The organism is Microbulbifer flavimaris (assembly GCF_001641755.2).
GTDB lineage: Bacteria > Pseudomonadota > Gammaproteobacteria > Pseudomonadales > Cellvibrionaceae > Microbulbifer > Microbulbifer flavimaris.
In genome coordinates this window covers 56,636-287,321 of the sequence record NZ_LRFG02000003.1, presented here as the reverse complement: position 1 = coordinate 287,321, position 230,686 = coordinate 56,636, and the positions used below count along the sequence as shown (strand labels likewise).

General features: G+C 61.3%; 197 protein-coding genes and 4 tRNA genes (1 of these 201 only partly in view). 131 read left to right on the top strand and 70 right to left on the bottom strand.

Annotated elements, in window-relative coordinates:
• Window positions 1–81: 81 nt before the first annotated feature.
• Together AWR36_RS10420 and mtgA are read right to left on the bottom strand one after the other, a co-directional pair.
• Window positions 82–3,027 carry a M16 family metallopeptidase gene (locus AWR36_RS10420; RefSeq protein ID WP_082679535.1) on the bottom strand — a complete coding sequence of 982 codons (2,946 nt, stop codon included), beginning with the start codon at window positions 3,025–3,027 and terminating at the stop codon, window positions 82–84.
• 155 nt (window positions 3,028–3,182) lie between these two features.
• Window positions 3,183–3,863 (bottom strand): monofunctional biosynthetic peptidoglycan transglycosylase, encoded by a 681-nt coding sequence (gene mtgA / locus AWR36_RS10415; RefSeq protein WP_067084491.1) that lies wholly within the window; start codon window positions 3,861–3,863, stop codon window positions 3,183–3,185.
• Between the two features lie 197 nt (window positions 3,864–4,060).
• Here mtgA and AWR36_RS10410 point away from each other — a divergent pair, with 197 nt between their 5' ends.
• On the top strand, window positions 4,061–5,755 hold the full coding sequence (locus AWR36_RS10410) for an alkaline phosphatase D family protein (protein WP_067084490.1): 1,695 nt from the start codon (window positions 4,061–4,063) through the stop codon (window positions 5,753–5,755).
• Between the two features lie 29 nt (window positions 5,756–5,784).
• Here the strand turns inward: AWR36_RS10410 and AWR36_RS10405 are convergent, their stop codons facing one another.
• Together AWR36_RS10405 and AWR36_RS10400 are read right to left on the bottom strand one after the other, a co-directional pair.
• Window positions 5,785–6,414, bottom strand: coding sequence for a CAP domain-containing protein (locus tag AWR36_RS10405; RefSeq protein WP_082679534.1), 630 nt, complete (start codon window positions 6,412–6,414; stop codon window positions 5,785–5,787).
• 567 nt (window positions 6,415–6,981) lie between these two features.
• Window positions 6,982–7,058 (bottom strand) — tRNA-Arg (locus tag AWR36_RS10400).
• A 198-nt stretch (window positions 7,059–7,256) separates the two neighbouring features.
• On the opposite strand from AWR36_RS10400, the gene AWR36_RS10395 reads away from it, so the two are divergent.
• Window positions 7,257–7,673 (top strand): c-type cytochrome, encoded by a 417-nt coding sequence (locus AWR36_RS10395; protein ID WP_067084487.1) that lies wholly within the window; start codon window positions 7,257–7,259, stop codon window positions 7,671–7,673.
• 272 nt (window positions 7,674–7,945) lie between these two features.
• Here AWR36_RS10395 and rep read toward each other — a convergent pair whose 3' ends face one another.
• The gene (gene rep / locus AWR36_RS10390) at window positions 7,946–9,979 is read right to left on the bottom strand and encodes a DNA helicase Rep (protein WP_067084485.1); all 2,034 of its coding nucleotides are present in this window, start codon (window positions 9,977–9,979) and stop codon (window positions 7,946–7,948) included.
• Between the two features lie 174 nt (window positions 9,980–10,153).
• On the opposite strand from rep, the gene AWR36_RS10385 reads away from it, so the two are divergent.
• The 6 genes from AWR36_RS10385 to AWR36_RS10360 are packed head-to-tail and all read left to right on the top strand — an operon-like array spanning window position 10,154 to window position 13,889.
• Entirely contained in the window at window positions 10,154–10,375 is a 222-nt protein-coding gene (locus AWR36_RS10385) for a DUF3565 domain-containing protein (RefSeq protein WP_067085003.1), read from the top strand.
• Window positions 10,375–10,827: a YaiI/YqxD family protein gene (locus AWR36_RS10380; protein WP_067084484.1), complete on the top strand. Its 453-nt coding sequence runs from the start codon at window positions 10,375–10,377 to the stop codon at window positions 10,825–10,827. The genes AWR36_RS10385 and AWR36_RS10380 overlap by 1 nt, the downstream gene beginning before the upstream one ends.
• A gap of 4 nt (window positions 10,828–10,831) precedes the next feature.
• Window positions 10,832–11,353, top strand: a complete 522-nt coding sequence (locus tag AWR36_RS10375; RefSeq protein ID WP_067084483.1) for a GNAT family N-acetyltransferase — start codon at window positions 10,832–10,834, stop codon at window positions 11,351–11,353.
• Between the two features lie 25 nt (window positions 11,354–11,378).
• Window positions 11,379–12,266: a subclass B3 metallo-beta-lactamase gene (gene bla, locus AWR36_RS10370; protein WP_082679533.1), complete on the top strand. Its 888-nt coding sequence runs from the start codon at window positions 11,379–11,381 to the stop codon at window positions 12,264–12,266.
• Window positions 12,259–12,825 (top strand): GNAT family N-acetyltransferase, encoded by a 567-nt coding sequence (locus AWR36_RS10365; RefSeq protein WP_067084481.1) that lies wholly within the window; start codon window positions 12,259–12,261, stop codon window positions 12,823–12,825. Before bla ends, AWR36_RS10365 begins: the two co-directional genes overlap by 8 nt.
• 56 nt (window positions 12,826–12,881) lie before the next feature.
• Window positions 12,882–13,889 carry a D-cysteine desulfhydrase family protein gene (locus tag AWR36_RS10360; RefSeq protein WP_067084479.1) on the top strand — a complete coding sequence of 336 codons (1,008 nt, stop codon included), beginning with the start codon at window positions 12,882–12,884 and terminating at the stop codon, window positions 13,887–13,889.
• 495 nt (window positions 13,890–14,384) lie between these two features.
• Here AWR36_RS10360 and AWR36_RS10355 read toward each other — a convergent pair whose 3' ends face one another.
• From AWR36_RS10355 to AWR36_RS10345, 3 genes are all read right to left on the bottom strand, one after another.
• Complete coding sequence (locus AWR36_RS10355) at window positions 14,385–15,068, bottom strand: hypothetical protein (protein WP_067084477.1); 684 nt, start codon at window positions 15,066–15,068, stop codon at window positions 14,385–14,387.
• 562 nt (window positions 15,069–15,630) lie between these two features.
• Window positions 15,631–17,124: a YifB family Mg chelatase-like AAA ATPase gene (locus AWR36_RS10350; RefSeq protein ID WP_067084475.1), complete on the bottom strand. Its 1,494-nt coding sequence runs from the start codon at window positions 17,122–17,124 to the stop codon at window positions 15,631–15,633.
• A gap of 80 nt (window positions 17,125–17,204) precedes the next feature.
• Window positions 17,205–17,453: an accessory factor UbiK family protein gene (locus AWR36_RS10345; protein ID WP_067084473.1), complete on the bottom strand. Its 249-nt coding sequence runs from the start codon at window positions 17,451–17,453 to the stop codon at window positions 17,205–17,207.
• A 524-nt stretch (window positions 17,454–17,977) separates the two neighbouring features.
• Here AWR36_RS10345 and AWR36_RS10340 point away from each other — a divergent pair.
• From AWR36_RS10340 to AWR36_RS10315, 6 genes are all read left to right on the top strand, one after another.
• Window positions 17,978–18,688, top strand: a complete 711-nt coding sequence (locus AWR36_RS10340) for a TorF family putative porin (RefSeq protein WP_231745301.1) — start codon at window positions 17,978–17,980, stop codon at window positions 18,686–18,688.
• A gap of 52 nt (window positions 18,689–18,740) precedes the next feature.
• On the top strand, window positions 18,741–19,079 hold the full coding sequence (locus AWR36_RS10335) for a P-II family nitrogen regulator (RefSeq protein ID WP_067084469.1): 339 nt from the start codon (window positions 18,741–18,743) through the stop codon (window positions 19,077–19,079).
• Window positions 19,080–19,157: 78 nt separating this feature from the next.
• A complete protein-coding gene (locus AWR36_RS10330) occupies window positions 19,158–20,417 on the top strand; it encodes an ammonium transporter (RefSeq protein WP_067084465.1) in 1,260 nt (419 codons plus the stop codon).
• A gap of 80 nt (window positions 20,418–20,497) precedes the next feature.
• Window positions 20,498–20,836 carry a P-II family nitrogen regulator gene (locus AWR36_RS10325; RefSeq protein ID WP_067084464.1) on the top strand — a complete coding sequence of 113 codons (339 nt, stop codon included), beginning with the start codon at window positions 20,498–20,500 and terminating at the stop codon, window positions 20,834–20,836.
• Between the two features lie 314 nt (window positions 20,837–21,150).
• A complete protein-coding gene (locus AWR36_RS10320) occupies window positions 21,151–21,375 on the top strand; it encodes a hypothetical protein (RefSeq protein WP_067084463.1) in 225 nt (74 codons plus the stop codon).
• A gap of 178 nt (window positions 21,376–21,553) precedes the next feature.
• Window positions 21,554–23,446 carry a DUF3604 domain-containing protein gene (locus AWR36_RS10315; RefSeq protein ID WP_067084461.1) on the top strand — a complete coding sequence of 631 codons (1,893 nt, stop codon included), beginning with the start codon at window positions 21,554–21,556 and terminating at the stop codon, window positions 23,444–23,446.
• Window positions 23,447–23,465: 19 nt separating this feature from the next.
• Here AWR36_RS10315 and xerC read toward each other — a convergent pair whose 3' ends face one another.
• From xerC to lptM, 5 genes are read right to left on the bottom strand one after another with little or no spacing between them, the layout of a single operon-like run.
• Window positions 23,466–24,362 (bottom strand): tyrosine recombinase XerC, encoded by an 897-nt coding sequence (xerC, locus tag AWR36_RS10310; RefSeq protein WP_096866640.1) that lies wholly within the window; start codon window positions 24,360–24,362, stop codon window positions 23,466–23,468.
• Between the two features lie 7 nt (window positions 24,363–24,369).
• The gene (locus AWR36_RS10305; protein WP_082679532.1) at window positions 24,370–25,107 is read right to left on the bottom strand and encodes a DUF484 family protein; all 738 of its coding nucleotides are present in this window, start codon (window positions 25,105–25,107) and stop codon (window positions 24,370–24,372) included.
• Window positions 25,108–25,128: 21 nt separating this feature from the next.
• A complete protein-coding gene (gene dapF / locus AWR36_RS10300) occupies window positions 25,129–25,959 on the bottom strand; it encodes a diaminopimelate epimerase (protein ID WP_067084459.1) in 831 nt (276 codons plus the stop codon).
• Window positions 25,960–26,003: 44 nt separating this feature from the next.
• Window positions 26,004–27,257, bottom strand: a complete 1,254-nt coding sequence (gene lysA, locus AWR36_RS10295) for a diaminopimelate decarboxylase (RefSeq protein ID WP_067084457.1) — start codon at window positions 27,255–27,257, stop codon at window positions 26,004–26,006.
• Complete coding sequence (gene lptM, locus AWR36_RS10290; protein WP_067084455.1) at window positions 27,254–27,514, bottom strand: LPS translocon maturation chaperone LptM; 261 nt, start codon at window positions 27,512–27,514, stop codon at window positions 27,254–27,256. Before lptM ends, lysA begins: the two co-directional genes overlap by 4 nt.
• Window positions 27,515–27,600: 86 nt before the next feature.
• On the opposite strand from lptM, the gene cyaY reads away from it, so the two are divergent.
• Window positions 27,601–27,933, top strand: coding sequence for an iron donor protein CyaY (gene cyaY, locus AWR36_RS10285; RefSeq protein WP_067104644.1), 333 nt, complete (start codon window positions 27,601–27,603; stop codon window positions 27,931–27,933).
• Between the two features lie 298 nt (window positions 27,934–28,231).
• Here the strand turns inward: cyaY and argH are convergent, their stop codons facing one another.
• Window positions 28,232–29,665 carry an argininosuccinate lyase gene (gene argH, locus AWR36_RS10280; RefSeq protein ID WP_067084451.1) on the bottom strand — a complete coding sequence of 478 codons (1,434 nt, stop codon included), beginning with the start codon at window positions 29,663–29,665 and terminating at the stop codon, window positions 28,232–28,234.
• 146 nt (window positions 29,666–29,811) lie between these two features.
• On the opposite strand from argH, the gene AWR36_RS10275 reads away from it, so the two are divergent.
• Both AWR36_RS10275 and AWR36_RS10270 read left to right on the top strand, forming a co-directional pair.
• Entirely contained in the window at window positions 29,812–30,996 is a 1,185-nt protein-coding gene (locus AWR36_RS10275; protein ID WP_067084449.1) for a sensor histidine kinase, read from the top strand.
• Complete coding sequence (locus AWR36_RS10270) at window positions 30,993–31,742, top strand: LytR/AlgR family response regulator transcription factor (protein WP_067084447.1); 750 nt, start codon at window positions 30,993–30,995, stop codon at window positions 31,740–31,742. Before AWR36_RS10275 ends, AWR36_RS10270 begins: the two co-directional genes overlap by 4 nt.
• A gap of 19 nt (window positions 31,743–31,761) precedes the next feature.
• On the opposite strand, the gene AWR36_RS10265 is transcribed toward AWR36_RS10270, so the two are convergent.
• Together AWR36_RS10265 and AWR36_RS10260 are read right to left on the bottom strand one after the other, a co-directional pair.
• Entirely contained in the window at window positions 31,762–32,910 is a 1,149-nt protein-coding gene (locus AWR36_RS10265) for a PilT/PilU family type 4a pilus ATPase (RefSeq protein WP_067084445.1), read from the bottom strand.
• Between the two features lie 110 nt (window positions 32,911–33,020).
• Complete coding sequence (locus AWR36_RS10260) at window positions 33,021–34,055, bottom strand: type IV pilus twitching motility protein PilT (protein ID WP_067084444.1); 1,035 nt, start codon at window positions 34,053–34,055, stop codon at window positions 33,021–33,023.
• A 101-nt stretch (window positions 34,056–34,156) separates the two neighbouring features.
• On the opposite strand from AWR36_RS10260, the gene AWR36_RS10255 reads away from it, so the two are divergent.
• Window positions 34,157–34,852 carry a YggS family pyridoxal phosphate-dependent enzyme gene (locus tag AWR36_RS10255; protein ID WP_067084443.1) on the top strand — a complete coding sequence of 232 codons (696 nt, stop codon included), beginning with the start codon at window positions 34,157–34,159 and terminating at the stop codon, window positions 34,850–34,852.
• A 57-nt stretch (window positions 34,853–34,909) separates the two neighbouring features.
• Here the strand turns inward: AWR36_RS10255 and AWR36_RS10250 are convergent, their stop codons facing one another.
• A complete protein-coding gene (locus AWR36_RS10250) occupies window positions 34,910–36,955 on the bottom strand; it encodes a S9 family peptidase (protein WP_067084441.1) in 2,046 nt (681 codons plus the stop codon).
• A gap of 177 nt (window positions 36,956–37,132) precedes the next feature.
• On the opposite strand from AWR36_RS10250, the gene proC reads away from it, so the two are divergent.
• The 20 genes from proC to AWR36_RS10160 all read left to right on the top strand — a co-directional run bounded on the left by proC (window position 37,133) and on the right by AWR36_RS10160 (window position 54,112).
• Window positions 37,133–37,969: a pyrroline-5-carboxylate reductase gene (gene proC / locus AWR36_RS10245; RefSeq protein ID WP_369814736.1), complete on the top strand. Its 837-nt coding sequence runs from the start codon at window positions 37,133–37,135 to the stop codon at window positions 37,967–37,969.
• A gap of 85 nt (window positions 37,970–38,054) precedes the next feature.
• Entirely contained in the window at window positions 38,055–38,663 is a 609-nt protein-coding gene (locus tag AWR36_RS10240; protein ID WP_067084437.1) for a YggT family protein, read from the top strand.
• 119 nt (window positions 38,664–38,782) lie between these two features.
• Entirely contained in the window at window positions 38,783–40,750 is a 1,968-nt protein-coding gene (locus tag AWR36_RS10235) for a dynamin family protein (RefSeq protein WP_067084435.1), read from the top strand.
• Between the two features lie 138 nt (window positions 40,751–40,888).
• Window positions 40,889–42,091: a homoserine O-succinyltransferase MetX gene (gene metX, locus AWR36_RS10230; protein ID WP_082679563.1), complete on the top strand. Its 1,203-nt coding sequence runs from the start codon at window positions 40,889–40,891 to the stop codon at window positions 42,089–42,091.
• Complete coding sequence (gene metW / locus AWR36_RS10225; RefSeq protein ID WP_067084991.1) at window positions 42,091–42,681, top strand: methionine biosynthesis protein MetW; 591 nt, start codon at window positions 42,091–42,093, stop codon at window positions 42,679–42,681. Before metX ends, metW begins: the two co-directional genes overlap by 1 nt.
• Window positions 42,682–42,786: 105 nt before the next feature.
• Window positions 42,787–43,239, top strand: coding sequence for a DUF4426 domain-containing protein (locus AWR36_RS10220; RefSeq protein ID WP_067084433.1), 453 nt, complete (start codon window positions 42,787–42,789; stop codon window positions 43,237–43,239).
• Between the two features lie 94 nt (window positions 43,240–43,333).
• On the top strand, window positions 43,334–43,951 hold the full coding sequence (gene rdgB / locus AWR36_RS10215) for an RdgB/HAM1 family non-canonical purine NTP pyrophosphatase (RefSeq protein WP_067084989.1): 618 nt from the start codon (window positions 43,334–43,336) through the stop codon (window positions 43,949–43,951).
• Window positions 43,944–45,122 (top strand): radical SAM family heme chaperone HemW, encoded by a 1,179-nt coding sequence (gene hemW, locus AWR36_RS10210; RefSeq protein ID WP_067084431.1) that lies wholly within the window; start codon window positions 43,944–43,946, stop codon window positions 45,120–45,122. The genes rdgB and hemW overlap by 8 nt, the downstream gene beginning before the upstream one ends.
• 150 nt (window positions 45,123–45,272) lie before the next feature.
• The gene (gene trxA, locus AWR36_RS10205; RefSeq protein ID WP_067084429.1) at window positions 45,273–45,602 is read left to right on the top strand and encodes a thioredoxin TrxA; all 330 of its coding nucleotides are present in this window, start codon (window positions 45,273–45,275) and stop codon (window positions 45,600–45,602) included.
• A gap of 379 nt (window positions 45,603–45,981) precedes the next feature.
• Complete coding sequence (gene rho, locus AWR36_RS10200; RefSeq protein ID WP_067084426.1) at window positions 45,982–47,241, top strand: transcription termination factor Rho; 1,260 nt, start codon at window positions 45,982–45,984, stop codon at window positions 47,239–47,241.
• 284 nt (window positions 47,242–47,525) lie between these two features.
• Window positions 47,526–47,795: an RNA recognition motif domain-containing protein gene (locus tag AWR36_RS10195; RefSeq protein ID WP_067084425.1), complete on the top strand. Its 270-nt coding sequence runs from the start codon at window positions 47,526–47,528 to the stop codon at window positions 47,793–47,795.
• A 156-nt stretch (window positions 47,796–47,951) separates the two neighbouring features.
• Window positions 47,952–49,415, top strand: coding sequence for a 4-hydroxy-3-polyprenylbenzoate decarboxylase (gene ubiD, locus AWR36_RS10190; protein ID WP_067084423.1), 1,464 nt, complete (start codon window positions 47,952–47,954; stop codon window positions 49,413–49,415).
• Window positions 49,416–49,455: 40 nt separating this feature from the next.
• Entirely contained in the window at window positions 49,456–49,857 is a 402-nt protein-coding gene (locus AWR36_RS10185; protein ID WP_067084420.1) for a hypothetical protein, read from the top strand.
• 113 nt (window positions 49,858–49,970) lie between these two features.
• Window positions 49,971–50,333 (top strand): hypothetical protein, encoded by a 363-nt coding sequence (locus tag AWR36_RS10180; RefSeq protein ID WP_067084418.1) that lies wholly within the window; start codon window positions 49,971–49,973, stop codon window positions 50,331–50,333.
• Between the two features lie 116 nt (window positions 50,334–50,449).
• Window positions 50,450–50,854, top strand: a complete 405-nt coding sequence (locus AWR36_RS16130; protein WP_141398515.1) for a hypothetical protein — start codon at window positions 50,450–50,452, stop codon at window positions 50,852–50,854.
• A 132-nt stretch (window positions 50,855–50,986) separates the two neighbouring features.
• Window positions 50,987–51,271, top strand: coding sequence for a cupin domain-containing protein (locus tag AWR36_RS16125; RefSeq protein WP_141398514.1), 285 nt, complete (start codon window positions 50,987–50,989; stop codon window positions 51,269–51,271).
• A gap of 123 nt (window positions 51,272–51,394) precedes the next feature.
• Window positions 51,395–51,739, top strand: coding sequence for a hypothetical protein (locus AWR36_RS10175; RefSeq protein ID WP_067084416.1), 345 nt, complete (start codon window positions 51,395–51,397; stop codon window positions 51,737–51,739).
• A gap of 125 nt (window positions 51,740–51,864) precedes the next feature.
• Entirely contained in the window at window positions 51,865–52,419 is a 555-nt protein-coding gene (locus AWR36_RS10170) for a hypothetical protein (RefSeq protein ID WP_082679530.1), read from the top strand.
• A 729-nt stretch (window positions 52,420–53,148) separates the two neighbouring features.
• Window positions 53,149–53,649: an arsinothricin resistance N-acetyltransferase ArsN1 family B gene (locus AWR36_RS10165; RefSeq protein ID WP_067084414.1), complete on the top strand. Its 501-nt coding sequence runs from the start codon at window positions 53,149–53,151 to the stop codon at window positions 53,647–53,649.
• A 133-nt stretch (window positions 53,650–53,782) separates the two neighbouring features.
• A complete protein-coding gene (locus AWR36_RS10160) occupies window positions 53,783–54,112 on the top strand; it encodes a hypothetical protein (protein ID WP_067084412.1) in 330 nt (109 codons plus the stop codon).
• Between the two features lie 51 nt (window positions 54,113–54,163).
• Here AWR36_RS10160 and AWR36_RS10155 read toward each other — a convergent pair whose 3' ends face one another.
• The 11 genes from AWR36_RS10155 to gshB all read right to left on the bottom strand — a co-directional run bounded on the left by AWR36_RS10155 (window position 54,164) and on the right by gshB (window position 67,084).
• Window positions 54,164–54,760: a DUF3833 domain-containing protein gene (locus tag AWR36_RS10155; RefSeq protein WP_067084410.1), complete on the bottom strand. Its 597-nt coding sequence runs from the start codon at window positions 54,758–54,760 to the stop codon at window positions 54,164–54,166.
• Between the two features lie 146 nt (window positions 54,761–54,906).
• Window positions 54,907–56,487 carry a tetratricopeptide repeat-containing sulfotransferase family protein gene (locus tag AWR36_RS10150; protein WP_067084407.1) on the bottom strand — a complete coding sequence of 527 codons (1,581 nt, stop codon included), beginning with the start codon at window positions 56,485–56,487 and terminating at the stop codon, window positions 54,907–54,909.
• Between the two features lie 130 nt (window positions 56,488–56,617).
• Window positions 56,618–58,879 carry a TonB-dependent receptor gene (locus AWR36_RS10145; protein ID WP_067084405.1) on the bottom strand — a complete coding sequence of 754 codons (2,262 nt, stop codon included), beginning with the start codon at window positions 58,877–58,879 and terminating at the stop codon, window positions 56,618–56,620.
• Window positions 58,880–59,477: 598 nt separating this feature from the next.
• The gene (locus tag AWR36_RS10140) at window positions 59,478–60,719 is read right to left on the bottom strand and encodes a heme biosynthesis HemY N-terminal domain-containing protein (protein ID WP_067084403.1); all 1,242 of its coding nucleotides are present in this window, start codon (window positions 60,717–60,719) and stop codon (window positions 59,478–59,480) included.
• Window positions 60,716–62,119 carry a uroporphyrinogen-III C-methyltransferase gene (locus tag AWR36_RS10135; RefSeq protein WP_067084401.1) on the bottom strand — a complete coding sequence of 468 codons (1,404 nt, stop codon included), beginning with the start codon at window positions 62,117–62,119 and terminating at the stop codon, window positions 60,716–60,718. The genes AWR36_RS10140 and AWR36_RS10135 overlap by 4 nt, the downstream gene beginning before the upstream one ends.
• Before the next feature lie 114 nt (window positions 62,120–62,233).
• Complete coding sequence (locus AWR36_RS10130; protein ID WP_067084399.1) at window positions 62,234–63,010, bottom strand: uroporphyrinogen-III synthase; 777 nt, start codon at window positions 63,008–63,010, stop codon at window positions 62,234–62,236.
• A gap of 5 nt (window positions 63,011–63,015) precedes the next feature.
• Window positions 63,016–63,933, bottom strand: coding sequence for a hydroxymethylbilane synthase (hemC, locus tag AWR36_RS10125; RefSeq protein WP_067084396.1), 918 nt, complete (start codon window positions 63,931–63,933; stop codon window positions 63,016–63,018).
• A 69-nt stretch (window positions 63,934–64,002) separates the two neighbouring features.
• The gene (gene ruvX, locus AWR36_RS10120; RefSeq protein ID WP_067084394.1) at window positions 64,003–64,425 is read right to left on the bottom strand and encodes a Holliday junction resolvase RuvX; all 423 of its coding nucleotides are present in this window, start codon (window positions 64,423–64,425) and stop codon (window positions 64,003–64,005) included.
• Between the two features lie 111 nt (window positions 64,426–64,536).
• Complete coding sequence (locus AWR36_RS10115; RefSeq protein ID WP_067084392.1) at window positions 64,537–65,121, bottom strand: YqgE/AlgH family protein; 585 nt, start codon at window positions 65,119–65,121, stop codon at window positions 64,537–64,539.
• A 34-nt stretch (window positions 65,122–65,155) separates the two neighbouring features.
• A complete protein-coding gene (locus AWR36_RS10110; protein WP_067084391.1) occupies window positions 65,156–66,064 on the bottom strand; it encodes an energy transducer TonB in 909 nt (302 codons plus the stop codon).
• Between the two features lie 63 nt (window positions 66,065–66,127).
• Window positions 66,128–67,084, bottom strand: a complete 957-nt coding sequence (gshB, locus tag AWR36_RS10105) for a glutathione synthase (RefSeq protein ID WP_067084987.1) — start codon at window positions 67,082–67,084, stop codon at window positions 66,128–66,130.
• A gap of 351 nt (window positions 67,085–67,435) precedes the next feature.
• Between gshB and pilG the strand changes: the two genes are divergently transcribed.
• The 6 genes from pilG to AWR36_RS10075 all read left to right on the top strand — a co-directional run bounded on the left by pilG (window position 67,436) and on the right by AWR36_RS10075 (window position 78,197).
• The gene (gene pilG, locus AWR36_RS10100; protein WP_067084389.1) at window positions 67,436–67,831 is read left to right on the top strand and encodes a twitching motility response regulator PilG; all 396 of its coding nucleotides are present in this window, start codon (window positions 67,436–67,438) and stop codon (window positions 67,829–67,831) included.
• A gap of 246 nt (window positions 67,832–68,077) precedes the next feature.
• Window positions 68,078–68,440, top strand: a complete 363-nt coding sequence (gene pilH, locus AWR36_RS10095; RefSeq protein ID WP_067084387.1) for a twitching motility response regulator PilH — start codon at window positions 68,078–68,080, stop codon at window positions 68,438–68,440.
• A 16-nt stretch (window positions 68,441–68,456) separates the two neighbouring features.
• Window positions 68,457–68,999 (top strand): chemotaxis protein CheW, encoded by a 543-nt coding sequence (locus AWR36_RS10090; protein WP_082679529.1) that lies wholly within the window; start codon window positions 68,457–68,459, stop codon window positions 68,997–68,999.
• Between the two features lie 168 nt (window positions 69,000–69,167).
• Complete coding sequence (locus AWR36_RS10085; protein ID WP_067084385.1) at window positions 69,168–71,312, top strand: methyl-accepting chemotaxis protein; 2,145 nt, start codon at window positions 69,168–69,170, stop codon at window positions 71,310–71,312.
• Window positions 71,313–71,437: 125 nt separating this feature from the next.
• A complete protein-coding gene (locus AWR36_RS10080; RefSeq protein WP_067084383.1) occupies window positions 71,438–77,689 on the top strand; it encodes an Hpt domain-containing protein in 6,252 nt (2,083 codons plus the stop codon).
• Between the two features lie 25 nt (window positions 77,690–77,714).
• Window positions 77,715–78,197, top strand: a complete 483-nt coding sequence (locus AWR36_RS10075) for a chemotaxis protein CheW (protein ID WP_067084381.1) — start codon at window positions 77,715–77,717, stop codon at window positions 78,195–78,197.
• A 91-nt stretch (window positions 78,198–78,288) separates the two neighbouring features.
• Here AWR36_RS10075 and AWR36_RS10070 read toward each other — a convergent pair whose 3' ends face one another.
• Window positions 78,289–80,949 carry a penicillin-binding protein 1A gene (locus AWR36_RS10070; protein ID WP_067084379.1) on the bottom strand — a complete coding sequence of 887 codons (2,661 nt, stop codon included), beginning with the start codon at window positions 80,947–80,949 and terminating at the stop codon, window positions 78,289–78,291.
• 149 nt (window positions 80,950–81,098) lie between these two features.
• Between AWR36_RS10070 and AWR36_RS10065 the strand changes: the two genes are divergently transcribed.
• From AWR36_RS10065 to AWR36_RS10015, 11 genes are all read left to right on the top strand, one after another.
• A complete protein-coding gene (locus AWR36_RS10065; protein ID WP_067084377.1) occupies window positions 81,099–82,175 on the top strand; it encodes a pilus assembly protein PilM in 1,077 nt (358 codons plus the stop codon).
• Between the two features lie 2 nt (window positions 82,176–82,177).
• Window positions 82,178–82,768 carry a PilN domain-containing protein gene (locus AWR36_RS10060; RefSeq protein WP_067084376.1) on the top strand — a complete coding sequence of 197 codons (591 nt, stop codon included), beginning with the start codon at window positions 82,178–82,180 and terminating at the stop codon, window positions 82,766–82,768.
• A 12-nt stretch (window positions 82,769–82,780) separates the two neighbouring features.
• Window positions 82,781–83,401 (top strand): type IV pilus inner membrane component PilO, encoded by a 621-nt coding sequence (locus tag AWR36_RS10055; RefSeq protein WP_067084375.1) that lies wholly within the window; start codon window positions 82,781–82,783, stop codon window positions 83,399–83,401.
• Window positions 83,398–83,928, top strand: a complete 531-nt coding sequence (locus tag AWR36_RS10050; RefSeq protein WP_067084373.1) for a pilus assembly protein PilP — start codon at window positions 83,398–83,400, stop codon at window positions 83,926–83,928. The genes AWR36_RS10055 and AWR36_RS10050 overlap by 4 nt, the downstream gene beginning before the upstream one ends.
• Window positions 83,928–86,144: a type IV pilus secretin PilQ gene (pilQ, locus tag AWR36_RS10045; RefSeq protein WP_067084371.1), complete on the top strand. Its 2,217-nt coding sequence runs from the start codon at window positions 83,928–83,930 to the stop codon at window positions 86,142–86,144. The genes AWR36_RS10050 and pilQ overlap by 1 nt, the downstream gene beginning before the upstream one ends.
• Window positions 86,144–86,668: a shikimate kinase AroK gene (aroK, locus tag AWR36_RS10040; RefSeq protein ID WP_197409264.1), complete on the top strand. Its 525-nt coding sequence runs from the start codon at window positions 86,144–86,146 to the stop codon at window positions 86,666–86,668. Before pilQ ends, aroK begins: the two co-directional genes overlap by 1 nt.
• A 79-nt stretch (window positions 86,669–86,747) precedes the next feature.
• The gene (gene aroB / locus AWR36_RS10035) at window positions 86,748–87,839 is read left to right on the top strand and encodes a 3-dehydroquinate synthase (protein ID WP_067084369.1); all 1,092 of its coding nucleotides are present in this window, start codon (window positions 86,748–86,750) and stop codon (window positions 87,837–87,839) included.
• A gap of 380 nt (window positions 87,840–88,219) precedes the next feature.
• Window positions 88,220–92,668 carry a glutamate synthase large subunit gene (gene gltB / locus AWR36_RS10030; protein ID WP_067084367.1) on the top strand — a complete coding sequence of 1,483 codons (4,449 nt, stop codon included), beginning with the start codon at window positions 88,220–88,222 and terminating at the stop codon, window positions 92,666–92,668.
• A gap of 12 nt (window positions 92,669–92,680) precedes the next feature.
• Window positions 92,681–94,099, top strand: a complete 1,419-nt coding sequence (locus AWR36_RS10025; protein ID WP_067084364.1) for an FAD-dependent oxidoreductase — start codon at window positions 92,681–92,683, stop codon at window positions 94,097–94,099.
• A gap of 272 nt (window positions 94,100–94,371) precedes the next feature.
• Complete coding sequence (hemE, locus tag AWR36_RS10020; RefSeq protein WP_067084362.1) at window positions 94,372–95,451, top strand: uroporphyrinogen decarboxylase; 1,080 nt, start codon at window positions 94,372–94,374, stop codon at window positions 95,449–95,451.
• Between the two features lie 191 nt (window positions 95,452–95,642).
• Window positions 95,643–97,013 carry an HD-GYP domain-containing protein gene (locus AWR36_RS10015; protein ID WP_067084359.1) on the top strand — a complete coding sequence of 457 codons (1,371 nt, stop codon included), beginning with the start codon at window positions 95,643–95,645 and terminating at the stop codon, window positions 97,011–97,013.
• 135 nt (window positions 97,014–97,148) lie between these two features.
• Here the strand turns inward: AWR36_RS10015 and asd are convergent, their stop codons facing one another.
• The 3 genes from asd to rsgA are packed head-to-tail and all read right to left on the bottom strand — an operon-like array spanning window position 97,149 to window position 99,891.
• Window positions 97,149–98,003 carry an archaetidylserine decarboxylase gene (gene asd / locus AWR36_RS10010; RefSeq protein ID WP_067084357.1) on the bottom strand — a complete coding sequence of 285 codons (855 nt, stop codon included), beginning with the start codon at window positions 98,001–98,003 and terminating at the stop codon, window positions 97,149–97,151.
• A gap of 16 nt (window positions 98,004–98,019) precedes the next feature.
• Entirely contained in the window at window positions 98,020–98,826 is an 807-nt protein-coding gene (locus tag AWR36_RS10005; RefSeq protein ID WP_067084355.1) for a sulfurtransferase, read from the bottom strand.
• A gap of 33 nt (window positions 98,827–98,859) precedes the next feature.
• Complete coding sequence (rsgA, locus tag AWR36_RS10000) at window positions 98,860–99,891, bottom strand: small ribosomal subunit biogenesis GTPase RsgA (RefSeq protein WP_067084353.1); 1,032 nt, start codon at window positions 99,889–99,891, stop codon at window positions 98,860–98,862.
• Window positions 99,892–100,068: 177 nt separating this feature from the next.
• Here rsgA and orn point away from each other — a divergent pair, with 177 nt between their 5' ends.
• Window positions 100,069–100,611 (top strand): oligoribonuclease, encoded by a 543-nt coding sequence (gene orn / locus AWR36_RS09995; protein WP_082679526.1) that lies wholly within the window; start codon window positions 100,069–100,071, stop codon window positions 100,609–100,611.
• 16 nt (window positions 100,612–100,627) lie between these two features.
• Here the strand turns inward: orn and queG are convergent, their stop codons facing one another.
• The gene (gene queG / locus AWR36_RS09990) at window positions 100,628–101,740 is read right to left on the bottom strand and encodes a tRNA epoxyqueuosine(34) reductase QueG (RefSeq protein ID WP_067084351.1); all 1,113 of its coding nucleotides are present in this window, start codon (window positions 101,738–101,740) and stop codon (window positions 100,628–100,630) included.
• Between the two features lie 129 nt (window positions 101,741–101,869).
• Between queG and AWR36_RS09985 the strand changes: the two genes are divergently transcribed.
• The 13 genes from AWR36_RS09985 (at window position 101,870) to AWR36_RS09925 (ending at window position 117,445) form a co-directional block, all read left to right on the top strand.
• A complete protein-coding gene (locus AWR36_RS09985) occupies window positions 101,870–103,351 on the top strand; it encodes a bifunctional ADP-dependent NAD(P)H-hydrate dehydratase/NAD(P)H-hydrate epimerase (RefSeq protein WP_067084348.1) in 1,482 nt (493 codons plus the stop codon).
• 53 nt (window positions 103,352–103,404) lie between these two features.
• On the top strand, window positions 103,405–103,911 hold the full coding sequence (gene tsaE, locus AWR36_RS09980) for a tRNA (adenosine(37)-N6)-threonylcarbamoyltransferase complex ATPase subunit type 1 TsaE (protein WP_231745300.1): 507 nt from the start codon (window positions 103,405–103,407) through the stop codon (window positions 103,909–103,911).
• A 73-nt stretch (window positions 103,912–103,984) separates the two neighbouring features.
• Window positions 103,985–105,295 carry an N-acetylmuramoyl-L-alanine amidase gene (locus AWR36_RS09975; protein WP_067084346.1) on the top strand — a complete coding sequence of 437 codons (1,311 nt, stop codon included), beginning with the start codon at window positions 103,985–103,987 and terminating at the stop codon, window positions 105,293–105,295.
• Between the two features lie 60 nt (window positions 105,296–105,355).
• Window positions 105,356–107,248, top strand: coding sequence for a DNA mismatch repair endonuclease MutL (gene mutL / locus AWR36_RS09970; RefSeq protein ID WP_067084344.1), 1,893 nt, complete (start codon window positions 105,356–105,358; stop codon window positions 107,246–107,248).
• 90 nt (window positions 107,249–107,338) lie between these two features.
• Window positions 107,339–108,262, top strand: a complete 924-nt coding sequence (gene miaA / locus AWR36_RS09965) for a tRNA (adenosine(37)-N6)-dimethylallyltransferase MiaA (protein ID WP_067084975.1) — start codon at window positions 107,339–107,341, stop codon at window positions 108,260–108,262.
• A 186-nt stretch (window positions 108,263–108,448) separates the two neighbouring features.
• On the top strand, window positions 108,449–108,733 hold the full coding sequence (gene hfq / locus AWR36_RS09960; RefSeq protein WP_067084342.1) for an RNA chaperone Hfq: 285 nt from the start codon (window positions 108,449–108,451) through the stop codon (window positions 108,731–108,733).
• A gap of 200 nt (window positions 108,734–108,933) precedes the next feature.
• The gene (gene hflX, locus AWR36_RS09955) at window positions 108,934–110,247 is read left to right on the top strand and encodes a ribosome rescue GTPase HflX (RefSeq protein ID WP_067084340.1); all 1,314 of its coding nucleotides are present in this window, start codon (window positions 108,934–108,936) and stop codon (window positions 110,245–110,247) included.
• Window positions 110,248–110,332: 85 nt separating this feature from the next.
• Window positions 110,333–111,484, top strand: coding sequence for an FtsH protease activity modulator HflK (hflK, locus tag AWR36_RS09950; protein ID WP_067084338.1), 1,152 nt, complete (start codon window positions 110,333–110,335; stop codon window positions 111,482–111,484).
• A gap of 10 nt (window positions 111,485–111,494) precedes the next feature.
• The gene (gene hflC, locus AWR36_RS09945) at window positions 111,495–112,370 is read left to right on the top strand and encodes a protease modulator HflC (protein ID WP_067084337.1); all 876 of its coding nucleotides are present in this window, start codon (window positions 111,495–111,497) and stop codon (window positions 112,368–112,370) included.
• A 205-nt stretch (window positions 112,371–112,575) separates the two neighbouring features.
• Complete coding sequence (locus AWR36_RS09940) at window positions 112,576–113,760, top strand: ATP phosphoribosyltransferase regulatory subunit (RefSeq protein WP_067084335.1); 1,185 nt, start codon at window positions 112,576–112,578, stop codon at window positions 113,758–113,760.
• Between the two features lie 204 nt (window positions 113,761–113,964).
• Window positions 113,965–115,287 (top strand): adenylosuccinate synthase, encoded by a 1,323-nt coding sequence (locus tag AWR36_RS09935; protein ID WP_067084334.1) that lies wholly within the window; start codon window positions 113,965–113,967, stop codon window positions 115,285–115,287.
• Window positions 115,288–115,453: 166 nt separating this feature from the next.
• Window positions 115,454–116,131, top strand: a complete 678-nt coding sequence (gene trhA / locus AWR36_RS09930; RefSeq protein WP_067084332.1) for a PAQR family membrane homeostasis protein TrhA — start codon at window positions 115,454–115,456, stop codon at window positions 116,129–116,131.
• 108 nt (window positions 116,132–116,239) lie between these two features.
• Window positions 116,240–117,445, top strand: a complete 1,206-nt coding sequence (locus AWR36_RS09925; protein WP_067084330.1) for a lytic murein transglycosylase — start codon at window positions 116,240–116,242, stop codon at window positions 117,443–117,445.
• Between the two features lie 62 nt (window positions 117,446–117,507).
• Here the strand turns inward: AWR36_RS09925 and AWR36_RS09920 are convergent, their stop codons facing one another.
• On the bottom strand, window positions 117,508–118,524 hold the full coding sequence (locus AWR36_RS09920; RefSeq protein ID WP_067084327.1) for a succinylglutamate desuccinylase/aspartoacylase family protein: 1,017 nt from the start codon (window positions 118,522–118,524) through the stop codon (window positions 117,508–117,510).
• 323 nt (window positions 118,525–118,847) lie between these two features.
• Between AWR36_RS09920 and AWR36_RS09915 the strand changes: the two genes are divergently transcribed.
• The 10 genes from AWR36_RS09915 to ppc all read left to right on the top strand — a co-directional run bounded on the left by AWR36_RS09915 (window position 118,848) and on the right by ppc (window position 131,285).
• Window positions 118,848–120,419 carry a BCCT family transporter gene (locus AWR36_RS09915; protein WP_082679525.1) on the top strand — a complete coding sequence of 524 codons (1,572 nt, stop codon included), beginning with the start codon at window positions 118,848–118,850 and terminating at the stop codon, window positions 120,417–120,419.
• Between the two features lie 195 nt (window positions 120,420–120,614).
• On the top strand, window positions 120,615–121,592 hold the full coding sequence (locus tag AWR36_RS09910; protein WP_067104642.1) for an amidoligase family protein: 978 nt from the start codon (window positions 120,615–120,617) through the stop codon (window positions 121,590–121,592).
• The gene (locus tag AWR36_RS09905) at window positions 121,565–122,230 is read left to right on the top strand and encodes a gamma-glutamyl-gamma-aminobutyrate hydrolase family protein (RefSeq protein WP_067084325.1); all 666 of its coding nucleotides are present in this window, start codon (window positions 121,565–121,567) and stop codon (window positions 122,228–122,230) included. The genes AWR36_RS09910 and AWR36_RS09905 overlap by 28 nt, the downstream gene beginning before the upstream one ends.
• Window positions 122,227–122,658, top strand: coding sequence for a YqaA family protein (locus AWR36_RS09900; protein ID WP_231745299.1), 432 nt, complete (start codon window positions 122,227–122,229; stop codon window positions 122,656–122,658). The genes AWR36_RS09905 and AWR36_RS09900 overlap by 4 nt, the downstream gene beginning before the upstream one ends.
• A gap of 412 nt (window positions 122,659–123,070) precedes the next feature.
• Window positions 123,071–123,535 carry a hypothetical protein gene (locus AWR36_RS09895; protein WP_067084323.1) on the top strand — a complete coding sequence of 155 codons (465 nt, stop codon included), beginning with the start codon at window positions 123,071–123,073 and terminating at the stop codon, window positions 123,533–123,535.
• Between the two features lie 86 nt (window positions 123,536–123,621).
• Window positions 123,622–124,308: a fimbria/pilus periplasmic chaperone gene (locus tag AWR36_RS09890; RefSeq protein WP_067084320.1), complete on the top strand. Its 687-nt coding sequence runs from the start codon at window positions 123,622–123,624 to the stop codon at window positions 124,306–124,308.
• Window positions 124,308–125,015, top strand: a complete 708-nt coding sequence (locus AWR36_RS09885; RefSeq protein ID WP_082679524.1) for a fimbrial biogenesis chaperone — start codon at window positions 124,308–124,310, stop codon at window positions 125,013–125,015. Before AWR36_RS09890 ends, AWR36_RS09885 begins: the two co-directional genes overlap by 1 nt.
• Before the next feature lie 5 nt (window positions 125,016–125,020).
• Complete coding sequence (locus AWR36_RS09880) at window positions 125,021–127,498, top strand: fimbria/pilus outer membrane usher protein (RefSeq protein WP_141398512.1); 2,478 nt, start codon at window positions 125,021–125,023, stop codon at window positions 127,496–127,498.
• Window positions 127,495–128,379 carry a hypothetical protein gene (locus AWR36_RS09875; protein ID WP_141398511.1) on the top strand — a complete coding sequence of 295 codons (885 nt, stop codon included), beginning with the start codon at window positions 127,495–127,497 and terminating at the stop codon, window positions 128,377–128,379. The genes AWR36_RS09880 and AWR36_RS09875 overlap by 4 nt, the downstream gene beginning before the upstream one ends.
• Before the next feature lie 242 nt (window positions 128,380–128,621).
• On the top strand, window positions 128,622–131,285 hold the full coding sequence (ppc, locus tag AWR36_RS09870) for a phosphoenolpyruvate carboxylase (RefSeq protein WP_096866639.1): 2,664 nt from the start codon (window positions 128,622–128,624) through the stop codon (window positions 131,283–131,285).
• A 53-nt stretch (window positions 131,286–131,338) separates the two neighbouring features.
• On the opposite strand, the gene AWR36_RS09865 is transcribed toward ppc, so the two are convergent.
• Together AWR36_RS09865 and AWR36_RS09860 are read right to left on the bottom strand one after the other, a co-directional pair.
• Window positions 131,339–131,425: transfer RNA gene (locus AWR36_RS09865), tRNA-Leu, on the bottom strand.
• A gap of 196 nt (window positions 131,426–131,621) precedes the next feature.
• Window positions 131,622–131,708 (bottom strand) — tRNA-Leu (locus AWR36_RS09860).
• 251 nt (window positions 131,709–131,959) lie between these two features.
• Here AWR36_RS09860 and rnr point away from each other — a divergent pair.
• Together rnr and rlmB are read left to right on the top strand one after the other, a co-directional pair.
• Window positions 131,960–134,740 (top strand): ribonuclease R, encoded by a 2,781-nt coding sequence (rnr, locus tag AWR36_RS09855; protein ID WP_067104640.1) that lies wholly within the window; start codon window positions 131,960–131,962, stop codon window positions 134,738–134,740.
• A gap of 3 nt (window positions 134,741–134,743) precedes the next feature.
• Window positions 134,744–135,505: a 23S rRNA (guanosine(2251)-2'-O)-methyltransferase RlmB gene (rlmB, locus tag AWR36_RS09850; RefSeq protein WP_067084310.1), complete on the top strand. Its 762-nt coding sequence runs from the start codon at window positions 134,744–134,746 to the stop codon at window positions 135,503–135,505.
• Between the two features lie 39 nt (window positions 135,506–135,544).
• On the opposite strand, the gene AWR36_RS09845 is transcribed toward rlmB, so the two are convergent.
• Entirely contained in the window at window positions 135,545–136,258 is a 714-nt protein-coding gene (locus AWR36_RS09845) for a 2OG-Fe(II) oxygenase (RefSeq protein WP_067084308.1), read from the bottom strand.
• Between the two features lie 290 nt (window positions 136,259–136,548).
• On the opposite strand from AWR36_RS09845, the gene rpsF reads away from it, so the two are divergent.
• The 5 genes from rpsF (at window position 136,549) to dnaB (ending at window position 140,188) form a co-directional block, all read left to right on the top strand.
• On the top strand, window positions 136,549–136,998 hold the full coding sequence (gene rpsF, locus AWR36_RS09840) for a 30S ribosomal protein S6 (protein ID WP_067084306.1): 450 nt from the start codon (window positions 136,549–136,551) through the stop codon (window positions 136,996–136,998).
• Between the two features lie 12 nt (window positions 136,999–137,010).
• Window positions 137,011–137,241, top strand: a complete 231-nt coding sequence (rpsR, locus tag AWR36_RS09835) for a 30S ribosomal protein S18 (protein WP_067084304.1) — start codon at window positions 137,011–137,013, stop codon at window positions 137,239–137,241.
• A gap of 69 nt (window positions 137,242–137,310) precedes the next feature.
• Window positions 137,311–138,120, top strand: coding sequence for a hypothetical protein (locus AWR36_RS09830; RefSeq protein WP_231745298.1), 810 nt, complete (start codon window positions 137,311–137,313; stop codon window positions 138,118–138,120).
• A 36-nt stretch (window positions 138,121–138,156) separates the two neighbouring features.
• Window positions 138,157–138,603 (top strand): 50S ribosomal protein L9, encoded by a 447-nt coding sequence (gene rplI / locus AWR36_RS09825; protein ID WP_067084301.1) that lies wholly within the window; start codon window positions 138,157–138,159, stop codon window positions 138,601–138,603.
• Window positions 138,604–138,745: 142 nt separating this feature from the next.
• On the top strand, window positions 138,746–140,188 hold the full coding sequence (gene dnaB, locus AWR36_RS09820) for a replicative DNA helicase (RefSeq protein WP_067084299.1): 1,443 nt from the start codon (window positions 138,746–138,748) through the stop codon (window positions 140,186–140,188).
• A gap of 78 nt (window positions 140,189–140,266) precedes the next feature.
• Here dnaB and AWR36_RS09815 read toward each other — a convergent pair whose 3' ends face one another.
• The 6 genes from AWR36_RS09815 to AWR36_RS09790 all read right to left on the bottom strand — a co-directional run bounded on the left by AWR36_RS09815 (window position 140,267) and on the right by AWR36_RS09790 (window position 147,480).
• Window positions 140,267–140,923 carry a DUF6515 family protein gene (locus AWR36_RS09815; protein ID WP_067084297.1) on the bottom strand — a complete coding sequence of 219 codons (657 nt, stop codon included), beginning with the start codon at window positions 140,921–140,923 and terminating at the stop codon, window positions 140,267–140,269.
• Between the two features lie 99 nt (window positions 140,924–141,022).
• The gene (gene speB / locus AWR36_RS09810) at window positions 141,023–141,922 is read right to left on the bottom strand and encodes an agmatinase (RefSeq protein WP_067084295.1); all 900 of its coding nucleotides are present in this window, start codon (window positions 141,920–141,922) and stop codon (window positions 141,023–141,025) included.
• A 36-nt stretch (window positions 141,923–141,958) separates the two neighbouring features.
• A complete protein-coding gene (nspC, locus tag AWR36_RS09805; protein ID WP_067084293.1) occupies window positions 141,959–143,152 on the bottom strand; it encodes a carboxynorspermidine decarboxylase in 1,194 nt (397 codons plus the stop codon).
• Window positions 143,153–143,229: 77 nt separating this feature from the next.
• Complete coding sequence (locus tag AWR36_RS09800) at window positions 143,230–144,423, bottom strand: saccharopine dehydrogenase family protein (protein WP_067084291.1); 1,194 nt, start codon at window positions 144,421–144,423, stop codon at window positions 143,230–143,232.
• Between the two features lie 76 nt (window positions 144,424–144,499).
• Entirely contained in the window at window positions 144,500–146,422 is a 1,923-nt protein-coding gene (gene speA, locus AWR36_RS09795) for a biosynthetic arginine decarboxylase (protein ID WP_067084289.1), read from the bottom strand.
• Between the two features lie 311 nt (window positions 146,423–146,733).
• Entirely contained in the window at window positions 146,734–147,480 is a 747-nt protein-coding gene (locus tag AWR36_RS09790; RefSeq protein WP_067084287.1) for a DUF6515 family protein, read from the bottom strand.
• A gap of 323 nt (window positions 147,481–147,803) precedes the next feature.
• Between AWR36_RS09790 and panC the strand changes: the two genes are divergently transcribed.
• Together panC and panD are read left to right on the top strand one after the other, a co-directional pair.
• On the top strand, window positions 147,804–148,652 hold the full coding sequence (gene panC / locus AWR36_RS09785) for a pantoate--beta-alanine ligase (protein ID WP_067084961.1): 849 nt from the start codon (window positions 147,804–147,806) through the stop codon (window positions 148,650–148,652).
• A 15-nt stretch (window positions 148,653–148,667) separates the two neighbouring features.
• Window positions 148,668–149,060, top strand: coding sequence for an aspartate 1-decarboxylase (panD, locus tag AWR36_RS09780; RefSeq protein WP_067084285.1), 393 nt, complete (start codon window positions 148,668–148,670; stop codon window positions 149,058–149,060).
• A gap of 39 nt (window positions 149,061–149,099) precedes the next feature.
• Here the strand turns inward: panD and AWR36_RS09775 are convergent, their stop codons facing one another.
• Window positions 149,100–149,453 carry a cupin domain-containing protein gene (locus AWR36_RS09775; RefSeq protein WP_067084283.1) on the bottom strand — a complete coding sequence of 118 codons (354 nt, stop codon included), beginning with the start codon at window positions 149,451–149,453 and terminating at the stop codon, window positions 149,100–149,102.
• A gap of 253 nt (window positions 149,454–149,706) precedes the next feature.
• Between AWR36_RS09775 and acs the strand changes: the two genes are divergently transcribed.
• Both acs and AWR36_RS09765 read left to right on the top strand, forming a co-directional pair.
• Window positions 149,707–151,644 (top strand): acetate--CoA ligase, encoded by a 1,938-nt coding sequence (acs, locus tag AWR36_RS09770; protein WP_067084281.1) that lies wholly within the window; start codon window positions 149,707–149,709, stop codon window positions 151,642–151,644.
• A 561-nt stretch (window positions 151,645–152,205) separates the two neighbouring features.
• Window positions 152,206–154,122, top strand: a complete 1,917-nt coding sequence (locus AWR36_RS09765; RefSeq protein ID WP_067084279.1) for a DUF3604 domain-containing protein — start codon at window positions 152,206–152,208, stop codon at window positions 154,120–154,122.
• A 19-nt stretch (window positions 154,123–154,141) separates the two neighbouring features.
• On the opposite strand, the gene AWR36_RS09760 is transcribed toward AWR36_RS09765, so the two are convergent.
• Window positions 154,142–154,678 (bottom strand): cytochrome b, encoded by a 537-nt coding sequence (locus tag AWR36_RS09760; protein WP_067084277.1) that lies wholly within the window; start codon window positions 154,676–154,678, stop codon window positions 154,142–154,144.
• Between the two features lie 251 nt (window positions 154,679–154,929).
• On the opposite strand from AWR36_RS09760, the gene AWR36_RS09755 reads away from it, so the two are divergent.
• From AWR36_RS09755 to AWR36_RS09725, 7 genes are all read left to right on the top strand, one after another.
• Complete coding sequence (locus AWR36_RS09755) at window positions 154,930–155,529, top strand: GNAT family N-acetyltransferase (protein ID WP_067084276.1); 600 nt, start codon at window positions 154,930–154,932, stop codon at window positions 155,527–155,529.
• Window positions 155,530–155,796: 267 nt separating this feature from the next.
• Entirely contained in the window at window positions 155,797–157,878 is a 2,082-nt protein-coding gene (locus AWR36_RS09750) for a TonB-dependent receptor (RefSeq protein WP_231745297.1), read from the top strand.
• A gap of 17 nt (window positions 157,879–157,895) precedes the next feature.
• The gene (locus AWR36_RS09745; protein ID WP_067084274.1) at window positions 157,896–158,267 is read left to right on the top strand and encodes a VOC family protein; all 372 of its coding nucleotides are present in this window, start codon (window positions 157,896–157,898) and stop codon (window positions 158,265–158,267) included.
• A gap of 57 nt (window positions 158,268–158,324) precedes the next feature.
• On the top strand, window positions 158,325–158,705 hold the full coding sequence (locus AWR36_RS09740) for a DUF6632 domain-containing protein (protein WP_067084272.1): 381 nt from the start codon (window positions 158,325–158,327) through the stop codon (window positions 158,703–158,705).
• A gap of 327 nt (window positions 158,706–159,032) precedes the next feature.
• Window positions 159,033–160,019, top strand: coding sequence for a serine/threonine protein kinase (locus tag AWR36_RS09735; protein WP_067084270.1), 987 nt, complete (start codon window positions 159,033–159,035; stop codon window positions 160,017–160,019).
• 20 nt (window positions 160,020–160,039) lie between these two features.
• Window positions 160,040–160,861: a serine O-acetyltransferase gene (gene cysE, locus AWR36_RS09730; RefSeq protein ID WP_067084268.1), complete on the top strand. Its 822-nt coding sequence runs from the start codon at window positions 160,040–160,042 to the stop codon at window positions 160,859–160,861.
• A 73-nt stretch (window positions 160,862–160,934) separates the two neighbouring features.
• Complete coding sequence (locus AWR36_RS09725) at window positions 160,935–161,735, top strand: GNAT family N-acetyltransferase (protein WP_067084266.1); 801 nt, start codon at window positions 160,935–160,937, stop codon at window positions 161,733–161,735.
• Window positions 161,736–161,756: 21 nt separating this feature from the next.
• On the opposite strand, the gene epmA is transcribed toward AWR36_RS09725, so the two are convergent.
• Window positions 161,757–162,716 (bottom strand): EF-P lysine aminoacylase EpmA, encoded by a 960-nt coding sequence (epmA, locus tag AWR36_RS09720; protein ID WP_067084264.1) that lies wholly within the window; start codon window positions 162,714–162,716, stop codon window positions 161,757–161,759.
• A 74-nt stretch (window positions 162,717–162,790) separates the two neighbouring features.
• A complete protein-coding gene (efp, locus tag AWR36_RS09715; RefSeq protein ID WP_067084262.1) occupies window positions 162,791–163,363 on the bottom strand; it encodes an elongation factor P in 573 nt (190 codons plus the stop codon).
• Between the two features lie 126 nt (window positions 163,364–163,489).
• Here efp and epmB point away from each other — a divergent pair, with 126 nt between their 5' ends.
• The 7 genes from epmB (at window position 163,490) to AWR36_RS16430 (ending at window position 175,387) form a co-directional block, all read left to right on the top strand.
• Window positions 163,490–164,527 (top strand): EF-P beta-lysylation protein EpmB, encoded by a 1,038-nt coding sequence (epmB, locus tag AWR36_RS09710; RefSeq protein WP_067084260.1) that lies wholly within the window; start codon window positions 163,490–163,492, stop codon window positions 164,525–164,527.
• Window positions 164,528–164,681: 154 nt separating this feature from the next.
• The gene (locus tag AWR36_RS09705; protein WP_067084258.1) at window positions 164,682–166,349 is read left to right on the top strand and encodes a hypothetical protein; all 1,668 of its coding nucleotides are present in this window, start codon (window positions 164,682–164,684) and stop codon (window positions 166,347–166,349) included.
• Window positions 166,350–166,488: 139 nt separating this feature from the next.
• On the top strand, window positions 166,489–168,576 hold the full coding sequence (locus AWR36_RS09700) for an EAL domain-containing protein (RefSeq protein WP_067084256.1): 2,088 nt from the start codon (window positions 166,489–166,491) through the stop codon (window positions 168,574–168,576).
• A gap of 175 nt (window positions 168,577–168,751) precedes the next feature.
• Window positions 168,752–170,719 (top strand): M1 family metallopeptidase, encoded by a 1,968-nt coding sequence (locus AWR36_RS09695; protein ID WP_067084254.1) that lies wholly within the window; start codon window positions 168,752–168,754, stop codon window positions 170,717–170,719.
• Between the two features lie 212 nt (window positions 170,720–170,931).
• Window positions 170,932–171,969: an efflux RND transporter periplasmic adaptor subunit gene (locus tag AWR36_RS09690; RefSeq protein WP_176491126.1), complete on the top strand. Its 1,038-nt coding sequence runs from the start codon at window positions 170,932–170,934 to the stop codon at window positions 171,967–171,969.
• A complete protein-coding gene (locus AWR36_RS09685; RefSeq protein ID WP_067084250.1) occupies window positions 171,966–175,079 on the top strand; it encodes an efflux RND transporter permease subunit in 3,114 nt (1,037 codons plus the stop codon). Before AWR36_RS09690 ends, AWR36_RS09685 begins: the two co-directional genes overlap by 4 nt.
• Before the next feature lie 176 nt (window positions 175,080–175,255).
• On the top strand, window positions 175,256–175,387 hold the full coding sequence (locus AWR36_RS16430; protein WP_255353980.1) for a hypothetical protein: 132 nt from the start codon (window positions 175,256–175,258) through the stop codon (window positions 175,385–175,387).
• A gap of 6 nt (window positions 175,388–175,393) precedes the next feature.
• On the opposite strand, the gene serB is transcribed toward AWR36_RS16430, so the two are convergent.
• Window positions 175,394–176,518 (bottom strand): phosphoserine phosphatase SerB, encoded by a 1,125-nt coding sequence (gene serB, locus AWR36_RS09680; RefSeq protein ID WP_082679561.1) that lies wholly within the window; start codon window positions 176,516–176,518, stop codon window positions 175,394–175,396.
• A 109-nt stretch (window positions 176,519–176,627) separates the two neighbouring features.
• On the opposite strand from serB, the gene AWR36_RS09675 reads away from it, so the two are divergent.
• The 8 genes from AWR36_RS09675 (at window position 176,628) to AWR36_RS09640 (ending at window position 186,439) form a co-directional block, all read left to right on the top strand.
• On the top strand, window positions 176,628–177,707 hold the full coding sequence (locus AWR36_RS09675; RefSeq protein WP_067084248.1) for a hypothetical protein: 1,080 nt from the start codon (window positions 176,628–176,630) through the stop codon (window positions 177,705–177,707).
• Window positions 177,708–177,863: 156 nt separating this feature from the next.
• Entirely contained in the window at window positions 177,864–178,271 is a 408-nt protein-coding gene (locus AWR36_RS09670) for a MerR family transcriptional regulator (protein WP_067084246.1), read from the top strand.
• Between the two features lie 26 nt (window positions 178,272–178,297).
• Window positions 178,298–179,467 (top strand): isovaleryl-CoA dehydrogenase, encoded by a 1,170-nt coding sequence (locus AWR36_RS09665; protein ID WP_067084244.1) that lies wholly within the window; start codon window positions 178,298–178,300, stop codon window positions 179,465–179,467.
• Window positions 179,468–179,699: 232 nt separating this feature from the next.
• On the top strand, window positions 179,700–181,307 hold the full coding sequence (locus AWR36_RS09660) for a carboxyl transferase domain-containing protein (RefSeq protein WP_067084242.1): 1,608 nt from the start codon (window positions 179,700–179,702) through the stop codon (window positions 181,305–181,307).
• Between the two features lie 48 nt (window positions 181,308–181,355).
• Entirely contained in the window at window positions 181,356–182,153 is a 798-nt protein-coding gene (locus AWR36_RS09655; protein ID WP_067084239.1) for an enoyl-CoA hydratase/isomerase family protein, read from the top strand.
• 15 nt (window positions 182,154–182,168) lie between these two features.
• Window positions 182,169–184,169, top strand: a complete 2,001-nt coding sequence (locus tag AWR36_RS09650; protein ID WP_067084237.1) for an acetyl/propionyl/methylcrotonyl-CoA carboxylase subunit alpha — start codon at window positions 182,169–182,171, stop codon at window positions 184,167–184,169.
• A complete protein-coding gene (locus AWR36_RS09645) occupies window positions 184,166–185,080 on the top strand; it encodes a hydroxymethylglutaryl-CoA lyase (protein ID WP_067084235.1) in 915 nt (304 codons plus the stop codon). The genes AWR36_RS09650 and AWR36_RS09645 overlap by 4 nt, the downstream gene beginning before the upstream one ends.
• A 111-nt stretch (window positions 185,081–185,191) precedes the next feature.
• Entirely contained in the window at window positions 185,192–186,439 is a 1,248-nt protein-coding gene (locus AWR36_RS09640; protein WP_176491125.1) for a DUF945 family protein, read from the top strand.
• 76 nt (window positions 186,440–186,515) lie between these two features.
• On the opposite strand, the gene AWR36_RS09635 is transcribed toward AWR36_RS09640, so the two are convergent.
• From AWR36_RS09635 to AWR36_RS09615, 5 genes are all read right to left on the bottom strand, one after another.
• Window positions 186,516–186,869 (bottom strand): DUF4870 family protein, encoded by a 354-nt coding sequence (locus AWR36_RS09635; protein ID WP_067084231.1) that lies wholly within the window; start codon window positions 186,867–186,869, stop codon window positions 186,516–186,518.
• Between the two features lie 73 nt (window positions 186,870–186,942).
• Window positions 186,943–187,932: a coiled-coil domain-containing protein gene (locus AWR36_RS09630; RefSeq protein WP_141398510.1), complete on the bottom strand. Its 990-nt coding sequence runs from the start codon at window positions 187,930–187,932 to the stop codon at window positions 186,943–186,945.
• Between the two features lie 337 nt (window positions 187,933–188,269).
• Entirely contained in the window at window positions 188,270–188,773 is a 504-nt protein-coding gene (gene alaE / locus AWR36_RS09625; RefSeq protein ID WP_067084227.1) for an L-alanine exporter AlaE, read from the bottom strand.
• A 373-nt stretch (window positions 188,774–189,146) separates the two neighbouring features.
• Window positions 189,147–190,292: a beta-ketoacyl-ACP synthase III gene (locus AWR36_RS09620; RefSeq protein ID WP_067084225.1), complete on the bottom strand. Its 1,146-nt coding sequence runs from the start codon at window positions 190,290–190,292 to the stop codon at window positions 189,147–189,149.
• Between the two features lie 207 nt (window positions 190,293–190,499).
• Window positions 190,500–191,195: a ComF family protein gene (locus AWR36_RS09615; protein WP_067084223.1), complete on the bottom strand. Its 696-nt coding sequence runs from the start codon at window positions 191,193–191,195 to the stop codon at window positions 190,500–190,502.
• A gap of 128 nt (window positions 191,196–191,323) precedes the next feature.
• On the opposite strand from AWR36_RS09615, the gene bioB reads away from it, so the two are divergent.
• The 3 genes from bioB to bioC are packed head-to-tail and all read left to right on the top strand — an operon-like array spanning window position 191,324 to window position 195,248.
• Window positions 191,324–192,388, top strand: coding sequence for a biotin synthase BioB (gene bioB / locus AWR36_RS09610; protein WP_067084956.1), 1,065 nt, complete (start codon window positions 191,324–191,326; stop codon window positions 192,386–192,388).
• Window positions 192,385–193,599 (top strand): 8-amino-7-oxononanoate synthase, encoded by a 1,215-nt coding sequence (bioF, locus tag AWR36_RS09605; RefSeq protein ID WP_067084222.1) that lies wholly within the window; start codon window positions 192,385–192,387, stop codon window positions 193,597–193,599. The genes bioB and bioF overlap by 4 nt, the downstream gene beginning before the upstream one ends.
• The gene (gene bioC / locus AWR36_RS09600) at window positions 193,596–195,248 is read left to right on the top strand and encodes a malonyl-ACP O-methyltransferase BioC (RefSeq protein ID WP_082679523.1); all 1,653 of its coding nucleotides are present in this window, start codon (window positions 193,596–193,598) and stop codon (window positions 195,246–195,248) included. Before bioF ends, bioC begins: the two co-directional genes overlap by 4 nt.
• A 26-nt stretch (window positions 195,249–195,274) precedes the next feature.
• On the opposite strand, the gene AWR36_RS09595 is transcribed toward bioC, so the two are convergent.
• Entirely contained in the window at window positions 195,275–195,760 is a 486-nt protein-coding gene (locus AWR36_RS09595; RefSeq protein WP_067084221.1) for a L,D-transpeptidase family protein, read from the bottom strand.
• Window positions 195,761–196,030: 270 nt separating this feature from the next.
• Here AWR36_RS09595 and bioD point away from each other — a divergent pair, with 270 nt between their 5' ends.
• The 4 genes from bioD (at window position 196,031) to AWR36_RS09575 (ending at window position 199,564) form a co-directional block, all read left to right on the top strand.
• Window positions 196,031–196,714, top strand: a complete 684-nt coding sequence (gene bioD / locus AWR36_RS09590) for a dethiobiotin synthase (protein WP_067084219.1) — start codon at window positions 196,031–196,033, stop codon at window positions 196,712–196,714.
• 81 nt (window positions 196,715–196,795) lie between these two features.
• A complete protein-coding gene (locus AWR36_RS09585) occupies window positions 196,796–198,577 on the top strand; it encodes an acyl-CoA dehydrogenase C-terminal domain-containing protein (protein ID WP_067084217.1) in 1,782 nt (593 codons plus the stop codon).
• Window positions 198,578–198,713: 136 nt separating this feature from the next.
• A complete protein-coding gene (locus AWR36_RS09580) occupies window positions 198,714–198,896 on the top strand; it encodes a DUF3094 family protein (protein ID WP_067084215.1) in 183 nt (60 codons plus the stop codon).
• Complete coding sequence (locus tag AWR36_RS09575) at window positions 198,896–199,564, top strand: nitroreductase family protein (protein ID WP_067084214.1); 669 nt, start codon at window positions 198,896–198,898, stop codon at window positions 199,562–199,564. Before AWR36_RS09580 ends, AWR36_RS09575 begins: the two co-directional genes overlap by 1 nt.
• 149 nt (window positions 199,565–199,713) lie before the next feature.
• Here AWR36_RS09575 and AWR36_RS09570 read toward each other — a convergent pair whose 3' ends face one another.
• On the bottom strand, window positions 199,714–200,178 hold the full coding sequence (locus tag AWR36_RS09570; RefSeq protein WP_067084211.1) for an EVE domain-containing protein: 465 nt from the start codon (window positions 200,176–200,178) through the stop codon (window positions 199,714–199,716).
• Window positions 200,179–200,326: 148 nt separating this feature from the next.
• Between AWR36_RS09570 and AWR36_RS09565 the strand changes: the two genes are divergently transcribed.
• The 5 genes from AWR36_RS09565 to AWR36_RS09545 all read left to right on the top strand — a co-directional run bounded on the left by AWR36_RS09565 (window position 200,327) and on the right by AWR36_RS09545 (window position 207,174).
• Window positions 200,327–201,415, top strand: a complete 1,089-nt coding sequence (locus AWR36_RS09565) for a sensor histidine kinase (protein WP_067084208.1) — start codon at window positions 200,327–200,329, stop codon at window positions 201,413–201,415.
• A gap of 69 nt (window positions 201,416–201,484) precedes the next feature.
• The gene (locus AWR36_RS09560; RefSeq protein ID WP_067084206.1) at window positions 201,485–202,303 is read left to right on the top strand and encodes a LytR/AlgR family response regulator transcription factor; all 819 of its coding nucleotides are present in this window, start codon (window positions 201,485–201,487) and stop codon (window positions 202,301–202,303) included.
• A 110-nt stretch (window positions 202,304–202,413) separates the two neighbouring features.
• Entirely contained in the window at window positions 202,414–203,100 is a 687-nt protein-coding gene (locus tag AWR36_RS09555; protein WP_332835515.1) for a DUF6515 family protein, read from the top strand.
• 360 nt (window positions 203,101–203,460) lie between these two features.
• Entirely contained in the window at window positions 203,461–205,635 is a 2,175-nt protein-coding gene (locus AWR36_RS09550; RefSeq protein WP_082679522.1) for a mechanosensitive ion channel domain-containing protein, read from the top strand.
• 135 nt (window positions 205,636–205,770) lie between these two features.
• On the top strand, window positions 205,771–207,174 hold the full coding sequence (locus AWR36_RS09545) for a rhomboid family intramembrane serine protease (RefSeq protein ID WP_067084201.1): 1,404 nt from the start codon (window positions 205,771–205,773) through the stop codon (window positions 207,172–207,174).
• Window positions 207,175–207,180: 6 nt separating this feature from the next.
• Here the strand turns inward: AWR36_RS09545 and AWR36_RS09540 are convergent, their stop codons facing one another.
• Window positions 207,181–208,599 carry a hypothetical protein gene (locus tag AWR36_RS09540; protein ID WP_067084199.1) on the bottom strand — a complete coding sequence of 473 codons (1,419 nt, stop codon included), beginning with the start codon at window positions 208,597–208,599 and terminating at the stop codon, window positions 207,181–207,183.
• Window positions 208,600–208,750: 151 nt separating this feature from the next.
• Between AWR36_RS09540 and pepB the strand changes: the two genes are divergently transcribed.
• Window positions 208,751–210,040, top strand: coding sequence for an aminopeptidase PepB (gene pepB / locus AWR36_RS09535; protein ID WP_067084197.1), 1,290 nt, complete (start codon window positions 208,751–208,753; stop codon window positions 210,038–210,040).
• A gap of 243 nt (window positions 210,041–210,283) precedes the next feature.
• Window positions 210,284–211,339, top strand: coding sequence for a DUF3667 domain-containing protein (locus AWR36_RS09530; protein WP_176491124.1), 1,056 nt, complete (start codon window positions 210,284–210,286; stop codon window positions 211,337–211,339).
• 11 nt (window positions 211,340–211,350) lie between these two features.
• Here the strand turns inward: AWR36_RS09530 and AWR36_RS09525 are convergent, their stop codons facing one another.
• The 8 genes from AWR36_RS09525 to rpsU form a co-directional block, all read right to left on the bottom strand.
• Window positions 211,351–211,728 (bottom strand): DUF805 domain-containing protein, encoded by a 378-nt coding sequence (locus tag AWR36_RS09525; protein WP_067084194.1) that lies wholly within the window; start codon window positions 211,726–211,728, stop codon window positions 211,351–211,353.
• 243 nt (window positions 211,729–211,971) lie between these two features.
• Window positions 211,972–212,048, bottom strand: a tRNA-Ile gene (locus AWR36_RS09520).
• Window positions 212,049–212,134: 86 nt separating this feature from the next.
• The gene (locus AWR36_RS09515; RefSeq protein WP_067084192.1) at window positions 212,135–213,142 is read right to left on the bottom strand and encodes an autotransporter outer membrane beta-barrel domain-containing protein; all 1,008 of its coding nucleotides are present in this window, start codon (window positions 213,140–213,142) and stop codon (window positions 212,135–212,137) included.
• 193 nt (window positions 213,143–213,335) lie between these two features.
• Window positions 213,336–213,725 carry a diacylglycerol kinase gene (locus AWR36_RS09510; protein WP_067084190.1) on the bottom strand — a complete coding sequence of 130 codons (390 nt, stop codon included), beginning with the start codon at window positions 213,723–213,725 and terminating at the stop codon, window positions 213,336–213,338.
• 100 nt (window positions 213,726–213,825) lie between these two features.
• Window positions 213,826–215,676, bottom strand: a complete 1,851-nt coding sequence (gene rpoD, locus AWR36_RS09505; protein ID WP_067084188.1) for an RNA polymerase sigma factor RpoD — start codon at window positions 215,674–215,676, stop codon at window positions 213,826–213,828.
• A gap of 187 nt (window positions 215,677–215,863) precedes the next feature.
• A complete protein-coding gene (gene dnaG / locus AWR36_RS09500) occupies window positions 215,864–217,867 on the bottom strand; it encodes a DNA primase (RefSeq protein WP_067084186.1) in 2,004 nt (667 codons plus the stop codon).
• Between the two features lie 46 nt (window positions 217,868–217,913).
• Window positions 217,914–218,360, bottom strand: coding sequence for a GatB/YqeY domain-containing protein (locus tag AWR36_RS09495; RefSeq protein WP_067084184.1), 447 nt, complete (start codon window positions 218,358–218,360; stop codon window positions 217,914–217,916).
• Between the two features lie 200 nt (window positions 218,361–218,560).
• Window positions 218,561–218,776: a 30S ribosomal protein S21 gene (rpsU, locus tag AWR36_RS09490; RefSeq protein WP_020411530.1), complete on the bottom strand. Its 216-nt coding sequence runs from the start codon at window positions 218,774–218,776 to the stop codon at window positions 218,561–218,563.
• A 174-nt stretch (window positions 218,777–218,950) separates the two neighbouring features.
• Between rpsU and tsaD the strand changes: the two genes are divergently transcribed.
• The 3 genes from tsaD to folK are packed head-to-tail and all read left to right on the top strand — an operon-like array spanning window position 218,951 to window position 220,868.
• Entirely contained in the window at window positions 218,951–219,994 is a 1,044-nt protein-coding gene (tsaD, locus tag AWR36_RS09485; RefSeq protein ID WP_067084183.1) for a tRNA (adenosine(37)-N6)-threonylcarbamoyltransferase complex transferase subunit TsaD, read from the top strand.
• Window positions 219,994–220,374, top strand: coding sequence for a dihydroneopterin aldolase (gene folB, locus AWR36_RS09480; RefSeq protein ID WP_067084181.1), 381 nt, complete (start codon window positions 219,994–219,996; stop codon window positions 220,372–220,374). Before tsaD ends, folB begins: the two co-directional genes overlap by 1 nt.
• 2 nt (window positions 220,375–220,376) lie before the next feature.
• The gene (gene folK / locus AWR36_RS09475) at window positions 220,377–220,868 is read left to right on the top strand and encodes a 2-amino-4-hydroxy-6-hydroxymethyldihydropteridine diphosphokinase (RefSeq protein ID WP_067084179.1); all 492 of its coding nucleotides are present in this window, start codon (window positions 220,377–220,379) and stop codon (window positions 220,866–220,868) included.
• Window positions 220,869–220,991: 123 nt separating this feature from the next.
• On the opposite strand, the gene AWR36_RS09470 is transcribed toward folK, so the two are convergent.
• Window positions 220,992–221,720, bottom strand: a complete 729-nt coding sequence (locus AWR36_RS09470) for a pteridine reductase (RefSeq protein WP_067084177.1) — start codon at window positions 221,718–221,720, stop codon at window positions 220,992–220,994.
• Entirely contained in the window at window positions 221,713–222,933 is a 1,221-nt protein-coding gene (locus AWR36_RS09465; protein WP_067084175.1) for a multifunctional CCA addition/repair protein, read from the bottom strand. Before AWR36_RS09465 ends, AWR36_RS09470 begins: the two co-directional genes overlap by 8 nt.
• A gap of 551 nt (window positions 222,934–223,484) precedes the next feature.
• Between AWR36_RS09465 and AWR36_RS09460 the strand changes: the two genes are divergently transcribed.
• On the top strand, window positions 223,485–224,051 hold the full coding sequence (locus AWR36_RS09460) for a response regulator (RefSeq protein ID WP_067084174.1): 567 nt from the start codon (window positions 223,485–223,487) through the stop codon (window positions 224,049–224,051).
• A 107-nt stretch (window positions 224,052–224,158) separates the two neighbouring features.
• On the opposite strand, the gene AWR36_RS09455 is transcribed toward AWR36_RS09460, so the two are convergent.
• From AWR36_RS09455 to AWR36_RS09445, 3 genes are all read right to left on the bottom strand, one after another.
• On the bottom strand, window positions 224,159–225,739 hold the full coding sequence (locus AWR36_RS09455) for a SpoVR family protein (RefSeq protein WP_067084173.1): 1,581 nt from the start codon (window positions 225,737–225,739) through the stop codon (window positions 224,159–224,161).
• Entirely contained in the window at window positions 225,739–227,016 is a 1,278-nt protein-coding gene (locus AWR36_RS09450) for a YeaH/YhbH family protein (protein WP_067084172.1), read from the bottom strand. The genes AWR36_RS09455 and AWR36_RS09450 overlap by 1 nt, the downstream gene beginning before the upstream one ends.
• 151 nt (window positions 227,017–227,167) lie before the next feature.
• Window positions 227,168–229,090, bottom strand: a complete 1,923-nt coding sequence (locus tag AWR36_RS09445) for a PrkA family serine protein kinase (RefSeq protein ID WP_067084171.1) — start codon at window positions 229,088–229,090, stop codon at window positions 227,168–227,170.
• Window positions 229,091–229,458: 368 nt separating this feature from the next.
• Here AWR36_RS09445 and galE point away from each other — a divergent pair, with 368 nt between their 5' ends.
• The gene (gene galE / locus AWR36_RS09440; protein WP_067084950.1) at window positions 229,459–230,484 is read left to right on the top strand and encodes a UDP-glucose 4-epimerase GalE; all 1,026 of its coding nucleotides are present in this window, start codon (window positions 229,459–229,461) and stop codon (window positions 230,482–230,484) included.
• Between the two features lie 26 nt (window positions 230,485–230,510).
• Here the strand turns inward: galE and AWR36_RS09435 are convergent, their stop codons facing one another.
• Window positions 230,511–230,686: the 3' end of a CapA family protein gene (locus tag AWR36_RS09435; protein ID WP_067084170.1), read on the bottom strand. 931 nt of this gene lie beyond the right edge of the window; the window shows 176 of its 1,107 coding nt (coding positions 932–1,107); the start codon falls outside the window, past its right edge; it ends in the stop codon at window positions 230,511–230,513.

Sequence of the window (230,686 nt, the reverse complement as noted above, 5' to 3'; positions counted from 1 at the left end):
TCCGCTGGACTCAGCGAAGCCATGGCTGAAAAATAAAAAAAGCCCGCCAAATGGCGGGCTTTTTCGGTTCAGGCAGCGATGTTAGAGACTCGCGGACTCCGGCGCTGATGCCGGCTCCTCGGTTTCTTTTACGTAGCCGTCTTCGTCCAGCTCAACGATGGGCATGCCCAGTGCCTCCACCTCATCGCGGATAGAGGCTGCATCGCCAACCACGACAATGGCCATGTTTTCAGGCTCCAGCACATCGGTAATGACCTTGTTGAGAGTCTTGCGGTCGGTCTCCTGCAGGAGGGCGTTCTGCTGCGAACGGTAATCCAGCGGCAGGTCGTACTGCAGGATGCGATTCAGCAGGCCGAGCTTGGCGGCAGGTGTTTCATAGCTGCGCGCTTCCTGCTGGCCAATGGCCGAGCGCAGGTAGTTGAACTCGGTTTCGGTCATGCCTTCGCTGTCAAAGGTTTCCAGCTCGGTGAGCACCTCGTTCAGGGCGTCGGCAGTCGCATCCTTTTTCACCTCGGAGCTGAACATGTACATGCCCACGTTCGGCTCGCCCATCAGGTAGGTCCGGGCACCGTAGGTGTAACCCTTGTCTTCCCGCAGGTTCAGGTTGATGCGGCTGTTGAAGTTGCCACCCAGCGGGAAGTTGCCCAGGTAGGCGAGGAAGTAGTCACCCAGCGCGTCGTAGGGCAGGGCGTACTGACTGACCCGCAGGCTGGACTGGGCTGCACCTTCCTTGTTGACCAGATACACGGTACGGCCGTCGATTTCCGGCTTCTGGAAAGCCAGGGCGGCACGGGCCGGTTCGCTGACTTCCAGCTTGGCCAGACCTTCCAGTGACTCGACGATAGTGTCGTGAGGCAGGCTGGTGCTTACGGTGACACCGCTCAGGTGTGAGGGGAAGTGCGCCTGGTAATAACCTTTGACGTCTTCCAGGGTGATCTCGGCAACAGTGCCCGGCAGGCCACCGGTGGGGAAGCTCAGCGGGTGCTCGGGTCCGCGCATGACCGCACCCACAGCCCGTGTGGCCAGGCCCTGCGGAGTCTTGCGTGCCTGCTGCAGGCCTTCGATGGTCTGCTGCTTGATGCGGGCGAAATCCTCTTCGGTGAAGGCCGGCTTGAGGATGCGCTCCATCATCAGCGGCATGGCCTTGTCCAGGTGCTTGGCCAGTACATTGAGGGTGACGGTGGTGTCGTACCGTCCGGCACCCACATTGATGGATGCACCAAGGCGGTTCAGGGCTTCGGCGAACTCGGCGGCACTGCGCTCGGTGGTGGCTTCGCTCATCAGGGATGCCGTCAGCGCAGTCAGGCCGGCCTTGCCGCGGGGCTCGTCCCGCTGGCCCACATCGAACACGGCCCGTACGGTGACGGTGGGTGTCTCATCGTTTTGCACGGTGAGCAGGCGCACGCCGTTTTCCAGCTCGCCGTCTTTGATCGCCGGCAGCTCCACCTGCGGGTTCACACCGGCCTTGGGCTGCACGCTGCGATCGAAGTTGTCCTGCACCGGACGCAGGGCCAGGGCTTCGTCCTCGTCGCTGTAGCTTTCCGGAATGGTGCGCTTCCACTCGTAGTTCTGCTCGGCCGCCGCCAGTTCCGGCTTGCCATTGGGTACGATGCTCAGCAGCACCGCCGGCTTGTCGGCGATGTACTGGTCGAATACGCGGGTGACATCACCGGTTTCCACGGACAGGTAAGCGTCAATCTCTGCGTCGATGCCCTTGGGGCTGCCGGTGAAGGTCTCGAAGGCGGCCAGGGTGGACACCTTGCCGGCAACGGACTGCAGGCCGAACACACGGCTGGATTCATAGCCGGCCTTGAACTTGACCAGGTCGTCCTTGGTCACGCCGCGCTCGGCGAACTCGGTCAGGGTATCGCGCACCGCCTGTTCCATTTCCGCCAGGGACTCGCCTGACGCGGGGTTCTGGATGACGATAAACCACATCTCGCAGGCGAGCTCCTTACAGGAGTGGCTCACGCTGGCCTGTACTGCGCGGCCGGTCTGTACCAGGCGCTGGTAGAGCATGGAGTCCTGGCCCTGGCCGAGGATTTCCGCGGCCGCATCCAGGGCCGGCTCGTCCGGGTGGTTGTAGTGCACGGTGGGGATCATCATCGCCAGCGCTGGCAGGTGGATGTTGTCCTCCAGGGTGACGTAGCGATCGGACTCGAGAGTGGCCGGTTGCTTGGGCAGATCCTCTACCTCGGGGCCGGCGGGAATGGGGCCGAAATACTTCACCACCCACTCCAGTGTCTTGGTCTTGTCGATATCGCCACCGATGGTCAATGTGGCGTTGTTGGGGCCGTACCAGCGCAGGAAGAAGCGCTTCAGGTCGTTGAGGTCGGCGCGGTCCAGATCCTCAAGCCAGCCGATTACCGGCCAGGAGTAGGGGTGACCGTCCGGGTAGGTGGCGGCCATCATGGTCTCCAGGGCCCGGCCGTAGGGGCGATTGTCCACCCGCTGGCCGCGCTCGTTCTTCACGGTCTCGCGCTGGACTTCAAACTTCTCCTCGGTGACCGCATCCAGGAATACACCCATGCGGTCGGATTCCAGCCACAGCACGGTTTCCAGCTGGTTGGCCGGGACCGTCTCGTAGTAGTTGGTGCGGTCGGTGTTGGTGGTGCCGTTCAGGGTGCCGCCGGCCTCCTGAATGATGCGGAAGTGCTCCTCGTCGGCCACGTTCACGGAGCCCTGGAACATCATGTGTTCAAAGAAGTGGGCAAAGCCGGAGCGGCCCGGGTCTTCCCGGTTGGAGCCCACGTGGTAGGTCACGTCCACGTGTACCAGCGGGTCCGAGTCATCCTCGTGCAGGACCACGGTCAGGCCGTTGTCGAGCTTGTACTTGCTGTAGGGGATGGCGATCTCTGCTCCGTCCCCGTCAAAAGTCTCGACGAGGCTGACGCCCGCCGGCAGTGCGCTGGCAGCTTCGGCTGCAACGTCTTTGGAGGATGCTTGCGAGGCCGGATCATCGGCCCCCTTGCCGCAGGCTGTGAGCAGCGCAGCGGCAAGAAGCAGTGCAATTCTGGTGCGATACATGTGGTTTTAGACTCCCTTCGTGTGCGTAATAACCCGATCGATGCTACCACAAGCGATTTTTCGGGGTGGGCATGGGCTCCCGCCTCCCCGCCTGGATACGTCTGCTCGTCGAATTTCGACCAGTCAGTGCGCGGGGATGGCAACGGGAAAGCGCTTCAGAGCGCCCGCAGGTAGCTGCTCCCGCCCAGCTGGCGCACCTGCCGGTTAATGGCCGCTGCGCGACTGCGCACATAGTGTGACGGGTACTGGGCGGACATGCGCTTGGGGTTCGGCAGTACGGCCGCCAGCCGCCCGGCCTGCCAGCTGCGGAGGTGGCGGGCAGGGCTGCCAAAGAACTGATGTGCGGCTGCCTGGGCGCCGTATACCCCCTCACCGAACTCGGCGATATTCAGGTACACCTCCAGGATACGTTCCTTGGGCCAGAGCACTTCCATCAGGATGGTGAACCAGGCCTCCAGGCCCTTGCGCAGGTAACTGCGGCCATGCCACAGGAACAGGTTCTTGGCGGTCTGCTGGGTAATGGTGCTGGCCCCGCGAGGACGTTTCCGGTCCTCGCTGAGGGCTTTCTGCAGCGAGGCGAAGTCAAAGCCGAAATGGTGGGCAAACTTCTGGTCCTCCGCCGCAATCACGGCCATCTGTAGCTGCGGGGAGATATTCTCCAGCGGTTGCCACTGTTGCCGTGCCTGCCGGCCATTGCGCAACTCCCAGGCGAGGATCACCGCCGACGACGGCGGGTCAATCCAGCGCAGGGCCAGTACCAGCACGGCTGATGCCGTCGCGAAGGCGGCCCCGAGCAACAGTCCGGCTCTGGTGATGCGTTTCAGGTGGCGGTTCATGGCAGGGTCAGTTGATTGCGAATCGTTGTGTCCCGATCAGATCCCGATCGGCGGCAGAGGTTCCTGTCCGTGGCGCTAGAAGCCGAAACAATGCCGGCAAACTTTGGCCGGCCAGTTCCCGTTTAGTACAGTTGTCATGTGGAGCCCCCCAGGCTCCTGGTCACCTCCCATAAACAGAACAAGACAGGCGTGACACCGTGAATCGATTCTCCCGGCGCAATTTCCTCAAGTCAGCACTCGCCGCCACCGGCGGTGTACTGGTATCCACTCCGCTACAGGCCATGACTCGGCCCGACCTCCCCTCCGAGGTCAGCTTCCCCCATGGAGTCGCCAGTGGTGATCCCCTGCAGGACGCGGTGATACTGTGGACGCGGGCGTTGCCGGCCGCGTCCACGCAGAGCGGAGTTCCGATCAAAATCACCTGGGAGCTGGCCCGGGATGAAGAGTTTGCGGAGGTATTGCGCCGTGGCACCGCCGAGACCAGTGCCGGCCGCGACTACACCATCAAGATCGATGTGCAGGGGCTGGAGCCGGATACCACCTACTATTACCGCTTTGTCGGCGCTGCCGAACAGAGCCAAGTGGGTCGCACCAAGACTCTGCCCACCGGTGGCGTGGAGCAGGTGAAACTGGCGGTGTTCTCCTGCTCCAATTATCCGGCCGGCTACTTCAATGCCTACGCACTGGCTGCCCGGCGCGGCGACTGGGATGCGGTGCTGCATCTGGGGGATTACATTTATGAATACTCTGCGGACGGTTACGCCACCGAGCGCGCAGCAGAGATCGGCCGCGCGTTGCCTGCAGACAATGCCGGTGAAATCCTGTCGCTAGGGGATTACCGCAAGCGTTACGCCCTCTACCGAACCGATGCGGGCCTGCAGGCGCTGCATGCCGCGGCACCGTTTATTGCCGTTTGGGATGACCACGAGATCAGCAACGACACCTGGAAGGGCGGGGCGGAAAATCACAGTGCGGAGGAGGGCGATTTCTTCGCTCGCCGCGCGGCGGCCATCCAGGCCTATTACGAATGGCTGCCCATCCGTCCCCCCATGGGCGAGACCAAACCGCAGATCTACCGCAGCTTCCAGTTCGGCGATCTGGTGGACCTGCATATGCTGGACACCCGCGTCATCGGCCGTGACGAACAGCTGCAGTTCTCTACCTACCTGGGCGAGGACGGCAGTTTCGATGGCCGGGGTTTTGGCACCGCGCTGGCCAACCCCAACCGCACATTGCTGGGGCCGACCCAGCGCAACTGGCTGGCACAGACCCTGGAGCAGTCCGATGGCCACTGGCAGCTGCTGGGTCAGCAGGTGCTGATGGGCAAGATGCACCTGCCGGCGGAAATCATGATGAGTTTCTACAGCCGCGGCGAGAAGCCCGATCCCACGCCCGAGTTGGTGCAGCTGAAGATGACCAGCCTGAAAGGGGAACCGCTGAGCGAAACCCAGCGCGCGCGGCTACAGCAGCTGGTGCCCTACAACCTGGATGCCTGGGACGGCTATGCAGTGGAGCGCGAGGCGTTGTACCGGCACATCGCAGAGCAGGGCAAGAACCTGGTGGTGGTGGCAGGGGACACCCACAACGCCTGGTGCAATCAGCTGAAGGACGATAGCGGTCGCCAGATTGGGCTGGAGTTTGCCACACCCAGCGTTACCTCACCGGGTATGGAGAGTTACCTGCAGCTGGACGAGCCATCAGCCCGGGAGCTGGCGCAGGGCATGTCCGTACTGATCGATGACCTGCAGTACTGCAATCTGCATCAGCGCGGCTTTATGGCGCTGACGTTCAATCGCGAAGAAGTGCAGGCGGAATGGATCTTTGTCGATAACGTCGACAGTACCGAGTTTGGCGAGGCGGGCAGTCACCGTATGGTGCATCGCCCGGCGTAATTGCCTCATTGTCGATACGTGTCCGCTAGTCAGTCGACGCGGTAGGGTAGCTCTCGGTAGATATTGCCGGCCGGTGCGTAGTTGCAGGTGACGATCGTCCTGAACTTGCCTGACGGGCAATGGTAAACCCCGCAGCCCACCGCGCGGGGTAGTTTTCTGCCCTGCGCGTCAAAGGCATTCTTCGTATTCCAGATCAGCTGCGTGTAGTGGCCGACTTTGAGATTCTTGAACGGTCCAAACTGAAAATCCCTCGCCTCAGCCGCCCAGCTATTGACCGCCAGCTTCAGCGCCTCTGACTCTGGTAACCGTGCGGAGTGATAAAAAATATTCTCCCCGATCGCCGGATAGGCCGGATTGCCGCCATTGGCGAGGTAGTCTCCCCTGCGATTTTTGTTGTGCCCGCGCCGGCTGTTGCACTGAGCCCCGGACCAGTTGTGAGCGGTGCGCGCGAGCGCGGTGTCATGTTTCAACATTGTCACGGGCGGACTGGGTTTGGGACTGTTGGGGAGGCGGCCTGCGTTGAGACTTTCCCGCACCTGGTTGTGGAGCTGCACAAGAAGGCAGTCAGACGGGGTGCCGCAGGCTGGACTGGTACCTGTGGGGCCGCTATTGGCGCTCAGTGGTGCTAACAACACTAGCAAAATGAAAATGCGCAGCATTTGACTGTCCCCGGCCGGATTGGACCAGAAGCGAATGATAGTGTCCTGCTGTGGGGACGGACAGTACAGAGGTAGCGACACCTGTCTCGCCCTCTCTGGTTCGGATCTGGGAATTTCTCATCAGGAGCTGGGGTAATCTATATCCGAGAGGGGCGACTGTTGGGTGGGGGGAGAGGGAGGATGAGCTTCGCTCTTTGGGCTCGCTGGTCTCCGGCGGCTGCGCTGCGTGGACTCACGCTTTCTGCTCTGAGGTCCGCCTTCGCGGGTTCGGCAATGAGCTGGAGGGCGGTAGGGGCTGCGGGGAGAGGATTAGCTCCCTTCGGTCGCTGCTCTACAGCGGCGTTGCCGCTTTCGAGTCGAACGGAGGTTCTCATCGGGCCCTCGGACGATCCATATACAAGAAAGGCCACCCGTTGGGTGGGGGAGAGGGAGGATGAGCTTCGCCCTTTGGGCTCGCTGGTCTCCGGCGGCTTTGCCGCCTCCGGCTCGAACCTGGGAGGTTCTCATCGGGCCCTCCGACGATCCATATACAAGAAAGGCCACCCGTTGGGTGGCCTTTCTTGTATATGGCCCGCCCGAGAGGATTCGAACCTCTGACCTCTGCCTCCGGAGGGCAGCGCTCTATCCAGCTGAGCTACGGGCGGATCTCGGTAGGCCGTGGGGCCGGCGAGGACGCGGATTATACAGAAGGGGTGGGGGTGGGCAAAGTGGTTATGGGGCAATTCCTTTGGCGTCGCCCTTCGCAGCGGGCGGCACAATGCTTATAATGCGCGGCTGGTAGAAGTGTGCGGCAGAAAGCCGGAAGTCTACGGGCTGCGACGGTGGCCTCTAGGGGGAGAGAAATGAAGAGTATTGTAGGTATCATGGCGGCCCTGGCTCTGGGTGCTGCTGCAGCAGTGGCGCAGTCCGTGGATGAGCAGATCGCGGAGCGCCTGGCCGCGCCGGACAGCATCTGTATGCAAGGTGACGAGTGCGCCGCCGCAGCTCCGGCAGCGACTGCCGCTGCTGGTGGTGGCCCGCGCTCTGGCGAGGAGGTCTACAACGGCGCCTGTGGCACGTGTCACGCAGCGGGCGTGGCGGGTGCACCCAAGTTCGCCGATGCGGCGGCCTGGTCACCGCGCATCGCCAAGGGCATGGAGACCCTGTACTCCAACGCCATCAACGGTATCAATGCCATGCCGGCCAAGGGCCTGTGTGCGGACTGCTCCGACGAGGAGATCCAGGCTGCCGTTGATTACATGGTGGAAAGTGCCCAGTAAGCGACTGCTTACTTCGGTTGCTGAAGAGGCCGCTTATAAAGCGGCCTTTTTTGTGCCCGACTGTAAGGGGGGATCGTTGCGCTGGGGTACGACGGAGCCCCAGGTGCTGGATGCCGGCCTGCGCCGGCATGACGAAAGGGCCGTCTGACTTTTTGATGGGGCCGCCAATCGGGATCAAATCGGGCCGACCTTTCTTTCTGTCGTCACCCCGGCGCAGGCCGGGGTCCAGTGGAGGGAGGGGGCCGGTTTTGGCTAACGCGAGGGCAAGGTAGTCAGTCAAACATGCTGAGCAGTGAGCCCAGGGTCTCTTCGCCCCTAGCCTGGTTCTGTTCCGGGGTGGCCTGGCCGAAGCCTTCCAGGACGATGTCCTCTTCCGGCAGCTCGTCGATAAAGCGGCTGGGGGTGGTGTCCTGGTTCTCGCCGAACTGCTTGCGCTTGCCCGCCAGGGTCATGGTCAGGGTGCGCTGGGCGCGAGTGATGCCCACGTAGGTTAGGCGGCGCTCTTCCTCGATATTGTCGTCTTCGATGCTGTTGCGATGCGGCAGCAGGTTTTCCTCCATGCCGATCATGAACACATGGGGGAACTCGAGGCCCTTGGCCGCGTGCAGGGTCATGAGGCTGACCTTGTCGGTGGCCTCTTCCTCTTCCTGGCGGTCGAGCATGTCACGCAGGATCAGTTTGGAGATGGCCTGTTCCAGGCGCACATCCTGCTCCAGCTCGTCATCGGTGCCCTCCATGGTCTTGTTGAGGCTTTCCAGCAGCCAGTAGACATTCTCCATACGCTTTTCCGCCACCTTTTCGCTGCTGGCGTTCTGCGAGAGCCAGCCGGGGTAGTCGATGTCGTCGAGCATTTCCCGCAATGCGGCGTCGGGGCTGTTGTCGCGACAGTTCCGCTGCACGCCTTCCATCCACAGCACGAAACGGTTCAGGCGCTCGTAGCCCTGTTCGTTGATATGCTCGCGGAAGCCCATTTCGGAGCAGGCGTTGAACATGGAGATCTCGCGGCCCTTGGCGTAGTTGCCCAGTGCTTCCAGGGTGCTGGTGCCGATCTGCCGCCGCGGCGTGTTGATGATGCGCAGGAAGGCGTTGTCGTCGTCCGGGTTCACCAGCAGGCGCAGGTAGGCCATCACGTCCTTGATCTCCGCGCGGGCGAAAAATGAGGTACCGCCGGACATCTGGTAGGGGATCTGGTGCTCCTGCAGCTTCATTTCGATCAGCCGCGCCTGGTGATTGCCCCGATACAGCACCGCGAAGTCCATAAACTTGGCGCCGCGACGGCTCTTCTGCAGGAAGATTTCATTGGCGACCCGTTCCGCCTCTTCGGTTTCGTTGCCGACCTTGATCACGCGGATCTCCTCACCCAGTCCGCGATCGGACCACAGTGCCTTGTCGAACTCGTGCGGGTTGTGGGCGATCAGGTGATTGGCCACCTTGAGGATGCGGCTGGTGGAGCGGTAGTTCTGTTCCAGCTTGATCAGCCGCAGGCTGGGGAAGTCCGTCTTCAGCGCACTCATGTTTTCCGGCCGCGCGCCGCGCCAGGCGTAGATGGACTGGTCGTCGTCGCCCACCACGGTGAGGCCACCGCGGCCGCCCACCAGCAGTTTTACCAGCAGGTACTGGGAATTGTTGGTGTCCTGGTATTCGTCCACCAGCAGGTAGCGAATCTTTTTCCTCCACCGCGCCAGCAATTCCGGGTCCGATTCGAACAGCTGTACCGGCAGTAGGATCAGGTCATCGAAGTCCACCGCGTTGTAGGCCTTGAGAGCGTCGCAGTAGCGCGAATAGGCGATGGCGATGGCCTGCTCACCGGCGCTCTGGGCCTGCTCCAGGGCCTGGCGCGGGGTGCGCATGTCGTTCTTCCAGTTGGAGATCTGGTGCTGCACCCGGTCCAGCAGGTCGGTGTCCAGATCGCCGTCGCGGAGCATCAGCTCCTTGATCAGCGCGCGGGCATCCTCGGCGTCGAAAATGGAGAAGCCGGGCTTGAAGCCCGCCGCCCGGTACTCCTTGCGCAGGATGTTCAGGCCCAGGTTGTGGAAGGTGGACACGGTCAGGCCGTGGGCGGCCTTGGAGCGCTTGCCGTCGGCGCCGGACAACAGCTTGCCAACCCGCTCCTTCATCTCGCGGGCGGCCTTGTTGGTGAACGTCAGGGCGGCAATATTGCGTGCCGCGTAGCCGCACTCCTCGATCAGGTAGGCGATCTTGCGCGTGATCACGCTGGTCTTGCCGGAACCGGCACCCGCCAGCACCAGGCAGGGGCCGTCGATATATTTCACCGCCTCCGCCTGGCGGGGGTTGAGCTTGGTCATGGGTAATACATCTGGTCCGCGTCGAGGTCGGGCATTCTACCAGCCGAGCCGGGGTCCTTGCGCAACTGAATGGACGGTCCGGGCGATTGAAGCTGACCGGTGGCGCGGGCCCTGTTCATATACTTTGCGACAGCGATTGGCTATAACGACGGACCAGAGCGCGGAGCCCGCACCATGCAGCAACCGATCACCGGTTACCATCGGGATGAGGAAGGCCACTGGGTAGCGGAGCTTGCCTGTGGCCACTTCCAGCATGTGCGTCACGACCCGCCCTGGCAGAACCGCCCCTGGGTGATTACCGACAGCGGCCGGGCCGGCATGCGGGGTGAATGCCTCGAGTGCAAGAAGTGCGACGAGGGCGCACCGCCGGATCAAATTGAAGAGAGCAAAGACTGATGGCGAAAATCTGGGTGGATGCGGATGCGTGCCCTGTTGTAATCAAGGAAATCCTGTTCCGCGCCGCCGAGCGCACCGGAACCGAAATGCTGTTGGTAGCCAATCAGCCGGTGAGGGTGCCGCCGTCCCGCTATATCAAGTCGATGCAGGTAACCGCCGGCTTCGACGTGGCCGACAACGAGATCGTGCGCCTGAGCGGCGCCGGTGACCTGATCATCACCAGCGACATCCCGCTGGCCGCCGAGGTGATCGAGAAAGGCGCTGAGGCCCTGAGTCCGCGTGGCGAGCGCCACACCAAGGCCAATATCCGCGCGCGCCTCAATATGCGTGATTTTATGGACGCCATGCGCGCCAGTGGCATGCACACCGGCGGGCCGCCGCCGCTGAGCCAGACCGACCGCAAGGCGTTTGCCGATCAGCTGGACCGCTGGCTGGCCAAGCAGAAGAAGTAGGGCAGTGGATAACACCCCCCGGCTGATCGAGCCAGCGCCGCAGCACCTGGGCACCCTGATGTCCTGGATTACTGACAGGCAGCAGTGCCAGCAGTGGGGCGGGCCCGTGCTCCGCTACCCGTTTAGCGAAGAGAGCTTCCGTGAGGACTGCCGTTGGGGGGAGCTCGCCGCCGGATCTCTCATCGATGACAATGGCGAATTACTCGCTTTTGGCCAGTACTACCGGCGCCGCGAGCGCTGCCACCTGGGCCGGTTGATCGTTGCACCGGCGCGCCGCGGTGAGGGGCTAGGAGAAATACTGGTGCGCGAGCTGGCCCGGCGCGGCTGCGCCGAGCTGTCGGCATCCGAGTGCTCGCTGTTTGTACTCAAGGACAATGCGGCTGCCGTTGCACTCTACCGGCGGCTGGGATTTACGGTGGCGGAGTATCCGGAGCCGTTCGACTGGATCGATCAGTGCCACTACATGATCGCGCCGGCCAGCACCGTGTGTGCGCCGGATGGGCTGGCTGCAAGCAATCATTCCTGACCGGGCATTGGAGAAGGAATCCGCAATGAAAATAACAACCGCAAGAACCCTGCTAGCGGCCACAGCACTCACGCTGTTCTCAGCAACCGGTGCAGCGGCCGCGGCGGAGCCCCTGCGGCAATTACAGGCCTACGAGGTGCCTGCCACCTGGCGCCAGCCGATCGAGCCGCTGCAGATTGCGGAGAACACCTGGCAGATCGGCACCGCCGGTCTCAGCGCGCTGTTACTGAAGACCAGTGAGGGTGCCGTGTTGATCGACGGCGGTATGCCACAGATGGCCGAACTGCTGCTGACCAATATGGGCAAGCTGGGGGTGGCACCCGGGGACCTGAAGTTGATCCTGCACAGCCATGCCCACGCGGATCACTCGGGCCCGCTGGCGGCGGTCAAGCGAGCCACCGGCGCGCAGCTGCTGAGTAACGCCCAGTCAGCGGTCCTGCTCGCCCGGGGCGGAGCAGACGACCTTCATTTTGGTGATCTGTTGTACCCGCCGGTGAGCGTCGATCGCATCCTGCAGGACGGCGAAGTGGTGACACTGGGCGAGCTGGAGCTGCAGGCGCACTTCACCCCCGGGCACACGCCCGGTAGTCTGAGCTGGACCTGGACTGATACCCGCGCCGGCAAATCCGTGCACATCGCCTACGTAGACAGCCTGAGCGCACCCGGCTATCAGCTGGTGGATAACCCCCGCTACCCGATGATCATCGACGATTACCGGGAAACTTTCGCCCGGGTAGCGCAGCTGCCCTGCGACCTGTTGCTGACGCCGCATCCGGGCGGCAGCGGCTGGCAGTATGGTGCCCGGGCGGAGCAGGCAGAGACGATCAGCTGCGCCACCTACGCAGACAATGCCCGCAGAAAACTGGACAAGCAGATTGCAAAAGAGCGCGGCGAGCAAGGCAGCCGTGGTTGACCTGATCGAACCCAGAACCGAGCGACTGCAATTGCGCCAGTGGCGCGACAGCGACAGAGCGCCCTTCGCCAAAATAAATGCGGACCCGCGGGTGATGGAGCACTTTCCCTCTGCGCTGACCCGCACCGAGAGCGATGCCGGTGTCGATCGACAGATTGCCCATATCCAGCAGCACGGATGGGGGTTCTGGGCTGTGGAGCGCCTGGACGATGGAGCGTTTATTGGCTTTGTCGGTATCAAGATGGTCAGCGACGAATTGCCGTTTGCGCCCGCAGTTGAGATTGGCTGGCGGCTTGCTGCGGAATACTGGGGCCAGGGTTATGCCACCGAGGCTGCACAGGCATCACTGGGGGTGGCTTTTGACCGGCTGGCGCTCGAGGAAGTGATGTCTTTTACCGCGTTGCCGAATCAGCGCTCCCAGGCCGTGATGGAGCGCCTGGGGATGCAGCGCGATCCAGAGACTTTCGATCATCCCCTGGTGCCGGCCACCAGCCCGTTACGGTGCCATTGCCTTTACCGTCTTTCGCGCGAGCGGTGGCGCGCGCAGTCTGTTCGCTAGCGGCTGCGCCATCAATGTGAACAATTCAGGGACGTCAAAAATACACGGACACCAGTATGCTGACCCACAAACTTCCCCGGCAATCCCTCGGTTTTTTCCCCACGCCATTGCATCCGCTCGAGCGACTGACCGAGGCGCTGGGCGGCCCGCAACTGTTTATCAAACGCGATGACCAGACAGGCCTTGCTCTTGGTGGCAACAAGACCCGCAAGCTGGAATTTATTCTCGCCGATGCCCTGGCCCGGGGTGCCGATACCATCGTCACCGCCGGTGCGGCGCAATCCAATCACTGCCGGCAGACTGCAGCGGCAGCGGCGAAACTGGGACTGGAATGCCATTTGCTGCTGGGGGGCAGGGCGCCCGAGCAGGCCCATGGCAACCTGCTGCTGGACCAGTTATTCGGCTGTCATATTCACTGGACGCCTGGACACCGCAAGGGGGAAGACCTGAACGAGGTGGTGCGCTACCTCGAACGGGCGGGCCGCAAACTCTATGTGGCGCCCTATGGCGGCTCCAGCGATCTGGGTGCACTGGCTTTCGTTGCAGCCCTCGAAGAGCTTGAATCCCAGTGGCCAGATCAGGGCGGGCCTTTCACGCATATCGTGTTTGCCTCCAGCTCCGGCGGTACCCATGCCGGCCTGATGGTCGGCGCGCGCTTGCTGGAGCTGCCCACCAGGATTGTGGGTATCAATATCGACAAGGGCGCCGGCGGGGAGCGGCCATTCGCAGACCACATTGTTGACCTGGCCGGACAGGCGGCTGCGCGGCTGGGCCATTCGCAACCATTTACCAGCGACGACCTGATTCTGGACGACGATTACCTGGGGGAGGGTTACGGCGTGGTCGGTGATGCCGAGCGGGAAGCCATCGGCCTGCTGGCGCGCACCGAGGGTATTCTGCTGGATCCGGTGTACACCGGCCGCGCCATGGCGGGATTGCTGGGCCTGGTGCGCGCCGGTGCCTTCAAGGCCTCTGACCGTGTGCTGTTCTGGCATACCGGCGGTGCACCGGCGTTGTTTGCCTACGGCGACCAGCTTGGGGTCGGAGAGACACCGGTTCTCTGATGGACGCGAATGGGCGGCTTAACTGAGGCCCGCCTCTCAGAGATAGCGCCGCACTTGTCGCAGGTAAAGGCGATATCGCCCACTGAGTTCGCGTTCCATTTAGTAAGTAGCGCTCTGTCCGATGCTTCTGGGCAATTTATTGTCAAGAGGTTCCGGGAAGTTAGACTTAGGCTCCGCCTGCCCGCCTATCTAGGTTGCAGTACGCCACTGCTTCAGTCACTTGGTCGGTACCGATGGTGTTTAGGCTAGCCAGTACCTCCCGCAAGATTACAGACGGCTCACAGGCATTAGCTTCGGCATGCGCTCCACTCCGGGTACCTTAGAGCACTTCCCTGTCTCGACGGAAAAGCCCCTGTAAGCATGCAGCCTTCATCTTCATTGGCGTGATAATTGACTCACACGTTATACCTGGCGCCCGCTACAAGAGGCGAATCGATTACATAAGATTGCATCATAAACATACGATGGCCAGCAGTGCTGGCGCTAATTTGGATGTTAGAAGTTTTTAGTGATAAATACCGCGCTCATGTTGGCTTCGGTATTCTCCAGGCCTTGAATAGTGTGTTCTAGGCCCATGTGCCAGCTGTGAACCTTAAGGCCAAAAATTGCACCATAGTGCACGCCGAAACCTGATTTTTGTCTCTGGTAACTATCGAGCTCTGTTGCAATATCTTTTGTAGGGTATCGATCTCCACTGTTCGGGTCGATATCAAAATAATATCCAGCGCGTGTCTGGGTTTCTTGCCATTTTGTCTGGAATTGCTGAAGTCCAATTTTTACCCCGGCAAAGAATTGATTTTCTATATTGGTAGAGAATATGGTACTTAAGCCCGTAGATCTGCTGGTAATTTTTAGGGTGTCATTGTGGGTGATGTTGTAGGATCTATAAGGGTCATAGCCATACCATCCTTTGTAAGATTCATTAAAGTCAAAGTTAGATAGGCTCGCATGGCTAATTTCCGCCGCTAAATAGGGGCTAAATTGATAACCTGCAGCAATTGCATAAGCTGCTGATCCTTCGATATCTTCGGAATTGTTGATGATTAGGTCATCACTTAATTCCTGATCGAGGGCGCTCGATTCTCCGTAGCTTGCTTTAATGTACAAATCACTGGCATTGCCCTGATCACAGAGCGAAACTGCTAGAAATAAAATTAGAAGACTCGTATGAAGTTTCATCTCCTATGCTCCCTTTAAGTTATTATTCCTTTTCCTGCAGATCCAGAGCCGGATTGAAAATCAGTAATCAAGGCATATCAAATCTGCTGGGGGCGGTTGGTTAGTGTTTGACTTGAGCCATAATTATACATGTTGCTAACTGGTTGGCTATCTGCAATTTAGTGTCGTTTAATATAAAAATATTACAGGAAGAATTGTCTTTGCCGATAGCGATAAAATTTCGTTTGTTAATTTAATTTGTTGACGCAAATGGCATTAATTGCTTCTGAATAGAGCTGGTTGTGAAACTCTCAATCTTGCATGATTGCTTATGTCTGAGGGTCGGGTGTATATGGCTGCTAAGAATTTAAGTTATCAGACTTATACCTCTTAGGCCGGAATTTAGCAGGAATAGACATGTTTAGGTGAAAATCCGCAGCAGAGAATCGCTGATGTTGCTCGGTCGAGGGTACCGATAATATATGCAATGTTGAATTTCCCTCGGTCTTGTCTCCTTAGGGAGCCGGCTTGGGGCTGCCTATATGCCATCCTTTCGATTGTCTATGGTAGCGGATATTGGTAATCAGGCGTTGACCGAAGTTGGGCGGCGATCCAGGTTGCGATAGGCCAGTGCCTCGGCCACCTGTGTCGCGCCGATGGTATCGAGGCCGGCCAGGTCGGCGAGGGTGCGGGCCACCCGCAACACCCGGTGATAGGAGCGGGCAGAGAGGCCCAGCTGTTCCACCGAGGCCCGCAGCATGGCGCGTTCACTTTGACCGAGCGCGCAGTGCTGCTCCAGGGCACTGCCGGATAACTGGGCATTGACCGCGCCCTGCCGCGCTAATTGCCGCTCGCGCGCAGTCAGCACTCGTTTCCGCACTGTCTCGGAAGACTCACCGGCGGGTGCCTCCTGCAGCTCGGCGGCATTCATGCTGGCCACTTCCACCTGCATATCGATCCGGTCCAGCAGCGGACCGGACAATTTGTTGCGGTAGCGATCGATCTGGTCCGGCGTGCAACGGCAGCGGGACTCGCCCAGGTAGCCGCAGGGGCAGGGGTTCATGGCACCCACCAGCTGGAACTGGGCCGGATAGGTGACCTGGGCGCGGGCGCGGGAGATGCGCACCTCACCGTTCTCCAGCGGTTCCCGCAATAACTCCAGGGCATGGCGGGGAAACTCCGGCATCTCGTCAAGAAACAGCACCCCGCGGTGGGCCAGTGAGATCTCCCCCGGGCGCGGATTGCTGCCACCGCCCACCAGCGCGGTGGGCGATGCGCTGTGGTGGGGCGCTCGAAATGGTCGCGCCGGCTGCCGCGGCAACCCTGCACTGGAATAGACGGCCGCTACATCGACCATCTCGTCACGGGACAGCGGCGGCAGTATGCCCGGCAGCCGGCTGGCCAGCATGGTTTTGCCGGTGCCCGGGGGGCCGTAGAAAAGCAGGTTGTGTCCGCCGGCGGCGGCCACTTCGAGGGCGCGGCGGGGCCGCAGCTGACCGCGCACATCGGCGAGATCGGGGTAGTGCCACAAGTCACTGTCGGGTGCGGTTTCGGCAACTGGCAGGGACTCCCGGCCGTGAAGCTGGGCGCAGACCTCCAGCAGTGAGCCCGCCACCCGGGCACCACCGTCGGCCAGCGCCACATCATCGGCGCAGTCCTCCGGGGCGATCAGGGTGCGCCGGGCGTCGCGGCTGGCGATGGCCGCCGGCAGGGCGCCGCTGGCTGGTCGCAGCGCACCGGTCAGTGCCAGCTCACCCACAAACTCAAATTCCTGCAGCGGCTCCACGGGCACCTGGCCCGAGGCCGCCAGGATACCGATAGCGATGGCCAGGTCGTAACGCCCGCCCTCCTTGGGCAGGTCGGCGGGAGCCAGGTTGACGGTGATGCGGCGCTGGGGGAATTCGAAGTGGCTATTGATGAGGGCGCTGCGCACCCGGTCGCGACTCTCGCGCACCGCCGCCTCCGGCAGGCCGACGATATTAAACGCGGGCAGGCCATTGGCCAGATGAGTCTCGACGGTAACGAGCGGGGCGGAGACGCCCACCTGGGCGCGGGCATAGGTGACGGAGAGGCTCACAATTTCTTCCCTGAAATTTGTTGTTCAGCGATCCGCTACTCCCCAATGCGGTCGCAGTCTTTGCAGGCCCGATGCTGTCCTTAATCGGTACCGGGTGACTCCTCGCCACCCTGACTCAGTGCTTGTTCCAGTTGGGCTACCTGGGCTTCCAGTGCGGCCACTTTTTCCCGGGTGCGCTCGAGAATGGCCACCTGGGTGTCGAATTCCCGCTGCGAAACCAGCGGCAATTTGCCCATGGCTACGGTGAGCGCATCGCGCAGGTCGTCGGTGATCACCGCGCCCTGTGCCCTGAGTTCATCGAGGAGTTGCTGCAGCTTGTCTGACGACAATTTTCTACCCTCACCTTTCACACGCTGATCGGTACCGGTCCCGCTGCCGGCAAACTCCGACGGATTGTACCCCAGCCGCCGAGCTGGCCGAAACGGCCCGGGGCCGGATGCCTCTCCCGATGCCTCTCACTGACGCAGCCGCACAACCCACTGCGCCCAAATGGTTCGCCGCACCACCGGCGAGCCCTTTTCCTGTGCGCGACGCTTCCGGTGGGACCATTTTGGTGCGTGCCGCTTGCCGCTCGCATCAGAAAGTTCCCTGTCATTGACCCTTGGCAAGCTCTAACTCGTTGATTTATCAATAAAAAAACAACTTGGCATCAAGTGTGCAATTTATCACCCAGCAGCCTCCCCTCCGGAACGCGATTCCGTCGGGTGTATCAGCCCCGGGCAAGGACAGCTCACAAGGCGAAACAGCAGAGCCGCCATCCATCCAATGGTCGGCACCCGTTGCTGACAGGCTGTAGTCACAACAAAAAAATCACAGATCACAGAGACCAAGGAGATTTAAGGTGGGAAATAACATGAAAAAAATTGCAGCCGTAATGACTGTCGGGGCCCTGACCCTGGCCGCATCCTCTGCCGTTAACGCCGAAGGGGGCTTGTCCGCGAGCGCCAACCTGGGTGTTGTCACCGACTACAAGTTCCGCGGCATATCGCAGACCGATGGTGGCGCAGCCGTGCAGGGCGGTGTTGACCTGGATTTCGGCAATGGCTTTTACCTCGGTACCTGGGCCTCCCAGGTGGACTTTGCCTACGGCGCAGACGAGACAGACTACGAGCAGGATTTCTACGGTGGCTACGCCGGTGAGATCAGCGAGACCGTCAGTTATGACGTCGGCTACATCTATTACGCCTACCACGGTGGCGATAACGATGAGGATTACCAGGAGATCTACGGCAGCGTCAGCATCTCTGACCTGACTCTGGGCATGGCCTATTCCGATGACTACTGGGCCGCTACCGGCGCTTTCTACTATCCGTACGCTGAGTACAGCTTTGCCCTGCCGGCTGACATGAGCCTGGGCCTGCATGTCGGCGCCAACATGTTCGACGAAGAAGGTTTCCTGTTCGAGGCAGATTCCTACATCGATTACTCAGTCACCCTGGGTAAGGAATTCGGCAGCCTGAGTCTGAGCGCGTCCCTGGTGGGTACTGACATCAGTGACAGTGAGTGCTTCGGCTTGGACTGGTGTGAGCCGTCCGTTCTCGCCGGCGCGTCCTACAGCTGGTAATCGTTGGGCCCTGCTCGGCGGAGTGGGGCCCCAATACTTTGGGGGATCACAGATGAAACTGATCACAGCAATTATTAAACCTTTCAAGCTCGACACCGTGCGCGATGCGCTCGCCGAGGCCGGTGTCACCGGTATCACGGTCAGCGAGGTAAAGGGATTCGGTCGCCAGAAGGGCCACACGGAGCTTTACCGTGGTGCGGAATATGTGGTGGATTTCCTGCCCAAAACCATGCTGCAGATTGCCGTGGATGACAGCAGCGTGGATGCAGTGCTGGAAGCCATCGGCACCGCCGCCCACAGCGGCAAGATTGGCGACGGCAAGATTTTTGTTTCCGAGCTGGAAGAAGTAGTGCGAATCCGTACCGGCGAAACCGGCGCAGAGGCGATCTGAAGAAAAAATGGTGTGGCGCAGCGGCGTTAAACCAACAACCTAGTCAAACAAAACTTTTGGGATTGAACGGAGCGAACGATGGAAAACCAAATTTTTCAGTTGCAGTATGCAATTGATACATTTTATTTCCTGGTGTGTGGTGCACTGGTCATGTGGATGGCAGCGGGCTTTTCCATGCTGGAAGCGGGCCTGGTGCGATCCAAGAACACCACGGAAATTCTCACCAAAAACGTGGCGCTATTCGCTATTGCCTGCATCATGTACCTGCTGACCGGCTACGCCATCATGTACGACGGCGGCTGGATGCTGTCCGGCATTGAGGCATTCGATGCAGAAGGCGTGCTCGCCAGCTCTGCCGAGAACGGCTTCGAGGGTGACTCGGTCTACTCCGGTGCATCCGACTTCTTCTTCCAGGTGGTGTTCGTGGCGACTGCCATGTCCATCGTCTCTGGTGCCGTGGCCGAGCGCATGAAGCTGTGGAGCTTCCTCGCTTTCGCCGTGGTGCTGACTGGCTTTATCTATCCGCTGGAAGGTTCCTGGACCTGGGGCGGTGCTGATGTGTTCGGCCTGTACAACCTGGGCGACCTGGGCTTCTCTGACTTTGCCGGTTCCGGCATCGTCCACATGGCCGGTGCGGCCGCGGCTCTCGCCGGCGTACTGCTGCTTGGCGCCCGTAAGGGTAAGTACGGCCCCAATGGTGAGGTCTACGCCATCCCCGGTGCCAACCTGCCGCTGGCAACCCTGGGTACCTTCATCCTGTGGATGGGCTGGTTCGGCTTCAACGGTGGTTCTGTCCTGAAGCTGGGCGACGCCGCCAGTGCTCACTCCGTGGCCATGGTGTTCCTGAATACCAATACCGCCGCTGCCGGTGGTGCTATTGCGGCACTGATCACCGCTCGCGTGCTGTTCGGCAAGGCTGACCTGACCATGCTGCTGAACGGCGCACTGGCTGGCCTGGTAGCCATCACCGCTGAACCGTCCACCCCGACTGCCCTGCAGGCAACCCTGTTCGGTGCCATTGGTGGTGTGCTGGTGGTCTTCTCCATCGTCACCCTGGACAAGCTGAAGATCGACGATCCGGTGGGTGCCATTTCCGTACACGGCGTAGTTGGTCTGCTGGGCCTGCTGCTGGTGCCGGTTACCAACGACGGTGCCTCCTTCAGCGGCCAGCTGATCGGTGCTGCCACGATCTTTGTCTGGGTATTCGCCGCCTCCTTCGCCGTATGGTTCCTGCTCAAGGCCATCACCGGTATCCGCGTCAGCGAGGACGAGGAGCAAGAAGGTGTTGACTTGGTAGAGTGCGGAATGGAAGCTTATCCGGAATTCATGGGCAAATAACTGTCCGCACCTGTCGCCGGCTCTCCGGAGCCGGCGGCTGAACTTCCCGCAGAAACAAACGACCAGGGGAATAAGACGCAATGAAATTAATCACGGCTGTGGTGAAGCCCTTCAAACTGGATGACGTGCGCACCGCGCTTTCCGAAGTGGGCGTGCAGGGCATGACAGTTACCGAGGTCAAGGGTTTCGGTCGCCAGAAGGGTCACACTGAACTGTATCGTGGCGCAGAATATGTGGTGGACTTCCTGCCCAAGGTAAAACTGGAACTGGCAGTGGATGACAGCATGGTGGACGGCGCCGTGGAGGCCATCACCAAGGCCGCCCAGACCGGCAAGATCGGCGACGGCAAAATCTTTATTACTGCTCTGGAAGAAGTCATTCGTATCCGTACCGGTGAAACCGGTTCTGAGGCGGTTTAAGCGCCGCTGACGGATTTCTTTCTGCAGTCCGAAAAGCCCCCGCGGGGGCTTTTTTATTTTGTGGCTTCTGCTGCCACGCTGGCCGCTTGCTTTTCTTCCCCTCCCCGCAAAAATTCCTGTCGCGTTTTTGTCCATAACCAACAGCGATAACCCGTAACCGGACGGCAACAAAAAACTCTACGTTTGTTGATGCCGGGCGCTGGCGCGTTATGGCAAAGCTGCCTATATATTAATCGCCGCGATTTGAAGCATGGTGCAGTGCGGCACAGGGGTACTTCCTCTGTAACAGAAGTAGCAGTTACAGGGTCTCAATCATGAAAGACGGTTATCAGGATCAGGGCAGTTCTTCACGCGCAAAAGACAATGAGGATTTTGCCGAAGAACGCAGTATCACTTCCCGCGAGCGGGCCCGCAGTCAACTCAATGAGGATATCGAGGAATATCTCGCCAGTGGCGGTGCCATCGCCGAAATCGATCCGGAGGTAACCGCCGATCCTCCGCGCAAGCCACAGCCGAAATACGGTAGTCGACCTATCTGACCGGAAGCCTCTTCCGCGCTGGTTTGGCGCGCATTCGGTTCCTCCGAGCACAGCTCGCGCCCGGCAGAGCAGGGCGCGAGCTATCTCTTTCGTGGCTGGTTTGATAGCACTGCTATGTGGCACCGGGCCAGGGGTCGCTGCAGCCTGCCGTTGAACCAATGATTGGAGATGTTCAGGGATGAAGCTGTCGAGCCGGCTGCTTATTGCCATTTGTATGCCATTAGCGGGCGTGATGACGATGGCGCAGGATGCGCCGCCGCAAGGGTCGAAACCCGATGTGGAATATGCGCCCTACCCGGAACTCAATTTCCCCAACCGGGTCTTCTTTGGCGACACCCATCTGCATACCAGCTACTCCACTGATGCCGGCATGTTCGGCAATACACTGGGACCGGATGCCGCCTATCGCTTTGCAAAAGGGGAAACGGTCACCTCGAGCACCGGGGTGCCCGCCCGCCTGCACCGCCCACTGGATTTCCTCGTTGTCGCCGACCATGCGGAGAATCTGGGCCTGGCCCCGTTAATCGAGGAGTCCGACAAAAGGTTGCTGGCCAGTGAATGGGGCAAGCAAGTACACGACCTCACCAAGGCGGGCAAGCCGGATGAGGCGTACACGATGTGGGGAGCGGCGGTCGGTGAACGGGAAAACCCCCTGGACAATAGTGAAGGCTTGATGGCATCGATGTGGCAGCGCATCACCAAGGCCGCAGATGCACATAACAACCCGGGACTGTTTACCGCACTGATCGGTTTTGAGTGGACCTCCAGCCCGGATGGCAACAACCTGCATCGTGTCGTCGTGTTTCGTGACGACAAACCCAGGGCCGACCAGATCATCCCCCTATCGGCCTACGATTCCGAGGACCCCGAAGACCTGTGGCGCTGGATGGCCAACTACGAGGAAAAGGTGGGCGGCCGGGTGCTCGCCATTCCGCATAATGGCAACCTTTCCAATGGTTTGATGTTTGACAGTGTCACCTTCACCGACGAGAAACCCTTCGATCGGGATTACGCCGAGCGCCGCGCCAGATGGGAACCGGTCTACGAGGTGACCCAGATCAAAGGCGACGGCGAGACACATCCGTTGCTGTCCCCGAACGACGAGTTCGCCGATTTCGAAACCTGGGACAGGGGCAGTTTCGGGGCGGCCAAGGAAAAGGACATGTTGCCGCGGGAGTATGCCCGTGAGGCCTTGAAACAAGGCCTGGCCCACCAGAAGAAACTTGGAGCCAACCCCTACCAGTTTGGCATGATCGGCAGTACCGACTCCCACACCTCGCTGGCCACGACCGGGGAAGACAACTTTTTTGGCAAGGCCACTGTAGCCGAGCCCAGCGCCGACCCGGTCCGATTCGAGGAGAAGATCACCGGCTACCTGCCGGATCCCGAGGGACGGGACTATGCCATCCGCCACTATGAGGGCAGTGCCTCCGGGCTGGCCGCCGTGTGGGCGCGTGAAAACACCCGCGAGGCCCTGTGGGATGCCTTGGCCCGCAGGGAGGTATATGCAACCACCGGCACACGCCCGATCGTGCGGGTCTTTGCCGGCTTCAACTTTAATGAGAAGGATCTCGGCCGCTCCGATTTCGCCAGGCATGGCTATGAGAATGGCGTGCCGATGGGAGGTGAGCTCAGGGGATCCGACAGGGCGCCCACCTTCCTGGTGCGGGCCCTGCGCGACCCGGACGGGGCCAATCTCGATCGCATCCAGATCATCAAGGGCTGGCTGGACTCTGAAGGTAAAACCCACGAACGGATCTACGATGTCGCAGTGTCCGATGACCGCAAGATCGGGGCCGACGCACGCGCAGAAAAGAAAGTGGGTAATACTGTGGACCCCAATGCCGCCACTTACACCAATACCATCGGGGATCCTTTCCTGCAGGCTTACTGGAAAGATCCGGAGTTCGATGGGCGGCAGAATGCCTTCTACTATGTGCGGGTGCTGGAGATCCCCACACCGCGCTGGACGACTTACGACGCGAAATACTTTGGCCTGAAGCGACCTAAGGACGTACCGGCAAGTATTCAGGAGCGCGCCTACACCTCACCCATCTGGTACAACCCGTAGGAGGGCGTAGCGGGAGCAGCTAGGACTTTTTGTCTTTCGCCCGCGGGTGCGCCTGATCGTAAACCCGGGCCAGGTGCTGGAAGTCAAGGTGCGTGTAAATCTGCGTGGTGCTGATATCGGCGTGCCCCAGCAGCTCCTGCACTGCGCGCAGGTCGCTGCTGGATTCCAGCATATGGCTGGCAAACGAGTGCCGCAGCATATGCGGATGGACCCGTTGCTCGGCGCCGCTGGCGCGTGCCCAGTGAGCCAGCCGCGTCTGCACGGCCCGATTGCCAAGGCGGCGGCCTTTCAGGCTGGTGAAGACGGCGCCGTCGGTGGAAATCGGTGCTACATGCTGCCAGCTCTTCAGGGCGGCAATGGCTTCCGTACCTACCGGCAACAGCCGTGTCTTACCGCCCTTGCCGGTTACCCGTACTTCCGCCGCATTCAGGTCCAGGTCACTCCAGTTGAGCGCGGTCAGCTCGCTGAGCCGCAGTCCACTGCTGTAGAAGAGTTCCAGCATCGCCCGGTCGCGCAGCGCCAGCGGGTCGTCACCGGCATCCGGCGCCTGGACAAAATCTGCTGCCGCATCCACATCCAGCACTTTGGGCAGTTTTTTTTCGCCCCTGGGCGGGCGCAGGCCGGCGGCGGGATTGGCGCCGAGCCAGTGTTCCCGCAGGGCGTGATTGCAGAGACTGCGCACGGCGGAGAGCCAGCGCTGCAGGCTCTTTGCGCCTAGCCCCTGTCGGTGCAGCTCGGCCAGCCAGCTGCGCAATGTCATTTCGCGCAGTTCACTGATACGACCGATGCCTTCCGCTTCCGCAAAGGATTGCAGTCGGGCGAGATCGCGGCGGTAGGCGGAAATGGTGTGAGGGGAGAGCTGCTTGCCGCTCTGCAGGTGGTGCAGGAAATGCTCGATGGCGGCCGTCAGCTGCACGGCGTCATTACCGAGCGTCCAGCAGGCGCGGCAGCAGCCGCTCCAGCACTTCGCCGATATAGGACAGGAACAATGTGCCGAGGCTGGAGCGATAGTGTTGCGGGTCGCTTGAGCCGACCGCGAGCACACCCAGCTGGTTGGCCAGGGGCACCACGGCGGCGGAGGCTACCGCATCCGCGTCCTTGCCAAACAGGAAGGTCTTCTCCGCCGGGCGCAGAATGCCGCATACGGTGCGACCGTTGCGCAGGATGCTGCCGATGGCGTTCTCGGCCGCCGGCCGCGGCGTGCAGCGCACGTCGCCGAGCGCGCTGTGCCCGCCGGGCAGGGGGCCAAACAGGATCAGCGACGTGAACTCGACACCAAAGTCGTCAGAGAAGCTGGGGTAAAGCGCCGCGCCGGCCTCGGCCACCGAATCGGCCTCCAGCAGGGCGAGGATCAGCTGGCGGCTGTGCAGGAACAGTTGATCGTTCTCCCGCGCGTTATGCAGCAGCTGGTCGAGCCGCTGTCGCATCTCGATGTTGCGCTCCCGCAGCAGGTGCGTCTGGTGTGTCATCAGCGACACGGTCTTGCCATTTTCCCGGGGCAGCTTGATGGTTTCCAGCAGCTCCATGTGCTCGGCAAAGAAATCCGGATTCTGGATCAGGTAGCGGGCCACCTGGCGCGCCAGCAGTTTGCGGTCGCGCTCATTGCCGGTGCCGCGGTCACTGTCGATGTAGTCCAGGGTAACGTCGCTTTGTTCCGTCATCGTTGGAATGGTTGCCTGCTGCTAGAGAACGATCTGCCCATGGTACACGGTGGTGGCGGGCCCGGTCATGGTAACCGGCTGTCCCGGTCCGCTCCAGTGGATTGTCAGCGCGCCGCCGGGCAGATGGATTTTGACAGAGTCATCGACCAGGTCCCGCAGGCGCGCCGCCACGGCGGCCGCACAGGCGCCGGTGCCGCAGGCACGGGTCTCGCCCACGCCGCGCTCGAACACCCGCAGGCGAGCTTCCTCGGGCGAATCCAGCTGCAAAAAACCCACATTGACCCGGTTCGGGAAGCGGGCGTGCCGCTCGATCAGCGGGCCCAGCTTGTGTACCGGCGCGGTGGCAACGTCCTCTACCAGCAGTACGGCGTGGGGGTTGCCCATGGAGACGGCGCTGACGGTATAGACCTCACCGTCTACTTCCAATGGGTAGGTGGGCGCCCGACGGTCTGCATCAAACGGCACGTCCGCGGGCTCGAGCACCGGTACACCCATGTCGACGCTGACCTGGTCCCGTTCCAGCAGGCTGAGTCTCAGCAGTCCGGCGGCGGTCTCCACGGTCAGCTGATTTTTACCGGTGAGGCGGCGTTCGCGCACGAAGCGGGCAAAGCAGCGGGCACCGTTGCCACAGTTCTCTACCTCACTGCCGTCAGCGTTATAGATGCGGTAGCGGAAATCCGCATCGGGATTGCGCGGCGCCTCCACCAGCAGCACCTGATCGCAGCCGACACCGAGGTTCCGGTCCGCCAGGCGGCGAATCTTGTCCGGCGACAGTTTGACCCGCTGACTGATGGCGTCGAGCATGACGAAGTCATTGCCCAGGCCGTGCATTTTGGTGAACTTCAACCGCATCTGATTCCTCTGTACTTCGCCCGTCGCGCCTTGCGCACAAGCTGTCAGTGCTTCTCCGGCGCCTTGCTCTCACCGCGCACCAGGTCCGCCATGCTTTCACGGGCGCGGATCAGGTAGGGGCGGTCACCATCCACCAGCACCTCGGCGGCGCGGGGGCGCGAATTGTAGTTGGAGCTCATGGTAAAACCGTAGGCGCCGGCGGACAGCATGGCGAGCAGCTGCCCCGGTTCCAGGGAGAGCTCGCGGCGCTTGCCGAGGAAATCGCCGGTCTCGCAAACGGGGCCGACAATATCCCAGAGCTCGGTTTCCTTGCCGTTGGGGTGTACCGGCACGATGTCCTGCCACGCCTGGTAAAGGGCGGGGCGCAGGTTGTCGTTCATGGCGGCATCGACGATGGCGAAATTGTGCTCCTCAGTACGCTTGAGGAATTCCACCTGGGTCAGCAGCAGGCCACCGTTGGCGGCAATGGAGCGACCCGGCTCCAGTACCAGCTCGAGCTTGCGGTCGCCGAGGCGCTCTTTCACCGCGCCGATATAGTCGCTGACCGGCGGTGGTTCCTCGCCACGGTAGCGAACGCCGAGACCGCCGCCCAGGTCCAGGTGCTTCAGGTGAATACCTTCCGCCGCCAGCTCGTCGATGAGCAGCAGCAGTCTTTCCAGTGCGTCGAGGAACGGCGATACCTCGGTAAGCTGGGAACCGATGTGGCAATCGACACCGACGACGTTCAGGTGGTCGGACTTGGCTGCCCAGCGGTAGGTGTCGATGGCGGTATCGATGGCGATACCGAACTTGTTTTCCTTGAGGCCGGTGGAAATATAGGGGTGGGTCTTGGCATCCACGTCCGGGTTAACCCGCAGGGAAACCGGTGCAGATACGCCCATGTCCGCGGCGACGGCTTCCAGTCGCTCCAGCTCAGCGTCGGACTCCACATTAAAGCAGTGTACCCCCACTTCCAGCGCACGGCGCATTTCCTCTGCGGTCTTGCCCACGCCGGAAAACACCACCCTGGACGGATCGCCGCCGGCCAGCAGCACCCGCTCCAGTTCACCACCGGAAACGATATCGAAACCGGCGCCCAGCTGCGCCAGCAGTGACAGGATGCCGAGATTGCTGTTGGCCTTGACCGCATAGCAGACCAGCCCCGGATGGTCGCCCAGCGCATCCGCATAATCGCGGTACTGGCGCTCGAAGTGGGCGCGGCTGTATACGTACGTCGGGGTACCGAACTGCTCGGCGATTTCCGTCAGGGAGACGTCTTCGGCCCAGAGGGCGCCGTCGCGGTAATGGAAGTCAGTCATTTTTCTATTGCGGGCTCCAGCTCATCGGCGGTTGCGCTATCGCGCTCGCGCCGTGTTTCTTCTTCTTCATTCTGTGCTTCGGTCTCCGCGGGCGGCACTGCTGTCCCCGCCGGCGCAACCGGAGGCTGCGCGACTGCACCTGCGGGCGCCGGGCTGGCGGCTCCCTGCGGCAGGTACAGCGGCCCTTTCTGGCCACAGGCGCCGAGCAGGCCCACAATGAGAAGGACAGCAGCCAACGGTAAGTTTTCTCGGGACATCGACGGTTTCCTGCGCATTGTTCTGCGGAAAAGCCTGCTAGTATAGCCAGCTACTCCACCTGATGAACACAGTAACAGAAGTAACTATGACGGCGACCCAGGCAGACTTTAATGCAGCGATCGAACGCACCCTGATCGAGATCGAGGATGCGCTCGATGCCTGTGAATGGGATATCGATTACGAGCGCGCGGATGCGGTGCTGACCCTCACCCTGGAGGTCAATGGCAGCCAGGTGATCCTGTCCCGCCAGACTGCCAACCACGAGCTGTGGGTGGCGGCACGCTCCGGTGGCTATCACCTGTCGTTCGAGAACCCCGGCTGGAAATGCACCACCACCGGCGAAGACCTGCCGACGCTGCTGGACCGGGTGCTGACCGAGCAACAGGGGGAGACGGTGTCCCTGAATCTCAGCGCATAGCGCATGATGAGGGGGGGGTCGCTCCGCTATCAGGGCCTTCGGATCGGCTACACGGCCTTTTTCAGGCTCTCAGCCATCGCTCGATAGAAGCCCGTAAGCGATGCCAAGGTGCTTGCTGTTAGCGGTGGGTGTTTGCCAGACCTTACGCCGCCATGGAGGGCGGCGTAGAGCGTACAGGGACGTATGTACAGCGTGTCTGGCAAACACCCACCGCTAACAGTGCCGCCAACTGAGCTGGCCACAAAATAAAAGCAGTAAGCACTGCAAGCAGCCCGAATACGGGCTCCGCCGCTAAAAGTCAGCGCGCAGTAATCAGTTCCTTCGCCCGCGCACAGGCCGCCCGCACCTGCGCCGGTGCTGTACCGCCGACATGGTCGCGTGCGGCCACAGAGCCTTCCAGTGTCAGCACCTCAAACACGTCGTCCCCGATGACGTCGGAGAATTTCTGCAGTTCTTCCAGGCTCAGGTCGGCGAGATCGCAGTCCTTCTCGATGGCGAAAGCCACGGAGTTGCCGACGATCTCGTGGGCATCGCGGAAGGCCACACCCTTGCGCACCAGGTAGTCCGCCAGGTCGGTGGCGGTGGAGAAACCCCTGGCCGCCGCCGCCAGCATGTTTTCTTTTTTTGCCTTCAGTGCCGGCACCATATCGGCGAACGCCCGCAGGCAGTCGAGGGCGGTATCCGCGGCGTCGAACAGCGGCTCCTTGTCTTCCTGATTGTCCTTGTTGTAGGCCAGCGGCTGGCTCTTCATCAGGGTCAGCAGGGCGATCAGGTGCCCGTTGACGCGGCCGGTCTTGCCGCGCACCAGTTCCGGTACATCCGGGTTTTTCTTTTGCGGCATGATCGAGGAGCCGGTGCAGAAGCGGTCGGGCAGATCGATAAAGTCGAACTGGCTGGAGGTCCACAGCACCAGCTCCTCGCTGGCGCGGGACAGGTGGGTGAGCAGCAGCGCTGCGAAGGCGCAGAACTCGATGGCAAAGTCCCGGTCGCTGACAGAATCGAGTGAATTCTCCGTGGGGGCATCGAAGCCCAGCAGCTCCGCAGTGCGCGCGCGATCAATGGGGTAACTGGTCCCCGCCAGTGCCGCTGCCCCCAGGGGCGAGCGGTTGACCCGCTTGCGGCAGTCCATCAGCCGCTCGTAGTCCCGGGTCAGCATCTCGTTCCAGGCCAGCAGATGGTGGCCGAAGGTGACCGGCTGGGCGGATTGCAGGTGGGTGAAGCCGGGCATGATGGTTTCGGCCTCGCGCTCGGCCAGGTCCACCAGTCCGGTCTGCAGGCGGGTCAGCTCCGAGCCGATGGCATCGATCCGGTTGCGCAGCCACAAGCGTATGTCGGTCGCTACCTGGTCGTTGCGGGAACGGCCGGTATGCAGCTTCTTGCCGGTGGCGCCGATGCGGTCCGTCAGCCGCGCCTCGATATTCATGTGCACATCTTCGAGTGCCACTGACCAGGGAAATTCGCCGGCCTGGATCTCCCCGGCGATGTCTTTCAGGCCACCCTCGATCTGCCGGAACTCGTCGGCAGTCAATACGCCGACTTCAGACAGCATCTGGGCGTGGGCCAGGGAGCCCTGGATGTCCTCCAGTGCCATGCGCTGATCGAACATCACCGAGGCAGTGAAGCGCTCCACGAAGGTGTCAGTCGCTTCACTGAAGCGCCCGCCCCAGAGTTTGGCTGCGGGGTTGGCGTCGGTCTTCAGTGTCTCGGAGGCCGGGTCTTTCTTGTTGCTCATGTCGTGTTGCTATCTCTTGCAATCTCACCCCGCGAATCCGGCGGAGGTAGTGGAAGTAGTCTGGCGATGGCGGTATCTTCGGGGGCGCGCCGGGCTCAGCGGAGCCGCAGCGAACCCAATAACAACGCACGAAGAATAACAGTGGTATGACCTCCCCACAGTCCGCGCAGCCGGCGGGCAGTATAACGCAGCAAATTCGTAAATTTGCACCAGAAGGCGAAGATTCTGCGCAACTGCAGTTTCTGCCAGACCTGTGCCACGTCTCGGCGGTGGCGGCACTGGTGTTGATGGGCGAGCTGCTGGCCCTCGTGCTGGTGCTGGCGGTCGACGGCCTGCGGGAGTTCAGCTGGCAACGCCTGGGGCTGGTCTCGCTGGTGGTGCAGTGGGTCATCCTTCCCTCTGCCGCGATCCTCTGTCGCCTGAGGCCGTGGCTGGCGAAGTTGCCGCACCGGGTAGCAGGAGGTACCAGTTTCGCGGTGGTGATGGCCGTGCTGATGACGGTGCTGGTCGCCCAGGAATGGCTGCGCGCCTCGCTCACGCGCCAGGGCTTTGATTTCTGGCACCTGCTGGACAATACGCTTCTCGGTGCCATCTGTGTGGGGGTGGTGTTGCGCTATGCCTATGTGCAGCAGCAGCTGCACAACCAGCAACGGGCCGAACTGGGTGCCCGCATCGATGCCCTGCAGTCGCGGATTCGCCCGCACTTCCTTTTCAACAGCATGAACAGCCTGGCCAGCCTGATCGCCGTCGATCCGCAGCGGGCGGAAAAACTGGTGGAGGATCTCTCCGCGCTGTTCCGTGCCAGTCTTGCCGATTCCAAGCTGGTGCCGCTGGCCCAGGAGGTGGCCCTGGCACGGCGCTACCTGCAGATCGAGGCGCTGCGATTGGGCGCTCGCCTGCGCCAGCACTGGGAGATTGACGAAGGCCTCGATGACGCACTGATTCCCTCCATGCTGTTGCAACCACTGCTGGAGAACGCGGTGCTGCACGGGGTGGCCCGCTTGCCGGGAGGTGGCGAAATCCGAGTCGGCCTTCGACGCCACGACAGCCAGTTGCGATTGCTGATCGAAAATCCCGCTCCGGGGTACGATGCGGACCGGGAGCGCCACGGCAACGGCATGGCGCAGGAGAATGTTCGCCAGCGCCTGGCTGCGCACTACGGCCATCGCTACCGCTTTCATTCTGAACTGATCGACGGGTTATATCGGCTCGAAGTGGAGTTGCCCATTGAGGTGGCTTCAACGAAGCCCGCACAGCATGAAACAGTGCTGCATATCCGCCGTGAGGAAAAGCCAAAGACGGAAGCCGAGAGTACGGAGCCCGCACTATGACCGAACTCGGTGTGTTAATCGTAGATGACGAACCGCTGGCCAGGGCCCGGCTGGCGCGGCAGCTTGAAGCCCTGGATCACTGCACGCTGCTGGGCGAGGCGGTGGACGCGCAGACCGCGTTGGCCCAGGTGGAGGCGCTGGACCCGGACCTGGTGTTGCTGGACATTGAAATGCCCGGCGAAAGCGGCCTGGCGCTGGCCGAGACACTCTCGGCCCGTGAACACCCCCCGGCGATGATCTTCTGCACCGCGCACGACGAATTTGCCCTGCCGGCCTTTGCCACGGCCGCGGCCGGTTATCTGCTCAAGCCGGTGTCGCGGGAACAGCTGTCGGCGGCCATTGAAAAGCTGCAGCGCCTGAGCAAGCCACAGCGACGGCTGGCCACTGTCGATTCCGGGCAGGGGAGCCCGAGCAGACGGCAGATCAAAGCGGTCAGTCGACGCGGTGTGGAATTGCTGGAGGTGGGCACCATTCGCTGCCTGATCGCCGACAGCAAATATGTGGTCGCCCATCACGAGGGTGGTGAAACGATTCTGGACGAGTCCCTCAAGGACCTGGAGCAGGAATTCGCGGACACCTTTGTGCGCGTGCACCGCAACGCACTGGTTTCCCGGCGTTATATCGCCGGGCTCAGCCGCGACGGCGGCAGCTACCGGGTGCTATTGAAAGACTCTGGCGAGCGACCCCAGGTGAGCCGCCGGTTACTGCCTGAGATTCGCCAGCTGGTGGAGGAACTGGGCCGGTAGGAGATGCCGGCCCGGCCTGTCAGTAAAGTTTCGGTCCGCCGTACTCTTCGCTGTCGCCCTCCAGGCTCAGCTCGTCTGCCGCATTGTTGAGGTACTCGGCATCGGATTCGGACTTGAGCTTGATCATCAGGCGCAGGTCGTTGGCGGAGTCCGCGTGGGAGAGGGCATCCTCGTAGGTGATCTCGCCGCGGTCGTAGAGCTCGTACAGCGCCTGGTCGAAGGTCTGCATACCCTGCTCGTTGGAGCGCTTCATCAACTCCTTCATTTTGTGCACCTCACCCTTGCGGATCAGGTCGGCCATCAGCGGGGTGTTGATCATGATCTCGAGACAGGCCCGGCGGCCGTCGCCATCCGGCGTCGGTACCAGCTGCTGGGCCACCATGGCCTTCAGGTTCAGGGACAGGTCCATCCACAGCTGCTGGTGGCGGTCAGCCGGGAAGAAGTGAATGATCCGGTCCAGGGCCTGGTTGGCGTTGTTGGCGTGCAGGGTGCAGAGACACAGGTGGCCGGTCTCGGCGAAGGCAATGGCGTGGTCCATGGTTTCGCGGGAGCGCACCTCACCAATCAGGATCACATCCGGGGCCTGACGCAGGGTGTTCTTCAGGGCGACCTCGAAGGACTCCGTATCCAGGCCCACTTCCCGCTGGGTGACAATACAGCCGCGGTGCTGGTGGACGAATTCGATCGGGTCCTCGATGGAGATGATGTGGCCCTTCGAGTTCTCGTTGCGGTGGCCGATCATGGACGCCAGCGAGGTGGACTTACCGGTACCGGTGGCGCCCACAAAGATGATCAGGCCGCGCCTGGTCATGGCCAGGTCCTTGAGGATCTCCGGCAGGCCCAGGCCGTCGACGGTGGGGATGCGGGTCTCGATGCGACGCAGCACCATGCCCACCAGGTTGCGCTGGAAGAAGGCGGAAACCCGGAAGCGGCCGACATTGCGCACGGCAATGGCGAAGTTCAGCTCTTTCTTATCGGCGAACTCACGGCGCTGCTTCTCGTTCATGATGCCCACCACCATCTCGCGGGCCTTCTCCGGAGTCAGGGCCGAGCTGCTGGCCGGGATCACCTTGCCGTGGACTTTGATCGATGGCGGGACCCCGGCGGTGATGAACAGGTCGGATGCGCCTTTTTCCACCACCAGCTGTAAGAGTCGTTCGATTTCCATAGATTTCACCGCTATTTATTTTTGTCGATTGTCGCATGCGAGCGGGCCGTAACCCACTTTCGCCACGGCGACGCGCGCCCTGTTCATGGCAGAGCAGGGCGAGGTGTAAATTAAAAGTTCTCCGGCATCTTGGCCTTCTCCCGGGCCACGTCGCGGGTAATTATCCGGCGCTCCACCAGGTCCTGCAGGCACTGGTCCATGGTCTGCATGCCAACACTGGCACCGGTCTGGATGGCGGAATACATCTGCGCGACCTTGTCCTCGCGGATCAGGTTGCGGATCGCCGGGGTGCCGCGCATGATCTCGTGGGCGGCCACGCGGCCGCCACCGTTGCGCTTCAGCAGGGTCTGGGAGACAACCGCCTGCAGGGATTCCGACAGCATCGAGCGCACCATGGCTTTCTCTTCCGCCGGGAAGACGTCCACTACCCGGTCGATGGTCTTGGCGGCGGAGGTGGTGTGCAGGGTGCCGAATACCAGGTGACCGGTTTCCGCCGCGGTCAGGGCCAGGCGGATGGTTTCCAGGTCCCGCATCTCACCCACGAGGATGATGTCCGGGTCTTCACGCAGGGCGGAGCGCAGGGCCTCGGCGAAGCCGTGGGTGTCCCGGTGGACTTCCCGCTGGTTGAGCAGGCACTTCTTCGACTCGTGCACGAATTCGATCGGGTCCTCGACGGTGAGGATGTGCTCGTACTTGTTGTCGTTGATGTAGTCGATCATCGCCGCCAGGCTGGTGGACTTACCGGAGCCGGTGGGCCCGGTCACCAGCACCAGGCCGCGGGGTGTATCGCAGATCTGGCGGAACACCTGGCCCATGCCCAGGTCGTCCATGGTCAGTACTTTGGACGGAATGGTCCGGAACACGGCGCCGGCACCGCGGTTCTGGTTGAAGGCGTTAACCCGGAAACGGGCTACCCCGGGCACCTCGAAGGAGAAGTCGGTCTCCAGGAACTCCTCGTAATCCTTGCGCTGCTTGTCATTCATGATCTCGTAGATCAGTGAGTGGACCTGCTTGTGCTCCATGGCCGGCAGGTTGATGCGGCGGACATCGCCGTCCACCCGGATCATTGGTGGTAGCCCCGCGGACAGGTGGAGGTCCGAGGCGTTCTGCTTGGCACTGAAGGCGAGGAGTTCTGTGATGTCCATACTGCTACCTTATTGTTCTGATTACCCTTCGGCGGCGGGCCGTTTCTAGAGTCGCGGCGGGATTTGCGTACAATCGGCCCTCTTTGTTATTGGGCTAGTATATGCGCAAAGAAGACATCACCGAAAACCTGAATCGCGTGGGCGAGCGCATTGTCACAAGTTGCGCCGCCTGTGGGCGCGATCCCGAAAGCGTCACCTTGCTGGCGGTGTCCAAGACCCGTCCCGCGGCAGACCTGCGCTGTGCCTTCGAGGCCGGCCAGCGCCATTTTGGCGAGAACTACCTGCAGGAGGCGCTGGAAAAGCAGGCGGAGCTCACCGACCTGGACATCATCTGGCACTTCATCGGCCCGCTGCAATCCAACAAGACCCGCGCGGTGGCCGAGCACTTCCACTGGATGCACAGTGTCGACCGGTTGAAAATTGCCCAGCGGCTTTCCGCCCAGCGGCCGGAAGGCATGGAGCCCCTGAACCTGTGCCTGCAGGTCAATATCGACAGGGAAGAGAGCAAGTCCGGGGTGGCACCGGATGAGGTGGGAGCGTTGGCGGAGGCGGTGGCGCAGCTGCCAAACCTGCGCCTGCGCGGGTTGATGGCCATCCCCGCACCGCGGGAGGCCGCGGACGCGCAGGCGCAGCCTTTTCGGGCGCTGGCGGACCTTCTGCGGCAGCTGCGCGAGCAGCTACCCGGCCAGCCCCTGGACACGCTGTCCATGGGGATGTCCAGTGATATGGAGACGGCCATCGCCTGCGGCGCCACGACGGTGCGCATCGGCACCGACATCTTCGGGCGCCGCGACTAGCCATACCGCTGGCTGGGCCGTCAGCCCGAAGAGGCTGCGGCCTGAATCCAGTGCCGGTTAGAGGGCCTGTCCGGCAGACTGCATTTCCTCGCTCTGGTCCGGCTTCCAGCTGGGCACCGGTTTTTCCAGCAGGTGCTCGGAGAAGAACAGGGCGGTGACCTGGGCGTAAACATCCCGGTTTTCCTTTTTGCGGTAACCGTGCCCTTCGTTCAGGGCGTTCATGTACCACACCGGTTTGCCTCCCTCCCGCAGGGCGGCGACGATCTGCTCCGCCTCGGTAACGGGCACCCGCGGGTCATTCTCCCCCTGCACCACCAGCATCGGTACGCGAATCTTCTCCACGTTGTTGCTGGGGCTGATGCGCTCGAGGAAGGCACGCATATCGGGGTCGCGCTCATCCCCGTACTCCACCCGGCGCAGATCGCGGCGGTAGTCGCGGGTATTGGTCAGGAAAGTGACGAAATTGGAGATGCCGACGATATCCACCGCCGCGCGCAGCCGGTCGCTGTAGTGCATGGCGCTGGCCAGCACCATATAGCCACCGTAGCTGCCACCGAATACCGCCACCCGGTCTGCGTCCAGGTCCGGCTGGGTCTCGATCCAGTCCAGCAGTGCACCGATATCACGCACCGAATCCTCGCGCTTGAAGCCGTTATCCAGGGCGACGTAGGTTTTCCCGTAGCCGGCGGAGCCGCGCACATTGGGGGCGATGACAGCGGCGCCCAGCTTCTCCAGCCACAGCTGGTAGGTGCTGCTGAAGTAGGGGCGGTACTGGGCTTCCGGCCCACCGTGGATGGAGATGATCACCGGCACCGGGCCCTCGGCGTTGCGCGGCCGGTAGACAAAGGCGGGGATCTTGCGGGGTTGGCCGTTGACCTCATCGAAGGTGGGGTACTGCACCAGTTCCGGTTCGACAAAGTTTTCCGTATCCAGGCCGCCCACTTCACTGCGGGTCCAGCGCTCGAGTTCTGCGTGGCGCAGTGGGTTGCGGCGCAGATTCAGGACGAAGGTATCCGTGGGGGTCTTGGGGGTGTTGATGGACAGCGCCAGTTTGTCCCCGGCACTGTTGAACTGCAGTCCGCCCACCACACCAATGGGCATATCCGCGACTTTGCGGAAACGCATGCTGCGGGGGTCGATCAGGTACAGCTGGTCCATGCCGTTTTCGTTGACGGTGAAGGCGCCACGGCGGCGATCCTCGCTGAGCACTACAGTGGACACGTCCCAGGGGATGTCAGCGGTGATGACACGCTCCTCGCCAGTGGCAAGATCCCGGTGCACCAGCTGCGCGAATTCGCCACGGCGGTCGGAAACGTAAAAAATACCGTTACCGTCAGTGTCGAAGTCAGCGGCGTAGTTGCGAGACTGGTTCTCGCTGTCGCCGGCGACCCGCTGCAGCTCACCACTCTCAATATCCAGTACATGCACCAGTGAGTTGGTGGAGGAGATGTACTGTTGCACCAGCAGGCGACGGTTGTCGGCACTGAACGAAACCGGCCCCCACCAGCTGCCATCCGGGGATTCCAGCGCCAGGGTGCTGGTGTGGCCATCGCTGGACAGGCGGGTGATCCAGAGATCGTTGGAGCGGCCGTTGCGCCGCGTGCTCTGGTAGGCCAGCAGCGAGCCATCGGGGCTCCAGGTAATGGCGCTGTTGCGGGACTCGCCATCGCTGAGCATGCGGCTTTCGCCGCTGGCGGTATCAAACAGGAAGATCTGTGCATCCTCACTGCCGCCGGCGTCCATGGTGAACGCCAGCTGGCTGGCCTGCGGCCGCGGTTCCACCTGGCCCACCGGCTCCTGGAAGAAAGTCAGCTGCTGGCGGGCACCACCGGGGCGATCTACCCGGTGAATCTGATTGACCTCTCCGAAACGGGTGGAGACGTAGAGTGAATCTCCCTCCTCGGTCCAACCCAGCACTGCGGCGGAGCGCACATTCTGGTAGCGGTTGAGGTCATCGGCCACCTGATCGGGAACCGGGGGGATGTCCTCCAGCACCAGGTTGCCGTTATTGAGGGTGCGGGTCTCCACTGCGGCAGGGGAGACCGCTGACCAGGTCAGGCCGACGGCCACCAGGGCAGTGGCGAGCAATCTCTGCTTGTTCATGGGTATTCCTTGTTATCGTCATTGTCGCCTCCATGTTAAAAGCCTCGCGGCGGGATTCCAGTCGGCTTCGACGAGCGGACAGGAACTGGATGAAAATGCCGCCAGATTTTCAATTAACAGGGCCGGCAGCCATAATCTGCCGCAACAGGCTACACAGCAGTCAGCGAGGGGAAGTCAGTGACAGCGACGGAACAACCGAAGATGGTGTTTATCGGCGGTGCCGGCAATATGGCGGGTGCAGTGATCGGCGGCCTGGTGGCCAGCGGCTACCCGGCGGAGCGTATTGTCGCCACCGGTCGCAATGAGCAGAAACTGGCGGACTTCGCCACGCGTCACGGTGTGCAGGTAACCACGGACAACGAAGCCGCCGTGGCCGAGGCCGACGTGCTGGTGCTGTCCGTCAAGCCGCAGATGATGAAGGAACTCTGCGAACAGCTTGCCGGGTTGGTGAGCGATCGCAAACCGCTGGTGATTACCCTGGCCGCGGGCATCCCCCTGGCGGCCTATCAGCGCTGGCTGGGTGCCGGTGTGCCGATCGTGCGGGCCATGCCCAATACACCGGCACTGGTGGGCACTGGCGTGACCGGTCTTTTTGCCGGTGACGGTGTCTCCGCCGCGCAAAAGCAGATCGCAGAGCAGATGGCCGAGGCGGTGGGTATCGCCATCTGGGTCGAGCAGGAGTCCGGCATCGACCAGGTTATCGCTGTATCCGGGTCCGGCCCGGCCTATTACTTTCAGTTTATGGAATCCATGATCGATGCCGCGGAAAAAGCGGGTATGCCCCGTGCGGACGCGGAGCGCCTCACCTTGCAAACCGCACTGGGCGCGGCGAAACTGGCGGTGGCCAGCGATGTGGATGTTGCCCAGTTGAAACGCAACGTCATGTCGCCCAACGGCACCACCGAGCGCGCTGTTCAGCGCTTCCAGAGTGGCGGGCTGCCAGAGCTGGTGGAGCAGGCCATGCGCGACTGTGCCGCGCGCGCCGCAGAGATGGCGCGGGAACTCGACAACTGACCGTCCGCGCTTGATCCAGAACAATAACTGGCGCCGGCAGGGGCGGGCGTCGATAGCAAATTGCAAAACCTCGCAGGGAATCTAGATGGCCAACACCTTCACCAATATCGGTGTGTTTCTCGTCGCCACGATTGGCATCCTCTTTCTGTTTGCAGTGCTGATGCGCTTCCTGCTGCAGCTGGCGCGGGCAGACTTCTACAACCCGATCTCCCAAGGCATCGTGAAAGTGACCAATCCGCTGCTGCTGCCGCTGCGCAAGGTGGTGCCGGGCCTGTTCGGCCTCGATATGGCCTCGGTAGTGCTGGCGATCCTGGTGGGCTGGGTGATGATTCTGGCCTGCGGTCTGCTGGCCGGTGGTGGCCTGCTGAATCCGCTGAGTGCGCTGCTGTGGTCCCTGCTGGGATGTATCAGCACCATTATTGCGATTGTCTTCGTGGGTATGCTGATTTCGATTATTTTCAGCTGGATTGCCCCCCAGAGCGGCCATCCGGCGCTGATGCTGCTGCGCCAGCTGCTGGAGCCATTCTGTGCGCCGGTGCGCCGCCTGATCCCGCCGCTGGGGGTGATCGACATCAGCCCGATTTTCGTCTTTATCCTGCTGACCGTGGCCGACAAGCTGCTGGTGGGTTTTGCCCAGATGGCAAACATGCCCGCGTTCGTTTACGGACTGTTCTGGCAGATACCCGGGTTCTGATTGGCGCCCGTTCCGCAAACCGGGTCGCATTTCCGCCGACCCGGCGCTTCTATTCTCCAGCTTGTTGGTCGACAATAGCTGGTTCCGTCGAGTAAGCAGTACAACAAGAACAGAATTACATGGAAGACGCCCTCTTGCGCCAGCACATCGCCGATTACGACCGCTGGAAAAAAGGCCTGGATACCCAGTTTGCCGCCTTCAACCAGTGGCTGACACAGCATTTCCCCAACTCTGCCGGTGCGCGGCAGGTCGTGCAGCAGGCCCGCGCGCTGCTGGCGGAAGACCAGTTCACCCTGGCCCTGGTGGGCGAGTTCTCCCGCGGCAAGACCGAGCTGATCAACGCGCTGCTCTCCCATACCTATGGCAAGCGCTTGCTGCCGTCCCGCCCGGGCCGCACCACCATGTGCCCGACGGAGATTTTCAGCGATGGCGGTGAGCAGGCCAGCCTGCGGCTGCTGCCGATTGAGACCCTTGCCACCAATACCAGCCTGGAGAGCTTCCGCCGTATCCCGCAGAAGTGGGTCGCCCACGAGTTCGACGCCAACGACGCCGATGCCACCCGCGAGGCGCTGCTGAAAGTGGCCGCGAGCAAGTCGGTCACGCCGGAAGAGGCCGCTCGCCTCGGCTTCGACCGTCGTCACCTGGACAGCAATGGCGCACTGGTGGAAATCCCGGCCTGGCGCTACGCCCTGATCTGCCTGCCACACCCGCTGCTGGCACAGGGGCTGCGTATCATCGATACGCCGGGGCTCAATGCCCTCGGCAACGAGCCGGAATTGACCCTCAGCACACTCCCCGGTGCGCAGGCGGTGGCCTTCCTGCTGGCGGCGGACGCGGGCGTCAGCGGCACCGACCTGAATATGTGGGAGACCCATCTGGTGCCCCTGCGCCAGCACCGCGGCACCGCGGTCATGGCGCTGCTGAACAAGATCGATGCCATGTGGGATGACCCGGATGAAGATCCGGAATTGCTGCTGCGCCGCATGCGCGCGCAGGTGAGCAAGCTGCTGGAAATTCCCCAGGAGAGCGTGGTCGGCGTCTCGGCGAAGAAAGCACTGCTGGCCCGCCAGCGGCAGGACGCGGCGCTGCTGGAACAGAGTCATTTTGCGGAATTCGAAAAGCTGCTGGTGCAGCGGCTACTGGAGCACCGGCAGAAAGTGGCGGAACACCGCTCCCTGCACCAGTCATTGACCCTGATGGCGGATACCCGCGATCTGCTGAAGCGGCGTCTCAACAGTGGGCGCGCGGCACTCGAGCACCTGCAGCGTCACGGCGGTACCAGCACCGAGCAGCTGGACGAGCTGGCCCAGCTGCAGCAGACGGTGCGCGAGCAGCACAAAGTCTGTCACCACGAACTGCTGACCCTGAAATCCAGCCACCGCATGCTGGCGCGTCAGCGCGCCTCACTGCTGGCGCCGGTGTCCAGTCAGCAGTTACAGAGCCTGATCGACGATACCAGCCGCGCCCTGAACGAACGCTGGACGCCGCTGGGCCTGGCCCGCGCCATCGACGCTTTCATGGAGGGCGTGGATCACCAGCTGACGAATATGGAGCGGGAAGTGGACTCTGCCAACCGACTGGTGGATGCCATTTTCGAGCGCTCGTCCCTGAAAAATCTCGACTCCAGCGACCAGCATTTCGATATTGCCGGTTTCCGCATCAGTTTGCGCGGCCTGCACCGCCAGGCGGCACAGCTGCGCCGTTCACCGCAGCTCCTGTTGGCGCGGCGCAATCGACTCACGGAGCGCTTTATGGCGACGCTCGCCAGCGAGGTGGGGCGCCTGTACAGCCAGCTGATCTCGGCCGCTGACGGTTGGCTCGATCAGGCGCTGGAACCGCTCAAGCAGCATGTGCAGTACCAGAAGCATCTCCTCAACCGGCATCTGATCAAGCTCACGGAACTGAAGCAGAAAACCCAGAGCAAGCGCACCGACCTGCGCGCCCTGGAAGAGGAAATCCTGCGCAACGACAGTGCGCTCGCGTCGCTGGAGGAGCTGCTAAAGCAGAATGCCCCGGCACCGCAGCCGATGGCGCCGGCACCCCGGCGCGATAACGTGACGCCGCTCAAGGCGCCTGCGGCCAGCTGAGGCCGCATACCCGGAGCGGTCTGCCAAAACGGTTCGGGTTGACCCGCGCTGGAGAAATTTGTCTTCCGCTGCGGCGCTCCCGTAAACTTGCCGGTCTTCCACCGATTAACCCCGTTTGGCCCGGAAACCGGTATCACCTTGTCCACGGAAAAAATCTCAGCTTCTGCGGAGCAGCAAAAGACCAGCCGCGAGCCCGGCTCAGTCGGTATTGTCGTGCCCCGGGAACATACCTTCCGGGAACCGCTGGCGCTGGCCTGCGGGCGCGTACTCAATGAATACACCCTGGTCTATGAGACCTACGGCACCCTGAATGCGGACAAGAGCAATGCGGTGCTGATCTGCCATGCCCTGTCCGGGCATCACCACGCCGCTGGTTACCACAACGAGAGCGACAAGCGCCCGGGCTGGTGGGATAACTACATCGGCCCCGGCAAGCCCATCGATACCGATCACTTTTTTGTGGTTTCGTTAAACAATCTTGGCGGCTGCCACGGATCGACCGGCCCCGCTTCAACAAACCCGGAAACCGGCCGCCCCTGGGGACCGGATTTTCCCCGGCTGCGGGTGCGCGACTGGGTGCACAGCCAGGCACGGCTTGCGGACCTGCTCGGTATCGGGCAGTGGGCAGCAGTGATCGGTGGCAGCCTCGGTGGTATGCAGGCCATGCGCTGGTCCCTGGAGTACCCGGAGCGTCTGCGACACTGCGTGGTGATCGCCTCGGCGATGAAGCTCTCGGCCCAGAACATTGCCTTTAACGAGACCGCACGCCAGGCGATTACCTCTGACCCGGATTTCTGCCACGGCCGCTACCTGGAACAGGACAAGCTGCCCCGCCGTGGGCTCGCCGTGGCGCGCATGATCGGTCATATCACCTATTTATCCGATGATGGTCTCGGCAAAAAATTTGGTCGCGAGCTGCGCTCGGGCACCTTCAACCTTGGGGCGGAAGAAGAGGTAGAGTTCCAGGTGCAAAGTTACCTGCGCTACCAGGGTGACAGTTTCTCCGGCAGTTTCGACCCCAACACCTATATCCTGATGACACGTGCGCTGGATTACTTCGATCTGGCGCGGGAATACGGCGACGATCCGGTGGCGGCTTTCTCCCATGCCCGCTGCCGTTTCATGCTGCTCTCGTTTACCTCCGACTGGCGCTTTGCACCCGAGCGCTCGAGGGAAATTGCCGATGCGCTGATGCACGCCAATGTGCCGGTCAGTTACGCGGAAATTGAGTCCTCTATGGGCCACGATGCTTTCCTGCTGCCGAATAATCGCTATCGACGTGCGTTTGATGCCTACATGAAGCGGGTCGCCGCCGAGTGTGCGGAGGGTGTGGCGCCATGATGCGGATCGATCTCGATGTCATCCAGAACTGGATCGCGCCACAGAGCCGGGTTCTCGACCTGGGCTGTGGTGACGGCACCCTGCTCGAACAGTTGGGCCGCAATAAACAGGTAAGCGGCTACGGGCTGGAAATCGACCATGAGCAGATCGAGCGCTGTATTGCCCGCGGCGTCAATGTGGTGGAGCAGAACCTGGACCGCGGGCTGGGCAATTTTGCCGACGACAGCTTTGATACCGTGGTCATGACCCAGGCCCTGCAGACCTTGCATCAACCCCACCTGGTGGTGCAGGAAATGCTGCGGGTGGGGCGTGAGTGCATTATCACGTTTCCCAATTTCGGCCAGTGGAAGGCGCGCTGGCACCTGGCGTTTTCCGGCCGGATGCCGGTATCGGATTTATTACCCCATGAATGGTACGACACGCCCAATATTCACTTTTGTACTTTCAGGGACTTCGATCTCCTCTGTCGCGAGCGCCGCTGGACTATTCTCCATCGGCAGGTAGTATCCGAGACCAGGTTGGGGAAGGGTTTGAAGGATTTTTTGCCCAATCTGTTCGGCGAGACGGCGATCTACCATCTCACTCGCTAAACTGAAGGGAGATGGCGCCAGCGGCCACAAGGCCGGGCATAGCCATGGTGCCTTGCCGCCAAACGACCGCAGGCGAGGATATCCACAACAACAGGAGGTGACCCCGTGAAACGCATTCTGGCAGTAGTGGCCGCAGCCGCTTTGCTCCTCTGGGCGGTCAGTGCCGCGGCGCAGGAAGCCAAGATCATCAAGAGCCATGAGGATTTTGGCGATTACCGGGTGATTTACTCGGTGTTCAACAGCAGCTTTATCAAGCCCGATATCGCCCAGCAGTATAAGCTGGTGCGCGCCGATGACCGCGCCTACGTCAACGTCTCGGTGGTGGAGAAGGATTCTGGCAAGCACGGTCTTTCCAGTGAGGTGGGCGGAACGGCCACCAACCTGATCCAGCAGTCGCGCACGCTCGATTTTATGGAGATTCGTGAAGGGGAGGCGGTCTATTACCTGGCGCCACTGCGATTCGAGGACGAGGAAGTGCTCACCTTCAAGGTGGACGTCAAGCTGCCGAATGGCCGCAGTGAGCAACTGACTTTCCGCCGCCAGCTGGACAAGCTGTAACGCAGGACAGCGGAATCGTCAGGGCAAAAGCGAGCGCTCCGCGCTCGTTTTTTTATTTGTGGGTCCGAAGGCCGCCCAGAATCGGGAGAAAAGTTTGGAAAAGATTGTGCTCGCCAGCGGTAATGCCGGCAAATTGCGCGAGTTCTCCCAGCTGTTTGCCAGCTGGCAGATTGAAGTGGTGCCGCAGTCGGATTTTGATATCCCGGACGCGGATGAAACCGGCCTGAGTTTTATCGAGAACGCCCTGATCAAGGCGCGCCATGCCAGTCGGCTGAGTGGCCTGCCGGCACTGGCGGATGACTCGGGACTGGCCGTGGATGCATTACACGGCGCGCCCGGCATTTACTCCGCGCGTTACGCCGGCACCGGTGCCACCGATACGGAAAACAATCGCAAGCTGCTGGAAGCGCTGGCGGAGATCCCGGAGGAACGCCGGGGGGCCAGTTTTCACTGCGCGCTGGCGTTTGTGCGCCGCCAGGATGACCCGGTGCCGCTCGTGTGCACCGCCCAGTGGCGCGGCCGCATCCTGCAGCAGCCCGCCGGTGAGGCCGGCTTTGGTTACGATCCGTTGTTCTATGTCGAGTCCGAGGGCATGACATCGGCCCAGCTCCCCCGGGAGGTCAAAAACCGCATCAGCCATCGCGGCCAGGCCGTGGAGCGTTTCAAGGCGCTGTGGCAGGAGTGCATGGGTAGCGGGGCCTCCCTTGGCTGAGTCTCAGGCTACATCCCTGGTGCTGCCACCGCTCAGCTTGTATGTGCATATCCCCTGGTGCGTGCGCAAATGTCCCTATTGTGACTTCAACTCCCATGCCGCCGGTGAAACTCTTCCGGAGGCGGAGTACGTGGCCCAGTTGCGGCGTGATTTGCACAGCCAGCAGGCCTGGGCCCAAGGGCGAAAACTGACCTCCATCTTCTTTGGCGGCGGTACCCCCAGCCTGTTCTCCGCCGGTGCCATTGCCGAAATCCTGCAGGCGGCCGAGGAACTGGTGGGCTTCGAGCCGGAAATCGAGATTACCCTCGAGGCCAACCCGGGTACCTTCGAGCAGCAGAAGTTCGCCGGCTATCGCGCCGCCGGGGTCAACCGACTGTCTATCGGTGTGCAGAGCTTCGATGGGCACCAGCTGGAAAACCTGGGGCGCATTCATTCGGGCCCGGAAGCTGCCGGCGCCCTGGAGATGGCCAGGCGGGCAGGGTTCGACAATATCAACCTGGACCTGATGCACGGCTTGCCGCAGCAGACGGAAGAGGAGGCGTTGGCAGACCTGCAGCGGGCGGTGGACCTGGGGCCGGAGCACATCTCCTGGTACCAGCTCACCATTGAGCCCAATACTGCTTTTTACAGTGCCCCGCCGGTGGTGCCCGGGCCCGCCCACATCGTCTCCATGCAGGGAACCGGGCGGGATTACCTGGCCCGCCACGGCTACGGGCGGTACGAGGTCTCCGCCTATGCACAGAGCGGGCGGGAGGCGCGCCACAATCTCAACTACTGGTCATTTGGTGACTACTTGGGAGTCGGGGCCGGGGCCCACGGCAAGGTAACCCTGCCCGATGGGGGGCAGATCCTCCGTACCCGGCGCACCCGCACACCGCGCCACTACCTGGCGTCGGGGGAGGGCGGACCGTTGTCGGCACCGCCGGCAGAGCCCATCGCCCGCGACGAATTGCCTCTCGAGTTCCTGATGAATGCCCTGCGACTGGTCCAGGGTGTCCCGACAGACGTATTTACGCGTCACACGGGGCTGCCGCTGGCGGCGCTCGCAAGGCAGTGGCCGGCGTTACAGCAACTGGAGCTTGTGGAGCCACTGGATCAGCGGATAGCCGCCTCGGTTTTCGGCTTCGACTATCTTGACGAAATACTGCAGCGGTTCCTCGAGCAGCCCTAGCCGGCGGAGTCCGTAACCTTGAAAGCCCGGCCGCTGCCCCCATAAAGAGGGCAGCCGGCGCCTTGCGAGAGGCAGGGGGCAGTCCTTATCATGTGGCGATCTGCCCACCGGGCCGAGCGCACCAAGTAACCTAGAGAACAGGAAAACAATATGAGCGAGCACGCAATCGTCAACGTGACTGACGCCGAGTTCGAGGCCGAAGTCCTCAAGGCTGACGGCCCGGTACTGGTGGACTTCTGGGCGCAGTGGTGCGGCCCCTGCAAGATGATCGCTCCGGTCCTGGAAGACCTGGCCGGTCACTACGGCGACAAGCTGAAGATCGTCAAGGTCGACGTGGATTCCAACAAGGAATCCCCGGCCAAGTACAACGTGCGCGGTATCCCCACGTTGCTGCTGTTCAAGGGCGGCAATGTGGAAGGCACCAAGGTCGGCGCCCTGTCCCGCGCCCAGCTGACTGAATTCATCGACAGCCAGCTCTAAAATCCCCCGCCATCCTGTGGGACAATTTCGCTTGCAGGATGGCGATCTGCCGTTATACTGGCTAATAATCTGAAACCATTCAGACGAGTCGAGTACGATTCCTGGCCGAGCTGAACGAAGTCGCCCCTCCGCACGGTCGTAGACCATCCCCGGCGCGTTAACTCCTCGAGTTGAACTTATCCAGAGCCAAACTGCGCGGCCGACCGGCCAGTTGAGGCAGTTTTATGAGTTCCCCCTGAGCTATCGCGAATCCGGACAAGCATGAAAGGGCGCTCTGTCCATGGGCAAAATTGAGCAATTTCGAACTTCAAACCCCTCCTCGAAAAATTCCGGCGCGTCCGCGCCAAATGCAAACATAAACCGCAATAAAGCAATTGGTATGAATCTCTCCGAATTAAAAACCAAACCGATCGAAGAACTGATTGAAATCGCCAAGGGCATGGGCCTTGAGAACCTGGCCCGCTCGCGCAAGCAGGACATCATCTTCAATATCCTCAAGCGCCACGCGAAAAGCGGCGAGGACATCTACGGCGAAGGTGTACTGGAGATCCTGCAGGACGGCTTTGGTTTTTTGCGCTCCGCGGACTCCTCCTACCTGGCGGGCCCGGATGATATCTACGTTTCCCCGAGTCAGATCCGCCGCTTCAACCTGCGTACGGGCGACTCCATTGCCGGCAAGATCCGCCCGCCGAAAGAGGGCGAACGCTACTTCGCACTGCTGAAGGTCAGCGAGATCAACTTCGACAAGCCTGAAAATGCCCGCAACAAGATTCTCTTCGAAAACCTCACCCCGCTTTTCCCCAACAACCGCCTGACGCTGGAATGTGGCAACGGTTCCTCCGAAGACCTGATCGGCCGCATCATCGACCTGGTCGCGCCCATCGGTAAGGGCCAGCGGGGGCTGATCGTCGCGCCGCCGAAGGCCGGTAAGACCATCATGTTGCAGAACATGGCCCAGGCCATTACCCGCAACAACCCGGAATGCCACCTGATCGTGCTGCTGATCGATGAGCGCCCGGAAGAGGTTACCGAGATGCAGCGCTCCGTGCGCGGCGAAGTGGTCGCCTCCACCTTCGACGAGCCGCCGGCCCGTCACGTACAGGTGGCCGAGATGGTGATCGAGAAGGCCAAGCGCCTGGTGGAGCACAAGAAGGACGTGGTGATCCTGCTGGACTCCATCACCCGCCTGGCCCGCGCCTACAACACCACCGTGCCGTCTTCCGGCAAGGTGCTGACCGGTGGTGTGGATGCCCACGCGCTGGAGCGCCCGAAGCGCTTCTTCGGTGCGGCCCGTAACATTGAGGAGGGCGGCAGCCTCTCGATCATCGCCACCGCGCTGGTGGACACCGGTTCGAAGATGGACGAAGTGATCTTCGAGGAGTTCAAGGGCACCGGCAACATGGAGCTGCAGCTGGACCGCAAGATCGCCGAGAAGCGGGTCTACCCGGCCATCAACGTGCGTCGCTCCGGCACCCGCCGCGAGGAGCTGCTGATGCCGGAAGGCGAACTGCAGCGGGTATGGATCCTGCGCAAGCTGCTCCACGACATGGATGACCTGGCGGCCACCGAATTCCTGATCGACCGCCTGAAGGACTTCAAGACCAACGACGAGTTCTTCCTGTCCATGAAACGGAAATAATTCCCAATCAGAATAAGGCACCCAAACCGGTGCCCTGTTTCTGAAAGGGGTGGAAAGCGGCGATTATTTGCCCAGAAACTGATTGAAAAGGCGAGCCGTTAGGCATATAAAGTCCCACATTGTGGCGCTGGATGTGTACTGTACGAACGACGCCCGACCGAATTGGCCAGTGCCAGTCGCAAACTGACTGACACACCTCAGGCCAATCTCAGATGGATGATCTGGTGGAGCTGGTTATCCATTTGTGACTGCACGACAGCCCACATATCTAGTGAGAACTTTTTGTGAATATCTATATTGGAAATCTGGCCTACGCGGTAACCTCTGACGACCTGCAGGAAGCATTTGCTGCCTTCGGAGAAATCTCTCGCGCGACTGTTATCACCGACCGGGAGACTGGCCGCTCTAAAGGTTTCGGTTTCGTTGAAATGCCGAACGACGATGAAGCTCGCAAGGCGATCGAAGAAATGAATGATCAGCCGCTGTCTGGCCGTAACATTCGTGTTAACGAAGCCAAGCCGCGCGAAGACCGTCCGCGTCGTCCGCGCTTCTAAGCTGAGCCCAGCTTAAGCGTTCGGTGACCCGCAGCAGCCGCTGCGGGTCTCCTCAAACCCCCTTCTTTTCGCAACCCGCATTGCCGGGCTGCCATTCCCCATTTTGTCCTGACTCCTTTACACTGCGCAGAACGCTTTTCTGCGGTCAGGAGCAAAATGAAATACAAAGACCTGCGCGATTTTATCAAGCTGCTGGAAAAACGCGGCCTGCTGAAGCGCATCCAGCACCCCGTCGACCCAAACCTCGAGATGACCGAGATCGCCGACCGCGTACTGCGTGCCGGCGGGCCAGCACTGCTGTTCGAAAACCCCGTGGGCTTCGACACCCCGGTTCTGGCTAACCTCTTTGGCACCCCGGAGCGCGTCGCACTGGGCATGGGCCGGGAATCCGTGTCGGAACTGCGCGCAGTCGGTGAGCTGCTGGCCTTCCTCAAGGAACCCCAGCCCCCCGAGAACCTGAAGGACGCCTGGGAGAAGCTGCCGGTGTTCAAGCAGGTGCTGAACATGGGGCCGAAAGTCGTCAAGAAGGCGCCGTGCCAGCAAGTCGAGCTGACCGGTGACGAGGTGGATCTCCACAAACTGCCGATCCAGACCTGCTGGCCCGGAGACGCCGCGCCGCTGGTGACCTGGCCGCTGGTGATTACCCGCGGGCCGGAGAAAAAGCGCCAGAACCTGGGTATCTACCGCATGCAGCTGATTGGCAAAAACCGCCTGATTATGCGCTGGCTGTCCCACCGCGGCGGGGCGCTGGATTTCCGCGAATGGTGCCAGCGCAACCCCGGCAAACCCTACCCGGTAGCCGTGGCCCTTGGCGCCGACCCGGCCACCATCCTCGGTGCGGTGACGCCGGTGCCCGATACCCTGTCCGAATACGCCTTTGCCGGGCTATTGCGCGGTGACAAGACTGAAGTGGCAGAGGCTACCCTCAGCGATTTGCAGGTGCCGGCCAGCGCCGAGTATGTGCTCGAAGGCTTTATTCACCCGGACGATATGGCGGACGAGGGTCCCTACGGTGATCACACCGGTTATTACAACGAGGTGGACCGCTTCCCGGTGTTCACCGTGGAAAAGATCACCCACCGCAAAGACCCCATCTACCACAGCACCTATACCGGGCGGCCGCCGGATGAGCCCGCCGTGCTCGGCGAGGCGTTGAACGAAGTGTTTGTGCCGATCCTGAAAAAGCAGTTCCCCGAGATCGTCGATTTTTACCTGCCGCCGGAGGGCTGCTCCTACCGCCTGGCCGTGGTCAGCATGAGGAAGCAGTATCCGGGTCACGCCAAGCGGGTGATGATGGGCGTCTGGTCCTTCCTGCGCCAGTTCATGTACACCAAGTTCGTCATCGTCACCGATGACGATGTGAATACCCGCGACTGGAACGACGTGATCTGGGCGATGACCACCCGCATGGACCCGGCCCGGGACACGACCATGGTGGAAAACACTCCCATCGACTACCTGGACTTCGCCTCGCCGGTTTCCGGGCTCGGCTCCAAGATCGGCTTTGACGCTACCAACAAATGGCCGGGAGAAACCGACCGAGAATGGGGCCGCCCCATTGAGCGGGACCCGGATGTAGTGAAGAAGGTCGATGAGATCTGGGGTGAGCTGGGGCTCTAACTACCTGACATCATTCACTCACTGACCCAGGGAGGGGACCATGCAAGTGATCAAAACCATCCGGCCCGGCCAGAAGGGCGCTCGCCGCTTCGAGCGACGCTTTGGCAAGCGGCTATGCGCTGTTCGGTACCGCAACTCACCGTGCGGCAGCAAAGTGCTCACGACGGTCGAACTGATCGTGGACGAGCGGGATAAACCGGCGCCCGGCGTTTCCCATTCAGCATTACAGGCCTACCAGCGTGCAGAGCCTGTTGCGCTTTCCGTTGGCGCAGAAGAAAACGCCATGCAGCGCCTGCTGAAACAGGCCGGAGCGCGCTGGAGCCAGAAAGCCCGTGCCTGGGTGGCAACCCGCGAAACCGCTGCGACACTCGGTCTCAATCACCGGATTGTTGAAGGGCTGATTGACGCCTGTATCGATGTAGACACCAGCATTGAGCTGTGAGTGGCCAGATAGGACCACTTGTGGTCATATATGGGTGCTCTTGGCTGGATATGGGGACGTGGTCAGATATGACCACGCATAAGAATAAACTGTTATGCTCAAGTAGGAATAAAATGAATCGCATATTTCTCGCAATATTTTTAATCTTTATTAGTGGCTGTGCGTCGCAAGAAGTGAGAGATATAGAACTTCCTGAAATCATGACTATTGAAGGGAAAAATTTCATTTCTGCCGCCGCATTCAAAGAGCATGAGCTAAGTATCACCAGGCCAGAAAGTGGCGAGTTAATGGTAACCATCCCTGAAAAAGAGGCTCCAGTTTACTGGACTTGTGGCGGGGTGTACTGGGATGGTCTCGTCCAAGGCCAAAGCATCTTGGAGGAAGCCGATCTGGTCTTGGACTTTAAAGGCATCAAAGAGGTTTGGGTCCCAATTGAAGGCAAACCCAAGAAACTATACATTTTCGAGGTCCGCTAGCATAACAATCAGCGGCAGAGCGACAGCCAACGCTACGCACCTTTTGTGTTACTCGCTGCGCTCAAACATTAACACAAAAAGCGCTCCGCGCTGGCTGCGCCTGCGCTGGGCGTTAGTTGCCCAAGGAGAATTTAGCCATCAACTTGTCAGACAATGAGAAATGGCTATTAGTTGAGTTGACCGATTTTAGTAAAACTCTACCCGAGTTAATATCTGAGATTCATTCTGATGCCCCTGAGAAAAGGCTCATGGAGAAATATGAGGTGGCAATTGGCATCGTAAATTCACTGGTGTCTAAGGGGCTGGTTTCACTATGCGAAATTGCTTGCAGCTCAAATGAGCCATACTCGGTTGAATCTGTAAAGGTGTTAACCAATGATGATTTGGAATTTTTCATTAATGATCCATGGAGTTGGAGAAGCTCATTTTCAAGAGACAATAAATGGCAATATGAGCTAACTCCAACAAAGAAAGGAGAGGCCGTGCTAGATGAAATATTTGCACTCCGAAAAAGCAACTAACAAAGTGCTGCAGCCGACGTCTTACTTTATGCGCCTTTTGCGCAGTCGCTGCGCTCCTATTTTCGCGCAAAACGCGCATAAAGTAAGCCGCCGCTGAGCACGGCGTTAAATAGCATACAAGGAGCGTTCGATATGACATTTAATCTTGGTGACCACATCAATATGTCTGGAAACTGGAATTTCCCGAATAGTGCAACTGGTGTCGTAGCAAAATATCCTCAATACGTAACAGATGCTTGTGGTGAAGAGGGAAGTAAAGATGGATTTACTCGCCAAGTAAGAGGAAAAAATGGGCCGGTAACATTTGTATGGATAAAATTTGATGAGCCTCAAATGGACTCCGATGGCGATGGACCTTATAGAGAAGGAGAGGTTGAGTTAGAGTTCGTTTCACACATTGAGTGTGGAGCTATTTAACAAGGCAATGCAGCCGACATTTAAAGCTATGCACCTTTTGTGTATGTTCGCTGTGCTCACATTTTATACACAAAAGCCGCTCCGCTTTAAATGCGGCTGATTGCGGCGTTATGTGCAAATACGATGATTGAGCTCTTCGTTGGGATAGTGGTAGGCGGGCCAGCACTATTTTTGAATTACTTAAGCCCAGTCGTAACCGTAGCTGTTGAATTTTTCGCTGTGGCGATTCTGGCCTATAGAAAAAAAGGTCTATTGCCATTGTATTGGTGCGGGCTGGTCGTAGGATTCGTGCTAATTGCAGTTCCTATTGGCGCAGCTATAGATAGTTCCTCAGAAGCAATTATCATGGCCCCAATTTTATTTGTAATGCAGATGTTGGTCCCAGCATCAATAGGCTTGGTTGTGGGTAAAGTGGCTCAATTTGCAGTTTATCGCTTAAGGAAAGCACATAACAATCACGGGCAGTGAAGCTCCGGCCCTTCGGGCCTCCGCGGGACGGCTTACCTTATGCACGTTTTGCGCGGTCGCTTCGCTCCCATTTTTGCGCAAAACGCGCATAAGGTAATCCGCCCCTGCCGTGGGCGTTAAGCATTATGAACATTACAGATCAGCAACTAACTAGAGCCATCTATTCGCAATGGGATTTTCAGCAAGCTCTATCTGCTCTGACATTTCTCTTAGAAGATTGTGATTTCGAAGAAAAATATAATAAGGTCGAGTTGCGGCGATTTCGATGCTATGAATCTACAGCTATTATTTCATTTGCACGTCCGTTTGAAATTGCCAGGAGGGGAACAACACTTGGCCTGCGCGCTCTTGGTATAAAGCTGTCTAAAAGTGATTGCGCATTAAGAGATAAGATTTTAGATCTTAGGCGAAAAATTATTGCGCACTCCGCCGAGGAAGAGATGCATTACAGGGTTACAACCTATCCTGTAATTGATGGAGAATTCTTTATCCCTCATTTTCAATTTAATGAAGGGCTACACCTGAGTTACAGCGAGTTGCGAGAGCTTGAAACCTTTTTAAGATGGATTACGGGAAAAATGGGAGAGTTCTTCATTGAATTAGCTCAATCCCAGCCAGAACTGCTCCAAAGATATAAAGAACCAGAATCTCTTCAGCATGCCGAGAGCGAAAATGCTTAACAATGCGCAGCAACGGGACGGCTTACTTTGTGCACTTTATGTGCGGTCGCTTCGCTCCACTGTCGCACATAAATTACACAAAGCAAACCGCCCCTGTGCGCGGCGTTATGTGTAAGGCACGATGAAAAACTTTCAATATCCGTGGTGGGCGAAGGTATACACTTTATGGGCTTCGGTTATTCTGTTTTCAGTTTTAGCCGTAATGGATGTGACTTGGGTCAAATCGGAACACCCTGAAGGGTATGCGCTAATTCTTGCATTGGTAGTAGTTCAGTACTTCTTCACAGAATTCCGAGCACCCTATTGGCCCATATCATCTTCAGACTCAGGCTTATATTTTCATACACGCCAAGAGCGTGTATTTGTTCCGTGGGGTTCGATCGAGTCAATCAAAGAATTTCCCACACAAGACCTTCAGCCCTACGAGTGGCATCAGACGTTTTTTTCTTCAGGCAGCGTAATTTCTACCCAAGACAAAAAAGAATACGTAATTTACAAAAAGATCGATGGATACAGCGACCTAATTGCAGCATGCAAAGAACACACATAACAAATGCAAGCAGAATGTTCCGGCCTTCGGGCCTCCGCGGGACGCCCAACGCTATGCACATCTTGTGCGGGTCGCTGCGCTCCCAGTATCGCACAAAATGTGCATAGCATTGGTCGCCCCTGTTGCGGGCGCTATGCGTAAGACTTACCCTCGTTAGGTAGGCTCGCAGTAATGGTCAAATGATTCGATCAGCACGGAGAAGCGATGCCGCCAGCGTTGTGAAAATCTACAATCATTATGTAGAAAAAACTGCGGCAACATTCGAGACTCAGCCATTAGCCGTGGAGGATATGGCGTCCCGAATCGTAGGCTGCCAAAGGGATAACCTGCCCTGGTTGGTGGCTGAGGATGCTGGTGAGGTAATTGGTTATTGTTATGCGACTAAATGGAAGGGGCGAGCGGCCTATCGCTATTCGGTGGAGGCTTCGATTTATCTGGATGCATCCCTGCTCTCTAGAGGCTGGGGAACAAGGCTCTATGGGCAGCTTCTAAAAGAACTTGAGAGTCTCGGCATCCATGCGGTCATTTGTGGTATTACCCTGCCCAATGCAGCCAGTGTGGCATTACATGAAAAGCTGGGCATGGAGAAGGTGGCGCACTTCAAGGAGGTTGGCCATAAGTTTGGTGCCTGGATCGATGTGGGCTACTGGCAGCGCCTTCTGAATACGGAGGACCGCTAACCTAACCCCTTGGAATCTTTGATCTCAAACTAACCGGTTGGGAAGGATTCGCTCCAGATAGCGGCTATTAGCGGGGCGGCGCGACCAGTTTGGCTTGCCAGAAATAAAGAGACATCAACATAAGGACGGCTGTATGGAATTCATCATCCTGCTGATTATCGTGGTTGCGGTGCTGGTGCTTCCGCTAAAGATGGCCGCGGCCATGATGGGGGCACGCAACACGGGGGCATTCTACTGCCTGTTTGCCTTACTGCTGGCAGTGATCATCCAGCGGGTTGTTGGCAGCATGATTCCAGGTGTATCGGAAGAGCTGGGTTTTTTACTCAGCATTCCTTTGGCCGCGGTGGCTTACATGCTGGTGCTGGGCACCGGCTTCCTGAAGGGCATTTTGATTGCCCTGGTGCAGGGGCTGATCACGGTTGGTGCATTCCTGCTACTGGGTTCGGCATTGGCTGCTATTTAGCTGCATCGGTGCGGGTCACCGGGTCCCGGGCGCCCGCAAAGCAAGAAGGTTTCACTTGGCCTCTGAGACGCTGGCGCCCAGTGGGCCTGGTCCGCGGATGATGGTCAGCACGATTTCACCGACCGGGATGCCAAACTTTGTCAGCCTGGACTCATTGATCAGTACCCGGTCGGATACCAGGTACATGCGGTCATCCACATTCACCTCGATCGTGTCCCCCTTGTAGGGGACTTCCAGCACATAGCGGATAAACATGGCATTACCGCTGACCTGCACCTCAGCATCCCCCACCACATCCTCGGCACGGCCGATGTAGGTACGCACGCCGGGTGTATCGCTTGTGGTGGGGATCAGTTGCCAGTTGCGGAACTGGATTTCTCCATCATCAAATACAAAGCGCTCGGCGAGCAGGCCGACGCCATCATCCCAGCTGCCCTGCAGGTCTGCATTGAAGCGCCGTGTGACCGTACCTGTGCGATCTTTCAGCACGCCGTGGGCAGTCAATGGGCCGAGGAAGAATTCTTCCGGCACCATCTGCGGCTGCTTGTCCTGATAATGCTCGATGCCGGCGGAGCTGCAGGCGACAAGAGTAAGCGCGCACAACAGGGTAAGGATGGGTTTGCTGGCGATCAGGTGAGAAGGCTGCATGACAATTGGGTCCCGGGCACAGTGGCAGTTGAGCATACGCAACCCCGCCAGATGTGGATCAGATGGGAGCGGGGCACGCTGTGTACACCGCTAGCCTAACTCATCAACCCGCCATCAGCCGGCCATGGCCGGGAAATGGCGCAGGTTCACTCGACCGGGAAGCCCGCCGCCTCAAGCCGCTGCCGCAACGGTTGCAGGTGGGAGGCGAACTGCCGCCAGCGGCCCACAGAGCGCCGGTGCATGGGTTGGCGTACCTGCGTTGCACTGGCGGTAGCCGCAGCGCCTGAACTGCGATGGAATTCGAGGCAGGCGGCCTCGAACGGCAGTTCCAGCCTGTCCAGTAATGCCCGGGTCTGCGCTTCCTGGCCCTGAACCAGCTGGTCGTAATTGACCTCGATTAGCCGCTTACCGAGCAAGTTGCGCCAGTGCGCCATTAAGCCGTGATAACCGATGTAGTAGTCCGCCAGTTCTTCCAGTGTGTAGGAAAAAGGGTAGGCATCGGCAAACAGCTGCTTGTACATGGCAAAACAGCTGTCCATCGGATTGCGATAGACATGAACCAGTCGTGCCTGTGGAAAGGCTTTGGCCAGTAGCGGCAGGTAGAGGAAATTGCTCGGCAGTTTATCGGTGAAGAGTGGCGTGGCGCCCCTCAGGTAGACAGTATCCTGTAGATAGAGGTCCGCTGCCCGCTGTAAATCCATCGTCGCCGCCTGGGCGGCGATGTCGGCCCGGAACAGGCCCGGCTGACGGATATTGCTCAGGCGTTTTACCGCCAGAGGCCACTGCGCCAGTTCCCCGAGTGACTCGACGCGGCTGTGGCTTGCAACAATACGTTCCACCAGGGTGCTACCCGACCTGGGCAGACCGAGTATGAAAACGGGCTGAGCGCCTGTTGTATTTTCGGCTTCGGCCGTGTCGCTGAACCAGCGCTGGTCGAACCGCTGGCGGAGCGTATCGAACAGGGCGCGGTCATCACGGAAGTCATATTGAATGCGCTGTCGCTGCAGGGTTGCGCCCTCAGCATAGTGAGCCCACGCATCCTCCCAGCATTCGAGATCTTCGTATTCTTTGGCCAGGGCGTAGTGCAGGTAGATTGCGCGTCCGACATCGTCGTTCCCTGCTTCGAGCAGTGATTCCATCACGGCGCAGTGTTCGCGGCCCTCAGCCCGGCGCGCCTTGGCCAGCTGCCAGTGACTGCGTCCGTGATCCGGCCGGTGCTCGAGCACTCTCTGCAGGTTGCCGATCGCCTCCTGTTTTTGGTCGACAAAAAGTTGAATGGCTGCAGCGTTCGAAAGGATGGCGATGTCATCCGGCGCCAGGGTGGTGGCACGGCTGATTAGCGGTGCGGCTTTTTCCTGCTTGCCGATATGGCTATAAACCGTCGCCAGCAAATCCAGGAGTTTGGCGTTTTCTTGCGCAGGCTGAATACAGCGATCCGCTTCCCGCTCGGCCTCCGCGTGGCGCCCGGCCTGGACCAGGCAGCGGGCTTTCTGTACCCGGGCATCGAAGCGCGCGGGGTCGATTTTCAGCACGGTATCAAAGGCGCGCAGTGCCATGTCGATCTTGCCCGCTTCTGCGGACGCGAGCCCGAGGACCAGATGGGCATCGGCCTGTCGCGGGTCACGCTTGAGAATGTCGATACAGAGCGCGGTGGCGGTTCGCCAGTCCTTACCACTCACAGCCTCGCGCACTTGTCGTAGTGTATCGTCGATATCTGGCTGGACCATGGACTACCTCTGCAAAGGCACCGTTCGTTCGGGTGCGGCACCGGTAATGGACGGAGAACGCATTATATGGGGGATAAAATAAAAAAGGCGGGGTCGAGCCCCGCCTAACGATCCTGTGAGAGGAGTCGGATCAGAACTCGTAAGAAACGCTCAGGCCCAGCGTACGGGGCTGACCCACGTAGTAGAACTGGCCGCGTTCACCGTAACGCTTCTCGCTGCGCACACCCGCGAAGTAGTACTCGTTGGTGACGTTATCCGCGAAGAGGGAGGCGCGCCACTGGTCGAGGCGGTAGTCCGCTGACAGGTTGGCCACGGTATAGGAGTCCAGCGTCTCGTTGTCGAAGTTGTCGCCAATGCTGTTCAGGCGGGTCTGTACTTCGTCCTTGTAGTAAGCGTTGCCGCGCAGGGTCAGCTCACCGGTAGGTACATCGATCGCATAGTCGAAGGCGATGTTGGCCTGCAGGTTGGGCACACCCGGGAAGCTGTCGCCGTCGAAGCCGTCGATTTCCGGCGCATCACCTTTCAGGGCGTGGTCATAGTAGGTAACCCAGCCGCTCAGGGTCAGGTTGTCACTGACCGCTGCCTGGGTGGAAAGCTCCAGGCCACTGATCTCGCCCTGGTTGGCGTTGCCGGTGATATTGATGGCCGCTTCCTGGGACTTGGTCGGTACCTGCAGGTCCTTCCAGTCGATCATGAACACGGCGCCGTTAAAGATCACGGCACCCTGTGCCAGAGTGGTGTGCCAGCCCAGTTCATAGTTAACGGCGGTGTCCGATTTGTAGGCTGTTTCGCTGTCCAGAAGCTGGGGGCCGATGTTGGTTCCGCCGCGACGGAAGCCCTCGGCCATGGTCGCATACAACATGACGTCGTCAGTGAAATCGTAGGCGGCATTCAGCTTGAACACGGTATCGTCGATCTCGCCAGAACCGGCGTCACAATCGGCGTCAGGGCCGGTGTAGAACGGCAGCAGGTAGCAGTCGTAGGCGTAGCTCTCTTCCTGCTGGAAATAGCGCGCGCCGACAGTGAGCTGCAGCTGGTCATTGGCATGGAACGTTGTCTCGCCGTATACCGCACGCTCTTCAAAGGTGCTGTCACTGTAGTGCCAGTATTCCAGGTCACCGGTACCGGTAGGTCCGCTGATCCAGGACAGGTTGTCGATGGCGTATTGCTCAAAGCCCGGCGTGTATTCACGGGCATCCAGCAGGGTGTCGGTCTCCTCGTAGTAGACCCCGGCAATCCAGTCGAGCCAGTCCGGGGAGTTGCCGTCAGTGGACAAGACGCGGGTTTCGTGTACCAGAGACTCGGATTGGTTGTCATCGACGGTGAAGGCAGAGAACTCCGGGAAGTCACAGTAGCCAGACCAGATATCGACACACAGCAGGTCGGTCTGGTCGCGGTTACCAATGCCCTCGTATTCGGCCAGAGAGGTGGTGGAGAAGATTTCGATGGCATCGCTGTTGTAGCCAAACTCCACATTGAGCAGGGAGTCCTTGTTCTCGCGCACTTCCTCATAGCGCAGCGCCGAGGCGAAATCATCACCGGTAAACGCCGGATTTACGGCCTGGCGACCGCCGGCCTTGGAGTCCTGAACGTAGTAGTTGCCCTGGGCGAAGAATTCTTCGGTGGGCTCCCAGCGCAGGGAAACTCGGGCGGAATTGGTTTCTTCCGTGTTGGCATCGTCGATAGTGCGCTCGTCGTTGCTAACGCCGGGCTCGACCAGCACATTTTTGTAGTCCACGAAGCCCGCATCATCGACACGGGTGCCGGAGAAGCGCAGGGCCAGGGTGTCGGACAGCGGCAGGTTGAATACGCCGCTGACTTCGCTGGAGATACCGTCACTCTCACTGTTCTGGTAAATCTCGGTGCTGACAGAACCTTCAGTGAGTTCGGTCGTCGGCTTGTTGAGGATGTAGCGCAGGGTGCCGGCCATGGCGCCGCGGCCATATAGGGTGCCCTGGGGGCCGCGCAGTACTTCGACGCGCTCGATGTCCACCAGCTTGAAGTCGATCAGCAGGGGGGTGTCATTGACGTAGCGGGAAATAATGTCCTTGCCGCCCTGGTTCTCGGAAGCCTCGAGTCCGCCAACATTCATGCCACGCAGGGTCACCAGACCGGTGCTGCGGGGGCCGGCGTCGATCATCTGCATACCGGGGATAAACTGCACCATTTTGGTCAGGTCATCGGCACCGATATTTTCCAGTGCTTCGCCAGTCACGGCGGTAATGTTGTAGGGAATTTCCTGGATCGATTCGGAACGACGGCTGGCCGTTACTACGACTTCTTCGAGCGCTTGGGATTGCTGCTGAGTGCTGTCCTGGGCCTGGACTACCACCGGAACGGCGGTAGTCGCCGCAATCGCCAGAGCGATTAGTTTCTTGTTGTACTTGGTCATAAGGGTACCTTTGACTTCTCGTTGCTTTAATCGTTGTTGTGGTTATTTGGTCTTTTTGAACATCCGAGGGGCGCAGCGTCGCGACAGACCGGATTGGGCCAGTGCAAGCCACGATGTTATGCGAGGGTTGCTTCGCAAAACGGGAGTGCCCACCGCGGGGTAGAGCGGCGGTACGATGGAATTACCGGTGTTTGGGGAAAAATACAGCTGCAACACAGAAACCTGCCTCTGGAGCGAAAATCCTAGGGGGAGTTGGGCAGGCTGGAGAGAAAATCACTGACAGCCCGCTACCTGGCTCGGTAGCGGGAACTCAATTATTGAACCATTCGCTGAGGTGGTAATCGCTGGAGCGCCGGCAGAGCGGATCGCCCATCGCGATAGTGATCTGGTACATGCCGTTATTCTGAGATTGGCTTTAGCAAACTTTTTACTGGAATCCGGCAGGGCACGCAATGCGTCCGGAAAGTTTCTCGGGCGGACAGGCCAAGATAGGCAACTTTTACCGGCGAATGGCAGTTAAGACAGGTTGCGGCCCGCTCCGGGATACTTGACCAGGCGAGCCGCCGGCGGTTCGGCGGCAGTGCTTGGCTGTTCTGGTTCAGCCGTAGGCTTCCAGTGCAGGCTTGCCATCGCCCGGCAGCGGCAGGTCGGGGAGGTCAGCAACCGCGTGCATCAGACCTTCTTTATAAAGCTCCGCGGCCTGCTCTTTTTCGCCCAAGGCGTGCAGTAGCCGAGCCAGTTCCGCCGAGGTGGCGGGGTCGGAGCGCAACAGCAGGCTTTTCTCGAAGGTCTGCCGCGCCTTGCCCCAGAGTTCGTTGCGCAGGCACAGGCGCCCGATGCAGGTGAGCAGATCCCCGTTTTCGCCATACTCCTTCATCCAGCCCTCGGCGACGGTGAGCTGCTCTGTCGCGTCGGCGCCGGTCAGGCAGCCATACAGGCGGGCCAGTTCGGGGCGCCACTCCCGGTTCAGCACCCAGCGCAGGTGCTTTTCTGCCTCCGGGTCATTGCCGCTGTCGTGCAGCAGCTCCGCATAGAGGCTGCGCAGGGTCATGTGGCGCTGCCAGCGTCCGCTGAGTCCCTGCCAGGTTTCGCTGAGCTTTTCCGGGTCCCGACGGCTGGCGGCATCGCGCAGTTGGTGCTGGTAGATCTCGAGCTCCAGCTGCTCCATCTCCTCATCGGGCATGTTGGCGTGCTTCTCGAGCTCGGGCAGCAGGGCCCGGAGGCGATTCCAGTCCCCCAGCCGGTAATAGGCCTCTTTGAGTAGCTGGAGGACGGCCGGATGCTTGGGTTCCACCTGCTTGGCGCGCTCGAGGGAGGCAATGCACTGCTCATAGTGCTTGTCGAGCAGCTGCATGCGCGCCTGGCTGAGGGCTACCGCCAGGCGGGTATCCTCGCCACTGGCCTCGGCCTTGGCCAGCAGCTCATTGGCCTCGTCCCGGTACCCGAGCTCATAGGCACTGCGTGCGGCGGCCAGATAGTTGATGAGCGGCGCGTCGGAGCGCGGTGCGCTTTTCAGTAGCTGGCGGCGGGCGCGGGCCCAGTTGCCCTCCATGAATTCCACCAGGCCGTTGGTAAGCCGGCGGCGGGCGACCCGGGTGCGGCCGAAGCGGATGCGGCTAACGCCACCTTCGACACCGCGCAGCAGGCTGCGCAGAAGCCAGAACACCAGGAACAGCAGCAGTAGCCCGAGGGCCAGGGCACCCACGGCAATCCACAGGTTCATCTCGATCCGCTTGCCCCCCACTGCCAGCAACAGGTAGCCGGGGTAGCTGCGGATCATTTCGGCGAGAAAGGCACCGAAGAGCAGGAAGGCGAGTCCGGAGAAGAGAAAGCGCTTCATGGAGTGTCACCTCCGCGCTCGGCCGGCTCAACGTCTTCGGTCTTGTGCAGTCGCTCGATGTAATTGTGCAGGGCGCTCTGGGAGGCGGCGAGGCTCGGTAGATCCACCTCGATATCCAGTCCGGCTAATTCCTGCAGCTCCTCCGCCAGTACTTCCCGCTGGTGGCTGGGGATACCGTAGTCGACCAGCAGCTTGCGGGCGCGCTGCAGCGAATCCGTGAAGACGGTGCCGCTCTCGCGCAGCAGCGCCAGTTCGGCTTGTTCCATGTTGAGCCGCAGGCTCTGACGGAAGCGGGCCTCACTCTGCGGGGAGAGCAGCACCGGATCGATGTCACCGTCGCGGATGCGGACAGATTCGCGCATGAACTGCAGGAAGTTGTCCCAGCTGCGGGCCATGGGGGCCTGTTCACTGCCTTGCTCATCGGCAATCAACTCCGAGGTATCGCGGGTGGCCAGGTCGAATTCGGGCTGGATGTCCGTGCGCAGCAGCTGTTCTTCCAGTGCCCGCAGGCGCAGGAAGATGCCCTCGCGATCAATATTGTCCACCAGCTTGAGCGCGGTGATGTCCCGGGCCAGTTGCTGGCGCACGGCGTAGAGGTCCGGTAAGTCCACCCGGCGCAGGATGTTATCCACCTCCTCGAGCAGGCCCAGCGCAGCGCGGGAGTCCCGCTCCAGCAGCAGCCGCTGGTTGGCGAGGCGGAGCAGGTAGTCCGCTTCCGCGAGCTGCCAGTCCTGGCGGCTGACATTGCCGAGTTCCCCCAGGCGGCTGGCCTGGGCATTCAGTGCCCGCTGCATGCGGGACATCTGCTGCTGCAGCTCGGCAATCACCCGGTCCTGGCGCTCAACTTCCTGCGCCAGCGCGGCGGCAGCCTGCTCGAGTCGCAATTGCTGGGGTGATGGGCCGGTGCTGGGCTGTTGCGCCGCCAGTGGCTGTTCGCTCTCCGGTCTGGCGGTGGCCGGTATTTCCGCGCTGGGCGGCGGGGGAGAGGCCTCGACGGACTGGGGCTCCGACGGTTCCTCCGGGGCGGCGGCTGTGGGTGCTGTTTGCTCGGGCGCCACCCGGGTGGTTGCGGGCTGCTCACTGCCTGGCAGGCGTGATCGCAGTTCGGCGAAACCCTGTTGCACCTGCGGCACGTTGAACCACGCCCAGGTGCCACCACCTCCCAGGATCAGCACAACTATCAGCAACCACAGCCAGCCGCGGCCGCCTTTTGCCGACCCGGCTTTCTGCTCGGCTTGTTTGGATCCGGAGCCCTTCCCGGCTCCCTTTCCTGCACCCTTGTCGGCGGCTTGCTCGGCTTTGGCGAAGTTGCTCTTGGGCTCAGCTTTTTTCGTGACAGTGGGGACTTTTGTGCTGGACGCGTCGCTCGACTTGGAATTGGCAGATTTTTTATCAGTCATGGCGGCCGGAAAGAGGTGGAAAATGTCGTCAAATTATAGCGAGTTGAGACACGCGATAGTCAAAGTGTGGCGCGCATTTAAAAAAATTTACCGAAAAGGGGCGGCGTAAGCGGCTCATTGACCGCCAAGGCCACGCTCCAGGGCGGCCAGCATGGCATCGTCGCCGGCATTGGTTGCGGCGATCACCCGGGAAAAACCGAGCGCTTTGCCGAGTTCTGCAACCCTGGCGCTGGGACAGACCAGCAGGGCGTCGCGAAGAGCGGTGCTGCCGGTTGCGTCGATGCAGTGCGCCAGGTTCTGCAATGTCTCGCCGCTGTGTACGGCGATGGCGTCGGGTTCCTGGTGGTAAGCAGCCAGTTCATTGGCGGCAGCAGCGGGCAGGGCGCGGTGGTAAAGCTCGCAGTAGCGCACGTCGGCTCCCCGCTGTTGAAGGGTTTCGCCGATCAGCGGCCTGCCGCCGCGGCCGCGAAAGATAAGGACTTTTGCGTGGTGCGGTTGCTGTAGCGCCGGCAGTTCCAGCAGGGCCTCCGAGTCCATGGCTTCGCCACCGCTCTGGCAATGGACTCCGCACGCCTCCAGCGCCCGCGCCGTCGCCGCGCCAATGGCGTAGTAGCTGGGGCCGATGGGGAGCTGCGGCCAGTAGTTATCCAGCCACTCAAAGCCAAACTGCACAGCGTTGCGGGAAACAAAAATGGCGTGCTCGATTTGGTCGAAGTCGAGGATCTGCTGTTTGATCGCCTGCAGGCCGCTCTCGTCGGTGACCGGTTCGATAGCCAGCATCGGGATGCAGTCGGTGTCGGCGCCGGCTGCCTGCAGTCGCTGGCACCAGGCGGCCGCCTGGGCCGCCGGCCGGGTAACGAGAATGCGCCGCTGCTGGAGGTTTTTCTCCACGGTACTCAGACTGCTGCCAGAATCCGGTCGGCGCCATTGGCCAGCAGCTCTTCGGCGACGGCGATACCCATAGCCTCGCCTTCGGCGGCGGGGCCGCGGCGCTCGGCGCGCACCATGTGCTTGCCGTCGGGGCTGCCGACCAGGCCGCGGAGCCACAGTTCGTCGCCGTCCAGCAGCGCATAGCCGCCGATGGGGACCTGGCAGCTGCCATTGAGGCGGCGCACCAGTGCCCTTTCCGCCACCAGCCGGGCGCTCGTCGCGCCGTGGTGCAGCGGTTGCAGCAGGGCTTCCAGTTCGGGATCGCGGCGACACTCAATACCGACGGCCCCCTGGCCACCGGCGGGCAGCAGGATCTCGGGGGCCAGAAAATCGCGGATGCGGTCACGCATTTCCAGTCGCAGCAGGCCGGCTGCGGCGAGGATGATGGCGTCAAATTCACCGCCATCCAGCTTGGCCAGGCGAGTGTTCACATTGCCGCGCAGGAACTTGATCTGCAGGTCCGGGCGCCGCGCCAGCACCTGGCACTGGCGCCGGAGGCTGGACGTGCCGACCACGGCGCCCTCGGGCAGGGCGTCGATGTCGGCGTAGTGATTACTCACAAAGGCATCGCGCGGGTCTTCGCGCTCACAGATCACCGGCAGGTGCAGTCCCTCCGGGAATTCCATCGGCACATCTTTCATCGAGTGCACGGCAATGTCGGCACGGCCATCCAGCATGGCCTTTTCCAGCTCTTTCACGAACAGGCCCTTGCCGCCCACCTTCGCCAGCGGGATGTCCAGCAACTGGTCGCCGCGGCTGGTGAGGGGCAGGAGCTCGACGGTCAGGTGCGGATGGTGCTTCTCGAGCTCGGCGCGGACAAATTCGGCCTGCCAGAGGGCCAGGGCGCTCTCTCGGGTGGCGATGCGGATACGGGAAATGGACATGCTGGAAACTTGGTCGCTTGGGAAATGAGCGGCAATTCTACCAGAGAGACCCCACACCTGTGGCGGGCTTCAGGCGCTCCGGGAGCGGAGCCAGTCCTCGAGGATGATGCGTGCGGCGATGGAGTCCACGGGATCCCGGGCGAAGTTGCCCCGGTGACCGCGCTCGAAGGCTTCCTCCTTGGCGGCGCGGGTACTGAGCCGCTCGTCCACAAACTCCACCGGCAGGCCGGTGCGACCGTGCAGGCGGTTGCCGAACTTGCGTGCCCGCTGGCTCAGCTCGCTCTCGGTGCCGTCCATGTTGAGCGGCAGGCCGACCAGCAGCAGCTTGGGTTGCCACTCTTCGACCAGGCGCTGCAGCTGGTTCCAGTCGGGCTGCCCGTCGCGGGCGGGCAGGGGTGGCAGCTCGCGGGCGCTGTCGGTCACTGTCTGCCCATAGGCGGTGCCTATGGAGCGGGTACCGAAGTCGAAGGCGAGGGCAGTCAGGGGTTTCATACGGCTGGGGGAATTGTGAAAAGCGCAGTGTACACGCGCTCAAGCGGCTTTTCAGTCCGGTGACTCAGTCCAGTGGCTCGGTTCAGTGGCCTTGCGACGAGCCCGCCGGGGCTATGCGTGCCCCGCCTGGGAGCCGATACCGCTGAGGTCGATGCCGTGGCGGGCGGCTGCGGACTGCCAGCGCTTCTCGGTGGGTGTGGCAAACAGGATTTCGGGTTCCGCGGGCAGGGTCAGCCAGGCGTTTTCCAGCAGTTCCTGCTCCAGCTGTCCGCCCTCCCAGCCGGCGTACCCGAGGGCTACCAGCACATCATCCGGGCCGCGGCCAGCGGCCAGGGACTCGAGGATGTCCTTGGAGGCGGTAAGGCTGATGTCTTCGCTGACTGCCACTGTCGAGTCGAACTTCATCCCGGTGCCGTGCAGTACGAAGCCCTGCTCCGGTGACAGGGGGCCGCCCAGTAGCACCATTTCCTCGCCGCGCTGGCTGTGATCATTGAGGGAGAGCTGCTGGAAGACCTCGCGCCAGTGCACCTTGCTGGGCACATTGACCACGATCGCCATGGCCCCCTCCGGACTGTGTTCACAGACAAAGGCGATGGTGTGCGTGAAACGGGGGTCTTCCATGCCGGGCATGGCCAGCAGGAACTGGCCGCGCAGGCTGTTGTGGGTGAGGTCGCTGTCGATGTTTTGTTTGTGCATAGACCCAGTTTAGTGCGGACCGGAGGGGCATCGCTTAACCGCGCGGTTTAGTTGCCCCGGTAGCGGTGGAAAAGCCGGTCATTTCAAAGCGCCAGGTGCGAATGATCTCCAGCCGGTCTGCCTCCTTGCGAATATCCGTGGGGAAAGGCGCGAATGGAGCCGCCAGGCGCACGATCTGTTGTGCGGCATCATCCAGCACCGCTTCGCCGGAGGATTCCAGGATGCGCACTTCCTCCACCGCGCCGGTGGGGAGCAGCCGCACCATCATGCGCAGGCTGCCGGTGATCTTCTGCTGCAGGGCCTCTTCGGGGAAGTTATCGTTGCCGATGGCTTCCACTTTCTGGCGCCATGCGTGCAGGTACTCGGCATCGGCGGAGGCGCGGGTGGCCACTGAGGTCAGCCGCCGCACGCGGGGGCGCTGGGCGATGGTCTGGCGAATCTTGTCCAGGCGGGCCTGCAGGCTGGCAATTTCCGGGTTGGACAGCGGCAGGTCGTTGGGAGCATTGCCCTCGCGTTCCTCGGAGGGCTTGTCCTCGGCGGGCAGCTCGGGTGCTTGCTGGGGGCTCTCGCCGATAGTGGTGATCAGCTGACGGCGCTGTTCCGCCGGGCGCGCTGCCTGCTGCTGGGGCATGGGGTTCACCTCCCGCACGGCGGTATCGGCAATCTCGGCGCGGCGGTTGGTGGAGAGCTCCCGCGGGTCCTCCGCCGTGCCGCTGGCCTCCTGGTTGTGCTGTGCCAGGTAATCCGCATCCTCAGGGGCCGAGGCGGTGTGGTGCTGGGCCAGGGTGACTTCCAGTGTCGGCGGTGCCTGGCGTCCCTCCGGTGCAGTGAAAGCCACACCAAAGATCACCAGGGCGTGGAAAGCGCCGGCGAGAAAGAGCGCAAACACGAAGCGATCGTGCTGGGCGGCCTGCAGGTGGTTCGGTTTGGCGGTGGAAGTCATTATTGGTTTTTGGTTACTGCTCAATTTACCGCGATAAGCCCGCTTGGCGGGTCAGGGGGGAGTTTACCCCTTTTGCGCGAGCCGGTCTGTGATGGCGCTCATCAGCAGGCCACCGATATCCGTCCCGAATGCCGCATCGATTTCCCGCACGCAGGTCGGGCTGGTGACATTGATCTCCGTCAGGTAGTCGCCGATCACGTCGAGGCCCACAAACAACAGGCCCTTCTCCTTCAGGGTCGGCGCCACCTGCTCTACGATCCAGCGGTCGCGGTCACTGAGGGAGCGCGCTTCCCCTCGGCCACCGGCCGCCAGGTTGCCGCGGGTCTCACCGGCTTCGGGAATGCGGGCAAGACAGTAGGGCACCGCTTCACCATCGACCACCAGGATGCGTTTATCGCCCTGCTTGATCTCGGGGATGTAGCGCTGTCCCATGATCTGCTTTTGCCCGTGCTCGGTGAGCATCTCCAGGATTGCGCCAAGATTGGCACCATCGGGCTTGCAGTGAAAGACCCCGCTGCCGCCCATGCCGTCGAGGGGCTTGAAGATCACGTCCCCGTGGCTGGCGTGGAAGCTCCGCAGGCGTGACATGTCACGGCTGACGATCAGTGGCGGGCAACACTGGGGGAAGCGGGTGGCAAAAATCTTCTCGTTGCAGTCCCGCAGGGACTGGGGCTTGTTGACCACCAGTGTGCCCTCAAGCTCGGCAGCCTCGAGGATGTAGGTGCTATAGACATATTCGTTATCGAAAGGCGGGTCGACACGCATGAGCATGGTATCCAGCTGCCCGAGTGGCATCGGGGTAGCGTCACCAAGGGCAAACCAGCGCTCCGGATCGTCGAACACCTGTAGTGGGCGGCCGACGCCCATGGCCCGCCCGCCATCGAGATACAGGTCAGACTGCTCAAAATAATAGAGCGTAAAATTGCTGCGCTGGGCCGCCTGTAAAAGGGCGAGTGTGGTGTCTTTCTTGAAACTGATATTGGCGATGGGATCCATCACCACGCCGAGTGTTTGGCTCATAGCGTGTTCCGTGCTGGCTAAAAAAACGACAGGCGGCAGTGCCGGGGTCGGGATAAGGTAAGAGCTGGCCGCCGGCGGTGCAACCATTTGCCTGGCCTGGTGCTTCCGATCGTGAAGGTCGCGATTGTGCAGCTCCCGCCCGCGTGTCAGGTAGATTCAGTGTGGCTTCTGTGATAAAAGTTGCCACTGTTGTGCGACCTTGGCGAAGGTGCCTGCCGTGAACAGGGCAGGCAGTCACTGGCGGGGCCAGTCGGCGAGGCGCCCAGACCCCGAACGCGGTAAACAATAAGGGTCCGCGAGACGAGCGGACGCGGGGCCCGAAAATAAGTAAACAGGGGATTCAAGAACACTATGGAGTTGAACTGGGAAAGCCTGACGGTAATGGTGATCGACGATAGCAAGACGATTCGCCGCACCGCTGAAACCCTGCTGCAAAAAGCCGGGTGTACCGTTGTCACTGCGACGGATGGTTTCGATGCACTGGCGAAGATCGCCGACTCGCGCCCCGATATCATCTTTGTGGACATCATGATGCCGCGTCTTGACGGCTATCAGACCTGCGCCCTGATAAAAAACAACAGCGAGTTCCGGTCCACGCCAGTTGTCATGCTGTCGAGCAAGGACGGTCTGTTTGACAAGGCCAAAGGTCGCGTCGTTGGTTGTGATCAATATCTAACCAAGCCGTTCAGCAAGAGCGAACTGCTGGGAGCAATCTCAGCCCACGCCAAGCCGCATCACGCGGCCTGAACGATTGAAGACAAGTTGTACCCGTTCTCCGCTTCCGGCGTAGAATGGGTCGGTTGTGTTGCTGCGCTGGGGTGCAGTGACTTGCCGGTGGTGTCTTCGCGGATGTCGCCGGCTGGATAATAAATAAGAAAAGAAGGACGGGCGGGCAGTGTGTCTCGGATTTCCGAAGGGCGCTCCCGCAGATAACGACAACACATAACTGCCACACCCTGGTGTATGGCGGGCCATCAATGTTGCGGGGAACCAATGGCACGAGTACTCATTGTTGACGACTCTCCTACCGAGACTCACAAGCTCACCACCATTCTGGAAAAAAACGGTCACGCGGTGATCGCAGCCACCAATGGGGAAAACGGTGTGGACGTGGCGCGACAGCAGCGCCCTGACGTCATCCTGATGGATATCGTCATGCCGGGGCTGAACGGCTTCCAGGCCACCCGTCAGTTGAGCAAGGACGGGAATACCAACGGCATCCCGATCATTATCGTGACCACCAAGGACCAGGACACCGACCGTGTGTGGGGCATGCGTCAGGGTGCCCGGGCCTATCTGACCAAGCCGGTGGACGAAGGGAAGCTGCTCGGCACCATCGAGGAGGTGTTGGCTTAGGCCGGCCATATTTGCTGTGCAGTCAAAAAAGACTCCTTATCTCGCGCTGGTCGAAATGGCCAGTCGCGCCAAGACGCAGGCTGCTGGCCTGCCCGGCCGCCAGGAGGTCAAGCCTTACTGGAGCGGTGTTGGCTTTTCTCTTCTCGGGCACAGGTTCGTCGCGCCCATGGACGACGTGGCGGAATTGCTTGAGGTGCCTCAGCACACTTTTATTCCGGGCGTGCAGCCGTGGGTGCGCGGCGTTGCCAACGTTCGTGGCCGCCTGCTGCCGCTGTTCGATTTGGCGGCGTTCTTCGGCGGTCATTTGCGGGGTACGCGGCAGCAGCGCCGTGTTCTCGTGATCGAGCGCGGGAAGGTGTACGCGGGGCTGATTGTGGACGAGTTGCACGGCATGCAGCATCTCGCGCTGGAGTATGCCGATCACGCCCCCGGAGACCTGATGGAGCCGTTCGCCCCGATGGTGAACGGGCAGTTCAAGTTGCAGCAGGATCGCTGGCTCGTTTTCGATATGCACGCGCTTCTCAATGATTTTCAGTTTATGGACGTCGCTGTTCACTGACAGCGCGCCTTCCCGGTTGCTCCCGCCGGGTTTTTCAATGGGGGTGGCAGACGCTGTCAGGTGATCACTGAGGCGGTGGTTCCTGAGGTGCTCTGCGGGTAAAGCGTTAAACACACAGTGGTGACAAAAAAGAATTGGCCTGAGAAACAGGTCCGCCAGGAGTAAACTATGAAAACAGGCTCCCAGAGTTCCTTTTCCGCGCTGCGCAGTAACCCTGCCGCGTTGTTTATGGGTCTGCTGGTGCTCGCCACGCTGGCGGGACTGATCGTCAGTATCTACCTGGTGCAGACCCGGGGTGACCGAGACAAAGACTACCTGCAGCAGGTCGCGGAGCTTCGCGCACTGTCCTACCAGGTGGTTTCCTACGCCCCCGCAGCCACCGCTGGTGACGAGCAGGCCTTCGCCGAGCTCGAGCAGGTGGTACGCCAGATGAATGCCACCTGGGGCGAGCTGCAGAATGCCGACGAAGGCACCCGCGACGCACTGAGGGCTGAACTGGCGAACTACAGCGAGATCTGGCGTCAGGTGCGTGAGCAGGCCGACACCATTATTGGCAACAAGGACTCGATCATCTTCCTGAACGATGTGGCGAGCACCCTGAACGACTCGCTGCCGGAGCTGCAGGCGGAGCACAACAACATTGTGGAGATCCTGCTGGCGAATAACGCCCCGGCCAACCAGGTCGAGCAGGCCCAGCTTCAGGTCTGGCGTGCAGAGCGTATCGGCCGGAATATCGACAAGATGCTGCAGGGTGGTGACGACGCGGAGGACGCGGCCGACCAGTTCAACACCGATGCGAGCCTGTTCGGTAAAGTGGTTGAGGGCATGAAGAGCGGTGACGTGGTGATGGGTATCTCCCGCGTGACCGACGACGAGGCCCGCCAGTCCCTCGAGGAAATTACCGAGCTGTTTGAATTCGTAAGTTCTTCCGTCCGGGAGATCTTTGAAGCGACTCCGGCCCTCTTTGCCACCCGCCAGGCGGCGGACGGCATCATCGCCTCCTCGCCGGAATTGCTGGAAGCGCTCAACACGCTCAACGACCGCATCGTTAACCTCTCCACCGAACGCCAGCCGAATAACCAGACCATCGCCATTATCGCGGTGGTGTTCGTGGTGCTGATCTTCGGCATGATGATCGCGGCCTTCTCCGGTACCCGCCGCAGCCTGCGTGAAGAATCAGAAACCAACGAGCGTAACCAGCAGGCGATTATGCAGCTGCTGGACGAACTGGCCGACCTGGCCGATGGTGACTTGACCACCACCGCGACGGTAACCGAGGCGTTTACCGGTGCCATCGCCGACTCCATCAACTACACCATCGACCAGCTGCGGGTACTGGTAAGCCGAATCAACAATGCGGCCCAGGAAGTATCCACCCTGTCCCAGGATACCCAGCAGACCGCACTGCACCTGGCCGAGGCCTCGGAGCATCAGGCCCAGGAAATTGCCGGCGCTTCCGCGGCGGTGAATGAAATGGCCGTGACCATTGACCAGGTATCTGCGAACGCCGCCGAGTCCGCCCAGGTAGCCGAGCGCTCGGTACAGATCGCGAGCAACGGTGCCAAGGTGGTACAGAACACCATCAAGGGCATGGACACGATTCGCGAGCAGATCCAGGACACCTCCAAGCGGATCAAGCGCCTGGGTGAATCCTCCCAGGAAATTGGCGATATCGTTAGCCTGATTAACGACATTGCCGACCAGACCAACATTCTCGCATTGAACGCCGCCATTCAGGCGAGCATGGCCGGTGACGCCGGCCGGGGCTTTGCGGTGGTAGCGGACGAAGTACAGCGCCTCGCGGAACGCTCCGCTGCTGCGACCAAGCAGATCGAAGGCCTGGTAAAAGCGATTCAGTCCGATACCAATGAAGCGGTAGTGTCGATGGAGCAGACCACCACTGAAGTAGTGCGTGGTGCTCGCCTGGCCCAGGACGCCGGTGTGGCGCTGGAGGAAATTGAAGGCGTATCCACCAACCTGGCCGCCTTGATCCAGAACATCTCCAACGCGGCACGCCAGCAGGCCTCCTCCGCGGGTCACATCTCCAACACGATGAACGTGATTCAGGAAATTACCTCGCAGACATCTGCCGGTACTCAGGCTACCGCCCAGTCCATTGGTAACCTGGCAGAGACCGCGAACGCGCTGCGTGAATCCGTTGCCGGCTTCAAGCTCCCGAGCGACGAGGCAGGTGTGGAAAGTGGCGATTTGTACGATGTGGAACTGCCGGAAATGGCCGAGGACGAGTTCCCCATGCTCGATGGCGAAGCCGTCGAAGAGGAGCACGGCCGCGAGGAGCGGGCCCTGGCCTGATCGGTGCGCCCGGAGCGCGGTGTGGTTCACCGCTGCACATCCGGGCAAGCGCATGACGCTGGCCTGCGCCTCTCGCCGGGCCGTGTCGGAAACCCGCGTACAGACAGATTTACTGAGGACTTGGCGTGAGTCACGACAATCCCAATTTTCAGGCCCTGGATTGGCTGGCCGGTGAAATCAATGAGTCGTTGACGCAGGCGCGCCAGCATCTCGAGCATTTCGCTGCAGAAGCGGATGGCGACGCCAGTTTGCTTCAGAGTTGTCTGGCGCTGATCCACCAGGTCCACGGCAGCCTCCACATGGCCGAGCTCACCGGCGCGGCCATGTTGGCCGAGGAGATGGAGCAGCTGGTTCAGGCGCTCGCTTCCGGTGTGGTGGAAAATAGTGAGGAGACCCGCGAATTCCTGATGCGGGCGCTGCTCGAACTGCCGCTGTACCTGGAAAAGGTCGCTTTCCAGCGCCGCGATAATCCGGTGCTCCTGCTGCCGCTGCTGAATGACCTGAGGGCCGTGCGCCGCGAGCGCCTGATTACCGAGGGTGCAATCTTCGCGCCCGACCTGTCCCCTCTCGATCGCGCCACGGGCAAGCGCCAGCCCATCACAACGGATAATGCGCGCCTACAGGAGCTGGTTTCCAAGCTGCGCAAAATGTATCACGTGGCCGCAGCTGGATTGATTCGCGATGTAAACAGTGGCGAAAACATCGCCTACCTGAAAAAAGTCTGCGAGAAGATGTCGCTGCTGTACAGCGGTAGTGTTCGCCAGCCGCTCTGGCAGATTCTCCAGGGTATCTTTGCCGCCGTTGACGCCCACCAGCTGAGCGTGATGCCGGCTTTGCGTCAGTTACTGCGTCGAATCGATGTGGAGTTCCGCCTCCTCCAGGGGCGCGGTGCCGCGGTACTGGATGCCCAGCTCGATCGCGACCTGGTGCGCAACCTGCTCTTCTATGTCTATCTCAGCGGCCCGAATGGAACGCAGCGCGAATCCCTTTACCGCACTTTCGCGCTCGATCGCGCGGTGCCCGGAACACCGCGGCCGGATACCGGTGATGCACTGGCGATGGGGCCCGAGGCCCTGGGGACTGCGGTAGCAGCCCTGCGGGAGGAGTTGCGGACACTACGCGAGGCCCTCGAACCCGAACTCGCGGGTGGTGAGCGTGCGCCCCTCTCTGAGACCGCCGCGGTAGCGAAAAGGATTGCTGACACCCTGGGTGTGCTGGGGCTGGAAGATCACCGCACCCGTGCGCGCAGTGTCTACGAGGCCCTGCGTGATGCCTCCCGCAGTGAGGCGCCCGATGACCTGCTTATGCTGGCGGCCGGTGAGCTGGTCCAGCTGGACTCGGCCCTGCAGTCTGCGATGAGCCGGAATAACCGGACCGACAACAGCCAGCCCCTGATGGGTGATGCGACCGAGTCGGTTTTGCGAGAGGCCCGCGCCGGCCTGGAGCATGTCAAGGAATCCGTCGTCGAATATATTGCCAGTCACTGGGATTCGGGTTACCTGAGTCAGGTACCGGAGCGTCTGCAGGAAGTGTGCGGTGGCCTGGAAATGGTCGGTTACCGCCGCGCTGCAGAAATCGTCAATGCCTGCCGTCGCTATATCAGCGAGCAGCTGATCAGCGCCAGTGCCCAGCCGGATTGGAAACTGCTCGATACCCTCGCCGATGCCATCACCAGCGTTGAGTATTATCTCGAGCGCCGCGCTGAGGGCGTCGAAGATGCAGACATGCTGCTCGCCCTGGCCGAGGACAGTGTGGCGGCATTGGGCTTTGCAGTGTCCGGTGTGGAGGACCCGGTGCTGACGAGCACCGAAGGGGCCTTCGAGTCGTCACCGGAGCAGTCAGAGGAAGATGATGCGCTTGCCGGTTTTGACATGGAACTGGAAAGCGCCGATACGGAAGGCGCGAACACTGGAGAGGAATCCAGCTGGTTTGCTGCCTCCGATGAGTCGGGGTCGTCCGATATTGCACAATCAGCCGCTGCCGCAACGGATTCCAGTGCCGATGGAGAGCCAGCGAGTCCCGAAGCTCCCGCGGAGGCGCAATCCAGCGGGGCGGAAGAAGACGATGACGAAAGCCTGATCGATGACGAGATCATCGAGATTTTCCTCGAGGAAGCCGGGGAGGTGCTCGACACCATCGCCGAGTACTTCCCGCGCTGGGCGGCCAATTTCGGTGATGAAGAAGCCCTGGTGGAATTCCGTCGCGGTTTCCATACGCTGAAAGGCTCCGGCCGCATGGTCGAGGCAGCGGATATAGGCGAGCTGGCCTGGGCAGTTGAAAACATGCTCAACCGGGTCATTGACGAGAGTGTCAAACCGCAGCGCGCCCACGCTGAGCTTGTAGAACAGGTGCGGCAGAAGCTGCCCTCCATGGTCGACGCGTTTCGTCAGCGTCAAGCGGATCCGGATCCGGCGCGCACCGCGCAGCTGGAGTCCTGGGCACAACAGCTCTCCCGCGGGGAAATACCATCCGAGCTCGAAGCCTCCAGTGCTGACGTGCCGGAGCCCCAGGCTGCAGATCAGGACGCGGCGGAAGAGATCGACCAGCTCTGGGAAATCTTCGCCCAGGAGGCAGAGACACACCTCGCGGTCGTGGCCGAGTTCCTCGATGAAATGCGCGAGTGTGCCCCCGTCTATGGGGTGCCCTCCGATCCGCTGCACCGGGCGCTGCACACGCTCAAGGGTTCCGCCCATATGGCGGAGGTGACGCCGGTCGCCCAGCTGATAGCGCCTCTGGAACGTTTTGCCAAAGAATTGCGTACCTATCAGGTGCCCATCGATGAGGATATCTTCGAGCTGATCAGCGACGGTGCAGAGTATGTGCGCACCGCGCTGGGTCAGATTCGCGCGGGCGAGGCACTGGAAATCGAGAAGTGCGAGCAGTTCCTGGCCCGGGTGGCTGAATTGCAGGAGCGCGCGGTCGGACACCTGATCCGGGAGCGGGAGGCCAACGAGCCCCGGGCCGTGGATCCGCAGCTGCTGGCAGTGATCATGGCTGACGGTATGAAAGTACTGTTGGATGCGGATCAGATGCTGAATCAGTGGCGTTCCAACCCCGATGACACCGCGCTGCTGGAGCCGATGGCCGAAGAGCTGCAGGTGTTGCAGGAGGCGGCCAGTCGCGCACAGCTGCCGACGCTTGCCGACCTGTCACAATTACTGCTTGCCGTGTACCGCAAGGTGATTGAAGGGCGGCTGGAAGCGGAGCCCGCGCTCTGGGCTTCACTTGAACAGGGTCACAACGAGCTGCTGGATCTGGTGGACGCGGTCGCCGCCGCACAGGATCTGCCGGAGGTCAGCGAGGCGGTCGAAGAGGCGCTGCGCTACCTGGTTCAGGATGAGAGCACCGCTGTCAGCGATGACGATTACGACTGGGCGGAGCTGGGGATCGACAGTGCCGATCTGCCCACTACCGATGACGCTGGGCGCTGGGCGGTGGAGGCCGAGACGACCACTCCGGTTTCCGACACCCGCGACCGGGAGCTGCTGGAAGGCCTGACCCTTGATGGTGAGGCGGGTACGGATAGTGCCGATCACCAGCGTGCGGACGCAGTCCTGCTGGATGCCGACGGGGAATCGCTCACGGCAGAACCAGAGGCTGGTGACAGGGACAGCCAGTTTGATGATCTGAACTTCGATGATCTCCTGTTGGCCGAAGAGGTCGTGGAGCAGACAGATAACGGCTCGCCCCTCACGCCGGACGCGGAATCGATTGCTGCCGATGGTGATGAAAACCAGTTTGGTGAGCCGGTAAGAGCGCCGCAACCAACGGCGGCCAGCGCCGGTGACTCAGCAGCTGCAGAGACATCAGAGGGCTCGGGGGAAGACCCGGTAATGGTCGGGCCTGACATTGAGGCGCTGCTGTCTGACATCGACCCGGACGTGGTCGAGGTGTTCATGGAGGAGGCAGGTGACCTCATCGATGAACTTGAGGAATTGATTCAGGCCTGGGAACAGGACCCCTCCGATACCAGTCAGGCGGAAGCACTGAAGCGTGTCCTGCATACCTTCAAGGGTGGCGCCCGTATGGCGGGCCTGATGGGGCTGGGCGAGGTTGCGCATCGCTTTGAGACGGTGATCGAGGGCATGCAGGGCACGGCCGAGCCCTCCGCGGAATTTTTTGCCGATGCCCATGCGATTTACGATCGCCTCGCCGGGGGTGTAGAGACGGTTCGTGCCTGGATGGCAGGAAACGAGCAGGAGGCCTTTGGGCTGCTGCTCTCCACTCACTGGGCCGATGACAAGCTGGCCGAGGACGCCAACCCTGTCGACTACGGCATTGAAGCCCGTGATCCAGAGCCAGAGCTGCCTGAAGCAGACTCGCAGAAACCAGTGCGGGAAACCGCTGAGCCGCCGCGTGGCAGTGATGATACTGCTGCGCCGGAGACGCCCGTTGACCGCGCGGATGATGGTGCTATCCAGGAATTGATCCTGGCGAAGCGCAGCGGCAACGTGCTGCCGTTCGTCCGTAAGGATGGTGGCATCAAGCCCCAGGAGAGCAGCAGCCCGAGTCGGGGCCAGCCGCAGGAGATGGTGCGGGTGGCCGCGGAGCTGCTTGAAGAGCTGGTCAACCTGGCGGGTGAGACCTCGATTTCACGGGGCCGCCTCGAAGAACAGGTGAGCGATTTTGGCCTGGCGCTGGACGAGATGGACATGACGCTGCAGCGACTGAACGAACAGTTGCGCCGTCTGGACCTGGAAACCGAAGCCCAGATTCTCTTCCGCCAGGAACAGTTGGCGGAAAAGGATGATGACTTTGACCCGCTGGAAATGGACCGCTATTCGTCCATCCAGCAGTTGTCCCGCTCGTTGATGGAGTCCACCTCGGACTTGCTGGAACTGCGTTCGACCCTGGGCAATAAGACCCGCGACACGGAAACCCTGTTGCTGCAGCAATCCCGGGTCAACACCGAGCTGCAGGAAGGTCTCATGCGCAGCCGCATGGTGCCCTTCTCGCGGCTGGTGCCGCGCCTGCGCCGTATCGTCCGCCAGGTGAGCGCCGAGGTCGGCAAGCAGGTCGAGCTGGTCTTCTCCAATGTCGAGGGTGAACTCGACCGCTCGATGCTCGAGCGGATGGTGGCACCGCTGGAGCACATGCTCCGCAACGCAGTGGACCACGGTATCGAAACCCCGGCCGAGCGGGTTGCCGCGGGCAAGCCTGAAAAGGGCCGTATCACCGTCGCGCTCGAGCGCGAGGGTAGTGAGGTGGTGTTGACCATCAGCGATGATGGTGCCGGTATCAACCTGATGAAGGTGCGTCAGCGGGCCGTGGAGAGCGGCCTGATGCGGCCGGACGCCGAGCTGTCGAACAATGAAATTCTGCAGTTCATCCTGCAGGCCGGTTTCAGTACCGCGGAAAAGGTGACCCAAATTTCCGGCCGCGGCGTGGGTCTCGATGTGGTCAGCGCCGAGATCAAGCAGATCGGCGGTGCCGTGCATATCAATTCCCAGTCGGGGACCGGTACCGAGTTCGTGGTGCGCCTGCCGTTCACCGTATCGGTCAACCGGGCCCTGATGGTGCGCATCGGTGAGGATCTGTTCGCGCTGCCGCTCAATACCATCGAGGGTATCGTCCGGCTCAGTCCGTTTGAGCTCGAGCATTACTACCGCTCCGCTGAAGCGAGATTCGAGTATGCGGGAGAGCCTTACCAGGTGAACTACTTCGGCACACTGCTGCAGTCTGAAGCGCAACCGAAGCTCAGTGTCGAGGACATGCAGCTGCCAGTGCTGCTGGTGCGTTCCGAGGGCCATGCCATGGCCCTGCAGGTGGACGCCATCATGGGCAGCCGCGAGATTGTGGTGAAGAGCCTGGGTCCGCAGTTTGCCGCGGTTCAGGGTGTTTCCGGTGCGACAGTGACTGGTGACGGTACCGTGGTGGTCATTCTCGACGCCCACGCACTGCTGCGTCGCCAGGCTGCGCAGCTAGCGCGGCCGGAAACGGCGGCGCTGACACTGGAGCCGCAGCAACCGGCTCCCCAGGCGCAGCCGGCGGAAGAGCGCCAGCAGACCGTAATGGTTGTGGATGACTCGGTGACGGTGCGCAAGGTAACCACACGCTTCCTTGAGCGTGAGGGTTATATCGCCGTCACGGCGAAGGACGGTCAGGATGCGGTGATCCAGCTGCAGGACATGAAGCCAGACCTGATCCTGCTGGATATCGAGATGCCGCGCATGGATGGTTTCGAGGTGGCGCGGCATATCCGCTCCAGCAGTACCCTGCGGGATATCCCGATCGTGATGATTACCTCGAGGACGGGTAAAAAACACCGGGATCACGCCCTGTCACTGGGGGTTAACCAGTATCTCGGCAAGCCCTATCAGGAGGAGGTGCTCCTCGCAGCGATTCGCGAGCACCTGCCGGAGCTGGCGGAGCACTAACCGTGAAAAAAGAGAGTGTGTGGCAATGAGTGGAGTACAAGCGCTGCCGGTGGATGTGCCGAGAGAGGTGAGCAGCCTGTTCCTGCCCCTGGCGGACGGGCAGCTGCTGGTCCCCGTGGATACATTGTCGGAAGTCATTGCGGTGCAGACGCCGGTTTCTGCCTATGATGCCCCGGATTGGTATCTGGGTGAGTTGAACTGGCGTGAACAGCGATTACCGCTGGTGTCATTCGAGGTCCTGCGTGGCGGCTCTCTGGCGATGGCCAGTAGCACTGGGCGCATCGCCGTACTGAATACCGGCAACCCGGACGGGGACCTGCCTTTTCTGGCCCTGATGCTTCAGGGTACGCCGCGGCTTGTCCGTGTGACCCAGGAAGATTTGGCGGGGAGGGATAAAGACTGCAGCAGTGGTGAGCTGATGCATGTGGCACTTTCCGGAGAAGAGGCCGTGATCCCCGACCTCGAGGCCCTCGAGGCCGCCTGTCTCAAGTACCGCAGCGCTCGCTAGACGCTACGCCGATCGCCTGAGATTGTCAGGGGAAAGCAAAACGGGGCCATCAGGCCCCGTTTTTTGTTGCGGTGTTGTTGCGCTGCGGCCCTCAGAAGAGCTCTTCCGGCAGGGACTCGCGCTCCCGCTCAGGTTGTGCGTTGTCCGGATCACGGTCATTGGAGTAGACAGGGGCAATGGAGCGGTAGCTCTCCCTGCCGGGAACCCGGTCGGCACGGAAGACCTCAAACATGCCGCCGCCGGAGGTGCGCCGGCCGGTGTTGGGGTTGATACGCACGGTGACGATATCGTCAGGCTGTGGCAGGTGGCGCTCGGGCTGACCCTCCAGGGCTGTCGTCATGAAGTCGATCCAGATTGGCAGGGCTGCGGAGCCACCGTACTCGTTTTTGCCCAGCTCGTCATTGGAATCGAAGCCGACCCAGGTGCTGGTGGCGAGGTGAGGGCTGTAACCGGAGAACCAGGCATCGCGCGGTCCGTTGGTGGTACCGGTCTTGCCGGCGATGTCACCGCGCTTCATGGCCAGCGCCTTGCGGCCGGTGCCCTTCTTGATCACGTCCTTCAGCATCGAGTCCATGATGAACGCCGTCTCCGGGGACATGATTCGCGGGGCGCGCGGGCGGGCCTGCTCACCGGACTCGCTGTAGACCGGGCTCACATGCAGGGTGCGGAGATCGACGGGCTCGTCGGTCGGTTCGATGGCGGCCGCCTCCATCTGCACTTCCTCAAGATCCAGCGGCTCCCGCTGTAGCTCTTCGGCGCCCGGTTCCGGGCAGTCGCGGCAGACCGTCAGCGGCAGGGCCTGGTAGACCGCATCGCCGTTCACGTCCAGCACCCGATCCACCAGGTAGGGCTCGACCCGGTAGCCACCGTTGGCAAACGCAGCGTATCCGCGAGCGACTTCTACCGGTGTCAGCGCAGAGCTACCCAGGGCAATGGTCAGGTTGCGGGCGAGCTTGCTGCGCTCGAACCCGAAGCGCTCGGTAAAGTCGAGCGCATAATCGATACCCAGAGCCTGCAGCAGGCGAATGGAAACCAGGTTGCGCGACATATACAGGGCTTTGCGCAGTCGGGTCGGGCCGAGGAAGGTGCCGGAGGAGTTTTCCGGGCGCCACACATCCTGGAGGTTGGTTTCCTCAAAGATGATTGGCGCGTCATTCATCATACTGGCGGCAGTGTAGCCGCGTTCTATTGCTGCGGCGTAGATAAACGGCTTGAAGTTGGAGCCGGGCTGCCGCGCCGCCTGCGTGGCACGGTTGAAGTGACTCTGACGGAAGTCGTAGCCACCCACCAGGGCGCGGATAGCGCCGTCCTCCGGGGCCAGTGACACCAGCGTGCCCTGTGCCGCCGGCACCTGTGCCAGGTGCCATTCCTCGCGCACCTGTGGCTCATCCAGCGGCGCAGCGGGTTCGCCGGGGTCGGCAAACGGGTCGGCGCCCCGGGGAGGCTCGGCCTCCTCGCTGGAGGCTTCAGCGACCAGATTCTCGTCCTGGGGGTCTACTTCTACGCGGCGCAGGCGGATGACGTCACCCGGTGCAAACATCTCATCAGCGGATTTGAGGCGCGGGCCGCGGGAGTTCTCCGACAAAAACGGCCGGATGGTGTCGAGGCCGTTTTCCCAGGGGACCTCGACTACGCGGCGATCTCCCAGCTGCACCTGCAACTTCTTGGGTTCCACTGCGGTAACGACGGCGGGCTCGAGACCGCCGAGGACCGGGATCTCGTTCAGCAGGTCGACCAGCTGGTCGCTGTCCTGCAGCAGTTCCGGGTCCAGCCGCTGTTCCGGTCCGCGGTAACCGTGGCGACCGTCATAAGTCTCCAGGCCCCGCTGCAGAGCTTCCTGCGCAGCCTGCTGCAGGCGGCTGTCGACAGTGGTGATGACCTGGTAGCCATCGGTATAGGCGCTGTCACCGAAAAGCTCGACGGCCTCCTTGCGGGCCATCTCGGCGATATAGGGCGCGTCCATGTCCAGGTCCCGCGGGTGCGGGCGGGCGGTGACCGGTGCGGTGATGGAGTTCTTGTAGTCCGCCTGGTCGATATAGCCGAGATCCAGCATGCGGCGGAGAATCCAGTTGCGCCGCACCAGGGCCCGGGACGGGTTAGCCAGGGGGTTGTAGGTGGAGGGCGCTTTTGGCAGGCCCGCCATCATCGCCCACTGGGCCAGGTTGAGCTCGGCGATATCCCGGCCGTAATACACCTGGGCTGCGGCCTGGAAGCCGTAGGCGCGGTTGCCGAGAAAGATTTTATTGATGTAGAGCTCGAGAATCTCGTCTTTGCTGAGTTCCCGCTCGATTTCCAGGGACAGCAGGATCTCGTTGAACTTGCGCACGAAGCGCTGTTCGCGGCTCAGGAAGAAGTTCCGTGCCACCTGCATCGTCAGGGTGCTGCCACCGGACTGGATCGAGCCGGTCTGCACCAGTTGGGATGCCGCCCGCATCAGGCCCTTAATCGAGACGCCCTTGTGGGAGTAAAATCCGTCATCTTCCGCGGCGAGAATCGCCTTGACGAACATTTCCGGCGTCTGCTCGATGCCAATGGGGTTGCGGCGCTTCTCGCCGAACTCGCCGATTAGCTTGAGATCCTGGGAGTAGACCCGCAGTGGCGTCTGCAGGCGAATATCTCGCAGAGTCTCCACGGAGGGCAGGCCTGGCTTGAGGTACAGGTAGATGCTGGCAAAGGCCATGGCTGCGCCGGCGGCCCCCGCCAGGGCGAGCCAAACCAACGAAAACAGGCGGTTGCGGGCTTTTTCGGACATTTAAGGGTGCTTCTGGTTTACGTCTGAATCAGATCGGGTGAATAATTATACGAATATTGTGCGCTGATACCTATGCAATTGCCGGTTGCAGCTGTAATTTAAAGTGCTATAACATCAAATCTTCATAACCCACGGAAAAGATAAGAAAAATGGGGATGCTCCCTTTTCTCAACAAGGGCCCGAAGGCCATGCTGGGGCTAGATATTAGCTCTACAGCGGTCAAGTTACTGGAGCTAAGTCGCAACGGTGACAAATACCGGGTCGAATGTTATGCCGTAGAGCCTTTGCCCCCCAATGCGGTGGTCGACAAGAACATCAATGACGTGGGTGCGACCGCGGAAGCCATTCGCAAGGTGGTGCGTCGGTCCAAGACCCGCCTGCGCCAGGCTGCAGTGGCGGTTTCCGGTTCGGCGGTGATTACCAAGACCCTGGAAATGGCGTCGGACCTGAACGAGGATGCCCTCGAGGCGCAAATCGCCCTGGAAGCCGACCAGTACATTCCCTACCCCCTGGACGAGGTCAACCTGGATTTCGAGGTGCAGGGCCCGTCCGACAAGGGCGAGGGGCAGGTCGAAGTGCTGCTGGCTGCCTGTCGCAGCGAGAACATCGAGCAGCGGGTCTCGGCGCTGGCTGAGGCCGAGCTGCAGGCTGCGGTGGTGGACGTCGAGGCCTATGCCATCGAGCGGTCCTACACCCTGATGGAGCGCCAGTTTCCGCCCCAGGAGCAGCTGGTCGTGGCCGTGATTGATATCGGCGCCACCATGACAGCGCTCTCAGTGCTGGTGGACGGCAAGACGGTCTACACCCGCGAGCAGCTGTTCGGCGGTCGCCAGCTGACCGATGAAATCCAGCGCCGTTACGGTCTCTCTGCCGAGGAGGCCGGGCTGGCCAAGCGCCAGGGCGGCAGCGGCCTGCCCGACGACTACTACCCCGAGGTGCTGGAACCGTTCCGCGATGCGGTGGTGCAGCAAGTAACCCGCTCCCTGCAGTTCTTCTACTCCTCAACTTCCTACAGCGACGTGGACTACATCCTGCTGGGTGGTGGTGTTGCGGCGATGGACGGGCTTGCGGATTTGGTGGGCGAGAAGCTGGGTAAGCCGACCCTGGTGGCCAACCCCTTCCAGGACATGACCGTGGCTTCCCGGGTCAATCGCCAGGCGCTGGCCAATGAGGCGCCCTCGCTGATGATTGCCGCGGGCCTTGCCATGCGCGAGAAGGAGTACTGAGTATGGCCAAGATTAACCTATTGCCTTGGCGCCAGGAATTTCGCGCTCAGAAGCAGAAAGAGTTCCAGCAGGTCGCAGCGCTGGTGGTGATCGCCGCAGGCGTCGCCGTTTTCCTGTGGATGAAAATGGTCGACGGCCAGATCGGCAACCAGAACGAGCGCAACCGATTACTGCAGACCGAGATTACCGCCCTGGAAAAGCAGGTCCGCGAGATCAAGGATCTGAAAAAGCGCCGTCAGGAGCTCATCGATCGGATGCGGGTGATTCAGGAGCTGCAGGGTAACCGGCCACTGTCAGTGCGCTATTTCGATGAAATGGTCCGTGCAGCCCCGGAGGGCCTCTGGCTCACCGGCCTGAAGCGTGGCGGCAAAACGGTAGAGATTACCGGCGTGGCCGAGTCCAATAACCGCGTTTCGTCATTTATGCGCAATCTGGATCAGAGCGAGTGGTACGAGTCTCCCAACCTGACCGGTGTTACCGCCAAGCCAGAGTTCGGCGAGCAGGCCAGCGCCTTCCAGATGACCGTGACGGTAAGCGGGCGCAAGAAACAAGAAGACGAAGAACAACAAGAACTAGCGACAACCGCTAATTAAAGGGTCCAAGCCATGGCGTTGGAGGATACGCTCAAACAGCTGAATCAGCTCGATATCAACGATATCGACTTTTCACGCGTGGGTGTCTGGCCACTGGCCGGGCGTATTGCATTGCTGATAATCATTGCGCTGGCACTGGTTGGCGGCGGTTATTACTTTCTGATCGGCGACCGCTACCAGCAACTGGAGTTTGCGGCGAACAAGGAGAGGGAGCTTTTCACAAAGTTCGAGAAGAAATCCTTTGAGGCGGCCAACCTCGACGCCTATCGCCAGCAGCTGGCCGAGATGGAGGAGACTTTCGGGACGCTGCTGAAGCAGTTGCCGAAAGACACCGAGGTGCCGGGCCTGCTGGAGGATATCGACGAATATGGTCGCGGCAGCGGCCTGACGATTCAGAAGATCGCCCTGGAAGAGGAGCAGGTCGGTGAGTTCTATGTGGAGCTTCCGATCCGTATCGAGGTTCAGGGCGGCTACCACGAATTCGGGGCTTTCGTCAGCGGTATTGCCGGCATGCCCCGTATCGTGACCTTGCACGATTTTAATATCGATACCAGCAAAGACGGCGGTGCGCTGCTCAATATGGTCATCAATGCCAAGACCTACCGCTATAAAGAGCAGGGGGAAGAGGGATGATCAGACTGTTTGCTCTCGCGCTAACCGCTGTAGCCGTGGCCGGTTGCAGCCTGGATTCGAGCCACAGTGATTTGCGCCAGAAAATGGCTGCGGTCAAAGCCAAGCCGAAAGGCCAGATCGAGCCGATCCCGACCTTTACGCCCTACAGTCCCTATGTCTACAGCGCGGCTGCAGAGCGCAGTCCGTTCACGCGTCCGGTACTGGACTCAGAGCAGCGAATCGTGGGTCGGCGGCTGGACGTGGCACCGGATAGCGATCGCCGCAAGGAGCTGCTGGAGCGATTTAATTTTGATGCGCTGTCCATGGTGGGCACGCTGTCACGGAGCGGCCAGATTTGGGCGCTGGTTGACGACGGTGAGGGGGGGATTCACCGGATTACCGTCGGCAACTATCTGGGCAAGAACCACGGTCGCGTGGTGAGTGCCTCTGCTGCACAGGTTGATGTACTGGAAATTGTACCGGATGGCACCGGTGGCTGGATCGAGCGGCCACGGGCGCTGACTTTGGAAGAGAAGGACAACCAATAATGATGAACAAGCAACTCGCCAAAGTAATGGCCGCCGCAAAGGCGTTGTTGCTGGCTCTGGCATTGATGCCCGCGGTATCCCTGGCACAGGCCAATCAGCTCAACGATATACAGTTCTCCGAACTGCCGGGAAACCGCGTCCAGTTGCGGCTGAGCTTCAGCGATGTGCCTCCGGAGCCCACCGGTTACACCATTGAACAGCCCGCACGCATCGTCATGGACTTCGCCGGCGTCGAGAGTGTGCTGCCGCAGAAAAAATATTCCCTGGGCATTGGCGGTGCCCGCAGTGCCGTGGTGGTTTCCTCCGAGGACCGCACCCGCCTGATCGTCAATCTGGACCAGCTGCCGGTGTACACCAGTGAGCGCCAGGGCAACCAGGTGGTGATGGAGATAGGTGCCGATTCTGCTACGACCGCTTCCGTTGCCGCGGCACCCGCACCAGTGCAGCAGCCCAGCGAGAATCTGAGCCTGGGTGGTCAGAGCCGCTTCCAGGCTGCCGATAACGTGGCCATCAGCAACATCGACTTCCGTCGCGGTGAAGCCGGCGAGGGTAAGGTCATCGTGAGCCTGAGTGACCCCGCAGTGAATATCGATGTGGAGCGCACCAAGGGCCGCATTCTTCTCACCTTCCTCGGCGCCGACCTGCCGGAGTCCCTGCGTCAGCGTCTGGATGTCACCGACTTCGCCACCCCGGTGAAGTCCATCACCGTGGACTACGATGGCCGCAACACCGTGATTTCGGTGGATCCGGCCACCGGCGACTACGACTACCTGGCTTACCAGGCGGATAATCAGTATGTACTGAGTGTAAAGCCGCTGACCGTGGCCGAGGTGCGGGAGAAGCGCCAGGAGTTCCAGTTCTCCGGCGAGAAGCTGTCCCTGAACTTCCAGGACATCGAAGTGCGCTCCGTACTGCAGCTGATCGCAGACTTCACCGACCTCAACCTGGTCGCCAGTGACACTGTCACCGGCCGCATCACCCTGCGTCTCGACGGTGTACCTTGGGACCAGGCGCTGGAACTGATCCTCAAGGCCAAGGGCCTGGACAAGCGCCAGGACGGTAACGTGATTATGGTGGCGCCGGCGGCCGAGATCGCCGAGCGCGAGCGGCAGGAGCTGGAGGCCCGCAGGCAGCTGGAAGAGCTGGCACCGCTGCGCACCGAGTATATCCAGGTACGTTATGCAGATGCCCGCGAGCTGTTCAGCCTCTTCTCCGGCCAGCAGGGTGGCGGCGGTGGCGGCTTCAACCAGGGCAATTTTGCCGGCGGCCGTGAAGATGACAGCGAACAGCGCAGCATCCTGTCCCGCCGTGGCAGTGCGATCGTTGACGAGCGCACCAACACCATCATCCTCACCGACACTGAAGAGAAGATCGCCCAGTTCCGTGACCTGATCGCCGCCATTGATATCCCGGTACGCCAGGTGATGATCGAGGCCCGTATCGTCAATGCGAATACCGACTTCCTGCGTGAGCTGGGTGTGCGCTGGGACTACAGCGAAGACCACAACATTGATGATGATGCCATCGGCATTGGTGGTGGTCGACAGGCGGCAGATTTCCGCGAGGGTGACGGCGCCATTCCAAGTGTGGATGCCCCGCAGGCCATCTTTGACCCGATGCTGGTGGACCTGGGAGTCGCCAACCCGGCGGGTAACATTGCCTACGCAATCCTGAAGGAAGATTTCTTCCTCGGCCTCGAGCTCTCCGCGCTGGAAGATGTGGGCAAGGCGGAGATCGTGTCGCAGCCGAAAGTTGTGACCGGTGACAAGCAGGAAGCCAACATCGAATCCGGTGTGGAAATCCCCTACCTTGAGGCGACTTCCTCCGGTGCTGCGTCGGTGACCTTCCGCGAGGCGGTATTGCAGCTGAACGTAACGCCGCAGATCACCCCGGATAACAACATCATCATGGACCTGGATATCAACCAGGACAGCGTGGGCGAGCTGTTCACCGACCTGGTGACCGGCTCTCAGATTCCCTCGATCAATATCAACTCTCTGCAGACCAAAGTGCTGGTGAGCAATGGTGAAACCATCGTGCTCGGCGGTATCTTCGAGAGTCAGGCCATCGAGGGGGAGACCAAGGTGCCGCTGCTGGGTGATATCCCCTACCTGGGTAACCTCTTCAAGCAGACGGTGCGCAGTGACGATCGCCGTGAACTGCTGATCTTCATCACCCCGCGGATCATGGAAGACGATTACATCTACAGCAAGTGATCAGTCGTTCTATCTTTCTGGTCGGCCCCATGGGGGCCGGCAAGTCCACTATCGGCAAGTTACTGGCAGCCCAATTGCGGCTGCCTTTTGCCGATTCCGACAAGGTGCTCGAAGAGAAGACCGGTGCCGATATCCCCTGGATTTTCGATGTCGAGGGGGAGGCCGGCTTCAGGCGCCGTGAAAGCGACACGTTACGCCAGCTGTGCGAGGGGCCAGTGCAGGTCATAGCCACCGGCGGCGGTATTGTGCTGCGGGAGGAAAACCGTCGTCTTCTGCGCAAGCATGGCCTGGTCGTATACCTGCAGGCCAGTATCGACCAGTTGATGGAACGGACATCCAAGAACAGCAACCGCCCCCTGCTGCAGGTCGCGGACCCCCGGGCCCGGATTATCGAGCTGGTGGAGGAGCGCGACCCCCTCTACCGCGAGGTGGCTGATCTCGTCTGCGAAACCGACTATTGCACGCCCAAACAGGCGGCGATACGGGTGGCAGAGAGGCTTTCGGAAGCCAGTTCTACGGATTGATCCCACCCGGCAGGGCTCCAGCCTGCCTCGCGATACCTCCAGGGTCGCACCTATCCAAAGCTATTAGATGGAGAGTCTCATGAATCGCCTCACGGTCGAACTGGGAGAGCGCAGCTATCCAATCCTGATCGGTCAGCACCTTCTCGCTGATGCCAGCAATCTGGCGCCCTATATCCGTGGCCGACAGGTGATGGTGGTCAGTAATGAGACGGTCGCACCGCTGTATCTGCAGAAGCTGCTGGCCGGGCTGGCGGGTTGTGAGCTGGAACGGGTGGACCACCTGGAGTTGCCGGATGGCGAGGCCTTCAAGAACCTGGATACGCTCAATCGGATTTTCGATGCCCTGCTGGAGCGGCGCCATAATCGCAGCACGACACTGATTGCGCTCGGCGGCGGGGTTGTGGGGGACATGACAGGTTTTGCCGCTGCCAGTTACCAACGGGGTGTCGATTTTATTCAGGTGCCGACCACCCTGCTGTCTCAGGTGGACTCCTCTGTCGGCGGCAAAACCGGGGTGAACCACCCCCTGGGCAAGAACATGATCGGGGCCTTCTATCAGCCGCGACTGGTGCTCGCCGATATGGACAGCCTGTCAACACTGCCACCTCGGGAGTTCAGTGCCGGTGTTGCCGAGGTGATCAAGTACGGCCTGATCTGCGACAGCGAATTCTTCGGCTGGCTCGAAGCCAACATGGGACGTTTGATGGCGCGGGATCCTGAAGCGCTGGCCTTTGCGGTGGAGCGCTCCTGTCGGGACAAGGCCGAGGTGGTTGCCGCGGATGAGCGTGAGTCGGGGCGCAGGGCGATTCTTAACTTCGGCCATACCTTCGGCCATGCCATTGAGGCTGTGCAGGGTTACGGTCAGTGGTTACACGGGGAGGCGGTGGCCGCCGGCATGGTCATGGCAGCGGAGCTTTCGCGGCTGCGCGGGGATATTCCCGTGGCACTGGTGGATCGCATCCGCCAGCTGCTGGCTGCCGCTGAACTGCCTGTCAGCGCTCCGGAGGCGATGACCGTGGATGAATTCCTGGATGCCATGGCGGTGGACAAGAAGGTCATCGACGGCAGATTGCGGTTGATTCTGCTGCGGGAGCTGGGTGAGGCAGCAATTGTCTCGGACTGCAGTCGGGACCTGATCTCGGAGGCCCTGCTCCGCTGCGGCGCGGTATGACCGCATGCTTGCTTTTATCCAGTCGCTGAGGACTATTTGACAAAAGCGGTCGCAAAAAGAAGATAAATCGGTTTTTTGCATGCCATCCAGAAGAATAGACTGTCTATTCTTGCAATTCCAGATCGACGCCAGTAATATTGCGCGCCCCTCGGAGAAAACCGGGGAATAGAAGCCAGAATAAAAAAGCCCCTTTGCGGGCTTTTTTTGTCAGTGAGGCAGGGTCGTGGCAAACGCGACCGGCCCCGCGAATCAGAAATTGGGGATTGTTGCGGATCTTGCGGTAGGCGGCATCGCATAACCTTGTCAGCCCCGGGCTGGCTCTCGCACCTCTCCTTTCTCTCTCTTCGCCGGGGCCCGGCATTACAACGATGAGGAATTTTATGGGTAGCGGTCTGTATCGGTTGGATGAGTTCAAGGACAACTGTGGTTTTGGCCTGATCGCACACCTGAAAGGTCAGGTGAGCCACAAGCTGGTGGAGACGGCGATCGAGTCGCTCACCTGTATGACCCACCGCGGCGGTATCGCCGCCGATGGTAAAACCGGCGATGGCTGTGGCCTGTTGCTGCAGAAGCCGGATGCATTCCTGCGCGCCGAGGCCCGCGAGCAGTGCGGCGCTGAACTGACCGACCAATACGCCGTCGGCGTCATCATGCTGCCCCTCGACGACCAAGAGGCCCAGGCCGGGCGAGATATCCTTGCCCGCGAGCTTGAGGCCCAGGGACTGCGTGTTGCCGGTTGGCGCACCGTGCCGACCAACCCGGAATGCCTCGGTCCGATCGCCCGGGAATCCCTGCCGCGCTTTGAGCATCTGCTGATCAATGATGCCGAGCAGCCCCTCGGCGAAGCCAAGTTCAATGCGCGCCTGTACGTCGCGCGACGCAAAGCGGAGCAGCAGCTGGCGGCGGGTGTGTACATTGCCAGCCTTTCCGCCCAGGTCGTTTCCTACAAAGGCCTGATGATGCCCGCCGACCTGGCGAAATTCTTTCCGGAGCTGGCGGACCCGCGCCTGGAAACTGCGATCTGCGTTTTCCACCAGCGATTCTCCACCAATACCATGCCGCGCTGGCCGCTGGCGCAACCATTCCGCCTGCTCGCCCACAACGGCGAGATCAACACCATTACCGGTAACCGCAACTGGTCCGTGGCTCGCACACCGAAGTTTTCCAGCCCCCTGCTGCCGGAACTGGCGGAGCTGGCGCCACTGGTCAACCGTGAGGGCTCGGATTCCTCCAGCCTCGACAACATGCTGGAGATGCTGATTGCCGGAGGTATGGAGCTGCACCGTGCGGTGCGCATGCTGGTGCCGCCGGCCTGGCAAAACGTAGAGAGCATGGATCCCGACCTGCGCGGTTTCTACGAATACATCTCCATGCATATGGAGCCGTGGGACGGCCCGGCAGGCCTGGTGATGACGGACGGCCGCTACGCCGTCTGCACCCTGGATCGCAACGGCCTGCGCCCGTCCCGCTGGGTGATCACCAAGGACGACATCATCACCGTCGCGTCCGAAATCGGTGTCTACGACTACAAACCCGAAGACGTGGTGGCAAAGGGCCGCCTCGGCCCGGGCCAGATGCTGTCGGTGGATACCCAAGAGGGCAAGCTGTACCACACCGCCGATATCGACAACATGTTGAAGGCCCGCCAGCCCTACAAGCGCTGGCTGAAGGACAAGGCCCGCCGCATCCGCTCCACCCTGGTGACGGCTCCGGTGGACAATAATTTCTCCTATGAGCAGTTCAAGGTTTACCAGAAACTGTTCAGTTCCTCGCTGGAGGAGCGGGATTCCGTGGTGCGACCGATGGCCGAGGCTGGCCAGGAAGCGGTCGGTTCCATGGGGGACGATACGCCGATGGCGGTGCTGTCCCGTCACAACCGCACGATTTACGACTATTTCCGCCAGCAGTTCGCCCAGGTGACCAATCCCCCCATCGACCCGCTGCGGGAAACGGTGGTCATGTCCCTGGAAACCTGCGTGGGCCGGGAAAAATCCGTTTTCGAGGAAACGCCGGAGCACGCGGATCGGGTGATCCTGTCCTCGCCGGTACTGTCCCACATGAAGTACACGGCCTTGCTGGAGCTGGATCGCCCCGGCTTCGAAGCGAAGATTTTCGACCTCAATTTCGATCCCGCCCAGCACGACCTGGAGGCGGCCATTCGCCAGCTTTGCGCCGATGTGGAAGCATCGGTGCGTGCCGGCACGGTACTGGTGGTGTTGTCGGACCGCGACATCCAGCCGGACAGGCTGCCGATCGATGCGCTGCTGGCTACCGGCGCGGTACATCATCACCTGGTGCACGCCGGCCTGCGCTGTGACTCCAATGTGATCGTCGATACTGCGAGTGCCCGGGATGCGCACCAGCTTGCCTGCCTGGTTGGCGTGGGCGCGACGGCGGTACACCCCTACTTCTCTTACAGCATCATCAACCACCTGATCGAGACCGGTGAGCTGTTGCTGGATGCGGCGGAAGCACAGAAGAATTATCGCAACGGCATCATCAAGGGCCTGCTGAAAATCCTCTCCAAGATGGGGATTTCCACGGTGGCGTCCTACCGCGGCGCACTGCTGTTCGAACTGGTGGGCCTGTCCCGTGACGTCGTGGACTTGTGCTTCCCGGGAGCGCCGACGCGAATCGAGGGCGCTGGATTTGCTGACCTGCAGGTGGATACGGCCAAGCGTGCAGAGAGCGCCTGGAAAGCGCGCAAGCCGGTATCGCCGGGCGGCCTGCACAAATACGTCCACGGTCAGGAATACCATGCGTTCAACCCGGACGTAGTCATGACCCTGCAGCAGGCGGTTCGCACCGGTGATTACGCTATCTGGCGGGATTACGCCGAGCTGGTCAACCAGCGCCCGGTGGCGACCCTGCGTGACCTGCTCGGATTCCGGGACAACCTGGAATCCATTGCCATTGACCAGGTGGAGCCGGCAGAGAATATCCTGCGCCGTTTCGATTCGGCGGCGATGTCTCTCGGTGCCCTGTCTCCGGAGGCCCACGAGTCCCTGGCCCAGGCCATGAACCGCCTGGGCGGCCGCTCTAACAGCGGTGAGGGTGGCGAGGACCCGGCGCGCTTCGGTACCGACAAGGTTTCCAAGATCAAGCAGGTGGCCTCCGGTCGCTTCGGAGTTACCCCGCACTACCTGGTGAATGCCGAGGTATTGCAGATCAAGGTCGCCCAGGGGGCGAAGCCGGGTGAGGGCGGCCAGTTGCCCGGTGGCAAGGTCAACGAGCTGATCGCGCGGCTGCGCTACTCGGTACCGGGGGTGACCCTCATTTCGCCACCGCCGCACCACGATATCTACTCCATCGAAGACCTGGCCCAGCTGATCTTCGACCTGAAGCAGGTCAATCCGGATGCGCTGGTTTCCGTGAAACTGGTTTCGCGGCCGGGCGTGGGCACTATCGCCGCCGGTGTCGCCAAGGCCTATGCCGACCTGATCACTATCTCCGGTTATGACGGCGGTACCGCTGCGAGCCCGATCACCTCGATCCGCTATGCCGGCTCTCCCTGGGAGTTGGGTCTGGCGGAAACCCACCAGACCCTGCGCGCCAACGACCTGCGCGACAAGGTCCGCGTGCAGACTGACGGTGGACTCAAGTCCGGCCTCGACGTCGTCAAGGCAGCCATCCTCGGCGCCGAGAGCTTCGGCTTTGGCACGGCGCCCATGGTGGCGCTGGGGTGTAAGTACTTGCGTATCTGCCACCTCAACAACTGCGCCACCGGTGTCGCCACCCAGAACCAAGATCTGCGCGACGATCACTACATCGGCACCGCGGAAATGGCGATGAACTTCTTCCGCTTCGTGGCTGAGGAAACCCGCGAGTGGATGGCGCGCCTGGGCGTGCGCTCGCTGGAGGAACTGGTGGGGCGCGTGGACCTGTTGCAGGTGCTCGAGGGCCAGACCGACAAGCAGAACAAGCTCGATCTGTCGCCGCTGCTGCATACCGACGCACTGCTGTCTGAAAAGCCGCAGACCTGTCAGCAGCCGCAAAACACGCCCTGGGACAAGGGTGAGCTGGCGGAGCGGATGGTGGCGGATATGCTGCCGGCCATCGAGAGCCTGTCCGGCGGCGAGTATGAGTACACCGTTACCAACTGTGATCGCTCCATCGGCGCCCGCCTGTCCGGTGAAATCGCCCGGCGTCACGGTAACCAGGGGATGGTGGACGCTCCGCTGAAAATACGTCTGACCGGTGTTGCCGGGCAGTCATTCGGCGTGTGGAATGCCGGTGGCCTGGAGATGTATCTGGACGGCGATGCCAACGACTACGTCGGCAAGGGCATGGCCGGCGGCAAGCTGGTGATTCGTCCCCCTGCGGGAAGCAGCTTTGCCTCCCAGGACACCAGTATCGTCGGCAATACCTGCCTGTACGGTGCCACCGGCGGCAAGCTATTCGCCGCCGGGCGCGCCGGCGAGCGTTTCGCCGTGCGCAACTCCGGTGCCTTCGCTGTGGTTGAGGGCGCAGGCGACCACTGCTGTGAATACATGACCGGCGGTATGGTGGCGGTGCTCGGAAAGACCGGCTTCAACTTCGGTGCCGGTATGACCGGCGGTTTTGCCTATGTGCTGGACCTGGAGCGGGATTTCTTCGACAAGTGCAATCACGAGTTGATTGAATTGCGGCGCATCAGCAGCGAGACCCTCGAACCTAACCAGAGCCACCTGCGCGAGGTGATCGAGGAGTACGTCGCCGAAACCGGCAGCGAATGGGGCGCGGAGCTGCTGGACAACTTCGACGATTACCTGAGCCGCTTCTGGCTGGTAAAACCCAAGGCGGCGAGTCTCGCCGGCCTGCTATCCGATGTGCGCAAGCGTGGTGAGTAAGGGGTAACGACAATGACTCAGCGACTGAACAATGACTTCCAGTTTGTCGATGTGGGCCGGATCGATCCCGCCAAAAAGGACATCATCACACGCACCAACGAGTTCGTAGAGATCTACAACCCGTTCGGGAAGCGCCAGGTTGCCAGCCAGGCGCACCGCTGCCTGGACTGTGGCAATCCCTACTGCGAGTGGAAATGCCCGGTACACAACTACATTCCCAACTGGCTGCGCCTGATCGCCGACGGCAACATCATGGAAGCGGCCGAGCTCTGCCATGAGACCAATACGCTGCCCGAGGTGTGTGGCCGCGTCTGTCCGCAGGACCGCCTGTGCGAGGGTGCCTGCACCCTGAACGATGGCTTCGGTGCGGTGACCATCGGCAGTGCCGAGAAATACATCACCGATACCGCATTCGCGCTGGGCTGGCGCCCGGACCTGAGCCATGTGAAGAAGACGGACAAGCGCGTCGCCGTGATTGGTGCCGGTCCGGCGGGCCTCGGCTGTGCCGATGTACTGGTGCGCAACGGTGTGCAGCCGGTGGTTTTCGACAAGAACCCCGAGATCGGTGGCCTGCTGACTTTCGGCATTCCCGAGTTCAAGCTGGAAAAGCGCGTGATGCAGCAGCGTCGCGAGATCTTTACTGACATGGGTATCGAGTTCTGCCTCAACACCGAGGTGGGCCGGGACATCAGTATCGATGAGTTGCTGCGGGATTACGATGCCGTGTTCATGGGCATGGGTACCTACAGCTACATGAAAGGCGGCTTCCCCGGGGAGGATCTGCCCGGAGTCCATGACGCACTGCCGTTCCTGATCGCCAATGTGAACCGCAACATGGGCTGGGAGAAACACCCGGAAGAGTTCATCTCCGTCGAGGGCCAGCGCGTGGTGGTTCTCGGTGGTGGTGATACCGCCATGGACTGCAACCGCACCTCCATCCGCCAGGGCGCCCGCAGCGTGACCTGCGCCTACCGCCGCGATGAAGAAAATATGCCCGGTTCCCGCCGCGAGGTGGCCAATGCCAAGGAAGAGGGAGTCCGCTTCCTCTTCAATCGTCAGCCGGTAGAGATTGTTGGCGAGGGGCAGGTGACCGGCGTCAAAGTGGTCACCACCGAGCTGGGTGAGCCGGACGAAAACGGCCGTCGTCGCCCGCAGGTAGTGGCAGGCTCCGAAGAGATTATTCCCGCCGATGTGGTATTGGTGGCTTTTGGCTTCCGTCCGAACCCGGCCGACTGGTTCGGTGAGCAGAATATCGAAGTCGCCGACTGGGGTGGCGTGGTCGCGCCGGAAGAGCAACGCTACAAGTTCCAGACCAGCAACGAGAAGGTCTTTGCCGGTGGCGATATGGTGCGCGGTTCCGACCTGGTGGTAACCGCCATCTGGGAAGGTCGCCAGGCTGCGGAGGGTATCCTCGACTACCTGGATGTCTGACCTGCCGGTGAGCCAATAGTCGAAGGGGGGGGCAGTGCCCCCTTTTTTTGGTGCGCGAGACCCGCAGACGGCTCACCATAAATCCGGGTCGTCAAAGCCCTGCGGGGAGAGAGGGGCGGGCTGATCGCTCGCGATTCTGTCGACTCCGGACGGTCGACTGACGAGGGGAGGGCAGGCCAAACCTGATCGTTTGTGCCATCTCGCGTCCAGTCCTGTTTTCCCCCGCAGCACCCCGCTACAATAGCCGCCTTTTTAGCCAGCCCGTGGTAACCATGTCCGACGCCAAGCCCTCTGAACTGAAGAACGACCGTTTCCTGCGCGCCCTGCTGCGCCAGCCCGTTGACCGCACCCCTGTGTGGATGATGCGCCAGGCGGGGCGCTACCTGCCGGAATACCGGGCCACCCGTGCTCAGGCGGGAAGCTTTATGGATCTGTGCCGGAATACCGAGCTGGCCTGCGAGGTAACCCTGCAGCCGCTCGAGCGCTACGACCTGGACGCCGCCATCCTGTTCTCGGATATTCTGACCATCCCCGATGCCATGGGACTGGGGCTCTATTTCGAGGAAGGCGAAGGACCCAAATTCCGCAAGCCGGTGCGTACCGAGGCGGATATTTGCGGGCTCGAGGTGGTAAAGAGCGAGTCCGATCTGGATTACGTGATGAATGCGGTGAGCACGATCCGCCGTGCCTTGAATGGGCGGGTACCGCTTATTGGCTTTTCAGGTAGCCCCTGGACGCTCGCTACCTACATGGTCGAAGGCGGTTCGAGCCGGGATTTCGCCCGTTGCAAGGAGATGCTCTACAGTCGACCGGAACTGATGCACCAGCTGCTGTCCGTGCTGGCTGATTCGGTGACGGACTACCTGAATGCCCAGATCCGTGCCGGCGCCCAGGCGGTTCAGATTTTTGATACCTGGGGTGGCGCGCTCAGCCACGGGGCCTACCGGGAATTTTCCCTCCAGTATATGGAGCGTATCGTCGGTGGCCTGATCAAGGAGGCCGACGGCCGGCCGGTACCGGCCATTCTCTTCACCAAGGGCGGCGGTCAGTGGCTGGAGGCGATGGCGGAGACTGGTGCCTCTGCGCTGGGTCTCGACTGGACCACCGATATCGGCACCGCCCGCGCCCGTGTGGGCGACCGGGTGGCGCTGCAGGGCAATCTGGATCCGGCTGTACTCTATGCCAGTCCAGAGCGTATCCGCGAGGAGGTGGCTTCTGTCCTGGCCAGCTTTGGTCGCGGGGACGGTCACGTGTTCAACCTGGGGCATGGCATCACGCCGAAGGTGGATCCCGAACATGCACGGGCCATGATCGACGCGGTGCACGAGCTGTCTCCGAAATACCACGTCTGACGGCTTGTCTGCTTGAAGGGGAGTGAAAATAACACCAAAAGTGTGATGGGTGTCACACTTACGGTGTGCGCTGGGCGTTAGACTCTGATTCCATACTGACGCAGTCGTGGTATAAATGCGTGTTGCGCCTCGTGTCCCAGCCCGTGGCGGATATCGACGAATAAATAACCAACAAAAAAGCATTTCCCTCCGTGGCGATTGAACAAGCGAAAGTTTATGTAGAAGATCTGCAGCGCGGCATGTTTGTGTCGCGCCTCGATCGCCCGTGGACGCGTACCCCGTTTGCCCTGCAGGGCTTCTACATCCGCGACCTCGAAGAGATCCGCCAGCTGCAGAAATACTGTCGCTATGTCTACGTGGACGTGGTCAAGACCGTGGGCGATGTGGGCGTCAAACTGCGACGCATCAGTCAATCTGCCGCCGCGACCGCGGAGAAGCCCAGGGGAGTGCGATCCTCCCGCGGTCCGGCCACACCGGCACTGATTCCCTGCCGCCCGGTCCAGGTGCAGCGCGACGCCTACCCGCAACCGGTGCCCGCCCGCAAAGAAGCTGCCAAGGCCGAAAAACTGTACCGGGAGATCGCACAGGGCCTGGACGCGGTCGGGTCCCTGATCGGTGAGCAGCGCGCGCTGCCGCTGCGCAAAATACAGGGCGCGATGGAGCAGTTGGTAGACAGCATGCTGCGCAGCCCTGACGCGTCTGCCTGGCTCGCCCGGATTCAGGAAAAGGACGAGCACACCTACCGTCATTCTATTCGCGCTGGCATCTGGGCCGTGCTCTTCGGTCGCCATATTGGCCTGCGCCGTCAGGACCTGATCCGGCTGGGGCTCGCCGCGTTGCTCAAAGACGTGGGCAAACTGCTCCTTGACGACGAGGTGCTGCAGGCCGTCGAGCGCAACCCCCGTCAGGAGCTGGAATACCGCAAGTTTGTCGGCCACAGCGTGGAGCTGTTGTCCCGAGATCCGCAGTTGGATCCCGAGGTGGTCAAGATCGTCCAGTGTCACCGCGAGCGTCACGATGGCAGCGGCTATCCGGCTGGATTGCGCGGCGACAAGATCCCTGTGCTGGCCCGCATGTGCGGTATCGTCACTTTTTACGACGAGGCTACCAATCCCCGCGGAGCCCGTTTCCCGGTGGCGCCCTCCCGCGCTGTGGCAGAGCTCTATGACCTGCGGGGTATCTGCTACCAGGAGCAGCTGGTGGTGGAATTTATCCAGGCCATTGGCCTCTATCCGACCGGGACACAGGTGGAGCTCTCCACCGGAGAGGTGGCGGTCGTGCTGGAGCAGACATACCGCCGCCGGTTGAAGCCAAAGGTCATGGTGGTACTGGACCGGGACAAGCAACAACTGCCTGAACCGCGCCTGCTGGACCTGGCCGCTGACGACGACCGCAAGGAGCGTCTTGTGGAGCGCGGCAAGTTGACCCCCGGTGACAAGATTTCCATCGTCAAGGACCTGGAGCCAAGCCGCTTCCCGGAAGTGGATGTGGCGGCCGTTCGCGATGCTTACCTGTTCAGCCGCAGCGGGCTACCGAGTTTCTTTTCCCGCTTATTCGGCTAGTCAGCGGGCAGGCCTGATCCGCGCGCCTTACCAGCTGTCAGCTTCCTCTCCGCTTCCTCTCAACTTTCTTTCAGTTTCCTTGCGGGCCGCGCCATCAAGCTGCCGCGGCCCGGGGTTGAATTCCAGCTGACGGCGCTATTGCGCCAGTTGCCCGATTTCCTCCCCCATCTTCACCGGGCTCTCGGCGCCAAGTGATTCCAGCCAGTCCACACGGTCTGCACCACAGAGCAGGATCACCGTGGACCCGAGTTTGAAGCGACCCATTTCTTCCCCTTTCTTCAGGGCGATCGGCTTGCTGTCGCCATAGTGGGTAGTGCGGATGCGCCGTTTGTGCGGGGTTACCAGCCCCGACCAGACCGTCTCGATGCTGGCCACAATCATCGCGCCCACCAATACCATGGCCATGGGGCCGGCCGGGGTATCAAAGACGCAGACGACCCGCTCATTGCGGGCGAACAGGCGTGGAACCTCTTCGGTGGTGACCTGGTTGACCGAGAACAGCTGCCCGGGCACATGCACCATGCTGCGCAATACACCATCCACCGGCATATGGACCCGATGGTAGTCCCGCGGCGACAGGTAGACGGTGGCGAAATTTCCGCCGGTAAACTGTGCGGCCAACTGCGGGTCGCCACCGACCAGTTCCAGCAGGCTGTAGTCGTGGCCCTTGGCCTGGAAAATGCGACCGTTGTGGATCTCGCCCAGCTGGCTGACATGGCCGTCGGCGGGGCAGGCGACTGCTTTCTCCCCCTCGGCGATCGGGCGCGCGCCTTCCTTGAGTGCGCGGGTGAAGAAATCATTGAAATTGGCGTAAGCGGTATAGTCGGGTTCCTGCGCTTCGCTCATGTCGACGCCGTACTTATCCACAAACCAACCGGTAAAGCGCTCTTTGACCCAGGCATTGCGGGTCTCAGCCAGCCAGCCGGCTGCACGGGAGAGGGTGTGCTGTGGAGTCAGGTACTGCAATGTGGCAAACAATTTGGGATTCATAGCAAGCTCAAAAAAATTACTGTTCGGTGGGGGTGTCGGGCAGGTTGCCCCATTCGCTCCAGGAGCCCGGGTAGGCGCGGATATCGAGGCCAAGGCTCTGGCCCACCAGCCAGGTAAATCCCGACCGGTGATGGCTCTGGCAGTGGGTGACGATGCGCTGGCTATCGTCGATCCCCACGCTGGCGAGAAATTCGCGGGCGTCCTCGCGGATACGCAGATCGCGCTTGGGATCCATCATTTGGGTCCATTCGCAATTCACGGCGCCGGGAATATGGCCGCCCTTCATGGCGAGCACTTTCTCGCCGCGGTATTCCTGCGGCGAGCGGGCATCCCATACGCGGAAGCTGGAGTCGCCGAGCTGTTGCTGAATTTCCTCCGCCTCCATCATGGGGTCCGTATGGATCTCTAGCTCGATATCGCTGGGCTGGACCACCGGGAGCTCGGTAGTCAGTGGCAGGCCGGCCGCGCGCCAGGCGTGCATGCCGCCGTTCAGGTAGCTGTACTGGCGGTGACCGATCACCTCCAGTGTCCACAGAAAACGCCCGGCCCAGCCGCCGCCCTCGTCATCAAAAGCGATCACGTGGTGTTGCGGCCGCAAACCGATGCTGCGAAACAGTTCGGTCAGACGCTCGGCGGTGGGCAGCTTGCCCGGTGCTGGCGGAGTGCCCGCCATCAGGGCCTGGAAGGGCACGTGGACAGCCCCGGGAATATGGCCACTCTGGTAATTGGCCGGGGTGCTGAGGTCCACCAGCAGCAGGTCTTCGCGCTCCAGTTGCGCAGCCAGTGCTTCCGGCTCGACGATCAAGGGCAATGATTGTGACAAAAGGCTCTCCCTGTTCCTGTTGGTCGCTGGGACTCACTCTTCCTGCAGGCTGTTGCGCAGGTGGAGGAAACTGTTCATACGCCGTTCGGTGATATCCCCGCGCGCCAGTGCCTCGTTGATGGCGCAGCCCGGTTCACCCTGGTGGCGGCAGTCGCGGAATCGGCAGTGGCCGATAAAGGGCCGAAATTCCACAAAACCCTCGAGCAGGGCCTGCTCGCTCATGTGCCACAGGCCGAACTCGCGGATGCCGGGCGAGTCTATCAGATCGCCACCGCTCGGCAGGTGAAAGAGTTCCGCTGCGGTAGTGGTGTGCGTGCCCTTCTGGGTCGCCTCGGACAGGGCGCCGGTACGGGCCCCTGCCTCCGGCAGCAGCGCATTGACCAGCGAGGACTTGCCCACACCGGACTGGCCGACGAACACACTGGTGCCTTCCGCCAGTGTCGCCAGCAGCTGCTTGAGCCCTTCACCGGTTTTGGTGGAAAGTTCCAGCACCGGGTAGCCAAGTGCGGGGTAGGGGGCCAGCAGGTCTTGCAGGTGACGCCGGTTGCTGTCGTCAATCAGGTCGATCTTGTTCAGCAGCAGCAGCGGCGGTATGCCGGTACTTTCTGCCGCGACCAGATAGCGGTCGATGGCGTTGGCGAAAGGCTCTGGCCTGGGGGCGATCACGATCACGATACGGTCGATATTCGCGGCGACTGTCTTCAGGTCACCGTAGCGGTCCGGTCGCTGCAGTTCAGAGTGGCGGGCCAACCGTGCACCCACAACGCCGAGCCCACCGGTGCGCTCGCTGACGGCAGGGCGCCAGGCGACGCGGTCGCCGGTGACCAGTGTTTCGATATTGGCGCGCACATGGCAGCGCTGACGCAGTTCGGAGTCCTCAGAGCTCTCCACCAGTACCTGGGTTCCGTAGTTGGCAATCACCAGCCCGGTCTGTTCCGGGCCGAGATCTCCTTCTTCCACCGCCTGTTCAGCGCTCTCAGCACGCTTGCGCGCGCGGGCCTCCCGCTCTTCCTGGATTTTGGCGATACGCCACTGCTGGCGTCGATTGAGTCTGCGCTTGCTCATCGGCGGGTAGGTTGCACCGTGCGGGCTCCCGGTAAGGTTTGCGCGGATTATAGCTTGAGGCATGCCCGGGGGCGTCGTTTTTCACCTGAGGAGGCTCAGTTTGCGCGCTCCGGAGCCCTGTGCTTTGCATGCGCGGACCTTTGCGCTACCGTTCGCGCAAGCAAAAGGAGGCCGCGCGTGGATCAAAACAACCTTATCTGGATCGATCTGGAGATGACCGGGCTGGACCCGGAAAAGGAGCGCATCATCGAGATCGCCACCATCATCACGGATTCCAAGCTCAACCTTCTCGCCGAAGGGCCGTCGATGGCGGTGCACCAGAGCGATGCCCTGCTGGCGGCAATGGATGACTGGAATACCGAGCAGCACGGCGGTTCCGGGCTGGTCCAGCGGGTGCGCGATTCCCACATCACCGAGCGCGAAGCAGAGCGTGAGACCCTCGACTTCCTGCGCCAGTGGGTGCCGGAGGGGGCCTCGCCCATGTGCGGTAACTCCATCGGTCAGGACCGTCGCTTCCTGGTCAAATACATGCCGCAGCTGGAGAGCTATTTTCACTACCGCAACCTGGACGTCAGTTCCGTCAAGGAGCTGGCCCGCCGCTGGCGGCCGGATGTGCTCGAGGGCGTTAAGAAACACAGCAGTCACCTGGCGATGGATGACATCCGCGACAGTATCGACGAGCTCAAGCACTACCGGGAGCATTTCTTCCGGCTTTCCTGACCTCTGGCTCTGACCCTCAGTCCTGGTTCAATTGGCGCCGGATCTTGCGCCGGCGACGACGCCCGCTGCGCAGTCGCTGGAGCGCCCAGTGGATATGTTCCGCCACCAGCGGTGTCGCGTTGCCCCGGGCGGATTCCAGTGCAGCGATGGCTTCGGCAGCAGGCTCGCCATTGCCGATGGCAACGGCCAGGTTACGCTGCCAGCGCTCATAGCCGATGCGGCGGATGGCAGAGCCGGCTGTGCGCTGCAGAAACTCGTCTTCAGACCACCGGAACAGCGCCAGCAGGTCGCCGTCGGCGAGACCGTGGCGTGGGTGGAAGTCCCGCTCTGCCGTGGGCTGCGCGAAGCGGTTCCAGGGGCAGATGATCTGGCAGTCGTCGCAGCCAAACACCCGGTTGCCCATGGGCTCGCGGAATTCTTCAGGAATGGGCCCCTTGTTCTCGATCGTCAGGTAGGAAATGCAGCGGCGGGCATCCAGTTGGTTGGGGCCCAGAAACGCGTCCGTGGGGCAGACCTTCAGACAGGCGCTGCACTCCCCGCACTGGTTGGGTTCATCGCTCTCGTCCACGGGCAGCGGCAGGGAGGTGAACAGCTCGCCGAGGAAAAACCAGGAACCCGCGCCACTGTTGATCAGCATGCAGTTCTTGCCGATCCAGCCCAGCCCTGCTTTCTGCGCCAGGGCGCGCTCCATCACCGGTGCGCTGTCAGTGAATGCCCGGCCTTTTACCTCAATACCCCGCTCATCGCAGAAGTGTTCGATACGCTCGCCCAGCTGGGCGAGGCGCTTGCGGATCAGCTTGTGGTAGTCGCGCCCCGTGGCATAGCGGGAGACATAGGCCTTGGAGGAATCCTTGAGGACCCGCACCGGTTCCGTATCCGGCGGTAGGTAGTCGAGGCGCGCGCTGATGACCCGAAGCGTCCCGGGTTCCAGCTTTTCAGGGCGCCAGCGCTTGTCGCCGTGGGCCGCCATCCAGTCCATATCGCCATGGTGGCCGGCATCGATCCAGGCGCGCAGGTGCTCGGCATCCTCCGTCAGGTGACAGTCGGTAATGCCGATCTGCTGGAAGCCGAGTTCGCGGCCCCAGTCTTTGATCAGGGCTGCCAGCTCGGCGAGTGCGGCCTGGTTCATGGTCTCTCTCGCAGCGGGGAACAATTCGCGCGCCCGTAACGGTATACTTTGCGGCGCATAAGGGCGCCGAACCGGGCCCGGTCGGCTATTTTGCCACAGATTAAAATTTGACCACACCGCGGGAGCCGCATGGATACGCCTCAACCCCTGTACAGCGCTGAATCGGTTCGGGAACTGGATCGGCGCGTGATCGCCGCACTCGACATTCCCTCCCTTGTCCTGATGAAGCGGGCCGGTCGTCGAGCTTTTGCCCAGCTGATGGTGCACTGGCCCGACCTGCGGCGCTTGCAGGTGTTCTGCGGCGGCGGCAACAACGGCGGGGATGGCTATGTAGTAGCCGGGCTGGCCGCGCAGAAGCAGATCCCGGTCACGGCCTATGCCTGCGTACCGCCGGAAAAGCTCAGTGGCGACGCACTCTCCGCCTATGAATTTGCGCTGCAGGAGGGTGTCCATGTGGTCCAGTCGCTGACCGAGCTGGATACGGAAGACGGCGATACCGTGATCGTCGATGCGCTCCTGGGTACCGGGTTCAGTGGTGAACTGCGCGAGCCGGTGGGCCACGCGGTGGAGCGCATCAACCGCAGTGTTGCGCCGGTGCTGGCGGTGGATGTGCCCTCGGGCCTGAACGCCGATACCGGCCACGGCGACAAGGCCGTGCAGGCGGACGTGACCGTCACTTTTATCGGTCGCAAGCTCGGGCTCTACTGTGTTCGGGGTCCGGCAACGTGCGGAGAGGTCATATTTGAGGACCTCGGTGCGCCTGCAGAGGCATACCGGGGGCTGGATCCGCTGGTGTGGCGCTATACCGGAGCCAGTGTCCCACGCCTCACTCCGCGTCCCCTCGATGCCTACAAGAACCAGTTCGGGCACGTGCTGGTAGTGGGTGGGGACAAGGGTTTTGGCGGCGCGGCGCTGATGGCGGCGGAGTCTACCGCCCGCTGCGGCGCTGGCTTGATTTCCCTGGCGACACGCCCCGAGCATCTCTCTGCCGCGTTAACCCGCTGCCCCGAAGTCATGGCTCACCCGGTGATATCCGGCCAGGAGCTGGAGCCCCTGCTGGAAATCCCCGATGTGATTGCGGTGGGGCCCGGCCTCGGCCGCGCTCCCTGGGGGGAGCAGTTGCTGGCCCGTGCCGGTCGCGCCGAAGTGCCGCTGGTGGTGGATGCCGATGCACTGAATATTCTCGCCGGCGGCAGGGTGCTGGCGGGTGTCCGGCGCGACGACTGGGTGCTGACGCCGCACGTCGGTGAGGCGGCGCGCCTGCTTGACTGGGATACGGATGCGGTACTGGCAGATCCCCTCGCCGCGGCACAGGCAATTCAGGAGAAGTTCAGCGGCGTAGTGGTACTCAAAGGGGCGGGAACACTGATTGCCCACGATGGCGGTGTCGACCTGATCAATGGCGGCAACCCGGGTATGGCCTCCGGCGGCATGGGCGACCTGCTGACGGGCATCATTGCGGCGCTGATCGGCCAGCGTTTGCCTCTCGTCGACGCAGTGCGCCTTGCGGTGTGGCTTCACGGTGCCGCCGGTGATCGCGCGGCGGCCGATGGCCAGCGCGGTTTGCTGGCAACGGACCTGCTGCCCTGGGTGCGGAAACTGGTGGATTGAACCGGCGGCGCTGAGCGCGGTCGGTTGGATAGGCCGGGACGGGAGTGTTAACGATGCAGGGTAAGGGGCGCACCATGGAGCCAACGCTGGAACGGGATCTGCCCGATGAGGAGGCGACAGTTGCCGCCGGCGCGGCCATCGGCAAGGCCTGCCTCGCCAGCGGCTTGTCCGCGGGGCTGACTCTTTATCTGTTCGGTGAACTGGGTGCGGGCAAAACCACCTTTTCCCGCGGTGTGTTGCGAGCGTTCGGCCACGATGGCGCAGTGAAAAGCCCCACCTATACCCTGGTGGAGCCCTACGAGATGGGCGACTGGCGTGTGTATCACTTCGATCTCTACCGTCTGGGCGATCCGGAGGAGCTCGAGTTTATGGGGGTGCGTGATTACTTTGCCCCCGGCAGTCTGAGCCTGGTGGAGTGGCCCCAGCGCGGTACCGGCATCCTGCCGGAGCCGGATCTGGAAGTCGCGCTGACGGTTGCGGACAATGGTCGGCAGCTCAGTGTCAGCGCCCATTCGCCCAGCGGGCAGAGGGTACTCGCGGTCGCGGGAAAATTGCTGTAAATACAACAGTAGATAGGCAGTCTTGCTGGAAGGGATTGACCCGATAAAGGCAATAACCAACGGGACAGAAAGGATGAAGCGAGCCTCAATCCGATTGTTCGCCCTTGTGGTGGCCCTGGTGCTCACGCCCCCGGCCCTGGCGACGGAAATTGAAGGTGTGCGTCTCTGGCGCGCGCCGGATCACACCCGCCTGGTGTTCGACCTCAGTGGGCCGGCAGAGCACAAGCTTTTCACACTTTCTTCGCCGCACCGGGTGGTGGTGGACATCAGCAATGCACAGCTTGCGGCGGCGCTCGAGGGGCTGGAGCTCGGTAATACCCCCATCGAGGGACTGCGCCATGCGCGGCAGAACCAGCGCGACTTGAGGGTGGTACTCGACCTCAAGCAGCAGATCAGCCCGCGCAGTTTTGCGCTGCGTCGCCATGGCAATCTGCCGGACCGCCTGGTGATCGACCTTTACGACAAGGTGGCTCAGGAGGAGAAAACCGTTCTTCAGGTGAGCCGCGAGCGGGATGTGGTGATCGCCATCGACGCAGGCCACGGCGGTGAAGATCCGGGCGCCCTGGGGCCTGGCGGGTTGCGGGAGAAGGACGTGGTGCTGGCCATCAGTCGCCAGCTGCAGAAGGCGATCAATGGGCGGCCGGGCTTCAAGGCCAAGCTGGTGCGCACCGGTGACTACTACATTCCTCTGCGTGAACGTGTGAACAAGGGCCGCAAGATGCGCGCGGACCTGTTCGTCTCCATTCACGCGGATGCCTTCACCCGCAAAGATGCCCGCGGTGCAGGCGTCTACGCGGTGTCCTCCCGCGGGGCCACCAGTGAGACGGCGCGATTCCTGGCCCAGCGGGAAAACGAGTCGGACCTGATCGGCGGTGCCGGCAGCCTGAACCTGGGCGACAAGGACGACACCCTGGCAGGTGTGTTGCTGGATCTCTCCATGACGGCCACCATGAATGCCAGCCTGGATATCGGTGCCAGCGTTCTTCAGCAGCTGGGTGTGGTCACACACCTGCACAAGAAGCGTGTGGAGCAGGCCAATTTTGCCGTACTGCGCTCACCGGATGTGCCCTCCATCCTGGTGGAAACGGGTTTCATCACCAATCCGCAGGAGGCGCGCCGCCTGCGCGACCCGTCATTTCAGCGGCGACTGGCACAAAAGCTGAGCGACGGTATAGTGGCGCACTTCACGACGCGCCCGCCGGCAGGCAGCTGGCTTGCTGTGAACCGTGACCGGCTGGATCGCCGCCACACCATCGCCCGCGGCGATACCCTGTCGGGTATTGCCGCGAGATACAATGTTTCGGTTGCTTCGCTGAAACGGCTGAACGGGATCAACACCTCGGTGATCCAGGTGGGTCAGACCCTCAATATCCCGTCGAGCTGAGCGCGAAGCGAGCCGATAAATTCCCTGCAAGAGCCCGCAAGGCGGGCCGATGTTCTTTTTATGCACGACAAGATTGCGCAGCTCACCCCGCGCCTCGCCAACCAGATCGCCGCTGGTGAGGTGGTCGAGCGCCCCGCCTCGGTAATCAAGGAGCTGCTGGAAAACAGCCTCGATGCGGGTGCCTCCCGACTCGATGTCGAAATAGAAAATGGCGGCATCAAGCGGATCAAGGTGCGCGACAACGGCCGCGGTATCGACCGCGAGGATCTGCCCATGGCCCTGGCCCGCCACGCCACCTCCAAGATCCACGCGCTGGAGGATCTGGAAGCGGTGGCAACCCTGGGCTTCCGCGGCGAGGCTTTGGCCAGTATTTCCTCGGTCGCCCGGCTCACCATGACCAGCAGCCGCGATGATTCGGGTAAGGGCTGGCAGGTGAGCGCCGAGGGGCGCGATATGCAGGCCCAGCTGGCACCCGCAGCACATCCCCGCGGCACCACCGTCGATGTGCGCGACCTCTTTTTCAATACCCCGGCACGGCGGAAATTCCTGCGTACCGAGAAGACCGAATTCAACCGGGTCGACGACACCATCAAGCGCCTGGCGCTGTCGCGCTTCGACGTCTCCATTACCCTGCGCCATAACGGCAAGGGCGTGCACAACCTGCGCGCTGGCAGCGGCCGGGTGGAGATGGAGCGCCGCGTATCCCAGGTGTGCGGTCCCGCTTTCATGCAGAATGCACTGCATATCGATGTGGAACGCAGCGGCCTGCGTCTGTGGGGGTGGGTGGCGGAACCCGCCTTCTCCCGTTCCCAGGCCGACCTGCAGTTTTTCTATGTGAACGGTCGCGCTATCCGCGACAAAGTGGTCAGCCATGCGGTGCGTCGCGCCTTTGCCGACGTGCTGTACCACGGCCGCCATCCGGCGTTTGTGCTCTACCTGGAACTGGATCCGGCCTCGGTGGATGTCAACGTCCACCCCACCAAGCATGAGGTTCGTTTCCGCGATAGCCGCCTGGTGCACGACTTCCTGTTCGGCAGCCTGCATCGTGCGCTGGCGTCGGTGCGCCCGGGAGACCGGGATGGGGAAGGGGATGATAACGAACTGGCGCAGGTGCGCCCGCAACCGGTGACCGGCGTGGCCGTGGGGGAATTTGCCGCCCAGGAGCGGATGCCGCTGTCCTCGGCGCCATCGACGGGGGATCTGCAGCAGCAGATGCAGGGTTACGCCACCCTGCACCAGCCCTACCAGGGTGTACCCGGTGTGGCGGAAGCCGGACCGGGGGCAGCAGCGCCTCAAGCCAGTGCGCAGCTGGCCCAGCCCTGGCCCACCGGGGAGGCTGCAGCGCCGGTCGCCTCTGAGAATGGCGAGGCGCCGCCGCTGGGTTACGCCCTGGCCCAGTTGCACGGTATCTATATCCTGGCCCAGAACCAGCACGGCCTGATCGTGGTGGACATGCATGCGGCCCACGAACGCATTGTTTACGAGCGCATGAAGACTGCGCATGCCGCCGGCGGCATCCAGGCGCAGCCGCTGCTGGTGCCTGTGAGCCTGGCGGTGAGCCAGCGCGAGGCCGACTGCTTCGAGGAGCGCAGTGAAGTGTTCTCGTCCCTGGGTTTCGTGCTGCAGCGGGCTGGCCCGGAAACCCTGCTGGTGCGCCAGGTGCCCACCATGCTTCACGGTGCGGAAGTGGAGCAGTTGGTCCGTGATGTGCTGTCAGATTTGCTGGCCGAGGGGGGGAGCGACCGCATCGGCGAGCGGATCAACGAGATCCTCTCCACCATGGCCTGCCACGGCTCCGTGCGGGCCAACCGCAAGTTGACAGTGCCGGAAATGAACGCCCTGCTCAGGGACATGGAGCGAACCGAGCGCAGTGGCCAGTGCAACCACGGCCGCCCTACCTGGACGCAGGTTAAACTGGCAGACATGGACAAGTGGTTTTTGCGCGGCCAGTGAGCGGCCGCCCCGGAGCACTCCATTTTGACCGCCAGACTGGAGAGTGAGTTGGAGGGTGAGTTGGCAAACAAGCCGCGCGCGATATTTCTCATGGGGCCTACCGCCTCCGGCAAGACGGATCTGGCCATGGCGCTCGCGGACCGGCTGCCGGTTGAGCTGGTCAGCGTGGATTCCGCCCTGGTATACCGGGGCCTGGATATCGGTTCCGCCAAGCCGAGCCCGGAAGAGCTGGCCCGTTATCCCCACCGCTTGATCGATATCTGCGATCCCTCCCAATCCTATTCCGCCGGACAGTTTCGCCGCGATGCCTTGCAGGCGATGGCCGAGATTGTGGCTGGCGGCCGTACGCCACTGCTGGTGGGCGGCACCATGCTCTACTTTCGCGCGCTGCTCGAGGGCATGGCGGAGCTCCCCGAGGCCGACCCTGCTGTCCGTGCAGAAATTGAGGCGCAGGCGGAGCGGGAGGGCTGGCCTGCACTGCACCGCGAGCTGGCGGCTGTGGACCCGGAGCTGGCGGCGGAATTGCACCCCAATCATTCCGTGCGCATCGAGCGTGGGCTGGAGGTCTATCGGCTGACGGGCAAACCGCTCTCAGAGCTCCGGCGGGAACAAGCACAGGATTCTGTGGCCGAACATTACGACCTGCGCCAGCTGGCACTGGTGCCGCGAGACAGGGCGCTGCTGCATGAGCGCATCGCGCTGCGTTTTCAGCGCATGCTGGAGGCCGGTTTTGTGGATGAGGTGCGCACCCTGCGGGGCCGCGGTGACCTGCATGAGGACCTGCCGGCGATCCGTGCAGTGGGATATCGCCAGGTGTGGCAGTACCTGGAGGGACGGCTCGATTATGAGGAAATGGTGGCGGCCGGCGTTGCCGCCACCCGCCAGCTGGCCAAGCGTCAGCTGACCTGGTTGCGACGCTGGCAGGATTTGGCGCGAATCTATACTCAAGACGCGGCGGGGCGGGTGCGCAAAAATGACGAAATGTTGGCAGAAGCCTTGAAATTTCTCACATGAGCAGCCATAACGTGGATGGGTCATCCTATTGGCGGCCCATTCAGTCAGTTTGTTTCACAGAGCCCCCCGACTTTGGGCTCTATTATCGATACGCGTATTCAACCGTAACCGTTCTTTAGCTCGCGGCTTTCGCGAGTGCGATTATGGGATGCATACTGCTTCCAGCTTTTGACAAGGAGAAAAAAGATGTCAAAAGGGCACAGCTTACAAGACCCTTACCTCAATGTTCTGCGCAAAGAGCGCATCCCAGTTTCCATCTACCTGGTGAACGGTATCAAGCTTCAGGGGCAAATCGAATCCTTCGACCAGTTTGTTGTATTGTTGAAAAACACCGTAAGCCAGATGGTTTACAAGCACGCGATTTCCACTGTGGTCCCATCCCGTGCGGTGCGGGTTCCGCTGCTGAACCCGGCGGCCCAGCAGGGCGCTGAGGGTCACGGCGAGGGCGGTGAGCGGGAAACTTTCGGCTGAGCCGACTCCGAACCCCGTCCTTGAGCGGCGCTGTCGTCGCCGCTCTATTATTTGCAGCGCCCCGGCATGCCGGGGCGCCTGCCATTTGGCTGGTACGAAAGGCGATTCAAAAGCCAAGTGCCGAGGCCGAGCGCCCGCCGCGGCAGCGTGTCTCCCGAAAGATACTCGCCCCGTTATGAGCCCCTTAAAGAGAGTTACCCTTGTTTTTTGAACGACCGAAATCCGGAGAGCTGGCTGTGCTGGTGCACCTGGATCTGTCCGCTATCGACAGCCCGGAGGACCCCCGGGAGTTCGAGGAGCTGGCCCTTTCTGCCGGTGCCGATCCGGTGACCTTTATCTTTGGCCAGCGGGCAACCCCCGACCCCAAGACCTTTGTGGGGCGCGGCAAACTGGAGGAAATCCAGGCCGCAGTTCGGGAGCACGACGCGCAGCTGGTAATTTTCGATCACATTCTCTCGCCCAGTCAGGAGCGCAATATCGAGCGGGAGTTGAAGTGTCGGGTGCTGGATCGGACCGGCCTGATCCTCGACATTTTCGCTCAGCGGGCCCGAACCCATGAGGGCAAGCTGCAGGTCGAGCTGGCCCAGCTGCGCCATATGTCCACGCGCCTGGTGCGGGGCTGGACGCACCTGGAGCGGCAGAAGGGCGGTATTGGCCTGCGCGGTCCCGGTGAAACCCAGCTCGAGACCGACCGGCGACTGCTGCGCGCGCGTATCGACTCGATTGAGAAGCGCCTGGAGAAGGTGCGGCGCCAGCGCGAGCAGGGCCGGCGGGCCCGCTCGCGGGCGGAAGTCGCCACGGTATCCCTGGTGGGATATACCAACGCGGGCAAGTCCACCTTGTTCAATCGCCTGACGGATGCCGGTGTCTACGTGAAGGACCAGCTGTTCGCCACGCTGGATCCGACCATGCGCCGCGTGGAGCTGCCCAATGTCGGGGCCATGATTCTGGCCGACACGGTAGGATTCGTCTCCCACCTGCCGCACCGGCTGGTTGAGGCGTTTCGTGCCACCCTAGAGGAGGCCAGCAATGCCTCGCTGCTTTTGCATGTGGTCGATGCAGCGGCCGAGGACCGCCTGACCCTGATGGAAGAGGTACAGGAAGTCCTCACGGAAATCGGCGCGGGGGAGCTTCCCCAGCTGCTGGTCTACAACAAGATCGACCTGTTGCAGGATCGTGAGCCCGGGATCGACCGCGATGAGCACGGCATGCCGCGTGCGGTCTGGCTTTCGGCAGTGACAGGAGAGGGCTGTGACCTTCTGGTGGAGGCCATTGCCGAGCGACTCGGGGAGGAGATGGTCAGCGGTCATCTCGTAGTGGCGCCCGAGCAGGGCCGGTTGCGTGCCCAGTTGCATGAGATCAATGCGGTCCGCGACGAGCGCTACCTGGATGACGGCGCTTGCGAGCTGGCGCTGACATTGCCCCGTGGCGATCTGGAGCGTCTGCTGGCGCCGTACAAAGAGAGCGCGACGTCGCCGCTCTGGCAGCCTGACTCTGCGGCGGATGCCGGCTGAGCAGGTTGCACGGCGGCAATTCGGTGCCGAAGGGTGCTAGAATCTCGCCGTATATAAGGTTAATGAACTGAGTTGGAGTATTTCGATGGCCTGGAACGAGCCGGGTGGTAATAACAAAGATCCCTGGGGTGGAGGTGGCGGTAACCGCAACGACGGCCCGCCGGATCTCGACGAGCTGCTGCGCAAACTGCAGCAGAAGCTGAATGGACTGTTCGGAGGGGGCTCCTCATCCTCCGGTCCTGAATCCGGCGGCAAGTTTCCCTGGGTGCCGGCGCTGATCGTTGTCGCGGTGCTCTATGGTCTCTGGGGCTTCTACCAAGTGGATGCCAACGAGTCCGCCGTCGTGTTGCGTCTGGGTGAATACCATTCCACCGAGGGTGCGGGCCTGCACTGGAATCCGCCCATCATCGACCACGTAACCAAGGTCAACGTGACCGAGGTGCGGACCGAGCGCACCACCGGCCAGATGCTGACCGAGGATGCCAATATCGTTGAGGTAGTACTGACGGTGCAGTGGCATATCGATGATGCCGAGTCCTTCGTGCTGCGTGTGCGCGATCCGCTCAAGAGCCTGCAGGAGGCAACTGACAGCGCACTGCGCCACGTGGTGGGTTCCGCCTCCCTGAATGGCGTGATCTCCCAGAGCCGTACCCAGGTTTCCGCGGATACCCAGGAACGCCTGCAGGAGTACCTGAATCTCTACCAGACCGGTATCCAAATTGATGTGGTCAACCTGACCGACGCCAAGGCGCCCCGCGAAGTACAGGATGCCTTCGATGACGTCACCAAGGCCCGCGAGGACGAAGTGCGCTTCAAGAACGAGGCCCAGGCCTACGCCAACCAGGTGATCCCGGTGGCTCGCGGTCGCGCCCAGCGGATTCTTGAGGAGGCCGAGGCCTACAAGACCCAGGTAGTAGAGCTGGCCCGAGGTGAAACCGTCCGCTTCGAGAAGCTGCTGCAGGAATACCAGCAGGCACCGGAAGTGACTCGCGAGCGTCTGTACCTGGACACGGTACAGGAAGTGATGAGCAACACCTCCAAGGTGATGGTGGATGTCGAGGGCGGCAACAACATGATGTACCTGCCCCTGGACAAGATCGCCGAGCGCAGCGGGGATAGCACCAGCAAACGCGGTGACAAAACCTCCTCCGCCATGATCGAGGAAGTCTCCCAGCGCGTGATCGAACGTCTGCGCAGCGAGGCCAACAATAATCGCCGCGGCGGCAACATTCGCTAGGAGGTAGGACGTGAACAACAGAACGCTAGTCATTATTGCCGCTCTGCTGGTCGCCTTACTGGCGGTTTCAAGCAGCGCGTTTGTGATCAAGGAAACCGAGAAGGCGGTTCTGCTCCGCTTCGGTGAAGTGGTCCGCGCGGATTACACCCCCGGCCTCTACTTCAAGATTCCGCTGGTGCATCAGCTGCGTCGTTTCGACGCGCGTATCCAGACTGTGGACTCCAGCCCGGTGCGGATGCTGAACGCGGAAAACAAGTTCATGATGGTGGACTCCTACGCGAAGTACCGCATCCTTGACGTGAAGCGCCATTACGTCGCGACCCGCGGTGATGAACGCAATGCGGTGCGCCTGCTGTCGGAGCAGATCAACGACCGGCTGCGGAACCAGTTCGGTGTGCGCGACCTGCACGAGGTTGTCAGTGGTGAGCGCGATGAGCTGATGGCGGAGATCACCAAGAACCTGAACGAGGTGGCCAAGACCAACCTGGGTGTGGAAGTGATCGATGTCCGCGTCAAGCGCATCGACCTGCCGCCGGAGGTATCCGAGTCGGTATTCCAGCGCATGCGCGCCGGACGGGAGCTGGAGGCGCGGGATCACCGGGCCAAGGGTGAGGAAGCCGCCGAGCGTATCCGCGCCAATGCCGACCGCCAGGTGGTGGAGATCGAATCCGAGGCCTATCGCGAGGCCGAGGAGTTGCGCGGTGCCGGTGATGCCGAGGCGACCTCCATCTACGCTGCAGCTTTCAGCAAGGACCCGGAGTTCTATCGCTTTACCCGCAGCCTCAAGGCTTACAAGGAGTCTTTCAACGACCGCGCCGATATGCTGTTGATCGAGCCGGACAGTGAGTTCTTCCGCTACCTGAAAGACGCAGAGGGCAATCAGTAACAAATGCCCCAGTGGGGGCGGCAGCACGCCCCCCTACCGTCCCGCCGGGACTTGGTGGTAAACTCACGCAAACCGGGCGTCGCCCGGTTTTTTCGTGTGTGGGACCCGGCTTTAAGCGGCATTGCCGGTTCCGGTCCCTCCTGGGTGGAGGGGGTTTCGAGGCCCCTCCCTGTACCGTCGCGAATGTCCTGAGCCATCATTAGCCATGACCCAAGCCGATCGCTGGATGTTGCCGGAAGGCATCGCCGAGATTCTCCCCGCGGATGCCAAGAGCATCGAAACCCTGCGCAGACGACTGCTGGACCTGTACCACAGCTGGGGCTACGAACTGGTCATTCCCCCGATGGTGGAATTCACCGATTCCCTGTTGATCGGCATGGGGCGTGATATCGACCTCAGCACTTTCAAGGTGACCGATCAGCTTTCCGGCCGCACTCTGGGTATTCGCGCCGATATCACGCCGCAGGCGGCGCGTATCGATGCGCACAGTTTCCCCCGCGCCGGCGCCAACCGGCTCTGTTACGCCGGCCAGGTGCTGCATACCCGCCCGCGCAGTGTGCATGGCTCCCGCGCGCCGATACAGATTGGCGCCGAGCTGTATGGTGTCGATAGCCTGGCTGCGGATATCGAAGTGATCTCCCTGATGCTGGAGACCCTGCAAGCCGCCGGCATCGACCGCATTCACCTGGATCTCGGCCATGTGGCCATCTACCGCAGTCTCGCCGAGGCCGCAGGTCTGGATGCCGAGCGTCGCGAAGCGTTGTTCGCGCTGCTGCAGAGCAAGGCCGCTGCAGATATCCACCGCTGGGTTGCCGACAATGTCGATGATTCCCGTTGCGCACAGTGGTTGCGGGCTCTGCCGGATCTGGCGGGGGGCAGCGATTGCCTGGCAAGGGCGCAAGAGGTCTTTGCCAATGCGCCGCCGGCGCTGGAGGCGGCGTTGGCCGACCTGCAGCACTGTGCCGATGCGCTGGCCCGCCGCTATCCGGAGGTCGAGCTGTTTTTCGACCTGAGTGAAGTGCGCGGCTACGACTATGAGACCGGACTGGTGTTTGCAGCCTATACGCCGGGTCATGGCCAGGCGCTGGCCAACGGTGGTCGCTATAACGGTATTGGCTCGGTGTTCGGTCGCGAGCGTCCGGCCACGGGATTCAGTACCGACTTGGTGGCACTGAACCAGCTCGGCAAGGGCTTCTGGCAGGAGGGCGCTGCTATCCTCGCTCCAGAGAGCGATGACCATACCCTCTGGCAGGCGGTGGAAAAGCTGCGCCGCGAGGGTGAGGTGGTGATCACCGCGTTACCTGACGGCGCCGAGGGTGAGGTGCGTGCCCGTTGTGATCGGGAGCTGGTGCAGCGGGGCGATGACTGGCTGGTGCAACCCCGCAATTGACGCTTCGGTCTATGATTTTGGGATTCGCGGGGCGAGCACTGTTTGTCCCGGGCCGCTCGATGGGCGTGGCCGTCGCGATTTCCCCCGCCCATCTTGAGAGACGCGAGCGCGGTCGCACCGCATTCGCAACCTGGGCCTGCTGCCATCCGGTCCGGAATGGCACGGGACAGTCCTTCGGGAATTTACGATTCAGAGATTTACGCAATGGGCAAGAATGTAGTGGTGCTCGGAACCCAGTGGGGTGACGAGGGCAAGGGCAAGATCGTCGACCTGCTGACCGAGAAAGTTTCGCTGGTGGTGCGCTTCCAGGGCGGACACAACGCGGGTCATACCCTGGTAATCGACGGGGAAAAGACCGTCCTGCACCTGATTCCCTCCGGTATCCTGCGCCCGAGCGTCACCTGCCTGATCGGCAACGGCGTGGTGCTTTCTCCGGAAGCACTACTGAAAGAGATGGGCGAGTTGGAAGCGAAAAGTGTACCGGTGCGCAAGCGCCTGCGCCTGTCCCCCGCCTGCCCGCTGATCCTGCCGGTCCACGTGGCCCTGGACCAGGCGCGGGAAAAAGCCCGTGGTGAAAAGGCCATCGGCACCACTGGCCGCGGCATCGGTCCGGCGTACGAGGACAAGGTGGCCCGTCGCGGCCTGCGCCTCGGCGACCTGTGCAACTGGGACAGCTTCTGTGCCCAGTTAAAAGAGCTGCTGGAATACCACAACTTTGCCCTGACCCAGTACTACAAGGTGGACCCGGTCAGCTACGAGGACATGGTGGCCCAGGCCAGAGAGTGGCGCGATGAGCTGGTGCCGATGATCACCGATGTGGCCGACGCATTGCACCAGGCCCGTGAGCGCGGTGAGCATATCCTGTTCGAGGGTGCCCAGGGCTCCCTGCTGGATATCGACCACGGCACCTATCCGTTCGTGACCTCCTCCAACACCACCGCGGGCGGTACCGCCACCGGTTCCGGTTTCGGGCCGCTGTACCTGGATTACGTGCTGGGCATCACCAAGGCCTATACCACCCGGGTCGGTGGTGGTCCTTTCCCCACTGAGCTGGGCTGTGACGTAGGCCGGCACCTGGGTGAAAAAGGCCATGAGTTCGGCGCCACCACCGGTCGCCAGCGCCGCACCGGCTGGTTCGACGCCGTGGCCGTGCGCCACGCCATTCGCATCAACAGCATCTCCGGCCTGTGCCTGACCAAGCTGGACGTGCTGGATGGCCTCGAAGAGGTGAAGATCTGTGTGGGCTACCGCAACCGCGATGGCGAGGAAGTGCCTGTGCCTTTCGATGCTGCCGGCTGGGAGGGCGTGGAGCCGGTCTACGAGTCCATGCCCGGCTGGAGCGACACTACCTTCGGCGTGCGTCGCGAGGCAGACCTGCCGCAGGCGGCACGGGACTATATCGCCCGGATCGAGGAGCTGGTGGGTGCCCCTATCGATATCATCTCCACCGGCCCGGACCGCAACGAGACCATCGTGCGTGAGTCCTCCGCCCTGTGCGAAATGGGCATCCACAACCCCAGTCTCTGATTCAAACCGCCAGACCCCGGCCGGGCGCCCGCCCGGCCGGCTCCGTGAACCGCAAGTCGGTTATGCACCTTGCGCCGGCAGCCCCGGCAGACGATGATTGAACTCAAATTAAGCAGTTGGTCACATTTATGTGGCAGTCTGCCAGTCATCGCCGGACGGGGGACTTATGTCGACCAGTACTGATGCTACCCATCACTCTCGCTACAGTGTTGCCGAGGAGATCGCCAACAGCGTCACCCATGGAATCGGCGCGGTGCTCGCCATTGCCGGGCTCGGGGTGCTGTGCGCCTTCGCCGCGCTGCGGGGCGACGCCTGGCATATTGTCAGCTGTGCCATCTACGCCGGCACCCTGATTCTGTGTTTCGGCGCCTCGGCGCTGTATCACAGCGCCATCGATCCCCGTGCCAAGCAGATCCTGCGCACGGTGGACCACTCCTCCATTTTCCTGCTGATCGCCGGCAGTTACACGCCTTTCACCCTGGTGACGCTGCGGGATTCGGCCTTCTCGCTGGGTTCCTGGGGCTGGTGGCTGTTTGGCATCATCTGGGCGCTGGCGGTAATGGGCCTGCTGATCCAGTTCACGCCGCTGAAAAAATACCGCGCGCTGTCGATCACCATGAGCGCCCTGATGGGCTGGGTCGTGGTGGCGGCCACCAAGCCGCTACTTGAGACCCTCGCGCCGGGCGGCCTGATCCTGCTGCTTCTGGGCGGGCTGTGTTATACGGGTGGTATCGTCTTTTATCTCTGGCGCAGCCTGCCTTACCACCATGCCATCTGGCACGTCTTCGTGCTCGCCGGTGCTATCCTGCACTACTTCGCGGTGCTGCTGTACGTCATTCCCTGACCGGTCCCGGGCGCTATTTGCGCCCTGTCACAGCATCGTCGATTGGACTTTCGGTTTTGCCATACTCGCTCTACCCTTGAGCGAGCGTGTCACCCCTAAGGAGTCCCCATGTACAGGCTGTCCGGCTTTCGCTTCCTGATTTTGTCCTTCCTGCTCATTTTTACTTTCCCTGTCAGCGCTGCCGACGAGGGATTCCAGCAGTGGGTAAAGGACTTCCGTAAAACGGCACTCGCCAATGGTATTTCGCCGGAGGTGTTTGACCGCGCATTTGCCGGTATCGAGTCCCCGGACCAGTGGGTACTGGACAAGGCCAGCTACCAGCCGGAATTCAAGGCTCCGGTATGGCAGTACTTTGACAACCGCGTGCAGCAGCGGGCGATTCGCATGGGGCGCGCCAAAAAGGAAGAGTTGCAACCCTGGCTGGACAAGATTGAACAGCGCTTTGGCGTTAACCCCAATATTCTCCTGGCCATCTGGTCCATCGAGTCGAGCTTCGGCGCCATCCTGGACAACCAGAAGGTGATCCGCAGCGTGGTGCGCTCGCTGGCCACCCTGGCCTATGCCGATCCAAAGCGCAGCAAGTTCGGGCGTCAGCAGCTGCTGGCAGCGTTGAAAATCCTCGAGAGCGGCGATGTCGATGAGAAGCACCTGGTAGGTTCCTGGGCCGGCGCCATGGGGCACACGCAATTTATCCCCACCAGCTACCAGGCTTATGCGGTGGATATCGATGGCGACGGCAAGCGTGATATCTGGAATTCCGTGCCGGATGCGCTGGCGACAGCGGCGAGTCTGTTATCCAAGAATGGCTGGCGTAGCGGCGAAACCTGGGGCTATGAGGTCACCATTCCCGAGCGGAAACTACCGGCCGGGAAACTCACTCTGCGGGAATGGGAAAAGCTCGGTGTGAAACGCGTGAATGGTAAAGCATTCCCGCGCCCGGACGACAAGGCCGAGCTCAAACTACCCGCAGGTCGCGGCGGACCGGCCTTCCTGATGCTGAAGAATTTCTTCGTGCTGAAGCGCTACAACAATTCCGACCGTTACGCGACCGCGGTGGGTCTGCTCGCCGACCAGATCGGCGGTGGCAAAGGACTGGTTCAGGACTGGCCGCGTCCCTTTACGCCAATCGATAGCACTGAGGTCGAGGAGCTGCAGAAGCTGCTGAAAGAGCGCGGCCTGTACGAGGGTGAAATCGACGGCAAGGCCGGATCCGGGACCCGTAAGGGCATCCAGCAGTTCGAGAAGAGTATCGGTGTGGAAGTTCAGGGCTTCCCCAGCAAGGAAGTCCTGGAGGAGCTGCGGAAAAACCGGTGATTTGCTTTCTCTCCCGGTCAGTCCTGCCCCGATGCTAACTGGTATCGGGGCAGGAGGGCACTTCAGAAGTTTTCATCCGGCAGCAGGCTGTCCTGCAGTAGCCCCAGGTTTTCCGCAACTTCATGGGGTTCGTGGAAGTAGGCGATGTGAAACATGGCATCGCCTTCCTGCACCAGGGGAAGATTCTGGCGCCCAATAACGATGCCATCTGCATTGCAGGGTACCCGGTCGATCTCCTCACCGAATAGATCGGAAATCGTGGCCAGCACCTCACCCTTCAGCACATGGTCTCCCAGATCTTTGCGGTAGTTGACGATGCCACTGCCAGTGGCGCGTAACCAACCACTGCGCCGGGCCACATAGGGCTCGATATTCTCCTTTTTCTTCACTCGCGGTAGCATTTCCAGGTGGCGCATGACATTCAGGATGCCCTTGTAACCCACGCGCACGCAGAACTCGTCAAACCGCAGCGCTTCGCCGGCCTCATAAAGCAGAATCTGCACGCCCAGGTCTGCGGCCGCCTGGCGCAGGGAGCCGTCGCGCAGGGTGCTGTTCAGCAGCACCGGCACGCCAAAAGCTCGGGCCATATCACGGGTGGGCTGATCGTCGAGGTTGGCCCGGATTTGCGGCAGGTTGCTGCGGTGAATGGCACCGGTATGCAGGTCAATGCCGTAGTCGCACTTGGAGACAATCTCTTCAAGGAATACGTGGGCCATGCGCGCGGCCAGTGAACCCTTGTCTGAGCCGGGGAAGGAGCGATTCAGGTCGCGGCGATCCGGCAGGTAGCGGGACTGCTCCAGTACGCCGTACACATTGACTACCGGTACGGCGATGAGTGTGCCCCGCAGGTTCTTGAGGCTGCGACTGCCGATAAGCCGGCTGATGATTTCGATTCCGTTCAATTCATCGCCGTGGATGGCGGCACAGACAAACATGGTCGGACCCGACTTTTTGCCACGCTTTACATAAACCGGGATCGCCATATCAGTGCCGGTATATAGCCGGACAATTGGCAGCTCAATGCGCCGGATTTCCCCGCGGGCGATCTCAACGCCGCCTATCGAAAACTTCTCTGTCATCTCTCGCTTCCTGGCTGCTTCAGGCACTCATTGTAGGTGCAAAGGGGGTCAATAATCAGCACGCAGTGGCAGGGCGGCAACTGCAGCCCTAGCGAGCATGTGCAGCATGGCTAGAGCTCTATACTGTGTTTTCATACCACTTGCGCACCTTTTTGCTGTCACTGCTCACGACTCGATCCGGCCGACGCGACTCCTCTGGTCAGCAGTGGCTGAACCGAGTATCGGAGCCACCGGGATGGTCGGGCAAACCCTGCCCACCGCTGATGCCTGCACGGTCCCGGCGGCGTGTAGCCCCGGGTCTCCACCACCAGAGGCTGATACTAATGGAAAACCCTCGGCAATCCTCATCTGATGCAGCGCGCCAGACTGAGCCGCCCGGTAAAACCAAACACCTGATGGATATCCCGGTGTTCGTTATCAGCGGCGGTTTGTTGTTGGCGTTTGCACTGCTTTCCGTTTATGACCTGGAGCTTGTCGCCAGCGTCGTTGACCGCGCATTTGCCGTCTCCACCCGATTGTTCGGCGCCTACTGGCAAGTCCTGTTATTGCTTACATTCTTTATCGGTCTGGTGCTGGCGCTGGGACGAACCGGCCGGGTGCGGTTGGGAGGGGTCAGTGAGCCGGAGATGTCCACGTTCCGCTGGACGGCCATCATCATGTGCACACTGCTTGCCGGCGGCGGTGTTTTCTGGGCGGCGGCGGAGCCCATTGCCCATTTTGTCTCGCCGCCTCCGATTTTTGCCGTAGACAGCACGGGCACGCTGGCGGCAGCGCACAATGCCCTGGCCCAGAGTTTCATGCACTGGGGTTTCCTGGCTTGGGCCATACTGGGTAGCCTGGCCGGTATCGTATTTATGTACCTGCACTATGAAGTCGGGTTGCCACTAAAGCCCAGAACACTGCTCTATCCAGTGTTTGGTCGCCGGGCGCTCAGTGGTCCCCTGGCGGTTTTGACAGATGCTGCCTGTGTCATCGCGGTGGTGGCGGGCACCGTGGGGCCGATCGGGTTTCTGGGCCTGCAAGTCAGTTTTGGGCTGGAGGAATTGTTCGGCATCCCCGACACCTACACAACCCAGCTTTTCATTCTGCTCGGCTTGATCACCATTTACACCATCTCATCGGTCACCGGCGTCACACGGGGTATCCAGATACTGAGCCGCTTCAATGTGGTGCTCGCAGTGCTGCTGATGTCGGTCATCTTCCTGTTTGGCCCCACTGCGTTTCTTGTCGACAGCTTTGTGCATTCGCTCGGAACCTATATTGACAAGTTCATTCCGATGGCGACTTTCCGTGAGGATACCGCCTGGCTCGATGGCTGGACGATTTTCTTCTGGGGCTGGTTTCTCGGTTATGCCCCTCTGATGGCCATGTTTGTGGCCCGTATTTCACGGGGCAGGACGATACGGCAAGTGGTGCTGCTGATTTCCCTGCTTGCCCCGGTCATCACCTGCGTCTGGTTTACGATCGTTGGCGGTACAGGCCTCTACTACGAATTGCAGACACCGGGGGTAATTTCAGTACCCTTTGAAGGGTTCGACCTGCCGGCTGCATTGCTGGCGATGACCGGAAGCCTGCCTGCGGGATTCCTGATGTCGCTGCTATTTCTTGTTCTGACAACGGTGTTTGTGGCGACAACCGGAGACTCCATGACCTATGCAGTCTCCATGGTGATGACCGGGCACGATCATCCACACACGGGTGTACGGATATTCTGGGGCGTGATGATGGGGGTGATGGCGGCGATACTGATCAGCATTGGAGAAGGCGGTGTCAGCGCCCTGCAATCCTTTATCGTGGTGACGGCAGTGCCGGTGTCCCTGATTATCTTGCCTACGTTATGGCATGCACCGCGTATTGCCAATCTGATGTTGAGAGAGCAGGGCCTGAACCAGTAACGGAGGACAGGACTTATCGAGCACCCGTCTTTGCCCAGAAAGAAGGCAGGGTGGGCTATTTGCTAAATAGAAAAAAATCATCCAATAGCAAGCAGAGCAGGCAGTAGCAGGGCCAGGCTGCGACAGCAGTCAGCCGTCCATGTTAGGGTGAGCACCGTGGCGCAATGATTCTGAAGCTGCGTAGGGGGGATATTGATGGCCGATAGCGATTCCGGTTTCGTGATGCCGCCGATCCGCGAAAACGAATCCGGTGCGTGTCGCAGGGTGGGTTTTGAGCTGGAGTTTTCCGGCGTCGACCTGGACAGCACAGCAAAAGCCCTGCAGGCGGCGATGGGTGGCGAAGTGGCGGAATTGTCCGCTGCCCAGCGGGCCGTAGAGGTCGAGGGTGCAGGAGAGTTCCGGATTGAGCTGGACTGGGACTTTCTGCTGCGCACTGCCGGTAAAAGCCAGGGCGAGGACTGGGTCGAGCTCCTCAGCAAGACGGCTGCGGTGCTGGTGCCAACGGAGGTGGTCTGCCCACCCCTGCCGCTTTCCAGGCTCGACGAGCTGATACCGCTGATGACGGAATTGAGGGATGCGGGCGCGATCGGCACTGAGGAGACCCTGTTAGCCGCCTATGGAGTGCACATCAATACGGAGTTGCCACGCCAGAATGCTACGACCATCGATGCATACCTGCGCGCTTTCTCCCTGTTGCAGTGGTGGCTGGTGGAGGCGCATAAGGTCAATCCGGCCCGTCGTGTCAGCCCCTATATTGATCTGTACCCCGAACTCTATGTGCGCCAGTTGATCTTGCGGGAAGGGGCTTCCATGGACGCCCTTTTCAGTGACTACCTGCAGCACAATGCCACGCGCAACCGCGCGCTGGATATGCTGCCGATCCTGGCTGAAATCGACCGGGAGCGGGTGCTGCGTGCCATCGACGACCCGAAAATAAAGCCGCGCCCCGCTTTCCACTATCGGCTGCCGAACTGCCAGATCGAAAAACCCGAGTGGTCGTTGAGCGGCGAGTGGAATCTCTGGTGCGTGGTGGAAGAACTCGCCTATCGTCCGGATGAGCTCGATGACCTGGGGCGGCGCTTTATGGACGCCAGTTCGGGCTTGTTGGGGCTGAATCGAGCTGAATGGCAAAAAACAGTAGATATATGGCTGAAAGACCGCGGATTGGTGTAACCGGTAATGGCCGCCGCTGGTCGCCCAGCTGGTGGTGCACCGCGATCGCGTTGCGTCTGGCAGGGGCGATACCGGAACGAATCAGTGTGCGCCATCCGCCGAGCGGGCGACCGCTGCAGGGAATTATTATCGGCGGTGGCGACGATATCGGCACCGAGCACTACGACAGTGACCTGCGCGCCAAAGTAAAGTCAGATCCCGCGCGGGATCAACTGGAGATCGCCTGGATCGAGCAAGCATTGCGTAACGGCCTGCCCCTGCTCGGTATCTGTCGCGGTGCCCAGCTGATTAATGTTGTAAGGGGTGGCAACCTGCATGTAGACATTCGCAAGATGCGCCGGCGGACCTACAATCGGCCGGGGCTGCTGCCTACCAAGCAGGTATTCCTGGTTGCGGGGTCAAACCTCGCCGGGATCTGCAAACGGCAAAAGCTGCGGGTAAACAGTCTGCACCATCAGGCGATCAACCGACTGGGCAGGGACCTGCAGCTGGTAGGGCGGGATCTGGATGACTTCACCCAGGCGGTGGAGGACGACAACGGCCAGCCTATTATCGGCGTCCAGTGGCATCCGGAATATCTGTTCTATTTGCCGGCGCATTTTGCCTTGTTTCGCTGGCTGGTGCGGGAGAGCCGGTGATCATCGAACTGTTGATTCTTTTTTCCTCGGCCTTTCTCGCCGCCACCATCCTGCCGTTTTATTCGGAAGTGATCCTGTTCGCCTTGTTGCGGGAAGGCGGCGACCCGGTGTTACTGGTTGTCGTGGCTACAATCGGCAATACACTGGGCGCTGTGGTTAATTGGTTTCTCGGCCGTTATCTGCTGCACTTCCAGGACCGGCGCTGGTTCTATTTCTCTAAAGAACAGATCGCTCGGGCGCAGGAATGGTTCCAGCGCTACGGCTTCTGGAGCCTGTTGCTGGCCTGGATGCCGGTGGGAGGTGATGCGCTGACCCTGATCGCGGGCATCATGCGAGTCAACATCTGGCTGTTCGTCATCCTGGTGGGGATCGGAAAGTGTCTGCGGTATATCTCCGTGGTATTTCTACAGGACTGGTCGGCCATCTAGAATCGCAGAACCCTGGCCGCCAATCGCCATTTCATCCCTTCAGGAATTGATAACAAAAACATATCGAAAAATTATCCTGCCAGTCGCTTTCTACGACCTGCGTCGTCATTTCCTCCACCCGAATCAAAACTGAACGCAGGCTGCGTCACTTTATCTGTAATTGCTCGCAAAATGATCAGCCGCTAATACACTCATCATTGCCCGGCTCCTCTCTAGCAGTTGGAGTCGGTCAAGTGCCTCAGTCAGATGATCGCAAATAGATGTGTATTAGTCAGAGGATTCTCTGTCTCGTTTATAGGATCAGCTTTTCTGGTACAGCGCTTCGGAAACGGCGCGAGAGTGAACGTGACCGACGCAGGAGGCCTGTCGCGCGATACTCCGAGAGGTTTGTTTGTAAAGGAGAAACTGACCCATGAAGAAATTTTTTGCCCTTGGCGCAGCTGCCGCAATGATTGCCGCGGGAAGCGCGCACGCTGGGAACAGCGTCGATATTCCCCTGCAAGGGGAGCTCTGCAAGACCTGCGACGTCACCGCATTCGTCAATGGTCCCTTCGATGACCTGGATATGACCACCACGAACACCCAGGGAGCCGAGTCGCTGAGTCCTATCTGTAACTATGGCGGCACGCTGACAGTGACATTCACGTCCGCTAACGGGGGCTTCCTGGTGAGCGGCCCCAACAAGGTGGGATATACGCTGGAGGTCAGCGGCGGACTGCTTGGGCCGACGCAGCTGACCGGACCAACGCCGGTCAACAACTGGCCCGCAGTGGCGAATGCGGTACAGACGCGCAGTCTCAGTGTAGCCTTGCAGAATCCGGCGACGGTTGCCGGCATCTACTCCGATACGATCACGGCGTCGGTGACACCCAACTAGACGATGGCTGAATAAAAAGCTCAATAGAAAGGAATGGGCGCCCGGCAAACACCGGGCGCCCAATGAAACGGATAAGGATAATTCCTATGCTGCGGAAAATGGGCGGCCTGCTCGCGGGGCTTCTCCTATCCACGCTGTTTGTACAAAGCGCTCAGGCCTTCACTCTTGACCCCACCGTGACTGTGCTGCGGTTACCGGCCGATATTACCGGCGAAACCCTGATCATGAGGAATCCCCGTAACGTCGACCTTCCCGTTGTATTCGAGATTTTTGAACGGCAGATTAATGAGGATGGCACTGAAGTCACAACGCCAGCAGACGATAATTTTGTCATTTTCCCGCCACAGGCTGTAGTGCCTGCTGGCAAAACCCAGGCATTGCGGATTCAGTGGGTGGGCGGCGCATTGGCAGAGTCGCGCTCTTTTACCCTCTATGCCAAAGAGCTCCCGCTGAGCCTGAGCGGGATACGGCAATCCGGAGTGCAGACCATCCTGCGCATTGGGGCTTCAATTCACGTCACTAACGAGGGTTTCGTATCAAAACCTGAGCTGGCCAGCTACAGGCCAGTTCGGGATGGCGTAATCGTATCGATCAAGAACTCAGGGAATGAGTTTATTTACATCGATATGCTGAGAATGAAATTTGGCCGCAATGAGATCGGCCAGCTGGACCTGGCGAATGCAGCAGGGCGAACCCTGATTACCCCCGGTGCCACCAGGACATTCAAAGTGGGTGGAGTACAGGGAGCCCCGCAACTTATTTCTGAAGACTGATGACAATATCAGCGCGCCTGCTGCCGGTTTCTCTTCTTATTCTCTTCGCGGGAATCTCCCACGCTGTTGCCCAGTCAGTGACACCAACGCGACTGGAGATCGACATAGAGCAGTCGCCCCGTGCAGTGCTGACGCTCTCCTCCACCAAGGCTGTTGACGTGGCGCTGGAGTTGAATGTCATGGAATATCGTCACATGCCTGAAAAGGCGCATGAACGAGCAGAGATTCCACTGACGGTGTCACCGCCGCAGATATTGTTGCAACCGGGAGAGACTCGGCAGGTGCTGGTAAGCTGGAAAGGCCGTCAAAAACCACCGGAAAGTGTCTCCTACTACCTGAGAGTCGATGAGCTGCCGCTGGCGGTGGGTCGGCGGGAAAACGAAGCCGAGATACGCCTGCTGATGTCTCTGCGCCTACCTGTGCACATCGACACAGGGGGTGACACGGCAATGGATTTCCACCCGCCACAGGTTGATGGCAGCGCATCTCTGGAGCTGGTCAATACCGGTCCCAAGTACGCATTGCTCTCCAACTATGCCATCACTGTCGGCAGCGCTGATGGGCCGGTGGTCTTTGACGGTCTTCAAATTGCGCGACTGCTGAACCGTGATGCTATTTTGCCGGGGCAAACAGTATCGATCCCCCTGCGCTTGATCGGCCTGGAGGACGCCAGCATCCAGGGCGCCCGCCTGGTGAAGAAGGAGTGACGGCGGTGTCTATATGTCGCTTACTGCTAGTGATCCTGCTTGCGGGTGGCTACATCCTGCCTGTGAATGCGGCCGCCACGCAGCAAAAGCAGGAGCCTGTCACAGCTCAGGGTACACAACCGAACGTTATTTATATCAATTTGCCGGCCTCAATCGATGGAACCATCGTTGGTAGCCTGAATGCCGGAGTCACGGGAACGGCGCTGTACAGCATCGACAAGCAAAGCTGGACCGACTTTGCCACGGGTCATTTCAATGCCGATGTGATAGAGAGAATCGCCGCATCTGCTGATGAGCAGGCGATTCCTGTCGATGCATTTATTGAAGAATTTATTGATATCTTTTTTGATCCGGCGACGCTTGAAATAAAGATTGAGCTGGCCGATTCACGCAGGCAGACCCAGGAGCTGTCACTGCGCCCAAATATTGTCGATTACGACAACCTGTCCGGCTATGACCTGCCGGAGCGCTCCGCCTATCTGAATGTCAATGTGCAGGAGGAGTATCGCTGGGATGACTCCCTGGAAGACGACCAGCGAAGAGCGACACTGCTTAACGTGGACGGCGCAGTGCAGTTATTTGGCAATCCCCGTGTGGTACTGGAGGGTGGCGCCTATCAGGACTCAGCATTCGGCAGCAGTGCTGATTGGCAGCGCACGGAGGTTCGTTTGCTCCACGATGATGTGGAGCGGGCGGTACGGTATTCCATGGGGGATATTTTCTATCGCGGGACGGAGTTTCAGGTAGCGCCACCGCTGCTGGGCTTCTCGATCGAAAGGGCATATTCCGACATTCAGCCACTGAAGAATATTACGCCCACAGGGTCGCGCAGCTTTACTGTCAACCAACGCTCCATTGTGGAGGTCTATATCAATGGTTTGTTTCAGAATGCGTTGCGCTTGCCTCCGGGACGCTATGACCTCAATGACTTTGCAGTGAATGCCGGCGTCAATGAGGTCGCCCTGCTGATCACCGACCCATCTGGCGACCAGAGAAGGATCGAATTTTCACTCTTTTCCGATCCAACCCTGTTGAAAAAGGGGGTTTCCGAGTTTTCCTTCAACGCCGGTTACCAGCGCGGCCTGGGTGATGGCATCGGTATCGAGTATGACTACGATGCGCCGGCTTTTTCCAGTTTTTATCGTTACGGGTTAACCGACTACCTGACTCTGGGGGCCAGTTACCAGGCCTCCGAAATCCAGCAGATCAGTGGCGCCGAGCTATCTGTCATTACGCCAGCGGGGATACTGGCGGGCAATGTCAGTAGCAGTCATCTGGAAGGTATTGGTCGTGGAAATGCGTCTTCGCTGCGCTGGTCTTACGACTTCTTGATCGGCAGTAGCCGTCCCCACGAGCTGGACCTGGTGGCCGTTGCACGGGATGAACAGTACACGTATCTCGGGCAGCTGACCCCAAGTACCCAGTACAAAACGGAACTACGTGCCCGCTACTCAGCCCCGGGACCTTTTGGCAGCTATCTGACTGCCAGTGCCCGTCACGCCGAGACGATCTTCGAAGAGGATCCTCGAGAAGAGGTATACAGCTTTGATATTACTCGACGCTTTGGCCCTTTCAATTTGTCGCTGCGGCTGGAGCAGGAAGTCACGGAGTCAGAGGAAGTACGCGGTTTGATTCGTATTTCCGCACCGCTGGGCCAGCGTCAGCTGGCAACCGCTCAGTGGGACAGCTTCGATGATATTGGCGAGCTGACGTTTGGACGTTTCTCTGATGGCACTGTGGGTGATTTGTCCGGCGGGTTAGCCCTGCGGTCTGATATCGATGGATACCAGGGAGACCTGGGTGCCCTGTACCTGGGTAACCGTTTCCAGCTGGGGCTGGATCACCGCTATACCGAATTCGCTGACGCGGACCAACCGGCGGCGCAGTTCAGCACGGTGCGGCTGGGGAGCAGTCTGGCCTATGCCGATGGCACCGTGGGTATGGGGCGCCCGATCAATGATTCCTTCATCATGGTCAGACGGCATGAGACGCTCGATGGTAGCCGTATTCTGGTGGACGAGCGACAGGATGGCCATGTCGCAATTGCCGATAATTTTGGCCCGGCCGTGGTACCCACCGTCAACAGTTATGTTTTGCGCCGGATTCGCTGGGAGCCGGAAAGTCCGCCCTACGGCTATGACATGGGCAATATCGAGGGCAATGCCTTTCCCTACTATCGCTCCGGTGTCGCCTATACCGCGGGTTCCGAAGCCTCCATCACTGTGATCGGCGAGGTTCTGGATAGTCGCGGTGATGCCGTCGGTATGAAGGTCGGCCGGATCACAGCCGCGGATGAGCGCGAATTTGAGCCGGTGACCACGTTCACCAACGGCCGTGGCCGATTTGTGGCGCAGGGACTGTCGCCCGGCAAGTACCGGATTGTATTCCCCGATCGGCAAGGTCTCAGCGTATTGTTCACCATCGAGGAGGGGGCGGCTGGCATTGTCGAGCTGGGTGTAATCAAGGAGCGGATTTCACTATGAGAAGGGGCTGGCTGCTATTGTGTTGCTTCCTCCTGTTGCCGGTGGGCGTCCGGGCACAAGCTGACGATCCAGAAAGTGAAAGCTGTTCTGTCACTTCACTTTCTCTGGAGGGTGCAGTGGGGCTGGTCTATTACCCCTTTGCAAACAGGGATGGAATCAATCCTCTGCGATTGACGATCGGCGCCCAGGGACGCTGTCGTTTCGGTGTTGCACTGCTGCCTGCATCAGGTGCGCAACTGCGCGGTCCGGGTCAGCCGCTGAACCTGAGCTTCCGGGACCGGGGCGACCGGGTGATACCCATGAATGGCAGTGAGCAGCGCTGGTTGCAATTCGAGCCGGTTGCGAGGGGCTACACCCTGGACCTCGCTGTGAAATTACCGGTTGGCCAGGCGCGCAGGATTGGCGACTACGGCAATACGTTTGTCCTGCGGGTATTTGCCAATGGCCAGTGGGTGCGGGATCTCGATTTCCGCCTTTCCGCACGGGTAGCACCACAGGCTGACCTGCAATTGGCCGGCAATGCACAGAGCCAGCTGGGCAGGTCTGCGGGCATGAACTTTGGTGAGCTGGAGGAGGGGGAGACTCTGTCTGCGATGTTGGCGGTGCGCGCAAATGGTGCCTACAACCTGGCGGTGGCGTCCGAAAACAATGGCCAGCTGCAGCATGTGTCTCTCAAGGGGGAGAACACGGCTGTGCCCTACCGGGCCTGGCTGGACGGCCAGCAGTTGTCCCTTCAGCGGGGCAAGGACAGTCGCAGTTTTTCTGCACCGGAAAATGGTCGGCGCTTGAGGAATATCAGCGTGCAAATTGGTGAAACAAAAGGGCGTATGGCGGGGCAGTATCGCGATACCTTGCGGGTGACAGTTACGCTATTGGAGTAATCAATTGAATGTGACTCTCTATCGGGTGTCATTACTTTTTTAAGAACCGGCCCTTTGTGGTCGGTTTTTTATTGCCCCTCGTTTTGTCGCACCGTGTTTAGCACGGTAGCAACATGCTCTGGTATTTCTCAGGCGGTACGATTGTGCAGTCCGATAAAAAAGTTTCAGCTGTAACGCTCGCTGGGTGTTTGCAGGAAAAAATGGGAAGATGTGCGCTCTCGAAATGGAAGGGAGAGAATAGCGTGAGTGCGGATCAGAATGCCCCGCTGAGAGAAGATGTCCGGTTGCTCGGCGAGGAGCTGGGCACGGTGCTCAAAGAACAGGCGGGTGAGCCCCTGTTCGATACCGTTGAAACCATTCGCCAGGCGGCAGTGGAAAGTCGCGGCAAGGGGGAAATGCAGGTTGGACGCCTGCGTGACATGCTGGACCCGCTCGACGACGATACCCTGCTGGAAGTGGCCCGCGCTTTCAGCCAGTTTCTCAACCTGGCCAACATAGCCGAGCAGCGCCACCGCGAGCGCCTGCATCGGCATCACCAGCGCTATCCTGGCGATCCCGATACCGACCGTGGTTTGCGCCAGGTGTTGGCAGAGCTGCAGAAGACCGGCGTTGATCGGCAAAAAATTCACTCTGTGCTGCAGGACCTTTCAGTTGAATTGGTCCTCACCGCCCATCCCACCGAAGTCACCCGTCGCACCCTGATCCGCAAGTACGACCGGATCGCCGACCTGCTTACGGAGCTGGATCGTCCCGATCTAAACGCGGAAGAGGTGGATGAGCTGCGCCGCCACCTGCGGGAACAGATCCTGTCGGCCTGGAGCACCGATGAAATTCGTCGCGAAAGACCCACCCCTGTAGACGAGGCCAAGTGGGGTTTTGCCACCATCGAGCAGTCACTGTGGCGGGCGGTCCCGGAAGGGATGCGGGAGATAGATAACGAGTTGGCGTTGGCGGGACTGGACCCGCTGCCGGCGGACTGGGTACCCACCCGGTTTGCTTCCTGGATGGGCGGCGATCGTGACGGCAACCCCAATGTTACCGCTGCCGTTACCCGCGAGGTTTTGACCCTGGCTCGGTGGATGGCCGCAGACCTGTATCTCCGCGATGTGGAAAACCTGCTGGCGGACCTTTCCATGCACCGCGCCAGCGACGAGCTGCTGGCGCATACCGGCCCCACACACGAGCCCTACCGACTGCTGCTGCGGCAGGTGCGGGATCGCCTTCGTATTACCCGCGCGCAGATGGAGGCGCGGGTGCACGGTCAGCCAGAGCCGCAGGGTGAGGCCTATATCTCCAGTAACCAGCTGGCTGAAGAGCTGCGCCTGATAGATCGTTCCCTGCGCGCTGTGGGGTTGGCAGCGATCGCCGAGGGCCAGCTCAAGGACACCCTGCGTCGCCTGAGTTGTTTCGGTATCACCTTGCTGCGCCTGGATATTCGCCAGGAGTCCACCCGTCACACCGCCGCACTGGATGCCGTCACCCGCTACCTGGAGTTGGGGAGTTATGGAGAGTGGGACGAATCCCGCAGGCAGCAGTTCCTGCTGGCGGAACTGGAAGGGCGTCGGCCGCTGGTGGATGAGGCATTTTACCGCAGTGAATTCTGTGACGAGGAAGTGCGAGAGGTGCTGGCTACCTGCCGGGTGATCGCTGAGCAGGGTTCAGAGGGACTGGGTGCCTACGTGATTTCCATGGCGAGAACATCATCCGATGTACTCGCGGTGATGTTGTTACAGAAGATCGCCGGCGTTCTCGAGCCGATGCGTGTGGTGCCACTGTTCGAGACCCTGGACGACCTCAACAATGCTACCGATACCATGGGCGCTCTGCTGGAGATTCCGCTGTACAAAGAGCGAGTATCCAGCGGGCAGGAAGTGATGATCGGTTATTCGGACTCCGCCAAGGATGCCGGCTTTCTCGGTGCCGCCTGGGCCCAGTTTCGCGCGCAGGAAACGTTGACCGCGATTTTCCGCGAGCATCGCATTCCCTTGACCCTGTTCCACGGTCGCGGCGGGTCTATCTCTCGCGGCGGCTCTCCGACCCGCATGGCACTGCTGTCACAGCCGCCGGGTTCGGTTGCCGGGCGCATCCGGGTGACGGAGCAGGGCGAGATGATTCGCTTCAAGTATGGGCGCCCCTCGGTGGCGGCGTACAACCTGGAGCAGTATGTGGCGGCAACGCTGGAGGCGACCCTGATGCCGCCGGCAGAGCCGCGCCCGGAGTGGCGCGAGGAGATGGACCGGCTGACCCGGGTATCGGTCGCCGGCTACCGCGAAGTGGTGCGCGAGGATCCGGCGTTGGTGGCCTACCTGCGGACGGTGACGCCGGAGACCGAGCTCAGCCGCCTCGCCCTGGGCAGTCGTCCGGCGCGGCGCAAGCCCGGTGGCGGCGTGGAAACCCTGCGTGCCATTCCCTGGGTGTTTGCCTGGACCCAGATCCGCCTGATGCTGCCGGCCTGGTTGGGGACCGGTGCGGCGCTGGAAAGCGCACTGGCCAGTTCTGCAGAAACCGACACCCTGCGGGCGATGAACGAGCAGTGGCCCTTTTTCCAGGGGGTGGTGGATATGCTGGAGATGGTGCTGGCCAAGGCAGATACCCGGGTCGCGTCCTGGTACGAGGAGCGGCTGACGGATGACCCGGAGCTGATGCGACTCGGCGCTGCGCTGCGCGATCGCCTGGGGCACACCGTCGGTGCGCTGCAGGGGCTTACCGGAAGGGAAAGTCTCCTCGACAACAACCCGGTCATGCGCTGGTCGATTCGCGTGCGCGATCCCTATACCGACCCTCTGCACCTGCTGCAGGCGGAGCTGATGGCGCGACTGCGGGAGCGGGACTCCGATGAGACCCTGGAGAGCGCACTGATGGTGACCATCGCCGGTATCGCCGCCGGTATGCGCAACACCGGCTGACGGGACACGCAAATAAAAAAGGCCGACTCTCGCGAGTCGGCCTTTTTTGGAATTGGTGCCCAGGAGAAGACTTGAACTTCCACGACCTTGCGGTCACTAGCACCTGAAGCTAGCGCGTCTACCAATTCCGCCACCTGGGCAAAACAACGGTGTGCTCCGTTGAGGACGCGCACTATAGAGGTTTTCCCGAGCGTGTCAATCAGTGTCTGTGACTGGTGGGGATCGTATTGTCGTTGCGGGCGAAAAGCGGGGCGGCGCCTGATGGCATTTGCAGTGCTGGAGCAAGCCCCCGAAACGAAAAAAGGCCGACTCTCACGAGTCGGCCTTTCTTGGAATTGGTGCCCAGGAGAAGACTTGAACTTCCACGACCTTGCGGTCACTAGCACCTGAAGCTAGCGCGTCTACCAATTCCGCCACCTGGGCAAATCAACGGCTTGCTCCGTTGAGGACGCGCACTATAGAGATTTGCCGGGGGGGTGTCAACGCTTTTGATGCGCCTGATTCAACATCGACAGCGATGGTCGGGATCCGGCCCCAAATCGCTTATAATCCCTGCAATTGCGCGAACTGTACGCCGGGCGTTCTGCACCGGCCATTGAGAACCTTCATCGCGCTATCCAAACTCCCCCGGGTCTCCCCGGGAGTCGCCAGAGAGGGGCGACTGCCCCCAGACAATGGAAGCTGTTTTGACTCAGAAGAAAATCCAGATCAACGACGATCCCCACGCCAAGCGCGAGGCGGAGAAGTACGACAAGCCCGTTCCCAGCCGGGAATTCCTGCTGCAGTTACTGGAACAGCAGGCCGGCCCGGTCCCGTGGGAGTCCGTCGCCGATGCACTCGGTCTCGAAGATGAAGACCGCCGCGAAGGCGTGCGCCGGCGCCTGATCGCCATGTCCCGCGACGGAGAGATTGCCAGCAATCGCGCCGGGGACTTCGGCGTGCTCGACAAGATGAGCCTGGTGCGCGGTCGCGTGATCGGTCACCGTGACGGCTTTGGTTTCGTTTCCCCCCGCAACGGCGGTGATGACCTGTTCCTGGCCCATCGCCAGATGCGCAAGGTTTTTGACGGCGACGAAGTGCTGGTGCGCGAAACCCCGGGCGGCTTCCGCGGCAAGCGCGAGGGCGCGGTGGTGCGGGTCATCAAGCACAACACCCAGCAGCTGGCCGGGCGGCTCTATCGCGAGAACGGCATCTGCTTTGTGCGCCCCGAGAACCCGCGCATCAATCTCGATGTCATGGTCGCCGAAGACAAAACCGGCGGTGCCGGCCACGGCCAGTATGTGGTGGTCAATATCACCCAGCAGCCGGGCAGGGATGTCCTGCCTCAGGGCGAGGTGTCGGAAGTGCTGGGGGATCACCTGGCCCCGGGGATGGAGATCGATGTCGCCATTCGCAATTACGGTATTCCGCACGAGTGGCCGGCGGCGGTGGCGGCGGAGACGGACGCGATTGCGGATGAGGTGATCGAGGAAGACAAGAAGGGCCGTGTCGACCTGCGCCAGTTGCCACTGGTCACCATCGACGGTGAGGACGCCCGTGACTTCGATGACGCGGTGTTCTGTGAGGCCCTCGGTGACGGCGGCTGGAAGTTGCTGGTGGCCATCGCCGATGTGTCCCACTACGTGCGCCCGGGCAGCGCCCTGGACGAGGAGGCCCACAGCCGCGGCAACTCGGTGTATTTCCCCGATTTCGTCGTGCCCATGCTGCCGGAGAAACTCTCCAACGGACTCTGCTCACTCAACCCTGAAGTGGACCGGCTGTGCATGGTGTGTGAAATGCACATCGATACCGCGGGCAACATCGGTGACTACCGTTTCTTCGAGGGCGTGATGCGCAGCCACGCGCGCCTAACGTACACCAAGGTTGGGCAGATCATTGCCGAGCGCGATGACCGCGGCAGCGGTATGCGCAAGCAATATGCGGCACTGGTGCCGCATCTGGACAACCTGCACGACCTCTACCGGGCCTTGCGCGGTGCCCGCGATCGCCGCGGGGCCATCGATTTCGAGACCACCGAAACCCGCATCATCTTCGATGCGCAGCGCAAGATCGAACGCATCGTGCCCGTGCAGCGCAACGATGCGCACAAGCTGATCGAGGAATGCATGCTGGCCGCCAACGTCTGTGCGGCCAAGCTGATGGAGCTTTCGGAAGTGCCGGCGCTCTACCGGGTGCACGATGTGCCCAAGGAAGAGAAACTCAGCAACCTGCGCGAGTACCTGGGCGAGCTGGGGCTGCGCCTGCCGGGTGGTGCCGAGCCGCAGCCGATGGATTTCCAGTTGCTGCTCGATCAGGTGGAGGGGCGCGTGGATGCGCACATCATCCAGATGATGCTGCTGCGCTCCATGAACCAGGCGGTATACCAGCCGGAGAACCGTGGCCACTTCGGGCTCGACTACGAGGCCTATGCGCACTTCACCTCGCCGATTCGTCGCTACCCGGATCTGTTGCTGCACCGCGCATTGCGCTGGTTGATCCGTAACGGCAGCGCCAATGACCGCCCCGTGGCGAAGAAGATTCACGTGGTGCCCGGCGCCGAGGCGATTCCCCGCGAGCGGATCCTGCCCTACGACATGGCAGCCATGGTGCAGCTGGGTGAACACTGTTCCATGACCGAGCGCCGCGCCGATGACGCCACCCGCGATGTGGTCAGCTGGCTCAAGTGTGAGTACCTGCAGGAGCACGTGGGCGAGACTTATCCGGGGGTGGTCAGTGCCGTTACCGGTTTTGGCCTGTTTGTGGAGCTCTCGGATTTTTACGTGGAAGGGCTGATTCATGTCAGCTCGCTGCCCAAGGACTACTACCGATTTGAACAGGCGCACCAGCGACTGATCGGTGAGCGCAGTGGCGCCCGCTACCATCTCGGTGACCCGGTGATGGTGCAGGTGGCGCGGGTGGATCTGGACGAGCGCAAGGTGGATTTCCTGCTGGACACGGTCATGCCGCGCCCGAAGCGCGACAACACCGAGGTGAGCCCCAGGGCCATGGAGATGGCGGTGGAGCACCAGCAGGAGCAGCGGCGCCGGAGCAAGGTCAAGAAGGGGCGTGATGCGGGCTCTGACACCGCCAGTGCTGGCAAAAGTGGTGCAGGCAAAGAGGGCGCTGGTAAAGGTGGTGCAAAGTCCCCCTGGAAGAAGCTTCCGCAAACCGCACCGGGTGAGACCCCGTTCCGCAAGCGCAAGGTGGGCTCCGACGAGGCAGTGCCGGTAGCCTCTGAGCCGCAGCGGCCGGCAGAGCCGGGCACCGTAGTGGAGGGGCACGAGGGTGACGGTGAGGCGCCCAAGAAGCGGCGCGGCCCCCGGCGTACGCCGCCGCGCAAGGGCGGTAAGCGCCCCTCCGTCGCGGCCCGCAAGGCAGCGCAGAAGGCTGAGAAGGCCGGCAAGGCCAGGAAAAAACCCACCAAGGGCAAGAAGAAGCCGGGTCGCAGTGGCTCGCCCAAGAGCAAGAAGAAATAAGTCGTGTCAGAAGAATTGGTTTATGGCCTGCATGCAGTGCAGGCCCTGTTGAAGGGATCGCCGCAGCAGGTGCAGCAGTTACTGCTGCTCCGCGGCCGCCGCGATCAGCGCCTGCAGAAGATCCTTGCGCAGGCGGAGAAGAACGGTATTGCCGTCCGCGTTGTCGATCGCCGCGCTTTAGATGAAAAGGTGGGCGACGAGGGTAATCACCAGGGCGTCGTGGCCATCTGTGCCGGCAAGACCCGGGTCCACGACGAGCGGTTTCTGCAGGAGTTGCTGGAAACGCTGGAGCAGCGTGGTGAAGCGCCCTTTTTGCTGGTCCTCGACGGGGTCACCGACCCGCACAACCTGGGTGCCTGTCTGCGCTCGGCGGAAGCCGCCGGTGTGCATGCGGTGATCGCACCCAAGGACAAGTCAGCCGGTCTCACGCCCACCGCCCGCAAGGTGGCCTGTGGGGCGGCGGAGGTACTGCCGTTTGTGACCGTCACCAACCTGGCCCGTACGCTGCAGAAACTGCAGCAGGCCGGAGTGTGGATATTCGGCGCGGCGGGTGAAGCGGAGCAGGATATCTACCAGAGTCAGCTGACCGGCCCCATGGCGCTGGTAATGGGGGCCGAGGGCGGCGGGCTGCGCCGTCTGACCCGGGAGCACTGCGACCACCTGATCAAGATTCCCATGGCTGGAGAGGTGAGCAGCCTCAATGTCTCCGTCGCCACCGGGGTGTGCCTGTTTGAGGCGGTGCGCCAGCGCGGGGGCGATAGCTGAAGGTTGGTGCCTGCTCTTCTGTGCGCGGAATCTTTGCCCTCAGGGGGCCGGCACCTGGCCATAGAGCTCCGCCGCGGGTCGGTACAGTACCCAGGAAGTGAGCACGTACTTATCGCCTGAACGCGGCACATTGCCGCGGTGGGTGTGGGTAAAACCGCAGGGGGCCAGCACCAGGCTGCCCTTTTTCGGCTTCAGCTTTGCGCCCTGGTAAAAGAACTCTGTCTCGCCCCCTTCTTCCACGTCGTTCAGGTACAGCAGCCACAGCAGCACCCGGTGCAGGGAGTGCTGCTGCGGGTCGGTGGGGTGGGGGAAGTGTTCGGAGTGCCAGTGGTGATAACCGCCCTCGGCCTGCCGATAGTGCTGCAGGTTGATGCCGTCCAGCCGGTAGATGCTGGCCAGCAGGTGCTGCAGCTGTTCATCCCCAAGCGCGCCGATATCGTCACTGTGCAATGTCCGGGGCTTGCCGGTGACGGGGTCGAGCAGGCTGGGTGAGAGCGCCCCGGTCACCATGTGCGGGTAGCGCCGACTGTAGGCGGCCAGCGCACGCCAGAGAACGCCGTTGATGGCCTGGCACTCGTCCTGCCAGTCCAGGAGGTCAGAAAGGTAGAGATCCGAGCTGTTTTTCTTGTTCAGGTCCACGCCGGAGCCCGTGCGACCGGCCCGTTTCTCCGGTGCCTCGTGAAAGCGCCGGATAAGGTGTTCGCAGTAGTCCCCCGGCAATGCGTCATCAAACTGAATGATTAGTTGGTCCACGGTCGACTCCTGGGATGGTAGCGGGAGAAATATCCGCCATGTCAGTCTGTGACGAGCAAGTCAGCCAGGGCCGCAATGCTACCGGCGGCGAGGGGGCTCAAGCGGGTGCTCGCTATAGTTTGGGGGTGGCCGCTCGATCAGCTGGGAGCGCCGGATCGATCAACTTGCAACCAGTTGGGCGTGCGCATAGAATACGCCGCCCGCAATGGGGTCCGCATGTCTGCGGAACCTGTTGTACTCCTTGCCTCACCGGATTAGCCGGGAGGCTGTTTAACCCGTAAGGAGCGAAAATGCGTCATTACGAAATTGTATTCCTGGTCCACCCGGATCAGAGCGAGCAGGTACCTGGCATGGTGGATCGCTACACTGCGTCCATCAAGGACAGCGGTGGCCAGGTTCACCGTCTGGAAGACTGGGGCCGTCGCCGTCTAGCCTACCCGATCAACAAGATCCACAAAGCCCACTACGTTCTGATGAACGTCGAGTGCACGGAAGAGGCTCTGGAAGAGCTGACCACCAACTTCCGCTACAACGACGCCGTGCTGCGCAACATGGTTATCCGTGAAGACGAGGCGATCACCGAAGAGAGCCCGATCATGAAAGCGGAAAAAGAAAGCCGTGAGCGCAAGGCTGCACGCGCAGAGCGTTCCGAGCGCTCCGAGCGTCGCGAGCGTTCCGAACAGGACAGCAAGTCCTCCGAGGAAGCCAAGTCTTCCGATAACGCCGAAAGCGAAGAGTAAGGGGATAATCAGATGGCACGTTTTTTCCGTCGTCGTAAGTTCTGCCGTTTCACCGCCGAAGGCGTCAAGCGTATCGACTACAAAGATCTCGATACCCTGAAGGCCTACGTTTCCGAAACTGGCAAGATCGTTCCGAGCCGTATCACTGGCACCAAAGCCAAGTATCAGCGTCAGCTGGCCACCGCGGTCAAGCGCGCCCGTTACCTGGCCCTGCTGCCGTACACGGACAGCCACGAAGCCTAAGCGGCTTCCGTTGCTTAAACGAGTTATTAGAGAAGCTATCTAGTCGTGCGCGCCCTGGCAGAATTCATCATGCGCGGGCGTGTACGCGCGGTGCTCATCACAATGGTGGGTATCCCGCTGATCAGCCCGGCTGCGCTGGCGCTGGTCAGTCTGCGCCGCGGCAGCAGCGAGGGCCTGATGGTACTGGCCTGGGCCCTGTTGCCGGTGATCGCCGCAGGCATGAGCGGCTATATGTCGCCGCTGATGACCGGGCTTGCGGTCAGTCACCTCGCTGCAGTTTTCTGCGGCGCTGTGGCACTGCGGAGCAGCCGCTCCTGGACGCAGGCACTGGTCATCACCACTGCGGTGGCTGCCATCGGCATTGTGCTGACGGCCCACTTCAGTGGTGGCCTGTTGCAGAGCCTGCTGGTCGCGGCGGAAGAGTCCGGCGGCGCCCAGGCGGAGCAACTGCAGCAGGTATTTGCCAGTGAGCCGATGGCCACGGGCTACCTGAGCTGGGTGTCGGCGATTACCGCGACCCTGGCACTGGTGGTGGGCCGCTGGTGGCAGGCAATGCTGTACAACCCCGGCGGTTTCCGTCAGGAGTTTCATCAGCTGCGCATGCCGTTGCCGCTGGCCGCGGTGGGAATGCTGGTCTGGGTATACTGTCTGTTGACCCAGGACTTCGCTTTCTGGGGTGCGGTGTTTGCCTTCCCGATGGTGGTGGCGGGTAGTGCCCTGATCCACTGGATGGTTGCCATCCGCGGCTGGGGCAGGGGTCCACTGGTGGCCCTGTACATCGCCCTGTTGATCGCGGCATTGCCGCTGGCAGGCTTCCTGTGTGGCCTGGCACTGATAGATAGCTGGATAGATATTCGCGCTCGCGCCACCAACAAGTAGCAGCGAGCGCACACAACTGAAATTGAGGACACCGAGATGGAAGTCATTCTGCTCGACAAAGTAGGTAAACTGGGCAACGTGGGTGACCGCGTTGAAGTGAAAGCCGGTTTTGGCCGCAACTTCCTGCTGCCCTCCGGCAAGGCCGTTGCAGCGACCGCAGCCAACATCGCCGAGTTCGAAGCCAAGCGCGCTGAACTGGAAGCTGCCGCTGCAGCCAAGGTGGCCGAGGCCGAGAGCCGTGCCGAGAAACTGTCCGACGTAGTTGTCACCATCGCCGCCAATGCCGGTGACGAGGGCAAACTGTTCGGTTCTATCGGCGCCCGCGATATCGCTGAAGCGATCACCGCAGCCGGCGTTGAAGTGGCCAAGGCTGAAGTCAACCTGCCGGAAGGCACTCTGCGTGAAGTGGGCGAGTACGACATCGACCTGCAGCTGCACGCCGACGTCGTCGCTACCGTGAAGGTAGTCGTCGAAGCCGAATAAGCGCCTCACTGCAGGATTGGGGCCGCGGCGAGCCGGATAAGTCTCGCCCGAATGGCCCCAATTCCCCGCTAGTCGCGCTACAATCGGGCGCTGGATTCCCCATGGGTCCAGCGCCCGATCTGTTTTGGTAGCCGGAACAACGATGAACGACGAGTACGCCGTAGCAGAAGAAGAGCTGCAAACCGACGACACCTCGCCACTGCCACACTCGGTAGAGGCGGAGCAGTCTGTCCTCGGTGGCTTGATGCTGGATTCCAGCCGCATCGACAGTGTGGCGGAGCAGCTCGGCGAGCAGGACTTTTTCGTCGCCAGCCACCGCAAGATCTTTGCGGTGATGACGCAGCTGGGGGATGGCGAGCAGCCGCTCGATATCGTGACCCTGGCCGAGGCGTTGGCCAGCCGCGACCTGCTGGCCGAGGTGGGCGGTCCCGCCTACCTGGCCGAACTGGCCGAGAATACCCCTTCCGCGGCGAATATCGTCGCCTACGCCAAGATCGTGCGCGAGCGCTCGATGTTGCGCCAGCTGATCGCCGCTGCCGGTGAGATCAGCCGCACCAGCTTCAATCCCGGTGGCCTGGCCTCGACGGACCTGCTGCAGATGGCGGAGCGCCGCGTCGCCGAGATCGCCGAGGGGCGGGCCAAAGATGGCGGTTTTGTCGGCGTCGATACCCTGCTCAAGCAGACCGTTGAGCGCATCGATGAGCTCTTCAAGACCGAGGGTGATATCACCGGCCTCGGTACCGGCCTCACGGAGCTCGATCAGCGCACTTCCGGCTGGCAGCCAGGCGAACTGATCGTCCTCGCCGCGCGCCCCTCCATGGGTAAGACCGCCCTGGCACTCAACTTTATCGAGCACGCCATGCTGTCCCAGGACAACCCGACCCTGGTGTTCAGTATGGAGATGCCCTCTGATGCGCTGGTGATGCGGATGCTGTCCTCAATTGGCCGTATCGACCAGGGCCGTATCCGCAACGGTAAGTTGCAGGAGGACGATTGGCCGAAGCTTTCCAGTGCCGTGCAGAAGATGAAGGGCCGGGCCCTGTACATCGACGACACGCCGGCCCTCTCCCCCAGCGAAGTGCGGGCGCGCACCAAGCGCACCGTGCGCGATCACACCAACAAGCTGATGCGGGAAAACCCGAAGATGACCCGGGAAGAGGCCGAGGCCAAGAGCATGCCGGCACTGATCATGCTCGATTACCTGCAGCTGATGCAGGTGAAGGGCGCCACCGAGGGACGGACCCAGGAGATCTCCGAGATTTCCCGCTCCCTGAAGGGCCTTGCCAAGGAATACAGCTGCCCGGTCATTGCCCTGTCGCAGTTGAACCGGGGGGTAGAGCAGCGCCCCAACAAGCGGCCGATGAACTCGGACCTGCGGGAATCCGGTGCCATCGAGCAGGACGCCGACGTGATCCTGTTTATCTATCGCGACGAGTATTACAACGAGGACAGCCCGGACAAGGGGATGGCCGAGCTGATCATCGGCAAGCAGCGTAACGGCGAAATCGGCACCTGCCGGGCGGCGTTTGTCGGCAAGTTCACCCGCTTCGATAACCTGGCGCCGGAGTACTACCAGGGCGATTGAGCAGCCCCGCAGTCTTTTCGTCGGGGATAAAAAAGGGGCGGACCAAGTGGTCCGCCCCTTTTTTTACCTGGCGCTGGGTCAGATCTGTACCACCACGTAGACCTCGCGCCCATCTCTCTGTGTGGGCATGAAGTAGTCGTTGCCATAGCGGTAATACTGCACCCCATTGATGACCTCTGCCGTGTAGCCGGCTGGCAGGCTGTCCAGCACCTGACCGGGACTGTAAGGCGAAGTGCCAGGGCTGGTGGGTGTGGCTGCGGCGGCGGGAACAGCAACGGCTCCGGCGGGGGGAGGCACCACTACGTAGGCCCGGCGAGCCGGGTGCCACTGATAGTAAGCATTCGCATACTGGTAGAAGACCGCACCGCCGATCTGTACCTGCACGGCACTGGCTGGCAGGGAGACGACGGAAGCACCCAGAGGGGCGGATACCACCACGTAGCCAGCAGGGCCGTGGCGATAGAAGTGGCCGCTGTGGAAGTAATAGGGCCGTCCACCGACGGCGAGGCTCAGGTAGCCGCGGGGTAAAACCGGGACGGTAAAGCCGACGGAAATACGCGGTCCCCGGAACCGCGGTCCATGATGGTGGCGCTTCCAGTGATGGTGCTTCCAGTGGTGATGGTGCCCGCCGTGCCGTTCCAGGGCCGCAGTGCGGGCGTCCGCCGGCGGGGCGAAAGCAAAGGCGCCCAAGGCCAGCAGCCCTGCGGCGCCGATGAGGAATCTCAAGATCTTCACAACTTCTCCAGCGGAGCGGTTACTCACATTGGTTAAATTTTAACCCGTTCGAGGGGGCCTGCGCCACGCCTGCCGGTTAAGAAGTGTGAACCGGCAGGTCTACCCGTGTTGAGCCATCTTTTGGACCTCGCTATTGCGCTGCACTATCCCCATGAGTTTGTAGAGCAGCTGAGCGGCGGCAAAATCATAGGCGTGGAAGCCCTCGATGGGCGCAAACTCCAGCAGGTCGAAGCCGATGACCTGCCGCTGCCGGGCCACCGACTCGAATAGGTTCAGGGTCTGATACCAGCCGAGGCCGCCGGGCACCGGCGTGCCGGTAGAGGGGAAGACCGAGGGGTCAATGCCGTCCACATCCAGTGTAAAGAACACCTTGCTGGGGAAATCCTCCGGCAGCTCCACGCTCTGCACGTTGGTGGGCACCAGTTCGTGGGCGTCCAGGTAATGAACGCCGTACTTGTCACGGGCGCCCATCTCCTCCTCGCAGTAGGCGCGAATCCCCAGCTGGAACAGTGGGATACCGGCTTCCACGACCAGGCGCATCACGCTGGCATGGCTGTGTTTCTGGCCTTCGTAGCGGTCGCGCAGGTCGGCGTGGGCATCAATCTGCACGACGCCGAAGTCCTCTATGCCGGCATCCAGGTACCCCTTGATCACGCCCCAGGTGACGGAGTGCTCGCCGCCAATGCCCACCGGCATCTTGCCGGCCTCGAGAATTTCCCGGGTGGCGCTGGCGATATTGTCCATCACCTGCTCCGGCCCACCGGAGACATTGACGGGGGAGCGGGTATAGATGCCCAGGTCGCAGGGGGAAGAAAAATTGTCGAAAGTCTCCAGCTGCCAGGAGGCCTCGAGGATCGCTGCCGGGCCCCGGCCTGTCCCGCCGCCATAAGACACCGTCTCCTCGTAGGGGATCGGCAGGATATGGAACAGGGCATCCTCGGGCTTGGGTTGCTCGATCTCGGAGCCGAGAAAAATCGGAAAATCGTTTTCAGAGAGCATCTGTGACCTTCTTGTGCTGAAACGCTGCAACCGCTGTCAGGACAGCCGGTTCTTGAAGTCTTCGTAGCCGAACTCCCGCACCAGGCGCAGTTCATCGGTATCGGAATTCCACAGGGCAATGGCCGGTAGCGGAATGCCATTAAAGGTGTTGGTCTTGACCATGGTGTAGTAGGCCATTTCCTCGAACACCAGCCGGTCGCCCACCTTTAACGGTTCGGGAAAACTGTATTCCCCGATACTGTCGCCGGCGAGGCAGCTTTGCCCGCCGAGGCGGTAATCGTGTGGCAGCTCACCGGGCCGGGCTGCGCCAGTAATTTCGGGGCGGTAGGGCATCTCCAGCACGTCCGGCATGTGGCAGGTGGCGGAAGCGTCAAGAATCGCCTGGCTCTGCCCGTTCCAGGCAATATCCACCACCTCGCTCACCAGGATGCCGGCGAACAGGGCCACGGCCTCACCCGGCTCCAGGTAGACCTGCACACCGTGGCGCTCGGAAAACGCGCGCACCGCATCCACCAGGCGGTCCACCTGGTAGTCACGGCGGGTAATGTGGTGGCCACCACCGAAGTTAATCCACTCCATCTGCGGAATCAGGTCGCCGAACTTTTCTTCCACTGCGGAGATGGTGCGAGCCAGTGGCTCGAAGTCCTGCTCGCACAGCGTGTGGAAGTGAAGGCCACTGATGCCGGTGAGGTCCTCGCCCTCGAACAGCGAGCGCACGATCCCCAGGCGGGAACAGGGCGCGCAGGGATCATAAAGTGCGGTGTGCCCCTCTGAATGCTCCGGGTTGATACGCAGGCCGAAACGTAATTCCGGTCGCTGCTGCTGAGCCTGCAGGCACAATGACTTATAACGGTGCCACTGGGAAAAAGAATTGAAGATCACATGGTGTGCGAAAGTGAGCAGTTCCCGCAGCTCGTCCTCTTTGTAGCCCGCGCTGAAGACGTGTACCTCCTTGCCCAGGTCGCTGCCGCCGTACTCCTCGTACGCCAGTTTTGCCTCGTGCAGGCCGCTGGAACAGGCACCGGACAGGTACTCGGCCACAATGGGGCCGACACTGAACATGGAGAAAGCCTTCAGTGCCGTGAGCACCTTGGCGCCACTGCGTCGCTGGACATCCGCCAGCACGGTGAGATTGTCCCGCAATGCCACCTCGTCCACGACGAAGCAGGGGGATGGCACGCGGGACGGATCGAACTCGCCGAAGTAGTCTTTGCGGGGCGTCAGGTCCATAGAGTCGTTCTTATTCCCAATCGATCAGGCCGCGGGCGCCAGGGCCCGCACGCCGGGTAAAAAGGTAATGGGGGCGTTTACTGGAAGGGCTCATCCAGCCAGGTTTCCTGCCAGGGCAGGCCGTAGCGATTCAGGTCGGCCATAAAGGGATCCGGATCCAGTTGCTCCAGGTTCCACACGCCGGGCTTCATCCACTTGCCTTCCAGCATCATCTTGGCGCCGATCATCGCGGGCACTCCGGTGGTGTAGGAAATAGCCTGGGACTTCACTTCCCGGTAACACTCCTGATGATCGCAGATGTTGTAGACGTAGTAGATCTTGTCCTTGCCATCCTTGATTCCGCGAATGATATTGCCGATACACGTTTTGCCCTGGGTAAGGGGGCCGAGACTCGCGGGGTCCGGCAGCAACGCCTTGAGGAATTGAATGGGCACAATCTCCTGGCCCTGGAAGTCCACCGGTTCGATGCTGGTCATGCCCACATTCTGCAGCACTTCCAGGTGCTTGAGGTAGTTGGCGGAAAACGTCATCCAGAAGCGCGCCCGCTCCAGGTCCGGAAAGTGCTTCGACAGTGACTCCAGTTCCTCGTGGTAGAGCAGGTAAATGTCCTTTTCGCCAATGCCCTCGGGAAAATCAAATACCCGTTTGTATTCCAGCGGCTTGGTGGTGACCCACTGCCCGTTCTCCCAGTAGCGACCGTTTGCGGTGATCTCGCGAATATTGATTTCCGGGTTGAAGTTGGTGGCGAATGGCAGGCCGTGATCACCGGCATTGCAGTCGAGAATGTCCAGCGTCTTCATCCGGTCAAAATGATGCTTGTTGGCATGGGCGGTGAAAACGCTGGTCACTCCGGGGTCAAAACCGCTGCCGAGCAACGCCATCAACCCGGCCTTCTCGAATTTATCCTGATAGGCCCATTGCCACTTGTACTCGAACTTGGCCTCTTCCGGCGGTTCGTAATTGGCCGTGTCCAGGTAATGCACGCCGGTCTCCAGGCAGGCATCCATGATGTGCAGGTCCTGGTAGGGCAGGGCAACGTTAATGACCATATCCGGCCTGACCTTTTTGATCAGCTTGACCAGCTCCGGCACATTGTCCGCATCTACTTCGGCGGTATCGATCTTGCGCGGCAACATCTCAGCAATCTTGTCGCACTTGCTCTTGGTGCGGCTCGCCAGGGTGATGTGCTCAAATACGTCCTCCACTTGGGCGCATTTATGCGCAACCACCTGGCCGACACCTCCGGCGCCGATGATCAGTACTCTAGCCATGAAAATCCTCCACTAATTTTCGCTGTCGCCCGCAGTCAGCAATCTGTCGGGCACGGAGCGTGACCCATGCTGAACGCTATTTTTCGAAGTAGGTGTAGCCACTCATGCTGGCGGTGTAGGTATGCAGAATCTGCTTGCGTTGCTGGGGGCTGATACGACCCTCTTTTACTGCTCTCTCGGCCAGCTTGCGGAAACGCTCGAACATGTCCTGCGGCCGGTATTCCACGTAACTGAGCACGTCGGAAATGCTGTCGCCGTGAATTTCGCGGCTGTAATCGAAACCGCCGTCTTCATCAATGCGCACGCTGACCACATTGGTGTCCCCGAACAGGTTGTGCAGATCGCCCAGTGTCTCCTGGTAGGCACCGATCAGGAAGGCGCCCAGAATGTAATCCTCGTTTTCGCGCAATTCATGTAGTGACAGGGTGCGCTGCTCTTCCTGTCGACCGATAAACCGATCGATCTTGCCGTCACAGTCACAGGTGATGTCGGCAATGATTGCGGACCGGGTTGGTGCCTCCTGGTGCCGGTGAATGGGTACCAGCGGAAACACCTGGTCTATCGCCCAGATATCGGGCAGGGACTGGAACAGGCTGAAGTTGCCGTAATAGATATCCGACAGTGCTTCCGGCAGCGACTCGAGGTCAGCCGGGACCTCATCGACTTCATCGAGCAGGGCGCGAATTTTCTGCGCGCCATGCAGAAACAGGTTTTCGGCGTTGGCACGTTCCCGCAGGCTTACCTGGCCATGCAGGTACAGGGAACGGATTTCGTCCCGGTAGTAGAGTGCATCGTTGTAGCTCTCCTGCAGGTTGTCTGCATCGACACCATCCACAGCCTCTTTCAGATAACGCAGCATCGCGTGATCATCTTCACCGATTTTGTTGGTGTCGATGGCCACCGGTTCGTAGCGTGTGGTGTCGAGGATATCGAACAGCAGCACAGAGGAATAAGCCACCGTGGCCCGGCCGGACTCGGTGATGATCACCGGATGCTCGACGCCCTCGCTGTCCAGCGTGCCCATAATGGCCTCGACCACGTCGACACAATATTCGTCTAGGGAGTAGTTGCGGCTGTGGGTATCGTTGGTCTTGGAGCCATCGTAATCCACTGCCAGGCCGCCACCCAGATCGAGGTAGCCCATGGCCGCACCCTCTTCCACCAGGTCGGCGTAATAGCGGCAGGCCTCGAGGACGCCGGTACGGATATCGCGGATATTGGGCACCTGCGAGCCCAGGTGGTAGTGCAACAGTTTCAGGCAGTCGAGCATGTCATGGCGGCGGAGTTCGTCCACCATCGCGATCAGGTCGTTGCTGCCGAGACCAAAGATACTGCGGTCGCCACTGGTGGCGTTCCAGTAGCCGCCCACCTTGGAGGCCAGCTTGATCCGTACACCGATATTGGGGCGCACCTGCTCACGCTCGGCGCACTGGATGATGGTGGCCACTTCCGATGGTGTCTCGACGACAAAGAAGACCTGAACGCCCAGACGCTGGGCCTGCAGGCCGAGGTTGATAAATTCCTCGTCCTTGTAGCCGTTACAGACGATCAGGGAGTCGGTGTTCTCCAGCGTGGACAGCGCGGTAATCAATTCAGCCTTGCTGCCGGCTTCCAGGCCGTGACTGAAAGGATTGCCGGCCCTGGCGATCTCCTCGATTACCTGGCACTGCTGATTCACCTTGATGGGGAATACGCCGCGAAAAACATTGCGGTAATTGCACTGTTCGATGGCGCGGGCAAAAGACTGGTTCAGCAGTGACACCTGGGCATCCAGCAGGTTTTCGATCCGCAGTAGCAGGGGCATGCCCAGTCCGCGCTCCATGGCGCCGCTGGCGATATCCATCAACGATACGGCGTTTGTCTGGCCGGCGCTGTTCTTTACGTTGACGGTGATGTCACCGTCCGCGCTCAGGTCAAAATACCCTGCACCCCAATTGCGGATGCCGTAAAGCTCCGCAGAGTCTTCGCAGGTCCACTCTTTTACTTGTTGCTGTTTCATGACGCCTCAGTGATCAGGGAGTCTGAAGGGGCGCGAATGGTGCGCTCAGTCTGCTGGGAAAGCAATAACTATAGATAACAAAAAATGAAAAAATTTAATGTTGGAAAATTAAAGTTTAATTCGGTTTTTTCGGGAGATGACGACAGGAAGGAATGTGTGCGGTGCCAGTGCAAGCAATAAAAAGCTTGCTGCGGATTGATGCGCCATCCGCTTGGTAAATTAAATTTTTATTCGGTTTTCGCCGCCCTTTTCGGACTGATAAAGCGATAAAAAAAGGCAGCCGGGTTTGGCTGCCTGTTTGCGAGCGGGTGTCAGTAATAGAAGCCCGGGTTTTCCACGATCCGATAGCCGCGGTGATAATCGTCCCAGAGGTAGTAGGTATCGTAAGCCACGTAATAATTCCGGCCCCCGAATATCACGCTCACCGCGGTGCCCGGCAGGCTGGTGACGATGGCGCCGATGGGCGGTCGCGCGACCACGTAGGCACCCTGGTAGGGACGGTAGAAGATGCCCTCGCTGTAGAAGAGGCCGAGGCCGCCAAAACTGATGCGCACGAAGTTGCGCGGCAGGTGGCGCCAGCGGTAGCCGTAGTGGTAATGCGACGGACGCCAGTGGTGGCGGTGCTTGCGGTAGTGTTTGCGCTTCTTGTAGTGCCTCCTGTCGCCATGCTTGGCGTAGTACGGCTTGCCGTAATAGGGATGCTTGTGGTGGCCGTGGTCTTTGCGCTTGCCGTGGCCCCAGGCATGACCGCGCCCCGGGTGATAGCGCCGATCGTCACGCTTCCAGCGCTTGCCGCCGCGGTCTCGGTCCCAGTCACGATCGGGGCGATGCTTTGGGCGATGTTTCGGGCGGTGCTTGTCCTGGCGATTATTACCCTGGTGGTTGTTGTCCTGCCGCTTGTGGTGGCCCCGCCCCCGATGCTGTTCCCGCTGCTGGCGCTTTTCTTTCTGGTAGGCGCGCTCAAACGCGGAGCCGCCCGGCGAATTGTCGGCCAGTGCAGGCCCGGGGCCGGCGAGCAACAGGCCCGCGGTGGCAAGGGTGGTGATCAGTGTTCTCATGTTGCTCTCCACGGTGCCGCCGATGCGGCCTCTGATACGATGGGGAGCAGTTTGCCGCCGTGCAACTGAATCTTTCCTGAACCGCGCGGACTCTGCCGCCGGGCGCTGCCGGTATGCACTGCGACAAAAGTTGAGTATTTGTTCTGTTTTGGGGGAGTTCGCTCTGTTTGCGCTAGTTTTCGCCGAAATTTGGGCTTTTTAGCCCGATTTCATTCCCCATCGATATTGTGGGCGCCGAATCCTCCGAGTATGATGCCGCGCACATTTTACCCAGCAGCGAATATCCCGGTGGCGTCCAGGTCACCCAGGTGGAGATGAACGGGATGCAAGTCTTTCATCATGTAGCCAGCCTGCGCGAGGCACTGGCCGGAGCACGCAGAAACGGCAAGACCATCGGCTTTGTGCCCACCATGGGTAACCTGCACGATGCCCATATCGAGCTGGTGCGCCTGGCCCGGCAGCACTGTGACGTGGTGGTGGTGTCCATCTTCGTCAACCGCCTGCAATTCGGTCTCAACGAAGACTGGGACACCTACCCGCGAACTATGGAGCAGGACATGGCGCGACTGCGAGCCGTGGACTGCGACTTTCTCTTTCACCCGGAAGAAAGCGAAATCTACCCCAATGGCATGGATGAGCAGACCCGCGTGGTCTGTCCGGCTATGACCGATGTGCTCTGTGGTGCCAGTCGTCCCGGGCACTTCGAGGGCGTCACTACCGTGGTGGCCAAGCTGTTCAATATCGTACAGCCGGATCAGGCCGTTTTCGGTATCAAGGATTTCCAGCAATTAGCCGTGATCCGGCGCATGGTGGAGGACCTCTGCATCCCGGTGGAGATCGTTGCCGCACCGGTGCACCGGGAGTCCGACGGCCTGGCGATGAGTTCCCGCAACAGTTACATCACCCCGGAAGAGCGTCCCCGGGTGGCGGTACTGAACCGCTCGCTGAACTGGGTCCGTGAATCGATCGAGCAGGGGCGGCGTGACTTCGCCGAGCTGGAAGCGGAGGCAAAGGCGCGGATCGAAGACAGTGGCTTCCAGGTGGATTATTTCTCCATCCGCAATAGTCGCAACCTGGAGCCGGCCGCTCACGACGACCGCGAGATCACCGTGCTGGGGGCCATGTACACCACCGCCGCGCGGCTGATCGACAACGTATCCCTTGAGTTGTGATGGGAGGGTGAGGAAATGCAGATCGAGATGTTGAAGTGCAAACTGCATATGGCGGCAGTTACCCAGGCGGAACTCTGGTACGACGGCTCCTGTGCCATCGACCAGGATCTGGTGGAACTGGCGGGTCTGCGTGAATTCGAGAAGATCGACATCTATAACGTCAGCAATGGCGAGCGCTTCCACACTTACGTGATCCTCGCCGAGCGGGGTTCCGGGATCATCTCAATGAATGGTGCCGCCGCCCGCCGGGTGCAGGTCGGGGACCGCATCATCATCGCGTCCTATGCGCAGATGAGCGAGGTGGAGGCGGACACCTTCAAGCCGCGGCTCGTCTACCTCGATGAGCACAACCGGGTGGAGCGCAGCACCAATACCATCCCGGTGCAGCTGGCTGAAGTCACCGCCTGAGGGCGGATTGTTCAGCGGCGGTCGTCGACCGCCGTTTCCTCATTCTTCGTAGATGGCGTAGAACTTCTTCACGCTGCCCACGGTTTCCCAGCTGCCTTCGAAGCCTGCGGGAATGCAAAAAGCGTCGCCAGTGACGACACGCTCACTGTGTCCGTCCGCATCGGTAATGATCGCTTCCCCGTCGATGATGTAGCAGAACTCATCTTCGCTGTAGCTGAGCTTCCACTTGCCGGTGTCTGAGCTCCATACGCCACAGAAAAAATTCTCTTTGGTGTTGGTAAAGAAATGCTCGGTGAGTTGCCGGGGCTTGCCGGCCAGGAGTTTCTCCTCGGCCACGGGTCCGGCATCCTGCTCCCCCTGGCCCTCGACGATGCGCAGCAATCTCTTGTTCATGGTCCACCTCAAAATGTGATCACTTTTTTGTGGCGCTATTGTGCCCGGCTTTACGTGAAATTGGCACCTCAATCCGTGTCGAGCGGTGAAAGCCGGCGTACAGCGGGTTACCATGAAATGACCGCATTCTTGACAGCGTTGTCATTCTGGCTTCGTGAATGATATAACTGACCGACCAGACTGACCGCTGACCAGCGGCAGTGCGATGAAGCCGAGAAAATTAATCCCGATAAGAGCAATAAGGGAGAAAACGATGTCCGAAGTCCACATTCGCCGTGTGCCGGCGGAATTTGCCGCCGAGGCACATATCCGTGCCGATGACTACGAGAAGCTCTACCGCCAGTCCATCGAAGATCCCGATGCCTTCTGGGCCCAGCAGGCCAAGGACTTCCTGCAGTGGCAGAAGCCATTTACCAAGGTGCGCGAGGAAGACCTGCAGCGCGGCCACGCCGCCTGGTTTGCCGACGGCGCCCTGAACGTCACCGTCAACTGTATCGACCGGCACCTGCCCGCCCGCGCCGAACAGACAGCCTTTATCTGGGAAGGCGATGACCCCGCCGACAGCAAAGTCATCACCTATGCCGAGCTGCACCAGCAGGTCTGCCGCCTGGCCAATCTGTTGCGTGCCCGCGGTGTGAGCAAGGGCGATCGGGTCTGTATCTATATGCCGATGATTCCCGAGGCGGCCTACGCCATGCTGGCCTGTGCCCGTATCGGTGCCGTGCATTCGGTGGTCTTCGGCGGTTTCTCTCCGGACTCGCTCAAAGACCGCATCCTGGATAGTGACTGCCAGCTGGTGATCACCGCCGACGAGGGTGTGCGCGGTGGCAAGAAGGTGCCCCTGAAAGCCAATGTGGACCAGGCACTCTCAAATTGCCCCAATGTGCACACCGCCATCGTGGTCAAGCGTACCGGTGCCAACGTGGACTGGGACAGCAAGCGGGATATCTGGTATTCCGAGTCGGTAGCCGAACAGAGTGTGGAGTGCGAGCCGGAAGTGATGAATGCGGAGGATCCACTCTTCATCCTCTACACCTCCGGTTCCACCGGCAAGCCAAAAGGCGTCCTGCACACCACTGCCGGCTACCTGTTGATGGCCTCCATGACCTTCAAGTACACCTTCGATTACAAAGAGGGCGACGTCTTCTGGTGTACCGCCGATGTGGGCTGGATTACCGGACACAGCTATATCGTTTACGGGCCGCTCTCCGCGGGTGCCGTCAGCCTGATGTTCGAGGGCGTTCCCACCTACCCGGATGCCTCGCGCTGCTGGGAAGTGGTGGACAAGCACAAGGTCAATATTTTCTACACCGCGCCCACTGCGATCCGCGCCCTCATGGGTGCCGGTGATGACTACGTCACGAAAACCGATCGCAGTTCCCTCAAGCTGCTGGGTACGGTGGGCGAACCCATCAATCCAGAGGCCTGGGAGTGGTACTACCAGGTGGTGGGTGATGAGCGCTGCCCCATTGTCGACACCTGGTGGCAGACGGAAACCGGTGCACACCTGATCACACCCCTGCCCGGCGCCATCGACATGAAGCCGGGCTCCGCCACCAAGCCGTTCTTTGGCGTACAACCGGCACTACTGGATGAGAAAGGGCGGGAAATCGACGGTGAAGGTGAGGGTGCGCTGGTGATGAAAGCCAGCTGGCCGAGCATGATCCGTTCCGTCTTCGGTGATCATCAGCGCATGATCGATACCTACTTCTCCGCCTTCCCCGGTTATTACTTTACCGGTGACGGTGCCCGCCGTGATGCAGACGGATACTACTGGATCACCGGCCGCATCGATGATGTGCTCAATGTATCGGGCCACCGCCTGGGCACGGCCGAAATCGAGAGCGCGATCGTTCTCCACGACGATACCGCGGAGGCGGCAGTGGTAGGTTACCCGCACGACATCAAGGGGCAGGGTATCTACGCCTATGTCACCCTGAAGGCGGGGCACGAGCCTTCCGAGGCGCTGCGCAAGGAACTGATCGATCTGTGTGTGAAGGAGATCGGTCCGATCGCCAAGCCAGATGTAATCCAGTGGGCTCCGGGACTGCCGAAGACCCGCTCCGGCAAGATCATGCGCCGTATCCTGCGCAAGATTGCCTGCAACGAGCTGGAAAACCTCGGCGACACCTCCACCCTCGCCGACCCCTCGGTGGTGGATGAGTTGATTGAGCATCGCGCCAACCAGTAGTGGTTCTGGACAGGACCAGCTGAGAGCCGGGCAGCGCCCGGCTTTTTTGTGCACGACCAACGGTTGGCGTGTCGTCGCAGTATTGGCGGCGCCCACCGGTCGCGCTGGCAGCCAGCGAACGCGCAGCGCTTCTGCCCCGTAAACAGCCTGGCCAGCCCCTGCAGCAGCGGGTTGGCCCTGTACCCCCCCCCCCCCCCACGCCAGCGAAACCTCGGCTTCCGTGCGTCGACGTCGGCAAATTTCCCCTTAAAAAATACGCTGTAACAGATTTCGTCGAAGTATTTATCCGTCGCGGTTGCGCGATCACTTTCAGGCGCAGGAAGCGCGGTCAAGCTGGAGCAGGGCGGACACGGATTGGCAGCTCCGGCATCTGGGGAGAGGATGCTGTGCTGCCTGGAAATAAACGGCTCGCTGCCGGCGGCGAATCCCACCCTGCTTGCACGCCACGGCCACGGGCCGCCAGCGCGGTGGGCTACACTTCTGCACGCGGATCAGACAGCCCTCACGGCCGTAGCCGTCCACCCAAAAAATCATCCTCCCTCCCGCATGTGACAGGAACCGATGAAAACGATTGTTGCTCCCCTGATCCTCGCTGCCTCGATGGCGGCACTCGCAGTGGCTGCCCAGGCCTCCCCCTACGAGGGCCAGAAAAAGAATCCGGTGGCTGAGCGCGTGTACTCTCCCTACGCGGGGCGCGACTACCCTGACCAGGTGCTATTCGGGGACACACACTTCCATACGCACCTGTCATTTGATGCGGGCCTGATCGGTACCACCCTCGATGTCGATGCTGCCTATCGCGGTGCCCGCGGCGAGGAAGTGCTGTCCAACAGCGGGCAGCGCTTTCAGTTGATCCGGCCGCTGGACTTCCTGGTGATTACCGACCACGCGGAGATGATTGGTTTCGCGCCCATGTTGCGAGAGGGGCACCCCGCGCTGCTCGCAGATGCCTGGGGCAAGTCCGCCTACGAGCGCTTTAACTCCGGGCTCGAGGGGCAGCAGGAGGTGTTCGCAGAGATCATCCAGCTCGGTACCGTCGAGGGTGTTAACCCGCTCAGCTCGAATGACGCCACTGCGTCCATCTGGCAGGACTTCGTCGAAAAGGCCGAGCAGTACAATGAGCCCGGTCATTTCACCGCCATGACAGGGTTCGAGTGGACCTCCACACCCGGAGGGGACAACCTGCACCGGGTGGTGATTTTTGCAGATGGCGACGACAAGACCGGCCGAACCCTGCCGTTCTCAATGTTCGACAGTCTCGATCCCGAGGACCTGTGGAAGTACCTGGCGGGGTACGAGGAGAAAACTGGTGGCCGCGCGATCGCTATCCCTCATAACGGCAACCTGAGCAACGGGCTGATGTTCAACGGCCTCGACTTTGACGGCAAGCCCATCAGTGCAGACTACGCAAGGCGGCGCATGCGCTGGGAACCGCTGCATGAGGTTTCGCAGATCAAGGGGGACGAGGAGGCGCACCCATACCTCTCGCCCAACGATGAGTTTGCGGATTTCGAGAACTGGGATGCGGGTAACATTGCCGGCACCGCGGGGAAGGAAAAGGCTATGTTGCGCGGCGAGTACGCGCGGTCGGCCTTGCGGATGGGGCTGGAGCAGCAGAAGCGGATCGGGGTAAACCCGTACAAGTTCGGCCTCACGGCGGCAACAGACACCCACACCGCGCTTGCCTCAAGCCGTGAGGAGAACTACTTCGGCAAATACAAGGCCACGGAGCCTTCGGCGGATCGCCACAACACTGAGGTTATCCCCGCCGAAGACCCGGCGCTGGAGGTCCTCACCTCTCAGGAATCCGCCGCGGGCCTCACTGCGGTGTGGGCGCGGCATAACACCCGCCGGGACATCTTCGATGCGCTCAAGCGCAAGGAGGTTTACGCCACCACAGGTACGCGCATCCGTGTGCGGGTTTTTGCCGGCTGGGATTTCGCCAAGGAGGAAGTGTCACGCCCGGATTTCGCCGACCAGGGTTACCGCAGAGGGGTGCCCATGGGCGGTGACCTCAGCAAGGCCCCCGCCGGCGCTGTTCCGCGTTTTATGGTTCGTGCCCTGCGGGACCCGGATGGGGCAAACCTGGATCGGGTGCAGGTGATCAAGGGTTGGGTCGACGCCAGTGGCGAGACGCACGAGCGCATTTACGATGTGGCAGTTTCCGACGGGCGTGAAATCGGCCGCGACGGCCGCTGCAAGACTCCGGTGGGCTCGACGGTGGACCTGGACAAGGCCACCTATACCAACACCATTGGCGAACCGGTGATGGCCGCCTACTGGGAAGACCCGGACTTTGACCCGGCACAGGCGGCCTTTTACTACGTCCGGGTGCTGGAAATCCCCACCCCGCGCTGGACCACTTACGACGCGGCGTTTTTCAACATACCGCGCCCCGAGCGGGTCCCGGCCACGATCCAGGATCGCGCCTACACATCACCTATCTGGTATACGCCGGGCGATCCGGGCGGGGCATAGGGCAAGGTGCTTGCCGGAATCAGGCCATGCGCCGGAGGTAGCTGCGCTCGCTGTCGTCGAACCAGTGGTGCTTGATGGCAGCGCCGATGTGTACGGCGATCAGGGCCAGCAGCACGTAGGGCGCCGTTACGTGGATGTCGTGCATCAGCGACCCGAGCGCCTTGTTCTTCTCTACCAGCACCGGCAGAGTGATACCGAACATCTCCACCGCGCGACCGCCGGCATTGGACATCAGGTAGCCCGACAGGGGGATGGCCAGCATCAGCATGTATAGCAGGTGGTGTGAGGCCACGGAGAGCTTGCGCATAATGCCGTTTACATAGCTGGGCATGGCCGGTTTCGCGGTGAATGCTTTCATCACCACGCGCATCAATACCAGCAGAAGCACCAGGGCGCCGAACGATTTGTGCAGCGGGTAGAATACGGCGAACTTGGCTTCGACAGAACGGTCCAGCCCCTCCATATACCAGCCGACGGCGATCAGCCCCAGGATCAGAGCGGCCATGGCCCAGTGCATCAGGCGCATGGGGAGGGAATATTTCGCGGGGTTGGACATTGGTTAACTCCTGTGAGACTCATTGTTCTTGGCCGACTTATCCTGCCGCAATTTCCACCACAAGGCCATACGCGCCAGAGATGGTGGCCCTGACAGTCGGTGACCGGCTGGACCGGATGTAGGGGGGCGGCAGCGGGTAGGGATAATAGCGACCGGGGCGGACCGCTCGGGGCCGCACAGGGTGGATCTGCAACTGGCGGATGAGATATGTGGGAATTATGCCATTGGCATTGTGGCACCGGGGGTGAGCATTGAATCCCGACGACTTTGTCGGCAGCTTGCCGACACTCGCTTCAGGAGATTACCGGCTCCGCTGGCTGAGTGAGAGGGACCTGCCCGCTCTGCGGACTATTTTCGGCGATCCTGAAGTGGTGCGATTCATGGCCATCGCCTGCCTGCACACCGAGGATGACGCCGGGGCTTTTCTGCTTTCGATCCAACAGGGTTTTCTGACCGGCAAGCTTTACCAGTGGGGAGTCGAATATCAGGGGCTGCTCATTGGCACCTGCACACTTGCCCAGATCGACCGCGACAACCGCCGCGCCGAAATCGGCTTTGCGCTGGCGCGCAGGTTCCAGGGACGTGGGCTGATGCTGCAGGCTCTACGGCTGTTGCTGGATTTCGCGTTTCTACAAATGCAACTGCACCGCATCGAGGCGGATGTGGATCCCCGCAATCAGGCATCACTGAAATTGCTGGAGAAGCTTGGCTTCCTGCGCGAGGGTGTGTTGAGGGACCGCTGGCTCGAGCCGGACGGTTTTCAGGACTCCGTAATGTTGGCGCTGTTGCAGCGGGACTGGCACCCGGGCAATCGGGTGCAATCAAAGGTGCTGCCCGGCGCAGTGGGTTGATTGCCGTCGACTACTGCCAGTCCAAATCTCTCCTCGCGCCACGGCGCAGTCACTTCTGCGGCCCGGTACAGGCAAGATGGCGGGTCATTCCACTCGTTGTGTGACCCAGCGACTATCTTGATTCACTGGGCTCATTGCCGATTGATTTGCCGGGTCACTGATTGGAATCCGGTCGGATCCATTCTCTTCCTCTGAGGCGCCTGAGAGGCCTCCCTGTCTGGCATCGAGCCGTTCCACTGAGTCAGCCCTGATAATAAAGGATTCGTCATGAGGGATTCATCAGTGAGCCTGTCCATGGGCTTTATCGCTTTCACCGCAGTCACCGCCAGTGCGACCATTGCCCCCCACTCAATTGCCCGGCAGGTTGATGATCAGCAATCTCCCGGAGGCCTGGAAGAGGTCTTGGTGATCGGGCGGCGACTGGACCTGACCGGGGAAGCCATCAGTGCTTCAGAGGGGGAGGTGGGGCCGGAGGAAATCGGTGCGTGGCCGATGCTGCGGACCGGTGACCTGATGGAGTTCGTGCCGGGAATGGTGGCCACTCAGCACTCCGGCAGCGGCAAGGCCAATCAATATTTCCTGCGCGGATTCAACCTGGACCACGGCACAGACTTTGCCACTACGGTGGATGGTATGCCGGTAAACCTGCGAAGCCATGGGCATGGTCAGGGGTATACGGATCTCAACTTCGTGATCCCGGAGACCATTGCGCGGCTGCGCTATCGCAAGGGGCCCTACTATGCCGATGTGGGGGACTTCTCCTCCGCCGGTTCAGCGGAGTTCGAAATGGCGAATCGGTTGGCCCGGGGTGTAGCCGAGGGCAGCGTCGGTGAATTTGGCTGGCGCCGGGGAGTGATCGCGGACTCCACTGAGCTCGATTCTGTAAGCCTGCTCTATGCGGCCGAGTGGCAGACCTACGCCGGGCCCTGGAGCGACGTGGATGAGGACGTAAACAAGCGCAATCTGCTGCTGCGAGTCAGTGGCGAACTGGGCGAGGGGCGTGGCAGCGTCACTGCCATGAGTTACGACAACGACTGGAACTCTCCGGATCAAATCCCTTCGCGGGCCGTGGCGCAGGGTGTGATCGATGCCTTCGGCTCACTGGATCCGGACCTGGGGGGAGATACCGCCCGGCGCAGCCTGTCTGCGAGTTGGGACAGTCCGCTGGCCGGTGGGGATTTCAGCTCCAGCGCCTACGTGATCGATTACAAGTTCGCTCTCTGGTCCAACTTCACCTATCGCCTCGACGACCCGCTCCGCGGCGACCAGTTTCAGCAGTTCGATGACCGGCAGATTTTCGGTTTTGATCTGGCCCAGCAGTGGAGCCAGGAGCGCGCCAGCTGGGAGGTCGGCTTGCAGGGGCGGCGGGATGATATCGATCGTGTGGGCCTCTATCAGGCCGAGCGTCGTTCCCGGTTGTCCACGGTGCGAGAGGATCGCGTGCTCGAGGACAGTATTGGTGTCTTTGCTGCCCATAACTACGCACTGACTGAGACGCTGCGCAGCTATATCGGATTGCGCCATGATTTCTATACGTTTGACGTGGATGCCTCCCTGCCAGTCAACAGTGGCACCGAGTCCGATGGCGCGACCTCGCTGAAGGCGAGCCTCGCCTGGCAGCCACTGCCAGTTGCCGAGTTCTACGCCAGCTTCGGCCAGGGCCTGCACTCCAATGACGCCCGGGGTACTGTCATCAACGTGGATCCGGTCACCGGTGAGTCGGTGAAAGCGGTCGATCCTCTTGTGCAGTCGAGCGGTGCGGAATTGGGAGCGCGAATTTTCGTTACCGATAAACTGCACAGCACCCTGGCCCTCTGGAAGCTGGATCTGGACTCGGAATTGCTTTTTGTCGGCGACGCCGGCAATACCGAAGCCAGTCGTCCCAGCGAGCGTAGCGGCGTTGAATTGGGGGTGTACTGGTTTGCTGCGGAAAACCTGAATACCGAGCTGGAGCTGTCTTACACCGATGCCGCCTTTGCCGGTCGTGATGCGGCCGGCAGCGAAACTCCCGGGGCGATACCCCTGGTCGCCAGTGCGGCGATCAATTATCGGGGCGAGCGCGGCTGGTTCGCCTCCATGCATTTACGTCATTTCGGTCCCTATCCGTTGATCGAGAGCGGCGAGGTCGAATCCGACGGATCATCCCTGGTCAACCTGAGAGTAGGCCATGACTTTTCCGACTGGCGATTGCAGCTGGACGTTCTCAATTTGCTCGACTCGGGTGACCATGATGTCGACTACTTTTATGCCTCTCGTTTGCCCGGAGAGCCGGCCGACGGTATCGAGGATATCCACTACCATATTTTCGAGCCGCGCGCCCTGCGGGCATCCGTTCGCTACCGGTTCTGACGGAGGTAATACAGGCCATGCTTGATCACATCGCTATCCATATCCACAGTTATGAGCGCAGCAAGCAATTCTACCGCCTGGCGCTGGCTCCACTGGGCTATGAATTGATTCTGGAATTCAATGAGTGGGCGGGATTCGGCTGGGCCGACAAACCCGATTTATGGATCAAGGGTGGGCAGAGCACCAGTCCCAGCATAAATATCGCTTTTCGCGCCGAAGATCGAGAAACCGTCGACGATTTTTATCGCGCAGCCATCGACGCCGGCGGTAAGGACAAGGGTGCGCCGGGTTTGCGCCCGGAGTATCACGAGCACTATTACTCGGCTTGTGTGCTTGACCCTGACGGCCACACCCTGGAAGTTGTCTGCCATCTGCCGGACGTGCAGTGAGTAGTCTGCTGTTTCTCTCCAGTATTTCTCCGATTCCCTTTCAGGAGTGTTGATCCCGTGACACCAACGACAGCGAATCGACTGCTAAAAGTCTGTCTGGTTGTATTCGGGTTGTTTTTCATTTTTGGCCTTTACCCCATGATGATGTGGATCTGGCCCGATGGTTGGGGGTGGGAGCCAAGGCAGCATGAATACGAGCAGATGATCATGGGGATCTATGCCACGCTCGGTGTCTTCCTGATTCTGGCGGCCAGGAATCCCTCGGCCAACGCCAGCCTGATCTGGTTCACGGTCTGGTCCAGTGTCGTCCATGGCGCCATCATGTTTGTGCAGGCAATTGCCGACCCCGCCGAGTGCATGAATCTGCTCGGAGATGTGCCGGCACTTTTCCTGGTGGCGCTGATACTGGGTTATCTGATGAAGCGACGGAACGCATAGCGCACGACAATGGCAGCCATAAGCAGGTTCGATTTCCCCCGGGTCTCCCGCCCCGCTATTCTGCATGCCATCGAGGTGCATCAGCGGGGTGTGCCTGAAACCTGGAGGTGCATCATGAGGGCAGCTGTCGTATCCATGGCGATGCGGTCACTCTGTCAGTTTGTCGGCGAGAGTGGTGAGTGCGGCGAAAAAGGAGCGCTGGAGTTGCCGCCATCGGAGAGATAGGCAAGACCGTCGAGCCAGGGCCGGGTGAATCTGGCGGGGCACAGTTGGCCCTGCCGCTGCGGCGCGTTAGCATTGGCGGCCATTAGCCAGTCGATAGCGTCTATGTCCGATAGCCACCACCCCTACGAAGCCCTGACGCCGGATATGGTCATCGACTGTGTCGAGTCGGTCGGGCTCTGGTCCGATGCGCGGATCTTCCCGCTCAACAGCTACGAAAATCGCGTCTACCAGGTCGGGATCGAGGGCGCGGAGCCGCTCATCGCGAAATTCTACCGCCCCGGCCGCTGGACCGATGCGCAGATTCTCGAAGAGCACGCCTTTACCCGCGAGCTGGTCGAGGCCGAGATCCCGGTGGTGGGGCCACTGGCATTCCATGGCAAGACCCTGATGGAGCACGGGGGATTCCGTTTTGCTGTGTTCCCGCGTCGCGGCGGTCGCCAGCTGGAGCTGGATAACTTTGACCACCTGGAACAGGTGGGGACCATGCTGGGGCGTATCCACGCGGTTGGTGCCAGCCGGCCCTTCGAGCACCGCCCGGCCCTCACCCTGCAGCACTTTGCCATCGACAGTCGTGAATTCATTCTGAGTGGGGATTTCCTGCCCCGGGAAAACCGGCTTGCCTATGAAAGTGTGACCGCGGATATCATCGACCGGGTAGCGCCGCTGTTTGAACAGCCCTGGCGGCAGCTGCGGTTGCACGGGGACTGCCATGCGGGCAATTTCCTGTGGCGGGATGAAACCCCCTGGTTTGTGGATCTGGATGATTGCCTCACCGGGCCGGCAATCCAGGATATCTGGATGCTGATCTCCGGCAGTCGCGCGGAGCAGACAGCCTACCTGGATGCGGTGATAGAGGGGTACGAGACTTTCTCCCCGTTCGATCCCCGCGAGCTGCAGTTGGTGGAGCCGCTGCGCTGCCTGCGGCAGCTGCACCACGCGGCCTGGCTCGCACGCCGCTGGCAGGATCCGGCCTTCCCGCTGGCGTTTCCCTGGTTCAACACGCCGCGTTACTGGGCGGAACATATACTGGCACTGCGCGAACAGCAGGCGGCATTACAGGAGCCGCCGCTGACTCTGGGCGCGGTCTGAAGAGGAGGTTCAAAGCAGCGATGGAAGCCCATCAGATGCAGACTGGCGACGATGCCCTGTGGCGGGAAATCCGCGCGGGCGTGGCAACGCAGGCTGAGCTGGAGCCAATACTCGCGAGCTTCCTGCACGCGACGATTCTCAATCACGCCACCCTGGAGCAGGCGCTGAGTTTTCATCTGGCCAACAAGCTGGACAGTCCGGTGGCCCCGGCACTGTTGATCCGGGAAGTGATCGATGAGGCGCTGGCATCGGATCCGGGCATCGGCCGTGCCGCTCGCGCGGACCTGAGGGCGGTTTTCCAGCGGGACTCGGCCTGCAAGTCTCTTTACGAACCGTTCCTCTACTTCAAGGGCTACCATGCCCTGCAGGCCTACCGGGTTGCCCACTGGCTCTGGCGGGAAAAGCGTCGCTCACTGGCGCTGTTTCTGCAGCATCGTATTTCGGTGGTGTTCGGCATTGATATCCATCCGGCAGCCCGGCTTGGACAGGGAATCCTGCTGGATCATGCGACCGGCATCGTGATCGGAGAGACGGCGGTGGTGGAGAACAACGTTTCCATCATGCAGTCCGTGACCTTGGGCGGTACCGGCAAGGAGAGCGGTGATCGCCATCCCAAGGTGCGCGAGGGTGTGCTGATCGGCGCGGGGAGTAAAGTGCTGGGTAACATCGAGATCGGCCGCTGTGCGCAGGTGGCCTCGGGCAGCGTGGTGTTGAAGTCGGTTCCTGAGAAGAAACTGGTGGCGGGAGTGCCAGCCAGGGTGATCTGCGACGCCAGCTGTGACCAGCCGGCGCTATCCATGGACCAGTGTGCATTGACCCAGGTGGAACGGCAGCTGCCGTGAAGGAGGGCAGGGCACCTGTTACCACCGGGTAATCCCGCTTGGTGGTGAGGCAAAGGAAGCTATTCTTACAGGCATGAAATACAGTCTCAGCGCCAAAAATCTGGTCAACCGCAACCTGGAGGCCCATGCCAGCTATTGCGCGGGCCTGATGAATGTGGATGCCACCAAGGAGATCACCGGCGTACTGCGCACCGACAGCGGTCTGCTCTCCCACTCTTTCAACCAGGCGGTGACCACCGCGGTGATGCCATCGCGGATCCTGCAGCGGTTCGTGGTGGACTACTTCCGCGAGCGTCACAGCCCGTTCACCCTCTGGCACTGCGCCAACAGGCCGCTGGACGCGGGCGAGATGTCGGAGCTGGGCTTCAAACGGCAGCCGTCGATGGTGGCGATGGCGGCGGAAGTGGTACGCCTGGCGGCGGATGAGGAGTTGCCCGAGAACCTGCAGGGCAAGCTCGAGCTGGCGCCGGTAACTACCGAGTCGCTGGAGGAGTACGGGCAGCTGCAGGCGCTGGCTTACAGCGGCGAGCGCGAGGGGCCGCAGATCCGCAAGTTCTACCAGGCCCTGGCCCAGGTGCCGGAGCCGAAACGCAGTCGGCTGCGTTACTTTGCCGGCCGGATGGATGGCAAGATGGTGGCCGGGGCATCGCTTTACGCCTCCGCAGACGCCCTGGGTTTCTACGACCTGTTCGTGGATGAACAATACCGGGGCCAGGGCATCGGCCGGGCCCTCTTTCACTACCTGGTAGAGCAGCTCCAGAGTAGCCATCACAAGCACGCGGTGGCGCTGACCCCTGCGGACCGCCAGGAACTGTTGCTGGAGGCCGGGTTCTTTGCCGTGGGCGAGGTCGCCTGCTACCGCTTCGAGCCCTGAGGATTCCTGCGCAGGGCCGGCTCAGGCCCGCTCGATCGGGAAGGCGATCACCTCTTCGATACGCTGGTAGCCTCCCGCCAGCATCAGCAACCGGTCGACTCCAAGGGCGACCCCGGCGCACTCCGGCATGCCCGCCTCCAGGGCAGCCACCAGACGTTCTTCAAATGGATACACATGCAGTTTCTGCATGGCGCGGTAGCGGTGGTCTGCCTCGAAGCGGCGTTGCTGCTCCTGTGCGTCGGTCAGTTCCCAGTAGCCATTGGCCAGCTCAAGGCCGGCCACATAGGCCTCGAAGCGTCGAGCGACCGGTGTGCCTGTCTCGTCGGTTTCCACCCGGGCCAGGGCGGCCTGGCTGGCGGGAAAGTCATGGAGCAGGGTAATGCCGTCCCCCATGGCCGGTTCCAGGCGGTGACTCATCAGCAGGTCCAGGCACTCGTCGCGACTGGCGGGCACAAAAGACAGTTCCACCTCGCGGCGGGCGCACTCCTGCAGCTCTTCATCGCTGGCCCGGTGGGGATCCAGTTGCAGGTGGTGCTGGAACAGCTCGCGGTAGCTCAGCGAGCGGATATTCCCGATACCCAGCACCTGAGACAGCAGCTCGCCGACTTCCTCCATCAGCCGGCGGTCATCCCAGCCGACCCGATACCACTCGAGCATGGTGAACTCGGGGTTGTGACGCCCGCCGGCTTCGCCCTCACGGAATGCCTTGCCCAGGTAGTAACAGTCGCCAAAACCGGCGGCGAGCAGGCGCTTCAGGCCGAATTCCGGACTGGTGGCCAGATAGACGGGCTCGCCGGTGCACAGGGCGGTAATGGAATCGATATGGGGGTCGCTCGTGGCGCGGTGGGAGAGTGTCGGTACTTCCGCCTCCAGAACCGAGCGCTCGGCAAAGAAACGGCGGATATCCGCCAACAGGGCGGCGCGTTGATGCAGGGCCTGGATGCTGGCCGTCGGTTGCCAGGGCGGTGTTGCTGAACTCATGGGTAACGCGTGAGCAGGCTTACCGCCGCCGGCTGGCGGCGGTAAGAGTGACGGAGCAGGGTCCGGACAACCAGTTAGTCGTCCTTGGCGCGGCCCAGGTATTCACCGGTGCGGGTGTCTACCTTGACGGTCTCGCCGATTTCCAGGAACAGCGGTACTTTCACCACGGCGCCGGTGGAGAGGGTGGCGGGCTTGGTGCCACCCTGGGCGGTGTCGCCACGCAGACCCGGATCGGTGTCAGTGATTTCCAGAATCACGTGGTTGGGCGGGGTGACCGCCAGCGGGGCGCCGTTATACAGGGTCACGGTGCAGACATCCTGCTCCTTGAGCCACTTGGCCGCATCGGCAACCGCGTCTGCGCTGGCCTGATGCTGCTCGAAGGTTTCCGGCTCCATGAAGTGGTAGAACTCGCCGTCGTTGTAGAGGTATTCCATATCGCGGTCCATGACATCCGCGGCTTCCAGGCTCTCACCGGAGCGGAAGGTGCGCTCCCAGACCCGGCCGGTCTTCAGGTTGCGCAGCTTGACGCGGTTGAACGCCTGGCCCTTGCCGGGTTTGACGAATTCATTTTCCACGATGGAGCAGGGGTCGCCGTCCAGCATTACCTTGAGACCGCCCTTGAATTCGTTGGTGGAGTAACTAGCCATGGATTCCTCTGAGTGCAACTCGGGGAGGCGGGCGATGGTTGCCGGCCTTCCTCTCAATTTTTGCCCTTCCAATTTTGGTCTGGGCGCTTAAAATTTGCGCGCTCTGCGCAAGTTGAATAGCCACATATGATACAGCACGCCCCCGTTCCCCGTGAAATCGTTGCCAGCGATGACCCCGCGCAGCACGCCGAGCGCCGCTGGCAGGAGGAGCTTGGCGATCTGGTCACCGATCCCCGGGAGCTGATCCGGTTGCTGGAGCTGGATCCGGCCCAGTTGCCGGCTGCCTTGCGGGCCAGTGGTGACTTCGCCCTGCGGGTCCCGCGCCCCTTTCTCTCCCGCATGACCAAGGGCGATCCGCAGGATCCGTTGCTGCTGCAAGTCCTGCCCGGCGCGCCGGAGCTGGAGCCCGTTCCGGGATTCACCCCGGATCCGCTGGGGGAGGGCGCAGCCAATCCGGTGCCGGGGGTGGTGCACAAATACCGCGGACGGCTGTTGTTGATTGCTGCCGGGCAGTGCGCGGTGAACTGCCGCTACTGCTTCCGCCGCCTGTTCCCTTACGGCGACAACCACCTGAGCCGCTCCCAGTGGCAGGGTGCCCTGGACTATATCCGCGGGCAGCGTGAACTGCGGGAAGTGATCCTGAGTGGCGGCGATCCACTGGTGCTTGGTGACCGGCAATTGCAGTGGGTTGCCGATCAGCTGGCGGCCATACCGCAGCTCGCGACCCTGCGCGTGCACACCCGCCTGCCGATCGTCGCACCCGCTCGCGTGACGGACGAGCTGCTGGGCTGGTTGACCGGCAGCAGGCTCAAACCGGTCTTGGTGCTGCACTGCAACCATGCCAACGAAATCGACCAGCGGGTGCACGCTGCCTTGCAGAAGCTCCGTAGTGCCGGCGTGACGCTGTTGAACCAGGCAGTGCTCCTGCGTGGCGTCAACGACTCCGAGGAGGCGCTGGCCCAGCTGAGCGAGCGGTTGTTTGAAGCTGGCGTATTGCCTTACTACCTGCACCAGCTGGACCGGGTCCAGGGCGCGGCGCATTTCGAAATTACCGACGATCGGGCACTGGCCCTCGTGGCTGCGATCCGGAAGCGCCTGCCGGGCTACCTGGTTCCGACACTGGTACGGGAGATCGCCGGTGAGGCCTCCAAGACACCGATCTGAGCCGAACGTGACCCGCAGGTGACGGATTTCACAATTTTGGCGTGATATTCCTTATTAACCGCTTGTTTGAGGAATTATCCGCTCCCTATACTGGCGGCTAACCAATGGATGGTTAGAGAAAATGCCGGAAGCTCCCACTCAAACGGTGTCCCGTATGGCGATCACCGCACCAGATCTGTTTGCGCGGCTTCAGCTGCCGCCACCGTCACTGGACGCATTGACCTGTGGCTGTGACAGCGAGCGCCAGTTGTATGACTGGCTCGCAGACCAGTATCTCCAGCCGTATCAGGCCAGTGACCAGCAACGCCTGTCGACCTTACTGATCAATCTTGCCGATGAAATCGCCCGCTGGCGCGGCCCTGCCTCGCAGCGCCTGCCAATGCTGGAGCTGGTGCGGGAGTACGCCCTGGCCTGTGTCGATGGTATGGCACTGCGTCAGGCAGGTCAGCTCAATGCCCGCGGCCCTGCGCTGCAGGCGGGCGTGCGCAGTTCAATACGCCTGCTCCAGCAGCTGGCGCTGGCCTACAGTGCACTGGCACAGCAGTTGCGCCTGGAGCCGGGCCTACCTCTGCTGGGGCGCCGGCGTAATGCCCGCGCCCTGCAACGGGCCGTCGATGCCTACCGCCGGTTGATACAGCTCGTCCCCCTGTTTTCTGTCGCCACCCCGCGCCATACCTGGCGCAACCTGCAGCTGCTGGTGCAGCTGGCCCGGGCGCAGGAGCTGGATACCCGGGCCGTACGGGACCGCCATCATCCACAGCGCCGTGACCGGGTTGCCAATGCCTACATACAGGCAGCGCTCTTTGCCAGTGCCAACCCGGGGCAACTCGAGGTGGCGGAGCAGGAGCGGTTGTGGTCTCTCACCCATCGCTGGGCCGGCGATGCCGCCATCGATGACAACTATGCAGACCGCGATGCCGGGTTGCTCGCCTCACTGGCACTCGATCAGCCACCGATTCCCAGCAATCGCATTGAAAACTGCCAGCTCGACCTGCGTCACTTCACTGCACCACTGGGGTGGAAAATCGATCTGAAGCGGCTTCTCGACCAGCTGTCCCGTCAGCCCGGGGACAGCGAGGGAGGGCTGGTCCGCCGAGTGTATTGCGGCTGGGCCGATCACTTTGGCCGGCATGAGCGCCGCACCCCGACGGAACAGCGTTGCGAGGTGCTGGTCGGCCTCGGTGCCGTCTGCCATCACCTGGGAACCGGTACCCCTCCAGAAAAAGAAGTCCTCGACCGCTTCTGTGGTAGCAAAAGTGAGGGCGAAGCGAGCTCCGGCACACGCACGGGGCTGCGTCGCCAGGCCAGTGAATTTGGTGGGGTTCTGCCCGATGCCCCGAGCCTTGGCAGTCGCTGGAAGGGGGGCGTACGCGAGTCTGTTGCCGAGCGTTACCGCGCGGTAGAGGCGGGAGTCGCAGACTTCAGCAGCGGCGGTATGGGCCTGAAACTCCCGGCGCAACTGGCCGAAAAAGTACGTGTCGGCGAATTGCTCGCCGTGCGCCTGGTAGACACCTGGCAGCTGGCAATCATTCGCTGGCAGTACACGCTGCCGGACTGTGTCCGGGCCGGATTGGAAGTGCTGGCCTCCGAGACCCTGGTGGTCCAGGTGCAGCGGCATACCAATGCCGGGCATCTGTCGGCGCCGATTTCGGGGTTGCTGCTGCGCATGGCAGACGGGGAGAGGGTGGCGCTTGCGCTGCCGGAACCGCTGTTTAAATGCGGCGACAATGGGGAGTTGCTCTGCCGGCCCGAGGCGCGCTCCCTGCGGCTCGGCAGGCAGGTTGAAAGCGGCAGCAGTTTCGCGTGCTTTGAATTTGTGTGACGAGCATCGCGACCACGGATGTCGGTGCCCTTGTAAGTGACTGCTGACGCAACCTAAACTTAAGCTCCTTTAGCGCCGGCCCTTCCCGGTGCCTGCGGCCGCGCCAGCGGCCGCCGCAGTAGTCACAAAGAGCAATAAGATGAGCAGCAGCGACACTATTCGACTTCTCCTGATTCACGATATGCCCTCGGAGGCCCAACGGCTGGTTAGCATGCTGCACAACGCCGGCCGTCCCAACCGGGCACAGCACGTCACCAGCGAGGCCGCACTGGTGAAACTGTTGCAGGACAAGACCTGGGATCTGCTGATTGCTGCGGAGAACAGCAGCAAGCTCGCGCCCGCGGTAGCCCTGCGGACAATCCACAAGATGCAAAAGGATGTCCCCGTACTGCTGCTGAGTGAGCGCAATGGCGCGCAGCCGGTGGTGGAAGGCCTGAAGCTGGGAGCACGGGACGTGGTCACGGTGGATGAGGATCAGCACCTGTTGCTGGTGATCCAGCGGGAAATGCTGGCGCTGGAGAACCGCCGCCGGGCCCGGCTCCATGACCGCCGCTACCATGCCACGCTGCAGCGGGCCAAAGAACTGCTGGACAGCTCCAAGGATGCCATTGCCTATGTCTCCGATGGCTTGATCGTCTACGCCAATGAATCCTTCGCCGAGCGGCTCGGTTATCAGAACAACGACGATGTGGAGTACCAGCCGCTGATCGATATGTTGACCGAGAGCGAGCGCGAGGACGGGCGGGAATTCCTCAAGCAGTGCGCGATCGACAACAATGAGGTGGAAGCCCGGCAGTGGAAGTTCACGGCCAAGACCGCTTCCGGCTCCGCGCTGCCAACCAGGGCGGAAGTACTCTCCACGGTTTACGATGAAGAACGTTGCCTGCAGGTGCGGATCGCCACCCGGACGGGCGATACCGAACAGCTGGAGGCCCAGCTCAGTGATATCAAGAATCGAGACCCCCTCACCGGCCTCTACAATCGCCAGCACTTTCTCCGTGTGCTGGACGCGACCATTAACTCCATCGCTGGCTCCCAGCGCACCGGCGGCCTCCTGTACTTGGAGATCGACCGTTTCGAGGAGACGGTACTGGGAACCGTTGGGGTGGCGGGTGCCGATGACCTGCAGAAGAAAGTGGCGGAGTTGCTACAGTCCAGCCTGCGCCGCGGTGACCTGGTGGCACGCTATGGCGACGAGAGCTTCTGCCTCCTGATGTCCGAGACAACGCCCGACAGCGCCGAGCGTCGCACGAAGGAATTACTCCAGAAAATTTCCGACACCATTTTCGAGGCCGCCGGCAAGACCGTGCAGGTCACCGCCTCAGTGGGGATTTCCCTGCTCAGTGAGGCCTCCGGCAGTGGCGAGAAGGTTCTCAACCAGGCGCTCAAGGCCCATGACCAGGCCCTGCAGAAAAACGACAAGGGCAACAGTTTTGCCCTGTATGAACCAGACACCGAACAGCACGACGATGCCAATACCTACCGCCGTGCGCGGGTGGCCCAGGCCCTTGAGGCCGGTAATCTCAAGCTGCTTTACCAGCCGGTGTTGAGCCTGCAGGGCAGCGGGGAGCACATCTATGAGGTGTTGGTACGCCTGGTAGACGGAAAGGAAGAGCTGGCCCCGGTGGCTTTCCTGGAAGGTATCGGCGATGCAAGCCTGTCCACGAAAATGGACCGCTGGATTATCCTCTCCGCCATGAAGGCGGCTGCGGCACAGCGGGCGGACGGCAAACAGGTCACACTGTTGTTGCACCTGACTGCGGCCACCCTGGTGGATAGCGGGTTGCCCGCCTGGCTGGGGGTGGCGTTCAAGGCCGCCAAGGTGTCGCCGAGTTCCGTGGTGTTCCAGTTGCGCCAGGAAGACATCAACAGCAACCTGCATGCCGCGCGGGACTTCACCAAGCAGGTGCAGGACCTGGGCTGCCGGGTGGCGGTCTGCCACTTTGGCACCGGCCTCAACCCGTTCAAGTCGCTGGAGCACGTCAAGGTCGACATGGCCAAAGTGGACCCGTCTTTCGTGCGCGAAGTGCAGGATGAGGGCGAGAGCAGCGAGACCCTGGCCAACCTGGTCAAGGAGCTCACTGCCACCAACACCAAGGTCATCGTTCCCCATATCGAGCAGGCCAGCATGCTGCCGACCCTCTGGCAGACGGGTACAGACTATATCCAGGGCTACTATGTCCAGGCGCCCGCTGAAGAAATGGCTTTCGACTTCAGCCTGGACTGAGCCGCGGCCGGCGGTGTCCCCTCGCCGTCGGCAATTTCCTCTCTACTGGCGGTCAAAACGCGCAAAATATCTACTCCGGGATCCCTTTTCCTGCAACGCGCTTTCACCTTCTGCCGCCGTTTGGTTATCCTTTAGCGCAATTTCAAGAAGCCAAAAAACCAACTGGAGCTTTGATATGTCTTCCAGATTTCTTCGTACCAGCCTGCTGATCGGTGCCGTGTCACTGCTGGCGGCCTGCTCCCCCTCAGAGGAGCCGCAAAAGCCCGAGACCCGGACCGCCGCCGAGCCGACTGCAGAAGCGCCTGCTGAAGCAGTGCGGGAAGAAGCAAAGGCGCAGTCCGACCAGCCGGAATCCGGCGTGGACTACCACTCCTTTGCCAATACCAGTGATTTCCGCGTGAAACATGTGGACCTGGACCTCACCGTAGATTTTGATCGCAAGGTGCTCGAGGGCGAGGCGAAGCTGCAGCTGAAGCGTCTGACTGACAAGAAGAAGCCCCTGATCCTGGACACCCGTGGCCTGGAGATCGAGTCAGTGGAGGCCGGTCACGGTGGGCAGCTGCAGCCGGTGAAGTTCTCCATGGGCGAGACTGATCCCAACCTGGGCACGCCGCTGAAGATCGAGCTGCCGAAGAATGCCACCGCGGTTTCCATCCGCTATCGCACTTCCCCGGACGCCTCCGGTGTGCAGTGGCTGGAACCCCAGCAGACTGCCGGCGGCGAGCACCCCTTCCTGTTCACCCAGGCCCAGGCCATCCACGCCCGCAGTTTCGTGCCGTTGCAGGACACGCCGCAGGTGCGCATTACCTACAACGCCACCATCCGCACCCCGGAAGAATTGCGCGCAGTGATGAGTGCGGACAACGACCCTGAAGCGGAAATGGACGGTGTATTTGAATTCTCCATGCCGCAGCCGATTCCCTCCTACCTGCTGGCGCTGGCGGTGGGTGACCTGGAATTCAAGCCCATGGGTGAGCGCACCGGTGTCTACGCCGAACCCGAACTGCTCGAGAGCGCAGCGGCCGAGTTCGAAGATACCGAGTCCATGCTCGAGGCCACTGAAGAGGCCTACGGTCCCTACCGCTGGGATCGCTACGACCTGTTGATCCTGCCTCCCAGCTTCCCCTTCGGCGGCATGGAGAATCCGCGCCTGAGCTTTATCACTCCGACCGTGATCGCCGGTGACAAGAGCCTGGTAGCGCTGATCGCCCACGAGCTGGCCCACTCCTGGTCCGGCAACCTGGTCACCAATGCCAGCTGGCGTGACCTGTGGCTGAACGAAGGTTTCACCACCTACCTTACCAACCGCATCATGCAGAATATCTATGGCGACGAGCGCTATCGTATGGAAATGGCGCTTGGTTACGACGATCTGAAGGCGGACCTGGCGGACCGTCCCGACGGCGATGAGATCATGGCCATCGACCTGCGCGGTCGCGATCCGGACGAGGTGTTTTCCAATATTCCCTACGAGAAGGGCTCCCTGTTCCTCTACGAGCTGGAGCAGAAGGTAGGTCGCGAGAACTTCGATCAGTTCCTGCTGGACTACTTCAATAACTTTGCCTTCCAGAGCATCACCACGGAAGACTTCGAGCAGTACCTGGAGAAGACCCTGCTGGCCCAATACCCGGACAAGCTGGACGCCGAGCGTATCCGCCAGTGGATCCATGAGCCTGGCATCCCGGAGGGCGCGCCGGTCCCCACGTCTGATGCATTCAGCAAGATCGACCCGGTGCGCGAGCAGTGGCTGAATGGCGAGATGGCCGCCGCGGACATCGATACCAGCGACTGGACCTACCACCAGTGGAAATATTTCCTGGACGGAATGCCGGAGAAACTGAGCGAGGAACAGCTGCAGGCGCTTGATAGCGCATTCAATCTCACCGAGTCCAAGAACAATGAGATCGCATTCAGCTGGTTGATGATTGCCGTGCGCAACGATTACCAGCCGGCCTTCGAACGCCTGGAAAACTTCCTCACCGAGATCGGCCGCAACAAGTTCCTGCGCCCCCTCTACCGCAATCTGGTGGAGAGCGGCAAACAGGAAATGGCAGCGCAGATTTTTGAGCAAGCCAAGGCCGGCTATCACCCGCTGACCGTGAAAGTGAACAGCAAAATTATCTACGGCGACGACGCCGAGTAATACGCCAGTAAAGCGCCCGGGGTGGCGGCCATTGCCGCCGCCCCGGGTGAACCGGAAACGGAATTCCCCCGTAACCAGAACACCCCAGAGCCGCAGTTCGCCTGCGCGCCGGGGCTGATACCCCGCTCCCCTCTGCGCCCGGTAACATTCAATCGCCCGGGATGCTGCTGCGGTGTGATGCGGTTTTATTTCACCGTGACAAGAACCTGATCATGAAGCTTTTGCATATTGCCGTATTTCTCTTGGCACTATTGTCCCAGCCGGCCCTGGCCCAGGGTGGCAAACCGGTTCCGGTGCGCACCGCTGAGGTGACCCTGGAGCCGATTGCCACTCCGATCGAGGCTCTTGGTACTGCTCGCGCCTGGGAGTTCGTCTCTATCCGTGCGAGCGAGACCGAGCGGGTCACCGGGATCAAATTCGACAGCGGCCAGCGGGTAAAGGCCGGGGATGTGCTGGTTGAGCTCAGCCACGGGGAGGAGCAGGCGGAACTGGCCGGTGCCCGCGCCAGCCTCGAGCGGCACCGCCGCGACCTGGAGCGACTGCAGCGCCTTGAGCGTGACAAGCTGGCGACCCGCGAGCAGCTGGATGCCGCCGGGACACTGGTAGCCGAGACCCGGGCGCGGGTGCTGGCACTGGAAGCCCAGGTCGAGGATCGCATCATTCGCGCGCCGTTTTCCGGCCAACTGGGCCTGCGCAATATCAGTGTCGGCAGCCTGGTTTCCCCGAGTGAGGAGGTCACCACGCTGCAGGACATCCGCCAGCTGAAACTGGATTTCACTGTGCCCGAGCGCCAGATGTCGGCCGTGGAGGGGGGGATGCCAATCCGCGCCGTAAGCCCCGCTTACCCGGAGCGGGTTTTCACTGGCGAAGTCATGATTGCCGAGGCGCGAGTGGATACCCAGACCCGCGCCTTTACGGTGCGTGCCCGGGTGGATAACCCGAAGGAGCTGTTGAAGCCCGGCATGATGCTGGCGGTGACCATCGTCAGCGACCAGCGCGAGGCGCTCACTATTCCCGAAGCGGCGCTGATTCCCCTGGCGAACAACCAGTGGGTTTACGTGCTGGAGCCGGTGGACGAGGGCTTTGTGGCCCGCAAACGCCAGGTCAAGCTGGGACAGCGCTACCCGGGCAAGGTGGAAGTGCTGGATGGCCTCAGTCGCGGTGAGCGGGTGGTAACCCGCGGCACCCTGCACCTCCAGGATGGCAGGGCGGTCGTCGAGCAATCCGCCGGGGAGCTGACGCAGCGATGATCATCAGTGATACCGCCGTTAAACGACCGGTCTTCGCGCTGGTCCTGTCCCTGTTGCTGGTGGTTTTCGGCCTGATCAGCTTCGACCGCCTCTCGCTGCGGGAATACCCGGACATCGACCCCCCAATTGTCTCCGTGCGCACCGATTATCCGGGTGCTTCGGCGGATGTTGTCGAAACCCGAATTACCCGGCTGATCGAGGATCGAATCGCCGGGGTGGAGGGGATCGAGAGTATTTCCTCATCGAGCCGCGACGGTCGCTCCTCCATCACCATCGAATTTGGTATCAATCGCGAGATCGATGCGGCCACCAACGATATTCGCGACCGGGTTGCCGGTGTCATGGACAACCTGCCAGTGGAGGCGGACCCGCCGGAAATCGAGAAGGTGGACAGCAGCGACGATGTGGTGCTGTGGCTGAACCTTACCTCCGAGCGCATGACGGTGCCGGAGCTGACGGATTATGCCAACCGCTACCTGGTGGACCGCTTCTCGGTGCTCGACGGGGTGGCGCGGGTGCGGGTCGGCGGCGGCAAGGAGTACGCCATGCGGATCTGGCTGGACCGCAACGCCATGGCCGCCCACGGCGTCACCGCCGCCGATATCGAGCAGGCCTTGCGGGCAGAAAACCGCGAGTTGCCGGCCGGTTACCTGGAGTCCACTGATCGGCAGTTCACTCTGCGCCTGCAGCGCCAGTTCCGCACTGAGGCCGCCTTCGAGCGGCTCGCCGTGGCCACCGGGGCCAATGGTCACGTGGTGCGGCTTGCCGACGTGGCGCGGGTCGAGCTGGGTTCGGTGGAAGAGCGCTCCACCTTCCGTGGTAACGGTGAGGCCATGGTGGGAATCGGCATCACCAAGCAGTCCACCGGCAATATCATCGCCGTGGCCGAGGCCGCCAAGCGCGAGCTGGAACGGGTCAACGAGACCCTGCCGGAGGGCATGACCCTGGCCCAGAGCTACGACTCCTCGGTGTTTGTGAGCGAGGCCATCGACGAGGTCTATACCACCCTGGGGGTCGCGGTGATACTCGTGGTACTGGTGATCTATCTCTTCCTCGGTAACTGGCGCGCAACCCTGGTGCCGGCGATCACCGTACCGGTATCCCTGATTGCCACCTCCATCCTGCTGTATGCGTTCGGCTTCAGTATCAATCTGCTCACCCTGCTGGCACTGGTGCTGGCGATCGGTCTGGTGGTGGATGATGCCATTGTGGTGCTGGAAAATATTTTCCGGCGCATGGACGAGTACGGCGAGCCGCCGTTGCTGGCGGCCTATCGCGGCGCCCGTGAAGTCGGGTTCGCGGTGGTGGCCACCACCATGGTGCTGGTGGCGGTGTTCGTGCCCATTACCTTTGTGGATGGCGATATCGGCCGTCTGTTTTCCGAGTTCGCCCTCACCATGTCTGCCGCTGTGATCTTCTCGTCACTGACGGCACTGACACTGTCGCCGATGCTGGCTTCAAAGCTGGTCAAGCCCAGCGATGGTCACAACGTTGTTACCCGCGCCATGGACCGACAACTGGAACGGGTACAGAGGGGCTACCGGCGGGTGCTCGACGGGCTGCTGCGGCACCGCTGGATCGCCGCGGCGGGTTTTGCCGGGGTGATGGTATTCGCCGGGCTGGCACTGAAGCTGATACCCAACGAGTACGCCCCGCGGGAGGATCGCGGCTCCTTCTTCCTGCTGGTCAACGGCCCCGAGGGCGCCAGTTACGAGTACATGCAGGAGTATATGGACATCATCGAGGAGCGGTTGATGCCGCTGGTAGACGCGGGATATGTGCGTCGCCTGCTGGTGCGTTCACCACGCTCCTTTGGTAACTCGGCCACCTTCAATACCGGCATGGTGATCTTCACCCTGGCGCCCTTCGGCGAGCGTCCATCCGGCTTCGAGTTGATGAATATGGTGCGGGGGAAAGTTTCCGACCTGAGCGGCGTGCGTGCCTTCCCGGTCATGCGACAGGGCTTCGGCGGTGGTCTGGGCAAGCCGGTGCAGTTCGTGCTCGGTGGGCCCAGTTACGAGCAGTTGACCCAGTGGCGGGACCAGATCGATGCGGAGATTGCCCGCACCAATCCCGGCCTGCTGGGGGTGGACTGGGACTACAAGGAAACCCAGCCACAGATGCGCATCGCCGTCGATTACGAGCGTGCGGCGGACCTCGGGGTGCGGGTGAGCGATATCGGCTCCACCCTGCAGACCATGTTCGGTTCCCTGCGTGCCACCACTTTCATCGATGACGGTGAGGAATACGATGTGATCCTGGAGGGGGAGCGCGAGATGCAGCGCAGCCCGTCGAGCCTCAACAATATCTATACCCGCTCTACCACCAGTGGCGAACTGGTGCCGCTGCAGAGCTTTGTGGAAGTGCGTGAATATGCCGACAGCCCGAACCTGCAGCGCTACAACCGCATCCGCTCCATCACCCTCGAGGCGAATCTGGCGGATGACCTGGCTCTCGGCGATGCCATTGACTACCTGAATGGGGTAGTGGACCGCACCATCGTTGGCTCGCCGGTGGTGGACTACAAGGGGCAGTCGAAGAACTTCCAGGATTCCGGCAGCACGATCGTATTCGCCATTGTGCTGGGTGCACTGGTGGTGTTCCTGGTACTCGCGGCGCAGTTCGAGAGCTTCGTCCATCCGCTGGTGATCATGATTACCGTGCCCCTGGCCATGGCGGGTGCGTTGGTGGGCCTGCTGGCCACCGGCCAGTCCCTCAACCTCTACAGCCAGGTGGGACTGATCATGCTGATTGGTCTCGCGGCCAAGAACGGCATTCTGATCGTGGAGTTCGCCAACCAGCTGCGCGACCGCGGGTTGGCCTTTGGCGATGCCCTGCGCCGGGCGGCGGCGACGCGCCTGCGCCCAATCCTGATGACCGGTATCACCACTGCGGCCGGCTCACTGCCGCTGCTGCTGTCCACCGGTGCGGGCTCTGAAACCCGTGCGGTGATCGGCGTGGTGGTGTTGTTCGGGGTGCTGGCGGCGACGGTCTTTACCATTTTTGTAGTGCCGACCGCCTACGACCTGCTCGCGCGGCGTACCGGTTCGCCGGGTGAAGTGGGGCGCGCGGTGGAGCAGCTGCAGGAAGAGCATGCGCAGCCCCGCTGAGCACGATGGTGCGGCCCGGCAAATCTGGCGCGAAAAGCCGCAGCTTCGCGCCGGACTAGCGCACATTTTTCGCTGCACCGCTGTCAAAGCTGCGGCAAAAAACGGTAAAGTAGCGAGTGGTTGTCGCGAAATGCTAAATATTCAGGGAGGCGTCCCGGGGGGAACGGGTCGGGGTTATGCGCAAAGGAATGATTTTGATTGTGCTGCTGTTACTGGCAGCGGGTTGCAGTCGCCAGGTATGTGACGAGCGGCGGGCACCGACGCACTCGCCGGGGCCCATCTTCCCCCATGCGGGGATTATGCACTGACCGGGTTTAGTCGGAGTCCAGCAGGCCGGCGATCTGCCCGTCGTTGAGCCCGAACAGGTAGAGCGCCGCATCCAGTCCGAAGCGGTCAATGGACTGCGGGGCTTCCTGGCGCACCTTGGGTTTCGGGTGAATCGCGATACCGAGGGCGCCCAGAGACAGCATGGGGATATCGTTCGCCCCATCACCAACAGCAATGACCCGCGATAATGGCAGGCCCATTTCTGTCGCCATCTCCTCCAGCAATGCGCGCTTGCGCGCCCCATCCACAATCGGTTCGATGACCTCGCCGGTGAGCGCACCGTCGGCAAATTCCAGCTCGTTGGCGTGGACGATGTCGACCGGCAGCCGCTCTGACTGCAGGTAGTGGGCAAAATAGGTAAAGCCGCCGGACAGGATGGCGGTCTTGCAGCCCAGTCCACGCAGGGCCCGCAGCAGGCGCTCTGCGCCGGGCTTGATCGGTAGTTGCGGTGCGATCCGTGCCAGTTCCCTCTCCGGAAATCCCTTCAGCAGCCGCATCCGTTTCTTGAAGCTCTGGCGGAAGTCCAGTTCGCCGCGCATGGCCGCTTCGGTAATTGCAGCAACCTGCTCGCCGATGCCGGTGATCTTTGCCAGCTCGTCGATGACCTCGGCGTCGATGAGGGTGGAATCCATATCGAAACCCGCCAGGGATGGCGGGCGCTGGCTGTCGCCAGCCTGCAGCACCAGGTCTGCGCCGATTCGCTCTGCCAGTTCCAGACAGGCGCGGCGCGTCTTGTCGAACTCAAGCTGCCCGTCCACCTGGAAACGCAGCACTGTGCAAGCGCGCCGGCGCGACAGGGTGTCCACGGCCTCGACCGATGCACCTGCGGCGGCGATGAAGCTCAACACTGACCGCACCTGCGCCAGGGTTGCCCTCGGGGAGAGCAGTGTCAGGCACCAGGGTGCAACAACCCCGCTGGCGGCCGGTTGCACCGGCACTGGTTCTGCCAGTGCGTGTGTGTCAGTGATTTGCGCATTGCCGTCATCGGTGAGGCCCAGCACAGCCCGCTCTGCCAGTTGCGGATGGAATTCCAGGTAGTGCAGTGGCGCATCGCCAGAGGAGCGGGTTACCTGCTCGAGGGGCAGCTGCAGGGAAACGGTAGGGGCGTCCATGATGAAAGTCCGTGGCATGCGAAGTTGGCCGCGCATTATAGCCCCGGCGGCAATATCCGCTAAAATCCCCGCCACTGCCGTCCAAAAATGACAATAAGTGTGCCGCCCCATGCCAGTGAATCGCCCGGACCTGTCGCGTCTCCTCAAGGATCTGTTCAGGGAGCTATCCCCGAACGCCCGCCAGCGATGGGTGGGCGCCGCCGTCTGGCTGGTGATCGCCGCCTTCTGTGCCACCGCCCTGAGCCACGATTACGGACGCCAGCAATCCGCCGCAGAGGTCCGGGACACGGTGGTGGCCGAGACCGCAGCGGCGGTGCTGGCTCGCCAGAGCCTGGAGCGTATCGTGGCGGGTGACCGCATCAGCCTGCAATTACTGGCCCGGGAGCTGCTGGCGCTGCCCGGTGTTACCGGCATCACGGTACAGGATGTGGAATCCCACCCCCTCACACAGGTGGGAGATATCGATCGCGGCCAGACTGTGACCGCGCCTGTGGTGCTTCACGACAGCCTGGCCGGCAGCGTTGCGGTCAATTTCGTGCCCGGGGCGGGTGTGAGCTTCCCGTGGGCGAGCCTGCTTCTGTGTCTGGTCTTCGCGCTCCCGGTGAGTGCGGCGGCGGCGCTTGCAGTTGCGCAGTTGCCGGCGCGGCGTGGCACACCGGTAATCGCCCCCGCTCCCGCCAAACCGGCCCCGGAGCCGGAGCCGCCGGTGGAGGCGGGGCTCTACCTGCGACCGCTCAACTGGGCACAGCTCGGCAACCAGCTGAGCCGCGGCGCACTGGAGAAGCTGGAGCAGCAACTGCAGGAGCGCCTGCAGCTGCTGTGCCGTATCTATGATGCGCGACCGCTGAAGGAGGCCGGTCCCCAGCAGGGACTGGGTTTTACTGGTGCCGATGCCGGCTTTCGAGCCGTCTGCTGTGGTCTGCTGTTGAGGGAGTTGCAGGGCACGAGCTCCGTCACCGGCCTGCAGCTGGCGCTGGCCGTCACTCCGGGGAAGTTGAGCGATTTCTCCGCAGATCGCCTGCTGGCGCAGCCGCGGGCACTCTATCTGCACCGGGATCTACTGGAGGAGGGCGAGCTGTCGGCCCGCATTCAATGCCACGAGAGTGACGTCGGGCTTGAGGTGACGGCCCTGTCGCCGGTGTACCAGAAGCTCCTGGACAATCAGCTGCAGCAGCTGGTTCAGGCCTGATAGCCTCCGCCCCGCTGCGGTAACCATCCCATCCTTTCCCTTTGAGAGCCGCCGGCCCCTTTCTGACCGCTGGCGGCGTGGCGGTTTTGTCATCAGCCTTACGTTTACGTTAACGTAAACCTTTGCTAGGCTTGCCCGCGTTCCCAGGAGTAAGCCATGAAGCCCGAATCGAGCCACAGTGAGCCAGCCAGCTACAGCATCTCCGATCTGTCGCGGGAGTTCGGCATTACCACGCGCACCATTCGTTTTTACGAAGACAAGGGGCTTCTCGCTCCCGAGCGTCGCGGCCAGGCCCGCATTTATTCCCCCGAGGACCGGGTGCGGCTCAAGCTTATTCTGCGCGGCAAGCGACTGGGTTTCTCTCTGGACGAGAGTCGGGAAATCATCGAGATGTACGACCCGGCCCACGGCAATGTGGAACAGCTGCAGCGATTGCTGCAGGGCATCGAACAGAAGCGCGCGCAGCTGCAGCAGCAGTTGCGCGATATCCAGAGCCTGATGGGCGAACTGGATGATGCGGAAGAGCGCACCCGCGCGTCTCTCGCCAAAAATATTTCCCCGTGAACCGATAACCGTTTTCCGGAGTTGCTATGAACACCGCATACCGCACCCTCAATTTCAATCTCGGCGAAGAGATCGACATGCTGCGCGACATGGTTTACAAGCTGTGCCAGGCAGAGCTGGCGCCACGCGCCGCACAGATCGACGAAGAGAATAAATTCCCCACCGACATGTGGAAGAAATTCGGCGACATGGGCCTGCTTGGCATTACCGTGGAGGAAGAGTTCGGCGGTTCCAACATGGGCTATCTGGCCCATGCCGTAGCCATGGAGGAAATCTCCCGGGTTTCCGCTTCGGTGGGCCTGTCCTACGGTGCCCATTCCAACCTTTGCGTCAACCAGATCCGCAAGAATGGCAGCCAGGCGCAAAAGGAAAAGTACCTGCCCAAGCTCTGCTCCGGTGAGCATGTTGGCGCGCTGGCGATGAGTGAACCCAATTCCGGCTCCGATGTGGTGAGCCTGCAACTGCGCGCTGAGAAAAAGGGTGACCGCTTCATCCTCAACGGTAACAAGATGTGGATCACCAACGGCCCCGATGCCGACACCTATGTTATCTACGCGCGCACCGAGCCGGGTATCAGCTCCGGTGGCATTACGGCGTTTATCGTCGAGCGCGGTTTCAAGGGCTTTTCCCAGGCCCAGAAACTCGACAAGCTCGGCATGCGCGGCTCCAATACCTGCGAGCTGGTTTTCGAGGACTGCGAAGTCCCGGAGGAGAATATTCTCGGCGAGCTGAACGGTGGTGTACGCGTCTTGATGAGCGGCCTCGACTACGAGCGCACCATTCTCTCCGGCGGTCCGGTGGGCATCATGCAGGCGTGTATGGACGTTGTGGTGCCTTATGTGCACGAGCGCAAGCAGTTCGGTAAGGCCATTGGTGAGTTCCAGCTGATGCAGGGCAAACTCGCTGATATGTACGCGGACCTGAGCGCCAGCCGCTCCTTCCTTTACGCTGTGGCCCAGGCCTGTGACCGCGGTGAGGACTCCCGCAAAGATGCTGCCGCAGTGATCCTGTTTACTGCAGAGCGTGCCACGCAGATGGCGCTGCAGGCGATCCAGACCCTGGGCGGCAACGGTTACATCAACGAATACCCCACAGGCCGCCTGTTGCGGGATGCCAAGCTTTACGAAATCGGTGCCGGCACTTCCGAGGTGAGGCGCATGCTGATCGGCCGCGAGCTGTTCAGCGAAACGCGTTAATCACAGGAGGCGTGGATCTAGTGTGTGGCGGCCCGGCCTCCGGGTTTCGCCTTGCGAGACACGCCGTGAATACGTCCATGTAGGCTTGTCGGCGAGGTCCCTCTCGCCGACAGTCTCGCAAGACGATACCCGGAGGCCGGGCCTGCAATTCCCGCTTCCATAGTGGTCACTGGCTCATGAGTATTTGAGCCACGAAACGTAAAAGTACATTGCTACCAGCAAACCAACACCTATGAATCAGCTACAGAGCAAGATCAACACGCGCGACGAAGCCTTCGCACTCAATCGTGAAAAAATGCAGGCAGTGGTTGCGGACCTGAAAGAAAAGCTGGAGACCATCGCACAGGGCGGTGGTGAACGGGCGCGGGAAAAACATCTCTCCCGCGGCAAGCTACTGCCGCGGGATCGTATCGATGCCCTGCTGGATCCGGGCAGCCCTTTCCTGGAACTGTCCCAGCTCGCGGCTTATGACGTTTACGGGGAAGACGTGCCGGCGGCCGGCATTATTACCGGTATCGGCACCGTCTCCGGCCAGCCCTGCGTGATCGTGGCCAACGATGCGACGGTGAAAGGCGGTACCTATTACCCGCTGACGGTAAAAAAACATCTGCGGGCACAAACCGTCGCCGAGCAGAATAACCTGCCCTGCATTTACCTGGTGGATTCCGGTGGCGCTAACCTGCCGCGCCAGGACGATGTGTTCCCGGATCGCGAGCACTTTGGGCGTATCTTCTTCAACCAGGCCAACCTCTCCGCGAAAAATATTCCGCAGATCGCGGTGGTGATGGGGAGCTGTACCGCCGGTGGTGCCTACGTGCCCGCGATGGCGGACGAGTCCATCATGGTGAAAGAGCAGGCGACCATTTTCCTCGCCGGCCCGCCGCTGGTAAAAGCGGCCACTGGTGAGGAAGTCTCGGCAGAGGAGCTGGGTGGAGCTGAAGTCCACTGCCGTACCTCCGGTGTGTCCGATCACTACGCCAACAACGATGTGCACGCCCTGCAGCTGGCGCGCCGCTCGGTAGCGCGACTCAACCGGGTGAAAAATCCCGGCCTGGATGTCCGCCAGCCGGTGGAACCCATCTATCCGCCGGAAGACATTTACGGTGTGGTGCCGGCGGATTCCCGCCAGCCCTACGACGTGCGCGAAATTATCGCCCGAGTGGTGGACGGCTCCGAGTTTGACGAATTCAAGGCGCTCTACGGCACCACGCTGGTCACTGGCTTCGCGCGTATTCACGGTTACCCGGTGGGTATCGTCGCCAACAACGGCATCCTCTTTGCCGAAAGTGCGCAGAAAGGTGCGCACTTCATCGAGCTCTGTGCACAGCGCAATATTCCGCTGGTCTTCCTGCAAAATATCACTGGCTTTATGGTTGGCAAGCAGTATGAAGCTGGTGGCATCGCCAAGCACGGTGCCAAAATGGTGACCGCGGTGGCGACGGCGAAAGTACCCAAGATCACTATCCTGATCGGCGGCTCTTTCGGTGCCGGCAACTATGGCATGTGCGGTCGCGCCTATGATCCCAACTTCCTGTTCATGTGGCCCAACGCCCGCATCTCGGTGATGGGCGGTGAGCAGGCCGCCGGCGTGCTCGCGCAAGTAAAGCGCGACCAGAAAGCCGCCCGCGGTGAGAGCTGGAGCGACGAGGATGAGCAGGCGTTTCGCAAGCCCATCGTCGATACCTACGAGCATCAGGGGCATCCCTACTATGCGTCAGCGCGTCTGTGGGATGACGGTGTGATCGATCCCGCGGATACGCGCCGGGTGCTGGGCCTGTGTCTCGCTGCGGCGACTCATAAAGAGCCGGAGGAGACCCGCTTCGGCGTCTTCCGCATGTAATGCCCGAGAGCAGAATTCTGTCCGGAAACCACCGAGCAAGGAAAATTCATGAGTGAAAAACTGCTGACCGAAATCGACAGCGAGGGCGTGGCAACCGTTACCCTCAACCGTCCGGATGTCCACAATGCCTTCGACGACGACCTGATCCGTCAGCTGGGTGAGACTTTCGATCATCTTTCCCAGCAGCCGGAAATCCGTGCGCTGGTGCTGGCTTCCAATGGCAAGAACTTTTCCGCCGGTGCCGACCTGAACTGGATGAAGCGCATGGCGGAATATTCCGAGGAGGACAACCGCCGTGACGCCGCTGCGCTGGCGGCAATGCTGCACAAGCTCGACACTTTCCCGGCACCGACCATCGCCCGGGTGCAGGGCGCAGCGTTTGGCGGCGCAGTGGGTCTGGTTAGCTGCTGCGACATGGCGGTCGCTGCGGAGCGCGCCAGTTTCTGCCTGTCCGAGGTCAAGATCGGCCTGTTGCCCGCCACCATCAGTCCCTACGTCATCAATGCCGTCGGCGCCCGCCACGCCAGACGCTACTTCGTCACCGCCGAACGTTTCAGCGCGCAGCGCGCCCGTGAAATCGGCCTGGTCTCCGAGGTCTGCCAGGAAGGCGAGCTGGACCTGGAAGTGCAGAAACTGGTGAACACGATTCTCGACAATGGCCCGCGGGCCGTCGCCATGGCCAAGCAACTGGCAATGTCCATGTCCAACCGGGTGATCAACGAAGAGCTGCAGGGCCAGACCAGCGCCCTGATTGCAGCGGTGCGTGTCTCTCCGGAGGGGCAGGAGGGGCTCAGTGCCTTCCTGGAAAAACGGGCGCCCACTTGGATGGGCAGTGGCGAGGAATAACTTTTCGGACGCACTATGATTCGCAAACTGTTAATAGCCAATCGCGGTGAGATAGCCTGCCGCATCATTAAAACCGCCCGCCGACTCGGTGTTGCTACGGTTGCGGTTTACTCCGATGCCGACGCCGATGCCCTGCATGTACAGCTGGCGGATGAAGCGGTGCGGCTCGGCCCGCCGCCGGCGAAGGACTCCTACCTGGATGTCGAAAAGGTACTGGACGCCGCCACGCGTACTGGTGCCGACGCCATTCATCCCGGCTACGGCTTTCTGTCTGAGAACGCCGGCTTCTGTCGCGCCTGTCAGCAAGCGGACATTATTTTTGTCGGCCCGCCCGCAGCCGCCATCGAGGCCATGGGTTCTAAGTCTGCGGCCAAGCGCATCATGGAAGAAGCCAAGGTGCCGCTGGTGCCGGGCTATCACGGTGACAACCAGGATCCCGCTGAACTTGAAGCCCACGCCCAGCGCATCGGTTATCCGATTCTGCTGAAAGCCGCCGCCGGTGGTGGCGGCAAGGGCATGCGCCGGGTCGATGACGCGGCAGAATTTCGCAGCGCCCTGGACGCGGCCAAGCGCGAAGCAATGAACGCGTTCGGCGACGACTTGATGTTGCTCGAGCGCTATGTTGTCAGCCCCCGGCACGTGGAGATCCAGGTGTTCTGCGACCAGCAGGGCAATGGCGTCTACCTGTTCGAGCGGGACTGCTCGGTACAGCGCCGCCACCAGAAAGTGGTGGAGGAGGCACCGGCGCCGGGCCTTTCGGAGGAGCTTCGTGCGGAGATGGGTGAAGCGGCACTGCGTGCGGCCCACGCTATTGGCTATGAAGGGGCGGGCACCGTCGAGTTTCTGCTGGATGCCGACGGCAGCTTCTTCTTCATGGAGATGAATACCCGGCTACAGGTGGAGCACCCGGTGACGGAGATGATTTCCGGTCAGGACCTGGTGGCGTGGCAGCTGGCGGTCGCCGCCGGCGAACCTCTGCCCAGGCGGCAGGAGGAGCTCGCCATCGACGGCCATGCCTTCGAGGTGCGTATTTACGCGGAAGACCCGGACAACAATTTCCTGCCGGCCACTGGCATGCTGGTGCGCCACCGTCCGCCGGAGGAGAGCGAATCAGTGCGGGTCGACACCGGCGTGCAGAGCGGCGATGAGATCAGCGTGCACTACGACCCGATGATCGCCAAGTTGATCTGCCACGGTCGCAACCGCCGCGAGGCGCTGGCGAGACTGGATCGGGCGCTGGGGCAGTACCAGATCGCCGGCTTGCGACACAATATCGACTTCCTGCGTCGGGTCATCAACCAGGAAGACTTTGTCGCCGGTCGTGTCAGCACGCACTTCATCGAAGATCACGAATCGGAGCTGCTGCAGGCTGAGCGGGCAATCACTGCGCTGGAGTGCGCCGGCATTGCGGCCTATCTGCACGAGCGCGAGATGCGCGACCTGCGCGCGGCGGCGCCCGCCCGGGACCCCCACTCTCCCTGGCACTGCGGCGACAACTGGCGCAGTGGGCTGTCCGCACAGCGGCGTCACAATATCGATATCCACGGTCGCCATGTGGACCTGCTTACCGAAGTGCGCGATGGCGCGGTGTTCTGGCATTGTCAGGCCCTGGGAGAGGCAGGGCAGGGCGAGATCCGCCTGCTGCCGGGCCGAGAGCTGGCGCTGGTGGATGGGCGCCGGATGAGCTTCAGCAGCGTGGACACCGCCGAGGGCGGGGCCGTATTTGTCGGTGACCGCCAGGTGGAATTCCGGGTACTGCCGCCGGATCTGGGCGAGGGTGGCCAGTACGCCGAGGGCCTGGAAGCCCCCATGAACGGTACCGTCATCGCGCTGCTGGTGGAGCCGGGCAGCGCCGTCGAGGCAGACCAGCCGCTGCTGGTGATGGAGGCGATGAAAATGGAGCACACCCTGCGGGCACCTTCCGCCGGTGTGGTTCAGCAGTACCTGTGCGCACAGGGCGACCTGGTGGACGGTGGCAGCCTACTGATCGATTTCGATACCGGGGAGCAGTCATGACAACGGCGACCAACAACCTGCCGAAACGAGTCAAAATGGTCGAGGTGGGCCCGCGGGACGGCCTGCAGAACGAGAAGCAGCCCATCTCCGTCGATACCCGTATCGGGCTGGTCAACCGGCTGTCCGCGGCTGGCTTGCCGGTGATCGAGGCCGGCAGTTTTGTCAGCCCCAAGTGGGTGCCGCAAATGGCCTCGAGCGAAGAGGTGCTGGCGGGAATCGAGCGTCAACAGGGTGTGATTTACAGCGCCCTGACACCAAATCTGAAGGGCTATGAGCGCGCCCTGCAGGCGCGGGCGGACGAAGTAGCGGTTTTCGGAGCCGCCTCAGAGGCCTTCACACAGAAAAATATCAACTGCTCCATCGCCGAGAGCCTCGAGCGCTTTGCGCCGCTGCTGGAGCGCGCTGCGGCCGACGGCATCCCGGTGCGGGGCTATGTATCCTGCGTGCTGGGTTGCCCCTACGAGGGCGACATCGCCGCGGAGAAAGTCGCAGAGGTCAGTGCGGCGCTGCTGGACATGGGGTGCTACGAGATCTCCCTCGGTGACACCATCGGTGTGGGGACACCGGAAAAGGCCAAGCGCATGATCGACACCGTCGCCAGCCGTGTACCGCTGGAAAAACTGGCGGTCCACTTCCACGATACTTACGGTCAGGCCCTGGCCAACATCTACGCCGCACTGCAGATGGGCGTTGCGGTGGTGGATTCTGCTGTGGCCGGGCTCGGTGGCTGCCCCTATGCCCGCGGAGCATCGGGCAACGTGGCGAGCGAAGATGTGCTCTACCTGTTGCAGGGGCTCGGGATAGAGACCGGTATCGACCTGGACAAGCTGGTGGCAGCTGGCAACTATATCTCCACGGAACTGGGGCGCGAGAGCAATTCCCGTGTTGCCCGGGCAATGACTCCCGCCTGATTTGCGGCCGGCACTTCGGTTGCTGTCGACCTCGATGACGGCTTGGCGTTCGCCTTGCCGTCACGTTGAATCTGTTACCATCGGCACAAAATGTTCAGTGTCATCTTTTCTATGAAACTACTCCGCAATTCCCTTCTGGTTGTGATCGGGCTGCTGGTCCTGATCGCCGTCGGCGCCCCCCGAGTCATTGGTCCGCAAATCGAGACCGTCTGGATGGAACAGCTCGGGCGCATCAAGGAGGTAGAGCGCACTGACTACCAGCGCGGCTGGTTCGGTGCCGAGGCGCATACGCAAATCTCTGCAAGCGACGGCCCGACCGAGCTGCGCAGTGAAATCCAGCACGGCCCACTGCTTTTCACTGCCGTTGGCCCGCGCGTGGGTGCGGTATACAGCGTTACCACCCTGGTCCCGGAGCAGTTGCCGGCGGCACTGCGTGCGCAACTCGAAGCGCTGTACGGCCGCCTTGAGGACAGCCCGCTGCGCCTGGAGACCGTCGTGGGTATGGACAACAACATCGAGAACACCTTGCGTCTCGAATCGTTTACCCGCAGTGACGCCAGTGGCGAGCTGCAGTTTGAGGGTGCCGAAGTGCGGTTCCTGACGGATTACACCGGCGCGGTACTGAATGGCACCGTGCAGGTCGGTGAGATCCGTCACAGCGAGGGTGGGCACGAAAAGTTCTACAGCGCACCGGCTAACGGGGAGATGGTCATTGTGCCCGGCCGCTCGCTGGAGGGTAGCCTGCAATGGCCGCTCCTGAAGGCCGAAACGGAGTCCGGCCCGCTGGAACTGCGCCAGGTTCAGCTGGACCTGGCGCTGACTGTGATCGGCGGTGGTCGCCTGAAGCTGGAAAGCAAATTCGATGCGCCGCAGGTCCAGTCTGCGACGCCGGTGAGTGCGGTCAGTCAGCGGGTGAACGTTCCGGAAATTGCGCCTGCCGTCTTGAGCCACTATCTGTCCCAGTTGATACCGGTCTCCGGTGCACGCCAATGGCCGGAGGTATTCCAGCCGCCGCTGGTGTTGAAACAGCAACTCCTTGTGGAGTCCGCCAACGGTCCCATCATGCTGGATGCAGATATCAACTGGCGGGGCTTCAGTGCCGGTGCGCGGCAGGTGAACCAGGCGCAGGCCCGGTGGCTGGCACCGATGACCGGCACCATGACGTTTTCTGCCGCCGAGCAGGCGCTGTTGCAGTCCCCGCTGATTGGCCAGGCCCTGTTGCTGCGCAAATACGGCTTGCTGGAAGAAGAGGATGGCGAGTTACAGATGCTACTGGAGGTGGATCGCGGTGAGCTGAAGGTCAACGGCCAGCCGCTGCCCCCGGATCTTTTCCTGATGGCGATTACCGGACAGTTTTAACTGCGGGTGAGAGCAAATCCCAGCAACAAAAAAGGCCGGCTTGTTAGCCGGCCTTTTTGCTGTATGGGGAAATCGTTCAATAGGCCGGGCGGTTGTCTGCCAGTACCAGCCAGCCGCGGATAACCCGATATACCACCCAGATCCAGCTGATGCCGAGGATGACAAAGCCCAGGCCGAAAATCCACACGGTCGCCCAGCCCACCACAAACCACAGGATGCTGAACCAGAAGGTGCGGATCTGCCAGCGAAAGTGCGATTCCGCCAGCGTGCCGCGCACGTCGCCGCGCTTTACGTAGTTGATGATCACACCGATGAAAAACGGCACGGCTGTAAACAGGCTGATGGCCTGGATCAGGTAGACCAGGGTAGCCAGATCGCGGCCGGATTGCTCGCGGGCTTCCGGGGTTTTGACGGGGTACTGCTCGGACATGGGCTCTCTCGCAATAGATGAAAAGGCTATTGTGGGGTCGCCGCGGTGCATTGCAAGCAGGGCCTGTGGGTACTCATCGCAGCGCCCACTCGGTATGTAGATTTTTGCTCTTCCAGTCCTGCAGCTGTTGCAAGGAGACACGCATCAGGTTCAGGAGCTCGGAGCGCTGTTGGCGGCAACCTTCGCGCTCACTGTCGATGCCGAGCTGAGCAGACAGGTTGCGCAGATGGCCGGCGATCGCGTCGAGGGCGATTTCCTCGGCGTTGGCAGCCACCACCAGCGCCAGTCTCTCCGCATCCAGCCAGTGTCGGCCGGTGAGGGCGCTGGTGAGCTCCGTGATTTTCTTTGGCAGGTGCGCAGCACGTCGGTTGATCAGGTCGGCAAACGTCTGGTGGCCGAGGGTATCGCGCTTCTGTTCGAGTGCGTTGAGGTTCAGCACCCTCAGTGACTGTACGTCAGCCTCTGCACCGTTGTCGGCCTGGGGCGGGGCGGCGATGGCGACTGTCTCCACCTGGCCGAGACGCTGAATCTGATTTAGGGAGCGAATGATCGGCTGCAGCTGGGCACGTGCGCGCTCCGCCAGGGTGGCGCTGTCACCCTGGGCGCTGATCGCCAGGCGTTGCAGTGTTTCACTGAGGTTATCCAGTGGGCGGCGGAGCTGGTGACCGATGACCGCCTGCAGGTCTGACTTGCCCTGCTGCAACTCGTGGATGCGCCGGCTCGCTACTGACAATTTCTTGTCGCGCTCCTTGATTTCACGACCGTAATGGCGCAATTGCCCATCGAGTGTGTCCCGCTCGGACTGCAGCTTTTCCAGCCGCCCGGCGGAGGTGCGAGCCTGCTGTCGCAGTCGTTGCCACAGAATGCAGCTGGTCGCCAGCGTCACCAGTAGTGCTAGTGCAGTGCCGGCCAGCCACAGCAATGGCACCATTCCTGCGGCCAGGTCGGGAGGAGTGTGGCCGAAGGACACGGATGGGAGTGTCAGGGAAAGAAGCGTGGCAATGCCAGCGAGAGACGAGCGCGTGAAGCGTCCCGCCTCCACGGAGTAACGGCGTTTATTCATCCTTGTCACCATCTGATAGGGCCAATTCCTGCGGCCCAACACTCATTTTTTCGGGTCTAACTGCTCTGTCTGACCCACGAGAGCTTGATACTGCAATTGGACACGCAACTCAAGGGAATTTTGTGCGCGTCGGGTACTTGGGGGTATGTCTGTTCCGGCTCGGCAGCCCTTAGCGCGTGATCATGAACGATCCGGGCCCCGGCTTATCAGCGTTTATAGGGACCCGAGCTAAAGATAGACGACTTCAGCGGCCACCTGCGCTGACTGCAGCGGGGTTGTTGCAATCCGCGTCAGTTTCATTCAGGCGCACCTGCTTCCCGGCTCTCCTGCTGCGGGGTCACGCAAGGGCGCGGGTCCGCCCGTGCTGACGTTGTCTGATCCACAGTCGACGCAGCCAGTCGAGATAGACCCCGTAGGGCCGGCCCATGGCGCCGGCCAGCAACATGAATGTCAGGCTCGCCGTGGCGATTTCCATCCAGCTGGCACCACCCAGCAGCATGTTGCCGGTGTAGAGGGGCAGCTGGAAGCTGAGGAACACGAAGGTGTCCACCAGATAGGCATGAAGCCGGCCCCGCCCCGGCAGGCGGCGATACATCCACAGCCGATACAGGCCGAATGGGCGGGCGATCAGGGTGTTGAAGACGACAGCCAGCATCCGAACCTGCAGGTGTTCCTGCAGGCTGAGGCCCGCCAGCAGCAGCTCGATGGGGATGGCAATGGCCCAGGAGAAGCTGTTCATGGCGAAGATGTCGAGCAGCAGCTCGCGACGCCGGCACAGGGCCGGGGGCGGGCTAGACGGTTTCTCTGACTCTACAGGCGGGGCAATGATCGGCGGTGACATGTAAACAGCTATCTCGTCAGCGGCTCGGTGTTCGGGGTGGCGATTATATCTACACTTTGCATAATTGCTAGGCTGTATATGTTAAAAAATTGTGAATATTAGTACAGATAGCTTTCTTGGGGCTTTAAATGATGATCGTTTTCTGTGTCGGCGGGCTTTCTGGGCAGTGCCGGCACCGCTGCGGGGTGCATTTGGCAGGTTTGCGGTTGTGCGACGCAACTTACGGGCGTAACCAGCAAATCGGATTACGGGAGATCCCGGGTGATTTGGCGGCAGAGCCGGGTGGGGTTGGAAGGGAAAAGAAGGGGTAGGAAGGGGACGAACGGAAGTTCCTGTAAGACAGCCCCGGCATTGACGCCGGGGCTGTCCGCCATTAGATGGCGATCTTCTCCAGCACCAGGCTGCCGATGGAATAACCGGCGCCAAAGGAGCAGATCACGCCCCGGTCGCCGGTGGCCAGGTCATCGCTGTAAAGGTTGAACGCAATCACCGAGCCGGCGCAACCGGTGTTGGCATAGCGATCCAGGACGATCGGCGCTCGTTCGATACTGGTGTCATCGCCCATCAGCTTTTTCGCGATCAGGTTGTTCATATTGATGTTGGCCTGGTGCAGCCAGTAGCGGTTTACGTCGGCCGGCTCACTGCCTGCGGTACGCACATGTTCCTCAATGTGGGTAGCGGCCATCGGGCAGACTTCCTTGAACACCTTGCGGCCGTTCTGGCGGAACAGCTTGCCCGGGCCGAAGGGGTCCACGTCGGCGGCACGGGCGGTATAGCCGAAATTGGAGCGGATATTGTTGGAGAACACGGTCTGGGCGCGGGTGCTGAGGACTTCCCAGGCGGTATCCACCGCACAGGTATCCCGCCGCTCCACCACACTGGCCACAGCCACGTCGCCAAAAATAAAGTGGCTGTCCCGGTCGGTGAAGTCGATTTGCGGCGATGCCAGTTCCGGGTTGATCACCAGAACGGACCGCGCCGAACCCGCTGCGACAGTGTCGACAGCGCGCTGCAGGGCAAAAGTGGCGGAGGAGCAGGCCACTTCCATATCGAAGGCAAAGCCCTCGATACCCAGTGCGCCCTGAATCTCGATAGCGATGGCCGGGTAGGCACGCTGCATATAGGAAGCGCCAACGATCACCGCGTCGATGTCCTCGGGCTTCTTGCCCGCTTTTTCCAGTGCCAGCTTGGCTGCTTTGAGGCCCATCTCCGCCTGCAGGCTGATTTCATCATCGGGGCGCTCCGGCAGGTAAGGGCGCATGCGGCCCGGGTCGAGAATCCCCTCGCGGCTGATGACATAGCGGTTCTTGATGCCGGAAGCTTTTTCAATGAACTCGGCCGAAGAGAGCGGCTTGGCGGCCATGTTGCCCGCTTCTATCTCTCCCGCGTGGCGCTCGTTGTAGCGCTCGGCGTAGCTGTTGTACGCCTCAACCAGTTCTTCGTTGCTGATGGCTTCCGGCGGAGTCCACAGGCCGGTGCCGCTGACCACGATACCGCGCGGCAACTTGAAATCTGTCATCGCTGAATCCTCGGCTCGCCTGTCGACGGCTCGCGAGCCCATAGTCATTAATAAAAACCTTAGCAGCCCGGTCGCATGGACCGCTGAAATGCTGCGAACCCCGGTCACGACGGCACGTCGTTCCAGGGAGGGGGTGCGAAAAGGGCGGCTATTGTGACGAGATTGCTACACCTGGTCTACTTTGGGGAGTTTGGGGCCAGCCAGCGATCAGGGGGTTCTGGCCAGGGCGATGGCGCTGATCTGTGCCGCCCCTGCCTCCAGCAGTGCGCCGGCGGCGGCCTCCATGGTGGCGCCGGTGGTGATTACATCGTCCACCAGTCCCACCCGGCGGCCCTCCACCGCCGCGCGCACGGCGAAACTGCCGGAGAGATTGCGCAGCCTCTGCTTTTTATCCAGGGATTGCTGGCGTTCGCTGGCGTGACACTTGCGCAGGCCGCGCGTCAGTACCGGCAGCTGCCAGGCATTACCGAGCGTCTCGGCCACCAGCTGGGCCTGGTTGAAACCCCGCTGCCAGTAGCGGCGCCAATGCAGGGGGATGGGTATGAGCAGGTCCAGTGATCCGGCCATATCCGCCAGCGTTTCGGCCGCCAGGGTCGCCAGACTGTGCCCTGCTGCCAGGTCACCTTCGTACTTGAAGTGCTGGATCAACTGGCTCACCGGGAAGCCATAGTGCCAGGCGCAGCGGGTCGCTGTGCAGGCCGGTGGCCGGGACAGGCAGGAGGGGCACTGTCGGCTGCGGCCCGCTGGTGCGGGGGGTAGCGGCATGGCACAGGTGCGGCAGGCAGTTTCGATCAATAGCAGGTCACGGGCGCAGCCCTCGCAGACGCCAAAACGCGGTTCTGCACCGCCCCCGCAGAGGATGCAACGCAGCAGCCCACTCTGTCGCCAATCGTTGTAAACCATTCCCTGGTCGCTCGGTTGACAGTGACCGGCCCGCCGCTAAACTGGCGAAATTCCCAACAATCGCCGCGTATGCGCCGGACCAAAACAATGAACCAGGGAGACTACCCCCAGTGACTGCCGCCCAGCAAATGCCTTCCTCCTCCGTGAATTACCTCGAGAGCCGTCACGACTGGACCCGCCAGCAGGTACTGGCCCTATTTGCGATGCCGTTTAACGACCTGCTCTTCACCGCCCAGCAAGTGCACCGCTCCCATTTCGATGCCAACCGGGTGCAGGTGAGCACGCTCTGCTCTATCAAGACCGGCGCCTGTCCGGAAGATTGCGCCTATTGCCCCCAGAGTGCCCGCTACGACACCGGTCTCGAGCGGGAAAAACTGATGAAGGTGGAAAAGGTGCTGGAGGAGGCCCGCGCAGCCAAGGCCGGCGGTGCCACCCGTTTCTGTATGGGAGCCGCCTGGCGGTCGCCCAAAAAGAAGGACATGCCCTACGTAACCCAGATGGTGCGGGAGGTTAAGGCCCTTGGGCTGGAGACCTGTATGACCCTGGGCATGTTGAACGATGATCAGGCTAAAGAACTGGCTGATGCCGGTCTCGACTATTACAACCACAATCTGGATACCTCACCCGAGTATTACGGTGAGATCATCACCACACGCACCTATCAGGACCGCCTGGAAACCCTGGACAGCGTCCGCGCGGCCGGGATGAAGGTCTGCGCCGGTGGCATTATTGGCATGGGGGAAGGGGAGAAGGATCGCGCGGGCCTGCTGATGCAGCTGGCCAACCTGCCCGAGCACCCGGAGTCGGTGCCCATCAATATGCTGGTGAAAGTGGCGGGCACTCCGCTGGAGGAAGAGAAAGACCTGGATCCCTTCGAGTTTATCCGCTGTATCGCCGTGGCCCGCATCATGATGCCGAAGTCCCACGTGCGCCTGTCCGCAGGCCGCGAGGCCATGAGTGACGAGATGCAGTCGCTCGCCTTCCTGGCCGGGGCCAATTCCATCTTCTATGGAGAGAAGCTGCTCACTACCGGCAACCCGGAAGCCAACAAAGACATGCAATTGTTCCAGCGCCTGGGTATCAAGCCGGAGGAGTACCAGCAGTACGCCGATGAGACCGAAATGGAGGCGGAACTGAGCTCTCGCATCGCCGAGCAGCAAAACGATCCTTTCTTCTACGACGCGGCCAAATGACCCTGCGGGCGACCCTGCAAGCCCGGCTCGCGGAGCGTCGCGAGCGGGGCCTCTACCGTCAGCTCAAGACGCTGGAGGCGGCGCCTTCGCCGACCGCCGTCGTCGACGGCAGGTCGATGGTCGCCTTCAGCAGTAACGACTACCTGGGACTTGCCTGCCATCCGCAGGTGATTGCTGCGCAACAGGAGGGGGCGCGCCTGGGTGCCGGCGCCACGGCTTCCCACCTGGTCAATGGTCATCTGCAAATCCATGAGGCGCTGCAGGAGGAAATCGCGGCGGCGACCGGGCGCGAGGCGGCGCTGGTGTTTTCAAGCGGCTATGCCGCCAATATGGGTACCATCTGTGCCCTGATCGGCCGTGGCGACAGCATCGTCTCCGACAAGTTGAATCACGCCTCGCTGATTGACGGCGCGCGCCTGTCCCGGGCGGAGAGTCTGCGCTTCGCCCACAGTGATACCGCAGCGCTGGCGCGACAGTTACAGCGGGCCCGGAACACAGGTGGTAATACCCTGGTGGCTGTGGACGGCGTTTACAGCATGGACGGCGATTGCGCGCCGCTGGCAGAGATCGCGGGACTTTGCCGCGAACATGACGCCTGGCTGATGGTGGACGAGGCTCACGGCTTTGGTCTGATGGGGAGTGAGAAGTTGCCGGTTGCAGGCAGTGCTGCTGCGATGGGACTTACAGGGGAGGATGCCCCGATATTGATGGGTACCCTGGGTAAGGCGGCGGGCAATGCCGGCGCCTTTGTGGCCGGCTCCCGGGAACTGATTGATTACCTGGTGCAGTTTGCGCGCACTTACATCTACACCACCGGTATGCCGCCGGCTGTCGCGTCCGGTGCGTTGGCCGCCCTGCAGGTGATGCAACGGGAGCCGGAGCGGCAACAGCGCCTGCGGAACAATATTGACCGCTTTCGCCGCGGTGCGGCGGAGCGCGGCCTGCCGCTCGGAGACAGCACCAGCCCCATTCAGCCGCTGCTGCTGGGCTGCGATCAGACGGTAATGCGTGTTGCAGCGGAACTGGCCACACAGGGCTTCCTGGTGGGAGCCATCCGTCCTCCCACGGTGCCGGTCGGCACCGCCCGACTGCGTATCACCCTGAGTGCCGCCCACGATCCGGCGCAGATCACGGCGCTGCTGGCGGCACTGGACTCGGCACTGGAGGATGCAGGGGCCCTATCGACCGGAAGTAGTGAGGTGCGCCCATGAACATTGATCACCTGGTATTCATCCATGGCTGGGGGTGTGATGGGCGGATCTGGCAGCCGCTGCGAGCCGCGCTTGAAGAAAGACTTGCCGAAAACGGGCTGGAGCTGCCGCTTACCGTGCTGGAGTTGCCGGGCTTTGGCGACAGGTTTGGTGAGCGCTGGCCCGATGGCGAGACGCTGCTGAATAGCCTGGCTGAACGGATTCCCCATGACAGCCTGGTGGTAGGTCACTCCCTCGGCGGCATGCTGGCCGTGCGCCTGGCAGCGCGAACGGACAGGGTGGCGGGAGTGATCACTCTCGCTGCCAATGCCCGCTTCACGGCCGACCCGGACTGGCCCGGTATGGCCACAACTACCTTTGCTGATTTCTGCAACGCATTTGCCGCTGTGCCGCGACAGACCTGGCAGCGCTTCTGCGGCCTGCAGGTGCAGGGCGACCACAAGGCGCGGGCACTACTGAAAAACCTGCGCGCTCTCGCACCCGAATCAAGCGCTTTTGAAACAACTGTTGCCGAAACAACTTCTTCCGCCGCTACGGCTGGCCCCTGGTCGGCGGCGCTGGGATGTCTGGGGCGGCTGGATAACCGGGAGTTGCTGAAAGAACTGGATAAGCCACAGCGCCACTTCCTGGGGGCAAATGATGCCCTGGTTCCCGTTGAAGCGGCACAAAGTCTCTCCGGGCTGGGGGTTGCGGCAGAGGTGATCGATGGCGCCGGACATGTGCTGCCGCTGAGTCAGCCGCAGTTTCTGGCAGCGGCCATCGGTGACTTTATCCTTCAGGCCCGCCGCGGCGAAGACTCGTCAGGCAGTACGGAGCCGTTTGCCAAAACTGCAGTGGCCCGCTCCTTTGGCCGGGCCGCGACCAGTTACGATGCTGCCGCGCACCTGCAGCGCGCCGTTTGCCGGCAGCTGCTCTCCGCTTTGCCGGAGCAAACTGAGCCGCGCCGGATTCTCGATCTGGGTAGCGGTACCGGCTACGGCAGTGAGTTATTGAGACAGCGATTTCCCAGCGCGGAGATCGTCGCCCTGGACCTGGCCGAGGGGATGCTCTCTTTCGCACGCCACAGTCGACCGGCGGCCAATGCCTATATCGCAGCGGATGCCGAGCAGTTGCCCCTGGCCGATAACAGCTTCGATCTGGTGTTTTCCAGTATGGCGCTGCAGTGGTGCTACCGGCTGCCGGCGCTTTTCGCCGGGTTGCAGAGGATACTCACCCCGGATGGCCGGTTGCTGGTTTCCACGCTGGGGCCGGGGACGCTGTGGGAGCTGAGGCAGGCGTGGGCGCGTGTCGACGATGGTGTGCACGTGAACCGATTCCTGCCGGCGCTGCAGTGGAGCGACGCGGCTCAGGAAGCGGGGTTGTGCGGTGGCTTGCGGACGGAGGAACGGGTACTGCACTACTCCACGGCAATGGAGCTGATGCGGGACCTGAAGCGCATCGGCGCCCACAACGTGAACAGCGGAGCAGGGAAGGGGCTGACCGGTCGCGATCGCCTGCGTCGGCTGTCACAGGCCTATGAGCCCCTGCGTGCCACAGCGGGCTTGCCGGCTAGTTACGAGATTTTTTACCTGGAGTTGCACAGCAGCGCCGGCAGTGTGAAAACGCAGGACGCCGGCACAGAGGCCGGCGTCCTGGAGGTGGGTCAGTGATGCCGGGCACAGTGGCCCGGGCATGATCACGGATAGATAGAAATCGGCGTCGGGGTATCTACCATGGCCCAGATTTCGTCCATCTCGCGGTTGGTTACCGCGATACAACCATCAGTCCAGTTCATCTTGGTCAGGTAGCTCTCCATCCCTTTCCACTGCGGTTTGATGCCGTGGATCATGATGTCGCCACCGGGATTCACGCCCAGGCGACGGGCGCGGGCCTTGTCCGCAGCGTTGGGATAGGAAATATGGATAGAGCGGTAGAAACGGCTCTTGGGGTTTTTCCAGTCCAGGGTGTAGCGGCCTTCCGGCGTGCGTTCATCACCCTGCATTACCTTGTGGCCGCGGGGGTTCTCGCCGAAGACGACCTTGTAGCTTTTCAGCACACGGCCATTCCGTTTCAGCTGCATCAGTGATTTTGACTTGTACACCACCACTTCATCCGCTTTCTGAATGGCGGCGGTGGACAGCAGGGGCGCTAGCATCAGCAGGGCAAAAGCAAGGTATCGCATAGTCTCGGCAAATCGTGTTTGTCAGTTTCCGTGGAACGGCAGCTTCCCTGCTGTCACCTCGCGAAGTGGGCGGGGTGGCGCGATTCATGACAGCGTTGTCCTTCGCTGGCAACCAGATCCCGGCCGGGCATGGTGTTAGGGCTCTATCCTAACCCCGGTGCATAAAAGCGGCTGGGGCGATTAAAAAATGATCTGAGCGGGTAATTTATCAGCAACCAGACGGTGTTTCAAAGGGCGCCGTCAAAAAAATTTACTGAACGGAGAGTCAGCTTGAGCAGAACCTATTTTGTGACCGGAACCGACACTGAAGTCGGGAAAACCTTCATCAGCGCTGCCCTGCTGGAAAGGGCGGCACAGCGGAAACTGAAGACTGCGGCAGTGAAACCGGTGGCCTCTGGCTGTGAGGTCACTCACGACGGGCTGCGCAACAGCGACGCCCTGTTGCTTCAGGATGCCATGACCCTGTCTCTGCCCTACCAGCAGGTCAATCCCATTGCCCTCGAGCCCGCCATCGCTCCCCATATTGCCGCCATGGAAGCCGGCAAGCGGCTGGATGTGGGGCGCATGGCCGGTGTCTGCCGGGGCGTCATGTCCGCCGGGGCGGACCTGGTCCTGATCGAGGGTGCCGGGGGCTGGCGCACGCCGCTGGGTCCGCGCGCCTTCCTCTCTGACCTGCCGAAACAGCTGGAGATCCCGGTAATTCTGGTGGTGAGTATGCAGCTGGGCTGTATCAATCACGCCCTGCTGACGGCCGAGGCTATCCGCCGCGACGGGTTGACCCTGGCCGGCTGGGTCGCCAACTTTGCCCGGGAGGGGATGGCGCGACCAGACGAGAACCTGGCGACTCTGCGCACTTTGCTGCCGGCGCCCCTGCTGGGCGTGGTCCCCTTCGATGAGAATGCGGATTTTCGTCTCGCGGCAGAAGCCCTGGACATCTCGCCGCTGCTGGGTTGAGTCGCGCCCCACGGTTGACAAGCGGGCCGCCTCCACCTAGATTCAAACAATCGTTTGAAACACTTGACTGAGGAGCCGAGCATGGCGGATTACAAAGCACCGCTGCGGGAGATGAACTTCCTGCTGCATGAGGTTTTTGCCGCTGACGAACTGTGGGCGCGCCTGCCGGGGCTGGAAGGTGCGGTGGACCGCGAGACCGCGGATGCCATTCTCGAGGAGATGGCCAAGCTCGCCGCCAACACCCTGGATCCGATCAACCGCAGTGGCGATGAAGAGGGTTGCCACTGGGAGGATGGCGTTGTGACCACACCGAAAGGCTTCCCCGAGGCCTACGCCACCTTCTGCGAGGGTGGCTGGGGTGCACTGGTGGGCAACCCGGAATACGGCGGCATGGGCATGCCGAAAATGCTCGGCGCCCAGATGGAGGAGATGATCAATTCCGCCAATATCTCCTTCGCGCTCTATCCCGTGCTGACAGCCGGTGCCTGCCTGGCGCTGGATGCCCACGGTAGCGAGGAGCTCAAGCAGCGCTATCTGCCGAAGATGTACGAGGGTACCTGGTCCGGCGCCATGGACCTGACCGAACCCCATGCGGGCACGGATCTCGGCATCATCCGCACCAAGGCAGAGCCGCAGGAAGATGGTTCCTACAAGATCACCGGTAACAAAATCTTTATCACCGGTGGCGATCACGACCTGTCGGAGAACATCATCCACCTGGTGCTGGCCAAGCTGCCGGACGCACCCAAGGGGCCGAAAGGTATTTCCCTGTTCCTGGTGCCCAAGTTCCTGGTCAATGAAGACGGCAGTGTCGGCGAGCGCAATGCCGTGAACTGCGGTTCCATCGAGCACAAGATGGGTATTAAGGCCTCCGCCACCTGCGCCATGAACTTCGATGGTGCCAAGGGCTGGCTGGTGGGTGAACTCAACAAGGGCCTGGCGGCCATGTTCACCATGATGAACTACGAGCGCCTGGGTGTGGGTATTCAGGGGCTGGGCGCCTCCGAACGCTCCTACCAGAATGCGGTGGAATACGCCCGCGAGCGGATCCAGAGCCGCTCCCCGGCCGGCCCGAAGCAGGCGGACAAGGCGGCAGACCCGATTCTGGTGCACCCGGATGTGCGCCGCATGCTGCTGACCCAGAAGGCCCTGATCGGCGGCGGCCGCGCGCTGTCCACCTATGTTGCCCAGTGGCTGGATATCGCCAAGTTTGGGGAAGGCGAGGAGAAGCAGAAAGCCGAAGCCATGGTGGCGCTGCTGACTCCGGTAGCGAAAGCCTTCTTTACCGATAAAGGGCTGGATTGCACCGTGCTCGGTCAGCAGGTGTTTGGGGGCCACGGGTACATCCGCGAGTGGGGCCAGGAGCAGCTGGTGCGCGACGTGCGAATTACCCAGATTTACGAGGGTACCAACGGCATTCAGGCGCTGGACCTGATCGGCCGCAAGACCGTCGCCAACAACGGTGCCTTCTTCAATCTGTTTGCCGACGATGTGCAGCAGTTTGTCGATAGCCAGGCGGACAACGAGGCACTGGCGGAATTCATTCAGCCGCTGGCCACTGAACTGCAGCGCCTGCGCGATGTGACCGCCCGTGTACTGGCTGCGGCGCAGGAGGATCCCCACGCGCCGGGCGCAGCCTCAGTGGAGTACCTGCACCTGTTCGGTTACGTGGCCTACGCATTCATGTGGGCACGGATCGCCGCCGCTGCATTGCCGAAGACTGGCGAAGACAGCTTCTATGCGGGCCAGGTGAAGACGGCGCGCTTCTTCTTTGCCCGCCTCTTGCCACAGGCCGCGGCCCTGGCAGAAAGCGTGGATGCCGGTAGTGCAACGCTGATGGACCTGGAGGAAGAACTGTTCTGAACGTAGTCCGTCAGCACAGCCCGGCTCGCCGATAAAAGGCGGGCCCGGGACAGGGAGCCCCGCAGCGCGGGGCTTTTTTGTGCGCGGCGTTTCTCCTACACTCGGTGAGCTTGAATAAAAAACCGATAACAAAGCCATGCCCGAGAAAAAACTCTCTGATGAAGACCAGGCCAAGGTCGACAAATACCTGCATAGCGGTGTCAACCGCGTAGAGCGCAAACCCTTTCGCCCTTTTTTGCTGCTAGGCATCATCGTCGTTGTTTTGACGGTGTTGTCGCTGGTTAGCCTGTTGATCGCACGGACCAAGGGAGTGGTGTGATGGCGGAGAGCGAAGGCTTTATTCCACTGGGCTTTGAGCGCCTGAGTGAGGACGAGATGGCGCGCCGCAGTCACAGTTTTCTCGCCAGCATGAAGCAGCGCCGCAGCGTGCGTGACTTCTCTGCCGAGCCAGTGCCCCGCAGGGTCATCGAGGACGCGATACTGACAGCCGGCAGCGCGCCCAGCGGTGCCAATATGCAGCCGTGGCACTTCTCCGTGGTCGGCAGTACTGAACTCAAGCGCCAGATCCGGCTCGCGGCCGAAGAGGAAGAGCGGGAGTTCTATCAGCGCCGTGCCTCTGCCGAGTGGCTGGATGCGCTGGCGCCGCTGGGCACCGATGCCCACAAGCCTTTTCTCGAAACCGCCCCCTGGCTGATCGTGATCTTCCTGAAGAAGTTCTCCAGCAGCGAGAGCGGTGAGCGCCTGAAGAACTACTACACTGCCGAGTCCGTCGGTATCGCCACCGGCATGCTGATCGCGGCCCTGCACAATGCCGGCGTCGCCACACTCACCCATACCCCGAGTCCGATGAAGTTCCTCAACGAGATCCTCGGACGTCCATCTACGGAAAAGCCCTACATGATCCTGGTGGCCGGCCTGCCCGCCGAGGGCGCGGAGGTACCGGCCATTGAAAAGAAGGCGCTGGACGAGATCGCAGATTTCCTCTGATACCCGGCTGCGCATGCAGTGCCGTGCAGAAAATTACCGTGAGTGGAGAACCGCAGGGGGCAAAAGGGGTTGTTCCTGCCAGGGGCCAAGTGACCAGCGGCGCTATCCGGGAGGCGGCAACCAGCCCGGAATCATCTGATGGTTTGATGTCAGGACTTTTGCCCGAGCTTGAGCAGGTGCTCCCACTCCGCAGCCGCCACCGGCTGCATAGACAGCCGGCCCTGCTTTACCAGCACCATGTCCTGCAGTAGCGGATCCGCCTTGATGGTGGCCAGCGCCACCGGGTGGGCAAACTTGCTGCCCCAGCGCAGGTCCACACAGAACCAGCGCGGGTTCTCCGGGCTGGCTTTGGGGTCGAAGTAAGCGCTCTCCGGATCAAACTGGGCCGGATCCGGGTAAGCGGCCTTCACCACCTCGGCGGTACCCACCACCGCAGGCACCTTGCAGGCGCTGTGATAAAAGAGCACAGAGTCCCCTGCCGCCACCTGATCCCTGAGGAAATTACGCGCCTGATAGTTGCGGATACCATCCCAGCGGCCAATCTGGTCGGGCTCGGATGCCAGGTCGTCGATGCTGTATTCGTCGGGTTCCGACTTGAAGAGCCAGTAGTTCAATGTCCTTCCCTCTCTATTGCCTGCGGCAGGCGGTGTGCTCGCTGCGCCGGGTGGTATTTCGCAGGCCGCCGGCGCCATTTAGTATGAACGTCTGTAGAAGTGTCAACTTCGGCCCGCAGCTCCTGGCGTCGGGCCGCCATGGGAGAATATGGGCAACAAGGCTTTTCAATGGCTGTCTGAACGGCTGGCCTCGCAGCGGTGGAAATACTGGGCACTGCAGGCCGCGGGCTGGGGTGGTTACACCCTGCTGACCTTCATCGGCAGCTTTTTCTGGGTAAAGAACCACTGGCTTCACTCCGGCTATATCGCCGTGGCAACGGCCTCGGGTGTGGCCCTGTCGGAGCTGATGCGCCGGGGTTTCCATCGTCTGTGGAACCGGCCGCCGGCTATGCGCTTTATCGGCTCACTGATGGTGGTGGTGCTGGCGGCGGCCGTCTGGGCGGCGATCAAGTTTGGCGGCTCCGTCTGGCTGTACGGCAAGGAGAGTGACGAGCACCCGGCCGTACTGGCGATCTACTGGTTCTCCTATTCCTTCCTGTTGCTGATGACTTGGGCAGCACTGTATTACGGCATCAAGTATTACCAGGCCTCCCAGGATCAGCAGGAAAAAATGCTGTTGGCGGAGTCCATGGCCCATCAGGCCCAGCTCAAGATGCTCCGTTACCAGCTCAATCCGCATTTCCTGTTCAATACCCTGAATGCCATCTCCACGCTGATCCTCGACAACGACGGGCGCACGGCCAATGACATGGTCTCACGGCTGTCCCAGTTCCTGCGTCACTCGCTGGACAATGACCCCATGCAGAAGGTCACGCTGGCGCGGGAGGTGGAGGCGCTGATGCTGTACCTGGATATCGAGAAGGTGCGCTTTGCCGATCGGCTCGGGGTGAATGTCGACCTGGAGGGGGATTCACCCAGGGCACTGGTGCCCAGCCTGCTGCTGCAGCCGCTGGTGGAGAATGCCATCAAGTACGGTATCTCCCAGCGGGAGTGGGGCGGTGAGATCACCATCCGCGCCCGGGTGTTTGCCGGTGAGTTGCTGCTTGAGGTGAGCGATAACGGACCCGGCATGAGCGACCGGGAGCTGAAAAAACTGGGCTCCGGCCGCGGCGTCGGTATCCGCAATACCTGCGAGCGCCTCGGCGCCCTGTATGGTTCGGAGCAGAAAGTGCGTTTTCGCAATCAGCCGGGCGGTGGCCTGGCGGTGCATATTCGCATTCCCTTCGAGCAGGAATAGTAATCCGGAATAGCGAGCAGGAATCGCCGGCAGCAAGCGCTGACTGGAATAGAAAGCAGGAAGGAAACCATGACTGGCACTGCAGAAAAACTGACCGCGATCATCGTCGACGATGAACCCCTGGCAAGGCGCGGCCTGAGATTACGCCTGGAAAACCTGGGCGGTGTGGAGGTGCTCGCCGAGTGCAGCAACGGGCGCGAGGCCAGCGAACGAATTCCAGAACTGAAACCGGATATCGCCTTTGTCGACATCCAGATGCCCGGTATCAATGGCCTGCAGCTGGTGCAGACGCTGGCCAAAGAAGAGTTGCCCCAGGTGGTGTTCGTTACCGCCTACGACGAGTACGCCGTGGATGCCTTTGAGGTCAACGCGGTGGACTACGTGCTGAAGCCCATCGAGGAGGACCGTCTGCAGCGGGCCATGGATCGCGTGCGTGAAAAGCGTGCAACCGAAGACCTGGCGGCTCAGCGGGAGCAGCTTTTGGAAGCGGTGGCGGACCTGACCCAGGAATCGCCCGAGGCGCTGGAGGAAAAGCTTGCCAGCGGCGAACTGTCCGGTGCGCGCTACCCCGATAAAATTGCCATCAAGGATGCCGGCAAAATCACCCTGGTACCGGCAAAGGAAATCGACTGGATCGACGCCGCCGGCGATTACATGTGTGTGCACGCCAAGGGGGAAACCCATGTGATGCGCATTACCATGAAAGAGTTGGAGCAGCAGCTGGACCCGCGAGTATTCCAGCGCATTCACCGCTCCACCATCGTCAACCTGGGGCGCGTCAGCGAAATCTGCGCGCACATCAACGGTGAGTATTATCTGGTGCTGCAAAATGGCGAGCGTTTGAAGATGAGCCGCAGCTATAAAAACAAGGTGCAGCACTTCCTGTAGCAGAATTTGGCCGTAGCAGAGCCGGACGCAGCGTTCGAGCGACTGGGGATGGGCGTCGCCGCTCAGTAGACTACCGATATTCAGTAGTTTGCCAGAAAGGAGGCGCCGCCATGCGCTACGCCATAGCACTCCTTCTCAGTTGTGCCGTTATGCAGACCTGGGCACAGGGCGTGACAAGAACGCTGCCGTCCGGTGCATCGCAAATCCTGGTACGCGGTGAAACTTATTATTATTCAGCCGGCTCCTTTTACCGATTGGCACGCGGGGGGTATGTGCGCGTAGAACCACCGCGTGGTGCGCGGGTGCCCTATGCCCCTGGTAGCAGTGGCACCTTCACCATGGGCGGCGACCGCTACTTCGTTACACGCGGTGGGGCCTTCCTGCGATACGAGCCCAACGGTGATGACTTCACGGTCGTGGCCCCGCCCTACGGCTGGCGTGACTATTTCAGAGGGACACCGGGGCTCCAGTCTCTGCCGGCACCGCGGCCTGCGCCACAGGTTGCGGCACGAGCCCCGCAGGCAACGGTGGTTCCCCGAGCCTACCCGCGGCCCAGTCCCGGGTACCGGACCCGCAGCGCCCCCTATGCCGCGATTCGCGGTAGTTACTCCGTCGGCCCTGGCGGTGGTTACTACGGCCGTTATGGCTTCCGTGACTACATTGGCGACCAGAGCTATCGGGAGCGCCGTGCAACCTGTCGACGCATCGCCTCCGATCAATCGCGCCGCGGCGACGTCGGCCCCTATCGCCGCGAGCCGGGCAGCTACCGGGACGAGTTTGAGCGCTGCATGCGTTAGTGCGGCTGCCAGCAGGCGACCCCGGTTCCCCTGAGAGACGGAACTCAATGAAAGCCGCGTTGAAAGCTGCGTTGAAAACCGCATTGGAGAGCCGCGTTGTTTTCTGCGCCGGCTTTCCTGCCCCGGGCAGCAATGGACTGTGGCGGCAATTCCAGTTTTCTCCCGGATTCACCTGGTGCTGGGCCGTGGCGACAGCGACCCCAGCGCCCTTCGTTTATCGCCGGCTATCGTTCTTACCGTGCACTTCGAGAGTAGCCCCCGTCCATCAGGGCGGCGGAACCCGCTGGGCTACACTGAAAAAGCGGGGCATTTTCTCCGCCTCTTCCCATGTGTCGGGTTTTGCCACGGAGTCGGCGTTTTATGCAGGGTGGCAGCGGTTTCGCCTTCCTCTCTCTTACCCCCAGCTGTCGCAGTCGCAGGTGCCAGTGGCTGCATCAGGCCAGCTCGCTGGTCCTGGCATTTCTCCTGACCTTCTTCAGCCTCTCTGCATTTGCCCAGCTCCCCGGCGGAAAGCCGAAAGAATTTGAGCCGGTCATCCCCGACTTTTCCGCCCCGACTGCAGACTGGTGGACCGGCTGGCCTGACGCCACCCGGGAGCAGCGCCAGGCGTGGCGCAAGGAACTGGTCCAGTCGTGGATGGAGTGGAGCGGCAAGCTGCCGGAAAACAAGGAGTTGCAGGAGCAGGTAGCAGCCGTCAACGACAGCTTCAAACGCCTCAATGTCACCTGGACGAGCTACGAGGAATTAAAAAGCGTCGCAGTACTGCCTGAAGTGGAGTTCCCCAGTGAGCCCACCGTGCTGGACTGGCAGAAGGCAGACGCGGCCATCGCCCGTGGGCAACAGCGCCTGCAGAGTCTGCAGCTGGAGGTGCGCCAGATCGATGAGGCGCTGTCCCAGTCCCTGCGGCAGCTTCGCAACCGGGTGGTGGCCCTCAGGGATGCTGAGGCAGGCACCAATAGTGAGATCGCGGCGCTGAAGCTCTTCCGCACCCAGGTTGATCACCTCAACATCATCGAACAGCGTAGCCTGCTGGAGGAACAGATGTCCCTGTGGCAGGAGCAGGTTGAACTGGCGGAGAACCAGCTCGACACCACGCTGCAGTCGCTGGTTTACAGCGAAAAAGCCCAGCAATCGCTCGGCAGCACTCTAGAGGAGCTGAAAGAAAAGCGCGACGCCATGGTGGAGCAGCGTGCGGAGCTGCAGCGCCGGGCTCTCGAATCCACGGACCCGCAGCAGAACCTCGAGCAGGATCTGCAACTGATGGAAAACGAAATCTCGCAACTGGAGAACCTGCTGCGCCAGCGCAAGTCGGAACTGCTGCAATCCATGAACTCGGTGCTGAATCCGGATGGCGAAGATCCGACGCTGGTCCGGGACCGGGACCTGGTGGAAACCGCGCGCACGACGATGGATGCGGTCTCACGCGACCTCAATCTGCGTCAGCGTCAGGTGGTGGCCTGGAGTGACGAGGAGCGCGGCGCCATGCGCACCTGGTGGCGCCGCTTTGAGAAGATCGACAGTGCACTCGGGCGTGCGGAAGACCTGCTGGAGGATGTGCTGCGCTACGAGTCTGCCCAGCTGCAGGTATTCCAGCAGCGGCGGGGCTGGTGGGCGACCCTGCGCGAGCGTGCCGGTCACCTGACCAACGTCGCTTATACCCATTGGCGCGAACTGGCGGATTACCAGTTGTTCACCATCAGCCAGAGTCCGGTGACCCTGCGCATCCTGGCCCGGGTGCTGTTCGTACTGATCTGCGCCTGGTTGATCTCCGGCTTCACCCGCCGATTCCTCAACCGGCTGGTGCGCAAGGAGCACGCCAGTGAATCCTCCATGTACACCCTCGGCCGGGTGCTGCATTACAGCATTATCGGCATTGCGCTGCTGGTTGCGCTGGTGATGCTGGGACTGGACGCCTCAAAGCTGGCGTTGGTGGCCGGTGCGCTGTCGGTGGGTATCGGCTTCGGCCTGCAGGCGATTTTTTCCAATTTCATCTCCGGGCTGATCCTGCTGTTCGAGCAGCCGCTGCGGGTGGGGGATCTGGTGGAGCTGGAGTCGGGGGTGTTCGGGCGTATTCGCGACATCAACGTGCGCTCGACCCGTATCACCACCCGCGACAACGTGGATATCCTGGTGCCGAACTCGGAGTTCGTCGCCGGCCGCGTCATCAACCACACCCTGGACGACCCGGTGCGGCGCATCCATGTGCCGTTCGGGGTGGCCTACGGCTCTGACCCGGACGAAGTGCGCGAGGCTGCCGCTGCTGCTGCGGAGCGCGTGTCGATCACCCATACCGACTGGCAGCGCAAGACCGAGGTCTGGTTGATGGAGTTCGCCGACAGTGCCCTCAACTTCAAACTGGTGGTCTGGATCAACAGCAACATGGTTTCGCCACTGGGGGATCCCTATGCCCTGTATAACGTGGAGTTGCTGCGGGAATTCAATGACCGCGGGATCGAAATCCCCTTCCCGCAGCGGGATCTGCACCTGCGCAGCTGGGATGCGCCCCTCACTATCGCGCGCCGCAACAGCCAGTGACCGGCGGGTGCCATTCGTTCAATTTATGGTCGAAATGTTTGTTCTGCAATCGCTGCGCCTGTATTCTGGGGCGCTTGATATGGCGGTCCCGCAGTGGGCCGGCTGCGGCGCAAGAATTGAGACAGGATCCCGTACTTGCTGATTATCCCGATACAGAACAAGCCCGACTGGCGCCGCCCGCCGCTGATGTGCTTTGCCCTGATCGCCCTGAACCTGCTGGTGTTCATCTTCTATCAGGGACGCGATGAAGCCCGCTGGCAGGCGGCGGAAGAGTATTACTTTTCCAGTGACCTGCCGGTTCTGGAAGAGCAGCGTTTCCTGGTGTACATCAACGAGGAACACCCCGAGTGGCGCATGCACATGGATGCGCAGGGCGAAGAGTTTGTCTACCGGGAGCTGCTGGGCAACCGGGAATTCCACCAGTGGTTGCTGCCCCAGCTGCGGGCCGAGGGGGAGACCGAATGGCTCGCCCAGCGCCAGCAGTTCGACCAGCTGCGCAATCGCCTGAGCGCCTTTGCGCTGGGCCTCACGCCGGCGGAGCCGACACTGGCCGGGCTGTTCGGACACATGTTCCTGCACGGCAGCTGGGATCACCTGATCGGCAATATGGTCTTCCTGTTGCTGTTTGGCCTTTCCGTTGAATTGGCCCTCGGCGGCGCCTGGTTCGCGGGTCTCTACCTGCTCGGGGGGCTGGCGGCCGCCGGTCTGCATATGGTCGTCGAGGCCGGCAGCCCGATGCCAATGGTGGGGGCTTCCGGCGCGGTGTCTGCCGTGATGGGCATGTTCGTGGCCGTGTACGGGGTACAGCGGCTGCGATTCTTCTACACCATCGGCTTTATGTTCGGTGAGTTCAGTGCCCCGGCACTGTTGGTGCTGCCCCTGTGGCTGGCCAAGGAGCTCTTCGGCTACTTCTGGGGCGATGCCGGCATCGCCTACTGGGCGCACCTGGGCGGCCTTCTGGCGGGCTTTGTCGCCACCATGGCGCTGCTCAGCCGTCGCCCGGTACTGGCGCAGATGCCGGTGGAGCAGGGCGTACCGACAGCGGAACAGCGGGTGCTTGCCCGTATCGACCGTTTGCAGGAGCAGGGCAAGTATCTAGAGGCTGGTGAGGCCGCTGGTGCCGCGGTGCGTCAGCATCCGCAAAGCATTGAGTTGATCGAGCGCGCCATTGAGCTCTCTTCAGTGGCGCCGGACAGCGAGGCTTATCATCGCGCGCACCTGGCGCTGTTCGCGCTGGCGGATGACCAGGCGATCGGGGTGGGGCAACTGGCAGACAGTTACCGCCGCTATCTGCGGGCAACCAGCCGCCCCCGTGCCCTGTCCGCCAAGGCCTGCCTGTTACTGGCCCGACGCGCTGCGCGGGAAAAGCAGTGGGGTTGGCTCGAGGAGCTGCTGCGCCGTCTGCAGGGGCAGGGAGTCGACCATCCGCTGCTACCGCGGCTCGGCACGGCCCTGGTGGATCACTACCGCCGCTTGGGAGAGGAAGTGCGCGCGCGGGAGATCCAGCAACTGGTCCGCCCCGCGAGCGTCTCGGACTAAATCAACTCAGGCGGGCTGTCCCGCCTGCAGCACCTTGGCCAGCGTCCTCACCTCACTCTGAACTTCGCTGTCCGGGTATTTCTTGCGCAGGAACACCAGCAGCTGTTTTGTCAGGTCTTCCCGGTTGAACCCGTCCAGATACACCTTCGCCAGCAGCAGATAGGCCTTGTCGAGGTTGCGGTAGTGACTGTCATCCTTGTGCAGGTTGTTGAGCAGCCTGGCCGCCGGCGCGAATTTGCGGTGGCGGTACAGGGCATCGGCGAGGCCGTGGCGCAGTGATGACTTGTCGATCGCCGGCTGGGGCTCTGTCGCCAGGTAGAGCTCTGCCGCCCGGTGGGGGTGGTTGAGGTTGATCAACTTTTCCAGCAGGTGGGGAGCCAGTTCGCGCAGAGCCTTCTGGTCGTGGGTGGCCAGCAGCAACCGGTAGTAGCGTTCGTTCAGGGGCGCGTCATTGGGGAAGCGTCGCAGAGCATCCACCAGCACGCGTCGTGCCGCGTTGTGCTCCCCTTCACGCATCAGGATCTGCGCTTCAGCCAGCGCGCGTGCGCGGTCGAAATCGCTTTCCTCCAGAAAATCCTCGTCATCATCGCGGCTTGGGGAGATACCCAGTGACTGCTGCTTGCCGAGGCAGATGTAGCCCATCATCGCGCTGGTGACGATATAGAAATAACTGGTGCTCGCGGCGATCACGGGCACGATGGCCCAGGCCGGTAATTTTTCCGCCACCAGCAGCATCAGGTATTGGGGCGCTGCCGACACGGCGGTAGTGGACAGCCACAACAGCAGGTATGGCCAGCCGATCACCACGGTGAAATGCAGCAGCTTGAGGGGATTGACCGCCGAGCGCAGGCGCCCCTCCAGGGCCAGTACAATCATCGCCGCCGGCGCCAGCAACGAGAGTGCGATGGAGTAGAGCTGTATGCCCCCCTCACCGAACAGACGCATCATCTGGTAACCACCGAAACCGGCGATCAACGCCATGGCGATGACCTTGAGAAACATGGGTGCACTGCGTCCGTCCAGTGCCTCGCCAAATTCCGGCGCCTGCAGTTTGCCGTGCGCCAGGTGTTCGATCACCAGCAGGTTGTAGCGGGTCAGCAGTGCCACTGCCGCCAGCAGCAATAACAGTGAAATCAGGCCGAGACCGGAAATCAGCAGGCTGGCACCCGTGGCCAGTCCAATGACGGTTAATGGGCCCGGGTGCAACGCGTAGCGAAAAAAGAAGGCTCCCATCTGCCAGAAAGGGCGGGCGCTGTTGCTGGCGGCGATGTCGGCCAGGGGTTTGTGGCAGAGAGGACACTCGGCCCGGCCGGTAGGATAATTCGCCGGACTGCCCGGCACGCAGTCTGCGCAGAAATGTCGCTTGCAGGGTTGGCAGTGCCAGCCCGCTTCCCGCGACGAGTGGTAGTTGCAGGACTCTGCCATATTCTTTCTTCCCTGTTCCGGTTGTCCTCGGCGCAGTTTAGCGGCGCGCCGGACTCTGGCGCAAATGGCCTCCGGCAGCAGAAGGGCCGCCGGGGCTGATAGAATGAAATCCATCACCCCATCACAAACAGGAATTTCGGAGCAAAGTGGTATGGCGAAGGCAATGGAAGTTGAGCTGGTGGAATCCGCAGCAGCGGCCAGCTGGGGAGAGAAGGCGCTGCTGAGTTTTACCGCCAGCGGCGCCCGCATTCATGTCACAGGCGCCACCGGCACTGCCGAAGTGGCAGCCCAGCGCGCCGCCCGGCGCCTGGATGGTATGGGTATTCCCGCGGTGAAGCTTGCTGGTGAAGGCTGGACCACCGAGAGCCGCTGGGCTTTCTGGGCCGGCTTCTATAATCCCAACCGCGACAGCGAGCTGGACTGGGGTACCGATAACAACCGCGAGCTCAAGGAGCTACAGGCGCGGGAATCAGCGGCGGAATGGGTGCGCGGCATCACCAACGGCACGCCGGAAGATGTCTCTCCGCGTGTACTGGCGGAAAGTGCCGCGGAAATGCTGCAGAAGCTCGCCCCGGATGCGGTCAATTACCGCATGATCGCCGGCGACGAACTGCTGTCCGAGGGCTTTGCCGGAATTCACAACGTCGGCCGCGGCAGTGTGCGCGAGCCAGTGATGCTGCAGCTGGACTTCAACCCCACGGGCAAAGATGATGCACCGGTAGATATCTGCCTGGTGGGCAAAGGCATCACTTTCGATTCCGGTGGCTACAGCATCAAGCCCTCCACCGGAATGGCACACATGAAGTCCGACATGGGCGGTGCTGCCATGGTCACCGGCGGCCTCGCGCTGGCGATTGCCCGGGGATTGCAAAAGCGGGTCAAGCTCTACCTCTGTTGTGCGGAAAACCTCATTTCCGGCCACGCCTTCAAGCTCGGTGACATCATCAAGTACAAGAATGGTGTGACGGTGGAAATTCTCAACACCGACGCCGAGGGGCGTCTGGTGCTGGCGGACGGCCTGATCGCGGCCTCGGAGGAGGAGCCACGCTGGATTCTCGACGCCGCCACCCTGACTGGCGCCGCCAAGATGGCAGTGGGCCGCGACTTCAATTCTGTATTCAGCTTCGAGGACGACAGCGCCCGGCGCGTGCTGGACGCCGCGGCGGCCGAGCACGAGAAAGCCTGGCGTCTGCCGCTGGAAAAATTCCACCTGGAACAAATCCCTTCCGGCTTTGCCGAGATAGCCAATGTGGGAATTGAAGGCAGCCCCGGCGCCTCCACTGCGGCGGCCTTCCTCGCCCGTTTTGTGCGCGATACCGGCCGCGACTGGATACATATGGACCTGTCCGGTTCCTACCAGCCAGGGCCCAACGATCTCTGGGCCCAGGGCGCCAAGGCCCATGGAATCCGCACCATCGCGCGCTTCCTGCAGGATAACTGAAAATACTGTTCAGGCCCTGGCCGGTAGCCGAGTGTTACCGGCCCGCATCAGAAAAATACAACAATGCATCAAGACAACTCAGCGGTAGCCGAACGAGAAAGCACTTCTCAAGCTGTTCATCCCGTCCCGCCGCCCGCTGAGCTGCTGCGCACGCCCTGTGCGAATTGCGGCGAACCACTGCAAGGGCGTTTCTGCCACGCCTGTGGTCAGTCCCGCGACGGGATGATCCGGCGGTTTTCCAATGTGCTGAGTGACTTTCTCAACACCGTCTTTGCGCTGGATTCCCGCCTGGTGCGCAGCCTGGTGCCGCTCTACTTTCGCCCCGGCTTTCTCACCGCCGAATATGTGGCGGGCCGCCGCATTCGCTATGTGGGGCCGGTGCAATTGTTTGTGTTTCTGTGTATTACCGCATTTTTTGCCCTGCAGGTCAGTAGCGATTGGGAAACCCCCTTTGCTATGGGGAAAGACGGGGAGCGTATTGCGGCCTTTGATGCAAACTTTGCGAGCGCAGAATCCATTGAGGAAGTGGAGAGGATCCGCGACCAGGCCCTGGCCGGGATACAGGAGCTCGACCAACAAGGTACCGACCTGCCGGCGATTCGCGTCTCCATTGAACCAATGGAAAAAGAGATCAAGGCGGCGGCTGGCAGGCGTATCGCAGAGTTGCGCGGGGAAGATGTGCGTGAACCTCCGCAGCAAGAGACAATACCCTCGACAGTGCCTGAGGCCGACCAGCAGACCGCTGCCGAATCCGAGGGTGAGGATGGCCAGAGCTTTAACCTGATCGATGTGGAGGGGCTGCCGAGTCCGGTGAATCACTGGATTGACCGTTACGAGCAGAAGATCCATGAAAACTTCAAGCGCGTGCAGGAAGATCCCAACCTGTTCAAGGATGCCTTGTTCGGCGCGTTGCCCAGCACCCTGTTTGTGCTACTGCCGATTTTTGCGCTGATACTGAAGCCGCTCTATTTCTTCCGCAAGCGGATGTATATGGAGCACCTGATTGTGGCCCTGCACAGTCACGCCTTCCTGAGCCTCTCGCTGTTGCTGCTGGCGCTGGTTTCCGTCGCGCAGTCAGTTGCGACAACCGGGCCATCATGGATACAGAGCCTGCTGGACTACACCTGGCTGGCAATGCTCTGGTGGATGCCGGTTTACCTGTTGCTAATGCAGAAGCGGGTTTACGGTCAGGGCTGGGCCATGACACTGGCCAAGTATTCGCTGCTGGGAGCTGTCTATTTCGTCCTGCTGGTGCTTGCTACTACTTTCACCGCTATTCGCAGTGTGGCCAACCTGTAGGCCGGCACAAGCTAGGGGCTGGCAGAGATTCCTTTGGGGTTGGGACCAAAGCGGTTGGTGCCGGGTTCGCTGTCGAACACCATAAAGGCCAGCAGCACCAGGTAGCCCACCACGGGAATCAGGCTCACCAGTATCCACCAGCCCGTGCGCCCCGTATCGTGCAACCGCCGCACGGTGACTGCCAGGGAGGGCAGCAGCACAAACAGGGCGTAAGCCCCACTCAAAAATCCAAGACCATATTCCTCGCTGTACCATCCCGTCATACTGTCGATGGTGCTGAGCACCAGTGCAATCAGCAGATTGAAAAGAACGAAGTACCAGTATTCCCGCCGCTGCGCACGGCCGTGGAAATTGACATAGTTTTTCAGGACTTTGAGATACCAGTGCATAGCGCCCGGGCTCCGCGTCTGTTCGGATATGAAAACCGTCGATTACTTTGTTTACCCTAGACCAGCTCCGCCGGATTCTGTGCTTGAAGCGGTGGATAGGAGTTAGCCTGGGCGATCAGTCCAGATACTCCCAAATGTATCTTCGGTCCTACTGGCGTTACTGGACGAGGTAACAGAAGCTCGAGGCTGCGCAACTAGCCCAAAGGCTGCAATTCAGGGAGAGTGCTGATTCAAGGTTGGAAATGGTGGGCCCTCCGGGACTTGAACCCAGGACCTGCCGATTATGAGTCGGATGCTCTAACCAACTGAGCTAAGGGCCCACAGATGCCGTGGGTCGGGCCACGGCGGCAGAGCAAAGTACCCGATTTCCCCTTTTGAATCAACGCTTTCAGCCGTGGTGGCGGGGTTACCAGTACCAGCGGAAGCCCAGGTTGGCGCCGCCGCCACTCCAGTCCTGGTTGTCCAGGGACTGGCGGTAGCTCAGGTTCAGGAAGACGCTGGCAAACTTGGCATTCAGCAGCGTCATGCCGCCCCCGATTTCGCCCCAGCGGGCTCCGCGCTCGAGTTTCAGGCGGCTGCCGTCCCGCAGCAGCAGATCGTCTTCCCCGGCGAGGTTGTACCAGTAATTGGCGAAGGCGTAGATCTCGCGGCTGCTTTCCACAGGGTAGGTGCGCAGGCCGGCGCGGACGCTGACTTCCGGGGTTTTGTCGGTATCCAGAAAGTCGTTGTCCGCTTGCAGGGCGGCAAAATTGGTGTAGTTGGCGATGATCTGCAGTTGTGGCTCCAGATTCATTTGCTCGGTCAGGGAGAGGGCGATGCCACGTTCAGCAGAGAGTGTGAGCTGCGGTCCGGTAACACGACTGCTGAGGCCGCGGGCGGAATCCGTGTCAGCCGCGACATAGGAGAGCTTGGCCATGGCGTCGATATAGCCCAGGTCGTGGCGGTAGTCACTGAAGTAGAGGCCGCCGTAGAAGCTGGTGATGGAATTGCGCCCGGCACTGAAGCTGGTATCGCCCGGGAAAGCCGCCGTGACATCCCCGCGGGCGACGCTGCTGCCGCCGAACAGTCCCAGTTCTTGGGAGCCGCGGCAGGTGGGGCCGGCGTAGAAGTGGTGGTTCAGCTGGATGCCACTGATCTCTCCGTCGAAGCGGCTGCTAAGGTCACCACTCCACTGCAGCTGGTCACTGCGGTGAAAGAGTCGCAGGCCGCCGGTACTGGCGCTGCCATTGCCCGAGCGCTGCTCGCCGCGGCGCTGTTGGTAGCCGCTCACCTCCTGCAGTGAGAGCTGTTGCGCCAATGCCTTGATCTGCGCGTACAGGGCAATTTCTTCGCGGGTGGAAATGGGCCCGTTGGGTATCTGTGCCAATGCGCCCTGTAGCGGCAGGAACATCCAGGCGGCAATAAGCAGTGGCATTAGCCGGGCGCACCCGAGAGACATAAACGCTTCCCTGGTTTATGAATGAAAAATGGGGTGCGGAAAGTTTAGACGAGCAGTGGATATGGCCGGCGCCAGTGGGAGAGAGCGGCGCCGGAAAATTGCCCCTGGTATCTGTTAACAGTAATCAATGGCGGGGCAAGCCAACTGTGTCAATCTGGTGACGCTGGCATCAGACAACCCAGCGCGGCAGCAGGATGCTGCCCCAGGTGAAAAGCCACAGCAGCAACGACAGGGACACTGCGGCGGACGCGGTGTCCTTGGCGACCTTGGACAACGGGTGACGTTCAGGGCTGATGCGATCGATGGTGGCTTCCACGGCGCTGTTCAGCAGCTCCACGATCATGACCAGCAGGGTGACGCCTATCAGGAGTGCCCGCTCGACCCCGGTCTCGCCAAGCCAGATGGCCAGGGGGATCAGGAAGATGGCCAGGGTCACTTCCTGGCGGAAGGCGGCTTCGTTGCGCCAGGTGGCCGAGAGACCCTGCCAGGAGTAATTGGTCGCATCGATCAGGCGTGGGATGCCGGTTTTGCCGGGCTTGTTGACGAACTCTTCTTGCATGAGTCTTCGCTTCCTGCAAAGGGGCAATTCAACTGGCGCCTGGGCCTACCAGTCACCGGATTGTCATAAAAAAGCCCGGCGGTGCCGGGCTTTGGGTTGCTTACTCGTCGAGGAAGCTTCGCAGGTGCTCCGAGCGCGACGGGTGTCGCAGCTTGCGCAGTGCCTTGGCCTCAATCTGACGAATCCGCTCACGGGTTACATCGAACTGCTTGCCCACCTCTTCCAGGGTGTGGTCGGTGTTCATGTCGATACCGAAGCGCATGCGCAGTACCTTGGCTTCCCGTGCCGTCAGGCCGGACAGTACGGAGCGGGTGGCGTCGTGCAGGCCGGTCTGGGTGGCGGTATCCACCGGGGAGTCCTGGTTCTGGTCTTCGATGAAGTCGCCCAGATGGGAGTCTTCGTCGTCGCCAATCGGCGTCTCCATGGAGATCGGTTCCTTGGCGATTTTCAGTACCTTGCGCACCTTGTCTTCCGGCATCTCCATGCGCTCACCCAGCTCTTCCGGAGTCGGCTCGCGGCCCATCTCCTGCAGCATCTGGCGGCTGATACGATTGAGCTTGTTGATGGTCTCAATCATATGCACCGGGATACGAATGGTGCGCGCCTGGTCCGCGATGGAGCGGGTGATTGCCTGGCGAATCCACCAGGTCGCATAGGTGGAAAACTTGTAGCCGCGACGGTATTCGAACTTGTCTACCGCCTTCATCAGGCCGATGTTGCCCTCCTGGATCAGGTCCAGGAACTGCAGGCCACGGTTGGTGTACTTCTTGGCGATGGAGATCACCAGGCGCAGGTTGGCCTCGACCATCTCCTTCTTGGCGCGACGGGAGCGCGCTTCACCGATGGACATGCGGCGGTTGATCTCTTTGATCTGGCCGATGTCCAGGCCGGCGCGCTCCTGGCACTGGGCCAGTTTGCGCTGGCTGCGGATAATGTCCTCCGCGACCTGGCGCAGGTTGTCGGAGTAGTCGCGCTTTTTCTTGATGATGCCGGGGATCCACTCTTCGTTGGTCTCGTTGCCCGGGAATTCCTTGATAAAGGTCTTCCGCGGCATACGGGCCTTCTTGATGCAGAGCGCCATGATCACGCGTTCCTGGATACGGACCTCATCGAGAATGCTGCGCACCTGGATGTACAGGGGGTCGAACTGGCGCGGAGCCAGCTTGAAGAAGCGGAAGACTTCGCCCACGGCTTCCAGCGCCTCGCCGGCCTGCTTGGAGTCACGGCCATGCTTCTTGATGGCGGCATCCGCCTTCTTCTGCGCGGCGATGAGCTTCTTCATGCGCTCGGCAAGCTCTTCCGGATCGATACCGCCGACGTTCTCCTCTTCCTCTTCCTCATCAGAAGAGTCGTCGTCCGACTTGGAGTCGTCCTTGCTGCTCTTGGCTTCGGCGGCCTGGCCGGCCTGGGCACCCGGAGGCACTTCGTCAGCCGGATCCAGCCAGCCGGCAATCACGTCCGGGATGCGGCGCTCTTCCTTCTCGATGAGCTGGTACTCGTCGATCACATGCTGCACGGCGCCAGGCCAGTAGGCCAGCGCAGCCATGAGTTCCCGCAGGCCCTCTTCGATGCGCTTGGCGATGGCGATCTCGCCTTCGCGCGTCAGCAGTTCAACGGTACCCATCTCGCGCATATACATGCGCACCGGATCGGTAGTGCGGCCCACGTCGGACTCGACCGCGGCCAGGGCGGCGGCGGCTTCGGCGGCGGCGATTTCATCAGCGGAGCTATCGCCCTCGGCCATCAACAATTCTTCGGCATCCGGTGCGGTCTCATACACCTTGATGCCCATATCGTTGATCATGCCGATGATGTCTTCGACCTGGTCCGGATCGGAGATGTCCTCCGGCAGGTGGTCGTTTACTTCGGCGTAGGTCAGATAGCCCTGCTCTTTACCGCGGGCGATCAGTTCCTTGATGCGTGAAGTCTGTTGCTGGGTGTTGTCGGTCATGCACAACCCTGAATGTAAGGAAAAAATACGGGACAAAGACGCGGGATTATAGCGTATTTGCGCTAGCAATAACCACTCTGGCTGTCAAGCGACAGGGGTTCGATCTGTGTGCTCTGTGTATCCGGTCCACGTCCACGGGTGAATGAATATGGCGGTGCGCCCTGAGATTTCAAGGCCCCCGCCATGGTTACTCGCGCTTGCGTTGCCAGTTTGCCAGCAGGGCCCGCTCCTCCGGGCTCAGCTGGCCGCCGGTGCTTTTCAGTTGCTCCAGCAGGCTGCGGTTGCGGGCCTTCTGCTCGGCCCGCTCGAGTCTCTGCAGGCAGTCGCGAAACTCTGCCTGCGGATCGTATTCCAGTTGGGTGTCACCCTGCGCCAGTTGCCGGGCGCCGGTGACCAGTTGCGAGGTGGCGAGCTGGGCAAGCACCTCGCAGGAATCGGCGCCGTGGTGGGCTCGCCAGTAACCCAGTAACTGGTTCAGATTGTAGTCTGGCCGCCGCTGCAACAGCTCGACCAGTTCGGCAAACAGAATCAGGTCCGGATGGGCGCTGTTGCGGAAGCGGCCGGGATCCTGGATCTGCTGCGCCAGTTGCGGATGATGCAGCAGCAGGGCGATCAGCATGCGCTCTGCCGGTAACCGGTACTGGCTGCGTGGCCGCTCCTGGGGCGCGGCGAATCCAGCAGGGGCCGAGTCCGGTATCTGATCGTACATCTCATCCGGCGGTGGGATGTCTTCCATCACCGGCGGCGCCTCTGCAGTTGCCGGGAAAGCCTCGGGTTCCACCGGTTTCGTGGCTGGAGCCGCTGGCCGGTTCGCTGCCTGCGGCTGGGCCTGGGCTCGGGCCTGGGCCGCGCGGGCTTTCTCGGCGCCAATCACTTCTTCCAGGGTTGCCCGGTCGAGTCCGGTGCGCGCTGCCAGTTGCTGGAACATCAGCTGGCGGTATACGCCATCGGGCAGCTGATCCAGCAGCGGGCCCGCCAGTTTGGACAGCCGCGCGCGGCCGTCCATGGTCTGCAGGTTGATGCCCTCACCGAGCAGGTCGAACAGGAAGTCCTCGAGGGGTCTGGCCTGTTCGTCCAGTAGTTGTTCGAAGCGCTCACCACCCACCTGGCGCACCAGGGTGTCGGGGTCCTCGCCCTCGGGCAGCAGCAAAAAGCGCAGGCTGCGGCCGTCCTGCATCTGCGGCAGGGCGGCTTCCAGGGCGCGGCGCGCGGCCGTGCGACCGGCTTTATCGCCGTCGAAACAGAACACCAGTTCCGGTACGTGGCGGAATGCCAGCTGGATATGCTCCTCGCCACAGGCGGTGCCTAGGGTGGCCACCGCACAGCGGATGCCGAACTGGGCCAGGGCCACCACATCCATATAGCCTTCCACCACGATCAGCCGTTTCAGGTCGCGGTTGGCCTGGCGCGCCTCCCACAGGCCGTAGAGTTCCCGGCTCTTGTGGAAGATGGGGGTTTCCGGCGAATTCAGGTATTTGGGCTTCTCGTCACCGAGAACCCGGCCGCCAAAGGCAATGGGGCGTCCGCGCTGGTCCCGAATAGGGAACATGATGCGGTCGCGAAAACGATCGTAGTGATGGCGCCGTCCCGGCTTGGTCTGGCCATCGCTGTCCTGGCGGCGAATGGCCAGGCCGGCCTGTTCCAGCTGGTCTGCTTTCTCTGCCGTGTCGGCCAGGGCGTTGAGCAGGTTGTCCCAGCCGGGCGGGGCGAGGCCGATGCCGAAGTCGCGGGCGATTTCCCCGGACAGCCCGCGCTGGCGCAGGTAGGCCACAGCGCGCCCGGCGGACGGATGGTTGCGCAGTTGTTGCCGATAGAAGTCCGCCGCCTTTTCCGTCAGCTGGTAGAGAGACTGGCTTTCCCGCTGGCGTTTTTCCTGGCCTGGCGCCAGCTGCTCCCTCGGGACTTCCAGCCCCATACCTGCCGCGAGCTTTTCCACCGCCTCCGGGAACGGCAGGCGGTCGTACTCCATCAAAAAGCCGATGGCGTTGCCGTTGGCGCCGCAGCCGAAGCAGTAATAAAACTGCTTGTCGGGGCTGACGGTGAAAGAGGGGGTCTTCTCGTCGTGGAAAGGGCAGCAGGCCGAGTAGTTCTTGCCGGTCTTGCGCAGTTTCACCCGGCTATCAATGGTCTCGACAATATCCGCTCGGGCGAGCAGGTCGTCGATAAAGTGCTGGGGAATCTTGCCGGCCATAAATGCGCTCAAGCGTGGGAGGGGGGAGCCCCTCCGCTGCCAATGATCAGCCGAGCTGGGCCTTGACCAGCCTGCTCACCGCACCCATGTCGGCGCGGCCCTGTACCCGGGGTTTGACCTGGGCCATTACCTTGCCCATATCCGCCATGCCGGAGGCGCCGGTGTCGCGCACGGCTTCAGCGACGATTGCGGAAATCTCATCTTCGCTCAGCTGCTCCGGCAGGTACTCCTGGATGACCTCGATCTCTGCCTGCTCCACCGCGGCCAGCTCAGGGCGGCCGGCCTTTTCGTACTGGGTGATGGAGTCGCGGCGCTGCTTGGTCATCTTGTCCAGCAGGGCCAGGATGCGGGCGTCGTCCAGCTCGATGCGCTCATCTACCTCGACGCGCTTGATCTCGGCATTGATCAGGCGCAGCGTCGCCAGGCGGTCCTTGTCACGGGCCTTCATGGCGTCTTTGGTGGCCTGGGTGAGGGTTTCCTTGAGAGTGCTCATGCGATGAATCCGGCTATTAGGGTTGTTGTACTGGTGTCGGCAAGCATAGCGCGCCTCTCTATGGGCGCGAAAGGTGGCGACAAACGCTTGTCATCACAACGCAAAACGGCGCGCGAGTCTGGCTCGCACGCCGTTTCGTGGTTACCGCACGGAGCTGGGCCCCGCCCGGCCTCTCTGTGAAAGCGCCTTGCGGCGGCTTCTTAGTAGAGGCGCTGGAACTTGCGGTTTTCGCGCTGCAGCTTCTTGGCGTGACGCTTAACGGCAGCGGCAGCCTTGCGCTTGCGAACAGCAGTCGGCTTCTCGTAGAACTCGCGACGACGTACTTCGGACAGTACACCGGCTTTTTCGCAGGAGCGCTTGAAGCGGCGCAGGGCGATATCGAAAGGTTCGTTGTCTTTGATTCGTACTGAGGGCATTAGAATACCTGTAAAATTCGTTTCTCTCGGCCTTTCCGGCAAATGCTCTCGCAGTTGCAATCCGGGGGCCGGTTCACAGCGAGGGCGCAAATTCTAATCACTCGGGTCGGCGATCGCAAGCCTCTTTTCCGGTATGATAGCGAGCCTCCGAAGCAGTAACGAGTAGCAGAGCCTGTGCGAGTCCTCGGTATCGAAACCTCCTGCGACGAAACTGGCGTCGCGATCTACGACAGCGAGAGCGGACTGCTCGGTCATGCAGTGTTCAGTCAGGTAGATCTGCACGCCGAATACGGCGGCGTGGTGCCGGAGCTGGCGAGCCGTGACCATGTGCGCAAGCTGCTGCCGCTGGTGCGCCAGGTGCTGGCGCAGACCAACACGGCTCCGGCCGATCTGGATGGCATCGCCTATACCGCCGGGCCGGGCCTGGTCGGTGCGTTGATGGTAGGCGCTTGCGCCGGCCGCGCCTTGGCTTATGCCTGGAAGGTCCCGGCCGTGGCGATCCACCATATGGAGGGGCATCTTCTGGCGCCGATGCTGGAAGAGAATCCACCCGCCTTTCCTTTTGTGGCCCTGCTGGTCTCCGGCGGTCACACCCAGTTGGTGGATGTGCGCGGTCTCGGTGACTACGCCCTGATGGGGGAATCCCTGGACGATGCCGCCGGTGAGGCCTTCGACAAGGCGGCCAAGATGCTGGACCTGGATTATCCGGGCGGGCCCAGGCTGGCGGCACTGGCGGAAAAAGGCGATCCGACGCGATTTACCTTCCCCCGCCCCATGACCGATCGTCCCGGGCTGGACTTCAGCTTTTCCGGCCTCAAGACCTACACCCTGACCACGGTGCGCGAGCACGCCCTGGAAGACGGCCTGCCGGATGAGCAGACCTGCGCCGACATTGCCGCGGCTTTCCAGGAGGCGGTGGTGGACACCCTGGTTATCAAATGCCGGCGCGCGATCCGCGCCTCCGGCCACAAGACCCTGGTCATTGCCGGCGGTGTGTCGGCCAACAAGGTGCTGCGCGAGTGCCTTGAGGCGCGCCTGGCGGAAGAGGGCGCCAGCGTCTATTACCCGCGCCATGAGTTCTGCACCGACAATGGCGCCATGATCGCCTATGCCGGCTATCTGCGCCTGCAAGCCGGGGAGCGTGCCGGCCTGGCCGTCGATGTGATGCCGCGCTGGCCCATGACGCAGTTAACTGAGAAGGGGAGTCTCGCCAACTGATGGATATCGTCTACATCCGCGAACTACAGGTCGATACGATCATCGGCATTTACGACTGGGAGCGCGAGGTGCGCCAGACCGTGAGCCTCGATCTGGAAATGGCCTTCGATATCTCCGAGGCGGCGCGCACCGACAATATCGAGCACACGCTCAACTACAAGGCGGTGGCCAAGCGTCTGATCGCCTTTATTGAAGGCAGTGAGTTCCTGCTGGTGGAAACCATGGCCGAGCAGGCTGCCGCCATCGTCCGCAACGAATTCAACGTTTCCTGGTTGCGCCTGCGGCTGTCCAAACCCGGCGCCGTGCGCGGTTCCCGCGATGTGGGCGTGATCATCGAGCGCGGTGAGCGTCCGGCCACCGGTGCAGCGGCGGAGGTGTGAGCGTGGCGGAGGTCTTTCTCAGTCTCGGTAGCAATATCGACCGCGAGCAGCATATCCGTGCCGGGCTCGATGCACTCGCGCAGGAGTTCGGTGAGCTAGATGTCTCGCGGGTATTCGAGAGTGTGGCCGTGGGGTTCGATGGTGAGAACTTCTATAACCTGGTGGTGGGCATCCACACCGACCTGCCAGTGGGGCAGTTATCCCAGTGTCTACGGGAAATCGAGGACGCCAACGGCCGGGTGCGCGGCGGGCCCAAGTTCAGTGCGCGGACGCTGGATATCGATATCCTCACCTACGACGACAGGGTTGGCACCGTCGATGGTATCGAGCTGCCGAGGGCGGAAATTCTGAAGAATGCGTTCGTCCTGCAGCCCCTGGCCGAAATTGCGCCCCGGCGCAGTCATCCGGTCACGGGGCAGACGTTTGCCGAGCTCTGGGGCCAGTATGATAAAGCGCGGCAGAAGCTGTGGCCGGTGGAGTTCGTCTGGCCCTGAATCGACCGGGTCGCCTCCTTACATCTTTTCAGCTTCCCGTTGGCGGGTGCTTTTCGTCTCTCGCGCGCTGGCTGTCCCTGTGCGGGGTGGCCGAATTCCCTGCCCGCGATCCATCGCCGCACTCTAGATATTCAGGCTGCGCCCACCATCCACGGCGATGATCTGGCCGCTGATGTAGGAGGGCTCGGTGGTCAGGAAGCGCACTGTTTTGGCGATATCCGCCTCGCTGCCGGTTCGGCCGAGCGGGACGCGGGACAGGGTGCGCGCCTTGCCTTCTTCATCTACTTCTTCCTGTTCCGGCCAAAGGATCGCGCCGGGTGCCACGCCGTTGACCCTGACCCTTGGGGCCAGTTCCAGGGCCAGGCTCTTGGTCAGCATGACGAGCCCGGCCTTGGCGGCACAGTAAATGGTGTGCTGGGGCATGGGGCGCTCGGCGTGGATGTCGATCATGTTGATGATGCAGCCGCTGCGCTCGATCAGGGTGGGTGTCAGCGCCTGGCTCAAGAAGAACGGCGCTTTTAGATTGCTCCCCACCAGCTGGTCCCAGTCCCGTTCATCGGCATCGCCTACTGGGGTCGGATAAAACGATGATGCGTTATTGATCAGGACATCGATGCCGCCCCAAAGCTCGCAGGCGTGCTGTGCCAGCTGCTCGCAGCCGGCGGCGCTGTCCAGGTCACTTTGCAGGGCGGCAGCGGAGTCCGGACGCTGTTCGTTCAGCTCCTTCACCAGTCGCTGTGCGGCAGTGGCGGACCGTCGATAGTGGATGATGACCCGATGATCCCGGTGCAGGTCCCGGGCGATGGCCCGGCCGAGGCGCGCGGCGGCGCCGGTGATCAGGACGTTACGCATGGTATTCCTCTTTGACCCTGGCTATCGCTTCGATGCGGGCGCGGTCCAGTGCCTTGCCCAGTTCGGCGCCCTCAAATCCCTGCTCGATCAGGGGTTGTGGTGAAACTTCGGCTGCGGCGACCCGCGCCATGCGCAGGAAGTTCACCTGGGGGTAATCCCGATCCTGCAAGCCTTCCCGCCCGCGGGCATCCGCCTCGCAGGCCTGCAGGAAATAATCGAACCGTTGTGGCCGGCGCAGGGCGTCCAGTGCGCGAAACATTTTCATCAGGGTCTGCGGCCGCAGCTCAAATGCGCGGTGGGTATGCAGGTGGTATTCGCACACACCGGCGGCCAGGGCCGTCAGCTCCCTGGGCACACGCCAGCGGCGGCAGACCTCCCTTACCAGCGGTAGTCCGGCCTTTTCGTGGCCGCGATGGCTCGGCAGTACGTCCTCCGGAGTGATGCCCTTGCCGAGGTCATGCAGAAGCACGGCGAAGCGCACCGGCAGCTCGGCAGGGGCGGCTTTGAGGGCCAGCAACAGGTGTTTGCCGGTATCGATTTCCGGATGGTGCCTGGGTGGTTGCGGTACCCCGAACAGCTGGTCCACTTCCGGCAGCAATATCCTGAGGGCACCGCATTCCCGCAGCACCTGAATAAAGATATCCGGGTCCGGCTCCGTCAGTGCACGGCTGATTTCCTTCCATACCCGTTCGGCGACCAGGTGCTCCACTTCGCCGGCCGCGACCATCTCCCGCATCAGCGCCATGGTGTCGTCGGCGACGGTAAAGCCCAAGTGGTGGTAGCGGGCGGCGAAGCGGGCCACCCGCAGGATACGCAGAGGGTCTTCGGCAAAGGCGGGCGAGACATGGCGCAGCTGGCGGGCCTCGAGGTCCTCATGGCCGCCATAAGGGTCGATGAGCTCGCCGGTCTCGCTTTCAGCCATGGCGTTGATGGTGAGGTCCCGCCGCAGCAGGTCCTGTTCCAGGCTGACGTCCGGCGCTGCATGTACGGTAAAGCCGCCATAGCCGTGGCCGCTCTTGCGCTCGGTGCGCGCCAGTGCGTATTCCTCGCTGGTCTCCGGGTGCAGGAAAACCGGGAAATCTTTGCCGACCGGGGTGTACCCCATTGCTTTCATGCTGGCTTCATCGCCGCCCACGACGACCCAGTCGCGCTCGTGAATCGGGCGGTTGAGCATCTTGTCGCGGACAGCGCCGCCAACCAGGTAGATTTTCACGTTGAAAGCCCTGCAACCAGGTAGTGAAGGGTGCTGGGGTTGCCGAGTACAGCCATAAATCCATCTATGCCGGCGTTGACCGCACGAGTCAGGATGAGACGTGACGGTATCAGGAGAAGTGAAAGGAGCTTCGGCAAGATAAAAAAAAGGCCCCGAAAAAACAAGGGGGCCCAGGGTCTTAGGGTATTCGTGTTGGGAGGGGTGTCTGCCGTGGCGTCTGTCGGGATGGAAGCCCGACGGCCGCTGGAGAGCACATGCTGACCGGGACGAAGACCTGCGTCTCCGGAAGTTGTGACTATTTTATTTAACCTGTCTTACCTGTCAACTATACCTTAGCGCTTTTTTGTTGAGGGGTTCCGCCGCTGCTTCGTCAATACTCTGAAAAGCCGAGTTTCGGTCTGGCTTTGCCGTCTTCGGCAGCATAATTTATAAGGGTCCCCGGTGTTGGCAGGATAAATTCGCGTTAGGCTGCCTGTTTCCATCGATGATTGCCGTGGCGCTTGCCCGGGGTACCTGTCAGTGTTTGCAGGATGTTTGGGGGAATTAGAAAAATGAACGAACTGCATGTGCTCACAACTGGCGAGGCAGCACGGTACTGCGGCGTGAACTTCCGCACTGTGATTCGCTGGATTGAGCGAGGGCAGCTCAAGGCCTACAAATTGCCCGGCCGCGGGGACCATCGTATCTGTGTCGAGGACTTCGTGGGATTTCTGCGGGATAACGCCATGCCAGTGCCCAGCGAGTTGGCCGTTGCCAGCCGCAAGGTGCTGTTACTGACTTCAGATCCTGCGATTGCCGGCGCCGGCCGCCAGGCGCTGCAACAGTCTGGTTGCGAGGTGGACGTGGCAGGGGACAGTTTCATTGCTGGCACCCTGATGGCGGCTTGCAAGCCAGCAATGCTATTGATCGACGGCAACATGAGTCAGCTGAACAGTTTCCAGATTCTGGATCACCTGCGCTCACGCAGCGAATTTGCCAATGTGCATGCGCTGGTTGTGGCTCCCAGCGGTGATCAGGAGCAGCAACGCTGGTTGGAAGCTGGCGCAGATGCGGTGGTGACCTCTCCGGTAGACCGCAACGAGCTGGTGGCGAAGGTCAAGCTGCTGCTCGAGATCTGAGTTAAGGGCAGTTTCGGCTTTCCCGGGGCGATTCAGACTGTCGCTCCGGTCCTCTGGTGCCGTTCACCGGCGCCCATTTTTCTGTTCATGCCGCTGCTCAATGCCGCTCAGATCGGTTTTGGCACCAGCATTGGTTCCTCATCGTGGTCCAGGCGATCACGTCCCCGCTCCGGGCAGTGGTAACTGGCGGTGATTTCATCCTCATGCAGGCTGTGCAGGTGCACATCGAATCCCCACAGGCGGTGCAGATGCCGCATCACCTCGGAACTATCCTTGCCCAGGGGGCGACGGCGATACTGGGTGTGGTGAAGGGTCAGTGAGCGATCGCCGCGGGTATCCACCGAGTAAACCTGAATGTTGGGCTCGCGGTTGCCTAGGTTATATTGCCCGGCAAGGTCCGCCCGCAGCTGCCGATAACCATCCTCGTCGTGAATAGCGCTGACGACGATTTCATTCTCCCGATCATTGTCACTGATGCAGAACAGTTTCATGTCCCGCATCACCTTCGGTGACAGGAACTGAAGGATAAAGCTCTCATCCTTGAAGTCCCGCATGGCGAACTGCAGGGTTTCCTTCCAATTGCTGCCGGCGATATCCGGGAACCAGGCGCGATCCTCTTCCGTCGGTTCCTCACAGATACGCCGCAGGTCGCTGAAAATGCTGAAGCCCAGGGTGTAGGGGTTGATACCATTGAAATAGGGGCTATCAAAAGGCGGCTGGTAAATGACGTTGGTGTGACTCTGCAGGAACTCCATCATGAAGCCCTCGGTCACGCGCCCGCGGCGATAAAGCTCCGACAGCAGGGTGTAATGCCAGAAGGTGGCCCAGCCCTCGTTCATCACCTGGGTCTGCCGCTGTGGATAAAAGTACTGTGCCAGTTTGCGCACGATACGTACCAGCTCCCGCTGCCAGTTCTCCAGTAGTGGCGCATTCTTCTCAATAAAGTAGAGGATGTTTTCCTGGGGCTCGTCGGGGAAGCGGTGAATCGACTTTTCCTCGCGGCCTGCACCCATCTTGGGAATAGTGCGCCAAAGGTCATTGAGCTGCCGCTGTCGATATTCCTCCCGCTCTTTCTGACGGCGCTCTTCCTCGACGGCTGAAATTGGGTAGGGGCGCTTGTAGCGGTCGACGCCGTAATTCATCAGCGCATGGCAGGAGTCCAGGATTGCCTCGACCTCCTCCAGTCCGTGGCGCTCCTCGCACTTGGCGATATAGTTTTTGGCAAAGATCAGATAGTCGATGATGCTGCTGGCATCGGTCCAGCTGCGGAAGAGATAATTGCCCTTGAAGAAGGAATTGTGGCCATAGGAAGCGTGGGCAATCACCAGGGCCTGCATCGTCATGGTGTTTTCTTCCATGAGGTAGGCAATGCAGGGGTTGGAGTTGATCACGATTTCATAGGCGAGTCCCATCAGGCCGCGCTGGTAACTGTTCTCGACACTGATGAATTGCTTGCCAAAGGACCAGTGGTTGTAGCCGACAGGCATACCCACCGAGGAATAGGCATCCATCATCTGCTCGGAGCTGATGATCTCTATCTGGTTGGGATAGGTGTCGAGACCAAACTCTTCCGCCAGTTCGCCGATGGCCTGGTCGTATTCCTGGATTAGTTCAAACGTCCACTCAGAGGTAGTGGAGATGGGGCCCTCTGATTTTGCATCCGGTGCTGTGGGAAATTTATCGAGCATTACGCGGCCACCTTCTGACTGAACAGTTGACGGAATACCGGATAAATATCCTGCAAGTCGACGATCTGCTCCATGGCGAAGTGCTCGGGGAACAGGGCACGGACACTCTCGTACTCCTCCCACAATGCCTGGTGATCCCTGGGGGTGATCTCTACATAAGAGAAATACTGGACATGGGGCATGATGTCGTCGATCAGGATCTTGTGACAGGTGCTGGAGTCGTCATTCCAGTTGTCGCCATCCGATGCCTGCGCGCCATAAATGTTCCACTCGCTTGCAGGATAGCGCTCCTGCATGATGCGGCGCATCAGCTTCAGGGCACTGGAAACGATGGTGCCCCCGGTCTCGCGGGAGTAAAAAAACTCCTCCTCGTCCACTTCCTTTGCACTGGTGTGGTGGCGGATGAAGACCACTTCGGTGTGTTCATAACTCCGCTGTAGAAACAGGTACAGCAGCAGGAAAAAGCGCTTGGCCATGTCCTTGGTGGCCTGGTTCATGGAACCGGAGACATCCATAAGGCAGAACATGACCGCTTTTGACCGGGGCTTGGGTTGTTTAACCAGCAGGTTGTACTTCAGGTCAAAGTCGTCGAGGAAGGGTACCCGCTCGATACGCTCACGGAGGTCGACGATACTCTTTTTCAGGGCCTCGAGCTTTCGCTGGTCACGGAGGGCTGTGTCTTTTTGCTCTTCCCTCTCTAGTTCGGTCTCAAGTTCCCGCAGGTTGCGCCGCTTGCTGCTGGTCAGTGCGATGCGGCGGGCATTGGCCGCGCGCAGTGAGCGCACCACATTGATCCGGCCCGGTGTGCCCTCGTTGCTGATGCCGGCTCGTACCATCTTGAAGGATTCATTGCCCGCCAGGCGCCGCTTGATCATATTCGGTAGCTGCAAGCCCTCGAACATGAAGTCGAGGAACTCTTCCTGCGAAATCTGGAAGACAAAATCGTCCACCCCCTCGCCACTGTCGCTGGCGCCACCTCCACCGCCGCCACCACCCTGCTGGCCCTGGCGTGGAATTCGGTCACCGGAGACGAATTCGCGGTTGCCCGGCAGAACCCGCTCGACGTGGCCTCCGGGCCCATGGGAGAAGATCGGCTCGTTGAGATCTCGTGTGGGAATGCTGATCCGCTCGCCTTTGTCCATGTCGGTGATAGAGCGGTTGGTCATGGCCTCGCCGACGGCCTTTTTGATGTGGGCTTTATAGCGCCTGAGAAAACGCTGGCGATTGACCGTGCTTTTCTTTTTGCCATTTAACCGGCGGTCGATGATGTAGCTCATGTTACTGCCTCTGACCAGTGCGTGGCAGCGGTAGCTGGCGCTGCCCCGGTGTGCAGGAGCATCTCAACCCGTGGGATGGATGTGACTGCACTCGGGTATGACTCGGCCAGCACCGCCGGGCGCTCTTCGGCGCCCCGCGAGTACTGCTGGGTTACTGCGACTTGCGGACCCGCAGATACCATTCCGAGAGCAGCCGCACCTGCTTCTCGGTATAGCCCCGCTCGACCATACGCGCGACGAAGTCGGCGTGTTTCTTCTTGTCTTCTGCAGAGGCCTTGGTGTTGAACGAGATAACCGGGAGAAGGTCCTCGGTATTGGAAAACATCTTCTTCTCGATCACTGCACGCAGCTTCTCGTAAGAGCGCCAATCCGGGTTCTTGCCCTGGTTGTTGGCACGGGCGCGCAGCACAAAGTTGACGATCTCGTTGCGGAAGTCCTTCGGGTTGGAGATGCCTGCCGGTTTCTCGGTCTTCTCGAGTTCCTCGTTCAGGGCGCCCCGATCCAGAATCTCGCCGGTCTCGGGATCGCGGTACTCCTGGTCCTGGATCCAGAAATCGGCATAGGTCACATAGCGGTCAAACAGGTTTTGTCCATACTCTGCGTAGGACTCGAGGTAGGCCGTCTGGATCTCTTTGCCGATGAACTCGACGTAGCGTGGCGCCAGGTATTCCTTGATAAAGCCGAGATAGCGCTCCTGCTGCTCTGGCGGGAATTGTTCCTGCTCTATTTGCTGCTCCAGCACATACAGCAGGTGCACCGGGTTGGCAGCCACTTCTGTTGCATCGAAGTTGAAGACCTTGGACAGGATCTTGAAGGCAAAGCGGGTGGAGAGGCCGTTCATGCCCTCGTCAACACCAGCGTTGTCACGGTATTCCTGAATGGTTTTTGCCTTCGGGTCGGTATCTTTCAGGTTTTCGCCGTCGTAGATCCGCATTTTGGAGAAGACGCTGGAGTTTTCCGGGTCCTTGATTCGGGACAGAACGGAGAATTGCGCCAACATGCGCAGCGTATCCGGCGCGCAGGGGGCCTTGGAAAGCGAGCTGTGTTCCAGCAGCTTCTTGTAGATCCTGATTTCTTCCTGCACTCGAACGCAGTAGGGCACCTTGACGATATAGATCCGGTCAAGGAACGCTTCATTGTTGCGGTTGTTGCGGAAGGTCTGCCATTCTGACTCGTTAGAGTGGGCGAGAATAATGCCATTGTAGGGAATGGAGCCCAGTCCTTCGGTGCTGTTGTAGTTGCCCTCCTGCGTCGCGGTGAGCAGTGGGTGCAAAACCTTGATGGGCGCCTTGAACATCTCGACGAACTCCATCAGCCCTTGGTTGGCACGACAGAGGCTGCCAGAGAAGCTGTAGGCATCCGGGTCGTTCTGGGGGAAGTCCTCCAGCTTGCGAATATCGATCTTGCCTACCAAGGACGAGATGTCCTGGTTGTTTTCGTCACCGGGTTCGGTTTTGGAAATCGCAATCTGATCGAGGATTGATGGCCGGATCTTCACAACACGGAACTGACTGATATCACCACGGAATTCATGCAATCGCTTGACCGCCCAGGGTGACATGATGGTGTTCACGTAGCGCCGGGCAATCCCGTAGTCTTCCTCAAGGATCTGCCCATCTTCGTCAGGGGAAAAGAGGCTCAGGGGTGACTCGAATACCGGGGAGCCCTTGATGGCATAGATGGGAATCTTCTCCATCAGGGCCTTGAGGCGTTCGGCCAGAGAGGATTTACCGCCACCAACTGGCCCCAGCAGATAGAGGATCTGCTTCTTCTCTTCAAGTCCCTGGGCGGCGTGGCGGAAGAAGGAGACGATTTGCTCGATGGCCTCTTCCATGCCGTAGAACTCACTGAAGGCAGCGTAGCGCTTGATCACCTTGTTGGAAAAGATGCGCGACAGCCGCGGATCGCGGGATGTGTCCACCAGTTCCGGCTCGCCGATGGCCATCAGCATGCGCTCCGCCGGTGAGGCGTAGGCGCTGCGGTCGTTTTTGCACAGCTCCAGATATTCCTGGATGCTGAGCTCTTCATCCTGAATGGCTTCGTACCGTTCCAGGTAGTGGTTGAAAATCGTCATCGTGCACAACTCCCTTTGGCGTGTCGGACAGCTCTTCCAGCCAGTCGCACCAGAATCATGCAAGCTGGGTATCGCAGAGGCTCTCGCCTGTGTGAACAACTGACCCGTGCGGCTGACGAAGCGGGCGCGACCTGATCGGCAGGTTTCGCGGTAACTGAAAGGCGCTTTTGCGCTGAACTCTATCTTTATTACCTGTGGGACACTCGGTGTGTCGCCAAACGAGAAACTGTAAAATTTCCCTTGCATAATGAGGATAGCTTTCCCTTCGCACTGCGGGAGGCGCAGCCGCCAACATAGGTTGAATTGGGCGGCAGTTTTACGGTCTACTTGCGCCCCTGAGAAACAGAAACGATTTGGAGATTCGCGCCATGGCGATCCTGGTCACCGGCGGTGCCGGCTACATCGGCAGTCATACCTGTGTGGAGCTGCTCTCGGCGGGCTGGGAACCGGTGGTGGTGGATAATCTCTCCAACAGCAGCCCGGAATCCCTGCATCGTGTCGAGGCGATCACCGGCAAGTCCGTCCCCCTCTATACCGCTGATATTCGCGACGCCGCTGCACTGCGGGAGATTTTTAGCCGCCACAGTATTGAGGCAGTGATTCATTTTGCTGGTCTGAAGGCTGTCGGTGAATCAGTTGCCCAACCTTTGCGTTATTACCAGAACAATGTTGCGGGAACGCTGACGCTCTGTGAGGTGATGGAGGAGTTTGGTGTCAACCAGTTTGTATTCAGTTCGTCCGCTACGGTCTACGGTGATCCGGCGATAGTGCCGGTTCCCGAGGATTGTCCCACTGCCCCCGAAAGCCCTTACGGCGCCAGCAAGCTGATGGTGGAAAACATCCTGCGGGATGTCTGTGCCGCGCCGGACAGTCAGTGGAAAGTAAGCCTTCTACGCTATTTCAACCCGATTGGTGCCCATGAAACTGGTCGTATCGGGGAGGATCCCAGTGGTATCCCCAACAATCTCCTGCCCTATGTGGCCCAGGTAGCGGTCGGTCGCTTGCCACTCCTGCAGGTGTTCGGTGATGACTACGATACCGTCGATGGAACCGGCGTTCGCGACTACATCCACGTGGTAGATCTGGCCCGCGGCCATTTGGCTGCACTGGAAAAATTGCGCGGTGCGGAAACGGTGGCGGGGTGTTACACCTATAACCTGGGAACAGGGAAGGGAAGCTCGGTCCTCGAGGTGGTCAAAGCCTTTGAGCAGGCAAGTGCGAGAGAAATTCCAATAAAAATGGCGCCTCGCCGTGATGGCGATGTGGCCGAGTACTATGCCAACCCGGCACTGGCTGAGCAGGAGCTTGGCTGGCGGGCGGAATATGACCTGCTGCGGATGGCAGAAGATACCTGGCGCTGGCAGTCGCAGAACCCCAACGGCTACCGCGACTAAAGTTACTGACGGCTTTCCTTTAAAATCTAACATCGCAGCATGAGTCCGCTCTCGGTTGTCTCGAGGTGCATCCCGATCGAGCGGTACTCCCGGTTCAACGTCTTTTGCAGCCACGCCGTATCAGCGGCCGTCGCTCGGCACAGCCGCAGTTTGTGGGACTCGAACGGAATCAGTTCCACTCCCCGAACCTCACCGCTTTCCC

Excerpts from the sequence above, each read along its gene's own strand:
- pilQ (WP_067084371.1), top strand. The coding sequence starts at position 83,928 with ATGATGAACAAGCAACTCGCCAAAGTAATGGCCGCCGCAAAGGCGTTG.
- galE (WP_067084950.1), top strand. The coding sequence starts at position 229,459 with ATGGCGATCCTGGTCACCGGCGGTGCCGGCTACATCGGCAGTCATACC.
- AWR36_RS09555 (WP_332835515.1), top strand. The coding sequence starts at position 202,414 with ATGCGCTACGCCATAGCACTCCTTCTCAGTTGTGCCGTTATGCAGACC.
- AWR36_RS09585 (WP_067084217.1), top strand. The coding sequence starts at position 196,796 with ATGGCGGATTACAAAGCACCGCTGCGGGAGATGAACTTCCTGCTGCAT.
- rpsU (WP_020411530.1), bottom strand. The coding sequence starts at position 218,776 with ATGCCCTCAGTACGAATCAAAGACAACGAACCTTTCGATATCGCCCTG.
- rpoD (WP_067084188.1), bottom strand. The coding sequence starts at position 215,676 with ATGACCGACAACACCCAGCAACAGACTTCACGCATCAAGGAACTGATC.
- alaE (WP_067084227.1), bottom strand. The coding sequence starts at position 188,773 with ATGTCACCGCCGATCATTGCCCCGCCTGTAGAGTCAGAGAAACCGTCT.
- AWR36_RS10235 (WP_067084435.1), top strand. The coding sequence starts at position 38,783 with ATGGAAGACGCCCTCTTGCGCCAGCACATCGCCGATTACGACCGCTGG.
- AWR36_RS10175 (WP_067084416.1), top strand. The coding sequence starts at position 51,395 with ATGATTGAGCTCTTCGTTGGGATAGTGGTAGGCGGGCCAGCACTATTT.
- AWR36_RS09940 (WP_067084335.1), top strand. The coding sequence starts at position 112,576 with ATGACCCAAGCCGATCGCTGGATGTTGCCGGAAGGCATCGCCGAGATT.
- AWR36_RS10360 (WP_067084479.1), top strand. The coding sequence starts at position 12,882 with ATGCTGACCCACAAACTTCCCCGGCAATCCCTCGGTTTTTTCCCCACG.
- AWR36_RS09750 (WP_231745297.1), top strand. The coding sequence starts at position 155,797 with ATGAGGGATTCATCAGTGAGCCTGTCCATGGGCTTTATCGCTTTCACC.
- ruvX (WP_067084394.1), bottom strand. The coding sequence starts at position 64,425 with ATGAAACCCCTGACTGCCCTCGCCTTCGACTTCGGTACCCGCTCCATA.
- AWR36_RS09645 (WP_067084235.1), top strand. The coding sequence starts at position 184,166 with ATGACAACGGCGACCAACAACCTGCCGAAACGAGTCAAAATGGTCGAG.
- AWR36_RS10165 (WP_067084414.1), top strand. The coding sequence starts at position 53,149 with ATGATTCGATCAGCACGGAGAAGCGATGCCGCCAGCGTTGTGAAAATC.
- AWR36_RS09975 (WP_067084346.1), top strand. The coding sequence starts at position 103,985 with ATGAAGCGAGCCTCAATCCGATTGTTCGCCCTTGTGGTGGCCCTGGTG.
- AWR36_RS16125 (WP_141398514.1), top strand. The coding sequence starts at position 50,987 with ATGACATTTAATCTTGGTGACCACATCAATATGTCTGGAAACTGGAAT.
- AWR36_RS09700 (WP_067084256.1), top strand. The coding sequence starts at position 166,489 with ATGAGCAGCAGCGACACTATTCGACTTCTCCTGATTCACGATATGCCC.
- AWR36_RS09630 (WP_141398510.1), bottom strand. The coding sequence starts at position 187,932 with ATGAATAAACGCCGTTACTCCGTGGAGGCGGGACGCTTCACGCGCTCG.
- hflK (WP_067084338.1), top strand. The coding sequence starts at position 110,333 with ATGGCCTGGAACGAGCCGGGTGGTAATAACAAAGATCCCTGGGGTGGA.
- gshB (WP_067084987.1), bottom strand. The coding sequence starts at position 67,084 with ATGAGCCAAACACTCGGCGTGGTGATGGATCCCATCGCCAATATCAGT.
- AWR36_RS09690 (WP_176491126.1), top strand. The coding sequence starts at position 170,932 with ATGAAGCTTTTGCATATTGCCGTATTTCTCTTGGCACTATTGTCCCAG.
- rnr (WP_067104640.1), top strand. The coding sequence starts at position 131,960 with ATGGAAGCTGTTTTGACTCAGAAGAAAATCCAGATCAACGACGATCCC.
- AWR36_RS09830 (WP_231745298.1), top strand. The coding sequence starts at position 137,311 with ATGCGCGGGCGTGTACGCGCGGTGCTCATCACAATGGTGGGTATCCCG.
- bioB (WP_067084956.1), top strand. The coding sequence starts at position 191,324 with ATGCCTTCCTCCTCCGTGAATTACCTCGAGAGCCGTCACGACTGGACC.
- AWR36_RS10315 (WP_067084461.1), top strand. The coding sequence starts at position 21,554 with ATGAAGCTGTCGAGCCGGCTGCTTATTGCCATTTGTATGCCATTAGCG.
- efp (WP_067084262.1), bottom strand. The coding sequence starts at position 163,363 with ATGGCTAGTTACTCCACCAACGAATTCAAGGGCGGTCTCAAGGTAATG.
- hfq (WP_067084342.1), top strand. The coding sequence starts at position 108,449 with ATGTCAAAAGGGCACAGCTTACAAGACCCTTACCTCAATGTTCTGCGC.
- AWR36_RS09670 (WP_067084246.1), top strand. The coding sequence starts at position 177,864 with ATGAAGCCCGAATCGAGCCACAGTGAGCCAGCCAGCTACAGCATCTCC.
- pilG (WP_067084389.1), top strand. The coding sequence starts at position 67,436 with ATGGAGTTGAACTGGGAAAGCCTGACGGTAATGGTGATCGACGATAGC.
- AWR36_RS09910 (WP_067104642.1), top strand. The coding sequence starts at position 120,615 with ATGGCCGATAGCGATTCCGGTTTCGTGATGCCGCCGATCCGCGAAAAC.
- AWR36_RS09595 (WP_067084221.1), bottom strand. The coding sequence starts at position 195,760 with ATGCGATACCTTGCTTTTGCCCTGCTGATGCTAGCGCCCCTGCTGTCC.
- AWR36_RS09890 (WP_067084320.1), top strand. The coding sequence starts at position 123,622 with ATGCTGCGGAAAATGGGCGGCCTGCTCGCGGGGCTTCTCCTATCCACG.
- AWR36_RS10170 (WP_082679530.1), top strand. The coding sequence starts at position 51,865 with ATGAACATTACAGATCAGCAACTAACTAGAGCCATCTATTCGCAATGG.
- bla (WP_082679533.1), top strand. The coding sequence starts at position 11,379 with ATGAAAATAACAACCGCAAGAACCCTGCTAGCGGCCACAGCACTCACG.
- AWR36_RS10060 (WP_067084376.1), top strand. The coding sequence starts at position 82,178 with ATGGCCAAGATTAACCTATTGCCTTGGCGCCAGGAATTTCGCGCTCAG.
- AWR36_RS10270 (WP_067084447.1), top strand. The coding sequence starts at position 30,993 with ATGACCGAACTCGGTGTGTTAATCGTAGATGACGAACCGCTGGCCAGG.
- bioC (WP_082679523.1), top strand. The coding sequence starts at position 193,596 with ATGAACATTGATCACCTGGTATTCATCCATGGCTGGGGGTGTGATGGG.
- AWR36_RS09540 (WP_067084199.1), bottom strand. The coding sequence starts at position 208,599 with ATGGCAGAGTCCTGCAACTACCACTCGTCGCGGGAAGCGGGCTGGCAC.
- AWR36_RS09925 (WP_067084330.1), top strand. The coding sequence starts at position 116,240 with ATGTACAGGCTGTCCGGCTTTCGCTTCCTGATTTTGTCCTTCCTGCTC.
- AWR36_RS10070 (WP_067084379.1), bottom strand. The coding sequence starts at position 80,949 with ATGTCCGAAAAAGCCCGCAACCGCCTGTTTTCGTTGGTTTGGCTCGCC.
- AWR36_RS10155 (WP_067084410.1), bottom strand. The coding sequence starts at position 54,760 with ATGCAGCCTTCTCACCTGATCGCCAGCAAACCCATCCTTACCCTGTTG.
- AWR36_RS09515 (WP_067084192.1), bottom strand. The coding sequence starts at position 213,142 with ATGCCACTGCTTATTGCCGCCTGGATGTTCCTGCCGCTACAGGGCGCA.
- AWR36_RS10075 (WP_067084381.1), top strand. The coding sequence starts at position 77,715 with ATGAGTGGAGTACAAGCGCTGCCGGTGGATGTGCCGAGAGAGGTGAGC.
- trhA (WP_067084332.1), top strand. The coding sequence starts at position 115,454 with ATGTCGACCAGTACTGATGCTACCCATCACTCTCGCTACAGTGTTGCC.
- AWR36_RS09790 (WP_067084287.1), bottom strand. The coding sequence starts at position 147,480 with ATGAGAACACTGATCACCACCCTTGCCACCGCGGGCCTGTTGCTCGCC.
- AWR36_RS09875 (WP_141398511.1), top strand. The coding sequence starts at position 127,495 with ATGAGAAGGGGCTGGCTGCTATTGTGTTGCTTCCTCCTGTTGCCGGTG.
- AWR36_RS09760 (WP_067084277.1), bottom strand. The coding sequence starts at position 154,678 with ATGTCCAACCCCGCGAAATATTCCCTCCCCATGCGCCTGATGCACTGG.
- AWR36_RS10380 (WP_067084484.1), top strand. The coding sequence starts at position 10,375 with ATGGCGAAAATCTGGGTGGATGCGGATGCGTGCCCTGTTGTAATCAAG.
- AWR36_RS10050 (WP_067084373.1), top strand. The coding sequence starts at position 83,398 with ATGATCAGACTGTTTGCTCTCGCGCTAACCGCTGTAGCCGTGGCCGGT.
- AWR36_RS10335 (WP_067084469.1), top strand. The coding sequence starts at position 18,741 with ATGAAACTGATCACAGCAATTATTAAACCTTTCAAGCTCGACACCGTG.
- pepB (WP_067084197.1), top strand. The coding sequence starts at position 208,751 with ATGGCGAAGGCAATGGAAGTTGAGCTGGTGGAATCCGCAGCAGCGGCC.
- cysE (WP_067084268.1), top strand. The coding sequence starts at position 160,040 with ATGGAAGCCCATCAGATGCAGACTGGCGACGATGCCCTGTGGCGGGAA.
- hemC (WP_067084396.1), bottom strand. The coding sequence starts at position 63,933 with ATGTCCATTTCCCGTATCCGCATCGCCACCCGAGAGAGCGCCCTGGCC.
- tsaE (WP_231745300.1), top strand. The coding sequence starts at position 103,405 with ATGCAGGGTAAGGGGCGCACCATGGAGCCAACGCTGGAACGGGATCTG.
- rplI (WP_067084301.1), top strand. The coding sequence starts at position 138,157 with ATGGAAGTCATTCTGCTCGACAAAGTAGGTAAACTGGGCAACGTGGGT.
- AWR36_RS10135 (WP_067084401.1), bottom strand. The coding sequence starts at position 62,119 with ATGACTGATAAAAAATCTGCCAATTCCAAGTCGAGCGACGCGTCCAGC.
- AWR36_RS09565 (WP_067084208.1), top strand. The coding sequence starts at position 200,327 with ATGGGCAACAAGGCTTTTCAATGGCTGTCTGAACGGCTGGCCTCGCAG.
- AWR36_RS10240 (WP_067084437.1), top strand. The coding sequence starts at position 38,055 with ATGGCCAACACCTTCACCAATATCGGTGTGTTTCTCGTCGCCACGATT.
- AWR36_RS09650 (WP_067084237.1), top strand. The coding sequence starts at position 182,169 with ATGATTCGCAAACTGTTAATAGCCAATCGCGGTGAGATAGCCTGCCGC.
- AWR36_RS10355 (WP_067084477.1), bottom strand. The coding sequence starts at position 15,068 with ATGAAACTTCATACGAGTCTTCTAATTTTATTTCTAGCAGTTTCGCTC.
- mutL (WP_067084344.1), top strand. The coding sequence starts at position 105,356 with ATGCACGACAAGATTGCGCAGCTCACCCCGCGCCTCGCCAACCAGATC.
- lptM (WP_067084455.1), bottom strand. The coding sequence starts at position 27,514 with ATGTCCCGAGAAAACTTACCGTTGGCTGCTGTCCTTCTCATTGTGGGC.
- pilH (WP_067084387.1), top strand. The coding sequence starts at position 68,078 with ATGGCACGAGTACTCATTGTTGACGACTCTCCTACCGAGACTCACAAG.
- AWR36_RS10115 (WP_067084392.1), bottom strand. The coding sequence starts at position 65,121 with ATGCACAAACAAAACATCGACAGCGACCTCACCCACAACAGCCTGCGC.
- AWR36_RS09735 (WP_067084270.1), top strand. The coding sequence starts at position 159,033 with ATGTCCGATAGCCACCACCCCTACGAAGCCCTGACGCCGGATATGGTC.
- AWR36_RS09455 (WP_067084173.1), bottom strand. The coding sequence starts at position 225,739 with ATGCTCGATAAATTTCCCACAGCACCGGATGCAAAATCAGAGGGCCCC.
- AWR36_RS09985 (WP_067084348.1), top strand. The coding sequence starts at position 101,870 with ATGGATACGCCTCAACCCCTGTACAGCGCTGAATCGGTTCGGGAACTG.
- AWR36_RS09660 (WP_067084242.1), top strand. The coding sequence starts at position 179,700 with ATGAATCAGCTACAGAGCAAGATCAACACGCGCGACGAAGCCTTCGCA.
- AWR36_RS09580 (WP_067084215.1), top strand. The coding sequence starts at position 198,714 with ATGCCCGAGAAAAAACTCTCTGATGAAGACCAGGCCAAGGTCGACAAA.
- AWR36_RS10145 (WP_067084405.1), bottom strand. The coding sequence starts at position 58,879 with ATGACCAAGTACAACAAGAAACTAATCGCTCTGGCGATTGCGGCGACT.
- rho (WP_067084426.1), top strand. The coding sequence starts at position 45,982 with ATGAATCTCTCCGAATTAAAAACCAAACCGATCGAAGAACTGATTGAA.
- AWR36_RS09915 (WP_082679525.1), top strand. The coding sequence starts at position 118,848 with ATGGAAAACCCTCGGCAATCCTCATCTGATGCAGCGCGCCAGACTGAG.
- metW (WP_067084991.1), top strand. The coding sequence starts at position 42,091 with ATGCGGATCGATCTCGATGTCATCCAGAACTGGATCGCGCCACAGAGC.
- AWR36_RS09705 (WP_067084258.1), top strand. The coding sequence starts at position 164,682 with ATGGCGATCACCGCACCAGATCTGTTTGCGCGGCTTCAGCTGCCGCCA.
- AWR36_RS09460 (WP_067084174.1), top strand. The coding sequence starts at position 223,485 with ATGAACGAACTGCATGTGCTCACAACTGGCGAGGCAGCACGGTACTGC.
- argH (WP_067084451.1), bottom strand. The coding sequence starts at position 29,665 with ATGAGCAACAAGAAAGACCCGGCCTCCGAGACACTGAAGACCGACGCC.
- AWR36_RS09775 (WP_067084283.1), bottom strand. The coding sequence starts at position 149,453 with ATGAACAAGAGATTGCTGCGCATCGTCGAGGGCCAGGGGGAGCAGGAT.
- AWR36_RS09725 (WP_067084266.1), top strand. The coding sequence starts at position 160,935 with ATGAAATACAGTCTCAGCGCCAAAAATCTGGTCAACCGCAACCTGGAG.
- epmB (WP_067084260.1), top strand. The coding sequence starts at position 163,490 with ATGATACAGCACGCCCCCGTTCCCCGTGAAATCGTTGCCAGCGATGAC.
- rep (WP_067084485.1), bottom strand. The coding sequence starts at position 9,979 with ATGACCAAGCTCAACCCCCGCCAGGCGGAGGCGGTGAAATATATCGAC.
- AWR36_RS09615 (WP_067084223.1), bottom strand. The coding sequence starts at position 191,195 with ATGGTTTACAACGATTGGCGACAGAGTGGGCTGCTGCGTTGCATCCTC.
- hemE (WP_067084362.1), top strand. The coding sequence starts at position 94,372 with ATGTCCGACGCCAAGCCCTCTGAACTGAAGAACGACCGTTTCCTGCGC.
- AWR36_RS10150 (WP_067084407.1), bottom strand. The coding sequence starts at position 56,487 with ATGGTCCAGCCAGATATCGACGATACACTACGACAAGTGCGCGAGGCT.
- AWR36_RS10025 (WP_067084364.1), top strand. The coding sequence starts at position 92,681 with ATGACTCAGCGACTGAACAATGACTTCCAGTTTGTCGATGTGGGCCGG.
- AWR36_RS09655 (WP_067084239.1), top strand. The coding sequence starts at position 181,356 with ATGAGTGAAAAACTGCTGACCGAAATCGACAGCGAGGGCGTGGCAACC.
- AWR36_RS10320 (WP_067084463.1), top strand. The coding sequence starts at position 21,151 with ATGAAAGACGGTTATCAGGATCAGGGCAGTTCTTCACGCGCAAAAGAC.
- AWR36_RS10140 (WP_067084403.1), bottom strand. The coding sequence starts at position 60,719 with ATGAAGCGCTTTCTCTTCTCCGGACTCGCCTTCCTGCTCTTCGGTGCC.
- nspC (WP_067084293.1), bottom strand. The coding sequence starts at position 143,152 with ATGGACCTGACGCCCCGCAAAGACTACTTCGGCGAGTTCGATCCGTCC.
- AWR36_RS09905 (WP_067084325.1), top strand. The coding sequence starts at position 121,565 with ATGGCTGAAAGACCGCGGATTGGTGTAACCGGTAATGGCCGCCGCTGG.
- AWR36_RS10255 (WP_067084443.1), top strand. The coding sequence starts at position 34,157 with ATGCGCAAAGAAGACATCACCGAAAACCTGAATCGCGTGGGCGAGCGC.
- AWR36_RS10065 (WP_067084377.1), top strand. The coding sequence starts at position 81,099 with ATGGGGATGCTCCCTTTTCTCAACAAGGGCCCGAAGGCCATGCTGGGG.
- ubiD (WP_067084423.1), top strand. The coding sequence starts at position 47,952 with ATGAAATACAAAGACCTGCGCGATTTTATCAAGCTGCTGGAAAAACGC.
- lysA (WP_067084457.1), bottom strand. The coding sequence starts at position 27,257 with ATGACTGACTTCCATTACCGCGACGGCGCCCTCTGGGCCGAAGACGTC.
- mtgA (WP_067084491.1), bottom strand. The coding sequence starts at position 3,863 with ATGAACCGCCACCTGAAACGCATCACCAGAGCCGGACTGTTGCTCGGG.
- rsgA (WP_067084353.1), bottom strand. The coding sequence starts at position 99,891 with ATGAGCAAGCGCAGACTCAATCGACGCCAGCAGTGGCGTATCGCCAAA.
- queG (WP_067084351.1), bottom strand. The coding sequence starts at position 101,740 with ATGAACCAGGCCGCACTCGCCGAGCTGGCAGCCCTGATCAAAGACTGG.
- panD (WP_067084285.1), top strand. The coding sequence starts at position 148,668 with ATGCAGATCGAGATGTTGAAGTGCAAACTGCATATGGCGGCAGTTACC.
- AWR36_RS09550 (WP_082679522.1), top strand. The coding sequence starts at position 203,461 with ATGCAGGGTGGCAGCGGTTTCGCCTTCCTCTCTCTTACCCCCAGCTGT.
- AWR36_RS09640 (WP_176491125.1), top strand. The coding sequence starts at position 185,192 with ATGAAACTACTCCGCAATTCCCTTCTGGTTGTGATCGGGCTGCTGGTC.
- epmA (WP_067084264.1), bottom strand. The coding sequence starts at position 162,716 with ATGAGTTCAGCAACACCGCCCTGGCAACCGACGGCCAGCATCCAGGCC.
- AWR36_RS10420 (WP_082679535.1), bottom strand. The coding sequence starts at position 3,027 with ATGTATCGCACCAGAATTGCACTGCTTCTTGCCGCTGCGCTGCTCACA.
- AWR36_RS09745 (WP_067084274.1), top strand. The coding sequence starts at position 157,896 with ATGCTTGATCACATCGCTATCCATATCCACAGTTATGAGCGCAGCAAG.
- AWR36_RS10055 (WP_067084375.1), top strand. The coding sequence starts at position 82,781 with ATGGCGTTGGAGGATACGCTCAAACAGCTGAATCAGCTCGATATCAAC.
- miaA (WP_067084975.1), top strand. The coding sequence starts at position 107,339 with ATGGGGCCTACCGCCTCCGGCAAGACGGATCTGGCCATGGCGCTCGCG.
- AWR36_RS09510 (WP_067084190.1), bottom strand. The coding sequence starts at position 213,725 with ATGCAAGAAGAGTTCGTCAACAAGCCCGGCAAAACCGGCATCCCACGC.
- AWR36_RS09620 (WP_067084225.1), bottom strand. The coding sequence starts at position 190,292 with ATGACAGATTTCAAGTTGCCGCGCGGTATCGTGGTCAGCGGCACCGGC.
- AWR36_RS09895 (WP_067084323.1), top strand. The coding sequence starts at position 123,071 with ATGAAGAAATTTTTTGCCCTTGGCGCAGCTGCCGCAATGATTGCCGCG.
- folB (WP_067084181.1), top strand. The coding sequence starts at position 219,994 with ATGGATATCGTCTACATCCGCGAACTACAGGTCGATACGATCATCGGC.
- AWR36_RS10160 (WP_067084412.1), top strand. The coding sequence starts at position 53,783 with ATGGAATTCATCATCCTGCTGATTATCGTGGTTGCGGTGCTGGTGCTT.
- panC (WP_067084961.1), top strand. The coding sequence starts at position 147,804 with ATGCAAGTCTTTCATCATGTAGCCAGCCTGCGCGAGGCACTGGCCGGA.
- AWR36_RS10405 (WP_082679534.1), bottom strand. The coding sequence starts at position 6,414 with ATGCTGCGCATTTTCATTTTGCTAGTGTTGTTAGCACCACTGAGCGCC.
- AWR36_RS09445 (WP_067084171.1), bottom strand. The coding sequence starts at position 229,090 with ATGACGATTTTCAACCACTACCTGGAACGGTACGAAGCCATTCAGGAT.
- rpsR (WP_067084304.1), top strand. The coding sequence starts at position 137,011 with ATGGCACGTTTTTTCCGTCGTCGTAAGTTCTGCCGTTTCACCGCCGAA.
- AWR36_RS09560 (WP_067084206.1), top strand. The coding sequence starts at position 201,485 with ATGACTGGCACTGCAGAAAAACTGACCGCGATCATCGTCGACGATGAA.
- AWR36_RS10385 (WP_067085003.1), top strand. The coding sequence starts at position 10,154 with ATGCAGCAACCGATCACCGGTTACCATCGGGATGAGGAAGGCCACTGG.
- AWR36_RS10275 (WP_067084449.1), top strand. The coding sequence starts at position 29,812 with ATGACCTCCCCACAGTCCGCGCAGCCGGCGGGCAGTATAACGCAGCAA.
- AWR36_RS10260 (WP_067084444.1), bottom strand. The coding sequence starts at position 34,055 with ATGGACATCACAGAACTCCTCGCCTTCAGTGCCAAGCAGAACGCCTCG.
- AWR36_RS16430 (WP_255353980.1), top strand. The coding sequence starts at position 175,256 with ATGCGCAAAGGAATGATTTTGATTGTGCTGCTGTTACTGGCAGCGGGT.
- AWR36_RS09495 (WP_067084184.1), bottom strand. The coding sequence starts at position 218,360 with ATGAGCACTCTCAAGGAAACCCTCACCCAGGCCACCAAAGACGCCATG.
- AWR36_RS09920 (WP_067084327.1), bottom strand. The coding sequence starts at position 118,524 with ATGACAGAGAAGTTTTCGATAGGCGGCGTTGAGATCGCCCGCGGGGAA.
- gltB (WP_067084367.1), top strand. The coding sequence starts at position 88,220 with ATGGGTAGCGGTCTGTATCGGTTGGATGAGTTCAAGGACAACTGTGGT.
- acs (WP_067084281.1), top strand. The coding sequence starts at position 149,707 with ATGTCCGAAGTCCACATTCGCCGTGTGCCGGCGGAATTTGCCGCCGAG.
- AWR36_RS09800 (WP_067084291.1), bottom strand. The coding sequence starts at position 144,423 with ATGGCTAGAGTACTGATCATCGGCGCCGGAGGTGTCGGCCAGGTGGTT.
- speB (WP_067084295.1), bottom strand. The coding sequence starts at position 141,922 with ATGCTCTCTGAAAACGATTTTCCGATTTTTCTCGGCTCCGAGATCGAG.
- AWR36_RS10180 (WP_067084418.1), top strand. The coding sequence starts at position 49,971 with ATGAATCGCATATTTCTCGCAATATTTTTAATCTTTATTAGTGGCTGT.
- AWR36_RS10085 (WP_067084385.1), top strand. The coding sequence starts at position 69,168 with ATGAAAACAGGCTCCCAGAGTTCCTTTTCCGCGCTGCGCAGTAACCCT.
- AWR36_RS10330 (WP_067084465.1), top strand. The coding sequence starts at position 19,158 with ATGGAAAACCAAATTTTTCAGTTGCAGTATGCAATTGATACATTTTAT.
- AWR36_RS09765 (WP_067084279.1), top strand. The coding sequence starts at position 152,206 with ATGAAAACGATTGTTGCTCCCCTGATCCTCGCTGCCTCGATGGCGGCA.
- trxA (WP_067084429.1), top strand. The coding sequence starts at position 45,273 with ATGAGCGAGCACGCAATCGTCAACGTGACTGACGCCGAGTTCGAGGCC.
- dapF (WP_067084459.1), bottom strand. The coding sequence starts at position 25,959 with ATGCGGTTGAAGTTCACCAAAATGCACGGCCTGGGCAATGACTTCGTC.
- AWR36_RS09685 (WP_067084250.1), top strand. The coding sequence starts at position 171,966 with ATGATCATCAGTGATACCGCCGTTAAACGACCGGTCTTCGCGCTGGTC.
- AWR36_RS10250 (WP_067084441.1), bottom strand. The coding sequence starts at position 36,955 with ATGAACAAGCAGAGATTGCTCGCCACTGCCCTGGTGGCCGTCGGCCTG.
- AWR36_RS09470 (WP_067084177.1), bottom strand. The coding sequence starts at position 221,720 with ATGCGTAACGTCCTGATCACCGGCGCCGCCGCGCGCCTCGGCCGGGCC.
- AWR36_RS09665 (WP_067084244.1), top strand. The coding sequence starts at position 178,298 with ATGAACACCGCATACCGCACCCTCAATTTCAATCTCGGCGAAGAGATC.
- cyaY (WP_067104644.1), top strand. The coding sequence starts at position 27,601 with ATGACGGCGACCCAGGCAGACTTTAATGCAGCGATCGAACGCACCCTG.
- aroB (WP_067084369.1), top strand. The coding sequence starts at position 86,748 with ATGAATCGCCTCACGGTCGAACTGGGAGAGCGCAGCTATCCAATCCTG.
- AWR36_RS09935 (WP_067084334.1), top strand. The coding sequence starts at position 113,965 with ATGGGCAAGAATGTAGTGGTGCTCGGAACCCAGTGGGGTGACGAGGGC.
- rpsF (WP_067084306.1), top strand. The coding sequence starts at position 136,549 with ATGCGTCATTACGAAATTGTATTCCTGGTCCACCCGGATCAGAGCGAG.
- AWR36_RS09525 (WP_067084194.1), bottom strand. The coding sequence starts at position 211,728 with ATGCACTGGTATCTCAAAGTCCTGAAAAACTATGTCAATTTCCACGGC.
- AWR36_RS10185 (WP_067084420.1), top strand. The coding sequence starts at position 49,456 with ATGCAAGTGATCAAAACCATCCGGCCCGGCCAGAAGGGCGCTCGCCGC.
- AWR36_RS10340 (WP_231745301.1), top strand. The coding sequence starts at position 17,978 with ATGAAAAAAATTGCAGCCGTAATGACTGTCGGGGCCCTGACCCTGGCC.
- AWR36_RS09675 (WP_067084248.1), top strand. The coding sequence starts at position 176,628 with ATGCCAGTGAATCGCCCGGACCTGTCGCGTCTCCTCAAGGATCTGTTC.
- AWR36_RS10305 (WP_082679532.1), bottom strand. The coding sequence starts at position 25,107 with ATGACGGAACAAAGCGACGTTACCCTGGACTACATCGACAGTGACCGC.
- dnaG (WP_067084186.1), bottom strand. The coding sequence starts at position 217,867 with ATGGCCGGCAAGATTCCCCAGCACTTTATCGACGACCTGCTCGCCCGA.
- AWR36_RS09885 (WP_082679524.1), top strand. The coding sequence starts at position 124,308 with ATGACAATATCAGCGCGCCTGCTGCCGGTTTCTCTTCTTATTCTCTTC.
- dnaB (WP_067084299.1), top strand. The coding sequence starts at position 138,746 with ATGAACGACGAGTACGCCGTAGCAGAAGAAGAGCTGCAAACCGACGAC.
- speA (WP_067084289.1), bottom strand. The coding sequence starts at position 146,422 with ATGAAACAGCAACAAGTAAAAGAGTGGACCTGCGAAGACTCTGCGGAG.
- asd (WP_067084357.1), bottom strand. The coding sequence starts at position 98,003 with ATGAATCCCAAATTGTTTGCCACATTGCAGTACCTGACTCCACAGCAC.
- AWR36_RS09575 (WP_067084214.1), top strand. The coding sequence starts at position 198,896 with ATGGCGGAGAGCGAAGGCTTTATTCCACTGGGCTTTGAGCGCCTGAGT.
- AWR36_RS09635 (WP_067084231.1), bottom strand. The coding sequence starts at position 186,869 with ATGTCCGAGCAGTACCCCGTCAAAACCCCGGAAGCCCGCGAGCAATCC.
- AWR36_RS09695 (WP_067084254.1), top strand. The coding sequence starts at position 168,752 with ATGTCTTCCAGATTTCTTCGTACCAGCCTGCTGATCGGTGCCGTGTCA.
- AWR36_RS10265 (WP_067084445.1), bottom strand. The coding sequence starts at position 32,910 with ATGGAAATCGAACGACTCTTACAGCTGGTGGTGGAAAAAGGCGCATCC.
- AWR36_RS10325 (WP_067084464.1), top strand. The coding sequence starts at position 20,498 with ATGAAATTAATCACGGCTGTGGTGAAGCCCTTCAAACTGGATGACGTG.
- AWR36_RS10395 (WP_067084487.1), top strand. The coding sequence starts at position 7,257 with ATGAAGAGTATTGTAGGTATCATGGCGGCCCTGGCTCTGGGTGCTGCT.
- AWR36_RS09450 (WP_067084172.1), bottom strand. The coding sequence starts at position 227,016 with ATGAGCTACATCATCGACCGCCGGTTAAATGGCAAAAAGAAAAGCACG.
- AWR36_RS10110 (WP_067084391.1), bottom strand. The coding sequence starts at position 66,064 with ATGACTTCCACCGCCAAACCGAACCACCTGCAGGCCGCCCAGCACGAT.
- bioF (WP_067084222.1), top strand. The coding sequence starts at position 192,385 with ATGACCCTGCGGGCGACCCTGCAAGCCCGGCTCGCGGAGCGTCGCGAG.
- serB (WP_082679561.1), bottom strand. The coding sequence starts at position 176,518 with ATGGACGCCCCTACCGTTTCCCTGCAGCTGCCCCTCGAGCAGGTAACC.